The 230,686-nt window shown below is 37.4% G+C and carries 243 protein-coding genes, 1 other RNA gene, 2 pseudogenes and 3 riboswitches (2 of these 249 cut by a window edge); of the genes and pseudogenes, 73 read left to right on the forward strand and 173 right to left on the reverse strand.

Translation table 11 applies throughout. From position 1 onward, the window contains the following. Positions 1-481, forward strand: partial view of a DUF2207 domain-containing protein gene (locus PLANO_RS07840; RefSeq protein WP_038703916.1) — the end only. 1,190 nt of this gene lie to the left of the window's left edge; 481 of the gene's 1,671 nt are visible here — the last part of the coding sequence; its start codon lies beyond the left edge, outside the window; the stop codon is at positions 479-481. Positions 482-589: 108 nt separating this feature from the next. Further along, on the forward strand, positions 590-1,324 hold the full coding sequence (locus tag PLANO_RS07845) for a YqcI/YcgG family protein (RefSeq protein ID WP_038703917.1): 735 nt from the start codon (positions 590-592) through the stop codon (positions 1,322-1,324). Positions 1,325-1,401: 77 nt separating this feature from the next. On the opposite strand, the gene PLANO_RS07850 is transcribed toward PLANO_RS07845, so the two are convergent. Next, on the reverse strand, positions 1,402-2,400 hold the full coding sequence (locus tag PLANO_RS07850; RefSeq protein WP_038703918.1) for a LacI family DNA-binding transcriptional regulator: 999 nt from the start codon (positions 2,398-2,400) through the stop codon (positions 1,402-1,404). A gap of 158 nt (positions 2,401-2,558) precedes the next feature. Here PLANO_RS07850 and PLANO_RS07855 point away from each other — a divergent pair, with 158 nt between their 5' ends. Further along, positions 2,559-3,314, forward strand: a complete 756-nt coding sequence (locus PLANO_RS07855) for an arylamine N-acetyltransferase family protein (protein WP_038703919.1) — start codon at positions 2,559-2,561, stop codon at positions 3,312-3,314. A gap of 56 nt (positions 3,315-3,370) precedes the next feature. Here the strand turns inward: PLANO_RS07855 and PLANO_RS07860 are convergent, their stop codons facing one another. The 6 genes from PLANO_RS07860 to PLANO_RS07885 all read right to left on the reverse strand — a co-directional run bounded on the left by PLANO_RS07860 (position 3,371) and on the right by PLANO_RS07885 (position 9,409). Beyond that, the gene (locus PLANO_RS07860) at positions 3,371-4,318 is read right to left on the reverse strand and encodes an ABC transporter substrate-binding protein (protein ID WP_038703920.1); all 948 of its coding nucleotides are present in this window, start codon (positions 4,316-4,318) and stop codon (positions 3,371-3,373) included. Then, complete coding sequence (locus tag PLANO_RS07865) at positions 4,315-4,860, reverse strand: hypothetical protein (RefSeq protein ID WP_038703921.1); 546 nt, start codon at positions 4,858-4,860, stop codon at positions 4,315-4,317. Before PLANO_RS07865 ends, PLANO_RS07860 begins: the two co-directional genes overlap by 4 nt. A gap of 165 nt (positions 4,861-5,025) precedes the next feature. Beyond that, positions 5,026-5,215: riboswitch (cobalamin riboswitch) on the reverse strand. 54 nt (positions 5,216-5,269) lie between these two features. Next, positions 5,270-6,223 (reverse strand): HNH endonuclease, encoded by a 954-nt coding sequence (locus PLANO_RS07870; RefSeq protein ID WP_038703922.1) that lies wholly within the window; start codon positions 6,221-6,223, stop codon positions 5,270-5,272. A gap of 158 nt (positions 6,224-6,381) precedes the next feature. Continuing rightward, complete coding sequence (locus PLANO_RS07875) at positions 6,382-7,497, reverse strand: GGDEF domain-containing protein (RefSeq protein WP_038703923.1); 1,116 nt, start codon at positions 7,495-7,497, stop codon at positions 6,382-6,384. A 138-nt stretch (positions 7,498-7,635) separates the two neighbouring features. After that, positions 7,636-8,142: a GNAT family N-acetyltransferase gene (locus PLANO_RS07880; protein ID WP_038703924.1), complete on the reverse strand. Its 507-nt coding sequence runs from the start codon at positions 8,140-8,142 to the stop codon at positions 7,636-7,638. 16 nt (positions 8,143-8,158) lie between these two features. After that, positions 8,159-9,409 carry an MDR family MFS transporter gene (locus PLANO_RS07885; RefSeq protein WP_038703925.1) on the reverse strand — a complete coding sequence of 417 codons (1,251 nt, stop codon included), beginning with the start codon at positions 9,407-9,409 and terminating at the stop codon, positions 8,159-8,161. A 97-nt stretch (positions 9,410-9,506) separates the two neighbouring features. On the opposite strand from PLANO_RS07885, the gene PLANO_RS07890 reads away from it, so the two are divergent. Beyond that, entirely contained in the window at positions 9,507-11,168 is a 1,662-nt protein-coding gene (locus PLANO_RS07890) for an ABC transporter substrate-binding protein (RefSeq protein WP_038703926.1), read from the forward strand. Positions 11,169-11,213: 45 nt separating this feature from the next. Here the strand turns inward: PLANO_RS07890 and PLANO_RS07895 are convergent, their stop codons facing one another. Next, positions 11,214-11,480, reverse strand: a complete 267-nt coding sequence (locus PLANO_RS07895; protein WP_038703927.1) for a hypothetical protein — start codon at positions 11,478-11,480, stop codon at positions 11,214-11,216. Positions 11,481-11,833: 353 nt separating this feature from the next. Further along, positions 11,834-12,895 carry a DmpA family aminopeptidase gene (locus PLANO_RS07900; RefSeq protein WP_038703928.1) on the reverse strand — a complete coding sequence of 354 codons (1,062 nt, stop codon included), beginning with the start codon at positions 12,893-12,895 and terminating at the stop codon, positions 11,834-11,836. A gap of 155 nt (positions 12,896-13,050) precedes the next feature. On the opposite strand from PLANO_RS07900, the gene PLANO_RS07905 reads away from it, so the two are divergent. Beyond that, positions 13,051-13,608: a TVP38/TMEM64 family protein gene (locus PLANO_RS07905; protein ID WP_231554764.1), complete on the forward strand. Its 558-nt coding sequence runs from the start codon at positions 13,051-13,053 to the stop codon at positions 13,606-13,608. Positions 13,609-13,622: 14 nt separating this feature from the next. On the opposite strand, the gene guaC is transcribed toward PLANO_RS07905, so the two are convergent. The 7 genes from guaC to PLANO_RS07940 form a co-directional block, all read right to left on the reverse strand. Next, positions 13,623-14,606 carry a GMP reductase gene (gene guaC / locus PLANO_RS07910; protein WP_038703930.1) on the reverse strand — a complete coding sequence of 328 codons (984 nt, stop codon included), beginning with the start codon at positions 14,604-14,606 and terminating at the stop codon, positions 13,623-13,625. 119 nt (positions 14,607-14,725) lie between these two features. After that, positions 14,726-16,234 (reverse strand): gluzincin family metallopeptidase, encoded by a 1,509-nt coding sequence (locus tag PLANO_RS07915; RefSeq protein WP_038703931.1) that lies wholly within the window; start codon positions 16,232-16,234, stop codon positions 14,726-14,728. A gap of 167 nt (positions 16,235-16,401) precedes the next feature. Next, positions 16,402-17,121, reverse strand: a complete 720-nt coding sequence (locus PLANO_RS07920) for an anti-sigma factor (RefSeq protein WP_038703932.1) — start codon at positions 17,119-17,121, stop codon at positions 16,402-16,404. Beyond that, the gene (locus tag PLANO_RS07925) at positions 17,114-17,680 is read right to left on the reverse strand and encodes an RNA polymerase sigma factor (RefSeq protein WP_038703933.1); all 567 of its coding nucleotides are present in this window, start codon (positions 17,678-17,680) and stop codon (positions 17,114-17,116) included. The genes PLANO_RS07920 and PLANO_RS07925 overlap by 8 nt, the downstream gene beginning before the upstream one ends. 227 nt (positions 17,681-17,907) lie before the next feature. Next, entirely contained in the window at positions 17,908-18,501 is a 594-nt protein-coding gene (locus PLANO_RS07930) for a class I SAM-dependent methyltransferase (RefSeq protein ID WP_038703934.1), read from the reverse strand. A 124-nt stretch (positions 18,502-18,625) separates the two neighbouring features. Then, positions 18,626-20,098: an aldehyde dehydrogenase family protein gene (locus tag PLANO_RS07935; RefSeq protein WP_038703935.1), complete on the reverse strand. Its 1,473-nt coding sequence runs from the start codon at positions 20,096-20,098 to the stop codon at positions 18,626-18,628. 23 nt (positions 20,099-20,121) lie between these two features. Further along, positions 20,122-20,853: an SDR family oxidoreductase gene (locus tag PLANO_RS07940; protein WP_038703936.1), complete on the reverse strand. Its 732-nt coding sequence runs from the start codon at positions 20,851-20,853 to the stop codon at positions 20,122-20,124. Positions 20,854-21,007: 154 nt separating this feature from the next. Here PLANO_RS07940 and PLANO_RS07945 point away from each other — a divergent pair, with 154 nt between their 5' ends. Together PLANO_RS07945 and PLANO_RS07950 are read left to right on the forward strand one after the other, a co-directional pair. Then, entirely contained in the window at positions 21,008-21,697 is a 690-nt protein-coding gene (locus PLANO_RS07945) for a TetR/AcrR family transcriptional regulator (RefSeq protein WP_038703937.1), read from the forward strand. Positions 21,698-21,876: 179 nt separating this feature from the next. Next, positions 21,877-22,074, forward strand: a complete 198-nt coding sequence (locus PLANO_RS07950; protein ID WP_038703938.1) for a hypothetical protein — start codon at positions 21,877-21,879, stop codon at positions 22,072-22,074. Positions 22,075-22,633: 559 nt separating this feature from the next. Here the strand turns inward: PLANO_RS07950 and PLANO_RS07955 are convergent. Then, positions 22,634-23,125 (reverse strand): DUF1648 domain-containing protein, encoded by a 492-nt coding sequence (locus PLANO_RS07955; RefSeq protein ID WP_038703939.1) that lies wholly within the window; start codon positions 23,123-23,125, stop codon positions 22,634-22,636. A 189-nt stretch (positions 23,126-23,314) separates the two neighbouring features. Here PLANO_RS07955 and PLANO_RS07960 point away from each other — a divergent pair, with 189 nt between their 5' ends. The 4 genes from PLANO_RS07960 to PLANO_RS07975 all read left to right on the forward strand — a co-directional run bounded on the left by PLANO_RS07960 (position 23,315) and on the right by PLANO_RS07975 (position 27,013). Further along, positions 23,315-24,001, forward strand: a complete 687-nt coding sequence (locus PLANO_RS07960) for a GIY-YIG nuclease family protein (protein ID WP_038703940.1) — start codon at positions 23,315-23,317, stop codon at positions 23,999-24,001. Between the two features lie 162 nt (positions 24,002-24,163). Then, a complete protein-coding gene (locus tag PLANO_RS07965; protein ID WP_038703941.1) occupies positions 24,164-25,396 on the forward strand; it encodes a PucR family transcriptional regulator in 1,233 nt (410 codons plus the stop codon). Between the two features lie 120 nt (positions 25,397-25,516). After that, positions 25,517-26,647 (forward strand): alanine dehydrogenase, encoded by a 1,131-nt coding sequence (gene ald, locus PLANO_RS07970; RefSeq protein ID WP_038703942.1) that lies wholly within the window; start codon positions 25,517-25,519, stop codon positions 26,645-26,647. A 111-nt stretch (positions 26,648-26,758) separates the two neighbouring features. Continuing rightward, entirely contained in the window at positions 26,759-27,013 is a 255-nt protein-coding gene (locus PLANO_RS07975; protein WP_231554765.1) for a laccase domain-containing protein, read from the forward strand. Positions 27,014-27,045: 32 nt separating this feature from the next. On the opposite strand, the gene PLANO_RS07980 is transcribed toward PLANO_RS07975, so the two are convergent. Further along, a complete protein-coding gene (locus PLANO_RS07980; RefSeq protein ID WP_038702803.1) occupies positions 27,046-28,227 on the reverse strand; it encodes an IS256 family transposase in 1,182 nt (393 codons plus the stop codon). Between the two features lie 90 nt (positions 28,228-28,317). On the opposite strand from PLANO_RS07980, the gene PLANO_RS07985 reads away from it, so the two are divergent. Beyond that, positions 28,318-28,878, forward strand: coding sequence for a purine nucleoside phosphorylase YfiH/LACC1 family protein (locus PLANO_RS07985; RefSeq protein WP_331429113.1), 561 nt, complete (start codon positions 28,318-28,320; stop codon positions 28,876-28,878). Between the two features lie 152 nt (positions 28,879-29,030). Here the strand turns inward: PLANO_RS07985 and moaA are convergent, their stop codons facing one another. From moaA to PLANO_RS08030, 9 genes are all read right to left on the reverse strand, one after another. Next, a complete protein-coding gene (moaA, locus tag PLANO_RS07990; RefSeq protein ID WP_038703944.1) occupies positions 29,031-30,047 on the reverse strand; it encodes a GTP 3',8-cyclase MoaA in 1,017 nt (338 codons plus the stop codon). A 16-nt stretch (positions 30,048-30,063) separates the two neighbouring features. After that, entirely contained in the window at positions 30,064-30,627 is a 564-nt protein-coding gene (gene mobA / locus PLANO_RS07995) for a molybdenum cofactor guanylyltransferase (RefSeq protein WP_038703945.1), read from the reverse strand. Further along, positions 30,624-30,857 carry a molybdopterin converting factor subunit 1 gene (gene moaD / locus PLANO_RS08000; protein WP_038703946.1) on the reverse strand — a complete coding sequence of 78 codons (234 nt, stop codon included), beginning with the start codon at positions 30,855-30,857 and terminating at the stop codon, positions 30,624-30,626. The genes mobA and moaD overlap by 4 nt, the downstream gene beginning before the upstream one ends. After that, positions 30,854-31,294 carry a molybdenum cofactor biosynthesis protein MoaE gene (locus PLANO_RS08005; RefSeq protein WP_038703947.1) on the reverse strand — a complete coding sequence of 147 codons (441 nt, stop codon included), beginning with the start codon at positions 31,292-31,294 and terminating at the stop codon, positions 30,854-30,856. Before PLANO_RS08005 ends, moaD begins: the two co-directional genes overlap by 4 nt. Further along, complete coding sequence (mobB, locus tag PLANO_RS08010) at positions 31,281-31,793, reverse strand: molybdopterin-guanine dinucleotide biosynthesis protein B (protein WP_038705413.1); 513 nt, start codon at positions 31,791-31,793, stop codon at positions 31,281-31,283. The genes PLANO_RS08005 and mobB overlap by 14 nt, the downstream gene beginning before the upstream one ends. Then, positions 31,790-33,034 (reverse strand): molybdopterin molybdotransferase MoeA, encoded by a 1,245-nt coding sequence (locus PLANO_RS08015; protein ID WP_038703948.1) that lies wholly within the window; start codon positions 33,032-33,034, stop codon positions 31,790-31,792. The genes mobB and PLANO_RS08015 overlap by 4 nt, the downstream gene beginning before the upstream one ends. A 204-nt stretch (positions 33,035-33,238) precedes the next feature. Next, positions 33,239-34,522: an L-lactate MFS transporter gene (locus tag PLANO_RS08020; RefSeq protein WP_038703949.1), complete on the reverse strand. Its 1,284-nt coding sequence runs from the start codon at positions 34,520-34,522 to the stop codon at positions 33,239-33,241. Positions 34,523-34,751: 229 nt separating this feature from the next. Continuing rightward, positions 34,752-35,543: a formate dehydrogenase accessory sulfurtransferase FdhD gene (fdhD, locus tag PLANO_RS08025; RefSeq protein ID WP_038703950.1), complete on the reverse strand. Its 792-nt coding sequence runs from the start codon at positions 35,541-35,543 to the stop codon at positions 34,752-34,754. Next, a complete protein-coding gene (locus PLANO_RS08030) occupies positions 35,521-35,913 on the reverse strand; it encodes a Na-translocating system protein MpsC family protein (protein WP_038703951.1) in 393 nt (130 codons plus the stop codon). The genes fdhD and PLANO_RS08030 overlap by 23 nt, the downstream gene beginning before the upstream one ends. 259 nt (positions 35,914-36,172) lie before the next feature. Between PLANO_RS08030 and fdhF the strand changes: the two genes are divergently transcribed. From fdhF to PLANO_RS16090, 4 genes are all read left to right on the forward strand, one after another. After that, positions 36,173-39,100 carry a formate dehydrogenase subunit alpha gene (fdhF, locus tag PLANO_RS08035; RefSeq protein ID WP_038703952.1) on the forward strand — a complete coding sequence of 976 codons (2,928 nt, stop codon included), beginning with the start codon at positions 36,173-36,175 and terminating at the stop codon, positions 39,098-39,100. A gap of 14 nt (positions 39,101-39,114) precedes the next feature. Then, on the forward strand, positions 39,115-39,594 hold the full coding sequence (locus PLANO_RS08040) for a helical membrane plugin domain-containing protein (RefSeq protein ID WP_038703953.1): 480 nt from the start codon (positions 39,115-39,117) through the stop codon (positions 39,592-39,594). Between the two features lie 634 nt (positions 39,595-40,228). After that, entirely contained in the window at positions 40,229-41,521 is a 1,293-nt protein-coding gene (aceA, locus tag PLANO_RS08045; protein WP_038703954.1) for an isocitrate lyase, read from the forward strand. Positions 41,522-41,597: 76 nt separating this feature from the next. Beyond that, positions 41,598-41,726 carry a YhfH family protein gene (locus PLANO_RS16090; protein WP_197053078.1) on the forward strand — a complete coding sequence of 43 codons (129 nt, stop codon included), beginning with the start codon at positions 41,598-41,600 and terminating at the stop codon, positions 41,724-41,726. Positions 41,727-41,781: 55 nt separating this feature from the next. On the opposite strand, the gene PLANO_RS08050 is transcribed toward PLANO_RS16090, so the two are convergent. The 3 genes from PLANO_RS08050 to PLANO_RS08060 are packed head-to-tail and all read right to left on the reverse strand — an operon-like array spanning position 41,782 to position 43,591. After that, the gene (locus tag PLANO_RS08050; RefSeq protein WP_038703955.1) at positions 41,782-42,318 is read right to left on the reverse strand and encodes a hypothetical protein; all 537 of its coding nucleotides are present in this window, start codon (positions 42,316-42,318) and stop codon (positions 41,782-41,784) included. Between the two features lie 11 nt (positions 42,319-42,329). Then, positions 42,330-43,040: a class I SAM-dependent methyltransferase gene (locus PLANO_RS08055; protein ID WP_038703956.1), complete on the reverse strand. Its 711-nt coding sequence runs from the start codon at positions 43,038-43,040 to the stop codon at positions 42,330-42,332. Continuing rightward, a complete protein-coding gene (locus PLANO_RS08060; RefSeq protein ID WP_038703957.1) occupies positions 43,037-43,591 on the reverse strand; it encodes a GNAT family N-acetyltransferase in 555 nt (184 codons plus the stop codon). Before PLANO_RS08060 ends, PLANO_RS08055 begins: the two co-directional genes overlap by 4 nt. Before the next feature lie 329 nt (positions 43,592-43,920). Here PLANO_RS08060 and PLANO_RS08065 point away from each other — a divergent pair, with 329 nt between their 5' ends. Both PLANO_RS08065 and PLANO_RS08070 read left to right on the forward strand, forming a co-directional pair. Continuing rightward, positions 43,921-44,895 (forward strand): proline dehydrogenase family protein, encoded by a 975-nt coding sequence (locus PLANO_RS08065; protein ID WP_038703958.1) that lies wholly within the window; start codon positions 43,921-43,923, stop codon positions 44,893-44,895. Between the two features lie 84 nt (positions 44,896-44,979). Then, positions 44,980-45,285: pseudogene (locus PLANO_RS08070) on the forward strand (monooxygenase). 49 nt (positions 45,286-45,334) lie between these two features. On the opposite strand, the gene PLANO_RS08075 reads toward PLANO_RS08070, so the two are convergent. The 6 genes from PLANO_RS08075 to PLANO_RS08100 all read right to left on the reverse strand — a co-directional run bounded on the left by PLANO_RS08075 (position 45,335) and on the right by PLANO_RS08100 (position 52,196). Continuing rightward, complete coding sequence (locus PLANO_RS08075; RefSeq protein WP_038703959.1) at positions 45,335-46,138, reverse strand: metallophosphoesterase; 804 nt, start codon at positions 46,136-46,138, stop codon at positions 45,335-45,337. A 184-nt stretch (positions 46,139-46,322) separates the two neighbouring features. Further along, on the reverse strand, positions 46,323-47,393 hold the full coding sequence (locus PLANO_RS08080; protein WP_038703960.1) for an ABC transporter ATP-binding protein: 1,071 nt from the start codon (positions 47,391-47,393) through the stop codon (positions 46,323-46,325). Continuing rightward, positions 47,390-49,132, reverse strand: coding sequence for an ABC transporter permease (locus PLANO_RS08085; RefSeq protein ID WP_038703961.1), 1,743 nt, complete (start codon positions 49,130-49,132; stop codon positions 47,390-47,392). The genes PLANO_RS08080 and PLANO_RS08085 overlap by 4 nt, the downstream gene beginning before the upstream one ends. 35 nt (positions 49,133-49,167) lie before the next feature. Further along, positions 49,168-50,196 carry an ABC transporter substrate-binding protein gene (locus PLANO_RS08090; protein ID WP_038703962.1) on the reverse strand — a complete coding sequence of 343 codons (1,029 nt, stop codon included), beginning with the start codon at positions 50,194-50,196 and terminating at the stop codon, positions 49,168-49,170. Positions 50,197-50,572: 376 nt separating this feature from the next. Continuing rightward, positions 50,573-50,896 (reverse strand): IDEAL domain-containing protein, encoded by a 324-nt coding sequence (locus PLANO_RS08095; RefSeq protein WP_038703963.1) that lies wholly within the window; start codon positions 50,894-50,896, stop codon positions 50,573-50,575. Positions 50,897-51,212: 316 nt separating this feature from the next. Beyond that, positions 51,213-52,196, reverse strand: a complete 984-nt coding sequence (locus tag PLANO_RS08100; protein ID WP_038703964.1) for a ketoacyl-ACP synthase III — start codon at positions 52,194-52,196, stop codon at positions 51,213-51,215. Between the two features lie 201 nt (positions 52,197-52,397). Here PLANO_RS08100 and PLANO_RS08105 point away from each other — a divergent pair, with 201 nt between their 5' ends. Together PLANO_RS08105 and PLANO_RS08110 are read left to right on the forward strand one after the other, a co-directional pair. Beyond that, on the forward strand, positions 52,398-53,150 hold the full coding sequence (locus tag PLANO_RS08105) for a GDSL-type esterase/lipase family protein (protein WP_038703965.1): 753 nt from the start codon (positions 52,398-52,400) through the stop codon (positions 53,148-53,150). A 208-nt stretch (positions 53,151-53,358) separates the two neighbouring features. Then, positions 53,359-54,093, forward strand: coding sequence for a Bax inhibitor-1/YccA family protein (locus PLANO_RS08110; RefSeq protein WP_038703966.1), 735 nt, complete (start codon positions 53,359-53,361; stop codon positions 54,091-54,093). Between the two features lie 26 nt (positions 54,094-54,119). On the opposite strand, the gene PLANO_RS08115 is transcribed toward PLANO_RS08110, so the two are convergent. The 5 genes from PLANO_RS08115 to PLANO_RS08130 all read right to left on the reverse strand — a co-directional run bounded on the left by PLANO_RS08115 (position 54,120) and on the right by PLANO_RS08130 (position 57,242). Then, positions 54,120-55,124: a DUF1835 domain-containing protein gene (locus PLANO_RS08115; protein ID WP_038703967.1), complete on the reverse strand. Its 1,005-nt coding sequence runs from the start codon at positions 55,122-55,124 to the stop codon at positions 54,120-54,122. Between the two features lie 165 nt (positions 55,125-55,289). Continuing rightward, complete coding sequence (locus PLANO_RS16095) at positions 55,290-55,439, reverse strand: hypothetical protein (protein WP_197053080.1); 150 nt, start codon at positions 55,437-55,439, stop codon at positions 55,290-55,292. A 77-nt stretch (positions 55,440-55,516) separates the two neighbouring features. After that, the gene (locus tag PLANO_RS08120) at positions 55,517-55,879 is read right to left on the reverse strand and encodes a hypothetical protein (protein WP_038703968.1); all 363 of its coding nucleotides are present in this window, start codon (positions 55,877-55,879) and stop codon (positions 55,517-55,519) included. 133 nt (positions 55,880-56,012) lie between these two features. Further along, positions 56,013-56,324 (reverse strand): hypothetical protein, encoded by a 312-nt coding sequence (locus PLANO_RS08125; protein WP_231554713.1) that lies wholly within the window; start codon positions 56,322-56,324, stop codon positions 56,013-56,015. A 681-nt stretch (positions 56,325-57,005) separates the two neighbouring features. Further along, positions 57,006-57,242, reverse strand: coding sequence for a WGR domain-containing protein (locus tag PLANO_RS08130; RefSeq protein ID WP_038703969.1), 237 nt, complete (start codon positions 57,240-57,242; stop codon positions 57,006-57,008). 197 nt (positions 57,243-57,439) lie between these two features. Here PLANO_RS08130 and PLANO_RS08135 point away from each other — a divergent pair, with 197 nt between their 5' ends. Beyond that, a complete protein-coding gene (locus PLANO_RS08135; protein ID WP_038703970.1) occupies positions 57,440-58,129 on the forward strand; it encodes an AIM24 family protein in 690 nt (229 codons plus the stop codon). Positions 58,130-58,392: 263 nt separating this feature from the next. On the opposite strand, the gene PLANO_RS08140 is transcribed toward PLANO_RS08135, so the two are convergent. Continuing rightward, positions 58,393-59,049: a vWA domain-containing protein gene (locus PLANO_RS08140; RefSeq protein ID WP_038703971.1), complete on the reverse strand. Its 657-nt coding sequence runs from the start codon at positions 59,047-59,049 to the stop codon at positions 58,393-58,395. Positions 59,050-59,130: 81 nt separating this feature from the next. After that, positions 59,131-60,108: a macro domain-containing protein gene (locus PLANO_RS08145; protein ID WP_038703972.1), complete on the reverse strand. Its 978-nt coding sequence runs from the start codon at positions 60,106-60,108 to the stop codon at positions 59,131-59,133. Positions 60,109-60,269: 161 nt separating this feature from the next. Here PLANO_RS08145 and PLANO_RS08150 point away from each other — a divergent pair, with 161 nt between their 5' ends. Further along, positions 60,270-60,992, forward strand: a complete 723-nt coding sequence (locus PLANO_RS08150; protein WP_038703973.1) for a potassium channel family protein — start codon at positions 60,270-60,272, stop codon at positions 60,990-60,992. Positions 60,993-61,052: 60 nt separating this feature from the next. Here the strand turns inward: PLANO_RS08150 and PLANO_RS08155 are convergent, their stop codons facing one another. After that, complete coding sequence (locus PLANO_RS08155) at positions 61,053-62,036, reverse strand: HNH endonuclease domain-containing protein (protein ID WP_038703974.1); 984 nt, start codon at positions 62,034-62,036, stop codon at positions 61,053-61,055. 131 nt (positions 62,037-62,167) lie between these two features. After that, positions 62,168-62,267, forward strand: a riboswitch (purine riboswitch). Between the two features lie 82 nt (positions 62,268-62,349). Here PLANO_RS08155 and PLANO_RS08160 point away from each other — a divergent pair. The 5 genes from PLANO_RS08160 (at position 62,350) to PLANO_RS08185 (ending at position 67,403) form a co-directional block, all read left to right on the forward strand. Further along, positions 62,350-63,534, forward strand: a complete 1,185-nt coding sequence (locus PLANO_RS08160) for an MFS transporter (protein WP_038703975.1) — start codon at positions 62,350-62,352, stop codon at positions 63,532-63,534. Positions 63,535-63,874: 340 nt separating this feature from the next. Then, a riboswitch (TPP riboswitch) is annotated at positions 63,875-63,980 on the forward strand. Between the two features lie 90 nt (positions 63,981-64,070). Further along, entirely contained in the window at positions 64,071-64,661 is a 591-nt protein-coding gene (locus PLANO_RS08170) for a YkoF family thiamine/hydroxymethylpyrimidine-binding protein (RefSeq protein WP_038703977.1), read from the forward strand. Position 64,662: 1 nt separating this feature from the next. Continuing rightward, positions 64,663-65,244: an ECF transporter S component gene (locus PLANO_RS08175; RefSeq protein ID WP_038703978.1), complete on the forward strand. Its 582-nt coding sequence runs from the start codon at positions 64,663-64,665 to the stop codon at positions 65,242-65,244. Then, a complete protein-coding gene (locus tag PLANO_RS08180) occupies positions 65,237-66,667 on the forward strand; it encodes an ABC transporter ATP-binding protein (RefSeq protein ID WP_038703979.1) in 1,431 nt (476 codons plus the stop codon). The genes PLANO_RS08175 and PLANO_RS08180 overlap by 8 nt, the downstream gene beginning before the upstream one ends. After that, positions 66,648-67,403, forward strand: a complete 756-nt coding sequence (locus tag PLANO_RS08185; RefSeq protein ID WP_156108891.1) for an energy-coupling factor transporter transmembrane component T family protein — start codon at positions 66,648-66,650, stop codon at positions 67,401-67,403. The genes PLANO_RS08180 and PLANO_RS08185 overlap by 20 nt, the downstream gene beginning before the upstream one ends. A 253-nt stretch (positions 67,404-67,656) precedes the next feature. Here PLANO_RS08185 and PLANO_RS08190 read toward each other — a convergent pair whose 3' ends face one another. Genes PLANO_RS08190 through PLANO_RS08200 form a run of 3 tightly spaced genes read right to left on the reverse strand, consistent with a single transcriptional unit; the run spans position 67,657 to position 70,326 of the window. Further along, positions 67,657-68,076 carry a sporulation protein gene (locus tag PLANO_RS08190; RefSeq protein WP_038703980.1) on the reverse strand — a complete coding sequence of 140 codons (420 nt, stop codon included), beginning with the start codon at positions 68,074-68,076 and terminating at the stop codon, positions 67,657-67,659. A gap of 59 nt (positions 68,077-68,135) precedes the next feature. Beyond that, entirely contained in the window at positions 68,136-69,323 is a 1,188-nt protein-coding gene (locus PLANO_RS08195) for an AI-2E family transporter (protein WP_038703981.1), read from the reverse strand. A gap of 58 nt (positions 69,324-69,381) precedes the next feature. Continuing rightward, positions 69,382-70,326 (reverse strand): LCP family protein, encoded by a 945-nt coding sequence (locus tag PLANO_RS08200; protein ID WP_038703982.1) that lies wholly within the window; start codon positions 70,324-70,326, stop codon positions 69,382-69,384. Positions 70,327-70,592: 266 nt separating this feature from the next. On the opposite strand from PLANO_RS08200, the gene msrA (PLANO_RS08205) reads away from it, so the two are divergent. Together msrA (PLANO_RS08205) and PLANO_RS08210 are read left to right on the forward strand one after the other, a co-directional pair. Then, positions 70,593-71,123 (forward strand): peptide-methionine (S)-S-oxide reductase MsrA, encoded by a 531-nt coding sequence (gene msrA, locus PLANO_RS08205; protein WP_038703983.1) that lies wholly within the window; start codon positions 70,593-70,595, stop codon positions 71,121-71,123. Between the two features lie 83 nt (positions 71,124-71,206). Beyond that, on the forward strand, positions 71,207-71,524 hold the full coding sequence (locus tag PLANO_RS08210; protein WP_038703984.1) for a hypothetical protein: 318 nt from the start codon (positions 71,207-71,209) through the stop codon (positions 71,522-71,524). Here the strand turns inward: PLANO_RS08210 and PLANO_RS08215 are convergent. Continuing rightward, positions 71,521-72,690 carry an MFS transporter gene (locus tag PLANO_RS08215; RefSeq protein ID WP_038703985.1) on the reverse strand — a complete coding sequence of 390 codons (1,170 nt, stop codon included), beginning with the start codon at positions 72,688-72,690 and terminating at the stop codon, positions 71,521-71,523. The two genes, PLANO_RS08210 and PLANO_RS08215, sit on opposite strands and share 4 nt — an antisense overlap. A gap of 157 nt (positions 72,691-72,847) precedes the next feature. Here PLANO_RS08215 and PLANO_RS08220 point away from each other — a divergent pair, with 157 nt between their 5' ends. Both PLANO_RS08220 and PLANO_RS08225 read left to right on the forward strand, forming a co-directional pair. Beyond that, a complete protein-coding gene (locus tag PLANO_RS08220; protein WP_038703986.1) occupies positions 72,848-73,081 on the forward strand; it encodes a hypothetical protein in 234 nt (77 codons plus the stop codon). Positions 73,082-73,188: 107 nt separating this feature from the next. After that, positions 73,189-74,796, forward strand: coding sequence for an ABC-F family ATP-binding cassette domain-containing protein (locus tag PLANO_RS08225; RefSeq protein WP_038703987.1), 1,608 nt, complete (start codon positions 73,189-73,191; stop codon positions 74,794-74,796). A gap of 105 nt (positions 74,797-74,901) precedes the next feature. On the opposite strand, the gene PLANO_RS08230 is transcribed toward PLANO_RS08225, so the two are convergent. From PLANO_RS08230 to PLANO_RS08245, 4 genes are all read right to left on the reverse strand, one after another. Beyond that, positions 74,902-75,378, reverse strand: coding sequence for a YkvA family protein (locus tag PLANO_RS08230; protein WP_038703988.1), 477 nt, complete (start codon positions 75,376-75,378; stop codon positions 74,902-74,904). Between the two features lie 45 nt (positions 75,379-75,423). Continuing rightward, complete coding sequence (locus tag PLANO_RS08235) at positions 75,424-75,630, reverse strand: cold-shock protein (protein ID WP_038703989.1); 207 nt, start codon at positions 75,628-75,630, stop codon at positions 75,424-75,426. Between the two features lie 132 nt (positions 75,631-75,762). Next, a complete protein-coding gene (locus PLANO_RS08240; RefSeq protein WP_038703990.1) occupies positions 75,763-75,963 on the reverse strand; it encodes a cold-shock protein in 201 nt (66 codons plus the stop codon). Between the two features lie 185 nt (positions 75,964-76,148). After that, positions 76,149-76,445: a DUF1033 family protein gene (locus tag PLANO_RS08245; RefSeq protein WP_038703991.1), complete on the reverse strand. Its 297-nt coding sequence runs from the start codon at positions 76,443-76,445 to the stop codon at positions 76,149-76,151. 204 nt (positions 76,446-76,649) lie between these two features. Here PLANO_RS08245 and PLANO_RS08250 point away from each other — a divergent pair, with 204 nt between their 5' ends. Further along, positions 76,650-77,357: a 5-bromo-4-chloroindolyl phosphate hydrolysis family protein gene (locus tag PLANO_RS08250; protein ID WP_038703992.1), complete on the forward strand. Its 708-nt coding sequence runs from the start codon at positions 76,650-76,652 to the stop codon at positions 77,355-77,357. Beyond that, the gene (locus PLANO_RS08255) at positions 77,329-78,510 is read left to right on the forward strand and encodes a toxic anion resistance protein (RefSeq protein WP_038703993.1); all 1,182 of its coding nucleotides are present in this window, start codon (positions 77,329-77,331) and stop codon (positions 78,508-78,510) included. Before PLANO_RS08250 ends, PLANO_RS08255 begins: the two co-directional genes overlap by 29 nt. Positions 78,511-78,718: 208 nt before the next feature. On the opposite strand, the gene PLANO_RS08260 is transcribed toward PLANO_RS08255, so the two are convergent. The 9 genes from PLANO_RS08260 to PLANO_RS08300 all read right to left on the reverse strand — a co-directional run bounded on the left by PLANO_RS08260 (position 78,719) and on the right by PLANO_RS08300 (position 90,549). Beyond that, complete coding sequence (locus PLANO_RS08260; RefSeq protein ID WP_038703994.1) at positions 78,719-80,572, reverse strand: vWA domain-containing protein; 1,854 nt, start codon at positions 80,570-80,572, stop codon at positions 78,719-78,721. Between the two features lie 9 nt (positions 80,573-80,581). Beyond that, positions 80,582-81,439: an AAA family ATPase gene (locus PLANO_RS08265; protein WP_081976645.1), complete on the reverse strand. Its 858-nt coding sequence runs from the start codon at positions 81,437-81,439 to the stop codon at positions 80,582-80,584. Between the two features lie 67 nt (positions 81,440-81,506). Further along, on the reverse strand, positions 81,507-81,704 hold the full coding sequence (locus tag PLANO_RS08270; RefSeq protein WP_038703995.1) for a DUF6501 family protein: 198 nt from the start codon (positions 81,702-81,704) through the stop codon (positions 81,507-81,509). A 95-nt stretch (positions 81,705-81,799) separates the two neighbouring features. Next, positions 81,800-82,396 carry a DedA family protein gene (locus PLANO_RS08275; RefSeq protein WP_038703996.1) on the reverse strand — a complete coding sequence of 199 codons (597 nt, stop codon included), beginning with the start codon at positions 82,394-82,396 and terminating at the stop codon, positions 81,800-81,802. An 88-nt stretch (positions 82,397-82,484) separates the two neighbouring features. Then, positions 82,485-83,747, reverse strand: coding sequence for a 2-oxoglutarate dehydrogenase complex dihydrolipoyllysine-residue succinyltransferase (gene odhB / locus PLANO_RS08280; RefSeq protein WP_038703997.1), 1,263 nt, complete (start codon positions 83,745-83,747; stop codon positions 82,485-82,487). Positions 83,748-83,771: 24 nt separating this feature from the next. Continuing rightward, complete coding sequence (locus PLANO_RS08285) at positions 83,772-86,582, reverse strand: 2-oxoglutarate dehydrogenase E1 component (protein WP_038703998.1); 2,811 nt, start codon at positions 86,580-86,582, stop codon at positions 83,772-83,774. A 245-nt stretch (positions 86,583-86,827) separates the two neighbouring features. Next, positions 86,828-88,474: a diguanylate cyclase domain-containing protein gene (locus tag PLANO_RS08290; protein WP_038703999.1), complete on the reverse strand. Its 1,647-nt coding sequence runs from the start codon at positions 88,472-88,474 to the stop codon at positions 86,828-86,830. Between the two features lie 15 nt (positions 88,475-88,489). Then, positions 88,490-89,443, reverse strand: coding sequence for a diaminopimelate epimerase (gene dapF / locus PLANO_RS08295; protein WP_038704000.1), 954 nt, complete (start codon positions 89,441-89,443; stop codon positions 88,490-88,492). Between the two features lie 29 nt (positions 89,444-89,472). Then, the gene (locus PLANO_RS08300) at positions 89,473-90,549 is read right to left on the reverse strand and encodes an undecaprenyldiphospho-muramoylpentapeptide beta-N-acetylglucosaminyltransferase (RefSeq protein WP_156108892.1); all 1,077 of its coding nucleotides are present in this window, start codon (positions 90,547-90,549) and stop codon (positions 89,473-89,475) included. 208 nt (positions 90,550-90,757) lie between these two features. On the opposite strand from PLANO_RS08300, the gene PLANO_RS08305 reads away from it, so the two are divergent. After that, positions 90,758-92,116, forward strand: coding sequence for an MATE family efflux transporter (locus tag PLANO_RS08305; RefSeq protein ID WP_038704002.1), 1,359 nt, complete (start codon positions 90,758-90,760; stop codon positions 92,114-92,116). 59 nt (positions 92,117-92,175) lie between these two features. Here the strand turns inward: PLANO_RS08305 and PLANO_RS08310 are convergent, their stop codons facing one another. From PLANO_RS08310 to PLANO_RS08400, 19 genes are all read right to left on the reverse strand, one after another. Continuing rightward, a complete protein-coding gene (locus PLANO_RS08310; protein ID WP_038704003.1) occupies positions 92,176-92,415 on the reverse strand; it encodes a hypothetical protein in 240 nt (79 codons plus the stop codon). Next, positions 92,412-93,293, reverse strand: coding sequence for a CobW family GTP-binding protein (locus PLANO_RS08315; protein WP_038704004.1), 882 nt, complete (start codon positions 93,291-93,293; stop codon positions 92,412-92,414). The genes PLANO_RS08310 and PLANO_RS08315 overlap by 4 nt, the downstream gene beginning before the upstream one ends. A 57-nt stretch (positions 93,294-93,350) precedes the next feature. Then, positions 93,351-94,874: a lmo1851 family serine protease gene (locus PLANO_RS08320; protein ID WP_038704005.1), complete on the reverse strand. Its 1,524-nt coding sequence runs from the start codon at positions 94,872-94,874 to the stop codon at positions 93,351-93,353. A 113-nt stretch (positions 94,875-94,987) separates the two neighbouring features. After that, on the reverse strand, positions 94,988-95,692 hold the full coding sequence (gene deoD / locus PLANO_RS08325; protein WP_038704006.1) for a purine-nucleoside phosphorylase: 705 nt from the start codon (positions 95,690-95,692) through the stop codon (positions 94,988-94,990). 70 nt (positions 95,693-95,762) lie between these two features. Further along, the gene (locus tag PLANO_RS08330) at positions 95,763-95,978 is read right to left on the reverse strand and encodes a YozE family protein (protein ID WP_038704007.1); all 216 of its coding nucleotides are present in this window, start codon (positions 95,976-95,978) and stop codon (positions 95,763-95,765) included. A 59-nt stretch (positions 95,979-96,037) separates the two neighbouring features. Next, complete coding sequence (gene msrB / locus PLANO_RS08335; RefSeq protein WP_081976646.1) at positions 96,038-96,463, reverse strand: peptide-methionine (R)-S-oxide reductase MsrB; 426 nt, start codon at positions 96,461-96,463, stop codon at positions 96,038-96,040. Next, positions 96,463-96,990 carry a peptide-methionine (S)-S-oxide reductase MsrA gene (msrA, locus tag PLANO_RS08340; protein ID WP_038704009.1) on the reverse strand — a complete coding sequence of 176 codons (528 nt, stop codon included), beginning with the start codon at positions 96,988-96,990 and terminating at the stop codon, positions 96,463-96,465. Before msrA (PLANO_RS08340) ends, msrB begins: the two co-directional genes overlap by 1 nt. Before the next feature lie 16 nt (positions 96,991-97,006). Next, positions 97,007-97,585 (reverse strand): YpmS family protein, encoded by a 579-nt coding sequence (locus PLANO_RS08345; RefSeq protein ID WP_081976647.1) that lies wholly within the window; start codon positions 97,583-97,585, stop codon positions 97,007-97,009. Positions 97,586-97,594: 9 nt separating this feature from the next. Further along, positions 97,595-98,392, reverse strand: a complete 798-nt coding sequence (locus PLANO_RS08350; protein ID WP_038704011.1) for a GDSL-type esterase/lipase family protein — start codon at positions 98,390-98,392, stop codon at positions 97,595-97,597. A gap of 24 nt (positions 98,393-98,416) precedes the next feature. Beyond that, entirely contained in the window at positions 98,417-99,256 is an 840-nt protein-coding gene (locus tag PLANO_RS08355; RefSeq protein WP_038704012.1) for a DegV family protein, read from the reverse strand. 49 nt (positions 99,257-99,305) lie between these two features. After that, positions 99,306-100,043 carry a lysophospholipid acyltransferase family protein gene (locus PLANO_RS08360; RefSeq protein ID WP_038704013.1) on the reverse strand — a complete coding sequence of 246 codons (738 nt, stop codon included), beginning with the start codon at positions 100,041-100,043 and terminating at the stop codon, positions 99,306-99,308. After that, positions 100,036-100,533: a dihydrofolate reductase gene (locus tag PLANO_RS08365; RefSeq protein ID WP_038704014.1), complete on the reverse strand. Its 498-nt coding sequence runs from the start codon at positions 100,531-100,533 to the stop codon at positions 100,036-100,038. Before PLANO_RS08365 ends, PLANO_RS08360 begins: the two co-directional genes overlap by 8 nt. A gap of 62 nt (positions 100,534-100,595) precedes the next feature. Next, entirely contained in the window at positions 100,596-101,540 is a 945-nt protein-coding gene (locus PLANO_RS08370; protein ID WP_038704015.1) for a thymidylate synthase, read from the reverse strand. A gap of 316 nt (positions 101,541-101,856) precedes the next feature. Continuing rightward, positions 101,857-102,450, reverse strand: a complete 594-nt coding sequence (locus tag PLANO_RS08375; protein WP_038704016.1) for a YpjP family protein — start codon at positions 102,448-102,450, stop codon at positions 101,857-101,859. 627 nt (positions 102,451-103,077) lie between these two features. Next, entirely contained in the window at positions 103,078-103,449 is a 372-nt protein-coding gene (locus PLANO_RS08380) for a rhodanese-like domain-containing protein (RefSeq protein WP_052124303.1), read from the reverse strand. Further along, positions 103,449-103,745, reverse strand: a complete 297-nt coding sequence (locus PLANO_RS08385; protein WP_038704017.1) for a rhodanese-like domain-containing protein — start codon at positions 103,743-103,745, stop codon at positions 103,449-103,451. Before PLANO_RS08385 ends, PLANO_RS08380 begins: the two co-directional genes overlap by 1 nt. A gap of 59 nt (positions 103,746-103,804) precedes the next feature. Beyond that, entirely contained in the window at positions 103,805-104,041 is a 237-nt protein-coding gene (locus tag PLANO_RS08390) for a glutaredoxin family protein (RefSeq protein WP_038704018.1), read from the reverse strand. A 203-nt stretch (positions 104,042-104,244) separates the two neighbouring features. Then, a complete protein-coding gene (locus PLANO_RS08395; protein ID WP_038704019.1) occupies positions 104,245-105,033 on the reverse strand; it encodes a class I SAM-dependent methyltransferase in 789 nt (262 codons plus the stop codon). Beyond that, on the reverse strand, positions 105,030-105,467 hold the full coding sequence (locus PLANO_RS08400) for a BrxA/BrxB family bacilliredoxin (RefSeq protein ID WP_038704020.1): 438 nt from the start codon (positions 105,465-105,467) through the stop codon (positions 105,030-105,032). Before PLANO_RS08400 ends, PLANO_RS08395 begins: the two co-directional genes overlap by 4 nt. A 264-nt stretch (positions 105,468-105,731) precedes the next feature. Here PLANO_RS08400 and PLANO_RS08405 point away from each other — a divergent pair, with 264 nt between their 5' ends. Beyond that, complete coding sequence (locus PLANO_RS08405; RefSeq protein WP_231554714.1) at positions 105,732-106,409, forward strand: GNAT family N-acetyltransferase; 678 nt, start codon at positions 105,732-105,734, stop codon at positions 106,407-106,409. A gap of 274 nt (positions 106,410-106,683) precedes the next feature. Here the strand turns inward: PLANO_RS08405 and PLANO_RS08410 are convergent, their stop codons facing one another. The 5 genes from PLANO_RS08410 to PLANO_RS08430 form a co-directional block, all read right to left on the reverse strand. Continuing rightward, positions 106,684-106,890 (reverse strand): hypothetical protein, encoded by a 207-nt coding sequence (locus tag PLANO_RS08410; protein ID WP_038704022.1) that lies wholly within the window; start codon positions 106,888-106,890, stop codon positions 106,684-106,686. A gap of 392 nt (positions 106,891-107,282) precedes the next feature. Continuing rightward, on the reverse strand, positions 107,283-107,573 hold the full coding sequence (locus PLANO_RS08415; RefSeq protein ID WP_038704023.1) for a hypothetical protein: 291 nt from the start codon (positions 107,571-107,573) through the stop codon (positions 107,283-107,285). A 140-nt stretch (positions 107,574-107,713) separates the two neighbouring features. Continuing rightward, entirely contained in the window at positions 107,714-108,844 is a 1,131-nt protein-coding gene (locus PLANO_RS08420) for a conserved virulence factor C family protein (protein WP_038704024.1), read from the reverse strand. A 25-nt stretch (positions 108,845-108,869) separates the two neighbouring features. Then, complete coding sequence (locus tag PLANO_RS08425; protein WP_038704025.1) at positions 108,870-110,753, reverse strand: ABC-F family ATP-binding cassette domain-containing protein; 1,884 nt, start codon at positions 110,751-110,753, stop codon at positions 108,870-108,872. Beyond that, the gene (locus tag PLANO_RS08430) at positions 110,750-111,385 is read right to left on the reverse strand and encodes an HD domain-containing protein (protein ID WP_038705417.1); all 636 of its coding nucleotides are present in this window, start codon (positions 111,383-111,385) and stop codon (positions 110,750-110,752) included. Before PLANO_RS08430 ends, PLANO_RS08425 begins: the two co-directional genes overlap by 4 nt. A gap of 165 nt (positions 111,386-111,550) precedes the next feature. Between PLANO_RS08430 and PLANO_RS08435 the strand changes: the two genes are divergently transcribed. Beyond that, positions 111,551-111,760 (forward strand): cold-shock protein, encoded by a 210-nt coding sequence (locus PLANO_RS08435; RefSeq protein ID WP_038704026.1) that lies wholly within the window; start codon positions 111,551-111,553, stop codon positions 111,758-111,760. A 63-nt stretch (positions 111,761-111,823) separates the two neighbouring features. Here the strand turns inward: PLANO_RS08435 and PLANO_RS08440 are convergent, their stop codons facing one another. Continuing rightward, positions 111,824-112,024 carry a zinc-finger domain-containing protein gene (locus PLANO_RS08440; protein WP_038704027.1) on the reverse strand — a complete coding sequence of 67 codons (201 nt, stop codon included), beginning with the start codon at positions 112,022-112,024 and terminating at the stop codon, positions 111,824-111,826. Between the two features lie 146 nt (positions 112,025-112,170). On the opposite strand from PLANO_RS08440, the gene PLANO_RS08445 reads away from it, so the two are divergent. The 5 genes from PLANO_RS08445 (at position 112,171) to PLANO_RS08465 (ending at position 115,051) form a co-directional block, all read left to right on the forward strand. Next, the gene (locus tag PLANO_RS08445) at positions 112,171-112,854 is read left to right on the forward strand and encodes a queuosine precursor transporter (protein WP_038704028.1); all 684 of its coding nucleotides are present in this window, start codon (positions 112,171-112,173) and stop codon (positions 112,852-112,854) included. Positions 112,855-112,862: 8 nt separating this feature from the next. After that, entirely contained in the window at positions 112,863-113,252 is a 390-nt protein-coding gene (locus tag PLANO_RS08450) for a ribonuclease HI family protein (RefSeq protein WP_038704029.1), read from the forward strand. A gap of 115 nt (positions 113,253-113,367) precedes the next feature. Continuing rightward, complete coding sequence (locus PLANO_RS08455) at positions 113,368-113,577, forward strand: hypothetical protein (RefSeq protein WP_038704030.1); 210 nt, start codon at positions 113,368-113,370, stop codon at positions 113,575-113,577. A gap of 20 nt (positions 113,578-113,597) precedes the next feature. After that, entirely contained in the window at positions 113,598-113,912 is a 315-nt protein-coding gene (locus PLANO_RS08460) for a hypothetical protein (RefSeq protein WP_038704031.1), read from the forward strand. 128 nt (positions 113,913-114,040) lie between these two features. After that, on the forward strand, positions 114,041-115,051 hold the full coding sequence (locus tag PLANO_RS08465) for a PQQ-dependent sugar dehydrogenase (RefSeq protein WP_038704032.1): 1,011 nt from the start codon (positions 114,041-114,043) through the stop codon (positions 115,049-115,051). Positions 115,052-115,093: 42 nt separating this feature from the next. On the opposite strand, the gene PLANO_RS08470 is transcribed toward PLANO_RS08465, so the two are convergent. Genes PLANO_RS08470 through PLANO_RS08480 form a run of 3 tightly spaced genes read right to left on the reverse strand, consistent with a single transcriptional unit; the run spans position 115,094 to position 116,844 of the window. Next, positions 115,094-115,591 carry a GNAT family N-acetyltransferase gene (locus PLANO_RS08470; protein ID WP_038704033.1) on the reverse strand — a complete coding sequence of 166 codons (498 nt, stop codon included), beginning with the start codon at positions 115,589-115,591 and terminating at the stop codon, positions 115,094-115,096. A 15-nt stretch (positions 115,592-115,606) separates the two neighbouring features. Then, positions 115,607-116,617 (reverse strand): S66 family peptidase, encoded by a 1,011-nt coding sequence (locus tag PLANO_RS08475; RefSeq protein WP_038704034.1) that lies wholly within the window; start codon positions 116,615-116,617, stop codon positions 115,607-115,609. A 20-nt stretch (positions 116,618-116,637) separates the two neighbouring features. Beyond that, positions 116,638-116,844, reverse strand: a complete 207-nt coding sequence (locus PLANO_RS08480; protein ID WP_038704035.1) for a hypothetical protein — start codon at positions 116,842-116,844, stop codon at positions 116,638-116,640. 191 nt (positions 116,845-117,035) lie between these two features. On the opposite strand from PLANO_RS08480, the gene PLANO_RS08485 reads away from it, so the two are divergent. Next, on the forward strand, positions 117,036-117,680 hold the full coding sequence (locus PLANO_RS08485) for an SDR family oxidoreductase (protein WP_038704036.1): 645 nt from the start codon (positions 117,036-117,038) through the stop codon (positions 117,678-117,680). A 51-nt stretch (positions 117,681-117,731) separates the two neighbouring features. Here the strand turns inward: PLANO_RS08485 and PLANO_RS08490 are convergent, their stop codons facing one another. Both PLANO_RS08490 and PLANO_RS08495 read right to left on the reverse strand, forming a co-directional pair. Further along, positions 117,732-117,980 carry a hypothetical protein gene (locus PLANO_RS08490; protein ID WP_038704037.1) on the reverse strand — a complete coding sequence of 83 codons (249 nt, stop codon included), beginning with the start codon at positions 117,978-117,980 and terminating at the stop codon, positions 117,732-117,734. Positions 117,981-118,029: 49 nt separating this feature from the next. After that, a complete protein-coding gene (locus PLANO_RS08495; RefSeq protein ID WP_038704038.1) occupies positions 118,030-118,545 on the reverse strand; it encodes a cupin domain-containing protein in 516 nt (171 codons plus the stop codon). Between the two features lie 116 nt (positions 118,546-118,661). Here PLANO_RS08495 and PLANO_RS08500 point away from each other — a divergent pair, with 116 nt between their 5' ends. The 4 genes from PLANO_RS08500 (at position 118,662) to PLANO_RS08515 (ending at position 122,196) form a co-directional block, all read left to right on the forward strand. Then, on the forward strand, positions 118,662-119,462 hold the full coding sequence (locus PLANO_RS08500; protein ID WP_038704039.1) for a TIGR00266 family protein: 801 nt from the start codon (positions 118,662-118,664) through the stop codon (positions 119,460-119,462). A gap of 138 nt (positions 119,463-119,600) precedes the next feature. Beyond that, the gene (locus PLANO_RS08505; RefSeq protein WP_038704040.1) at positions 119,601-120,179 is read left to right on the forward strand and encodes a TetR/AcrR family transcriptional regulator; all 579 of its coding nucleotides are present in this window, start codon (positions 119,601-119,603) and stop codon (positions 120,177-120,179) included. Between the two features lie 54 nt (positions 120,180-120,233). Beyond that, positions 120,234-121,412, forward strand: coding sequence for an MFS transporter (locus tag PLANO_RS08510; RefSeq protein WP_038704041.1), 1,179 nt, complete (start codon positions 120,234-120,236; stop codon positions 121,410-121,412). 262 nt (positions 121,413-121,674) lie between these two features. After that, complete coding sequence (locus PLANO_RS08515) at positions 121,675-122,196, forward strand: GNAT family N-acetyltransferase (RefSeq protein WP_038704042.1); 522 nt, start codon at positions 121,675-121,677, stop codon at positions 122,194-122,196. A 75-nt stretch (positions 122,197-122,271) separates the two neighbouring features. Here the strand turns inward: PLANO_RS08515 and PLANO_RS08520 are convergent, their stop codons facing one another. The 5 genes from PLANO_RS08520 to PLANO_RS08540 all read right to left on the reverse strand — a co-directional run bounded on the left by PLANO_RS08520 (position 122,272) and on the right by PLANO_RS08540 (position 125,693). Next, a complete protein-coding gene (locus PLANO_RS08520) occupies positions 122,272-122,682 on the reverse strand; it encodes an HIT family protein (RefSeq protein WP_038704043.1) in 411 nt (136 codons plus the stop codon). Positions 122,683-122,797: 115 nt separating this feature from the next. Further along, positions 122,798-123,109: an NUDIX domain-containing protein gene (locus PLANO_RS08525; protein ID WP_052124304.1), complete on the reverse strand. Its 312-nt coding sequence runs from the start codon at positions 123,107-123,109 to the stop codon at positions 122,798-122,800. 190 nt (positions 123,110-123,299) lie between these two features. Then, the gene (locus tag PLANO_RS08530) at positions 123,300-123,770 is read right to left on the reverse strand and encodes a hypothetical protein (RefSeq protein ID WP_231554780.1); all 471 of its coding nucleotides are present in this window, start codon (positions 123,768-123,770) and stop codon (positions 123,300-123,302) included. Between the two features lie 149 nt (positions 123,771-123,919). Beyond that, entirely contained in the window at positions 123,920-125,302 is a 1,383-nt protein-coding gene (locus PLANO_RS08535) for a M1 family metallopeptidase (RefSeq protein WP_038704045.1), read from the reverse strand. 175 nt (positions 125,303-125,477) lie between these two features. Next, the gene (locus PLANO_RS08540) at positions 125,478-125,693 is read right to left on the reverse strand and encodes a hypothetical protein (RefSeq protein ID WP_038704046.1); all 216 of its coding nucleotides are present in this window, start codon (positions 125,691-125,693) and stop codon (positions 125,478-125,480) included. Between the two features lie 278 nt (positions 125,694-125,971). On the opposite strand from PLANO_RS08540, the gene PLANO_RS08545 reads away from it, so the two are divergent. After that, entirely contained in the window at positions 125,972-126,160 is a 189-nt protein-coding gene (locus tag PLANO_RS08545; RefSeq protein WP_038704047.1) for a hypothetical protein, read from the forward strand. Between the two features lie 33 nt (positions 126,161-126,193). Here PLANO_RS08545 and PLANO_RS16235 read toward each other — a convergent pair whose 3' ends face one another. The 5 genes from PLANO_RS16235 to PLANO_RS08565 form a co-directional block, all read right to left on the reverse strand. Continuing rightward, positions 126,194-126,322 carry a hypothetical protein gene (locus PLANO_RS16235; RefSeq protein ID WP_269429567.1) on the reverse strand — a complete coding sequence of 43 codons (129 nt, stop codon included), beginning with the start codon at positions 126,320-126,322 and terminating at the stop codon, positions 126,194-126,196. Positions 126,323-126,435: 113 nt separating this feature from the next. Then, on the reverse strand, positions 126,436-127,374 hold the full coding sequence (locus tag PLANO_RS08550; RefSeq protein WP_038704048.1) for a metal ABC transporter substrate-binding protein: 939 nt from the start codon (positions 127,372-127,374) through the stop codon (positions 126,436-126,438). A 23-nt stretch (positions 127,375-127,397) separates the two neighbouring features. Continuing rightward, the gene (locus PLANO_RS08555; protein ID WP_038704049.1) at positions 127,398-128,255 is read right to left on the reverse strand and encodes a metal ABC transporter permease; all 858 of its coding nucleotides are present in this window, start codon (positions 128,253-128,255) and stop codon (positions 127,398-127,400) included. A 2-nt stretch (positions 128,256-128,257) separates the two neighbouring features. Next, positions 128,258-128,998, reverse strand: a complete 741-nt coding sequence (locus tag PLANO_RS08560; RefSeq protein WP_038704050.1) for a metal ABC transporter ATP-binding protein — start codon at positions 128,996-128,998, stop codon at positions 128,258-128,260. 182 nt (positions 128,999-129,180) lie between these two features. Next, positions 129,181-129,741 (reverse strand): CGNR zinc finger domain-containing protein, encoded by a 561-nt coding sequence (locus PLANO_RS08565; RefSeq protein WP_038704051.1) that lies wholly within the window; start codon positions 129,739-129,741, stop codon positions 129,181-129,183. Positions 129,742-129,862: 121 nt separating this feature from the next. On the opposite strand from PLANO_RS08565, the gene trxA reads away from it, so the two are divergent. Together trxA and PLANO_RS08575 are read left to right on the forward strand one after the other, a co-directional pair. After that, entirely contained in the window at positions 129,863-130,177 is a 315-nt protein-coding gene (gene trxA, locus PLANO_RS08570) for a thioredoxin (protein ID WP_038704052.1), read from the forward strand. Between the two features lie 76 nt (positions 130,178-130,253). Beyond that, positions 130,254-130,904, forward strand: a complete 651-nt coding sequence (locus tag PLANO_RS08575; protein ID WP_038704053.1) for a peroxiredoxin-like family protein — start codon at positions 130,254-130,256, stop codon at positions 130,902-130,904. A gap of 71 nt (positions 130,905-130,975) precedes the next feature. Here the strand turns inward: PLANO_RS08575 and PLANO_RS15965 are convergent, their stop codons facing one another. After that, entirely contained in the window at positions 130,976-131,137 is a 162-nt protein-coding gene (locus tag PLANO_RS15965; protein WP_156108893.1) for a hypothetical protein, read from the reverse strand. A gap of 90 nt (positions 131,138-131,227) precedes the next feature. Here PLANO_RS15965 and PLANO_RS08580 point away from each other — a divergent pair, with 90 nt between their 5' ends. Beyond that, positions 131,228-132,190 carry a LacI family DNA-binding transcriptional regulator gene (locus PLANO_RS08580; RefSeq protein ID WP_038705418.1) on the forward strand — a complete coding sequence of 321 codons (963 nt, stop codon included), beginning with the start codon at positions 131,228-131,230 and terminating at the stop codon, positions 132,188-132,190. 127 nt (positions 132,191-132,317) lie between these two features. On the opposite strand, the gene PLANO_RS08585 is transcribed toward PLANO_RS08580, so the two are convergent. Then, a complete protein-coding gene (locus PLANO_RS08585) occupies positions 132,318-133,679 on the reverse strand; it encodes a hypothetical protein (protein ID WP_038704054.1) in 1,362 nt (453 codons plus the stop codon). Between the two features lie 252 nt (positions 133,680-133,931). Here PLANO_RS08585 and PLANO_RS08590 point away from each other — a divergent pair, with 252 nt between their 5' ends. After that, complete coding sequence (locus tag PLANO_RS08590; protein ID WP_038704055.1) at positions 133,932-134,450, forward strand: plastocyanin/azurin family copper-binding protein; 519 nt, start codon at positions 133,932-133,934, stop codon at positions 134,448-134,450. Between the two features lie 84 nt (positions 134,451-134,534). Here PLANO_RS08590 and gshAB read toward each other — a convergent pair whose 3' ends face one another. The 3 genes from gshAB to PLANO_RS08605 form a co-directional block, all read right to left on the reverse strand. Continuing rightward, positions 134,535-136,802: a bifunctional glutamate--cysteine ligase GshA/glutathione synthetase GshB gene (gene gshAB / locus PLANO_RS08595; RefSeq protein WP_038704056.1), complete on the reverse strand. Its 2,268-nt coding sequence runs from the start codon at positions 136,800-136,802 to the stop codon at positions 134,535-134,537. Positions 136,803-137,018: 216 nt separating this feature from the next. Next, positions 137,019-137,852 (reverse strand): S-formylglutathione hydrolase, encoded by an 834-nt coding sequence (gene fghA / locus PLANO_RS08600; RefSeq protein ID WP_038704057.1) that lies wholly within the window; start codon positions 137,850-137,852, stop codon positions 137,019-137,021. A 4-nt stretch (positions 137,853-137,856) separates the two neighbouring features. Next, on the reverse strand, positions 137,857-138,972 hold the full coding sequence (locus PLANO_RS08605) for an S-(hydroxymethyl)glutathione dehydrogenase/class III alcohol dehydrogenase (protein ID WP_038704058.1): 1,116 nt from the start codon (positions 138,970-138,972) through the stop codon (positions 137,857-137,859). Between the two features lie 369 nt (positions 138,973-139,341). Between PLANO_RS08605 and PLANO_RS08615 the strand changes: the two genes are divergently transcribed. Beyond that, entirely contained in the window at positions 139,342-139,704 is a 363-nt protein-coding gene (locus PLANO_RS08615) for a winged helix-turn-helix transcriptional regulator (protein WP_038704060.1), read from the forward strand. A 54-nt stretch (positions 139,705-139,758) separates the two neighbouring features. Here PLANO_RS08615 and PLANO_RS08620 read toward each other — a convergent pair whose 3' ends face one another. The 4 genes from PLANO_RS08620 to PLANO_RS08635 all read right to left on the reverse strand — a co-directional run bounded on the left by PLANO_RS08620 (position 139,759) and on the right by PLANO_RS08635 (position 144,923). Then, a complete protein-coding gene (locus PLANO_RS08620) occupies positions 139,759-140,259 on the reverse strand; it encodes a GNAT family N-acetyltransferase (protein ID WP_038704061.1) in 501 nt (166 codons plus the stop codon). Positions 140,260-140,490: 231 nt separating this feature from the next. Then, positions 140,491-143,325: a YhgE/Pip domain-containing protein gene (locus PLANO_RS08625; protein WP_231554781.1), complete on the reverse strand. Its 2,835-nt coding sequence runs from the start codon at positions 143,323-143,325 to the stop codon at positions 140,491-140,493. A 2-nt stretch (positions 143,326-143,327) separates the two neighbouring features. After that, positions 143,328-143,834 carry an Rrf2 family transcriptional regulator gene (locus tag PLANO_RS08630; RefSeq protein ID WP_038704063.1) on the reverse strand — a complete coding sequence of 169 codons (507 nt, stop codon included), beginning with the start codon at positions 143,832-143,834 and terminating at the stop codon, positions 143,328-143,330. A gap of 186 nt (positions 143,835-144,020) precedes the next feature. Continuing rightward, entirely contained in the window at positions 144,021-144,923 is a 903-nt protein-coding gene (locus tag PLANO_RS08635) for a glycine betaine ABC transporter substrate-binding protein (protein ID WP_052124305.1), read from the reverse strand. A 416-nt stretch (positions 144,924-145,339) separates the two neighbouring features. On the opposite strand from PLANO_RS08635, the gene PLANO_RS08645 reads away from it, so the two are divergent. Then, positions 145,340-146,020 carry a Crp/Fnr family transcriptional regulator gene (locus tag PLANO_RS08645; protein WP_038704066.1) on the forward strand — a complete coding sequence of 227 codons (681 nt, stop codon included), beginning with the start codon at positions 145,340-145,342 and terminating at the stop codon, positions 146,018-146,020. A 110-nt stretch (positions 146,021-146,130) separates the two neighbouring features. Here the strand turns inward: PLANO_RS08645 and PLANO_RS08650 are convergent, their stop codons facing one another. Beyond that, a complete protein-coding gene (locus PLANO_RS08650) occupies positions 146,131-146,568 on the reverse strand; it encodes a hypothetical protein (protein ID WP_038704067.1) in 438 nt (145 codons plus the stop codon). A 174-nt stretch (positions 146,569-146,742) separates the two neighbouring features. On the opposite strand from PLANO_RS08650, the gene PLANO_RS08655 reads away from it, so the two are divergent. From PLANO_RS08655 to guaD, 4 genes are all read left to right on the forward strand, one after another. Next, entirely contained in the window at positions 146,743-147,036 is a 294-nt protein-coding gene (locus PLANO_RS08655) for a hypothetical protein (RefSeq protein ID WP_038704068.1), read from the forward strand. 31 nt (positions 147,037-147,067) lie between these two features. Continuing rightward, complete coding sequence (locus PLANO_RS08660) at positions 147,068-147,784, forward strand: Crp/Fnr family transcriptional regulator (RefSeq protein ID WP_038704069.1); 717 nt, start codon at positions 147,068-147,070, stop codon at positions 147,782-147,784. A gap of 141 nt (positions 147,785-147,925) precedes the next feature. Further along, the gene (gene deoD / locus PLANO_RS08665) at positions 147,926-148,630 is read left to right on the forward strand and encodes a purine-nucleoside phosphorylase (RefSeq protein WP_038704070.1); all 705 of its coding nucleotides are present in this window, start codon (positions 147,926-147,928) and stop codon (positions 148,628-148,630) included. 34 nt (positions 148,631-148,664) lie between these two features. Beyond that, positions 148,665-150,014 (forward strand): guanine deaminase, encoded by a 1,350-nt coding sequence (gene guaD / locus PLANO_RS08670; protein ID WP_038704071.1) that lies wholly within the window; start codon positions 148,665-148,667, stop codon positions 150,012-150,014. 318 nt (positions 150,015-150,332) lie between these two features. Here guaD and PLANO_RS08680 read toward each other — a convergent pair whose 3' ends face one another. Continuing rightward, entirely contained in the window at positions 150,333-151,433 is a 1,101-nt protein-coding gene (locus tag PLANO_RS08680; RefSeq protein ID WP_038704073.1) for a flavin monoamine oxidase family protein, read from the reverse strand. Positions 151,434-151,734: 301 nt separating this feature from the next. Here PLANO_RS08680 and PLANO_RS08685 point away from each other — a divergent pair, with 301 nt between their 5' ends. Genes PLANO_RS08685 through PLANO_RS08700 form a run of 4 tightly spaced genes read left to right on the forward strand, consistent with a single transcriptional unit; the run spans position 151,735 to position 156,169 of the window. Further along, complete coding sequence (locus PLANO_RS08685) at positions 151,735-153,348, forward strand: GGDEF domain-containing response regulator (RefSeq protein ID WP_038704074.1); 1,614 nt, start codon at positions 151,735-151,737, stop codon at positions 153,346-153,348. Further along, positions 153,345-154,397, forward strand: a complete 1,053-nt coding sequence (locus PLANO_RS08690) for a HEAT repeat domain-containing protein (RefSeq protein ID WP_038704075.1) — start codon at positions 153,345-153,347, stop codon at positions 154,395-154,397. Before PLANO_RS08685 ends, PLANO_RS08690 begins: the two co-directional genes overlap by 4 nt. Next, entirely contained in the window at positions 154,397-155,794 is a 1,398-nt protein-coding gene (locus PLANO_RS08695) for a glycosyltransferase family 2 protein (protein ID WP_038704076.1), read from the forward strand. Before PLANO_RS08690 ends, PLANO_RS08695 begins: the two co-directional genes overlap by 1 nt. A gap of 18 nt (positions 155,795-155,812) precedes the next feature. After that, a complete protein-coding gene (locus PLANO_RS08700; RefSeq protein ID WP_038704077.1) occupies positions 155,813-156,169 on the forward strand; it encodes a response regulator transcription factor in 357 nt (118 codons plus the stop codon). A gap of 45 nt (positions 156,170-156,214) precedes the next feature. On the opposite strand, the gene PLANO_RS08705 is transcribed toward PLANO_RS08700, so the two are convergent. The 15 genes from PLANO_RS08705 to PLANO_RS08770 form a co-directional block, all read right to left on the reverse strand. After that, a complete protein-coding gene (locus PLANO_RS08705) occupies positions 156,215-159,076 on the reverse strand; it encodes an ATP-binding protein (protein WP_038704078.1) in 2,862 nt (953 codons plus the stop codon). Positions 159,077-159,348: 272 nt separating this feature from the next. Further along, entirely contained in the window at positions 159,349-160,362 is a 1,014-nt protein-coding gene (locus PLANO_RS08710; RefSeq protein ID WP_052124306.1) for a glycosyltransferase family 2 protein, read from the reverse strand. Between the two features lie 59 nt (positions 160,363-160,421). Continuing rightward, positions 160,422-161,144, reverse strand: a complete 723-nt coding sequence (locus PLANO_RS08715) for a WbqC family protein (protein WP_038704079.1) — start codon at positions 161,142-161,144, stop codon at positions 160,422-160,424. Between the two features lie 63 nt (positions 161,145-161,207). Further along, positions 161,208-161,981 carry an SDR family NAD(P)-dependent oxidoreductase gene (locus PLANO_RS08720; protein WP_038704080.1) on the reverse strand — a complete coding sequence of 258 codons (774 nt, stop codon included), beginning with the start codon at positions 161,979-161,981 and terminating at the stop codon, positions 161,208-161,210. A 30-nt stretch (positions 161,982-162,011) separates the two neighbouring features. Then, a complete protein-coding gene (locus tag PLANO_RS08725) occupies positions 162,012-162,581 on the reverse strand; it encodes a GNAT family N-acetyltransferase (RefSeq protein WP_038704081.1) in 570 nt (189 codons plus the stop codon). A 441-nt stretch (positions 162,582-163,022) separates the two neighbouring features. Beyond that, positions 163,023-163,406 (reverse strand): nuclear transport factor 2 family protein, encoded by a 384-nt coding sequence (locus PLANO_RS08730; protein WP_156108894.1) that lies wholly within the window; start codon positions 163,404-163,406, stop codon positions 163,023-163,025. A gap of 54 nt (positions 163,407-163,460) precedes the next feature. Beyond that, on the reverse strand, positions 163,461-163,679 hold the full coding sequence (locus PLANO_RS16255) for a TIR domain-containing protein (protein WP_331429106.1): 219 nt from the start codon (positions 163,677-163,679) through the stop codon (positions 163,461-163,463). 265 nt (positions 163,680-163,944) lie between these two features. Continuing rightward, positions 163,945-165,075: a DinB family protein gene (locus PLANO_RS16260; RefSeq protein WP_197053081.1), complete on the reverse strand. Its 1,131-nt coding sequence runs from the start codon at positions 165,073-165,075 to the stop codon at positions 163,945-163,947. Positions 165,076-165,100: 25 nt separating this feature from the next. Next, positions 165,101-165,304: a hypothetical protein gene (locus tag PLANO_RS15695; RefSeq protein ID WP_052124307.1), complete on the reverse strand. Its 204-nt coding sequence runs from the start codon at positions 165,302-165,304 to the stop codon at positions 165,101-165,103. A 38-nt stretch (positions 165,305-165,342) separates the two neighbouring features. Further along, positions 165,343-165,504 (reverse strand): hypothetical protein, encoded by a 162-nt coding sequence (locus PLANO_RS15970; protein ID WP_156108895.1) that lies wholly within the window; start codon positions 165,502-165,504, stop codon positions 165,343-165,345. A 43-nt stretch (positions 165,505-165,547) separates the two neighbouring features. Beyond that, entirely contained in the window at positions 165,548-166,012 is a 465-nt protein-coding gene (locus PLANO_RS08750; RefSeq protein WP_038704082.1) for a GNAT family N-acetyltransferase, read from the reverse strand. A 71-nt stretch (positions 166,013-166,083) separates the two neighbouring features. Further along, on the reverse strand, positions 166,084-167,154 hold the full coding sequence (locus PLANO_RS08755) for a hypothetical protein (protein WP_231554715.1): 1,071 nt from the start codon (positions 167,152-167,154) through the stop codon (positions 166,084-166,086). A gap of 18 nt (positions 167,155-167,172) precedes the next feature. After that, positions 167,173-167,646, reverse strand: coding sequence for a GNAT family N-acetyltransferase (locus PLANO_RS08760; RefSeq protein ID WP_038705424.1), 474 nt, complete (start codon positions 167,644-167,646; stop codon positions 167,173-167,175). A gap of 33 nt (positions 167,647-167,679) precedes the next feature. Beyond that, on the reverse strand, positions 167,680-168,399 hold the full coding sequence (locus tag PLANO_RS08765) for a nucleotidyltransferase domain-containing protein (RefSeq protein WP_038704083.1): 720 nt from the start codon (positions 168,397-168,399) through the stop codon (positions 167,680-167,682). Between the two features lie 41 nt (positions 168,400-168,440). Further along, a complete protein-coding gene (locus PLANO_RS08770; protein ID WP_038704084.1) occupies positions 168,441-169,304 on the reverse strand; it encodes an aminoglycoside phosphotransferase family protein in 864 nt (287 codons plus the stop codon). 409 nt (positions 169,305-169,713) lie between these two features. Between PLANO_RS08770 and PLANO_RS08775 the strand changes: the two genes are divergently transcribed. Both PLANO_RS08775 and PLANO_RS08780 read left to right on the forward strand, forming a co-directional pair. Then, on the forward strand, positions 169,714-171,375 hold the full coding sequence (locus PLANO_RS08775; RefSeq protein ID WP_038704085.1) for a M4 family metallopeptidase: 1,662 nt from the start codon (positions 169,714-169,716) through the stop codon (positions 171,373-171,375). A 214-nt stretch (positions 171,376-171,589) separates the two neighbouring features. After that, positions 171,590-172,141, forward strand: a complete 552-nt coding sequence (locus tag PLANO_RS08780; protein WP_038704086.1) for a biotin transporter BioY — start codon at positions 171,590-171,592, stop codon at positions 172,139-172,141. A gap of 68 nt (positions 172,142-172,209) precedes the next feature. Here the strand turns inward: PLANO_RS08780 and PLANO_RS08785 are convergent, their stop codons facing one another. Next, positions 172,210-173,148 carry a magnesium transporter CorA family protein gene (locus PLANO_RS08785; protein WP_038704087.1) on the reverse strand — a complete coding sequence of 313 codons (939 nt, stop codon included), beginning with the start codon at positions 173,146-173,148 and terminating at the stop codon, positions 172,210-172,212. 189 nt (positions 173,149-173,337) lie between these two features. Next, positions 173,338-173,571, reverse strand: a complete 234-nt coding sequence (locus PLANO_RS08790; RefSeq protein WP_038704088.1) for a hexameric tyrosine-coordinated heme protein — start codon at positions 173,569-173,571, stop codon at positions 173,338-173,340. Between the two features lie 467 nt (positions 173,572-174,038). Here PLANO_RS08790 and PLANO_RS08795 point away from each other — a divergent pair, with 467 nt between their 5' ends. After that, positions 174,039-175,220, forward strand: a complete 1,182-nt coding sequence (locus PLANO_RS08795; RefSeq protein ID WP_038702803.1) for an IS256 family transposase — start codon at positions 174,039-174,041, stop codon at positions 175,218-175,220. Between the two features lie 805 nt (positions 175,221-176,025). Here the strand turns inward: PLANO_RS08795 and PLANO_RS16185 are convergent. The 6 genes and pseudogenes from PLANO_RS16185 to PLANO_RS08820 form a co-directional block, all read right to left on the reverse strand. Beyond that, the gene (locus PLANO_RS16185) at positions 176,026-176,859 is read right to left on the reverse strand and encodes an endonuclease I family protein (RefSeq protein WP_442956650.1); all 834 of its coding nucleotides are present in this window, start codon (positions 176,857-176,859) and stop codon (positions 176,026-176,028) included. Between the two features lie 45 nt (positions 176,860-176,904). Then, positions 176,905-177,324, reverse strand: a pseudogene (locus tag PLANO_RS16190) (lamin tail domain-containing protein); the annotation flags it as partial. Positions 177,325-177,946: 622 nt separating this feature from the next. Beyond that, entirely contained in the window at positions 177,947-179,353 is a 1,407-nt protein-coding gene (uxaC, locus tag PLANO_RS08805) for a glucuronate isomerase (protein WP_038704090.1), read from the reverse strand. 29 nt (positions 179,354-179,382) lie between these two features. Continuing rightward, entirely contained in the window at positions 179,383-180,663 is a 1,281-nt protein-coding gene (locus PLANO_RS08810) for a TRAP transporter large permease (protein WP_038704091.1), read from the reverse strand. A 7-nt stretch (positions 180,664-180,670) separates the two neighbouring features. Next, the gene (locus tag PLANO_RS08815) at positions 180,671-181,168 is read right to left on the reverse strand and encodes a TRAP transporter small permease (RefSeq protein WP_038704092.1); all 498 of its coding nucleotides are present in this window, start codon (positions 181,166-181,168) and stop codon (positions 180,671-180,673) included. A gap of 69 nt (positions 181,169-181,237) precedes the next feature. Next, positions 181,238-182,224 carry a TRAP transporter substrate-binding protein gene (locus tag PLANO_RS08820; protein ID WP_038704093.1) on the reverse strand — a complete coding sequence of 329 codons (987 nt, stop codon included), beginning with the start codon at positions 182,222-182,224 and terminating at the stop codon, positions 181,238-181,240. Positions 182,225-182,598: 374 nt separating this feature from the next. Between PLANO_RS08820 and PLANO_RS08825 the strand changes: the two genes are divergently transcribed. The 3 genes from PLANO_RS08825 to PLANO_RS08830 all read left to right on the forward strand — a co-directional run bounded on the left by PLANO_RS08825 (position 182,599) and on the right by PLANO_RS08830 (position 184,779). Next, the gene (locus tag PLANO_RS08825; protein WP_038704094.1) at positions 182,599-183,594 is read left to right on the forward strand and encodes a LacI family DNA-binding transcriptional regulator; all 996 of its coding nucleotides are present in this window, start codon (positions 182,599-182,601) and stop codon (positions 183,592-183,594) included. 300 nt (positions 183,595-183,894) lie between these two features. After that, positions 183,895-184,062 (forward strand): hypothetical protein, encoded by a 168-nt coding sequence (locus PLANO_RS15975; protein ID WP_156108896.1) that lies wholly within the window; start codon positions 183,895-183,897, stop codon positions 184,060-184,062. Positions 184,063-184,341: 279 nt separating this feature from the next. Beyond that, positions 184,342-184,779: a hypothetical protein gene (locus PLANO_RS08830; RefSeq protein WP_038704095.1), complete on the forward strand. Its 438-nt coding sequence runs from the start codon at positions 184,342-184,344 to the stop codon at positions 184,777-184,779. A 303-nt stretch (positions 184,780-185,082) separates the two neighbouring features. Here the strand turns inward: PLANO_RS08830 and PLANO_RS08835 are convergent, their stop codons facing one another. The 5 genes from PLANO_RS08835 to PLANO_RS08855 all read right to left on the reverse strand — a co-directional run bounded on the left by PLANO_RS08835 (position 185,083) and on the right by PLANO_RS08855 (position 188,997). Next, complete coding sequence (locus tag PLANO_RS08835; protein WP_038704096.1) at positions 185,083-185,712, reverse strand: class I SAM-dependent methyltransferase; 630 nt, start codon at positions 185,710-185,712, stop codon at positions 185,083-185,085. A gap of 322 nt (positions 185,713-186,034) precedes the next feature. Then, complete coding sequence (locus PLANO_RS08840; protein WP_038704097.1) at positions 186,035-186,757, reverse strand: hypothetical protein; 723 nt, start codon at positions 186,755-186,757, stop codon at positions 186,035-186,037. Positions 186,758-186,849: 92 nt separating this feature from the next. Then, positions 186,850-187,596, reverse strand: coding sequence for a hypothetical protein (locus PLANO_RS08845; protein ID WP_038704098.1), 747 nt, complete (start codon positions 187,594-187,596; stop codon positions 186,850-186,852). A 108-nt stretch (positions 187,597-187,704) separates the two neighbouring features. After that, positions 187,705-188,301: a hypothetical protein gene (locus PLANO_RS08850; protein ID WP_038704099.1), complete on the reverse strand. Its 597-nt coding sequence runs from the start codon at positions 188,299-188,301 to the stop codon at positions 187,705-187,707. A 333-nt stretch (positions 188,302-188,634) separates the two neighbouring features. Beyond that, positions 188,635-188,997: a hypothetical protein gene (locus tag PLANO_RS08855; RefSeq protein WP_156108897.1), complete on the reverse strand. Its 363-nt coding sequence runs from the start codon at positions 188,995-188,997 to the stop codon at positions 188,635-188,637. A gap of 224 nt (positions 188,998-189,221) precedes the next feature. Here PLANO_RS08855 and PLANO_RS08860 point away from each other — a divergent pair, with 224 nt between their 5' ends. Beyond that, the gene (locus PLANO_RS08860; protein WP_156108898.1) at positions 189,222-189,719 is read left to right on the forward strand and encodes a hypothetical protein; all 498 of its coding nucleotides are present in this window, start codon (positions 189,222-189,224) and stop codon (positions 189,717-189,719) included. 370 nt (positions 189,720-190,089) lie between these two features. Continuing rightward, positions 190,090-190,614: a hypothetical protein gene (locus PLANO_RS08865; RefSeq protein ID WP_038704102.1), complete on the forward strand. Its 525-nt coding sequence runs from the start codon at positions 190,090-190,092 to the stop codon at positions 190,612-190,614. A 165-nt stretch (positions 190,615-190,779) separates the two neighbouring features. Here PLANO_RS08865 and PLANO_RS08870 read toward each other — a convergent pair whose 3' ends face one another. Further along, complete coding sequence (locus PLANO_RS08870; protein ID WP_038704103.1) at positions 190,780-191,436, reverse strand: hypothetical protein; 657 nt, start codon at positions 191,434-191,436, stop codon at positions 190,780-190,782. Positions 191,437-192,054: 618 nt separating this feature from the next. Further along, a complete protein-coding gene (locus PLANO_RS08880; RefSeq protein ID WP_156108899.1) occupies positions 192,055-192,363 on the reverse strand; it encodes a hypothetical protein in 309 nt (102 codons plus the stop codon). Between the two features lie 465 nt (positions 192,364-192,828). Between PLANO_RS08880 and PLANO_RS08885 the strand changes: the two genes are divergently transcribed. Next, a complete protein-coding gene (locus PLANO_RS08885) occupies positions 192,829-193,458 on the forward strand; it encodes a hypothetical protein (RefSeq protein WP_038704105.1) in 630 nt (209 codons plus the stop codon). 90 nt (positions 193,459-193,548) lie between these two features. Here PLANO_RS08885 and PLANO_RS08890 read toward each other — a convergent pair whose 3' ends face one another. The 8 genes from PLANO_RS08890 to PLANO_RS08930 all read right to left on the reverse strand — a co-directional run bounded on the left by PLANO_RS08890 (position 193,549) and on the right by PLANO_RS08930 (position 199,552). Next, positions 193,549-194,619: a hypothetical protein gene (locus PLANO_RS08890; protein ID WP_038704106.1), complete on the reverse strand. Its 1,071-nt coding sequence runs from the start codon at positions 194,617-194,619 to the stop codon at positions 193,549-193,551. Between the two features lie 697 nt (positions 194,620-195,316). Continuing rightward, positions 195,317-195,634 (reverse strand): hypothetical protein, encoded by a 318-nt coding sequence (locus tag PLANO_RS08900; protein ID WP_038704108.1) that lies wholly within the window; start codon positions 195,632-195,634, stop codon positions 195,317-195,319. 39 nt (positions 195,635-195,673) lie between these two features. After that, complete coding sequence (locus tag PLANO_RS08905) at positions 195,674-195,916, reverse strand: hypothetical protein (RefSeq protein ID WP_038704109.1); 243 nt, start codon at positions 195,914-195,916, stop codon at positions 195,674-195,676. A gap of 133 nt (positions 195,917-196,049) precedes the next feature. Next, a complete protein-coding gene (locus PLANO_RS08910) occupies positions 196,050-196,535 on the reverse strand; it encodes a hypothetical protein (RefSeq protein ID WP_038704110.1) in 486 nt (161 codons plus the stop codon). A 78-nt stretch (positions 196,536-196,613) separates the two neighbouring features. After that, entirely contained in the window at positions 196,614-196,802 is a 189-nt protein-coding gene (locus PLANO_RS08915) for a hypothetical protein (protein ID WP_038704111.1), read from the reverse strand. Between the two features lie 220 nt (positions 196,803-197,022). Next, entirely contained in the window at positions 197,023-197,232 is a 210-nt protein-coding gene (locus tag PLANO_RS08920; protein WP_038705426.1) for a hypothetical protein, read from the reverse strand. 5 nt (positions 197,233-197,237) lie between these two features. Beyond that, positions 197,238-197,975, reverse strand: coding sequence for an SDR family NAD(P)-dependent oxidoreductase (locus tag PLANO_RS08925; protein ID WP_038704112.1), 738 nt, complete (start codon positions 197,973-197,975; stop codon positions 197,238-197,240). Positions 197,976-197,977: 2 nt separating this feature from the next. Further along, on the reverse strand, positions 197,978-199,552 hold the full coding sequence (locus PLANO_RS08930) for an amidohydrolase (protein WP_038704113.1): 1,575 nt from the start codon (positions 199,550-199,552) through the stop codon (positions 197,978-197,980). A 169-nt stretch (positions 199,553-199,721) separates the two neighbouring features. On the opposite strand from PLANO_RS08930, the gene PLANO_RS08935 reads away from it, so the two are divergent. Further along, on the forward strand, positions 199,722-201,032 hold the full coding sequence (locus PLANO_RS08935) for a hemolysin family protein (RefSeq protein WP_038704114.1): 1,311 nt from the start codon (positions 199,722-199,724) through the stop codon (positions 201,030-201,032). A gap of 37 nt (positions 201,033-201,069) precedes the next feature. Here the strand turns inward: PLANO_RS08935 and PLANO_RS08940 are convergent, their stop codons facing one another. From PLANO_RS08940 to PLANO_RS08985, 11 genes are all read right to left on the reverse strand, one after another. Beyond that, positions 201,070-201,999, reverse strand: a complete 930-nt coding sequence (locus PLANO_RS08940; RefSeq protein ID WP_038704115.1) for a sulfurtransferase — start codon at positions 201,997-201,999, stop codon at positions 201,070-201,072. 3 nt (positions 202,000-202,002) lie between these two features. Further along, positions 202,003-205,584, reverse strand: coding sequence for a dynamin family protein (locus tag PLANO_RS08945; RefSeq protein WP_038704116.1), 3,582 nt, complete (start codon positions 205,582-205,584; stop codon positions 202,003-202,005). Between the two features lie 97 nt (positions 205,585-205,681). After that, entirely contained in the window at positions 205,682-206,440 is a 759-nt protein-coding gene (locus PLANO_RS08950; protein WP_038704117.1) for an SDR family NAD(P)-dependent oxidoreductase, read from the reverse strand. 100 nt (positions 206,441-206,540) lie between these two features. After that, positions 206,541-208,043 (reverse strand): carboxypeptidase M32, encoded by a 1,503-nt coding sequence (locus PLANO_RS08955; RefSeq protein WP_038704118.1) that lies wholly within the window; start codon positions 208,041-208,043, stop codon positions 206,541-206,543. 53 nt (positions 208,044-208,096) lie between these two features. Beyond that, the gene (locus PLANO_RS08960; protein ID WP_038704119.1) at positions 208,097-210,004 is read right to left on the reverse strand and encodes an ATP-dependent DNA helicase; all 1,908 of its coding nucleotides are present in this window, start codon (positions 210,002-210,004) and stop codon (positions 208,097-208,099) included. A gap of 53 nt (positions 210,005-210,057) precedes the next feature. Next, the gene (locus PLANO_RS08965) at positions 210,058-211,191 is read right to left on the reverse strand and encodes a THUMP domain-containing class I SAM-dependent RNA methyltransferase (protein WP_038704120.1); all 1,134 of its coding nucleotides are present in this window, start codon (positions 211,189-211,191) and stop codon (positions 210,058-210,060) included. Between the two features lie 288 nt (positions 211,192-211,479). Next, an RNA gene (rnpB, locus tag PLANO_RS15850) (RNase P RNA component class B) lies at positions 211,480-211,858 on the reverse strand. Positions 211,859-211,906: 48 nt separating this feature from the next. Next, positions 211,907-212,200 (reverse strand): cell division regulator GpsB, encoded by a 294-nt coding sequence (gene gpsB / locus PLANO_RS08970; protein WP_038704121.1) that lies wholly within the window; start codon positions 212,198-212,200, stop codon positions 211,907-211,909. A gap of 65 nt (positions 212,201-212,265) precedes the next feature. Further along, positions 212,266-213,513 (reverse strand): ribonuclease H-like domain-containing protein, encoded by a 1,248-nt coding sequence (locus PLANO_RS08975; protein WP_038704122.1) that lies wholly within the window; start codon positions 213,511-213,513, stop codon positions 212,266-212,268. Between the two features lie 6 nt (positions 213,514-213,519). Then, positions 213,520-215,790: a DEAD/DEAH box helicase gene (locus tag PLANO_RS08980; RefSeq protein WP_038704123.1), complete on the reverse strand. Its 2,271-nt coding sequence runs from the start codon at positions 215,788-215,790 to the stop codon at positions 213,520-213,522. Further along, positions 215,783-216,151 (reverse strand): YppE family protein, encoded by a 369-nt coding sequence (locus PLANO_RS08985; protein ID WP_038704124.1) that lies wholly within the window; start codon positions 216,149-216,151, stop codon positions 215,783-215,785. The genes PLANO_RS08980 and PLANO_RS08985 overlap by 8 nt, the downstream gene beginning before the upstream one ends. Before the next feature lie 236 nt (positions 216,152-216,387). Here PLANO_RS08985 and recU point away from each other — a divergent pair, with 236 nt between their 5' ends. Beyond that, positions 216,388-216,999: a Holliday junction resolvase RecU gene (gene recU / locus PLANO_RS08990; RefSeq protein ID WP_038704125.1), complete on the forward strand. Its 612-nt coding sequence runs from the start codon at positions 216,388-216,390 to the stop codon at positions 216,997-216,999. Positions 217,000-217,033: 34 nt separating this feature from the next. Continuing rightward, positions 217,034-219,730, forward strand: a complete 2,697-nt coding sequence (locus tag PLANO_RS08995) for a penicillin-binding protein 1A (RefSeq protein ID WP_038704126.1) — start codon at positions 217,034-217,036, stop codon at positions 219,728-219,730. A 43-nt stretch (positions 219,731-219,773) separates the two neighbouring features. Here PLANO_RS08995 and PLANO_RS09000 read toward each other — a convergent pair whose 3' ends face one another. The 12 genes from PLANO_RS09000 to PLANO_RS09050 all read right to left on the reverse strand — a co-directional run. Further along, a complete protein-coding gene (locus PLANO_RS09000) occupies positions 219,774-220,112 on the reverse strand; it encodes a YpoC family protein (RefSeq protein ID WP_038704127.1) in 339 nt (112 codons plus the stop codon). Continuing rightward, positions 220,087-220,767 (reverse strand): endonuclease III, encoded by a 681-nt coding sequence (gene nth / locus PLANO_RS09005; protein WP_038704128.1) that lies wholly within the window; start codon positions 220,765-220,767, stop codon positions 220,087-220,089. Before nth ends, PLANO_RS09000 begins: the two co-directional genes overlap by 26 nt. Before the next feature lie 12 nt (positions 220,768-220,779). Continuing rightward, on the reverse strand, positions 220,780-221,481 hold the full coding sequence (locus tag PLANO_RS09010; RefSeq protein ID WP_038704129.1) for a DnaD domain-containing protein: 702 nt from the start codon (positions 221,479-221,481) through the stop codon (positions 220,780-220,782). A gap of 29 nt (positions 221,482-221,510) precedes the next feature. Then, a complete protein-coding gene (asnS, locus tag PLANO_RS09015; protein ID WP_038704130.1) occupies positions 221,511-222,806 on the reverse strand; it encodes an asparagine--tRNA ligase in 1,296 nt (431 codons plus the stop codon). Between the two features lie 31 nt (positions 222,807-222,837). Beyond that, positions 222,838-224,028, reverse strand: coding sequence for a pyridoxal phosphate-dependent aminotransferase (locus tag PLANO_RS09020; RefSeq protein WP_038704131.1), 1,191 nt, complete (start codon positions 224,026-224,028; stop codon positions 222,838-222,840). Between the two features lie 15 nt (positions 224,029-224,043). Next, complete coding sequence (locus PLANO_RS09025) at positions 224,044-224,520, reverse strand: cell wall elongation regulator TseB-like domain-containing protein (protein WP_038704132.1); 477 nt, start codon at positions 224,518-224,520, stop codon at positions 224,044-224,046. Positions 224,521-224,528: 8 nt separating this feature from the next. Then, entirely contained in the window at positions 224,529-224,699 is a 171-nt protein-coding gene (locus PLANO_RS15855; RefSeq protein WP_081976649.1) for a YpmA family protein, read from the reverse strand. Between the two features lie 23 nt (positions 224,700-224,722). Further along, positions 224,723-227,485, reverse strand: a complete 2,763-nt coding sequence (gene dinG / locus PLANO_RS09030; protein WP_038704133.1) for an ATP-dependent DNA helicase DinG — start codon at positions 227,483-227,485, stop codon at positions 224,723-224,725. A 138-nt stretch (positions 227,486-227,623) separates the two neighbouring features. Then, positions 227,624-228,007 carry an aspartate 1-decarboxylase gene (panD, locus tag PLANO_RS09035; protein ID WP_038704134.1) on the reverse strand — a complete coding sequence of 128 codons (384 nt, stop codon included), beginning with the start codon at positions 228,005-228,007 and terminating at the stop codon, positions 227,624-227,626. A gap of 3 nt (positions 228,008-228,010) precedes the next feature. Beyond that, entirely contained in the window at positions 228,011-228,847 is an 837-nt protein-coding gene (gene panC / locus PLANO_RS09040; RefSeq protein ID WP_038704135.1) for a pantoate--beta-alanine ligase, read from the reverse strand. Between the two features lie 266 nt (positions 228,848-229,113). Further along, complete coding sequence (locus PLANO_RS09045) at positions 229,114-230,100, reverse strand: biotin--[acetyl-CoA-carboxylase] ligase (RefSeq protein ID WP_038704136.1); 987 nt, start codon at positions 230,098-230,100, stop codon at positions 229,114-229,116. Then, positions 230,078-230,686, reverse strand: the 3' portion of a protein-coding gene (locus PLANO_RS09050) for a CCA tRNA nucleotidyltransferase (protein WP_038704137.1). It continues 525 nt past the right edge of the window; the window shows 609 of its 1,134 coding nt (coding positions 526-1,134); the start codon falls outside the window, past its right edge — the gene reads right to left on this strand; it ends in the stop codon at positions 230,078-230,080. The genes PLANO_RS09045 and PLANO_RS09050 overlap by 23 nt, the downstream gene beginning before the upstream one ends.

The following is a 230,686-nucleotide window of genomic DNA, read 5'->3' on the forward strand; positions in this document are numbered from 1 at the left end:
AAGTGCTACTGGATTTATCGGCATAGCGCTATTTGCCGCTTCAATTTATTTCGGGTTATACGCGCTTTTCCCGTTAATGATTATCTCGATTATTAACGGTATTTTCTTTATCGCTTTTTGTTTTTACTCACCGATAACTTACGAAGGCCACGTAATCCGGGAAGAATGGAAACAGTTGCAAAAAGCAATGGAAAACTTAGAACAATCGCAATGGGATTTGTTGACGCAAGATGAAAAAATGCGAGCTTTTAGCTATCTTCTGGGAACAGAAGAAAAATCAGCAAACATAAAAACGCAGAGCTTTACAAATGCCTATAGCGATACGGCTTTTGCAAACTTTGGCTTGTTTTACAACCCTGTTCTGCTGACCGGGCTATTTCTTGCTGCGAATGCTCATACTACTGCATCAGCTAGTGGCGTGGACGCTATTACTGGTGGCGGTGGTATTGCTGGCGGTGGCGGCGGCTCTGGAGCATTTTAATCGTTACACGCAACGGCTGAGGATTTTCTTAGCCGTTTTTGTTTTGTTTGAGAGTTCTTAGGGAACTAAAAATCAAAAGACAATTTTAATAACTGGAGGAATTTTACTATGTTGACAAAAAACTCGGCTTTATTAACAAAAGACGATTTTACATTACGGACAGACTTGCCTGAATGGCTGTTAGCTGAATACAAAACCTTTCATGAAATCGTAACTGATAAAACCTTTCCTTGTTATTTTGGAATGAATGGCGAGTTAAAAGGTGAATTGCGATATGCTTATATTACTCAAGATGATTGGAGCAATTTACCAGCGGCTGTTGAGTCGTTCTTAACTATGTTTAACGACCCAAAACATAAACGTCATGGTTTATTTGTTTTTGTAGAACCGTTTGAAAAAGAAGTTGCACTCGACGCCTACCGAAAACAGTTTTGGGATATCCTACAATTTTTGCATGATGAAGATGATTCAGAATGGCCAGTAGACGCACCGCGTGACCCAGATCATTATTTATGGGATTTTACCTTTAAAGGCGAACCAATCTTTGTCTTTGGCAATACCCCTGCTTATAAACAGCGCAAAACGCGTGACCTTGGAAACGCCATGGTTCTAGGTTTTCAGCCTCGTCGTATTTTTGAAGGGTTGAAAGGCACTGAAAAAGGAGGCGTTATGTCACGTGAAAAAGTCCGTCAGCGAGTAGAAGCGTGGGATCACTTACCGACTCACCCCGATATAAGCCATTTTGGTGACCCTGATCACAACGAATGGAAACAGTTTTTTATTGGAGACGATAGCGAACCAATCAAAGGAAAATGTCCTTTTACCCATAAAGAGATGAAATAATATTTTACCTTAAACACAAAAGAGCCTTACCGGTATTAACGGTAAGGCTCTTTTGCTAAGAATAGACACTCTCATACTTACAAAGCACGCACTGTAGCTCTCTCAAATAGCTCGACATCTCGATTTACATGAAATGATTCCTGCTGATTGTAAATAACCAAATCAAATAATCGCTTGATAGCCTCTTGACCTAAATTTGCCAAACTATCAGATGTCCCAACTGACGTCAAAGCAAGCGCTGAATGTTGTGCCATTTCTGAATTCCCAATCCCAACGATGCTGATGTCATCCGGGATTTGATAACCTGCTTCCTTGTAAAAATCCATAAATTGTAAAGCTATTTCATCTGTAGCCGCTACAATTGCGGTGGGTTTTTTCTTCAAGGCTTGCAGGTTTTCAAATGCTTCAAATAAAGAAAACTTATCTAAGTTTGTTACCACTAATCTTTTTTTGCGGATTTTATAATTAGCTTCTTGTAAGGCTTGTACAAATCCAATAAAGCGATCTTTCGTAGATGGGCTGCTTAACGTACCACCTATCCAAGCAATTTCTAAATGACTAGCATTAATTAAGTGCGTAGTAGCCAAATAACCCGCTTCGATATCGTTCAGTCCAATAGAATGTTGGCTTGTTATACCACTTGAATTTAATGCAACAAACGGAATAGTTGAATCAATTAATTTCTCATGGGCTACTTTATCAAGTAAAGTAGAAATTATAATGATGCCATCTGGTTTGCTTGACAGCACAGTTTCATAAGTTTCAAGTTCACGAGATCTAGTAATAAAATGAATCGTTACTTGATAGCCTTGTTCTTGCGCAGTGCGAGTAATTGCAGGAATCGCATTTACATATATCGCATCATCTATTGCACTCACAATTAAGGTAATCGTTTTTGTTTTTACCATAGGAACCGCTATTTGTTCGAATGCCTCTGCTGAATAACCTAATTCATTCACAGCATTCATAACTCTTTCGTAAGTTGCTCTTTTAACCTGGTCAGGTTTATTCAAAACACGTGAAACTGTAGTTTGTGAGACTCCTGCATATTTCGCTACATCTGTAGTAGAAACCATTCTTACCAACCTACTTTCTTATTAATTTTTGTTACTACATATATTTGAGTAAAGTTATTCATTCGTCAACTATATCACAGCCATTCATTTCATGCACAATAAATATTCATAAAATAAATGAGTATGGTTATATTCATTTTGAAGGAGTTTTTTTATTCATGAATAAAAATAAGTACTTAAGTCGATTTTACACGAAACTGAACGTAGATATTAACATTGATACACTCGCTGAACTACAATCTCTTCATATGCAACATATTCCTTTTGAAAATTTGGATGTTATTCGCCGGACACCGATTTACTTGAATTTAGAAAGTATATATAAAAAAGTCGTTAATCGCCACCGTGGTGGATATTGTTATGAATTAAATGGTTTATTTCATTGGCTTTTGACCGAGCTTGGTTATAATGCAAAATTAGTAGCAGCTACCGTTCAGAAACCCGATGGTACATGGGCAAAAGCTGATACGCATGCTGCAATTATTGTAGACCTTAACGAGACATATTTAGTGGACGTGGGGTTTGGTGACTCAACTCTGTATCCAGTTTCACTAAGTGAGAGACCACATACAGATCATAGTGGGACATATCATATTGAATCTCGTGGAGACGGGTTTTATGATCTACTGCGTAACATTGATGACAATGAAAGAACGTTATATCGATTTTCTACTACAGAAAAACAACTTATCGATTTTCACGAAGGCTGTGTTTATAATCAAGTGTCGAAAAGCTCTACTTTTACACACGATGACTTAGTAACAATTGCCACTCCAAGAGGAAGAATTACGTTGTCTGGTACTCAATTCATTCAATCCGATAGAGATAAGAAATTAAAGAAGGATTTAACTGCTGAGGAAAAGCAACTTGTCCTCAAAACAGCATTTGGTATTTATCCAGAATCGTTAAATTAGTATATATTATTTTAGATTAAAAAAATCCACGCTTCTAAAGCGTGGATTTTTTAGGGTTATTTGAACACTTCTGGATAAACTGTTTTAGCGACTAGTTCAACGGCTTCCCCAATTCTTGGTCCAGGACGTGAGGTAATATCTGAATCTAGGTAAAAGACTTGATCGTTTTTGATCGCATCAATATCCCCCCAACCTTCTCGTGCTTTTATTTCTTCAATTGGATCTTCTGTATAAGATACGGTCGTAGTAATGGTTTTCGGGTTGCGCTTGATTACTTCCTCTTCCGAAATTTTTGGCCATCCTTCAAGGTCACCAAAAAGATTTTCCACATTCGCGTGATTCAAAATTTCTTGTTGGAAGGTTTTTTGACCTGTTGTGTAAAGTTCTGGAGAAGGACTAATTTCGAAATACAATTGTTTTTTCTCGTCAACTGCTTCTACTTTATTTTGCACTTCTTCAATTTGTTGCTGAATCGAGCGATTTAACTCTTCCCCTTTGTCCTCTAGACCCATAACGGTAGAGATTTGTTCAATATCACCATACACATCTTCAAAAGATTGAGCAGATTCGATAACAAAGACAGCTATTCCTGCAGTTTCTAATTCTTCGTATCCAGTAGGTGCACCTGTCGAGTACCCAATTACCACATCCGGTTCTAATTCAATAATACGTTCCGCATTAAAGACAACAGAGTCCGAAACGCGCTCAACTTCAGCCGCTTCTGCTGGATAATTATCGTAATCAGTCGCTCCAATTACTTTTTCGCCTGCTCCGATTTCATATAAAATTTCGGTATTACTTGGGATTAAAGATACAACTGTTTCTGGTACTGTTTCGAACGTTAATTCATTGTCTAAATCATCGATAACAGTATAACTTGTTTGTTTTTCAACTTCGGTTGCCGAATCTGTTTCTACTTCTTCCGTTACATCAGATTGACAAGCTCCTAGCGTTAAAGCAATTGTTCCAATCGTTAAATACTTGAATAATGAAATTTTCATCATTTATTGGCCACTTCTTTCTTTTTAGGTCTTGTTGGATAAGATTTACTAACAAAAGGTATTTCTTCAATACCTTGATATTGATTAATATATACGGCCATTGTAAAAAGGACATTAGCTAAAAGGTGAGTATAATTGAACAAAATTTCCGGTACATCTCGTTCTAAACTCACTATGTGTAACGCACGTACTGACTTTTTGGCTTCACTTCGACAAACATGCAACACACACGCGGCATGAGTACCTTGAGGTAAAACAAAATTGCCGATTTTATCTTTTGTGCAGTTTACATAATAATCATACATATTACTTAGTTGGTTTAAATCATCTTCTTGGATGGCTATTTTGCCACGTACAGAGCCATTTAAATGATAGACTTTCGGTTGAAGTATTTGTAAATCTCGCTGTACTACAGTTATGTCTTTAGTTAAGGATAGTGCTTCTCCAATACGTGTGGTCAAGGAATCCGTTCTAATTTCAAAATCTACTGTAGACGCGGCTTCACGCATAAATGGATAGCAAAGATACCTCATGTCTTTTTTCATCTCTTCACCTCACTTTTGTTTGGTGAAAATCGCTGCATTGAACGCTCTCGAAAACAACAAAAAGCCGCCCTCAAAAGAGGACGGCGGCATAGCTATTTAAAGACATATTTTATCAGTCAAAAATAGAAACGTTGCCGTATGATCCTCTTATCTTCCGAAGAGTAAAAATACGTTCAAAAAAAGGTAGGTCTCCTGGCTTGTGCGTTGTTTTACTTTAAGAACCTTCCCATTTAGTTAACCTAAACAGTGGCATTTTCTTATTTCATACGCACTTACAGTTGCGGAAACAGCCTCGGAATTTAACCGAGTTCCCTGTTATGCTGACGAAGCAGCACCTTTTTTCTGCATGATTATTCACTTGCTTTCAGTGTATCATATTTCATAAGACAAAAGACATACAGGAAATCATTTATTCCTGATCTATCAACAATTTTATCTTCCTCGGTTCTGCAAAAACAATTCGTTTATGCCACCTGAAATAGGTAGCGTGTTCGGGAGATACCGATATTTTCATCCCTTTTCTTAAGCGGTAGATTGGAAACTGATCTTCTGGAATCTTCTTAGAGATATGAAGTCGTCCTCCACCGGTAAAAGCAATATGTCCGGCAGAATACAATGCGCTATGGTTGGCGCAAAGCACTACCCCATTATAGGGGTCTAGTCGTTCGACATCAGAGCTGTCTTTCCATGGTTTAGCATGCGTTGCTCGCAATACATCACTAATTGCTATTCCACAAAGCGGACACTCTCCATTCCAAAGTGGCAATAAACTTTCTCTGAATTGCTGTTTGCCTCTACGCATCTTTGTTTTAATTTCAAGTTCGGCTTCCGCGATTAAGCTGAGTAACGGATTGTACTCAGTTTTTTTAATCACTTCCATCGATAATTCCAATTGTTCTACTTCTACCGTAAAAATGTTTAACGAACTAATCAATTCTAAAAACTTTATTGCCAATTCTTCGTTACATGGATATAAATAACCCGAGTTTCCACCAGCATCTTCTTGGAACGCTGAATATTTTACCGGCAATAAAGGTTCGATTTCTTTAAAGAACGCTTTAATCGGTAATGGATTTTCTAATTCTCGGTAAACCGTGTAAGCTATGAACGCCTCTTCATAGCCTCTAGATTGATCTTCGAGTTTTTTTAGTTTAGCCCCTTTTATACAATCCTCACGTACGCGACTAATGGCAACGACAAATCCTTTAACATAATGAAAGACAAGATCGCCTTTTTTCACTTCTTGCATTCGATTCCATGAATGTGGAACCATCCCGGACTTATCTACCTGAGGTGTCCAAAGCACACCGGCATTCTGTTCAGCATGATAAGTCTCTCCTTGCATAACGATAAAACTATTCATAACTGCCTCCTAATAATGGTCATACTTTATTTACTTTATATGTAGTAAAATCTATTATGCTATAGTAGTTTACACTTTCTATTTTAACCTAAATATTAAACTTATGCTTTCTCAAATCTTTAGTCAAAAAAAACAACCACTTGAATCAGTGGCTGTTTTTATGCTTCGATCGCTTCTATTTGCGTTACTTCATCAAAAATCGTAACTTGATTTCTACCGCTCCGCTTGGATTGGAACAACGCCTTATCTGCTTCACCAATAAGTTGGTCTAAGGTTTTATCCGCTGAGCTTAAGCTAACTCCCAAGGAAACCGTCAAATTCCCTTTTGGTTGTAATTGTTGTCCATCAAATGGATATTTTTCGATAGCTGAGCGAACTTTATCTGCTATTTCTAAGGTTATGTCCTCACCAAATGGCTGAGTAATACATAGTATAAATTCCTCTCCACCATAACGTGCTACATAGTCATTTGGACGAATATTGTCTTTCATCAATTGACCAATTGAGCGTAAGACAGTATCCCCTTTTTGATGACCATGTGTATCGTTATAGGTTTTAAAAGAGTCAACATCTAACATAATAATAGCCAGTGGAACATCTTTAGAAATCAACTTTTGAATTTCTGCTCTGAAAAAACGCATATTGGGCAGCTGTGTCAGTGGATCTTGATTAGAGTTAATCTCCAGTTCTTTTCGTAACAAGATATGATGAATTTCGCCATTTGACATTAAGCCCATTACGAGTACAGCTATAGCAGCGAATGCAGACATTAACAATATAATAGATAGCGGTGCCGGCGTAGAAACAAACATAAAGATAGATTTCACTACCTCAAAGACTAAGAGACCTATCATCATTCGTTTAATATCAAGTACTGCAAAAAACTTGTTCGTTTTTAGCTTGTTGCGAAATAAACTTCCCACTAAGACTGGTAAAACAATTGACTGCAAAATTCCGATTATCACTGTTGGACCACCAAGAGATAGGCGATAAATAGATGGGAAAATTGCAGATAATATCCCTAGTTTCCAGCCGCCTACATAAGAAATAAAATAAAGTGCTACTTCTCGCAAATCAAGCCTCATACCCATATAAAAATAAGGTTTGTACATAACTGAAAATGTCAAAAAGCTAGTAAATGCAACAATTAATAACATCAGTCGCTTTGATTCAGTCAATTCAGGGAATAATAATTCCTTTGTTTTTAATGCTAAATACAATAATGCAATAATTAATGCCATATTCTCGAGAAAGAAAAAAAGCATCGTCCCCATTCAAACAACTCCTAAAAATCTATACTAATAACATTTTACAATTTATATGTCAAAAAATATAGATAAAACACAATATTATACAAGAATCTACTTAAAAAAACCTCTTTGGCCATCACTTTCGTGAATAGCTAGAGAGGGTTATTGGATTGAGGCATGTTTCAATAGTTTAGCCATGTATAATTCGTTAGCATATTCTCCGTCCATGCAAATTGAATCACGTTTGACTCCTTCTACGATAAAGCCCATTTTTTTATACAAAGCAATAGCTGCTGTATTTTTCTCTAGTACGGTCAATTCAATGCGATGAAGCATTTTGTCAATCGCCCAGGTCTCCACTGCCCGCAATAACTGAGTTCCCGTTCCTTTGGCCCTACAGTGCTGATGAACGCCTATCACGAGGTAAACCGAATGCTGTTTTCGTTTTACCGTATCTCCTATAGCGAATAAATAACCTATTAAGTCAGTTTGTTCTTCCGCTACAAATACGACTGTCTCTTCGCTTGAACTAGTGAGGCGTTTTTCAAGTTGTTCACTTGTCGTTTGTCGTTCGCCTGGTTCATATAACATATGCTTCGACTCTTCTACATGTTTCATTAGAACGATCAGTCGCTCCGCATCCGTTGGAATTGCTTTTCTAATAATCATGACTTTTCTCCTTACATTATGATATGGCTTCTGTTCTGACTTGCTCTTTTTTAGATTTTCTAACAAACAAACCTGTATAAACAAGTAATGTACCAATCATCAACAATACGCCCATATAGACAGACATCATGGTTGGAATAAGAAATGCACCAATAATAATAGTTAATCGTGCTAACATATCTGCACCGCTAAATGAAATATTAGAAAAAGCGGAATACGAACCTCTTTTATCTTCTGGAATCATGTTAGCGATTTCTGCATTACGAACAGGTGAATAAACCAATTCACCAATTGTTCCAATAAAATTAAACAGTATTAATAAATACCAACTATTCGCTGAAGTGATTGTGACATAGCCTATGCTGTATAGAAAAAGACCTGCTAACAATACGTGCCGCTTAGCATAACGATCTGTGTATTTGTTTACTATAAATGTCAAAAAAACGACGAGCAACATGTTTTGGATATTCAACAAACTTAACATGCGAACACCCGCAACTGCAAAATCACCTATCATAAATGTCTCAAAGCTTTCAGCCAGTCGAACACCTATATAACTATTCAACGAGAATTCTGCTGAGAAAATAAACATAGAACCAATCACTACTTTAACAAAAGGACGATCTTGAAATGCAACTTTGTAGTTTTGCATTAAATCGATCACTACGTTTTGGTGTCGTTTTTTCAAGGTTTGAACTTGTTCAACTTTTAGCCAAATGTGATAAGCAATTGGCAAGCAAGCAGAAGTCACAGTTAACATGATAAATAATTCGATTTGATGATTTAAATACAATAATCCTCCGAGTGCAGCACCAATCGCCATTGATAAGTTAACAAGCCAGTAATCAACTGCATAAATTGCTTTGCGATTTTCTGGTGTCGTTGAATCGATAATGATTGCATGCATCGCTGGACGCCCTATGCTACTTGTAACAATAAATAAGACATATGCCAGTGCAAACAAGCCAATCCATCTATCTGTCGGAAACAGACTCACTGCCATTAGTAAAAACATAATTGCACTCAGTGAAGATGTCATCACTAACACTATTTTTCTAGGAAAGCGATCTGAAATATACCCCCCGATCATATTAACAAAAAAGCCAATAAATACAGTAATGATCAAAAATGATCCTGCCCACACTTTACTCATTTCCTGTGCAAAGAAAAGAGCCATGAATGGCATAACAGCTGATGCGACTGCCCGATTAAAAAATGAAGTGATCAAACGAACTTTAATATTTTGTGGATAGTCTTTCCATTTCATCTTGTCAGCCCCCTTTGTCTTATGTATATTAAACTAGACAATAAAAACTAAAAATAGACAATTTTTAAAAATATGTCCACTTTTAGGAGGAGGTATTATGGAACGTACTCTTTTAGCCTTGTGGCATGCTGTCCCTTCTGGAAATATTAAACAAGCCCAATTAGCTGATCAACTCGGACTAAGTAGCAAACAAACAGCACGCCTTCTTCGGAAATGGGCAGAAGAAGGATGGTTCACCTTTACTGCTGGACGTGGAAGAGGTAACTCTTCTTATATTCAATGGCATATGCATGTGGAAGAACTTTATGAACAACAAATGGTTCAATTAATTAAAGAGAAATCTATAGAAACTGCTAGTAAGTATTTATTATTTGACTGGTCTCCGGTAGTTAAGCAGCGTCTATTACATCTACTTCGCTCTAATTTTGGTTATGTTCAAAATAGAGTAGATCAAATCGATAAACTTATCATTCCAAGAAAATATCCTATATTAACACTTCATCCGTTATACGCTTCAGATATTCATAGCGCTAATATGGTCGCAAATGTATATAGCCGTCTCGTAACTGTAGACGAAAGTGGTTCTGTAACGCCAGAACTTGCGCATAGTTGGGATTTAACTAAAAATCATGTTCGCTTGTATTTGAGAAAGGAAATTTTTTTTCACGATGGTTCTTATTTAACAGCAATAGATGTCGCTAACTGTTTAGATCGATTACGAAACGACTCTTCTTATGCCGATCTATGGAAACCCATTGAGTCAATTTCAACCAGTGGCCCCCATATAATTGATATTTCTTTTCCAAATGGTTGCAGCTATTGTTTACAAATGCTTGGCATGATCAATGCCAGCATATATAAAGAAACATCTCAACAAACAATTGGTTCAGGCAGCTTTTATGTGTCAGAAAACAATGAACAAAAAACGACTTTACACGCATTTAGTAATTATTTTCAACAACGTCCTTTGATTGATGTGGTTGAATTTATACAGGTATCAGGCGACTTCGATGTTGCTTATCGTTCTTCTTGTGAGTTGACAGAAGAGACTTTTCAAGTTGAAAGTGATTCAGGATTTGGTGTCGTGATTATTAATGCGTTTAAAAATTCACCCATTAGAAACAAAGAAATTCGTGACTATATTCACTACGCGATTGCGAAACACCGTCATAAGATAGGCCAGTTCCATACCCGTGCGATAGCCAATCATAAAAGTTGCTTGATTGGACAGGAGCAACATCCATTTGTGTTACCTCCTTCTAACCGTCCAAACTTTGAACATCCTTTAATCATCAAAGCTGCAAACTATACAGACGGCGCAACGCGTTGGCTGAAAGAATCACTAGAAAGTGAAGGAATTCCTATTGAGATACAATGGATGTCTTTCAAAGAAAAGTTAACAGACGTAAACGCTGATCAAAAAGCTGATCTTTTTGTGCATGGTGAGGTATTCGAGATGAATCAAAATTTTTCATTTTTTTACTTTCTTGCCAATGGAAATTCGCCTTTAGCTACCATCATGAAGTCTCAGCCACTATTCAATAATTACTTAGAGCAATACGCCACTACTCCTTTTGAAGACTGGACAGCATTAAACCTAAAGGTTGAACAAGACTTAATCGCTTCATCCATTATGCTACCCCTTTATTATGAAAAGCGTCACATTCCATTTTCTATTGATGTGATGGATCTTACTCTTAGTCATTTTGGCTTCGTGGATTTCTCTAAATTATGGGTTCGTCCATTTAGTCAAACTTAATAAAAAAACAAGGCCATTACGCATATTGCGTAATGGCCTTGTTTTTTAAAGTACGTTTAAATTGATTGTTAAAATAAGATACAGACTTAAGCTAAGAAAGTTGAACAGCACAAGGTTCAATTTTAAATCACCTTTAATACCGATTAGCGCTGAAACTAAACCGACAACACTTAATAAGCTTGGCAATTGTGGATGAACATTTAACAAAAATTCAAGGGGTCCTTGGAACCAATGAATAGCCGCTAAAGTTAACGGGAGCAAAGTCAGAAGACAAATACTTGCTGAAATGCACGAGAAGCATTTCTCATTCATAAGAACACCACCTTTACCTGTTCATTCTTATTGCCATGGCATCGACAGTTGAAAATCTCTTAGCTTTTGAAACAGCAAATTCTAAATCCATTTTTAATGAAATATTGTTTCTATATTCAAAAAATAAAAAATCTATAGTTTTATGTACAATATGAATAAAGTCTTTAAACCTATATAACTTCCTTTTTAAACGGAGTTTTAGTAAACTCCTATCACTATTAGACTACATTCATTTCTACACTTTGTAAACATAAATTTACTAATTTAATATTTTTAACGTAAATTTAAAGGAAATCTACACTTTTATTCGTAAATATGAAAGTTGATTCATAAAAAAGAACCCTCAAAGGGCTCTATAGTGTTAAATCAAATTTTTCTAGCAAATCTTTTAAGGCTGGTCTACTATTCCCATCTCGACCCACGACAGCTTCAGCTGTTATTAACGAATTTAAAACTGCTTCTTCCGTAGCTTCTCCAACGGCTCTAAATGCCTCATCTATATCTTGTTCGTGTATGGTTTTAATTGCTAAAGATTTTTCCGGTTTGTAGTGTGGAATTTTATTGGCAGTTGAGAAACCGATTACAATTTCCCCACTTCCATTAGTGATGATGGAACCTGTTCGTGAAAGTCCAGTGACAGATCGTTTCAATATGCGATTGAGTTGACGCTCTGAAACAGGTAAATCGGTAGCTACAATGATCATGATTGAGCCTTTATCTTGTTCTTCGAGTGATTGCAAGATTTGTTTTTTTAATTCTTTCCCAATCACTTTTCCCTGAATAGTTAAATCACTTAGCATGCCAAAGTTTGATAGCACTAATACACCTATAGTATAGCTTGCATCGGTTAATTCTACTATACGTGAAGCCGACCCTATTCCGCCTTTAAGTGAATAACATAGCATGCCTCTACCCGCACCAATAGCTCCTTCTTCAAATTCTTCACTAGTTGTATCAAGTGCACGTCGTACATGTTCTTCTTTAACAAAGCGGCCTCGTACATCATTTAAAATCATGTCATTGCATTCTCCAACAACCGGATTAACGGTACCAGTTGTACTTCCAATATCCTCATTGTTTTCAAGCATATAATCAATAATGGCATTAGCAGCTGTTCCGACATTTAACGTATTTGTTAACACGATGGGTGTTTCGAGAACACCCAGTTCAGCCAATTGAATGGTACCCATTGTTTTACCAAAACCGTTTATAACATGACTCGAAGCAATTAATTTTTCATGAAATACATCACTTTGATGAGGCTTTATTGCAGTGACACCTGTTTGCATATTGCCTTCACTTAACGTCACGTGCCCTACTGTTACACCTGTTACATCTGTTATGGCATTTCTCTTCCCTGTCTTCAATGTACCAATTTTTACACCGTAATCTCGAATTCGCTTCTGATTTTTCAAATCCCCACTCCTCGATCTCTTTTTTATACAAACAATCTCTTCATTATCATACAACTAGCAATGCGTTAGATATAGCGTTTTTTGCATATACTGTCTATTTTCCTGTTAGTTAAATCTTCATGGTAAAATCAAGTAAGATAACAAATATGGAGGCTATGCTTATCGTAAGTTTATATTTCGGAATCGAAATCTTTTTTTTGCTATTGATCAATATAGCAGTTGGCGCTATCGGATTTATTCCAAGTGTTTTAATAACTGCTGTTAATATACAATCATTCGGTCTTTACGGTGGTGCGATTTTAACATTTTCTGGTGAAATAATTGGCGCTTTACTCGGTTTTTATCTTTATCGTTTTGGGTTTTCCAAGATTAAGCCCAATTGGAAACGTCACCGTATCTGGCAGAAACTTCAAAAACAATCTACAAGACAAGTGTTCAGCATGGTCATTATACTCCGCCTTCTTCCATTCATGCCTTCTGGACTTGTTACAGCTGGAGCAGCGTTAACCCCAATCAGCGGAAAGTTGTTTTGGCTTGCTAGTACGATTGGCAAAATTCCGGCTGTACTTTTAGAATTAGCCGCTGTTTATGGTGTTACGCAACTAGCTCCTAAAAGCGTACAATCTGTTTTATTTTGTAGCGTGCTAATAGTTTCACTAGTTCTATGGAGAAAATCAATAAAGCAGAAAAAAACTCTTCAATCATTTGATTGAAGAGTTTTTGTTTATTAATATACTTTATCACCATTAAAAATTGAGTTTTTAACAATCACATAGTCTACATTTCGGATCGCTAGCAATTGATCTCCACCCGCATATGAAATAGCAGATTGAAGATCTTGTTCCATTTCGACAAGCGTATCTTTTAGTGACCCTTTGTACTCTACATACATTTTTTTGCCTTCAACGTTTTTCTTTTCACCTTTTTGGAACTCTGAAGCCGATCCAAAATACTCTTTTAATAACTTGCCATCTTGTTCAATCGTTTGGCCAGGAGATTCTTCGTGACCGGCAAATAATGAACCAATCATAACCATCGAAGCTCCAAAACGTACGGACTTTGCGATATCACCATGCGTACGAATACCGCCGTCTGCAATAATCGGCTTGCTTGCAGCTTTTGCACACCAACGAAGTGCTGCCAATTGCCAGCCTCCAGTACCAAATCCTGTTTTAATTTTTGTAATACAAACTTTCCCTGGTCCAATACCTACTTTTGTCGCGTCCGCTCCAGCATGTTCAAGCTCACGTACAGCTTCAGGCGTACCTACATTTCCTGCAATTAAAAAGCTATCGGGAACTAATTTCTTAATATGTTGAATCATATTGATTACAGCATTTGAATGCCCGTGAGCCACATCAATTGTAATATATTCAGGCGTAATCTTTTCATCTGCTAACTGTTGAATAAACTCGTATTCTTCTGCTTTCACACCAACGCTAATCGATGCATATAGTCCACGTTGTTGCATATCCTTCGTGAAAGCAATTCTTTTTCCCGGTTCAAATCGGTGCATAATATAAAAGTAATTATTTTTTGCTAAATAGCCCGCAAGCTTTTCATCTACTATTGTCTGCATATTAGCAGGAACAACTGGCAATTTAAAAGTACGACCACCAAATTCAATTGATGTATCACATTCTGAACGGCTATTTACTACTGCCTTTGCAGGAACTAGTTGAATATCTTCGTAATCAAATACATTTTCCATTAATAACACCCCTATAACCGAATAATATAATTAAATAGCACCTGAACGTTCGCCCATATGATAATGTACTTGATTTTAGGAATGATGTCAAAGACTTAAGTTAATATAAGTTTTTTCATCTAAAACTCATTTGGGAAGTCGTTTTTAAGTTTTTCTATTAATTGGTTTGCCACATACGGATTATAAAGCAACTCTTCTTCTACTAATCGTTTGTATCCTACTAGTTTATTTTCGGAATTAATTTGTTGGTAAACGGATATTAAATCTTCTTCATAAAAATAAAAATCACTTTTTTCTGCTCTTTTTGCTGCTTCGAGTGACAGCTGTGGATCAATAAAAAGGTATATTTCCGCTAGTAACAATAAATCTTCTGCTTGAAATTCCTCTTGACCTTGATCAATCTTTTGACTTAATAACGCTGCTGCAGCTTCGTATTTTTCTTGAGCAAGCATGATATCGACTTGTAACCAAATGGCTGCATCTATGTCGTAAATGTCTCCAGATTCCTGTATGTTTTCAGCTACTAATTTAGCCTCTTCGTAATTTTTTGACTCTAATTGCTGATAGCCAAGATCAAACATAGCTGCTACTTGTTGTTGATCTGTCAACATTTTCTCAAGAAAAATTTGCTCGTATTCCTCTATGTCCATTCCAATGAGCTTTTCTAACTTTTTGTAAAATCCACCTATCGACTGAGACTCCAGTAAATCAGGAATTATCGCTTCTCCATAGGCATCAACAATAGACTCTACTGCTAAAAAACTTTGAGCATATGGATCGTATGAGTCTGTTGCAGCGTTGTCATAATCATCTTGACTATCAAGGTCGTGAAAAGCAATGGTCTCCACATTTTCTAAGTCATACCACATGCTCGATTCCCCGGCGAAATAATCAGCAATTCCTTCTTCGAACCATGAAGGAATTCTTGTAATTGACAATACATACTGATCAGAAAAAAGATGACTTTGGTAATGAGAATATTCGTGCACAAGGATTAGCTCCCAATTTTCATCTGTTGGAACTAAGTGAATTCTTTTGTTGCTTAAATCGTAATACCCAGCAACTTCTTCCGAACCGTATCCTGATTCGAGTGATCTATAATCTTCGTGAAACTCAATCGTTAATCCGCCCTCATCATTTGTACCGAAAGTCGAATTAAACTTTTCTCGCTCTAATTGCAGCAATTCATCCATTTTATCAATCTCATTTTTGTTATTTTCAGCATAAAAATAAGTAATTCCGTTTTTCTCAGTTTTCAAAAGAGCCGCTTGAGAAGGTACATCAAATATTCGTGAAGCAAACACTCTAATTTTCTTTTCGGAACTTTGACTTTCATCTCCCGTTGTATAAACTGCAAATGAATTAATTAGGGCAATAGATGTTACCATAATGCCAAGCAAGATAGAAAATGTCATTAAGCCAGCCGCTCCTAAAACAGTATTGAGTTTTAGGAGTTCCACTTTACCCTTTACCACACCAATAATGCTGGCGATAAAAAGAGCTGTACAAATGATAAGAAATACTCCTGAAATTAACAGCCCTCCAAGCAACCCTTGGTTAAATACGAGAAAGAACGCCAGCCACGAACAGACAATTAGTAAAATAAATTGTTTAATCAAGATTCCCATTGCTGCCTCCAATAAATTTTCTATAAAAGCATATTATGTACACAAGCTTGATAAGCCTTTAAGCTTTTCTATATATTAACAGTTATCAAAATAGATAAATAGTCTTACTTTACTAATTTTAAAACTGTAAATGAATGCATAAAAAAACTGACCGCATTTGCGGTCAGTTAAATTTCTGAACTTAATACTATTTCACCTTGAGGTGAAGTATTTCCTGTATTAGGTTCAAGTGTAATTGCAATGGTATCCCAGTCGTTTGCAGTGGCATCAAGTTGATAATAACTTGCGCCTTCTCCGTTTGGATTAGGTGAAAATGCACCTGCTGGTATCACATTGCCATCTTTGATCAGCCATACCTGGTAAACTTGACTGGCTTGTAATTCAGTTAACTGGTCTGCTTGAACGACTAAATTCAAAGAGCTTTCTCCTTCGATCATTGCTGCTGTCGCAGTTCCTGTAAATGCTTCGTTCGGTTGGAGTTCGATAGATTGAATCGCAGTTTCAGTTCCCGCTTCTTTGTCTGATAGCTGGTAAAAGGCATAACCATTCCCTAATAATGACATCAACAAGACAGCGGCAATAAGCGGTTTCCAAACACTATCTTTACGTCTATTTTTATGAATTGGTATTGGAGACATAGCTGGTTTTAATGCTTTTGGCTGATCTTTCTGCTCTGCTGTCTCATCGAAAACAGTAGACAGGATGCGTGCTTTCATATCTATTGGCGGTTCTACCGGATCTACAAGATAAGGGAGCTGACCAGTTGCTTCTGCTATTTCCTGGCATTCCGTACATGTAGTTAAATGATCTTCAAACTGCTGTTTTTCTAGTTCTGTTAATGTTCCATTTAAATAGTCTACTAAGTAATCACAATCTATATTAGTCATCGTAAGCCCCCCTTTCCTGCATCCCATGCAGTGATGTTTTTAATTTCTTTAAAGCTAATCGTATTCGGCTCTTAACTGTCCCCAATGGTATATTGCACATTTCAGCAATTGTTTCATGTGTATGCCCTTTGAAATAAAACAAATCAATCATTTTTTGTTGCTCTTTTGATAAGTGCTGAACAGCCAATTGAATTTGTGTTTTTTCTTCCTGCCATTCTGCTTGTTCTGCAACTGGTTGGTCATTGCTAACCATTTGACTGGCCTCTTCAATCGGAACAGTAGGTTTTTTTCTTTTTCGTATCAAATCAATGGCGGTATTTTGCGCCATCCTGAAAAGCCATGAAGAAAACTTGCCTTTGCTTTCGTTATATACCCCTTTACCACGCCAAATCTTGATAAATACCTCTTGCAACGCCTCTTCAGCCAATCCTCGATCTTCGAGCATTTTATAAAGAAAGGAAAAAAGGATTTTTTCATAGCGGTCGTATAACTGTTCAAGTGCATCTTTATCTTGTTCATTGATACGCAAATACAAGCTTGCATCGGTACTGTTTTCCATCCCCTGTCTCCTTTTTTACTTATTTCGTATTACTACCTTACTATACTTCCCGCTACAGGAAAATCTTTTCTTCTTACTATGACGATATGAGTGGATATAAAGAAACCTCAAGTTCTGATTCTAATACTTTCTTTCTTACTAACACTACGTATAAAACGCCTATTTAGTTCACTATTCTCGAAAAATAAATCTGCTCTTCACTACTTCCACACTTTATTTCTATTCTATTATTTAAAATTTCGGCATTCGATAGTTAAGAAAAGTCCCCCGTGATAGGAGGTCACTCTTTCTATTACTAGACCTGAACGCTTTACGAGTTCAAGCGTATCCCGGTCTAGATGACAACCATCACAAAGTTTTTTCCAAACCGGTGTTAAAACTTCTTGTGCTTTTCCTATAGCTTCCCGGTCTACCTTAACGTGCTCGAACAATAATACTCTCGCCCCCGATTTACTAGTTCGCTGAATTTCCTCAAGAGCTTTTATCGGGTAAGGAATTGTACAAAAAACCAAGGTAGCAATTACAGTCTCGAAACGATTATCTTCAAACGGAAGTTCTTCTGCTATAGCTTTGTATGTAAAAATTGGCACTTGCGCATTTTTAATTCGCTTTTCGGCATGTTTACTCATTTCTGGATTCGGTTCAATCGCATCTACTCTTTTAACGTCACGGTAATAACGAAAGTTCGCTCCTGTGCCAAAACCAATCTCTAAAACATGCCCTTGCGCTTTTCGAACAAGGTTTGCCCGTATTTTTTCAAATCGTGTCTTCTCAAACGGTTTCATCGCTATATCATACAGTGCAGGAAATACTTTAGACATACTTTTACCTCCTAGTTTGTATAAAATTTTTAATCATGTCATTCCTATTACTATTACCTGCTACACAAAATTTTTCCCAAAAAACCGGCAACCTCAAAACTGAAGTTGCCGGTTTAATATCGTCTTATTTTTTTGTGTCGTTAACAAATGGACCATATTCGCTCTGTCCATGTTGAACAGATAACCATTTCAAAGTCGTAAATTCTTCTAATACCCATTCTCCATTAAAGCGACCTAAACCAGAATCTTTTTCGCCACCAAATGGCATATGCGCCTCATCATTTACTGGTTGATCGTTAACGTGAATCATACCTGTATGAATTTGATGCGCTATATTAGTGCCGCGCTCAATATTCGTTGAATGTACAGCGCCACTTAAGCCAAATGGGTAAGCATTTGCCATTTCAATTACTTCTTCATCGTTATCAAATGGAATTAATATTGCGACAGGTCCAAAAATTTCGTTTTCAGCAAGAGGCATATCGTTTGTTACACCTGTTAACACAGTAGGTTCTAAAACGTTCCCATCAGCCTTGCCTCCAAGACGTATTCTTGCACCTTGTTCGACACTTGCATCGATGTCTTTAAGGATTCGATCTACTTGATCACGGTTGATCAATGGACCGACTTGCGTACCTTCTTCAGTAGGATTGCCAAACTTTAGTTTTCCAGCGCGAGTAATAAATTGTTCTGCGAATTCTTCGTACAATTTACGATGTACAAATATACGATTGATAGACATACAAATTTGACCTTGGTGGTAGAATTTACCGAACAACGCAGAATCTACAGCCTGATCGACATTCGCATCATCCAAAACGATAAAGTTATTATTGCCACCCAGCTCTAACGCAGTTTTCTTTAATGCACCACCAGCTAGCTCTCCGATATGTTTCCCAACAGGGGTTGAACCTGTAAAAGAAATTAAACGAGGAATCGGGTGTGTAACAATGTCGTCTCCAATTTCAGAGCCACGACCCACTACTACGTTTAATAAACCTTTAGGCAATCCTGCTGCTTCAAAAATACTGGCGAATAACAATCCACCTGTCACAGGTGTGTCGGTTGCCGGTTTAATAACAACTGCATTCCCAGTTGCGATCGCAGGTGCAATCGAACGAATCGCCAAATGAAAAGGAAAGTTCCACGGACTAATGATCCCGATAACACCAATCGAATTGCGATACACACGATTTTCTTTACCAGCTTGTCGTGAAGGAAGAATTTTGCCTTCCATTCGGAAAGGGAAAGTAGTTGCTTCTTTTAGAATGTTAACCGACACTCCAAATTCAGCTGTTGCTTTAAACACCGTACTCCCTGCTTCTTTTACAAGCCAGTCGATAATAAACTCTTTGTTTTCTAGCATGACTTGCAATACATTTTCCATAACTTCCTGTTTCTTTTGAGGCAATTCTTTAGACCATGCCACTTGGGCTTTTGCAGCAGCTTTATAAGCTTTATCTAAATCAGTTTTATCAGCAGCTTGAGTGGTGACTAGTTCTTCACCCGAAAATGGATTTGTGTTTTTCATCTGACTGTCGCTAGACCCTAAAATCCATTCACCATCTATAAATATCTTCGAATAATCGGTTTTCATCTTATCGACTCCATTCTTTTATTTTACGGCTGTTGTCTAGGACGAATTAATATTTCATTAACGTCTACATGCGTTGGTTGTTCGACAGCATAAGCGATAGCGTTTGCTATGTCTTGCGCTTTCAGCATCTTCATCTGTGGACCTTCACTAAATGCAGTTAAAATATCTTCATCCGTAATTGTACTTGCAAGCTCAGTCTCAACTGCTCCTGGTGAAACGATTGTTACACGAATCTCATGTGAAGGATTAATTTCTTGACGCAAACCTTCTGAGATAGCCCGGACTGCAAATTTGGTTCCGCTATAAACAGCACTTCCTTTTGTTACTCCGTGACCTGCTACAGAAGAAACATTTAATATATGACCATGTTTTTGTCTTTCCATAACCGGTAAAGCTGCAGCGATTCCGTACAATACACCCTTAATATTAACGTCTACCATACGATCCCACTCATCGACTTTTAATTTATTCATCATCGATAACGGCATTAGTCCAGCATTGTTTACTAAAACATCAATTGTGCCTGTTTTCTTTAATCCAGCTTCAACTAATGAATTCATATCTTCTCGGGATGTGACATCAGTTACTTTATACTCTGCTGACCCTCCAGCAGTTTCGATTTCTTTTTTTAGTTCCACTAAACGTTCTTCACGTCTTGCAGCTAGCATTACATGGTAACCTCTTGCTGCTAACTCTTTAGCAGTTGCTTGGCCGATCCCGCTACTAGCTCCAGTAATAATTGCTGTTTTTGTCATGCAAGATTCACTCCATTTCATCTATTAAATAGAAGGTATTTGATACATCTTAATTGTTTACCCATAGAAAGCATCAATTTAAACAAATCAGTGAATTTATACATCTTTACTTGTTTTTCTTGTGTTATAATTTTCACAAGATGGGGGTGTTTATATGCGGAAAATTTCACCTGAAGAACGACAAATTATGCGCCGCTCTTACGCTGAGAAAATTATGGAAACTGTTCGTACCGAAGGTTTTATCTCATTGACTATTCAAGATCTGGCACATTTAATGGGCATTAGTCGGGCATCTTTATATAATTTTTTCGCATCTAAAGAAGACCTAATCCAAGAAGTAATTGAAATTTATATAGATTATTTAACACGATCTAATCAATTTATAAACAATCCTCGATACCCGTATATTCGTCGTCTCCCTGCCGTCTTTGAACAAGCCGTTTTTTCCACAGTATATGCATCTGAAATTTATTTAAATGAATTAAAGTCAGAATGCCCAGAATACTACAAGCGTCAAATACAAGTGGCTGATGAACGACTATTAATACTTCATAGATTTTATAAGAATGGAATTAGCGATGGTGACTTTAATCCACTAAATCCCTCACTAGTTATCCAACAAGATGAGGCTGCTTTGCATAAAATTTTAAATTCATCGTTTTTATTCGACAATGATTTATCGCTTGAAGATTGCATGTATAGTTATTACGAAATGATGAAACACCGGAGTTTCTCACATAATACGTTAAAACCTGGAAAAGATCCGCATATTGAAAAAGCTGTGCGAGTTATTATTAATCAACTAGGTAAAAACACGAATATTGCTTCGCGTACACTTAATTGAAGAGTTTTATACCTTTTTAACTTATAGCAACGTTTTCATTAAATTTAAGTATTATAGTTTGGATTATTTAGCATATGGGAATAGAATTAAAAAGTTAAAACTACTATAAAATAATTGTTCAATAATTCTGACAAAAATATTATAATGTAGTATAACTACTTAAAAAGGAGATGGCCAATATGAATCTAGATTCAATTAGAGGCTCGAGCATGATTGTGAAAATGGCGCGTGCATTAATGGAGGACGGTTGGTTGTTTACTCCAAATGAATTCGACGTCATTATTAAAGCGGAACATAAAGAAACAGGCGAAGCCATCTCTTTCAACTCAATTGGCAATTTAAAAAGATGGATGTACGAAAAAGCATTAAGTTATTAAGTTGTTTCTCATAAAAAACCTCGTTGCCTAATTGGCAGCGAGGTTTTTAACTCTTTTATAAAATTTTAGATTTCTTGCATAACTCTGCGTTAATGCCTTGTTTTTTTAGATTTTCAACAATTTGACTAGCTGATTGGATTTTTTGGATTGTACAACATAAGGTTCCACTCATCTTCATCATCCTCCAAAATCTTTTATAGCTTCAGTATACAAAGTAAATGTGAACAAACTATTACCAAATAAAATAAAGAAAAAGAAATTTAGAATAAATTGATACAAGATCACATCTCTGAAAAAAACAGCTTAAGCGTTTCAAAATTTCGCAAGATCATAACGTTACACGAATATCATACCGGTTATTTAACACATAAATTTAAGTTTCAGCGATTTGCATTTATAAAACTTTAATTAGCTTACTTTTTAGGAAGTTACACTATATTAAGTATCTTGTAACTAAAATAATAGCATATTTTTATTATAATATGTAATTATTATTTGAATAATCAATTTATTTTTAGATAATAAATTTAGATTGTATGTCTTCATTGCTAAAAGAGCTTTATGCTCTCAACATTCGTACAATGAAGAAAACAATCGTACCCATCATTACAATTAACAATACAGGGTCAAAAGCTACCCCCAATCCTTCTGAAGTTCCATTAGCAACATGCACGCTTTGTACTATTAAAAAGCTAAACAATAAGACAACCTCATTTTTCAACACATTTACCATCATTCTTCCATTTTTATACTGTTGCTCTTTATTTTCCTCAGTAAGATTCATATAATTATAGAGATGTGGATATTTTTCAAGTATTGACATGCCTATCCATATGATTGTTCCTATCAATGGCAAAAGAAATAGTTCTGCTTTAAAGCCTAAGCGATCGACTTTCCCCATCTCGTTATAATGAATTGGTACTTTTTCAGGCATTGTATTCCACTGGATAAATAAAAATAAGACTGTAAAAATAAAAGTCAATAATGTGATCACATCCAGAAACCTTTCTGAAAATGTGCATGTATTGTTAGTTTCCGTTTTTTTATTCACTAGTATGTTCCTCCTCTAAAATTTCTATTTGCAAAAGATGAATGGATTAGAAAACACGTAATTTCCACACTCATCCATGTCAGTAAGATATTTTACATTTTTTGAACTTCCACCCTCTTCTTCCATTTGATTTGTACTATAATAAGATGGAAGTAAAGGTGTTCGCAACACCTAAAGGAGGTTCTTCCAATGTTCAATAAAATTCTCAGTAAATTTATCATATCCTCAAAGGTACATTCCACTAAATCTTCAGTTGAAAAAGTAGATAAAGAAACAATCTTTATATTCGAGCCAAACCTTCAAGAATTAAATCAAATTATACAACTTCCTACACTTACTGGAAAAGCACCTGGATATGTTTATTTTGTGCAGGAATACATGACCGGTTCCTTTAAAATCGGCAAAACTAAACACATCGATAGACGAATGAATGTTTTTAACGTCAAACTTCCATTTGAAAACAAATTAATTTTCCTTATAAAAGCTGCTGACCATCATCAAACAGAAATCGCTTTTCATGAATATTTTTCAGGAAAACGACTTGAGGGAGAATGGTTTAACTTAACTAGAGATGATGTTTCTTGGATAAAAAATGGGCGATATACAGATAAAATCCAAAAAACCATAAGTCCACCTATAGAAGTAACAAAACAACTAACTGCTAACAAAGCAAAGTCAGAAGATAAACCGTTAACATTAAAGCAAATAGAATTTGCTAAAACTTTGTTTGTTAAACTTGAGCAAGAATACGAACTTAATGTTGCTTATGTAAACTGGACGCAAAAAGACTTGAGTCGCTTAAGTGGCTATTTCCGATTCAAAAACAAGAGTGCGTTAAATAATTTGGTTGAAAGTGGTGTATTATGTAAGAAATAAAATTCAAGATGTAGTTTATCAGCTTTTTTACAAATCTGAATGTACGCATGATTCACTTTTACTACTACCATCGTAGAGTAAGAAGCTTTTTTTCGTTATACTGATTTATAGATATCATAAATTCGATTTTAGTCTGTACAGATCGTTTTAAGGAGCTGCTTTATGGAAGATAGATCTCATAAAAACCCTTTTAAAAAACCATTTTCTGATTTAAAAGAACTCGTTGACAGCATTCAAGAGCATTTAGAACGTCCTGCTACAATTGAAGATACGAATCACCGTTTGACTGCTTATAGTTCTCATGGAACAGACGCCGATCCTGCTAGAATAGGCACCATCATATCACAACGGGTACCTGAAAATGTAATTAATCGGCTATGGAAAAAAGGCATTATTCCAAAATTAATACAATCAGAAGCCGCCGTGCGTATTCCACATATTGAAGATATCGGTCTTCGTGATCGTGTGGCAATAGCTATCCGAAGAAACAAAGAAATTTTAGGTTATATATGGGTAATTGAGGGATCCAAGAAATTAACTGATTTTCAACTAGAGCTTTTAAAAGAAGCCGCTATTGTAGCCACACCGCTAATGGCTAAGCTCCAACAAAATAGAAAGCGAAAAGAAGAAAATTATCAAGATTTTCTATGGCAACTCTTGACAGATCAATTTAAAAACCGCGAAGAAATTCATGAACAAATTAATGAACTTCAACTTAAAATTCCACCTGTTTTTAACGTTCTTGTGTTTTATTTTGAACAAGATATTTCTCAAGAAATGGAAGAACAAATTTCTTATTTAATTACGACAAGCCAGAAAATCACCAATCATTTTCTCGTAGTGATGGATAATGAATTGATTTTAATCGCCTCACCTCACCCATCGCAATCAGATGATACGGCTTTTGATGGATTTATTTCCTATTTTACTTCTGAAATCGACAACCGCTTTTCAATATTAGGGGTTAGAGGAAGTTCAGGTACAGAGTATCGCGATATTAGCAAAGCTAAAAAGAGTTACCAAGAAGCACAAAAAGTATTAGAGCTCAAAAAGAATTTTTCGGAAGAACTAATAAATGTATTTCACTACGGTAAGTTAGGCGCATTTTTATTTCTAGATCTTTTCCAACAAGCAATGCCTAATGAACACCCGGCGATCAGCAAAATAGAAGCTTATGACAAACTGCACAATTCTAATTTTCTAATGACGCTTGAAGTTTTTATTCAACAAGATAGCAATATGAATGCTGCAGCAAAGAAGTTATTCGTTCATACCAATACTTTGCATTATAGAATAAAACGTATTGCTGAAATTGGCAATGTTGATTTGACCAATACTCATGAAAAAATAGGGATTTACCTAAGTTTGAAAGCACGTAAACTAAACAATAAATAGCCTTTTGTGAAATTTCACAAAAGGAATGCCTTATATTTTTTATTCTACCCAATGTACTAGAGTAGGCTTTCCGTTATACTTATGGATATCTTCACCATTCGGATTAAGGGGGAAACATCAATGATTATTGGAATTCCAAAAGAAGTTAAAAATAACGAGAACCGTGTGGCTATTACGCCAGCCGGTGTAGATGCTTTAGTTAGAGCAGGTCATCAAGTTATCATTGAAACAGAGGCTGGACTAGGATCTAGTTTTACAGACGCTGATTATATAACTACAGGTGCTAAAATTGTCGAAACAGCTGCTGAAGCATGGGCTGCTGAAATGGTTATGAAAGTAAAAGAACCTATTTCTTCTGAATATCAATATTTCCGCCAAGATTTATTATTGTTCACGTACTTGCACCTTGCAGCTGAACCTGCATTGACACAAGCACTTGTTGATAATAAAGTAACGGCAATTGCGTATGAAACGGTTTCAGTTAATCGTACACTTCCATTACTAACACCTATGAGTGAAGTAGCTGGTAGAATGGCTTCACAAGTTGGGGCTCAGTTTCTTGAGAAAATTTATGGCGGTAAAGGTGTTCTTTTATCAGGTGTACCTGGTGTGCAGCGTGGAAAAGTTACAATTATTGGTGGTGGAGTTGCAGGAACCAACGCAGCGAAAATGGCTATCGGTCTTGGCGCACAAGTTACAATTATCGACTTGAGCCCGGAACGTCTTCGCCAACTAGATGATATTTTCGGGAATGATGTTACGACTTTGATTTCCAACCCTTTTAATATTGCTGAGGCTATTAAAGAATCTGATTTAGTTATCGGTGCAGTGCTAATTCCTGGTGCAAAAGCTCCTAAACTAGTAACGGAAGACATGGTTAAAGCAATGAGCCCTGGCTCTGTCATTGTTGATATTGCCATCGATCAAGGTGGGATATTTGAAACGACCGATCGTATAACGACTCATGACAATCCGACTTACGTTAAACACGAAGTGGTTCATTACGCTGTCGCAAACATGCCTGGAGCTGTTCCGCGTACATCAACAATTGCGTTAACAAACGTTACTGTAGGTTATGCACTTCAAATGGCTAATAAAGGTGTTCATAAAGCAGTTGCAGAAAACCCAGCTTTAATGCTTGGTGTAAACACTGCTAATGGTTATGTAACTTATGAAGCTGTCGCGAAAGATCTTGGCTTTACATTTATCACTGCTGACGAAGCTCTTTCACAGTCAACCACATCAATTTAATACAACTCTAGACAGTCCGGCTCTTAAATGCAGCTGGGCTGTTTTTTTATTGCTGGATAATACCTTATTGCTGTACACCTAATTTAGCATGATCTATATTAAGAAAAGGTGATGACATTGAAAGTAAAAGTTTATGAAAACAACGAATATTTTGTATCTGGTATGACCTTAAAAGACTTAGCTGCAACCGAATATAATAATATGGCATTGCACGCTTGTGAAAATACGGAGGCAGTTTTATCAAATCGAAAAAAATTAGCGGAATATCTAAACGTTTCACTTGATGACTTTGTTTGCACACAACAAACACATAGTGCTAACTTTAGACGTGTTACAAAACACGAGAGCGTCAAGAATTATGTGTAAATAAGTAAATCCTTTTCTTGTATGTATATCCATTAAGATTGCTTGAACATCTCAGCCAGCTCTGCACGGGCTTGATCGAATCCGATATGGCAACGGGTGGAGAATTTCTGGTTATAGATTTCAAATTGGGAAACCAAGAAGCGATCTAAGGAATCTTCGTTCGGAAATTGCTCCTTGCGTTTGCTGTATTTCTTTACGTTCTTGTTGAACGATTCGATCAGGTTCGTCGAATAGATGCTTCGCCAAATGGATTTTGGGAAACTGTAGAAGGTGAAAATATAGGGATTCGCTTCCAACGATTTCGTCACTTTGGGATAGGCCGTTTTCCATTTATCGACAAAGACTTTCAACGCTTTTTCACCCAGTTCCCGGTTCTCTGCCCGATAGACCGATTTGAAATCATCAAGAATTTCCTTGCGATTGGTGACGCGAACTTTGTGTCGGATACCACGCGACAGGTGGACGCAGCACGCCTGATATTGAGCATCGGGAAAGACCGAAAAGATGCGATCAGTGATGCCTTTCAAGCCGTCGGAGATAAACAAAAGCACCTCTTCGACACCGCGCTCTTTCAAGTCCAACAGGACTTCTTCCCAAACGAATGCGGATTCCGTAGGGGCCACTGTATAGGCCAACACTTCTTTTGAGCCGTCCTCTCGGATGCCAACAGTAATATAGACAGCTTCCTTCGAGACCGTGTCGCGCTTGAGAGAAATGTAAGTTGCATCGAGATAGACGCAAGCATAGCGCTGATCTAATGGACGAGATTTAAACGCTTCGACCTGTTCGCTCATCACTTTCGTCATATTAGAAATGGTTTGTGGCGTGTAATGATGACCGTACATCTTCTCGATCAAATCCGATATTTCGGACATCGTCACGCCTTTTTGGAACATATGAATAACGAAGGCTTCCAGCGTATCGTTTGAGCGCTTGTACGGAGCGACCGTCTGTTGGTTGAATTCGCCGTTCCGGTCCCGTGGCATCGAAAGCTCCAAATCCCCATACTCCGTATGGAGTGTCCGCGTGTAGACACCGTTGCGTGAGTTGCCGGAATTGAAACCGATGCGGTCGTATTTTTCGTAATCCAGGAAAGCTGTAAGTTCTGTTTGGAGGAGCGTATTGACCGCCGTCTCCAGGTGCTTACGGAAAACTTCGGAGATGTCTTCTTTTTTTACTAGAGCTTGCATAATATCTGTTGTAAACTGAGTCATAGGGAAGGCCTCTTTTCTGTGAATTGGTTGTGGTGACTTAATTCTACAAGAAAAGGTCTTCCTTTTTCTATTTATTCATTTACACAAGATATTTTACGCTCTCCAAAACACGATAAAGGAAATGGCGCTTATACAATAGACAATGCTTTCTTAGACACAGATGGTTTATACACTTTCGATGCTGGAGTTATGTTGTGTAGCTTTGCGGCCGATTGTGTACCTGTCATTATTCGCGATAAAAAAACGGGCTTGGTTGGTGTCATTCACTCTGGATGGCAAGGCACTGTTAAAGAAATTACATCGAAATTTCTTCATCAGATAATCGCCGTTGAGTACTGTAATCCAGCTGACTTAGAAATTCAAATTGCCGCTTCTATTAGTCAACAGCAATTTGAAGTAGATTCCGATGTTTACCTAAAGTTTGAATCTTTAGGGTATGCTAGCGAATTTATGTATTTTAATCCATCTACGAATAAATACCATATCGACAATCAAGCAACTGTAAAGAGACAATGTGAACTTTCAGGAATTCCTTCTAGTCAGATTCAAGTTGACTCTACATGTACATTTTTAAATTCTGAAGGATTTTCGTATCGTCAAGACCGAAAATGTGGCAGGCATTTAATATTCGCAATGAATAAAAAAATGTAATAGATTTTTTCTTTTTCTTTAGTTAACTGACAGCAGCAAATTTTTGACTTAATTATTGTAAAATCGACTCTTCGTATTCATTTTTGGATAATTTAAAATCATAAAAACACAAAAGAAGAATCCCATATCAATAGGATTCTCCTTTTGTTGTTTTAACCACCAATATACGACATGCCAATTTTGTTGCGATTTTTTGCGGTTAATTCGGTTCGTTCATCTGAGTAACGGTCGTCTCTGCGCTCCCAAACGGCGGAAATTTTTTCAAGTAATTCTTCATCGTTTAAGCCACTTCGTATTAGTTCGCGAATATCGAAATGCCCTGTTGCGAATAGACATGTATAAAATTTGCCGTCTGATGACAAACGTGCACGTGTACAAGAAGAACAGAAAGATTCGGATACTGACGTTATAAATCCTACTTGTCCTTCTCCTTCTCTAAATCGATAACGTTTGGCTACTTCCCCGTAATAATCTTTATCTACTGGCTCTAATTGATACACCGTTTGCAATTTTTCAAGAATTTGTTTTTTGGATACTACTTTTTTAAAACTCCAGCCGTTATCATTTCCAACATCCATAAATTCGATGAAACGTAATGTTATTCCACGTTCTTTAAAATAAGCTGTCATTGGCAAAATTTCGTGTTCATTAACGTCTTTTTGCACGACCATATTGATTTTAATTTCAAAACCAACTTGTTGGGCAAAATCAATTTGTTTTAAAATATGTGAAGGATCGATTCCTCTACCATTTAACTTCCCGAACAATTCTGGATCTAAAGCATCTAAGCTAATATTCAAACGTCGAAGTCCCGCATCAAATAATGCTTGCGCTTGATTTCCAAGCAGCAACCCATTTGTTGTTAAGCCGATGTCTTCTACCCCCTCAACTGAAAGGATTTTTTTAACTAACTCAGGCAAGCCTCTACGCATTAATGGCTCCCCACCGGTTAAGCGAATTTTTTTGACGCCCATCGCCACAAACACTTTTGTTAAGCGATGTATTTCTTCAAATGACAATAACTCCTGCTTTGGAAGAAATGCGTAATCATCCCCGAATACTTCTTTAGGCATACAGTATGAGCAGCGGAAATTACAGCGATCGGTGACCGAGATTCGCAAATCCCGTATCGGACGTTGAAAAAAGTCCTGTACTGGGTTTATCGTCATGGTGCCATCTCCTTTTTTAAACTTGCGGATAGTTTAAATTACGAAAAACAAGCGGATTTTCATGAATTGTTGATGTCTCAATCCATTGAGTTGTCACCTTATCCATGAATTTCATAACTCGTAATTGTCCGTTTTCTAGTTCTGTTTGGAGCTGTTCTTTTATCCGACTATCCCAAACGCTCAGCAACGGGATTTTTTCAGTGTCGTTTATTACAGCAGTTATATCGGCAGTTGTACTTGCTAAAGTGACAAGTTTACCAATTTCTTTAGATCCTATAAAGGGCATATCACACGGCAAGACCACGTATTTTTCTGCAGGTATCGTAGTCATACCTGACAAAATCCCAGCAAGTGGACCTTGTCCTGAAATCCAGTCAAGATCTGTGATCACTTTGTATTTAGCTGGGAAACACGGTATCAATTCTGCTCTTGAAACAATAACAACACGGTCGCATACTTCTATTAAAGCTCTATATGCGCGTTCGTAGAAAAATGTCTCTTCCATAACTGCAAAAGCCTTTGGTGAACCGAATCGACGAGATAAACCACCTGCAAGTAGTATTCCTACAGTCGAAGTCAACCTCCACTTACCGGTGGGATAAATGCAACAATATCACCTGACTCTAGAACATCTGTCGGTAAAGCATATTCTTCATTAATCGCAATACGTGCTGCACCTGATAAAAAATCCGGGTATTTTTCAGTCGCCCATTGCCATAATTCATCAACCGTTTTACCTGACATATCGACTTGTTCTTCTGAGATGCCTGTCTGTTCTTTTAGTCCTGCAAAATAGCGTAAGCTGATCATAATGATCCCCTTTCCGGTTTTTTCTTCTGGTCGCCAATCCATTCTTCTCCGTCTTCCCAAATTTCCTTTTTCCAAATGGGCACAATTTCTTTAATTCGCTCTATGGCATACTCATTTGCTTCATATGCAGATTTTCGATGCGGCGATGATACAGCAATAACTACTGCAATATCACTAATTTGTAGTTCACCAATACGGTGGGCAATAGCAACTTTCGTACCTTCCCAACGCTGTTCTATTTCCTCGCCTATTTGTGCTAATTTTTTCTCAGCCATAGGTATATACGCTTCATACGATAAATACATTGTCCGCACACCTTTTGTCCATTCACGAACATGTCCTGTAAACAAAGTTACCGCACCTGCTTCTGGTCTCAATACAAAATCTGCATATAGTTGCGGGTCAATCGCAGTTGTTACGATTTCATAAGCCTTCATGATTGTCACCATCCATCCAGTTAATAAACCAATCCCCTATTTGCTTACTGTCATTCTGCAGATTCACATAGGCTTTGTCCAGTTCTAATGCTTCTGGTGAAACAACTAATTCGATATGTTTAAGCTTTTGTAACGTGACCCAATCCTCTTCAGAATGGAGTAATACAATTTTTGCATAATGAGATTCTTTAAAACCTTCCACTAAAACCAAATCCGGATTGCTAACTGCAGAAAGTAAGATTAAATCGTCCAATGTCGCATTTTGTTTTTGCTGGTGCATTTGTATTACTCCACCACCATATGCAATTGAACAATCTGCACCTTCTTCAAATTGTCGCATGCTATCAGTTTTAGCATCAGGCATATGCAGTGCCCCTCCATGACCATGATGCTTGATTGTGGAAACTTTTTTCCCTCTACTTTTTGCAAGTTTTAGTAATTGCAAAATTAATGTCGTTTTACCGCTATTTTTATAGCCTACTATTTGCAGTACTTTCACACTTTCCACCTATCGGAACCTTCTTCTGAACCAAGCAGCAAGACATCTACAGCATCTCCTGTTTGATAGCCTCGCGAGCCGCCTGGCAATACAATTAATGCATTGCCTCGAGCTATTGAGGACACAGCATTAGATTTGTTAAACCCGGCAGGTGATGCTGTCTGTCCATCATAAATCGCCCGAACAAATCGAGTAAATGGATTGGCTTTCGTAAAGTCTTCTCCTAATACTGCAGTCGTGTGTGGCATATATATTTTTTGCGCCCCCATCATTTTTAAAAGTGCTGGACGTGTAAATAATTCGAATCCTGTAAAACAAGCAGATGGATTGCCGGATAAACCAAACAGTAGCCGATTATTTATCAATGCAATTGTCGTTACACTGCCCGGACGCATGGCGACTTTATTGAATAACACTTGTGCTCCAAGCTTTTCGTAGATAGCTGGAAGAAAATCAAAATCACCGACGGAAACACCGCCCGTTGTAATAAGACAATCATTTTCCTCAGCTGCTTTTTTTACAATCCGATAGCTTTCTTCCAAATTATCGACTGACATTCCATACATTTTACAACCCAAACCCATTCGCTTTAACTGAGCGACGATCATAGGTCCGTTGCTATTTCGTATTTTTCCTGGCACTAAATCATCTTCTACCGCTAACAATTCTGTACCAGTTGATAGAATGCCCACTATTGGTTGTTTTGCTACCCTTACTTTTGAATAACCAAAAGTCGCGAGTAATGCGATCGTTCCAGGGTTGATAAAACTTCCACTGTCAATTACCACTTCTTCTTTCCGCAGATCTTCACCTTGCAAAGATACGTTTTCGAGAGGCATGAAAGATTTTCGAATGGTTATGCCATCATCAATTTCTTTCGTTTGTTCGAACATAACTATTGCATCTGCTCCCTCTGGAAGTTGCGCTCCTGTCATAATACGGATGGCCTCAAATGCTTGCAATTTTTTTGACGATACTTCCCCTGCACCAATATGATCTATGACTTTAAAGGCGATTCGAGTATCACCCGTTGCACCTCTGGAATCTATCGAACGAATCGCATATCCATCATAAGGAGAACGATCAAAAGGTGGCACATCACTCGACGCAACGATTGGTTCTGCTAAAATACAGCCATAACTTTCTTCTAAATCTACTGTTTCAATACCAATTGGAAAAGCGTTTTCTACTACTTTTTTTACCGCTTCTACAACAGCTAGCGGAATCCGTTTTTCGACCATTCAACCCCAGCTCCTTTAAGAATTAAAGTCCTTAGCATCTATTTTACAGCTTATGTATTTTTAAATTTTAGAAAGTTTCTTATCGTACTAAACTTATACAAAGTGCTTGAGCCTGTCAAACTAGCGTTTTTGTTTAAAAGAAAAAAACCTTGAAAACTAATGCCTTCAAGGTTTTAAATCTACTCATTCATTGGATATTTTGCCTTAGTCGCTAACGACTTCAGCATTGTTTGATACTGCCATTTCTGCATTTTTAGTTCGAAGTCTGCGAATATCAAGTCGAATAATTAGTGATATTACAAGTGCTACTACAAACAGACCTGCAAAGAAAATAAGACTGCTCTCGTAACTACCCGTTTTATCCTTCATGTAAGCTGCAAACAATGGTCCTGCAAGACCAGCTGCAGCCCATGCCGTTAAAATATAGCCGTGAATTGCTCCCAGCTGTTTTGTGCCGAAAATGTCAGCAATATAAGCTGGAATCGAAGCAAATCCACCGCCGTAGCAAGTGTAAATGATCGCTAGCATGATTTGGAAAAAGATTGCATTTGTTGTAAAAGGCAACATTGCAAACAACGCAATTTGGATAACAAAAAATGCTGTATAAGTGTTTGGACGTCCGATGTAATCGGAAATTGTCGCCCAACCAAGTCGACCAAGACCATTAAAAATCCCTAAAACACCAACTAATGCTGCTGCTTGAACGGTTGTCATGCCAATGCTGTCAATTGCCATTGGTTTCGCAGCTGATAATATCGCAATTCCGCATGTGACATTAATAAATAACATAAACCATAAATAGTAAAATCGTTTTGTTTTGATAGCTTCATTTGCAGTCAACTGAGACAAATCTATTTTTCGTTCGACTTTGCCGCTGCTAACTTTTTCTTCAAAGCCAGCCGGTGACCATCCTTCTTGCGGTTTTTCAAGATATAGAGACGATAGCACCATAATAATTAAATACGCAGCACCTAATGTATAAAAAGTTTGTTCGACTCCTACAGTCGTAATAAGCTTTTCCATAATTGGGCTACTAATCGCAGCTGCAAACCCAAAGCCCATAATCGCCAGACCTGTTGCTAGGCCACGACGGTCAGGAAACCATTTTACTAAAGTTGAAACCGGAGCGATATAACCGATTCCAAGTCCGATTCCTCCGAGCGCTCCGTAAAACACGTAGAGTAAGGGTAAAGAGGAAGCGCTTACTGCAAATCCTGATCCGATAATTCCAGTACCAAAAAACATGGCTGCGACAAGTCCTGCTTTTCGCGGACCGTACTTTTCAACAAAACTACCAAAAAAGGCAGCAGATAATCCTAGAAACAGGATGGCAATACTAAAAGTCAATTGCACTTGACTCGTTGTCCAACCAAATTGCTCGATTAGGGGGTTTGTAAAATTGCTCCATGCATAAACAGATCCGATTGATATATGAATCCCCACTGCAGATAATGCAATCAGCCATCTGTTTTTTGGTTTCTTTTTCATTTTCTCTGACCTCCTGATGAAATTGTAAATAACTATATAAAATGATTTCTCTTAAAGACAAATCATCAGTTTTCATTAGCTGTGAGGTTAACTTCCCGAGAAAAAAAGCTGTAAAAATACAGCTAAACTTTTAGTAATACATGTGAATAATTTTTGAATAATAAGACGATTAGAATCATAGCACCCTTCTTTTTATTTGTCACCAGATTTTTTTCGAAGTTTTTATCGGCTATTCACCAACAATTCTTTCGGGATGAGTATAAAGGTTAAAAGAACTCCCACGAATAAAACCGATTGCCGTGATTCCTAAGTCTTCAGCTAAAGTTAATGCCAGCTCTGTTGGCGCAGATTTGGAAAGAACAATTTCACAACCGATTTTTGCCACTTTCATTAAAATTTCAGAAGATATCCGACCGCTAAAAACAATTACTTTATCGCGAACGTCAATATCATTCATTAAGCAATAGCCATATATTTTATCTAATGCATTATGTCTACCAATATCCATACGTGAAACAATTATACCGTTTGCATCACAAAGAGCCGCATTATGCACACCACCTGTTTGTTTGAACATTTCTGCTGACTCACCCATATCTTTCATCAGTTGAAAACAATTTTCTGGCGTTAATGTCACTCGAACTTCTGTCATTTTCTTCGCAATCATTGCATCATGTGCAAAAACAAATCCTTGACGACTCATGCCACAGCAGGAACTAATAAAACGCTTGTTTTGTAGTTGTTCAAAAAAGGGATATACTTTTTTGGCTGTGATAAGCACGGTGCCTGTTTTTTCATCTACACGAATATCTTGGATGTCTTTGAAGTTTGGAATGATTCGCTCAGAAACTAGAAATCCAATTGCCATCTCCTCCATTTTGTCTGGAGAACACACGATTGTGATAAATTCTTTGCCGTTAATTTTGATAGTGGCTGGTTGCTCAACAACAATGCGATCTTCTTTTTCAATGAAAGCACCTTTTTCAAAACGAATGATTTTACGTACTTTGTCTTGTTTCATCCATGCTCTCTCCTATCTGTCCTGATTGATCAATTGGTCTATCGAAAAGAAAAACGGATACAGCGATATCATCCTCTATTTTGATGTCTGAAAACAGGTGGACAAACTTTGCATTGACTAACTTCTCCATACCTTCTGGTGCAGCTGTTGCATATACACTTTGAATCATACGCGTACGTGCAGTAATAACCATTTCTTTTCCTGCTGGAGTTTTGGCGATAAATTGTTCAGATGGACTAAGGTTACCGTACAAAGTTGAAATCGCCATATCATTAATAAACACCGTGTGGATTCGCTCTGGACCTTTGCCAAAAAGGCTTTTACGTAATTTCCGAATGATGTCGTTAAATTCATGTATTTGTCTAGACACAAACATCTACTCCCCGTCGATAAGTTTTATTTATTGACTTGTTCATATTTTAGTTGTATATGACATTTTTACTGTTTATAATAATAGCATATGTTGGTACTGTCGTAAGTTATTGCGATAGCGCTTTCACTTTAACTGTATAAGCTTGGATTGGTCATTTAGCAAGTCCTGTTAAAACACTATTCCACTATGAAAACAAAACACTTACCAAGTGTGTTTTTCATAGTGGATTTTTTTATATCAAAAAGGAGGTTTTTGCATGTCGATAAAAATTAACGGCTCCCTTACTGAGTTTGAACAAGGCAAAACCATTTTACAAGTTTTGAACGAACAGAAAATTCTTCATCCTCAAATCTGTTATATGCCTGAACTAGATCCAATTGAAACTTGTGACACGTGCATCGTAGAAGTTGATGGCAAACTTGTCCGCTCTTGTTCAACTACAGCCGTTGCGGGCATGGATGTTCAACTTGCTTCACCTCGAGCAAAAGAAGCTCAAACTGAAGCGATGGACCGTATTCTTGAAAACCATCTGCTCTATTGTACCGTTTGTGACAATAACAACGGAAACTGTAAAGTTCACAACACGGTAGACTTGATGGAAATTGAACATCAAAAATATCCTTTTGAACCAAAATGTACTGTGGATGAAGTTGATTTAACAAATCCCTTTTATCGTTATGATCCAAACCAATGTATCGCGTGCGGTCAATGTGTTGAAGTTTGTCAAAACTTACAAGTGAACGAAACCTTAACGATGGATTGGGCGCGTGATCGGCCGATTGTTCTTTGGGACGGCGGAGCAAAAATCAATGATTCTTCATGTGTTAGCTGTGGTCAATGTGTAACTGCTTGTCCATGTAATGCGTTAATGGAAACTTCTATGCTCGGTGAAGCTGGATTTATGACCGCAATTCCTGAAAAAATTCTGACACCGATGATTGATTTAGTAAAAGATGTTGAACCAGGCTATAGCGGTATTTTGGCCATTTCGGATGCTGAAGCGAAAATGCGCGAAACGCGGACCGAAAAAACCAAAACGGTTTGCACTTTTTGTGGTGTTGGTTGTTCGTTCGAAGTGTGGACAAAAGATCGCAAAATTTTAAAAATCCAACCAGTTTCAGATGCACCTGCTAATCAGATCTCTACTTGCGTAAAAGGTAAGTTCGGTTGGGATTTTGTCAATAGCGAAGAACGCATCACTACCCCTTTGATTCGTAAAGATGGTGAATTTGTCGAAGCTAGCTGGGATGAAGCACTGGATTTAGTTGCTTCTAAATTCAAAGCGATTAAAGAACAAAACGGCAAAGATTCCATTGGTGTCATTTCTTCTTCTAAAATTACGAACGAAGACAATTATGTTATACAAAAGTTAAGTCGCCAAGTATTTGAAACCAATAACGTCGACAACTGTTCACGTTACTGCCAATCCCCTGCAACTGACGGATTGTTCCGCACGGTTGGAATGGGCGGAGATGCTGGTACGATTAAAGATATCGGTAGCGCTGGACTCGTAATCATAGTTGGGGCTAACCCTGCTGAAGGTCACCCGGTTTTAGCAACTCGCGTTAAACGTGCTCATAAATTACATGGACAAAAGTTAATCGTTGCGGACATGCGTAAAAACGAAATGGCTGAACGCTCTGATATTTTCATTACACCTAAACAAGGTACTGACCAAGTCTGGTTAATGGCTGTAACTAAATACATGATCGATCAAGGTTGGCACGATCAACAATTTGTAGAGGAAAACGTCAATTATTTCGACGAGTTTAAAGAAGTATTAGCTCAGTACACATTAGAATATGCTGAAAAACGGAGTGGTGTTTCTAAAGAAACGATTATCCGTACAGCAGAAATGATTCGTGATGCTGATGGGACGTGTATTCTTTGGGGCATGGGTGTTACACAAAATACAGGCGGTTCTGATACGTCTGCTGCGATATCCAACTTATTGTTAGCGACCGGCAATTATCGCCGTCCTGGTGCTGGGGCTTACCCGCTTCGTGGTCATAACAACGTTCAAGGTGCATGCGATATGGGCTCATTACCAGGTTGGTTACCAGGCTATCAGCACATCACTGATGAAAATGCTCGCGAAAAGTTCGAACAAGCTTATGGTGTGAAAATCGATGACAAGCCAGGAATGGATAATATCCAAATGCTACAAGCTGTAGACGAAGGCATTATGAAAGCCATGTATGTGGTTGGTGAAGATATGGCTTTAGTAGACTCTAATGCGAATCATGTTGATGAAGTTTTATCGAAACTCGACTTTTTCGTCGTACAAGACATCTTCTTTTCACGCACTGCTCAATATGCAGACGTTATTTTACCAGCAGCACCGTCACTTGAAAAAGATGGCACGTTTACTAATACAGAACGCCGTGTTCAACGTTTGTATAAAGCCTTACCAGAATTGGGTCAATCAAAAGCTGATTGGTGGATCGTTCAAGAAATAGCCAATCGTCTTGGTGCCGGTTGGAATTATAGTCACCCAAGTGAAATTTTTGCTGAAATGGCAAGCCTGTCACCCCTATTTGCAAAAGCAGATTACACAAATATGGAAGGTTGGGATAGTTTCTTATGGGGTAGCTTAGAAGGCGAAAGTACACCACTACTATATGTAGACGGCTTTAACTTCCCTGATAAAAAAGCACGTTTTGCTTTATCTGACTGGGTTGAGCCGGTAGTATTCCCACAAGAATATGATTTGCACATTAATAATGGTCGTTTATTGGAGCATTTCCATGAAGGCAATATGACCGATAAATCAAAAGGAATTCTTTCGAAATTGCCAGAGACTTTCGTCGAAGTATCACCAAAACTTGCGAAAGAACGAGGACTTGAAGACGGCTCGACAGTACGTCTCGTCTCACCTTATGGCGCATTAAAATTACCGGTCATTGTAACAGATCGGGTTAAAGACAATGAGCTTTTCTTACCGATGAACTCAACGAAAAAAGAAACAGCCATCAATTTCTTAACGGGGCCAGCTGTTGACCAACGGACAAATACACCTGCCTATAAGCAGACGAAAGTTCGCATGGAAGTATTAAAAGATCATGTAAAACGTCCGCTACCAAAATCAAATCCGCGTGATAAAAAACGTACGCCACAATCAGGCATTGAAGTCGAACGAAAATGGGCACGTGATGGCTATGTGCATTTGACAGATCAACGATAGAAAGGTGATGTCCTATGGCAAGTCCAATAACACAGATTAAGAAAAAAGAATGGACCGCTGAAGAAATCCGTCAGCAAAAGCTTTATGAATTGGAAACTTTGATCGCTGAACAAAACGAGGCACTTAATAAATTATTAGCTATTACAGGTGATTTAGATGACGCTGGTGTTTTAGACGCTGTGCTCGCGATGGTCAAAGCAAAAGAAGGCATCACTGAAGTCGTAATGGGGCAAGCTACTCGTGAACCTGTTACCAACCTCATTAATAATATGATGAGTGCTGCTGGTGCATTGACTGCTATTAATCCTGCATCTACTGAAAGATTGACTTCTAGTATGGTTATAGGATTAAAAGAAGCAGAAGCGCAAAATCATAACGGCAAAAAACTTGGTTTATTCCAAATGATTGGCGCAATTAGAGATCCCGACGTCAACCGCGCAATTAAGTTTGGGTTCAATTTCTTAAAAGGCATGGGAAAAGGATTAAATAAATAAATAGCTTTTCATAAACAGTTGCGGCTTGGCCGCAGCTGTTTTTTATTGTGTGAAAGTAAATTTGAGTTTTTCGCGGTGGATGTTTCCATCAAATATGCAGATGCGTCCCAAATGAATATTTTTGAAAGTAGATTTCTAGAGGTTTAAAAGCATTCTACTTATATAGAAGGAACTTAAATAAATATATCACTCACTTCTTCTTAAAATGGTCGATTTTGAGTTAAAAATCCCCCCTTTTTTGATTTTGCAAATAAATTTGCGCATTCCGCAAACAATGAGTTTTAACCCGCAAATAAATCAAGCTATGCTGCAAACAAACTTTTGAATTCTGCAAACAAACTACGCTTTCCCGCAAACAAACTCAATTTCATTCAAAAAATAGCTCAACACCCTATTATTTAGTCTCATTAAACTAAAATTTCTCGTTGATTCATAACCAGTCACTAACCACATACTACTCCATTAATTAAAATCTAGACTTTATCGCTCAATAACTGCTCTTATCATATTATATTCTCTTTTATCCATTTTTCATGACAAGCACACCACTCTGTTATATATTAATTAACAAGAAAACAAACTGTATTAATACAGTTTTTCAAGTAAATTTTTTAATCAGAAAGGGATGGATGACATGGTCGCAAGCAAACTTCAACAAATTGAGGAATTGAATACTAGTTGGGAAAATGACAGTCGCTGGAACGGCATTGAACGTATGTATACAGCAGAAGAGGTTGTAAAACTTCGCGGTTCTGTACGAATCGAGCATACTTTAGCAAGAAAAGGCGCAGAGCGTTTATTCCGCTCGATTCATGAAGAGGATTTTGTGAATGCGTTAGGTGCTCTGACAGGTAACCAAGCTGTTCAACAAGTAAAAGCTGGATTAAAAGCCATTTACTTGAGCGGCTGGCAAGTAGCTGCAGATGCCAACTCTGCAGGTCAAATGTATCCTGACCAAAGCTTATACCCTGTCAATTCAGTCCCTGATGTTGTTAAGAAAATTAACCAAGCGCTTCAACGTGCTGATCAAATTGATGGTGTTGAAGGAACTGAAGGTTTTGATTGGTTTGCACCAATTGTTGCAGATGCTGAAGCTGGATTTGGCGGCCCATTGAACGTCTATGAATTGATGAAAGCTATGATTGAAGCTGGCGCTGCTGGCGTTCACTTTGAAGATCAATTAGCATCTGAAAAGAAATGCGGACATTTAGGTGGCAAAGTATTGTTGCCAACTCAAAATGCTGTAAGAAATCTAGTTTCTGCTCGATTAGCAGCAGATGTACTTGGCGTACCCACTTTAATCATCGCTCGGACAGATGCTGATGCAGCTGACTTAATCACTAGCGACATTGATCCGCGTGACCATAAATTTATTACTGGTGAACGCACACCTGAAGGCTTTTACCGGACAAATCCTGGTATCGACCAAGCCATTGCGCGCGGTTTAGCTTACGCGCCTTATGCAGATCTTGTCTGGTGTGAAACGTCTCATCCAAACTTGGAAGAAGCACAACAGTTTGCAGATGCAATTCATGCAGAATTTCCTGGCAAATTGCTCGCTTATAATTGTTCACCGTCATTTAACTGGAAAGCGAAGCTTGATGAAGAAACGATTGCAAAATTCCAAGTTGAACTTGGAAAAATGGGCTATAAATTCCAATTCGTTACGCTGGCTGGTTTCCATACATTAAATCACAGCATGTTCGAACTGGCTCACGACTACAAAGATCACGGCATGGCCGCTTACTCGAAACTGCAACAAGCTGAGTTCGCTAATGAATCAAAAGGCTATACAGCGACACGTCATCAGCGTGAAGTCGGTACGAGTTACTTTGACGAAATCTCTCAAATTGTTTCTGGTGGGACAAGTTCAACAACTGCTATGAAAGGTTCAACAGAAACCGCTCAATTTACCACAACGAACTAATCGACACTGATATGACTAGCTTCTATTCCACGCCACGGCATTCAAAACTAAAACTAACTTACTGGAGGAGATCCTTATGAAAACGACAAAAACGTTTGAGAAACGCTCAATGAAAGAATGCCGCGAGTGCGGATGCGAAATAAAAGAGCAACAGCAGTCAATCATTTACGAATGCGAACGCTGCATGTGCAATCAAGACGAATAAAGCAAAAACACAAGCCACTCAAAATTGAGTGGCTTGTGTTTTTTTCTTATGGGTTTTAATCTAACAGTGCATTGCCTGGATTTTCTTCTATCGTCTTGAAAATTCTTGAGAATAATTCTTTAATATTTTCCTCATTCACTTCATCATTATACAAGTCAAATGTCCAAGTTTTTCGAACATTTTCCGTCGTTTCTAGAAAACCTGTTGCGTAATAATTATGATAGGGAATTTCCCTTGCCTCTTCATATGCTAAATTTGAATCGATAAATGGGTATTCACCCTTATTCGATTCAATGAAAAAGAATGGGATATGCGACTCTAAATAAGTAGATGAATATTGACTTTCGGCAGCTTGTGAAAGCTTTTCTATTGTTATAAAAACTGCATCGTATTTTTTTAATTCGTCTGTCGTGAATTTGCCAAATGAAATTTCTTCAAAATCGATTTGTTTTTCGTTAACTTCTGGTGATGTACCTAGCACTGCAACTGTTAAACTTCTTCCTTTATAAGGCTCGAATTCAGGAGTTGTACAAGCACCTAACATGAGCAATATCAAAAATAATAGAAGTGTAAACTTTTTGGCTATCTTCATTAACACCTTCCTCACTTGTTTTTCTTCGCTTTTAAAATCAGGAAATTCGGACTCTTCATTAACTTTGTGTATTGTTCAGGTGCTAGATTTTTAAACAGCTCTGTTGGTTTTGGTTCAATTACTTGTTCGATTGAAAAATGAATTAGTAGTGAATCAAAAACTTCGCTTAAAGATCTGCGGAAAAAAGGCACACGATAAGTCTGTCCTTCTTTATTCCACGAGTCCACAATCAGTTCCGTGTTAAAATAATCGACGTCTTCGAGTAACTGAAGGTCTGTTAGCGGATGATGAATTGACAAATGTAAACTACCTCCATATTTTAATACTCGGGAGAGTTCTTTTAATGTCCCCTCCCACTCTTTTATGTAATGTAGAGTTAATGAACTAACGATAAGATCAAAACTGTCGTCTTGAAAAGGCAAGTTATCTTCTAAATCTAGACAAATCACATGAGCTTTATCTCCTAATAAATACTGCGTTTGAATGACCATTTCTGGACTAATATCAACCGCTGTTACTTGCGCACCTCTTTGCACGAATTGCTCAGAATACCACCCTGCAGAACAGCCTGCATCGAGAATATGTAAACCGGCTAACTCTTTTGGTACTAGGTCCATCATTGCCGGTCTTTCGTATTGTGTATTGTATAAATTATTCGTATCCTCCATTTTTTTATAGATGCCTGCCAGTTCATTAAACACATCAACTATTTGTTTTTTCATACTTTCTCCCCTATCATAGGCCGATCTATTTTATACAATACGTGTCGCTCAAGTGGGCTGTTCTTTTTTAGCTTAGCGTGATCAAACTCTCCAACTTTGTTCATGCCAATTCTTTTCATCACTGCTTCAGAAGGCTTATTGATAGATGCTGTAAAAGAATACACATGTTTCATGTTTAATGTATCAAACGCATATGCAAGACAAGCCTTTGCCCCTTCTGTTGCATAGCCTTTTTTCCAAAATCGCTTGTCTAAACGCCAGCCTATTTCAGCTGAACCTTTCCCCTCAATATCTATCGTAATTTCAAGGAAGCCAATAAAACCAATAAACGCCTCGTCTTCTTTTCGTTCTACTGCCCACATCGAATACCCATTATCATCCATATGCTTTTCGAAGCGATCAATAAGTTGAGCCGATTGGTTTTCGGTCATTGTTTCAGGAAAGTAACGCATTACTTCCTTGTCACTAGACATAACCGCAAATTTTTCCCTGTCCATTTGTTGCCAGCGTCTAAACCCTAGTCTCTTTGATACAAAAAGATAGTGTGTCAATGTCCCTCCCCCTTTTTTTGATTAACTAGTGTGATCAATATCCCTCTTATTATATTACCAAATTTCGGCATTTTTCAAAACTGTACACGTAATTGTCACTTTTAAAGACATTAGTTAATAAATAAAACGATTAATCATTAAATATCGAAAATAATGATTGCAATATGCATTATTTTTTTGCATTATTATAGATAGGGATAATTATTAATGCAAAAAAATTTTGCGTCTACATCTTTATTCTACATCTTTATTCTACATATGTTGAAGTTTACTAATTCTTCAACAGTTTGTTCCGTTATAAAATACAGAGAAGATTGGGGCAATAAAAAATGATCGTAAAAAACTTCTTTATCCACCTTTCAGAAAACCAACTTTTAAATAAAGCTGCTCAAAACTACGGTTTCAAGCTTGGAGCTCACAGCGTTGTTGCGGGAACTAATATTGAAGAAGCGATTGACAGCATTAAAGAATTAAATGCTCATGGTATTAGCTGCACGATTGATAATCTTGGTGAATTTGTTCACGATAAAGCTGAAGCATTAGAAGCAAAAAATCAGATTTTGGGTGTTGTTGATGCAATTCATCAGCATAAGGTTGATGCTCATATCTCGTTAAAGCCTTCACAATTAGGTCTTGATATCGATTATGATTTCTGTTTTGAAAATATTAAAGAAATTGTTGATAAAGCATTTAAGTATGATATTTTTATCAATATCGATATGGAAAACTATGACCGTCTACAACCTTCATTTGACTTGATGGAAGAATTATCTAAAGACTATGACAACATTGGTACAGTAATACAATCATACTTTTTAAGAGCTCAAGAAGACATTAAAAAATATAGCAATTACCGTTTACGAATCGTAAAAGGTGCATACAAAGAGCCTGAAGAAGTTGCTTACCAAACAAAAGAAGAAATCGATGCGAATTATATCGAATTAATTGAGTACCATTTGTTGCATGGTAAGTTTACTTCGATTGCAACACACGATCACAACGTGATTAATCATGTAAAGCAATTTGTCGTTGATCATAACATTCCAAATGACAAATTTGAATTCCAAATGCTTTATGGATTCCGTAAAGAAATGCAACTTGAACTTGCAGCACAAGGTTATAATTTCTGTACGTATATTCCTTTTGGAACAGATTGGTATGGTTATTTCATGCGTAGACTGGCAGAACGTCCACAAAACTTAAACTTAGTTGTTAAACAAATATTTACGAAAAAAACAAATACAGCATTAGGTGTAGTTGCAGGTGCATTTTTACTCGGTCGTTTAACAAGCAAAAAGTCATAAAGATCTTCTAGGTGAGCCTATAATATAGTAGCGTACTTACTCTAAACAAGTACGTTACTTTTCTCATTAGAAAGGAGCAGCTAAATGTCTTATATATTGCAAGTAGATTTTCCGATGGGTGGTCCTTTTGGAGATGAAATGGCAACAGCTTTTAACGAGCTAGCCTAAAGCATTAACAAAGAAGAAGGCTTTATATGGAAGGTTTGGACAGAAAACACGACCACTAAAGAAGCTGGTGGCATTTATTTATTTGAAACTGCAGAAACTGCAGAAAAATATTTGCATATGCACTCAGTAAGATTAGCCGAGTTTGGAATTACAAATGTGAATGGCAAAATCTTTGCAGTCAATTCCACTTTGACAGCTATTAATCATGGTCCTATAACGTAAGAAAACCTGCATGCCTTATTAGGTTTGCAGGTTTTCTTACGTTAACGCATTAAATCTCAATAATTTTCATCGCAGTATAAATTTCTTCTTTAGGCGAGTCGAGTACCCATTCATTTGGATAATGACCAAGCGGATTGCAAATACACTCAATGCCTTTATATTCCTCGTGATAGCGTGAATGCGTATGGCCAAAAATCATTTTTTTGACACCATATTTTTCAGCTAAATTGCCAAGCCGCGAACTTCCCATCATGGCATTAAAAAAATCCCACGTAGGTTCATTTTTAATTTGGATAAAATGCTCAAATGGAACAAAATGATTAACTAAAATAATGTTTTTCCCTTGATGTTCTAGTAACCACTGTTCAAGCCTTGTAATATATTTTTCAGTGACTTCTTTGTCTTTCTCTGGCCAATGAGCATGAAGTTTATCTGGCCACGTAAAATTACTACACCGACCGATCTCAAATTCCTCTTCAGTAAATTCAGGTGAACCCAATGAATAATCGTACCAACCTCCATCCCCAACGACGACCCATTCTTTGTTTAGCTCTATTGGTCCTCTCCCTAAATTGCCTTTAAACTTAAGCAATTGATCATAAGCTACAGTAGAATCTTCATGGTAAATATCGTGATTTCCGTGAACATATAAAATTTGTATATTCGGTAATTCGTTTTGCAATTGATTCAATAAATTTAAGCTTTTCTCAGGACCAGCCGCCATATCTCCGCACATAATATAAATATCCGGAGCATGTTGGATTAAACTGTCCCTTAAAAGCAATAGTATATCAGTCTCAGTTTTTTTTCGGTTTAATCCTTCATGAATATCAGATAAAACAGCGATTTTCACTGGGCATTCCTCCTATGAGAAGCATACTAGACAATGTATTTATAGCTACCGATATTTTATAACGCAATATTCGTTACATATTTATTATAACTGATTTTTCAGTCTTTTAAGAGTAGAAGCTGAAATATTTCATAAAAAAGAGAAATGTATAATGATTCACATTTCTCTTTTATCAACGTTTTTATTAAGTTGTGATAAGCGATTCTGTTTGAACGGGTGCGTTTTTCAAGGAGATACTGACGAGATCTCCTGTCGTAAACCGTGTGGTAAATACTGATTCGTGAATCGTCCAAGTTTCTTCCTCGACCTCGACTGTGTAATGTATTTCATGTCCTTGGTATTGAACAAAAGTCACAATACCTTGTAGCCCAGCTTGTTCTGGTGGAAGAAGTTGAAACTGTTCAGGACGCACAGGATATATACCACTTTCCTTAAAACTAGCTGTCACACCAAGATCAGGCCATACATTTTTTGAATCTATCGCTGGAATAAATTGTTTGTTTTGCCACTCGCCTTTAACCAAATTGCATTTACCAACAAACGTAGCTACAAATTCAGTTTCAGGGCGTGTATAAAGTACTTCAGGAGGTGCAATTTGTTCAATGCGACCTTGATTCATTACGACAATTTTATCAGCAATAGCCAATGCTTCTCCTTGGTCATGCGTTACAAAAACGATCGAAGCTTTTGTTTCTCGGTGCAGTTTTTGAATTTCTTTACGCATCTCCATACGCAACTCAACGTCTAGCGCACTTAAAGGCTCGTCCATTAACAGCAAATTGGGTAAAGGTGCGATAGCACGTGCTAAGGCTACACGTTGCTTTTGACCACCAGACAGCTCTGAGGGATATCTCTCAGCCATAGAGTCTAACCCAACAAGCTTTAACACTTCATTAATACGTTGTTGAAGCTCTTTTTTACCTTCTTTAATTTTATTGGGATGATAGCTGAGTGGAAATTTTACGTGTTCTGCAACCGTCATATGTGGCCACAGTGCAAACGATTGAAACACCATGCCGATATTGCGTTTTTCAGGTGGCAATACTCGTTTTTTTGAAGCGAGCATCAGATTATCCATTTCAATTGTTCCATCAGTCGGTCCCATAAATCCGGCTAATAATTTAAGTAAAGTCGTTTTTCCGCATCCTGAAGGTCCAAGTACTGCGATAAATTCACCTTCACCGATCTCCAAATCAATCGCATGAAGCGCAGTAAAAGAACCGTATTTTTTCGATACATTATTTACTTTAATCATTTACTTTTCAACACCTTTCTATCCCAAATTTTACTTAGTAGCATAAACAAACTGCCACCGAACAATATGCCCAGCACGAGTATAGTTGAAAAAGCTGTCGAATAAGTTGAGTAACCAGCTTGTTCATAACCAAAAATAACTACTCCAACTGTTTCAGATCCAGACGACCATAATAAACTCGATACCGTCAATTCTGTAAGCGCCATTAAAAATACAAGTAACGCGCCACTGATAATTCCAGGAAACAATAAAGGCAATAAAATACGACGCCATTTTACCCAACCGGTTGCGCCAGAAGTTCGTGCTGCCTCTTCCATTGAAGGATCAATTTGCAACAACGCCGTATAACTCCCTCTAACTTGCAACACGAGAAAACGTGTGACATAAGCGATAAATAAGATCCACACTGTTCCGTAGATACCAGGATTCCATCCTGGTATAGGTTCGAGCCACATAAAAATCATACAAAGGGCAAACACAGTTCCCGGCAGTGCATAAGGAATAGTCATAAACAATTCTGCTGTTTTCGTACTCCAGTCTGGATATTTAAAGCGTAAATAAGCGACTGCGGTTCCGATTACTAAACAGACGAGCATTGTAAAGATGGCGAGTTGTAAACTATTCGACAAAGCAGATAATGGTTTTGAATCCGTTAAAAATACATATTCATAATTTCGGAGTGATAAGTTTTCTAATTTGAATGGAACACCATAAGCAGAGATTAGCGATAATGCGCCCATTGTAATGAGCGGCATCAAACTCGTCACTAATAAGAATACCCATAACGAGACTTCAAGAAGCTTTTGTTTACCCGCTGACAAATAAATACGTGGCGATGAATCACTTCTATTTGTTTCATTAACGCGACTGCGGCGTAGCAAAAACCATTGCAGTAAGGTTCCCATCAACGCTATTAGTCCAAGTATAACGGACAACACAGCAGCACGAGAAAATGCAGTTGGACCGAATCCGACCACTTGCTCATAAATATACGTACTCAATACACGAATGTTTGCAGGAGTTCCTAAAAAAGCTGGAATTCCAAAATTATCAAGATTTGATAAAAAGGCAATCAAGCCTCCACTTGCAATCCCGGGAAGCGCAAGTGGAAGGACCACTTTCCAAAACGTTCGTTTTTTCGACAAGCCACTAGTGGCAGCTGCCTCTTCTAATTCACGAGGAATTTTCCGGAAAACGTTTACTGTAAATAAATACACAAGTGGATAATGCGAAATTCCAAGAAGCAGAATAATACCACCGATACTGTATAAATTCGGTGCTTGCAGATCACCTGGTAACCATGAAAGCATCGCTGTCACTGGACCAGATGCACTGAAAAACTGTGTCCAAGCTAATGTTGTAATATAAGATGGGATTACAAATGGCAGAAAAATAAATAGCTGCATTGCACGTTTTCCACTTAATTCGACATATGCGACTATCCAAGAAAACAAGATTCCAAGTACCAATGCAAGTAATGTAGAACCTGCAACGACGATCAAGGTGTTTTTCACTGTTTTCCATGTTGCTGGTTCTCTTAGTACTTCTGTGTAATACTGCATGGTTAGTGACCCATCATCTACGAAACTCAACCAAACAAGTCGCAGTACCGGTAATAAAAAAAACAAAAAAATTACAAGTAATCCAATTACCTTATACATATTCTTACTTTGAAAAAAGAGAGAAAAAGAGGTGTCCCTCTTTTTTCTCTCTTCTGCCATTGGCGGTTTTGCTGTCATATAACTAACTCCTCACATCGAAATCCAGCTTTTTTTTACTCTCCAAAAATCTTCCCAAACTTAGCTTTATCATCGTTACGAGTTTCTAACAATTCAGTCGCTTCAGCACTTAAAATTGTCATTTCATCTAATGTTTTTAGCCCTTCCGGAGCTTCGACACCTTCACGAATCGGCGTATAGCCTTGATCAGAAGCTAATTGTTGGCCTTCTTCCGAGAGGATAAAGTCGACAAATGCTTTTGATGCGTCTTCATTTTCAGTATTAGCGAGTATCCCAACTGGTTCAGTAATAACTGGAACTCCTTCTTTCGGATAAATCAATTCAACTGGAGATCCTTCATTTTTAGCACGAGCTGCTAAAAAATCTACGATCATGCCATAATTTTTTTCGCCAGTTGCCACACTTTCTAAAACTGCCCCGTTGCCTTGTGTGATCATCACATCGTTAGCGCTAAGTGCTTCGTAAAATTCCCAACCCAATTCATCTTGACGCGTAATAACACCTAAATTATAGGCAGCAGCACCAGAATATAATGGGCTTGGCATCACTGACTGTCCTTTCGTCGCAGCATCAGTTAAACTGCTCCAACTATCCGGCATATCGGACACTTCGTTCGTATTGACGATCATTCCGGTTGCCATAATTTTTGTGCCCGCATAAGTTCCATCGGGGTCGACAAAAGCATCATCCATTGATTCTGCTTCTGGTGATTTATAACTTAGCAATAATTCTTCTGCTTTAAAATTCTCAAACGTTACAGAATCTGCAACTAATAGTACATCAGCCTGAATATTACCACCTTGATTTTCAGCTTGGATTTTTGATACTACCTCTTCTGTACCTGAACGGAAAATACTAATCTCAACTTCTGGATTTAGTTTTTTAAACGCATCAACTAATCCTTGCGCATCTGCATCCGGCTGTGATGTGTAGAAATCCAGTGTACCTGATACTCCTTCTCCTTCTTTCGAAGTATTTGAATAGGAATCACCTTCTCCACCGCCACAAGCAGCAAGTAATGTTGCTAGGCCTAATGATGCCGAACCAAAAAAGATTTTCTTCATATCATTTCCTCCTTATGTTTTGTATCGGCCATTAAAGAGATTGTTATTTAAGGACTCTTTAAAAGTATAACGCTACTATATGAAGCTATTGTTAAGCTATTATTAAAAAATATTATTGTAATCCACAAAACTATTCATCTTTTGGAAACTTTACATACTTATTGTCTTATAAAGTAACTATAAATTGCCTAGCTAGCAAGGTCAAATATAAATTTTTATACTATTTGGTTTTCAAAAATACTTAATGTCGTTTTATTTTAAATATACAATCTGAAACTATACAAAAAGCACTTTAATCCACAACTTCTGATTAAAAAAGCTAGTGGGTTAAAGTGCGTGATCTTATTATTTTTTTTTAGTAAATGAGTTATTATTTTTAGTTAATAGCTTGCTTTTTTTCATTTAGTTGAGACGAAAGCTCCTGAAACCACTCTTTATCATCAGTGGCTAGTGCCAAATCAATCAAGAAACTAAGTTGTGCTACATCTTTATTTGCGGATTCTGGAATACTATCAACTTGATGTATAGACATTGGAATGGTCATGCCAATCATTTCCTCATTGTCACTTTCTACAACCGTTACATTGACAGCTTCTTTAAGAATATCTAAGGAATCGATGAACCCAATGATCAATTCGTCATGGCGTGACTTCCCTTTTACCCAATCACTTATTTTTAAAATCGTTTTATTCGTACCCATATCTATACACCTACTTTACATTATTTTTGTTGTTACATACTGAACACTATCGAATGTTCGATTCTTATTACTGTTTCCCTTATCAAACACTCGCAAACGTCATAAGCCACTAATTAAAAGAAGAAATCGCCTTACCCTTTGTAAAATTCTTCACTAAACTTCTGACTTAAGTTAATGTTACGTCTCTACTCTTAGAAACTCAATTTATATGCCTCATATTCGAGATATGTTAAATTCGTATAAAATCAAAAACAACCTCTCTTTCCAGTTAAGGATTAGAGAGGTTGTAGCTATGGTGAAATGTTGTATTTTTATATTATATCGACCATTTGATTAACATTCCAGCGTGCGTTAAGCCTCCGCCAAATCCGTAGAGAAGCAATGTATCATTCGGCTTAAGCTTACCTTCTTCTAAACCTTTAACCAATGATAACGGAATTGAGGCTGCTGAAGTATTACCATAATACTCGAGACTATAAATTGTTTGTCCAAGTGAAAGTCCAGTTCTATTGCAAATCGATTCAATAATTCGAAGGTTAGCACTATGTGGTATAAACCAGTCTACATCCTTTGTCTCGTATTGAGCCTTTTCTAATAATGCTACCACTCCTTTAGGAACGGTATTCACAGCCCATTTATAAACTTCACGTCCGTTTTGATTGACGAAACCATTTACCGCCAATTCATTTCCAAACATTTGTTGGGAAAGATCTGTACAGTAAAGATTATGAGCCAGTTCTCCATTAGTACCCATATGCGACTCAATAAAACTTGGATTTTCTTCATCAAATTCTACAAGAACAGCTCCCCCGCCGTCCCCAAATAAGATGCATGTTGAACGATCACTATAATCCAAAATTTTAGAAAAGGTTTCTGCTCCTATGACTAAAATCTTTTTGTTTAATCCTGAAGTAATTAGGCCATTTGCAATATGAAGTCCGTATGCAAATCCAGAGCAAGCTGCATTTAAATCAATCGCCCCCGTATTTTTAATGCCAAGTTTTGCTTGAACAAGAGCAGAAACACTCGGCGTTTTAAAATCAGGTGTCATTGTACAGGCGATAATCATATCTACATCATCTAATGACATACCAAAGCGCTCTACTAAATTTTCCACAGCTTTCACACTAATATCACTCGTAAATTCAGTAGCAAGAGCCATTCTACGTTCTTTTATACCAGTCCGTTGGACGATCCATTCATCATTTGTTTCCACTAATTTTTCTAAATCGTGATTTGTCAGCTTCTTTTCAGGTACATATGAACCGATAGCTGTAATTCGAGCTCTTGAAGTGTTCAGTTAAAGCGCCTCCTCTTATTATACTCTCACTATTCTACCACCAACTATTAGCATTAGGTACTAATAAAGCGAGTTATCGTATTTTTTTTCAAGTTATAAAAATATTACGTCCTATTTAAAAATTCTTTTAATTAACTAAATATACAGACAAAATAGTTTATTTATATTATAATGAACAAAAAAATACAAGGAGTTGATTGTGTGAAGAAACTTTTGAAAATGCTCATTGTTGCTGTTTTGCTCGTTTTTTCTCTTGGGGCTCCATCCGTTTTAGCTGAAAATAATCAAGGTAAAGAATCTCTCGTCGCATTGGGTGATTCTATAACTTTTGGTTATAATTTGAACCAAAAAAATAATCATCCTGCTAAAGCTGCATTTCCCTATCTAATCGGCGATGATGCCAATTTACGTGTACGTAACCTAGGAGTTGCAGGTTGGCAAACGGAGGATCTACTCGCTACATTAAACACCAGCAAAAAGTATCAGAAAGCTATTCAACATGCTGATTACATTACGCTGACAATCGGCGGAAACGATTTAGTAGAAATTTTAAAAGAAGCTAACGTTGAAAGTGGAGGAAATCCTCAGCAGTTTCAACAATTAATTCAACAAAAACTGGCTACTAGTCCCGCTTTTGATAATCTTGCTGCTAGCATTCAAAAAATACGTTTTCTCTCACATGCCCCAATTATTCTGTACAATATTTATAATCCATTCCAAGTAACTGATCCACTGCATTATGTAGTAGCTCCTTACTTACCACAAATCAACGCTGCTTTCACAGGGATAGCGGCTAACTTTAATGACGTTACCGTAGTTGACGCCTATAGTGCTTTTAATAATCACCAGTCTGAATTTGTCACTCCGCAAGATATTCATCCTACAAATGCTGGACAGCAAAAGCTTGCTGAAATCGGCTTGGAAGTTCTTTACTACGAATATATTGCTCACTGAAATAAATAAAAGCTGTAGCTCGTTTTAAAGAGGCTACAGCTTTTAAATGGTTTAAAGTTTTTCCAATTCGAAAGAGTGTATTTACTACCAGCAAAAAGATAGTAATCAGATTCCCGTACATTTCTGCGAGAGTTTGTTCAGTATGTATTTCTCAACAATAAAAAGATATACTTATATATGATTGAAATAATGTATGAGGTGATTTGAGTTGAGAAGTGGAAATCCAAGTTTAAAGACCGAAACGTTCGAAAATTTTAAAGGTACTGCGACTGGTCAAAGTATGACCATCCAAGGCACTGTCAACAAAACATTTATCCTTCTCTTACTGCTGCTCGTGACGTTTGTCTATTCCTGGAATCAATTTGTCACTAGTCCTAGTGGTGTACTGCCCTTACTTCTCGTAGGTGCGATTGGTGGACTAATTGCAGGATTGATTACGATTTTTGTGCCTAAAGTGTCGCCATTTACAGCGCCCATCTATGCGTTGTTAGAAGGTTTGTTCCTTGGGGCAGTCTCTGCGCAATACGAAGTTCAGTACGGCGGAATTGTCTTTCAAGCTGTTCTCATTACGATAGGCGTACTACTAAGTTTATTGCTTGTTTATAAGTCAGGTCTGATCAAAGTTACGCAAAACTTTAGACTCGGTGTTGCGGCAGCTACTGGTGCTATTTTCTTGGTTTATGTGATTTCGTTTATTGGCGGATTTTTTGGCTTTGAAATTCCGTTCCTTCACGATTCTTCACCTATAGGCATTGGGATTAGCGTAATTATCGTTATTGTAGCTGCGCTGAATTTGGTTTTGGATTTTGACTTTATTGAAAATGCTGCTGAAAAGCAAGTTCCAAAATACTTTGAGTGGTATGGTGCTTTCGGTTTGCTTGTCACATTGGTTTGGTTGTATCTTGAAATTCTTCGGTTGTTATCGAAAATTCGTAGTAGATAATCAGAAAACGTCCTTCGGGGCGTTTTTTATTTGGATAGACTCAACTTTACACTATAATGCCTCATGCTTTTTGGAATACCTTTTATTTCAAATACACCTTCTATAACTAAATTTCTTATACGATACTCCAAGAAACCGTGATCAATTGGATGTGGATAGCGAGAAAGCATTTCTCCAATTACTCTAGCTGTTAAAATAAAATCAATCGTTCCGGTCTCATTGTGTATTTCTTGAACAAGATCAATTATTGACGAATCAAAATAATCTTCCTGAACGCTTTGAATAGTGCCGTTTTCAAAAATCCACAGCTTCTCGGGTTTCTCTGATAGCAATAGCCACTCGTTTTCTAACTCTACCCTTTCTTCTTTTGTTATCAACATTTTCGATTTTGTTGAATATAATTCTTTAAATTGATGCGAAGCAACTTCACCCGAATGTCTTATATCAAATTTTGACTGGTCAAAAGCTTCTGTGATATTGAGAATATATATATCATTTTTCTTTTCTCGCAAAAGATACAGGAAGTAACGAAGTGCAATCTGTTCGTCGCAATTTGTCGCTGTCCACAAAATGATAGGTATAGAAGATGGTATTGTGTTAATTTGATCAAGCGTTTTTATAATTCGGCTATTGTACTCCTCCTCGATATAATCTACTTCATAATTAATATGGTCTAATAACCACTCAAAACGCTTTTTCCTGCCTTCATCAGTATGTATTTTCCAAAAGGGTCCTATCGCAAAAAAATCTGGAAAACCTATGATTTGGTTTTCATTACTTAAACCAATTCGCAATGAACCTGCTGGTGATTCACCGCAAATAAGGTGCACCGCCGTTTTTTCGCTATCAAATTCCCTCTCATTATGTAATTCTTGTTGCACTTCCTCAGCTAATGATAATAACTCTTGCACTATATTACTTTGTGAATCCTCTTCTTTTTTCAGAAATTCTATTCTATATAATATATTCAATAGTAAACTTTTAGCTTCACTGCCACTCAATTTTTCTATTTCTAAATGTAACTCTGACATATTCGCGAACACCTCTTCCTTCAATTTAACAGTTAAATAATCTACTGTAAATATCCTCTAACTTTCAAATTATGTCTAATATTTTCTACTTAACATAGAAAAAGCGCTTCCCTATATGAGTTACAGGTAGCGCTTTTATTGATTTATTAAATTAGTAACTACTGCTTAAGCTCTTTTGGTATTCTTATTATCGATATACATCATAGATTTTTCTGTTTTGTATTGCTTATAACCTTCTATATATTCTTTATACATCCCCAAATATGTTTTAGCCAGTTGATTCTTTCTTTTACCTGTATTCATTACTTTTGTCATTTAATTTATCCCCCTTAGTATGGTCAATCATCTGTTTCTACTACTAAAAAATAGTTTGTAAATAAACGATACGTGATTTAGTTGATAAATTTCTCGCAAGTAGATTTTTTGTGTAAAGGTATCACTTGGAAAATTTCTTCAGGGCAACTCTTGGATAATTGATACATGTTATAAAATACTTCTTTAGCAATTTCATATCGATGCATACGATTCGGCATAGCTTGTACTTTTTTAGTAGCTTGATCAAATCGTTGTTCATTTATATCGACCCAAAAGGTTTGAATCCGCGTTTTTTCTTTTCCGTCTTTTTCAATTAAAACTTCTCTTGTTAAACGAGCAAAGCAAGTGATATACATATTTCCTTCTTCAACATGAACATCCTTAGATTTTAAAAAGTAGTAATTTGCCCTTTGATCGGGCAGACACAAATCTTGTTCCATGTTTTCTACTCTCCTCTAGACCATGTGTTTATTTTTTATTCAAGTGCGAAAAGTGAATCCGATAGACGTTCGGCAAATAGTTTCGGAGACTCAAGGGAAGTAATCCGTAAACAATACATTCCTCGTTCCAATGTTAGCTGCTGAGAATAACTGCTTGGAAAAAAGTTTGGGTGTTTGGGTGTTTGATCATTTCATTGACAAACATTGATAACTCCTCAGGAAGAAGAAAAACTTCAGCTTGATTAAAAGCTTTTTGGTTATCTACGGATAGTTTATAAGTAACTGACAAATCTAATGACCAGTTTACAAACAAATCAACACTTTCTTGAGCTTTGACCTTTCGAAGTTTTTGAAAGTGCCAATATCCATCAGCGAATTCCACTTCACCACCCAAAAGATTTCTGACTTTCTCAGATATTTCTACTTGTAAAATGGTTTCTATCATTTAATCATTCCTTTACACGCACTAAAAATAACACTGGCACAATGCTTTTTGTAACCAAAATTTTTCAATTTCATGCAAAACTAACTTGCACAGATTTTTTTCTGATAATTCAACTTCAATATGATAATAGTAATTAAAACTCATTATAGTAGCTCTAAAGAACAACTTTATAACTAATAAAAATTTAAATTTAAAATATTTATTTTGTTAACACTACATTTAGACTATATTACACCACAAAATATGTAAAGCGTTAAATAAAATTCTTTTAATTCTGACTATTAATAAGTTTTTCTTAAATAATATTTATACTGAATATCGTATATAAAATTAATAACTTGTGTTACTTTTTGTAATTACAGTATATTAAAAGTAACTTTTGCGCTGCAGAAACCTAATACAATTTCTAAACTCTATAGCATATAGATTACCCTCTGTTCTTAGCGGTTAGGAGCAATTTCATGGTATATTTAAAATTCATTACTTAGCTATAAACAAATAGAAAGTGCCTAATATTAGGCACTTTCTATTTGTTAAAATATAGATATTTTAGGGTTTGATTAGAAACATGTTCACATTGCCATCCTAATATCCATTTTAAGAATGTTTTACTAAAATAAGGTAATTTCGATATTTTTTCAAATATATAAATTAGTTATTCTCCAATTTATAAGAGTTTTGTCAAAACCTAATCACCCGCTCCCTTTTTGGACTGCTCTCCCAATATCCCTTTTTCAACTTCGAATCAATTAACTTGTATGCTTCTTTTAAACAAAGCTCTTCAGATGGAAATTCTTTTGTATTTACAGAACCTCGACTACCAATTTTCCCATATAATACGATAAATACATTTCCTTGTGCTTTTATCTTCCAAAATTTATTTGAATAGGAAGTTACACAGACTAATGACTTTTCCAAATGACTCCCCCACTTTTACGAATGCTATACAACATAGTATAGTATACAAAATCCATTATTCCATCCACTAAAAAAGGAACTTTTCGCTGGTCTTACTAGTTATCTCTATTTCTATTGATTCGACTTAAACATCCCCTTTGAAACTATTCTTTTAATTATCCGTATAAACTATTACTCAACCTAAGGAGGAATACATTATGTCAAAGTACTCTATTCACCAATTTGTACAAAATACAAAACAAGATGAACATGCACATGATTTTTTCGAACTTGAGACAGAGCGCCTGTTAGAAGTTAATTTAGATGGCCTTGTATGGGCAAAAGCCGGATCGATGATTTCTTACGAAGGAAATATTAAATTTGAACGTGAAGGTATTTTAGAACACGGACTCGGCAAATTTGTAAAAAAAGCTTTTAGTGGCGAAGGTGCACAGTTAATGAAAGCAAATGGTTTAGGCAAATTATATGTTGCGGATAATGGCAAAAAAATTACCGTATTAGATTTAGAAGGCGAAAGTATTTATATTAACGGCAATGACCTTCTTGCTTTTCAAGATGGATTAACGTGGGATATTAAGTTGATGCGCCGCGTTGCAGGCATGATGGCTGGTGGTTTATTTAACATTCGTTTAGAAGGAAGAGGGCTTGTCGCTTTTACTTCTCATTACGAGCCGCTCACTTTACTTGTAACGCCTGATAAGCCCATTTTCACAGATCCAAATGCAACGGTGGCGTGGTCAGGCAGTCTAGAGCCTGATTTTGTAACAGATATTCAATTGAAAAGTTTATTTGGACGTGGTAGCGGCGAATCTGTACAAATGAAATTCTCTGGTAATGGCTTTGTGGTGGTACAACCATTTGAGGAAGTTTATCAAGTACAGCAATAATTTTAGTCGCGACATAACATAACTTTTAAAAGCGCTCATTAGCATTACTTCGCGAGCGCTTTTTTATACGTGCTTTAGGTATCGCGCGCTCCCCTTTCTCTACCGCGCATAATTTGTCCCTCAATTAACAAATCGAATAAAAAACGCGCAGATCTTCACCAAATCAAATAAAAAAGCAAGCACAAGGCAAACTCGCCTTGTACTTCTTTCCATCTTTGCGATTATGACACTATCACAATCGTTACCAGTAGGTCATAAACCTGTTAGATCTTTTTCTTCGCTCGAGATTTAAAGTCCTGTTCAATATCCTCTTTCCAGCTGCGATTTATCTTGCCATCTCTACGGTAAGAAGCGACTGCCTCACTCATCACATCGTAATTAAGCTGTGTGCCTTTAGCGTCAGCATGAAAATTGACTGCGAAATCTTCCCCTACTCCAAATTGACGAGCTATGGCGATTGCATCGATATTTGCTCCAAGAAAGATAAACTCCCAATCTGCTGTATTTTTCTTCATAGCAATCATTTCATGAATTTTTTTATATGAGTATTCACAGCTTGAATTTTCCATACCGTCTGTAGTAATGATGACCATTACCTTATCTACCTGCTGTTCTTGGATGGTATTTTTTTCGACATTACTTATTTTTTGTATTGTTGAACCGATTGCATCCAGCAATGCCGTCATTCCACCAACTTGATAATCCACACTAGTCATTGGAGCGACGCCTGATACTGGAATTCGATCATGTAGCAACTCATAGCCCTGATTGAACAATACCGTCGTGACACGAACTTCTCCGGGGAGCTTCCGTTGCTTTTCAAGCAATGCATTAAAACCGCCAATTGTATCTTGTTCTAACCCTGCCATCGACCCGCTTTTATCAAGAATGAAAATCAATTCTGTTGTTTCATTTTTCATTACAAGTTCCTCCTTAAGTTTTTTTCACAACTTAAGGATACGACTATCCATAAATAAATAGGTCGCTATGAAAGCGACATATTAGGCACCAAGCAGTACTTGGTCAAAAGCAAACAATGCTTCGTTTATTTCATGAACATTGTAATTTTTTTCTTCGATAAAATAAAGAATAATTAAATCAAATTTATGACTGCGTGATAATCTATACCCCGCTTTTTCGAGCAAGTCTTCCGTATCAGTAAGATTTAGTTCGAGAGCCACCGCAAACGCGATAATGGTTTTTTTCAACGGCGTGTATCCAGGTGAACTGCGTATTTTAGAAAAAAGCTTTCGGTCGATATTCGCTTTTTTATATGTTTCGCTGTCCGTCATGCCTTTTTCATCTATAAATCGAAGCAACCGTTCTGAAAAAGATTCATCGATATTATCTAAGAAATCATCTAAACTAATTTTTGCACTTTCTTGAATATAAGATTCGACTTCTAATTTATTCGTTTGACGATACTGCGTGTGCTTTTTCTCTAAAGTTCGTACTTCATTTTCGTTAATAAAGGTTGCAATCGATTGGTAGCGTTGTCCACTGATCTTATAAGATTGCTTATCAAATACTACAAGGCAAACATCCATCTCATGAGTCTTTAAGAATGACTCTATAGCTGAAACTGCAATTCTCAAGGCGGGCTCTTTTGGATAGCCGAAAATTCCTGTAGAAATAAGCGGAAAAGAAATCGATTCGCAACCCAGTTTTTGAGCCAATTCAAGCGAACTCAAGTAACAATCTCGTAGTAATTCCGCTTCATTTTTTTGCCCACCTTGCCAGACAGGTCCGACTGTATGGATAATGTATTTGGCTTTTAGCGAAAAAGCCTTTGTATGCACTGCGCTTCCCGTAAGACAATGACCAATTTGATCGCACTCTTCTTGTAAAACTTGAGACCCGGCTGCAGTGAATATAGCTCCACATACCCCACCTCCCATTTTCAAGTTAGCGTTCGCAGCATTGACGATGGCATCGGTAGTCATTTTTGTAATATCGTTTCGCACTATTTTTAATGTCATTTCTTTCTCTCCATCCTTGGTTACATACTTTTAATAGATACAACGATCGAATGAAAAAATTCACAAACTCGTATGCAATTACGTTAAAGTTAAACTATGTACTTAAACTAAATGACTAAACTCACTTATCAATTATACATATATAACGGAGGAGTAATATAATGAAAAAGGGCGTAATAGTTTACGAGAGCTTTATGTTTATCCTAATTCTAATATCAATCTTTTTTGCTTTTTCAGAAGATCAAAACTTCCTACTACTTGATCGGTTGATATGGATTATTTTTGTTATTGATTATACCGTTCGGTTATTGAAAGCGAAAAACAAATGGACATATATCAAAAAGCACCCATTTGAATTGATTGCCATAATTCCTTTTGATGCACTCTTTAGAGCTGCACGTATTGCTAGACTAATGCGCATCGTTCGCCTAGTTGGCATTGGTTCACGCTATATGATCCCAGTATACAAATTACTCAAAACAAATGGATTGGAAAAGGTTTTGATTGTTTCATTAATCCTCTTATTTCTGATTCCAATACCGATTGTTATTCTAGAACCATCAATCGAAAGCTTTCCTGATGCACTATGGTGGGCTGTTGTTACGACCACTACGGTAGGATACGGAGACTTGTCTCCAGAAACTCCAATTGGTCGCATACTCGCAGTGGTTCTCATGATGCTGGGCATTGGTATTATTGGTACATTGACATCTTCCATCACTAGCTTTTTTAATAAAGAAGTCATAAAAGATCATGAAAAGCAACTGCTTGATATTCTTAAAACCATTGAAGAAGTTGATACATTGACCAAAGATGATATCGAAATGATTAACCTTTATATTAAGCGAAAAAAATCAACTCAAGATATTAATAGTGATTTATAAGAATAAGGTTCAACCCATGATATTTAACTTGGGTTGAACCTTATTCTGCTAATTCTAATTTTATGGTACCCAACCTTTTTCAAAACCATTTAACTCTGCATAATGATAAAGTTTTTCGAATTGATGGAAACTGTAGTTGTCCATATATTGCTTAACATAAACATTGCCACTTTGTTTGAACAAGAGATTTCGCTCATGCAATTTACCCAAGTACCGCTCCGCAGGAAGTTTACTGCCCTTACGAGAATTAATTTTCGAAGAAGTTAATACAAAATTCCACAATTCATCACTATGAACAAAACTCCAAGGGACAAAATGATCTACCGCTATCGACCGTGGAGCTCTCAATAATGGTTGTTCTGTATAAAAACACTGGTCACCAGAATGCTCGGCTATCAATTGCTGAAATTGTTTTAACGACTCGCGTTTCGTAATGTTTTCAATTTCATGCAGTAACATGCCTTGAGTTAGATCCGGATTTTTCTTTTCTAAAAACTTTGCCAATTCATAATTGATTAGTTTAAAAAGAGTTGTTTGGTATTTCAGTAAAAACTCATAGCTTGCTGGAGTCAAACCTATTAAACGACTTTTTTTAGAAAAACCGTATAATACTCCATTCGTATCCTCGTACAGCGCACCTACAACATATTTACGTAAAATACTAATTTCTATACGACGAATCAATTCTTCTTGTTGCTTTTTTTGTAACCCGTCAAAAGAAACCCCTTCTGGAATAGAAAACTCAAGTTCGAATTCCATTAACACCTTCTCAATACTCGTTTGATGCCCTTGAGAATAGCCATTTCGAACAACTAAATTCCAGTACAACCTGGCAAAAGACTCTGCTATTTGGCTAAAGTTTAACTCTAGATTATCATTCGTTTTATAAAGGTTTTCGAGAATAGCTCTCAACAATGCGTACTTATAAGAAGTTGTTTTAACCGACTGAGTAGACAATACTTTCATGCATACAGCCCATACCTCATCGTCTGAAACAGAACTATAAGTAGCTGCTCCCTCTTTTAACTTCCAACCTTCTGGCATCGCTATCCTCCTTATCCGATTAATACCACTTTTTAAATCCAAGTTTTTAACATTACTAATATTTTACAACAGTATTGATACTAATGCTCTACCGCACTTGCAGAAAAACTTTGTTTATAGTAAGATTTCCTAAGAAATAAACTATATGCATCTGTATAACCCTAAGAATATGGCTTAGGGGTCTCTACCAGGAACCTCAAAATCCTGATTACAGAAAACGATTTGTTCGTTTTTTGTAATCAGGATTTTTTTGTGTTTTTAACAAACCTTAAATCTATTACAAATGCAAAGAAGAGAGGAAGCGTTAAAAGCAATGAATTTAAAAGTGTATATTTTAGCTTTATCCACAGTTGCTGTGGGACTTGTCGAACTAATTATCGGAGGAATTTTGCCGACAATCGCTGCAGAGTTTGATGTATCTCTAAGCTCAGCTGGTCAGTTAATTACCGTTTTTGCGATGATTATTGCCATTGCAGGTCCTATCTTGCTTGTTGCGACTAGCAAATTTGAACGTAAAAAAGTGTACTTGATTGCGATGTTCATTTTTTTCCTCGGAAACATCATGACTTATTTTAGTCCTGATTTTACCTGGATGATGATTTCACGTGTTTTAACCGCTGCAAGCACTGCACTTATCGTTGTATTATCGCTTACTATTGTGGCAAAAATTGTTGAGCCTCCTTACCGTGCCAAAGCAATTGGCTTCATCTTCATGGGTATCAGTTCTTCACTCGTTCTTGGCGTGCCAATTGGTATTGTCATTTCAGACTTGTTCGGATGGCGTGTTATTTTCCTTGGCATCGCATTACTTTCGATCGGTTCGATGGTATTGATTGCGCTCTATATACAACCAATTCCAGGAGGTACAGCAGTACCATTAAAGCAACAACTCAGAGCCGTTGCTAGTGCAAAAATCGGAACTGCCCACCTCGCAACAATGTTTATGCTTGCGGGACATTACACAGTCTATGCTTATTTCACACCATTTCTTGAAACCATTCTTAACTTAAACTCCTTCTGGGTTAGTGTTTGTTATTTATTGTTTGGTATTGCAGCAGTTAGCGGTGGCGCGATCGGTGGCGCGTTATCAGATTGGATAGGTTCGAAAAAAAGTATTATCATCGTTATTTCAGCCTTCGCCGTTTCATTATTTTTACTACCACTCAGCACGTTTTCATTAGTCGTATTCTTACCAGTTATGGTTATATGGGCAGCACTTAGCTGGAGTTTAGCTCCGCCTCAGCAAAGCTATTTAATCGAAATAGACCCAGCAACTTCAGATGTTCAGCAAAGTTTTAATAACTCAGCTCTCCAAGTTGGAATTGCTCTAGGTTCTGCAATCGGTGGTATCGCATTATCACAAACTGGTTCAGTTTCAAGCATGCCTTATGTCGGCGCCATTATTGTTCTTATTGCACTTGGCTGCGCTCTATTTTCATTAACGCGGCCTGCTATTGTTCGAAGCACTTTGCAAGCTAGTAGTAAAACTAATGGTTAAATTACACAAAAACTAATAAAAATGAGAAGTGAAACCCAAACTTTCACTTCCCATTTTTTATATTTACTTCACTTTCATCATATAATATTATTTGGACTGAACCGACGTTTCTCCTAGTAACTCTCTTAGCGCTGGCGCGTCCATGGGCTAGGCGAACCACTAAGACAGATGCATTTCCAGGCTTAGTGCGAGAGCCATGCCCAAAGCGGCCGAAGCGTTTCCAGACCCCATTCAATCTTCTACACTCTGGATATTTTTCTGACTCACTCTTTACATCCCTCTCCACTTCCTCTACACTAAACTCATCGGGAACAACCCGAACACAAAAACCGCATACCGTTTTCTGCACTAGGGGTGCCCACTTTGGCTGAGATGCAAGCGCAAGCTTCGATCCCTCAAAACTCGATCAGGATAATACCTGCGTGAGGAAGTGCGGCGCATTTCTGAAATAATTCCTTTTTTGATTATTTGTAGATTATGGCTGCATCTTCACGGATGCGGTCTTTTTTGTGCACATTTTTAAGGAGGAGTTTTACATGGAACCATTGCAATGCGGCACTAGCCCAATCGTCGGATTTCGTTTTTCGTTACATCCGATGACAGGAGATTTTATTAGCGTAATAAAAGGAGCTTTAAACGAAACAGACACTTCAAACGTATGGATGCATACAGATGATGTCTCAACTGTTATTCGTGGCAAACAAATTCACGTTTTTAACGTTGCTAAAGCTCTAGCCTTACATGCAGCAAAAACTGGCGAACACGTCGCCTTATCTGGTACCTTTTCAATCGGCTGTCCGGGTGATTCGTCAGGTGATGTCTTTTTAGAAAAAGACGATATGTTATTGAACACCGACGACACAAAACAATACGTTTCTTCGCAATTTGCGCTGTACCCAATGAACAACCCTGATTATATGGCCGTGATTTACCGCGAAGTGGACCGTGCTAAACAGTTAGGCGTTTTTAACGACTCGATGCATTATGCGAGTGGCATTCATGGTGATATTCACGACGTCTTTGCTTTTTATGAAGATGCATTTACAAATGCACGATCAGAGGATCACCGCCATTTAGTCATGACCGTATCGATGAGCATTAATAGCCCATCTCATGGAGGTGCTTAATATGCTTAAAACGTGGAAATTAAAAGAAGTTGTTTTAATGTCGTTATTTGCCGTTGTTTTTGGCATTGTTTATTTATTATTTGTTCACGCTGCCAATATTTGGGCAGCGATTATTGGACCACTTGCATATGAATGGATGTTTGGCATTTGGTTTATCGTTTCAATTATTTGCATGTACATCATCCGCAAACCCGGCGCAGCTTTTCTATCAGAAACCATGGCAGCTGCCATCGAAGTGTTAATTGGCAACGCTGTAGGACCTCGCTTAATTTTAACCGGTGTCGTTCAAGGACTTGGCGCAGAAGCAGCATTTGCATTAACTGGCTACAAACATTTTAATATTTTGGTATTGATGCTTGCAGGTATCGGTTCAGCGGTTTTTAGTTTTATATATGGTTACTTTGTTTCAGGCTATGCTGCACTTGATCCATCATTTGTTGCATTAATGTTTACTATACGCGTGCTAAGTGGTGCCATCATCGCAGGAATCGGTGGTAAGTATATCGGAGATGCTCTACTTGCGACAGGTTCTTTGCGAGGATATGCCATTGCACGTTCGAATAAAGGTGATGTGAATGCGTAAAGAGATTTTCTCTTTAAACAATTTGTCGTTTCGATTTCCAGAAGATCAAATGGCAACATTAAAAGACATCTCTTTCACCGTATTTAAAGGTGAAAAACTCGTCATTTCTGGTGCAAGTGGTTGCGGTAAAAGCACCCTCATATATTTATTAAATCGTTTGTATCCCAATAATTGTGACGGCATAGTAGATGGAGACATCCTTCTCTTCGGTAAATCAGCAACAAATTATGCACCTGGCGAGATCAATCACCGCGTTGCAACGGTTTTTCAGGATCCCGATTCTCAGTTTTGCATGCCAACCGTTGAAGATGAACTTGCTTTTACTTTAGAAAACTTGCAAGTTCCTTTTGGCGATATGGATGCGCGAATCGAATCAGTGCTGGAATTGACTGGACTTACTCATTTACGGCACACAATTATCCAATCTTTATCAGGAGGAATTAAACAGCGGGTTGCAACAGCTTGTGCGCTTATTATGGACCCCGAAGTGTTGTTACTCGATGAACCTTTGTCGCATTTAGATCCATATACAGCTAAACAATTTGTAGATTGGCTTACAGAATTGCAGATTAAAACTCAGTTAACTATCGTTACAGTTGAACATCGGTTAGATAGTTGGGGTCACTTTTTCGACCGAGAAATCCAATTAAATGAAAACGGATCTATCAAAGAAGATCATCTATTCACAATAAAACAACCGATTTTATTTCCAGATCGTTTAACTGCAATTCAACCACAAACAGCTTTAACTGTTGAGCAATTATCTGTCACAATCAAGAATAAGCAATTGCTGGCACCACTATCGTTTTCTGTGCAGCGTGGTGAGATCGTTGTAGTGGCGGGTCCCAATGGTAGTGGCAAATCGACATTAGTTAAATCACTATGCGACATTTACAAACCGACAACTGGAACAATTCAATCGGAAGGTACCGGCTATGTGCCGCAATCACCAGAATATTTATTTTTAACGCAATCAGTCCAAGAAGAAGTCTCTTATTCTTCTAGTTCAAGTATGTCGGAAATTTCTTCACTAATGATTCGTTTACGCCTTGAACAAATTCGCGAAGACCATCCCTTCGCAATTAGCCATGGACAAAAAAGACGCGTTGCGATTGCTGCTATGCTTGCTGATAAACGACCTGTTCTATTAATGGATGAACCGACTTCAGGTCAAGACAGAGCTGCACTATTAGAACTTTTTGAGTTAATTGATCAGCGCTCTAAAGAAGGAACTACTTTTTTAATCGTGACACACGATATGGAATTTGCAGCGAGTGTCGCCGATTCGGTATTACTTATAAAAAACGGGAAACTGACTGGGAAATTTGACGCTAGAGATGTGTGGCATAATGAAAAATTGCTGGCATCTCACCACTTATTAGCACCGAAAGGAGTTGCTCGTTTTGCGGAATCTTTTGCATAACATGAATCCTTCGGTGAAGTTTATCGCAGTCACAATATCAATGCTCTCAATCGCCTTCTTTTTCAATCCGTGGACACCTCTACTATTTTGGATCAGTATTCTATTATTGCAATTAACGATGAGTCATATTAAATGGAAGTTGTGGGCATTATTCATGCTACCTTTCTCTATTGGTGCTTTCGGGTATCTATGGACGACAGTAGTTTTTGGCGCAGATACAGGAGGCACGATTATTTGGTCTTTTGCAGGAATCGATGTAACCGACGAACAATGGGCACACGCTTTGTCACTATCTTTTCGCGTCATGGCATTTTCTAGTCTTTCTCTCATGTTCGCTTTTACGACAGATCCTGTGAAATTTATTTTAAGCTTAATGCAACAATTAAAGCTTTCTCCAAAACTTGCGTATGGCGTCATGGTCGGCTATCAGTTTTTGCCCGTCATGAAAGATGAATTTACCCAAATTCTACAAGCGCAACGACTACGTGGTGCCGAAGTAGAAAAGCGGAGCTGGCAACGAATAGTGTCGATGCGCCGTGTGCTCATCCCAATGCTAGCAGGCGCAGTTCGAAAAGCTGAACGCTCTGCATTTGCGATGGAAGCCCGGGGGTTTACAGGAGAGCCTAGAAAAGGCTATTACCACCCCATTCTTCTAAGTCGCACGGATGTTTTCATGTCTAGTGTTTTTCTAACAATAGTACTCGCTAGTTGTCTTGGAGGCATATGGTTGAGTTAATGAATAGGTTATAAAAGGGAATCTGAAATTTATGGATTTCCTTTTTCTCATGTTATTTTTGCTCTTACTTACATGGTTTTGAATTTTGAATTATATCCTTAAGTAGTTATTTACATAGTAAATAAAAACATAGTTATCTCTCAAATTATTAAACCACGTTAACTTATAAATAGATCTTCACTCAAAGTTTACATAATATAATTATCAAATATTTCATTCGGTAGTATTCCGAAAAAAAAAAAGAGCTGATATCTCAGCTCTCTAGTGTTCCATATGTGATTTCATCTTCGTCTCTTGCATTAACTCCATTTTTCACATGGACAATCGTGCGCAAAATTAGTTTGGCACTTGGATTCTCCAGTTCCCACCGCTCGTCAGGAACAATTTCAAACTGCTGCATAACTGTATCTTTAGATTTTACGGATCCCGCAAATTCCATCGACTGTTTTGCTATAATTGTTTCGTAATAATCAAAATCGCTATCATCTCGTGTATCTTCTACAAGTCTTATTACATTTAATTCGATAAAATCAATTGTTTGCTCCCCATCGCCACCATCAAGATAAATGGTACCATTTAATGTTTCGCCTTCTTCAAGATGCGGTCTTTCTACAACTGTATTTACTTTTAATGAACCAATGCCTATAGATGATAAAAAATCTTTAAACTTCATAAACTAGAAACCCCCATAATAAGATCGTTAATAAAATAACTAACTTTTTTAACCTAATTTTATAATTCTGTATAGTCGTATTGATTTGATAAATTCGTTTCGTGCCTATTATACCGACGCTTAAATAATTTATATAGATGTGATACAAGTACACGCAGTAAAGCATACATTGGTATCCCTAAAATTACCCCAACAACTCCAAATAGAGAGCCTGCTGTTAATAAAACAAATATTATTGTCACTGGATGAATAAACATGGTCTTGCCCATAACTTGTGGGGAGATCAAGTTTCCTTCAACCAATTGCACAACTGTCCAAACGATCGCCAACTTAACAAGCATAAATGGTGATGTTACTAAAGCGATAATCGCAGCAGGAGCAATAGCTATGGCAGGACCAATATAAGGAACTACACTTGTAACCATGGCTAGAACGCCAAGCAATAAGGCATACTCCATACCAATGATTAAGAAACCGATATAAACCATGACCCCGATACAAAAAGCAACAATCAATTGACCTTGTATATAAGCTCCTAATTGCTTATCAGCTTCTGAAAATACTTCCCGGGTATCGTCTCGAAATCTTGGTGGCAATAATTTCAAAAAATACTCAGGCAATTTTTCGCCATCTTTTAATAAGTAGAATAAAATGAACGGTACAATTACAATGGATAAAATAACGCCAGTAATGGTCGATATTAAGCCTGTAACCCCGGATATAATACCTGTCACAGTGTTTTGTAGCGTGTCTGCAATATTGTCAGGTAAGGTTGCAAGTAATGTATCCAACGTGAAATTAGATTCACTATAGTAATCGCCAACAAAAGAGGTTCTCAAAAATCCATCTACAGATGTTACTAATTGCATAAAATATTCTGGAACATCTGCGATCAAATTTTGAAATTGAGAACGTAAAAATGGAAATACCAATACGCTTAGCAACGTAATTAATCCTACTACGCCTAGGAAGATAATTATAATACCCCAAATACGAGGAATTTTAAATTTCTCTAAGCCGCGCAAAACGGGTCTGAGCAAGTAGAAGAATACTAACGCCAAAACAATTGGCAACACTACCGTTTTCATGAAAACTGTCACTGGATGAAAGATAAATGAAACTTCCTTGAAAACGTATATTACAAATCCAAGCATTAATAAGGAGAACAATGTAAATAATGTATTCCTTCCACCTAAAAAACGAATATAATTGGTGGCAAAAAATGATCGCTTGTCCTCAGGCTCCATAAGCTTCCTCTTTTCTGATTAAACGTGATATTGTCATTTTATCATAACCATTGTTCATTTAGTTTAAGGGTTGCGACAAAAATTCACTTAAAGCTTGTTTATTCATTTCAAGGTCAATATCGAGTACTGATCCTGCTTGTGGGTAATTGCCATAACTATAGCCATTCTCAACCGGCAACGTTAATCGTTCAACTTCCCCGCCTCCGTTAATTGCTAATTGTGTCGCTAATTTTATTTGATCTGTTAATGGCATATCTGTTTGTACATAGGCTTGTAACGTCCCTGCTAATTTCGGTAATTTAGGGATAGTTGAAACAGTTGCTAGCTCGTTTTTCATAGCCGCTATAACTTGTTGTTGTCTTCTGACGCGACCAAAATCTCCCTCTTCATCTGCTCGGAAACGTGCATACCCTAATAATTCCTTGCCATTTAATTGTTGTACTCCTGGAGTTAAAGATACACCAATATTTTCAGACATTTCTTTTTCTACATCAATTTCTATCCCGTTAGGTGCTGCTACATCAACAAGACTTTCAAAGCTATTAAAGTCAATCAATGCGTAATGATGAATTTCTACTCCAAACATTTCTCTCAAAGTTTCTGCCAGTAAATCTACTCCACCTAAATAATAAGCAGTATTTAATTTATACGATTGGTATCCTGGAATGTCTGCGTAAATATCTCTCATAAAGGAAGTCAACTTTATCTCGCCATTTATTTTATCATGGGTAGCTAGCATCATCGTATCTGTACGCGAATTTTCTTCCCCACGTGTATCTATTCCCAATACCAAAATGTTTTCGTAATCTTTATTTGTGGCGTCCTCATCGAATGTGACTGGCTCTTGCATAGGTGCATCCGCCAGATCCTTACCTGCTTTAAATTGTATAAATGCATATATGCCGATAGCGATTAATGCGATCAGGAGCAGGAAGACGATGCCGCGCAGCCGAAATCTTCTTTTTTTACGCTTTCTACTTCTTTTAGCTTGTACTTCTTCCATAGTAAATGCACTCCTTTCTAAACTTTCACGTCAATAAGACGCATAATCTTTTGTTAAGTTTCGGTTTGGGATCAAAATAAACCTTGTTGTATAGACTAAAGAAGATGTTTACTATACACAACTCACACGAAAATAGAGAAATCATCATTTTTTTATTGTATACTTCTATCTTTAAAGTGACTTTATATATGGAGGAGACTTTTTTATTGTCGAAAAACCACGAAAGTGGTACTATTCTTCTTAGCAATCTAAGAGGAGACTGAAATATGACTGAAAAAGCGATATTTGCAGGCGGATGTTTTTGGTGTATGGTCAAGCCATTTGATCAATTTGACGGAATCGAAAAAATTGTTTCAGGCTATAGTGGTGGACATATAGACAATCCTACATATGAACAAGTAAAATCCGGTACATCTGGACACTTAGAAGTAGTAGAAATCACGTTCCACCCTGAAATCTTCACATACGAACAATTATTAGAGATTTTTTGGCAACAGATAGACCCTACAGATGACGAAGGTCAGTTCCAAGATCGTGGTCCATCGTACCGAGCTGCAATATTTGTTCAAAACGAACGGCAACGTGCTATTGCAGAAAAATCAAAGCATGATCTTCAAGAAAGCGGTCGTTTTAACAAACCAATTGTAACAGAAATTCGAGATGCGACACCTTTTTATGCAGCAGAAGACTATCATCAAGATTTTCATAAGAAAAATCCAGAACATTATAAGGAAGACCGTGAAGCATCGGGTCGAGATGAATTTCTTTCGGCTACCTGGGATAAAGTTGACGTTTAAACGTCGACTTTTTTTGCCCGTTTTATTTTTCTGATTATTCTACCAATTAGCTATTTTAGTCTATAGTTTAGGGAGGTACACGATTGAAACTTATTGAAGCTATTGATCCCATTATCATGCAATTGGTAATTGTTCCGATTTTTGTTATTGGAATTGGTATTTGGTTGGCACTCGTTTCTAAAAAAGTTTATGTAGGCCCCATAATAACAATGGTCTTGACGTTAACTTATAACTATTGGTATTTCACATCTTTTTTTCCGAACTCTAAGCTTTCTTTTACAATGATTTCGTCATGGTGCATTATCTTTCCATTAATTTCTCTTTATCTCTCTTGGTTTATACTTATGCAACTTCAAAGTATCAAAGATGTTTTTTTAATAGAGCCAAGTAAATTTGATTAATTTTTCTTATAAAGTAGGATTGCAAATATCAACATCAATGCTATAAAACTTAAGAATAATACTAATGTAATATCATGATTCCCTGTTCGATCGTAAATTATCCCAATAATAAACGGCATAAAAGCGGATATCATATAGCCACCTGATTGTGTCATAGCGGTCCAACTATTTGCTCTATCTGCCGTTGTAGTTTCATCGAGAGGCATTAATAAAGCAATTGGAAAAAGACCGCCTAACGCAACACCGATAAAGGCTGCAGCTAACCAGACTATATTTAAAGTTCCAAATATCAACAGTAAAACGCCTATGGAACCCGAAATTAATACAAGTAGAATCCATACGAACCGATTTGGAAATCTATCAAAAAAAAGCGGAATACTAATATTCCCAACAATTTGAACTGCGGTCATTAAAGTTAACACTCCCCCAGCAGCCAGTACGGTCATGCCTTTATCAATCGCAATTGGAGCGAGCCATGTAAGCATTGAGAAAAATAAAGAGGATTGAAAACCAAAAAACAACAACATATACCATGCACGTTTATTTTTCAATGGCGATTCATGCAGATTTTTACGTTCCTTTTTTTCAACTTTTTCTTCAGTGGGCTGTTCTACACGAAGCCATATAATAATCGCTACTATTGATAACAAACTCCAACTTGCAATAGCTAATGGCCAATTAAAAACCGTATAAAGAACACCCGTCAACCCTGCGGCTAAACTTGCCCCTAGGCCCATTCCGAATGAATATACGCCGATTAATGCTGGGGTTCGTGTTGAAAAATTATGCTTTATAATCGCTGATAATAGTGGGCTAATAACGGCTATGGCCACCCCAATAAAAAACGCACTAATTAACAGTGTAGGATAATTTGGTAAAAAACCTCTTAATAAGGTAAACACGCCAATTATACTCAATAAAAAAGCGATCGAACGTTTCATGCCAAACTTTCGACCAAACACAATTGCTAAAGGTGCAAAAAGCCCCATACAAAAAACAGGTATTGCTGTTAGTAGGCTAACTTCACTATTGCTTAAATTTAAGTCATTACGAATTGGTTCAAGCATTGGTCCAATAGAGGAAATCGCAGGTCGCAAGTTTAGTGCGACAAACAAAATCGCAATTACCATAAGCCCTAAAGCTGACTTTCTTTTCGTTTCAGTCAATTTGTTCCCTCCATTTATGAACCTGAATTGTAATTAATTGTTTATAGCAAGATCTTTATGTTTTATTCATTTATTTAGAGAAGATATGACAAATACCCCAAACTTGTGTTCTCTATTGAAAATCATTTAAAATAGAGATGTGAAAGGCGGTTTGTCAATGAAACTCGTAAATTGGAGTTATGCGAAACGCTATAATATAAAAGCGATTTTCGATGATTTTCCACATGTCGTCGTATTGTTCCGTCAAATTGGTGGCTATTACTTTATCTATTCGATGAAAGGTCTCACTCGGGAACATGTTCCCGGGCGGCGTGAATATGTACAAATGGAGTATTTGCTTAATAAAGAACTTGGTTCGCTAAATGCCTATTTAGAGCGAAAATCAAGATAATATAACCTGTTATTCTCAGTTTATCTGAGACCTTGGGTGAATGCTATCGATTTCCGTAGAATTCGTGGTATACTAATCTTATTGTGAAATTTAGGAGGTACGTATACATGATAGCTGCAACTGATGTAAGTCTTCGCTTTGGTGACCGTAAGCTTTTCGAAGATGTCAATATTCAATTTAACCCTGGTAACTGTTACGGATTAATTGGTGCCAATGGTGCCGGAAAATCAACTTTTGTTAAAATCCTTTCTGGTGAACTTGAACCCCAATCTGGAAATGTCTATATGGGATCTGGTGAACGACTAGCTGTTCTTAAACAAAACCACTTTGAGTACGAGGATCATGTTGTTCTTGAAACCGTCATTATGGGACACAAGAAATTATACGAAGTAATGTCTGAAAAAAATGCGATATACATGAAAGAAGATTTCTCTGATGAAGATGGCATGCGCGCTGCTGAACTTGAAGGCGAATTCGCTGAATTGAACGGTTGGGAAGCTGAGTCTGAAGCTGCAATCTTACTTCAAGGACTTGGAATAACTGAAGATCTTCATGACAAGAAAATGGTTGAATTATCTGGTTCTGACAAAGTAAAAGTTCTTTTAGCACAAGCTTTGTTTGGTAAACCTGATGTTCTTTTGCTGGATGAGCCTACTAACCATTTAGACTTGAAAGCTATCCAATGGCTTGAAGAATTTTTGATGAACTTCGCGAATACTGTTGTTGTGGTTTCCCATGACCGTCACTTTCTTAACAAAGTATGTACACACATTGCTGATCTTGATTTCGGAAAAATTCAACTATACGTCGGTAACTACGACTTCTGGTATGAATCAAGTCAATTAGCAACACGTTTGGCATCAGATCAAAACTCTAAAAAAGAAGAAAAGATTAAAGAGCTTCAAGCCTTTATTGCTCGTTTCTCTGCTAACGCTTCAAAATCGAAACAAGCAACGTCACGTAAGAAAATGCTGGATAAAATCGAGTTGGATGATATCCGTCCGTCTTCTCGTAAATATCCGTTTGTCAACTTTACAGTTGGCCGTGAAATCGGTAACGATGTCTTAACTGTTAGAGATCTTAGCCAAACTGTTGATGGGAACAAACTATTAAACAATATCAGCTTTAATATGAGCAAAGAAGACAAAATCGTTTTAATCGGTGATCCACTTGCAAAATCGGCACTTCTTCGTATTTTAGCTGAAGAAGATCAACCTGAATCAGGTGAATCTCGATGGGGTGTAACCACTTCTCGTGCATACTTACCTATCGATAACTCAAGCTACTTCGAAGGCAGCGAAACTTCACTAGTAGACTGGTTACGTCAATATTCACCAGACGATGAAAGTGAAACTTTCTTACGCGGCTTCCTTGGCAGAATGTTGTTCTCAGGCGAAGAAGTTAAAAAGAAACCTTCTGTTTTATCGGGTGGCGAAAAAGTGCGTTGCATGCTTTCGAAAATGATGTTGTCACACGCTAATGTCCTATTATTGGACGAACCGACAAACCACTTGGACCTTGAATCTATCCAAGCATTGAATAATGGTATGATTGCCTTTAAAGGTGCCATGGTCTTCACTTCTCATGACCATCAGTTTATTCAAACGGTTGCGAATCGCGTGATTGAAATCCGTGAAGATGGGTCAATCCTAGATAAGCAATTAACTTATGATGAATTCTTGGAGTGGAAAGAAACTCAAGGTATCACAAACTAAAACAACGTAATTATAGCAGATCCTTTCACTTGAGAGGATCTGCTTTTTTCTATTGAAACAAATAAAAGCTGCAGGTCTACATAGACCTACAGCTCCTATAATGATTTACTTTGTAAAACGTTTGACTAAACGACCTGCTGGCAATTTAGAAACGTATTTGTTTCCTGAGTTAGATACTTTCTTAACAACGGATAACAAATTCTCATCACCTGTCCAGTGCTCGGTGATAACTTCTGTCGGAAACTTATTTAAAATGGTATTAATAACAAAGACCGCAACAACCACATCATCTAGGAATCCGCCTGGTCCTACTAAAATCTCTGGTAAAAAATCGATAGGTGCGATGAAATACATAATCCCCGCTCCCACAGCTGCTTTGCTTTTCGCATCGATTCGGCTATCTAACATTAACCTTGTCAATAAATGAAACAAATCAGGAGCAAATAAAACATAGCCACTAACTGTTCCTAATATCCCTGGTTTATTATCTACCCATGTTTGCACTTTTTGACGTAGTTTTTGATAGAAATCTTGTTGTTTTTCTTCACTAGGCATAGGTTTTTTTAAATATTCATTTGTCATATTTTTGTCTCCTTCACTCTATCTTCAAAGTACTTACTTTATTAATTAAAATACTAAAGTTACATTTGTCGCAACACGTTCTTTATCAGCGACACCTTCATATATGGTGAATTTCACGGGCTGTCCAGGATTTAATTTTCTAAAGCCATCAACATTGATATCAATTTCCTCAAAGAAAAAATCCTCGCCATTGTCCCCTGTGATCATTCCTACCCCTTTACCGTCATCAAATGATTTTACTTTACCTTCCATTTTAAAAACCTCCTATAATCTCTGTTCTGTTCTACTAATTATACCCATTTGAAGATGAACAAAAACCTTCTATGTTCACGAGACTTTATTATATAAAAAAAAGAACCGCTTCTGAGAAGCGGTTCTGGGTTATTAAGCTTTAGTTACGTTTGTAGCTTGAGGTCCGCGGTTACCTTCTTCTACTTCGAATTCTACGCGTTGACCTTCGTCAAGTGTTTTAAAGCCTTCGCCTTGGATTGCTGAGAAGTGTACGAATACATCGTCTCCGCCTTCAACTTCGATAAAACCGAAACCTTTTTCTGAGTTAAACCATTTCACTGTTCCTTGTTGCATATAAATTACCTCCTGTGGTAAGAAAAATTTTCAATATGGAATCTTTCACAATAAAAAAATTCACATATTCCCCAAAGTACCATCGTGTGCTGATCACTTTTGGGAATATGTGAATAGCTGTCATTGGTAAAGATTTCATATTGTTACCCTTATTATATCAAATTAACTACAAAAGTCAAATAAATCTAAAAATTTGTATGTGGTTTCCCATTAACTAGCCAAATCAGCCCATGAAATATTTGCAAATCCTCTTCGCAATCTTCACAATATTCTACTTCTTCCGCGTTCCAATAGCACGTAAAAGCAAAATCTTTTTGTTGTTGATTAGAAAAACGGCGATCAAAATCATTTTTGAGACTTTCCAATTTCTGTTGAGCGTTTTCAGTTGAATTAAATTGATGTCGATTTACAACTTTTTCTTCCCAACCTTCAAACATCCACCAAGGTTCATAATTGGTTCTCAAATAAATAATTTCGTGCATAGCTGCCTGCCTCATTTCTTCCTAATTAGCATTGTGCCAAATCCCTTTCTACTTGTAAAGTGTTATGCATTATATTTTAAAAGGATTCCAAAGTTTGTATTGACTTGTTGTTTCACGTAAAATATAGAAGAGCAAATGCAGTGAAATGAAACTTTTCAAAGCTCAGGACGTATACATTAAGTAGTAGTGAAGGAGGTCCTTTGCATGAAACCCCTAAAGCCTATTGAAAATTTTATCAAAAGGCAAACCGTCAGCTTACCGATTATGGCGGTAATGTTTCCTGTTCTTTATTTAGGTGCTGAAATTGGTCTAATCGCTTCAGGAGCTGTAGCCGCTGGCACGTACATTGCTAGTAATAGCACCTTGAAACAAGTTCAACTTTCTTCGGACTCTAAAAATTTTGGCATGACACGCAATGAATACAAAAACGTACGTATGCAAATAAAAGAAGGCAAAGAAAAAATCAAACAACTTCAAGGGAATTATTATAAAGTCCGCTCCATTTCTTCTTTTAAGCAATTAATGGATATGACAAAAATCGCAAATAAGATCATTACCGTGGTCCAACAAAACCCGAGGAAATTTTATTTAGCTGAACCCTTCTTTTATTCCCATTTGGATTCAGCAATCGAATTAACTGAGAAGTATACGCTCTTGGTTGGACAACCAGTCAAAGACACAGATATGCGTATTACCTTGCAAGATACACGAGAAATGTTATTATCTCTAAACAAAGTAATGGAACAAGACTTGAAACGTGTATTATCTAGCGACATTGAACGGTTACGCATGGAACTAGATTATGCACAATTAGCAGTAGATCAACACAACGATCAGAAATTACTTGTTCAGCCAGACTCTGAACACGAGGGAGACATGGAAGATGACAGAAAAACCATCAAATCAGAGTGAATTAGATGATTTATTAGAATCTCCATTTGGCATGCAGATGGAAAAACAAGAGCAATCACTAGCCGAACAAAAAGAAGGACGACCTGTTTCATTAATGGACCGCTTGTCCGAGGAAGAACAAGCAAAAGCACGTGAGCTTGCTAAACAAATTCCAGTAGGCAATAACGAAGCGATTCTTACTTATGGTGCCAACGCTCAAAACCAGTTAAGTCAGTTTTCTCATAAAATGTTGGATCATGTTCAGCGAAAAGATATTGGTCCGGTTGGTGATGTACTTCATGATTTAATGAAAAAGCTAGAAGAACTAAATCCTGAAGAGTTGACACAAGCGAAACGCGGTGGGATACGCAAACTCTTTTCAAAAGCCAAGTATTCGGTTCAAGAAATGATGACGAAATACCAAAAACTAAGTAGTCAAGTTGATCGTATTAGCATTCAACTTGATCACTCTAAACGTGGATTGCTTGACGATATACAAATGCTCGAGCAACTTTACGATCAAAATAAAACGTATTTTCAAGCGTTAAATGTTTATATCGCAGCTGCTGAACTAAAGCGCGATGAAATTATGAATGACACAATTCCCGCTCTTCGTAAAAAAGCTGAATCATCTCATGATCAAATGGTTTATCAAGAAGTAAATGACATGGTGCAATATGTTGATCGTTTAGAAAAACGACTTTATGACTTACAATTATCGCGTCAAATTACGATTCAAAGCGCACCACAAATTCGCATGATTCAACAAACCAATCAAACTTTAGCAGAAAAAATTCAATCGTCGATCATGACGTCGATTCCTTTGTGGAAAAATCAAATTGCTATTGCATTGACGTTAAATAAACAACTTAAAGCTGTAGAAGCTCAAAAACAAGTTACAGCAACGACTAATGATTTACTTCTAAAAAACTCAGAAATGTTGAAAATGAATTCGATTGAAACAGCGCGTGAAAACGAACGCGGCATCGTTGAAATTGATACATTGAAGAAAACACAGGAAAACTTATTAGAAACAATTGAAGAAACCTTACAAATCCAGGCAGAAGGTCGCAAAAACCGTAAAGCGGCTGAACTTGAAATCGGTCGAATGGAAGAAGATTTAAAACAGCGTTTACTGGCAATCCACGACGGCCACGAAAAGAATAATAATTAATGTGAAATCCCTGGGAGCTTTGAGCTTCCGGGGATTTTGTCCATTGGACAGTATTCTAGTTGATTTGGACAGTATTAGACTGGATTCGACAGTATTCAAGCTCAATCGGACAGTATTTACTCGAATCCGGACAGTATATCCAAATAATTGGAAATCCATCCTACTAATAAACAATAAAAAAGGCACTCTCTACTGAGAGCACCCTTAATTACACTGCTTGTATTACCAAATGCAAACTTCTTTTCAACAGTCGCAAAGTTTGCTCTACAAATTGTTCAAGAGAATCGGCACTAACGGATTTATTGCCATACATCATACGATAAAACGCTGCTTGGTCTTCTGAAATCGATTCGCTACTTAAAAATAAATGCAGCACTTCAATGCCCTTCTTTTTCGCCTCGGAAACCGCGTTTGCAGTGTCTACTACGCCATTCTCTGCATAATTGTAAGCAGATGGCTCTCCATCAGAAAAGACTAGTAAAAAGCGGTGTTTTTCAACTCGATGTTTTAAACGATTACTCATCCAGCGAATTGCAAAGCCGTCTCGATTGTCTTCATGTGCATCGAGAGACGCGATCGTCTGCGCATGGTCTTTATTGCGATCTTCAAATTTATGCATCCACTCGAAATAATTCGGTTGTTCGGCGTCACTTGCTTCGTAGGCATCTTCATAAAATAACACAATTTCATGTGGCACATTCAAACCTCGCAACACATCGTGAAATAAAAGAACCGCTTGTTTAGTTTCATCTAACTTATCAAGCATTGACGCTGATCCATCAATTAATAAACAAAAAACAGCATCGAGTTCTTTAGATGGCGCTGTTTTTCGGTAAAATGGCTTTGGGCGCTCTTCAATCGCAAGTGGCACTAGTTTTTTAGACAATCTTCCAGCATTCAAATTGCTGCGAATGCCCTCCTGCCTTTGAGTCATTCTTTTTTTCAATTCTTTTAATAATGCGCGAACATATGGCGCTTGTTTTCTTCGCCAGTTTTCAATCTCCAAACGGTGGTCACCTACAACTTTTAACCGCGATTCCTGATACACTACTTGGTCATTTGCCGAACCGAACTTGCCTTCTGCTTTTTTCGGCTTACTTTTCATTTGGCGATCGTCTTTATCGCTATCTTCTATATGATCACCGCTCGAATCACCTTTTGCTGTTTGTTCCACTTCACCAGCACCAGCTTCTTCTCTACCACCGTCTGCAAGTTGAGAATCCCCTTGTTCTAACTCAAATTCCATCGCAGGGGCTTCGCTAATTTCAGTTTCTCTGTGCCAAGCACCAAACCATTCTTCAATCGTTTCTATTTCTTCGGCTTCTTCGGCTTCATCTGCTTCAATACCTTCGTGGTAATGAAATGGTGGGATTTTCTCAAGTGCTTCCCCGAAAGTATAGTAAGTATGAAGTGAATCTGATTCGAGCATATACTCAGCTCGGTCCATTATCCGATTTACAACCCTTACAGAGTCCCTTGTAGACTTCGCATCAAACAACTCTGTCCAAATTAGGGATAATGCATTTGTTAGTTCCCCTACATCAACTTCGATCCCGCGTAAACGTAAATACGCGGCATTGATAAAAAGATCACTTTTAAAACCTTTTTTAAGATTTTGCTTGGATTGATCTTCGTGATATTCTGTATAAACTGTTTCTCGAGTATCAAAAGCGGCTACCGTTCCTGGTCGTAAAGATTTAATTTGTTCGGATAACCGAAATTCCTCTGCGCAAAGTAACAATTGTTCACGAAGACTCGACAATTTCGTGTTGCTTTTTTTGAAATTGCGCCATTCGGTTAAATTAAAATCACGCCAAAACCCCGCAGCCAATAAATAGATATCGGATAAATAACCGTTACGCTCTATTCGTTTCGTCCGGTGTCGCCAAAACACACTCATCGATATCGCCAATTCGGATGGTCGTAGCTCGATTAATTTACGTGTTGTTACTTTTAAATACGGCGCGTCCGCTAAAGCAGCAGCAAGTAATTCCATTTGGTGGAGCAACTTGGTATCAATAGTCTCATTATTAAATTGAATAAAGCGGTTAACTGATGCCATCATTTTCACCTACTTTTTCCAAGTATTCGCCAAATCCATGAACAAATCACGTTCACTTTCATCATCTAGTTTTTCAGCAATTGCATATTGAACAGCTCGCAGCGGATCCATATGTTGAGCTAATGCCGTCGCGTCAAGCAAGCTTCGAATAGAAGCGGCTTCTTCCGATAATAAACCGTTTTCTACTTGCTTCATTAAATCCTCTGCCAAATTCAGCATGAACGTCTTTAATTCATCAGCTGCTTCTGGAAACTCACGATTCCATAATTCAGCGAGTTGTAGCCCGGTCAAGTAAGGAATCGGGTAAGCGATAAAACGGTTTTTTAACGCTTCGTTCATAGGTGCTGTTCCGATATAGCCTTCATTAATTGCCGAAATTACACCAAAGTCTGGATGAGCCTCTATCACTTCACCCGTAAACGGATTGGTCATCATTCGACGATGATCTAATGCACTATGCAGAATCGGTAAAGTTTCTGCTTTCGCCATGTTGATTTCATCAATATATAGAAAATGCCCTTTTTTCATTGCGGTAACTACTGGACCTTCCACAAATTCGATAACACTTTGTCCGTCGCGTTGAACCAATGTTTTAAAGCCTAGTAATGCTTCCGCATCCAAGTCAACCGAACAGTTAATACTTTGCATGGGCTGCTTAAAAAGAGCTGAAATGCTTTCGGCAAGCTTAGTTTTACCAGCACCTGTTGGTCCTTTTAACAATACCGGCTTTCGTAAAACGATCGCTGATAAAATATCTTGCCATAAATGTTCATCAGGAGCAATATAACCTGTTTTACCAATGAGTTTTTCATATTCATCATGCGATCGTTTTTGTCGATTTGTTATATCTTCTTTTACCAATGACATAAATGTCCCTCTTTTCCATAGAAAAAGCCGATGTTTCCATCGACTTTTTCTCATTGTTAACGTTGTTTTATTCGAAATATGTTTTATAGAAGCCGCCAATTTTTCCTGTATTATCTACTACAAAAATAAATTCTTCGGTTTCATTTTTTACTTCGTATTTTTCACCTTCGGTTAACACGTTTGAAACTAAAAATTTAGTTGCATCTGTATGTTTGCATGTCACTGTTCTGATTGTTTCTTTATCTAACCATTCATTGTGAAGCATATTCATCACCCTTTTCTATCTGTCTATCTTTTAGTATAAGGAAGTATCCTGTTAAATTCAAATAGTGTATTTCCATAGTTATGACTCACCTATAGTTAATCGTCACTTTTCGGAAATTTCGTTGTATAAATATACCGTAACACTAAAATACTTACGATCAGAATTGATAACAAAATCATAAATCCTTGTATATGATCGAGAATAGTTTCATATGCATACGGAAAAGTTCTGCCGATATTAAAATAAATAAACATCCATACAAATCCCGCTGTATATGCAAACAGCATATAACGCATAATAGGGAATCGATTGGCCCCTAAAACGTACGGCATCGCCCAACGAATTCCTGGTAAGAAAAAACTAAAGGCAATTGCCCACTCTCCGCGTCTTTCTAAAAAGTTACTAAAGCGACTAATTGCTTGATGTAATCCTGTATTATTCAAGCGATTTAGCATACGATGCCCTAAACTTCGACCGATAAAATAAGCGAACGTATTGCTAGTAACCAATCCAGCATAAGCTGATAAAAAAGCATAATACGGATTAAAATGACTAATTTCTGTTAAAACACCTGAAACTGCAGCTGCCACTTCATTGGGGATGGGTAAACCAAATAACAGCAACCAATTAAACACAAACATGCTAAAATATCCGTATTTTTGCACCAGTTCAAGAAAAAATGAAATATCCATGGACTTCTACCGCCTTAGGCTCTTCTTACTCTAATCATGCCAAAAAAAAGGTAGTCCTGCAACGCAGGACTACCTTTTTTAAGAAATATTAAGATTCTAGCAATAAATCTTCTGGGTTTTCAATCATGTCTTTGACCATCTTCAAGAAACCAACAGAATCGCTTCCATCAATTACACGGTGATCGTAAGAAAGCGCAACATACATCATCGGACGAATTTGAACTTCATCGCCAATAGCTACAGGACGTTTTTGGATCGTATGCATTCCAAGAATACCAACCTGTGTACCATTCAAAATTGGTGTAGACATCAATGAACCAAATACGCCACCGTTCGTGATTGTAAACGAACCACCTGTCATATCTGCCATTGAAAGTTTTTTGTCACGAGCTTTAGTAGCAAGTTCACCGATTGTCGCTTCGATTTCAGCAAAGTTCTTTTTGTCCGTATCGCGAACGATCGGTACAACAAGTCCTTCTTCAGTAGAAACAGCAATTCCTACGTCATAAAACTGTTTTAGCAATACATCTGTACCATCTAATTCAGCATTAACGTATGGGTATTTTTTCAACGCTGCAGTTACTGCTTTTGTGAAGAATGACATAAAGCCAAGTTTCACATCGTTGTTTTTAAGGAATTGATCTTTTTTACGGCTACGTAATGCCATAACGTTTGTCATATCAATTTCGTTAAATGTAGTTAACATTGCAGTTGATTGCTTAACTTCAAGAAGACGCTTAGCAATTGTTTGACGACGTCTAGTCATTTTTTCACGAACAACGCGACCATTTTCTTCATCAGAAGAAGGAGCAGCAGCTTTTGGTGCTTCAGCTTTAGCAGCAGGTGCACTTGCCGCAGGTTTTGAGCCATGAGCTTCAACGTCTTGAACACGAACACGTCCCATAGGATCTACTGGCGTAATTGCTGCAAGATCGATTCCTTTTTCACGAGCTAATTTGCGCGCTGCAGGACTTGCAATTGTGCGATCAGAAGAAGACTGCTCTTCAGCCGTTTTATCTTCTGCCACTGGTGCTTGAGTAGCAGGAGTGTCTGTTTTAGCAGGTTCTTCTGCTTTTTGTGGAGCTTCTTCAGCTTTAGGAGCAGCAGCTTCGCCAGAACCTTCGCCAACGATCGCGATTACTTGTCCTACTTCAACTGTATCGCCTTCTTGTGCTAAATGTTCTTGAACAACTCCAGCTTCTTCTGAAATAACTTCAACGTTTACTTTATCTGTTTCCAGTTCAACGATGAATTCTCCCTTTTCAACTGTTTCGCCCGGCTGTTTAAGCCACTGAGCGATTGTTCCTTCTGTAATCGATTCTGCTAATTCTGGTACTTTGATCTCTGCCACAAAAAATTCCTCCTTAGATTATCCTTACAATTTAGCTAATGCTTCGTCAATAATGCGTGCTTGTTCTACTTTATGCGCTTCTCCGTCGCCTTCTGCAGGGCTTTGACGTTGGATACGACCAAAGTATTTCACTTCTTTACCGTCTCCGAGTTCACGCAAATATGGATCTGCAAATGTCCATGAACCCATATTCATTGGCTCTTCTTGTACCCAAGCCAATTCTTTAGCGTTAGGATAACGATCAACAATTGCTTTAATTTTCTCAGCTGGGAATGGATACAATTGCTCTACGCGGACAATATGTGCCCACTCATAACCTGTACCATCTTTGACTCGTTCCGCTAAGTCAATTGCCATTTTACCACTTGCAAATAAAATACGTTTTACTTTTTTCACATTTTCGCCCATATTCGGCTGTTCAATAATCGTTTGGAAATGTCCTTCTGACAAATCACCTACTGATGCACCTACTAATGGGTGACGCAGCAATGATTTTGGTGACACAATAATCAATGGACGAATAGACTCTTCTCCAAGCATTTTTGCCTGACGACGTAAAATATGGAAATAGTTTGCGGCACTCGATAGATTCGCAACTGTCCAGTTGTTTTCAGCAGCCATTTGGAGATGTCTTTCTAAACGTGCACTCGAATGCTCTGGTCCCTGACCTTCATAGCCGTGAGGCAAAAGCATAACTAAACCTGATTTTTGTCCCCATTTTGAACGTCCAGCAGAGATAAATTGGTCAAACATCATTTGAGCCATATTAGCGAAATCGCCATACTGTGCTTCCCAAATTACTAATGCTTTATCATTTTCAACATTATAACCATATTCGAAGCCTAGTACTGATGCTTCACTAAGTGGGCTGTTATAAACTACGAACGATGCTTTAGCATCTGAAATGTGATGCAATGGCACAAGTTCGTTGCCGTTCTTTTCATCATGTAAAACAAGATGACGGTGAGCAAATGTACCACGCTGTGCGTCTTGTCCAGTTAAACGAATTGGATTTCCATCTTGTAAAATTGTACCAAACGCAAGCGTTTCAGCATGAGCCCAATCAATTTTCCCTTTACCTTTGAAAGGCTCTTCACGACGTTTTAAAATTTTAGCCAGTTTGCCGAATGCAGTAAAATCGCTCGGCCATGATAATAATTCTTCGTTCATTTTAGTTAAAACATCTTGATCAATTCCCGTTGGAACTTCAGGGAAACCATTTAATACAGCTTCAGGGATTTCAAGTTTAGGGAAATCTTCTGATTTGTTTTCTTTCACGCGGTCATAAGCTTCTTGCATTTCTTTTTGAACATCTTTGTCAAGCTTTTGAACATCGTCTTCAGAAAGAACATTTTCAGCTGCTAGTTGTTTACCGTACAGCTTACGAACTGTATCATGCTGATGAATGCCATGGTACATCGTTGGATTTGTAACTAAAGGTTCATCCATTTCGTTATGACCATAACGGCGGTAACCAATCAAATCGATTAAAATGTCTTTACTAAATTTCTCGCGGTATTCAAATGCTAAACGAGCAACAGCAACTACTGCTTCAGGCTCATCTGCATTCACGTGTATAACCGGCACTTCAAATCCTTTTGCTGGATCTGAAGAATAATGTGTAGATCTTGAATCATATTGTTCGGTTGTAAATCCGATCAAGTTATTTGCAATAATGTGGATTGACCCACCAGTTTGATAGCCCTTAACACGACTAAAGTTCAAGGTTTCAGTAACGATTCCTTGTCCTGGGAAGGCAGCATCGCCGTGTACAAGAATGGCATATGATTTTTTCGCATCAATCTCAGCAATACCTGGTTTATTTGTAAGCTCTTGAGCGGCACGAGACTGCCCCGCTACGATTGGACTAACAACTTCTAAATGCGAAGGGTTATAAGCTAACTTAACGTTTGTCCCCGTTTCAGATTTATATGCTGCGCCCATATGGTATTTCACGTCTCCAAACCACCCTTTAGTGATTTGAAGCGATCCGTCTTTTGGAAGAAATGCTTCATCACCAATGTGTGCAAATCCAGCGAACATCATTTCATATGGTTTATTTAAAATATGTGTAAGCACATTTAAACGACCGCGATGCGCCATCCCGATCATAATGTCTTCCGTTCCTGCTGACTCGGACATGCGCACAAGTTCATCCATTAATACAACTAATGAATCTACACCTTCAATTGAAAAGCGTTTTTGTCCAACAAACGTACGATGTACAAATTTTTCAAAACCTTCTACACGTGTCAACAAATCAAGAACTTGTTTTTTCTTATCTGCATCAAGTTTTGGTTTTGCGATACCTGCTTCGATTTTTTCTTGTAGCCAACTGCGTTCTTGCGGTTGGATCACATGAGAAAATTCAAAGGCAACTTTATCTGTATAAAGTGATTTCAAATAATTAATAGCTTCAAGACCGTTGCTGACATTGCTTGGTGCATCTTTCAAAATTAAAGATACAGGTACTTCTTTCAAGTCTTGTTCGCTTAATCCATAAGTTGAAGGTTCCATGCGTGAGGAATCTTTAGGTTGATCTTTAAGCGGATAGATATCTGATGCTAAATGACCATGCGCACGAATCGCTTCAGCTAAATGAACGGCAGCTAACACTTTTTCGAAATTATTGGGTTCTACAGCTGGTGCAGCTGAAGTTTTTTGCTCTTTAGGCATTTCAGTCGGCGGACCGTATTGTTTAAAAAGCTCAACATATTCTGGGTCAAGTAATTCAGGTGATTCTTGATACAATTCATACATTTCCATTACGTATCCCAAGTTCGGACCAGTAATAGAGCTCCATGGGGATTTTGCATCTGGATAATTGCTAGACATTAAAAAAACCTCCAACTATTTGTTTGACGGCAGTCACTTTATTTGTATATGTCTTGCCCATTTTATCACGCTTCCGATTAGACATAAAGCAGAAGGCGTTTAGGCAATTAAAGTTTAAAATTCCCTATCAATCTTACTACTTCCCAGACGAAAATCAAAGCATTTTCGTGAAAAGATTCACATAACATCAAATAAAGCTCATTTCAGCCAATGTTCGGTCGGATTTAGTCGATATTGAGTTTTTTTTACTGTACGGAATAAAGATATGCAGTTCCTTTACCTTTACTTTTCGCCAAATATAATGCGGCATCGGCTTTTTCCACTAATTCATCAAAATCTTTTCCATGTTCAGGGTATATGGCAATTCCTGCAGAAGAAGTTGGCGTAAAATGGTGTCCGTTAATCGCCCACCCTTCTGCTAGCGATTCATTGATGCGAGAAATAACATTTTCAAAATGTTGTTGACTGTTTTCTGGAACAACTCCGCGCAACGCGACTAAAAATTCATCTCCCCCGACTCTTGCTACCAAATCATTTTTACGTAAGCTTGATTTAATTGCTTTGCCAAAATGAAAAATAAACTCATCTCCAACGTTATGTCCGAATTCATCATTGACTAACTTAAAGTCATCTCCGTCCAAATACAATAAAACAATATACTCTTTATTAGAATCAGCTTGTTCTTTTAGTTGTTGAAATTGCTGAATCATATAACGTCGATTAGGTAAATTGGTCAAACTATCGTGATATGCCATATGATGTAGTTGTTCTTCCATCTGTTTTCGTTCTGTTACATCAAAAAGAATCGATAAAAATTGATAGATTTCACCTGCCATATCGAACAAGGGTATAATCGTGACATCTACCCAGAAAAAGTCATTGTTACGTTTGACACTTTTGATATGTCCACGCCAAATTTCACCTTGTGAAATCACTTTACATATTTCATCGTGTAGTTCTGTAGACACGATAGGATCTCCTATTTTCGAAATATGTAATCCTATCAACTCTTCATGTTTATAACCTGTTAGTTCATTCAAATTATCATTCACAAATTCTATCGTACCAGAGCTATTCCAAATCGCGACAAGCGCTGCGAAATTAAGCGCATCTTTGTAGCTTTCCAGAATATTTTCGGTCTTTTTAAGCTCATTTTTTAGTAGTAACTCGCTTGTCAATTCCCTAAAAACAATATGAAACGCACGAATCATTCCGTTTTCCTTTATAGGAGAAAAGCTAACCGAAAATTTCACTTCTGAACCATCCTGCTTAGCACGCTTCATAATCATTGATGTACTTTTCGATTGTGCCGAAAAATGTTGCAATAGGTTTTTTCCTGTACCAAAAAATTCTTTATATTTTTCTGGCAAGTCGTCGTAAAAGCGTCCAATCCATTCTTCTTTGAAAACACCGAATGTGCTTTCGTAAGCCGGGTTTAGATCTAAGATCATAAATTCTGCTGAAATCATTAGCATAGGATCTACTGAGTTTTGAACTAATGATTCATAAAATAGATAATCCTCTTCGATCTTCTTTTGAATCGTCACGTTTTTTGTGATAGCGAGAACAAACTGCTGATCACCAAATTTTATTGGCGTCAATTCAGTCTCCATTGCTGTATCCAACTCACTAAACAGACTATAGTCACGGTAAGTATGGCGCTTACCAACTTTTATCGCAATCAAATATTGTTTTTTAATTTCTCTTGCCAGGGACGACGGCATACTTTCGTCCAGATTAGTTCCAACCAATTCCTTATTAAAAAGCGTAAAGCATACTGGATTTACGTAAACATAATCAAATGTATCACCATTTTTCCTCATGAAATAAACTGGATCTTTAGCGTTTTTATAAAGAAGGTCGAGCTGTTCCACAGTAAAAGGCATTAACATCTAATCCACCGCTTTCTAATTGACAAAATGACTAGAAAAAGTAGTAACTTTCTCTATAAATTTTTCATAATTCTTTTGTTCATCTAAAGTTTTAGTAGACAAAAAATTGCTGCCTTCTAAATTACTTGCCCATTTAAATTTCACCATTGAAAGATATGTAGCATTACCTGTAAGTTGGAGCTCGATGTTGTCACCATCTTTAATAACTGTACATTTCACGAGCCCACCTGGGTTATAAACAGATACTTCACCAAAAGGTACTAGGCCAGCCATACAGCTGATTAACGCTGAAGCAGTCATAGCAGTACCACAGGCATTGGTAAATCCAACACCGCGTTCATAAGTTCGAACGAATATGCCCTGTTCTACCGGTGTTACATAACTAACATTGACTCCGTCAGGAAAATACTCATTGTCCCCATTGAAATACTGAGCCCATTTTTGTTGATGATTTGTATCTTTTTGAAGTTCGTCAGGTACAATGCCAATCAAATGTGGGTTTGGAACTGTGACCGCAGAAAACGGAATCTCTTCAGAAATAAATGCTAACGGTTTTTGAATCCATTCGGTATGGTTTAGATAGTTCATCGGCAAACTATCAAGCAAAAATGAAACCGGGGAAATTTCCACAGCGTATGTTTCGATGCCTTCGTTTAAAGTCTCTACTTTTTTAACGCGTAATGATGCTTTCATCGTTTCGATTATGGCTTCTTGAACGTTATCACGCTCGCAAACATAGCGAGCAACGCAACGTAATCCATTGCCGCACATGGATGCTTCAGAACCATCATTATTGAAAACGCGCATTTTCGCATGTGCAACAGCTGAAGGTAAAATAACTAGTATACCGTCAACATCATCTAAGGCTGATAGTTGTATAGCTAATTGTGCATAATCTTCGCGTTCTTCTCCTTCAAACATATAGAACGTATTCATAGAGCCATGGACTTTTATCAATGTCATTTCCATTCCGGTCACCTCTTATAAATTAATAGCAATTATTTTGTATATGTAGCAACCAACTTAGCCATTTCAGCTGCTGTAATTGGTGCTTCGGCTTGAGTCATTGTTTCAATTAACTGATCTTTGTCTGATTGTAATAGGGCAAGTTCTTTTATAAAACGCTCTGCAGACAATTCTTCTTCTTCGACAACATGAGCGAATCCTTGTTTTTCAAATAAGTTGGCATTAAGTATTTGATCTCCACGACTTTTTTGCATCGATAGCGGGACAAGCAACATCGGCTTTTTTAATGCTAAAAATTCAAATATAGAATTCGACCCTGCACGCGACACGACAAAATCTGTCATATGCAATAAATGAGGTAATTCATGTGTGACATATTCGAATTGGCGATAATTTTCATGTACGTCCAATTCCCGAACATGATTCCCTTTGCCACATAAATGAATAATATTAAATTGTTCAAGTAATTGCTCTAAATTATTATGGATTGCGGAGTTAATCATCGCAGATCCTTGACTGCCCCCCATTACTAACAACACAGGCAGTTCTTTAGAAAACGAACATATTTCTCTTCCTTTTTCAACCGAACCTTGCATCAATTCGTTTCGAATTACTGATCCCGTGCATGTTGACTTGTCACTTGGCACATGCGCTAACGTTTCTTTAAATACAGTGAATATGTGATCAGCAAAAGGTAATGCAATTTTATTAGCTAGTCCTGGTGTAACATCCGACTCATGGATAATCACGGGAATTGACAGCATTCTGCCTGCCATTACAACTGGGACAGAGACAAATCCACCTTTAGAAAAAATGGCTACTGGCTTGGTTTTGCGAATAATGTTCATTGCTTGCATCAATCCAGCACCAACTCTAAATGGATCCGAGAAGTTTTTAGTAGAGAAATATCGTCTTAATTTACCACTTGATATTGCATGATATGGTACTGATGGAAACGAATCTCGGATAAGTTCGTTTTCAATGCCTTCTTTAGATCCGATATATTCTACATGAAATCCTAAATTCTTTAATTCTGGAATTAGCGCCTGATTTAGCGAGACATGCCCTGCCGTTCCGCCCCCGGTTAATATAATTGTTTTGTTCATCAATCGTCCTACTCTCATCTTTAAATTGGTAATGTTAGTTTTTCTTAAGAGAAAGACTAACTATGCTATACTAAAATTTATGTGTTAAATATTATTTGAAACGTTTTCTTACATAAAAGAAATAACCAATATCGCCATTTTTTTAAATGATTTTCTAAATAATGGTGCGATTAAAAATTTAACATACGGAAATTGTGGGAGGAAAGAACATATGCACGAAACACGCACCAAAAAAGAAAAAATATTATTATTAGTGAAAATTGTATTTCCAATTCTTGTTACACAAGTGGCCATGTATATGGTGACATTTTTCGATATTTATATGACTTCCCGCTACGGAACAGAAGATCTTGCTGGTGTATCAATAGGTTCCTCTTTTTGGGTTCCTGTCTACATTGGACTAGCTGGTATCCTCATGTCCATTACCCCAATTGTAGCACAATTGATGGGAGCTAAGAAAAGAGAACAAGTTACACAAGCTGTTCAACAAGGAATTTATTTATCGCTTTTACTTTCCACTATTGTATTTGCCTTTTTCTATTTTGGCATTGATTCTTTGCTATCATTAATGAACCTTGAACCGGCTGTTGCTGAGGTAGCAGGTCGTTACATAAGGGCAATGAGCATTGGGTTGATCCCGTTGTTTGCCTACACTACATTGCGTTCTTATATTGATGCATTGGGTGCAACTCGCGTTACGATGGTCATTTCCTTGTTATCAACTCCGATCAATATCTTTTTCAACTATTTATTGATTTTTGGGAAATTCGGTTTTCCAGAACTTGGAGGCGTTGGTGCCGGACTCGCTTCGGCTATCACTTATTGGTTGATTTTAGCAATTTCTGTGTGGATTATTCACACAAGAAATCCTTTCTCAGCATATGGAATCTTCCGCAAATGGCCAAAGCTATCTATTAGTCGCTGGATTGAAATTAGTCGAATTGGTGTTCCAATCGGTATTTCAATTTTTGTAGAAACAAGCATTTTCTCAGCAGTAACATTTATGTTAGCGGCTTACGGTACGTTTACCATCGCAGCTCATCAAATTGCATTAAATTTCACATCCCTACTGTATATGCTGCCACTTAGTATTTCGATGGGTGCTACAATTCTTGTTGGCTATGAAGTTGGAGCCAAGCGCTTTCGTGATGCAAGACAATATAGTTGGTTAAGTGTTAGTACTGCTGTTATATTTAGTTTCGTTTCTGCCTGTATTTTGTATTTTATGCGCGCCGAAATTGCAGCTTTGTATACATCTGATCCTGTAGTTATTGAACTTGCTGTTCAATTTTTACTTTTTGCTGCCTTGTTCCAATTATCTGATGCCGTTCAAGCCCCTGTTCAAGGTGCGCTTAGAGGATATAAAGATGTCAACATTACATTTGTTATGGCAGTCATTTCCTACTGGATCATTGGATTGCCTTGTGGTTATTGGTTAGCCAACTATACAGATTTTGGTGCATTTGGTTATTGGATTGGTTTGATTGTTGGTTTAACAGCGGGTGCTATCACGTTGTCTATCCGATTAATAAGTATTCAAAAGAAAATTGCTAGACAAACAACTAGGTAGTAAAAAAAGCAGGAAGCGAAAATTGTTAATTTTCGCTTCCTGCTTTTAATTTTATGTTTTTAACTCGAGGCTAACTTTTTATATAACGACATTAAACCCATTTTCTCAGTATCTGATAAATCCGATTCTGAAATGCGTAATAATGCTAGATCAAGTTTTTGTTGTTTAGACTTTCGAACACGCGGATGGGTCAGTTCGTCGTTCAACTCAATCAGAATCTGACTTTCTAACTCTTTTTGAGTGAGAATTTGAGCTGTTGCTGCTCTTTTTGGCCAAAGTTTTCGGTAGGATTCTATCACGGTAATTCGACCTCTTCTAACCCTTCCCCAATAACCACAATTTGGTTTTGCATTTTCATGTATTCAGGAAGCCATTGTGCCATACCATATGCAAATTGAAAAGCATGAGGATATTTATCACCTTCAAGTGGCACGTACCCTTTAACTCGGTAAACAGTATCTGGCAATGTACGCAGCCACTCTTCGAACTTCTCGCGTTGAACAGGTGCTTCAAACTGCAATACTTTGGTATTTAAATTTAATTTCGCTATAGGAGCTTTTACAACATCTTTTGTTGAAGATGTCGCTAATTTATCCAATGCTGAAAACGGAATTTTAGCATGTACGGTTTGAATAATTTGAGCCGTCGGATTTAACGACTGGATTTCATATACGACTGACCCTTGCTCACTGTCACTCAATAAATCCATTTTGTTAGCCAATATCAAGTCCGCATGGCGAATTTGTTCTAAAAATAACGAACGAATTTGTGGAGAGAGCCCGTTACGATCCATCCATCGTTTGCTATCGGCTACTGTGACAATTCCTTTAAAGTGTAATTGCTCTGCAAACAAAGGAGAAAAAATAGCATCCAAAGCTTCTACAGGATGTGCCGCTCCGGTTGTTTCGATCAATAGTACATCAAATTCTTCTTCTGCCAAAAGTGTTTGAATTTGAGCTTCTGATTTCTCAGAACCTGAACAACAAATACAGCCGTCTAGAATTTCCTTTAACGGTACTCCGTCTTCTACTGAATCAGAATCCATGTTCATTTTACCAAGTTCATTCATAAAAACAGCTGGCTTTAACCCTTTATCTTTCATTTGACTGATCATATTTTTGAGTAGCGTTGTTTTTCCGCTCCCTAAAAATCCACTAAACAAATATACATCTTTCATCATCTCACCCTTTCAATCACTGATTAAGAAAAGGCCCGCATAAGCGGACCTTTGGAATCACTCTTCAGTTTCTTCAACTTCTTCTGGTTCAGAAACTGCAATGCCTGCTTTTTCCATAGAAAGCTTTTTAGCTTCTTTTAATTGTGGATCATCATTTTTGATTTTCTCACGCAATGCATCCATTACCGCAAAAGTACTGTCTCCAGTTAATATGCCGGTTACTTCCAGTTCTTCATCTTCCTGGAACGATTTTACGGCATCGAGCATTTGCTCTTCAAAAACGCCATCGACTTCACCAACTTCGTAATCAAGTGCTTCAAGCATTTGCTCAGCCGTTTTCACTTGTTCTGAAATTGTGCCGTCTTTTAATTCAACTGTAGTATCTAAAACTGGAAGAGAGGCATAATCCGGATAACCAATTTCAACATCTGGCTCGATTCCTTTTTCATGAATCCAATTACCATCCGGCGTAAGCCATTTAGCTGTAGTAAACTTCAAATTTGAGCCATCTTGGAGATCATTGGCTGTTTGCACAGTTCCCTTACCAAAAGTCTTTTCTCCGACCAATTGAATATCAGCAGATTCACTCATCGCGCCTGCTAGGATCTCAGAAGCTGAAGCACTGCCACCGTCAATCAATAATGTAACTGGCACTTTAACTTTAGTCCCAGCGGTAGACATATAAACTTCTGGTTCTGCACCTTTTGCTTGAACTTCAAATAATGGTTTTCCTTCTTCAATGAACAAGTCAGAAATATCGAGTGCAACATCTAACAAGCCACCAGGATTTCCACGAACGTCCATAACTAGCGCTTCCATGCCTTCGTCTTCCATTTCTTTAATCGCATCTAGTAATTCTTGATACGTATTTTCGGAAAAACTTGTTACTTGAATATGCGCTACATTGTCTCCAACCATTTCAGCATAAACGGTTTCAATTGGAATTTCATCACGAACAATTTTGATATCTATTGGGTCTGCATTTTCCCCACGTTTAATCGTTAATGTAACTTCTGTACCTTTTTCACCACGTATCAGCATGACAGCTTCGGTTGTTGTAAATCCCTGAATGCTCTCATCATCTACCGCAATAATTTGGTCATTGGGTAAAATGCCTGCTTTTTCTGCTGGCGAATTTTTAATTGGCGAAACCACGGTTATAAAGCCGCCGCGCTCTTGCACTTCTGCACCAATTCCTTGGAAGCTAGAAGAGATGCCCTCTAAGAATTGCGAAGCTTCTTCTTCATTCAAGTAGTCTGAATAAGGATCATCTAATGAGTCAACCATGCCATTAATAGCGCCGTTAACTAATACATTTCTATCAACGTCTTTAAAATATTGGTCTTGTATTTTATCGTACGCTGTATACAGTTTTTCAAATTCCCGACGTTCAGGCGAATTTACTTCTACAGCTTTTTCATCACCAAATGTTAAAGCAAAAACTGTTAAACCGGCCGTTGCTATTATTAAAAGAAACACTAGCATAATAAAAGAAAATGTTTTCATCTTAATAGTGTGCGACGGTGATTCTTCTACCGGCGTAATAGGCTCTTGCTGTTCTTCCGGACGTTTCTCATCCATCTATTTCACCACTTTCATAATCGCGCTCAAAACTTGACAATATGAAAAGAAAAAGACTGTCGAGACAGTCTTTTTTTCAAATCGATACTTAAATCACACCTTAGAGCAGATACTTAGTCTTGGATTGCTGCATCCAAAGCAACAACAATCATGTCGTTGAACGTAGTTTGACGTTCTTCGGCCGTAGTTACTTCACCTGTTAGTAAATGATCACTTACAGTTAAAATAGAAAGTGCTTGGCACCCAAATTTTGCAGCTAATGTGTAAAGCGCTGAAGATTCCATCTCTAGAGCCAATACTCCGTATTGTGCCCATTTTTCATGCTCTGCGAATTCGTTATAGAATACATCTTCAGTGAAGACGTTTCCGACACGCAAGTTTAATCCTTTTTCAACACCTGCATTATACGCTTTTAATAATAAATCAAAATTAGCTGTTGGCGCGTAATTGATGCCTTTAAAAATAATTTCATTCATTTTTGAATCTGTTGATGCCGTTTGTGCCAAAATTACGTCACGCACTTTAACGTCTTTATGGATCGATCCACAAGTTCCAACACGGATTAATTTTTTTACATCGTATTCTTGCATTAATTCCGTTACATAAATAGAAATTGACGGTACACCCATTCCAGTTCCTTGAACAGAAATACGTTTACCTTTGTAAGTTCCTGTGTAACCGAACATATTACGGACTTCATTATATAACGTTACATCTTCTAAAAAAGTTTCCGCTATGTATTTAGCGCGAAGCGGATCTCCTGGTAGTAAAATCGTTTCAGCGATATCGCCTTTTTTTGCATTAATGTGAACACTCATTTATAAAACCTCACTTTTATATAGTAGATTTAATCATACTGTTTTTTTGTAGCTAGTGCAACGACTACCCTTATTCGTCTGTATAATCTCTCCATATTTCATCAAATATACTTGCTCTCATGACCGGGTGCGCTTTTTCTTCAATGTATTTTGAAAGTCTCTCAAAATTAGTTTCTGATTTCGGGAAAGAATGATCTAAGAACATCGCATCCGCAAAGCGCGAAAAGTCATCGGCCGTGAGTTTCCCACGGTATTTCAATGCAAATTGATAAAATGATCGATCCACGGTTAAACTCCTTTCGCATTTCGGGCAAAAAAAACCGGACAATTAGTCCGGGTAACTTGTTATTCGAATAATTTTTTGTACTCAGTTAGTCCTTCTGCATCTAATTGCTCTTTGGGTACAAAACGAAGAGCCGCAGAATTAATGCAGTATCGAAGCCCGCCTAAAGAAGAAGGTCCATCTGGGAACAAATGACCCAAATGAGAGTCTGCCGTAGCTGATCGAACTTCTGTTCTTCTCATGCCATGACTTGTATCGAAGTTTTCTTTTACTTCTGTCGTTTCAATTGGCTTTGCAAAACTTGGCCAACCACAGTGAGCATCGAATTTGTCTTTAGAGCTAAACAAAGGTTTACCCGATACGATATCTACATAGATACCTTCTTCGAAATGTTGGTCATACTCTCCTTGGAATGGAGGCTCCGTACCACTTTCTTGTGTTACATGATATTGCATCGGCGTTAGTTTTGCTTTCAATTCGTCTTTCATCATTGCCCACCCCAATTCTTTTCAATAAACGCCGTACGACCAGACCCAACCGAGTAACGGTTGTAATGCGCAGGATTTTTCTTATAGTAATCTTGATGATAGGTTTCTGCCAAATAAAAAGGTTTTGCTGCTAGTATAGGTGTTGTCACGGCTTTTTCAAATCTACCCGAATTGTCTAATTGTTGCTTAGACTTTTCTGCAATGAGTCGCTGTTCTTCAGAATGATAAAAAATAGCTGTTTGATAGGATTCACCACGGTCAAAAAATTGACCACCCGCATCTGTCGGATCGATTTGTGTCCAAAAAACTTCAAGTAGTTTTTCATATGGAAATATATCTGGCTGAAATGTAATTTGCACTGCCTCTACATGTCCTGTAGCATTCGAACAAACTTGTTCGTAGCTTGGATTTTTCAGCTCGCCACCTGTATAACCACTCACGACTTCTTCAATGCCCTCCAATGAATCAAAAGGTTTGACCATGCACCAAAAACAGCCACCTGCAAACGTTGCTTTTTCTGTCTTCATCGTCTCACTCCGTTCTCTATGGTTCGATTGTCACCAGTAACCGGATATCATCATCTTCTAAATTAAACGAAGCCGCTCGAACAGAGATTCCATCATCTAAAGGTATTTCCGTTAGCTTTAATATGACTTCTTCGTCTTCAGGCATCACTTCCATAAAATCTGGAAGATCAACTGAATCTCTAAGTAATTTTAACGCAGATTCAGGTGGAATATCCAGCATGCCAACTTCAACTGACTTTTGTTCCAACAATAAATTGCCATCTTCTTGAACAACGGGTTCAAATTTCATCAAAATAGGCAACGTTACCGAAAATACAGTCAATTCTGTTGAAATACTGACATCGTCTGTTACTGATAAAGCTAAAGGGATCGGCTGATCTTTCATGGCTTTTTGAATATACGTGTTGGCAATTCCTTCAAAATCTGCTTTTGTCGTATTAACAACTACTGTATTTCCAGTAAGAAAACTATTTTCTGATGCTTGATACGATGTGTAGTCTTTTGGAGGGGTCGTCACATAAAGCACGATTCCTACCAATGCTAATGCATTTATAGCCAGCAAGGCAAAAAAGGCTAAACGCCATTTTCTCATCATATCATCACCCTATTCTTCATAACTCAATCCACATTCTTCCATCCTTTTAACTATGCGCTCAGTCATCAAGTCATAGCCTTTGCTATTGGGATGAAAAAAATCGGAATGGTAAACCAAATTTTTGTTGCCTACAAACAAATCACTCACAGGCACAAAACAGGCTTGAGGATCTTCTTCTATTCTTTTTTCCATAACTTGATTATACGACTCAATAATTTGATCAAATTCCTCTACTTCATCTGTGACGAGTGAAAAAGGATTATAAATCCCCATCATAATAATAGGTACTGTCGGATTGATGTCACGTATCGAGGTTAAAATTGTATCAAAGCGACTTTCATAAAAAATCAACTCATCGTTAAAAGCTTCTATGTTTAGTGAAAACAAATCGCGTTTTACAATTCGCATAATATCATTTCCACCAATTGTCATTGTTAAGTAATCTGCTTCTGTAATAGGACCTGTCAGTTTTCCTTGCTGAAACATTGCAAGTAACTGATCGCTTCGGCGGCCTCTCTTAGCAGTGTTTTCAACAGCGACACCTTCGATGCCTTGCCAAGTCTGAAGTTCAGCTGCTAACCTACCTGTGTAGCCGCCTAATTCAGCCTCATCTCCAACGCCTTGGGATAATGAATCACCTAAAGCTGTGATAATTACGGCCTGCGGTTTAAAGTTTGGTGGAACCGTATAAGATCCAATTAATGGTTCACTTCTCGGTTCTGCACTTTTATTGCCAAAGATAAACGTTGGACTGCACCCCGCTACTATACCCATGGACAAAATGACAATTAACAGGATGCGTTTCAAATTCGTCTCTCCTTTTCAAAACTATTAATCGGTATAATACATGAATCCTATTGCACCAATTCCTGTGTGAGTGGATATGATTGGCGTAGTAAAGTCAAATTGAATGTCGGTAAAACCGGTTTCTTTAATTTTTTCACGCAATGGACCTGCCATTGCAAGTCCATTGGCATGGGCAATACCCACACCTTTTACTTGCTTACCGGCCGTCCGATCGAGAAAATCTTTCATTAAATAATCAACCACTTGCTTATGACTTCTAACTTTAGCAACGGGTGTATACTCTCCATTATCTAAAGAAGCAATTGGTTTAATTTTCATCAATGATCCTAATAATGCGCGACCTTTTCCGATTCGCCCGCCCTTCACAAGATTATCTAGCGTATCCACTACAACAAATAATCTTGTATTCAAGCGAATCTGTTCTACTCGTGTGACAATTTCATCCATCGACTTGCCTTCTTTAGCCATTTTAGCTGCCTCAAATACTTGGAAAGTTAATGCGTGTGAAATATAACGAGAATCAATAACCGTAACATCTGAATCTGAAAGTTGAGCTGCGGTTCTTGCAGATTCCACAGTTCCACTCATTCCACCAGTCATGTGAATAGACAAAATTTGATCGCCATTTTCGCCTAATTTATCGTACAATTCTTTAAAAACACCTGGAGCTGGTTGTGAACTTTTTGGCATTTCTTTTGTATTTTTCATTAACTCTAAAAAAGACTCGGGTTCAAGGTCTACTCGATCCAAATACGTTTTTCCACCGACTTGTACACTTAATGGAACCACGTGCAAATCATATTTTTCGATGATATCCGGCTTTAAATCAGCGGTCGAATCCGTAACGATATGAATCTTTGACATGAAATCACTCTTTTCTTCATCTAAGTTTTAGTAATTAAATTACGCCTAATCACTCTATTTTTTGTTTAGATAACGCAACAATTGTTTCAGCAATTTTTGAATGAATCATTGTAATTGCTTCTTTTGGCTTTAACTCGTTGATAGTTTCAATTGGAATTGCATCCAAAAGCTGAACTTTTACTGTCGCAGGCATTACTTTGTTGTTGTTTTTTTCCATTATATCTGCAGTTCCATAAATCGCGACAGGGATGATTGGAACATTCGCATCTTTTGCAATACGTAAAAATCCTGCTTTGAATTCACCCAAACCTTCCCCTTTACTTCTTGTTCCTTCAGGGAATATTAAAATTGAATGACCTTCTTGTAATTTTTCTACTGTATCAGTAATCGATTTTAATGCACTGCGGCGATCGGTCCGGTCTAAAAACACACAGTTCATTTCTTCCATATACATCGGAATGATAGGAAATTTCTTTACTTCTTTTTTTGAAATAAAGCCAAACGGTTTTGGAATTGTTGAAAGCAAAGTCGGAATATCAAAATTTCCCTCGTGATTGCTAACAAACAACACCGGACCTGCAGGTAGTTTTTCTATACCCTCGATTGATACATCACTTTTTGTACGCTTCATGATACCAGCTGCCCACTTTTGAGGTTCTGTATGAATTAATTGATCATATTCCTCTAAAGTTAACTGTTCTTTTTGTTTCATAAACTTTTTTAAACTCACCGCACTAAATGGCAAATAGCCAAATAGAAATGAAAATGTACGTATTGAATTAAACATGGGCATTTTTCTTTTTACGCTTTTCGTATACTAAATAGGAAAATGCTATTTCATTTGACACGTGCTGTTCTGACTCTGAAACTAGCTTCCATTCACGACCATATTCAGGGAAATAAGTATCTCCATCAAACTCTTGGTGTATTAATGTGATATACAAGCGATCAGCATCAGGTAAAACGGATTCAAAAATTTGTTCTCCGCCAATAACCATAACTTCTTCATGCGCTTCTTTTGCTAACCGAATTGCATCAGTTAAATTATGAACCACATCTACCCCATCTGCCTCGTAAAGATCGTTGCGGGTTACAACGATATTGCGACGTTTTGGCAGTGGCCGTCCTATAGATTCATACGTATTACGTCCCATCACAATGCCTTTTCCAATTGTATGTTGTTTAAAATAAGCCAAATCGGCAGGGATATGCCAAGGCAATTCGTTATTTTTACCGATGACCCGATTAGGATCATGCGCTACCATCAATGAAATCATACATCTTCCTCCTACCCCGCTTTTTGCGGGTATTAAACTTTTTTAAATATAAACCATTCTAGTTACACTGCAACTGGTGCTTTTATACGCGGATACGGATCATAGCCCTCGATTGTAATATCTGCAAGCGTTAAGTCGAAAATGGATTCAACTTCTTCATTAATGTGTAGTGTCGGTAATGGTTTAGGTTCTCGTGTCATTTGCTCATTTATCTGATCTAAATGATTAACATATAAATGCGTATCACCAGTTGTATAAACAAAGTCCCCTACCTCTAATCCACATTCTCGTGCAACGAGATGTGTTAACAATGCATAAGACGCAATATTAAACGGCATGCCTAAAAAGACATCCGCACTTCGTTGATACAATTGACACGAAAGTTTTCCATCTGCCACATAAAACTGAAATATGATGTGGCACGGCGGCAATGCCATGTCATCGATAAATTCTGGGTTCCACGCCGTCACAAGGTGTCGTCTTGAATCTGGGTTAAGTTTAATAGATTCGATGACATTCTTTAATTGATCGATCGTTCCGCCTTCGGTTGTCGCCCACGAGCGCCATTGTTTTCCGTAAACAGGTCCCAAGTCACCAAATTTTTCTGCGAAATTTTGGTTTTCAAGAACTTGCTTTTGGAAAATCAGCATTTGGTTCTTGTATACTTCTGCAAACTCAAGGTCTTTCTGAGCACGACGGCCAAAATCGCTCATATCCGGACCCGTGTACTCATCGCTTTCTATCCACTGTGCAAATGCCCACTCGTCCCAGATATGATTATTATCTTGTAGTAAAGTTCGCACGTTTGTATCGCCCTTAATAAACCAAAGAAGTTCCGATACAATCAAGCGAAATGCTGTTTTTTTAGTTGTCATTAAAGGAAAGCCCTGTGTTAAATCAAATCGCATTTGATGGCCAAAAACACTTAAGGTCCCAGTACCTGTTCGGTCTTCTTTTGTTGCACCATTATGTAAAATATGTTCGCATAACTCTAAATATTGTCTCATGTAATTCGCCTCCATTATTATGTTTAATCATAACAATACTAGTGCGGATTATAAAGATTTATGAGTCTTTAAATTATTTATTTAGTATTGTGCTGATTCTAACTATTCTCATTCTGTAAATAAACTTTAATTTCCTCTGAGCTCGAAAGAACGAGCGAGTGCTTATTACTCTAAGAAGAATTAAACAGCTCGTCAATTAGTGTAGCTCTTTAGTGAGGTATTAACGAAATAATTTTTCTGAAATAGTAAGATACATTCAATTATGTTGTTAACTTAAATTTGGCAGAAAACAAAAAACCGTCACAAAGTGAACGGTTTAAGAAAGCCATTTTGGCGGTGTGTTTTTGGACCAATATATATCTCCTAGCGTAATATGCTTTTGGAAATCATCATCAGCTAGGTGGTAGTGAAAATTAAAAGAATAGCCTATCTGCGGTTTATTTTCTGTTCTGACGTGAAAACGGATTTCGTCTTTGTTGGTTTCCGTATTGTATACATGGAAGATTTTTTCTGCATGATCGCCAGATGGTTTTTCAGAAATCGATAGTTTTCTTAGTTTACCAGTATCCAGATTTGCTAAATGAACATCAATGGCTCGTTGGATATTCGGTAATATCATTGTTCGGAATTCATCTTCAATAACAGGACCAATTCGTGATCCGAATTTCAAGTAAGCCTGCTCTTCCGCCGACTGGTAAACAGAATGAATAAAGGAGTCTCCCGTATCGTAGAACTCACTTGGATCGACCCAATCATAGATATATTGTTTGTTGTCACTTTCCGCTGCATGTGATTTCGGTTGACCTTTTTCGTCCAAAAGCGACTCCCAGATTAAATGATTCGGAGAGATTGCGCCCAATGTCAAAACGGCAACTGCAATCACTAGCGACTTTTGCCACCAATTTTTCATGAACATCACCTTTTCTTTATGAACATTTTAGTAACTTATCTGCTTATTTATACGATTTTCACAGCTAAAGGTTTCATCTTCTTGAGATTCATTGTACAATAAAGTCATTAACAACGCCTTGTTTTTTTTTTTTGAAAAGGAGGAATTTTCATGGATGCATCATTATTGATCGGATTAGGTCTCCTGTTTATGCTCGGATACTTAACTTCACTTTCATTTACAGACTAATAACTAACAAAAAAACTTCCTATCCTTTGGGGAGTTTTTTTATGTCCACAATTAAAGTGTATACAGCATATTTCAACTGATTAGCTAAAAATCTGCCTTTTTAAATTTTAAATCAGAGAGTTAGATTGTTGCTTTCTCACTTCTATTATTTTTTTAAAATCATTCGGTAGCCAGATAATGATTGTTAAAAACGCTATAACATATAATTTCAAGTTCGTATTATTTATCCTCCCTAGTGTACATCGTTATTTTATATAACAAATTACAATAAGTATTCTTTATTCTAATTCTAACTCTCTACACTGAATATTGCGACTTTAAATACATAAAAAAGAACGGCCTATTCATTTGCGAATAGGCCGTTCTTTTCCGATTACAAAGAACTTATTAATTACTAGTTTATTTTTCTATAGCTGCTTCCCATGAAGACATCCCTTGAGCCACATTTACAAACTCGTATCCTTCTTTAAGCATTAAGTCGCTCGCCTGTTGGGAACGGTTGCCTGACTGACAAATCACTACATATTTTATATCTTTTTGAAGACCGTCAAAATCGCCTGTTTGTATTGATGTGAGCGGTTTGTTTTGCGCTCCTGGTATATGCCCCTGATCAAACTCAGACGGCTCGCGTACATCCAATACGATATAGCCAGCATCTTGCTTTTCAGCCACTTCTTCGATTTGGATGGTTTCGTACTCCGCCTCTTGACCACACGCCACTAACAATATTGCGCTAGCAATTGCCAGCATAAATACCAGTCGCTTTGACATTACTCGACGTCGCCTTCCCAAGCCATTATACCGCCTTCAACATTCGTTACATTGTAACCTTGATTGTCTAAAAATTTACATGCAGAGCTACTACGTCCACCAGCTTGGCAGTTTACATAGTATTCTTCCTTTTTATCTAATTCATTCATCTTGAATTCCAATAAACTTAAAGGGACATTTACTGCACCGGGAATTTTTCCAGAAGACACTTCTGATGCCTCACGCACATCAATCAGATTTACTTTCTTTCCTTGTTTTAATAATGTCTCTAGTTCTTGTGTAGAAATCGATTTCATCTATAATTCCTCCTAATAATTTGGTTCCTCACTGATATCGTAATCATTATATAAAACTTTTATGCTTTTAATAGCTCTGTGACACGAGAAGGATCAAACCCGAGAACCCACTCACCATTTATATTAGTTTGTGGTACTCCCATCTGTCCAGTAGCTTGCACGAGGCGATTAGCTGCCGCTTGGTCATGCTGAACATTTACTTCTGTATAGGAAACATCATTCTGTTCTAAAAAACTTTTCATCATTGTGCAGTAAGGGCACGTATCCGTTGAAAATACGGTAACTTGGTTAGACATAATCGCTCTCTCCTTAAAAATAATGTTGTTGAAACTATTTAAAATATACCATAGGGGGTATATTTCTTTCAAGAAATTTGCTTGCCGCTAAGTTCGTTTTATATTTTCTATTCTTACTTAAATAGAAAAAGTAACATAGCATCTATTTCCAAAAATTAATTTTAATAAATTGGCGAAAATAGATGCTATGTTATGACTGTATTTTAGTAATCGTTTTCCTGCGTCATTGATATCACACCGTAATGAAATTTCGTATTCGGTCGCACGCGTCGAACAAAACCAAACTGTTCAAAGTCTTGCGAGCGAAAATGCGCTTTTAACACCACAGTTTTCCTAGCGACGCGTTTGGCTTCCCTTACCCACTGCTCCGTTAATTGACTACGATCTGCTGGACCTCTCAACGCTGAAAAATTAGATGACTCTATAATTTCTTCTGTAAACATTGGATCCATATAAATTACATCAATAGATTTTGACTCGCGTTTTTTCAGATAAGAAATAGCATCAGTAGACACCACTTCTATTCGTTTCATCGCTGCTAACAAGTGCGGCATTCCATGATAGTGGTTTAGCCCTTGTTGAACGACATATGCAAGAATCGGATGACTTTCACATCCAATAACTCGTCCACTTTCTCCAACACGCTGAGAAGCCACAAGTGAATCTGACGCAAGACCTAAAGTACAGTCTAAAAATATGTCACCTGGTTCTAATCTTGAAACAGCGATCAATGGGTCTTGTTCGATTGGTCTTTTTGTCCTGAAAGCTGCTGAATTCGGATGAAAAAAGAACGGCTCTGTTTTACCCATTGGATAAAACTCAAGCCGTTCTTTTAGACAAATCAACAAATCAGCCGATTCCTCTGCATGCATTTTCTCGATAGAACGTTTATTACGAGCAACTTGCTGAAGCGACAGTTCTGTTGAAATGCGCTCTGCCCACTCCATTATGGATGATGTGGGACGGTACGCTGTTGTGACGACTGTTTTCACTGAGTTGCCACTTGTTCAAGCGCTTGTGCCAAATGATCGCGAATTTGCTCCATAGGATAGCCCTCAATTTGTTCACGTGGAATAAAGTGAGCCAGTTCGCCATCTTTTAACACCGCAATCGATGGAGATGATGGAGCAACTTCTTCAAAATAATGACGCATTTGAGCTGTCGCTTCTTTATCTTGACCAGCAAAAACAGTCACCAAATGTTCCGGTTTTGCTTCAACTGTTTGGAGTGCTTCTATAACTGCTGGACGTGCTAGTCCTGCTGCACAGCCACAAATAGAGTTAATCACTACGAGACTTGTTCCTTTAGTGCTGCTCATATGTTCATTGACATCCTCTGCAGACGTTAACTCTTTAAATCCTGCGCTTACCAATTCTTGACGCATCGGCACAACAATGCCTTTCATGTATTCATCATATGCGTTCATGCTTGTCGCCCCTTTTCGTTTATACTTTTCTCAAAACTCTAGGTTTTATCTACTTTAGTGTAACCTAGATTCTCCATAATTTCATAGTATGTGATTTTTATGTGAATTTTTTATGAATTTAATGATTCTATTCTGTATGATTAGATTTAGGTAACTAAAAAAAGGATGGGGAAAATGAATTTACTAAAACAAATTAATGAACTAAACTTTGCACTTTTACAGTCCTTTTCCACGAAACATGATCGACCTTGGGGAACTTTTTTTTTGAACAGACAGCAACCCGATTATTATGACGCAAATCACGCTTATATAAGTACACAACCCGAACACCCTGAGAAAGTAATCGACGAAGTAGTTTCATACTACAGATCGTATTCAATTACGCCACGGTTTTATTTAGACCATGTCGATTCCCTAACAAAGTTTATCGCTCAGTTAAAAGAAAAAGGCTTTCAGTATGAAGAATTACCTCAACCAATTCAATTATGGAATAAAGAAATAACAGCGCTCTTAATCCCTGAACATGTCACTGTTAAAAAAGTAGACAACTCGAATTATCAGGACGCATCGTGGGTTGAGTGCCAGATTAAAGAATTTGGTGGAAAAGCTGTTCGCGAAAAAGCTTTTGAAATAGAGTTTAATGACAATCGGTATACTCACTTTTTGTTAAAAGTTAATGGCAAACCGAGTTCGACTGCGTGTTTATTTGTTCATGGAAATCAAGGGCGGGTAGAAAGTGTTGCGACTGTCGAAGAATACAGAGGGCAAGGATTGATTGGATTTGTTTTGCAATGTATACAAAAACAAGCTCAGACGATGCAGTTAGATTATTTGTGGGTTCACCCTATTAATGAGCAAGTTGAAAAAGTATATGGCCGCTACGGATTTTCCACAATCTATACCTTGCAATCTGGCCATGCTTTTATGGATGGGAAAGCATAAAAGAACTTCGGGATTAAATTAGTATTGATTCTTAACGAGAAACTTGAATGATCGGAGACTGTCATGAAAAAGAAAAAGAAAAAAGACAGCTGCTTTACAGATTGCGTTAAAGATCTAAGTTTTGAAGTTGTGGCTCATATGCTATTCTCCGCTATATGGAACATAGTATTATTCATCCCTAGACTGTTGATTCGGTTATTTAGCAGTATCTAACTTTCTTCGATTTTCATCTAACTTAATTATTGGTCACAATACAAATTAAAAAGCCATCCATTTAGGATGACTTGAATAGTGAAATTTGAATACCTTCAGCTGATGGTGGGCGAAGAGTAATGGTACTTCCCATTTCTTCTACCGTATAATCTTTTAAATATTCTTCTACGTCATTTGCATGCTCAGCCACTGCTTCTCGAATAAGCTCTTTAATAATTAACGAACTGCTTTTTTGACCTAATACTACTCCATTGACCGTAAGATTCACCTGAAACCCTCCTATGTATACTTAAAAGATATCATAAACTTATTAACAAAAAACGTATACATGGACCTAATATTTTTAATTATTTTTAGTAAAAATAGATACATTATTGTCTTTTGTATCATTAAATGATTTTATGTGCCTACAATATACGATATTTATAATACCAAACACCTCAAACAATCCTATTTCTACCAAAATAAAAAACTACCCGGCCCGGGTAGTTTTTTATTTTGATCGTAGATTTGTTCTATCAAAAATCATGACACATAAGCATTTACGCATTTCTAGCAGTGTTATTTACAATTTCTACTCCACTGTCTTCACTTTATATTATTAGCATTAGAATAATATATTGACGCGTTTTCAAAAATTAGGTCTAAAGACTTTATTTATTAAAATTTACTATTTATAAAATCTAACATTCTGCTAAAAACATCGTAGTCAAACCATTCCACGGTCATACTTTGAACATATTCACCCTCTTTTTGAAGTTCTAAGTTATTTGAAGACAACTGGACAACCTTTGTATCATCTACTTCACTTTCTTGTTTATTGATTTTTTGATTATTAAATTCATGAATTAATTTATGATAGAAAGAATCACGTTTTTCACGACTTTCAAATTCCCACGATTCGTATTTTCCACTAGATAAAATTTCTATCGAATAAACGTTATTATTCATTCGTGATTCCTCCTAAAAAAGATGAATGTTTGACCTAACCAACTTAAATGCTCTTTACCTCTTTAGGTCTATTTGAAAACATTTTACTGTTTTGCTTTTAAATAAAAAATTCCGGTGACTTTTGGAGTCACCGGAATTTTTCATTTACCTTTCATCGCTTGTCGAGCTTCGGTCATTTGTTTCCATACTGAACCTTTCGCATCTTCACCTTCTGTGATGCGTGCAATGGCCATTTTAATTTGTAATTTCACTTCAAATTCCTGTTCATTTTCTGCTAGCTTAAGTGCTGGTAAAGCGGTTTCTGTTCCCGTTTCGTAAAGAAACATCGCCGCTCTCCATCGAACCAATTTATTTTTATCTTGTAAGGTTTCGATCATGATCGGCTCAAACTCTTCAAATCCTAGATCACTAATCGTATCTCCTGCAGTTCTTCTTACAGCCCAACTTTTGTCTTTCATGGCACGTTCTACATAAGGAACTACAGCTTTATCATCGATATCACCTAAGAAAATCGCAGCTTGTCTGCGAATTGACATTTTTTCGTCATCTAAGGCAAGAGATAATAAAGGCAAATCTTCAAGATCTGCTTCAATCATTTGATCTAACAATTGGAAACGTGTTTGCCAGTCAGGAGCATTAAATTCTTCGGGAGAAATTTTACGTCCACGAGGTGCAGCTTCGTGTTGTTCTAAATCTTTTTTTGTTGACAGTGCATCTAAGCGCTCTTGTGGATAAGCTGCTTCGATTTCTTCAACCATGCTGTTACCGATTTCGGCTTTATCGCCATAACGTACGCCGTAATCCGCCCATTTACGCTGAAACAAGTAATTTTCTTCTGTCGGATCCATCACTTTTTTCATTGCCAGAACAAAGCGCTCAGACATTCCAATACGTTCTTCAGAAGCACTATCGAACACTTTTACTTGAAGGGGAATGCCTTTGAATTCTTGCACATGAACATAAACTTCGCCAAAATGTTCATCTATTTCGATTTCGTCTCCTGTATGCTCACGATCTTCGCCAAATACTGCTCTTACTTGCGCTAAAATCGCTTCCCAATCAAACTTTGAAATGCGCTCGACTGCCAAAAAGTCTGCCACGTGATAGACGCCCTTGACGCCGTCTATTGTTAGTAACTCTTGAACTTCTTTCGGAGCATTTTCTATATTGGCTTTATTATAATTATGGCTTTTACCAAACGGCAACTCTTGGTCAATAATTACTTTCATCGTATTCGGGCTTGGTGTCGGTTCTATCGTTAAAATTTTCACGAAAATCCCTCCTGCAATTAGTCAATCACGCTTCTGCGATTTCTTGAAGATGAGTCCATCGCTCGATTAACGCATCGTATTCTTCTGTCAACGTATTTACTTCTTCTGTTAGCTTTTGTAATTTATCGTAATCAGAACCAGCTAAAGCCATTTCTTCTTCTCGCGCTTCAATTTTTGCTTCTGCTTCCGCGATTTTTTCTAAAATATTGTCATACTCTACTTGTTCTTTATACGACATTTTCTTTTTTGCCTTAACAGGTTGAGGTTGCACTACTTCTGTTTCAACCAATTGTTGTTCTGCTAATGCAACAGGGTTGTTTTTTTCTTTAATAAACTCTGAGTATAAACCTTGATATTCTTCGATTTTACCAGTCCCTGTGGTCCATAATTTCTGTGCAATGCGATCAAGGAAAAAGCGATCATGCGAAATCGTAATGACAACGCCAGGGAAGTTTTCTAAGAAATCTTCCAAAACGGAAAGTGTTTGAATATCTAAATCATTTGTTGGCTCATCTAAAAACAAAATATTTGGCTGTTCCATTAATAATTTTAGCAAGTACAGACGTTTACGCTCGCCACCAGATAATTTACCGATTTGTGTGCCGTGACCGTTTGACGGGAACAAAAAGCGCTCCAGCATTTGAGTGGCCGAAAGACGGACGCCTTTTTCGGCTTCAAAATCACTTGACGTTTCTTGAATGTATTCGATCATTCGTTGAGACTCGTCCATTTCTGGCAAATGTTGCGTAAAGTGAGCAATTTTCACTGTGCTGCCGTATTCCATTTTTCCAGTCGTCGGTTCAAGTTCGCCCGCCAACATCTTCATTAACGTAGATTTCCCCGCACCATTAGGTCCGACAATTCCAATCCGATCTCCGCCTTGTAATAGGAAGTCGAATCCGCTGAAGATTTGTTTGTCGCCGTATGCTACGCCCATATTCTTACCTTCGATAATTTTCTTACCAAGACGTTGGCTTTGCATTGACAACTCAAGTGATGTATTGTCATTTTCTTTTTGAACGTTTTCTTTAATTTCATCAAAACGTTGAATCCGTGCTTTTTGTTTTGTCGAACGTGCTTTGGCACCACGACGAATCCATTTTAACTCTGAGCGGAAACGGTTTTCAAGTTTCTGCTGAGACGACGCATTCATTTCATCGCGAATCGCTTTGTTTTCAAGGTAATCGCCGTAGTTTCCTTTATGTGTATACATGGTTTGATCAGCAATTTCGAAAATATGAGTAGACACTGCATCTAAGAAGTAACGATCATGCGTTACGAAAAGCATGGCCGATCCCATACGTAATAGTGTTTCTTGTAACCATTCTGTTGAAACAGCATCAAGATGGTTCGTTGGCTCATCCAAAAGGATTAAATCAGCTGGTTCGATCAATGCTTTTGCAAGAGCAACACGTTTACGCTGACCGCCTGACAATTCGCCAACCACTTGATCGTACATATCAATTCCTAGTTTGGATAGAGCTGTTTTGGCAAGTGCGTTAATATCCCATGCGTTTTCTTGTTCCATTTTTTCTTGAATATCCATCAATTCATCTTGCAATTGTGTCGAACTCGAATCGACCATCATATTTTTCAATGCATTTTCATATGCGCGGTTTAACGCAAGAATCGGTGATTTTCCGGAGAATACCGTTTCAAGCACGGTTAATGACTCGTCAAATTCAGGCTCTTGCATCAAATACGTAATTTGATATTTTTTCGGATGATCCATTACAACACTGTCTGCATCCATTGACCCTGCTAAAATCGACATTAACGTCGATTTTCCTGTTCCGTTTACACCGATTAATCCAGCACGTTCTCCCGGATACAGTGAAAACTCAACATCCTTGAATAACGTTTTGGCTCCAACTGTTTTTGTTAATTTCGTAATATTTAAGTGGCTCATTTATTCCCATCCGTTTCTGTTTGAAGTTGCTTTAAAAAGGATAGCATAAATTCATGGCGTTCTTCAGCCATCTGCTTACCAGTTTCCGTTGTCATTTGATCTTTGAGTAATAAAAGCTTTTCGTAAAAATGCGTAACGCTACTCGTTTGTGCTTCCCGATATTCCTGCTCGGTCATTTCTGTGCGTGCTTTTTCGTTCCAATCATATAACTTGCGACCTTTGGCTCCACCATATGCAAAAGCGCGGGCAATGCCAATAGCACCAATTGCATCTAAGCGATCTGCGTCTTGAACAATTTTGGCTTCAATACTTGTTGCAGACTTCCCATTGCCACCTTTAAAGGATACAGACGCTATGACCTCTTGTATTTTTTGTTGCTGCTCGTCTGTCAGATTTAATCGATTTAATATATCACTCTCTAAATCCTCGTCTGGCTTTTTGTATTTCGGGTCTGAAACGTCGTGAAGCAATACCGCTAACTCTACGATAAAGGCATCCGCGTTTTCTTGCGCCAAAATTATTTTGGCATTTTTCATGACGCGTTCAATATGCTGCCAATCGTGGCTTGCATCAAACTGCTCATAAATTTTGCTTACTTCATTTTCACATTGATTGATTTTTTCCTGATCCATTCTTCCGCTCCAATCACTTGTTTCTTCTATTATAACCTGAATTGATGGTAAAATGCCTGTATTCCCAGCGATTATTGACGTTTCTATAAGCTTCATGTATAGTATAGCCATCCATAACATGGCATTTATAGGTCCATGACATACTCAATATTAGGGGGAACTTGTATGAACCAAGGTACAGTAAAATGGTTTAACTCAGAAAAAGGTTACGGATTTATTGAGTATAATGATGGCGACGATGTATTTGTCCATTTTACAGGCATCCAAGGTGACGGGTTTCGTACATTAACTGAAGGCAAAATTGTATCATTCGATATTATTGATGGCAATCGTGGTCCACAAGCTGCCAATGTAATCGAAGTCGATCCAGAATAATAAATCAAATAAAAGCAGGGACGGAAATTCCGTTCCTGCTTTTTGTATATCCATAGAAAACATTTATTGTTGTGTACCGGTTCCAACTTTGTTAAGTTCATTACCTAAAAACTGCAATTGCGCACCAACTGTACAGTTACTTATGCAAAACCGGTGAGCAGCTGTTTTTCCATCATCTTTACGAAGCTGGTTTTTCACAAAACAACCGTCACAATAAGTCGTTAGCATTTCATCAATTTCTTTTATAATAGAAATTTTCTTCACTCTGTCACCTCTTAACGAAACTTCATTTTTTCATTCTACTACGCATTTGTTTTTTATACCAACAATAGTTATACTAACTGAGGACATTTTTAAGGTACCAAGCGGTTCGCAAATTCCCGCTTTACCAAAACTAAGGAGGAAATTTTTTGTTTAATGAATTTTGGGGACTTGGCTTTGCCTTGTTCAATTTTGTTCTATTATTAATTATGTATAAGTTTTTTGGGAAAACAGGCTTGTTTGCATGGGTCGCGATTTCTACTGTTCTTGCCAACATTCAAGTTACAAAAACCATTGAAATTATTGGTCTTACTGCTACTCTCGGCAACAGTCTGTATGCCTCAACATTTTTAGCAACCGATATTTTAAATGAAAAATACGGCAAAAAAGAAGCGAAAAAAGCGGTTTGGCTTGGATTCTCGTCACTCCTTATCATGGTGCTAGTCATGCAATTCGGTATTAAATTTATACCCGCTGACAGTGATTTTGCACAAAGCTCATTAGAAACGATTTTCGGTCTTATTCCGCAAATTGCCATCGGTAGTATGATTGCATATCTTGCCAGTCAACATTTAGATGTTCTCATTTTCGGTGCACTTCGCAAAATTTTTCCGAAGGATAGCCAATTTTGGATACGTAATAACGGTTCCACATTACTTAGTCAATTACTGGACACGTTAATTTTTACTTCGATTGCGTTTTGGGGTGTATTTCCATTTGACGTGTGGATTCAAATATTCTTCTCGACGTATTTATTGAAATTTATTGTCTCAATCCTAGATACGCCATTTGGCTACTTAGCTAAAATGATTAAACCCATTGACGAAAAGTAGGTGATTAGATGCTAGAAGTGTTTGTAGATGCAGCAAGTGCAGGTACACCACAAGTTAGTGCAGTCGGCGTTTTTATCCGTGGTGAAGGTCATGTCATTCACTGGAGCGAATATGTGGGTGAAATGGACAATCATACGGCAGAATTCACAGCACTTGTTAAAGGATTGGAGCTTGTAAAAGATCTGTCTCCTCAAATGATTTCGATTAAATCTGATTCACAAGTGACGGTTGATGCGTTCGAAAGACGATTTATTAAAAACCCGAAATTCAAACCTTTACTTGAACGTGCGCTAGAGATTGGAGATCAATTTGAGTATTGCTTTATAAAATGGATCCCTGATTCTCAAAATCGCGCGGCAGATGCCCTTGCTAGAACTGAACTTCGAGCACATAAATAACTTCATCAATTTACAGCCGTCCTTAATTTTTATGGACGGCTGTTGTCCTTTCTATGCATACGTTAGAGCTAAAGTCTGATAAGATTAAGCTATCATCTATTATTGGAGGCAGCTCATGAGAACAAAACTTGGTACCGCACTTGATATTTTCATTTTGGTTATTGGACCGTGGATCGTTTATACACGAATCAATGAAATGATGCAAAATGGAGTTTCCGTTTATCCTATGATTTCGGTTGTGATTGTCACGATTGCGGTTATTTTTTCGGTTTACAATTTGTACTTATTATTTGGTCGTAAACAACAAGACCACATGAAAAAATAAATGGAAAAGAGGCTTTAAACGTGAAATCGCTGTTGTTTTATTTTATTCCACTCGTGGTTTTTGCAGTAATCAATAATGTAATTCCAGCCTTTTCGTGGCCACATTATTTGGTTTTATTGATAGCTTTTCTTATTTTCCAGCTAGCACGTACTCGCTATCCAAAAGATGCGATTCCATTTATTGCAAAACTCACACAAGCTGCTTTTTACATATTGACAGTCGCTACTATTTTCCGCGATCAGTACTTAAATCCATTAGTAATCAATGTGTTACTAGGCGTTACGCTTGGATTTGTCATCGTTGAAATTATGCAAACGAAAAAAAAGCCAGTTTAATTTATTAAAGACCTTAGCCCACTCGAGTCGGTTAAGGTCTTTTTATGTGTAGAATTTTTTATCCAACTTATTGTATTATTTACTATCGGCGCACGGTTCTATTAAAATAATGTAAAGGAGGTTTTTTCGTGAAAAAGATTTTAATGGCTCTATTTTCAATAGTACTTTTAGCCGGTTGCACTAATTCAGCTGCTGATCCAGACAAAGCGACGGCACCTTTCGAAGAAATCGCCACAGGACTAGAGACGCCCTGGGCAATCAATAAAATAGGTGATGAATTTTATATTTCAGAACGAACTGGTAACATTGCTTATATTGATAAAGATGGCAAGATGACCCGCCAAGAAGTCAATTTTTCAGATAAACTTTCTAGTGCTTCAGAAGCTGGGTTTTTAGGATTCGTGTTAAAACAAGATTTTGAGAACAGCCAAGAAGCTTATGGCTATTACGTTTACGAACGTAACGGAAAAGATTTCAATAAAATTATTACACTTGTATTAGAAAATGGAAAATGGCAAGAAATTCAAGTTTTACTCGAAGGAATTCCAACTGGCAATGTTCATCACGGAGGACGTTTAGTGATAGATGAAAACGGTACCCTTTTTGCGGCGATTGGTGATGCTTCTACTCTAGAACTTGCACAAGATTTAGGTTCAGTAAACGGTAAAATCTTAAAGCTCAATTCTTTTAATGAATTTGAAATATATTCATCAGGACACCGAAATCCGCAAGGTATTACTTGGGACGAAGACATCATGTACGCATCTGAACACGGTCAATCGGCAAATGACGAAATCAACATTATTGAAGAGGGCAATAATTACGGATGGCCAACCATCGAAGGCGAGACCACAAAAGGTGGATTAGAAGCTCCATTTTTCACCACCGGTTCTGACGATACTTGGGCACCAAGTGGCATTGCGATGCATCAAGGTCTCCTGTACGTTGCGGCACTTCGTGGGACTGCCATAAAAGTAGTCGACCCAGAAAATGCAAAAGTTATAAACTCGATCGAAGGCTTCGGTCGTGTCCGAGACGTTTTATCAGACGGAAAAGCTCTTTATTTTATCACCAATAATACTGATGGACGCGGTACGCCAGCAGATGACGATGATAAACTTTATAAATTGAATGAATAAGCAAAGGTGTATTGGATTTTTCCAATACACCTTTTTTATTTGCTATAAGAATTTCACCATCAGGTGTTCATCGATGTATTTTTCTGGCGTTTTCATCGCTTTTGAATCTGTTCCATACTTTTTAAAACCAAGCTGTTCATATAATGCGATAGCAGCCGTGTTTTCACATGCTACTGCTAAATCTAAACGTTCTAGCCCTTGCAAGGTTTTAGCAAATTCCAGAAGTTGTTGCATCAAGCGTCTAGACAACCCTTTACCTCTTTCACTAGGTGTTACATATACCGCATAGACTGATCCTCGGTGGTGTAACTTTGGTGCGAAATTGCGAACTAACGTTACATTTCCAATTAATTTATCTTCTGAAAAAGCACCAAACGTGAAGGCATTTTTCATTGCCAGGTTTTGGGCAGTTTTTTCAATTGGGTTTTTAAGCGCATCTTCTAGTATTGTCGCAAATGCATCCGGATTGTTTTCTAATGCCTCAATGCGCAAAGTGTAATACATTTGCGCATCCTCTACCGACAACTGGCGAAATTTCATAAGCAACATCCTTTTTTATATAAATTGCTGGGTGACTGTCCCTTTTCCATTTGCTATTCGAACTTCTGCATAAGCTCCGTTAACAAACGTAATTTGTGGCGGTACATGTCCCAAGTCAATATCGTAAGCAATCGGCAAATCGAGCTCTTCTGCTAAATCCTCGTACATTTTTTCTACTGTGTAGTCTTGAACTGGTTCGTTTGCAGGACTTCGCCCAAAAATTATACCGTTACAATGATCGAACCAACCCGCATATTTCATTTGCGTTAGCGATCGTTTTAAATCCGCAACAGGCAACTCACAATTCTCTAAAAACCAAACAACCGGTTCACCAGTAATGTATTCCTTTCTAAAATTTTGAACATCACCGTAAGGAGTTCCGATTAAATGGCGAATGACATCTATACAACCGCCTAATAAGCGGCCAGAAAAATTCTCTTCAGCTTTTGAAACAGTTTTCCAGATTGTCGGTTCATTCAAATGAAAGACTACTGGAGAAGGAACCGAATGATTCCATTCTCTTTGATACAACGCAGATGAACTTTGTACAACAGTACCTTCTGCTCCGGTTTTCAAAATAGATAGCCACCGACCTGTAGTGTCATCACATTTTTCACCGCGTAAGTCGATCAAGTTGGTACCGTGTGCTGTCGCAATCCCCGTTTTTAACGTAAACGCTAGCAACAAGACACTAAGATCTGAATAGCCTAGAATCCATTTTGGCTGCATCTTTGAGAAATCTAGATACTCCAGTATTTCAATTAGCAACTCCCCACCCCACGGCGGAAGGATCATGTCGATAGCAGAATCCGTCATCATATCCATCAATTCATCCGCACGCTTTTTAGCAGGCGCAGATTTTGCCATACTTTGAGTCCAAGCAGTATCACCTGTTACAAACGTGAATCCATTTTGCTCTTGCCTTCTAATCGCCTGTTTTAATAGCTCATGTTGTTCCTTACCAACTCCTGATGACGGAGCGGTTACGCCAATGGTCTTTATTATGGTTTCAGGATATCGAATCATTCAATAGTCCCCCTTTTGTTTTAAACAAAATAAAATAACGAAAAAATCATCGCTAGCAAAATACCTGCACCTGCACAGAACCATAATACATGTTTCACCATTTCGAAAAACTGACTTGGTTCTTTATCAAGTCTTTCTCCTTTAAACTGCGAAAAATCTGGTGGCGTCTCTCTTCTGTGCTTTGTTTTTTTCATGTACGTAGTTTTTGTTTCAGACATCGGGTTCATTGTCTTCCTCCTTGAATCATTAGCAATAGAATTTTTAATATATTTACCATTATACTAAAGTTAACTTGAGAATATAGTCCCCTTTTAGACTAATTGTAATTTTTCAATACTAACATTCAATCGACCTACTTGAAATAGTCTTTAGAGCGTATATGATAGAGATGAAACGATAAAAAAAGGGGGATTTGTGGATGAAAGTTTTAGTAGTTGGGGCTAATGGACAAATCGGTAGACATTTTGTAAAAATGCTAGCGCATAGTGATAAACACACACCAAAAGCGATGATCCGCAAAGAAGAACAAGTTAGTTTTTTTAATAGTTTGGGTGTAGAAACAGTATTAACTAGCCTCGAAGGCAGTGTCGAGGAAATTACAGAAGCGATGGAAGGTTGCGATGCGGTCGTTTTCGCAGCGGGCAGTGGTGGCAAAACTGGTGCAGACAAAACTTTGCTTATTGATTTAGATGGAGCGGCAAAAACTATAGAAGCTGCTGAGCGTACAGGAACTGAACGCTTTCTCATGATCAGTGCCATTAATGCAGACAAACGAGAAATGTGGAAAGAAGATATGGCTCATTACTATGTTGCTAAGCATCATGCTGATAATATTTTACGTGCGAGTGGATTGGTGTATACCATTATCCGGCCAGGTATCCTAACGAACGATTCTGGTACTGGTAAAATTTTGGCAGTAGAAGATTTAGATTCTGGTGAGATTTCACGTGAAGATGTAGCTCGCGTCTTATTAAACTCACTTGAGAACGAACATGTTTTCAATAAAACTTTTGCAGTTGTTGCTGGTGATAAAGAAATTGCAACAGCACTCGACCAATTATAATTTTAGTCATACAAAAAGGCTTCTGATTTGAGATCAGAAGCCTTTTAATAATTATTCTGCAATCGTTTTTAAATTTCTGAATCCCATAATCAGTTGAAATATAAATGCAATCGAACAAATAATGATTGCTGCATAGCCAAGCATACCGATTGGCGTCATCATAAATGTTTGAATAACGAGTAACGCCATCATTACTGCAATGGCAAAATTCACAATATATGGTCTATTGTAAAACTTTTTAGAAGCAATACCTACGAAAATTGCTACAGCAATGATTAATATCAATAAAATACTTCCCATTTTTCTCCCTCACCCTTTTGCTTTGTCTCTTGTAAGTTTAGCATTTATCTTATTTGTCCGATAGAGTACCCGGGATTTTTTTGTAAGCCATTTTTTTTATAATTTTCTCGTGTTCCGGGAACCGTTCCAATAAATCAGACTGCACCAACAATTCAAAGTCAGCAAAATCAAAGCCTGGTGAAACCATACAACCCATTAATGAGAATGCATTTTTTACTTCTACTGTCGATCCAAATATGCTGCCTTTTTCTACTAGAACTTGCGGACGTTCACCAGAAGCGATGTCCAAGCCTAGCTTTTCCGCACGGTAATTGCCGTTTGCATCGAGGATATGCACAGTAACAGCTTCCCCGGCATGAAAATACCAGAGTTCATCTGATTTTAACCGATGAAAATGTGAAATGTCATGGGACTGCAATAGGAAATAAATGCTGGTGTATAAATTCCGTTCTTCGGGATGGTCTGATGTGGTAATTTTTTCAGGTGATGCAAAGGATTGCTTGTAGTAGCCTCCTTCGGGATGCGCAGTCATATCTAAACGTGTAATCCACTCTTCTGCATTCATCGATGCCAGCTCCTATTCTCTATTTGTTTTCATTCAAAAAATTATGAAACTTTCCATCAATCTAGACGTATTCATTATATAACATAATTCTATTCTAAAAAAAAGGAGGAGTAAAAATGAATAACCATGAAATAGACTACAAATTGCACGGTGACGATATGCAGTTTGTCGAAGTAGAACTAGATCCTTCGGAAACGGTCATTGCAGAAGCTGGCGCATTGATGATGATGGAAGATGGCATCGACATGGAAACGATTTTTGGTGACGGCTCTCAAAGTTCTGGTGGTAGTGGATTGATGGGTAAATTAATGGGTGCGGGCAAGCGAATTATTACCGGCGAAAGTTTATTTATGACCACATTCACAAACAATGGAACAGGTAAACGACATGTTTCTTTTGCTGCTCCTTATCCTGGCAAAATTATTCCAATGGATTTAAGTACTTTAAATGGAAAAATCATTTGTCAAAAAGATGCTTTTTTAGCTGCAGCTAAAGGTGTTTCAATCGGCATTGAATTTCAACGAAAAATCGGCGCTGGCTTTTTTGGAGGCGAAGGATTTATCATGCAAAAATTAGAAGGCGATGGTTTAGCCTTTGTTCACGCAGGCGGCACAATTTACCGCAAAAATCTACAAAAAGGAGAAGTTTTACGTGTAGATACAGGTTGTTTAGTCGCCATGACGGGTGATGTGAATTATAACATTGAAGCTGTACCTGGTATTAAAACCGCTTTATTTGGGGGTGAGGGCTTATTCTTTGCGACTTTACGAGGTCCTGGTAGCGTGTGGATTCAATCGATGCCATTTAGTCGTTTAGCAAGTCGAGTATTTGCGGCAGCTCCGCAAAACCCTGCTGGACGTTCAAAAGGCGAAGGTAGTGCGGCGGGTGGATTATTCGATCTACTCGGTGGTAGATAGTCATTTAACTTAACAAAGTAATTGAAGACGTCTCATCATTTCCTTACAAGTTTATGATGAGACGTCTTTTTCTGTTTTGTTGACATTCTTCATTGTCCATGAGATTATTGCCTAACGACCGTTAGGAAGGTGAATTATATGAAAGCTGATCTTATTTTAAAAACTGCTGTAAGTCATTTTGCAAAAGAAGGTTACGAAGGTGCCTCACTCAGCAAAATTGCTGAAGAAGTCGGAATTAAAAAGCCATCGATATACGCTCACTACAAAGGAAAAGATGATTTATTTCTTTCAGCACTCTACTATTCTCTCGATACTCAAAAAGCTCAAATAGCCAGCTACTTTAACTCCATGAGAAATGATTCATTAGAATCTCTTCTTTTTGGCTATTTTGATTGGTTCGCTAAAGAAAGCCAAGATAACGAACGCATGAAGTTTATTTTACGGGTTGCTTATTTTCCGCCACTTAAACTTGAAAAAGAAGTTGGACAGCTGTTTAATCCCTTTTTCGATAGCATGCATTTGCATTTAACACGTTTGTTGCGAGAACGCCATCGCCATGAAAAAGTTTTGTACTCAGAAGATTTCTCTAATATGGCTTTAGCCTATTTGACAATGACCGAAGGAACAATGACTGAACTTGTTTATACCAGTGTTGAAAGATATAAAGAACGTCTACAGGCTGTTTGGCCAATTTTTTGGCGCGGCTTGACTAAGTGATAAATAATTATTAAAACGATTTACAAGGCACGATGAATATAAGGAGATCGCTACATGAAATCAAATAAACTCGTACTTTCCACATTATTGCTCAATTTATTTATCGCATTTCTAGGAATCGGACTTGTCATTCCAGTTACCCCAACCATTATGAATGAATTAAACATTTCAGGAACTGTTGTCGGTTATATGGTGTCAGCTTTCGCATTAGCTCAACTTATTGTGTCCCCTATTGCTGGGCGTTGGGTTGACAATATTGGACGCAAACCAATGATTATTATTGGTTTGCTCATTTTCAGTATTTCCGAATTTTTATTTGGTATTGGTCAATCCGTTGAAGTGCTGTTTGCTTCGCGAATTCTTGGGGGGATTAGTGCTGCCTTTATCATGCCAGCAGTAACTGCTTACATCGCTGACATTACCACGAGCAGTACACGTCCAAAAGCATTAGGGTATATGTCCGCAGCGATTTCGACCGGCTTTATCATCGGCCCCGGGATCGGTGGATTTTTAGCAGACATCAGTACACGTCTCCCGTTTTTCTTTGCGGCTGGATTTGGATTGTCCGCAACTATTTTATCGCTTATTACATTGACAGAGCCCGACCGCAGTTATGAAGTAGAAGAAAAATTTCAGCCTATTCCAAAAGCTGGATTTAAGCGAGTTTTCTCTCCTATGTATTCTATCGCTTTTATGGTAATTTTTATTTCTTCGTTCGGACTAGCTGCTTTCGAGTCATTATTTGCGCTATTTGTCGACCATAAATTCGGCTTTACTGCAAAAGACATTGCCGTTATTATTTCACTTGGCGCCATTGTTGGCGTAATTTTTCAAGTAGGCTTGTTTGATAAGCTGACTCGTTGGTTCGGCGAAATTCGCTTGATCCGCTATAGTTTGCTCGTATCTACTAGTCTTGTTTTTATTATGACGTTTGTTTCGAGTTATTGGTCAATTCTGCTTGTGACGATGCTGGTGTTTGTCGGATTCGATTTAATGCGCCCAGCCGTTACAACGTATTTATCACGAATTGCTGGAAACGAACAAGGCTTTGCTGGCGGTATGAACTCGATGTTCACAAGTCTCGGAAATATCTTCGGTCCGATTGTCGGCGGAATTTTGTTCGATATTGATTTGAACTATCCTTTCTACTTCGCGACTGCCGTATTAGCAGCCGGAATAGCGTTAACGTATTTGTGGAAACGTCCTGCGTTTTCAGAACCCAAATTGATTTGATTTGCCTTAATAAACCCTAGTAGGAAACGCGTTTTTGGTTTCTTTCTTGGGTTTTTTTGTGTTTAGGGGCTTTTGGGATTATAGATTTTCGGTTGTTTGCGAGATCTTGTAGTTTGTTTGCGGAATAAGCGCGTTTGTTTGCGGATTGACTTTATTTGTTTGCGGTAAGCGATCATTTGTTTGCAGTAAAACTTAGTTTTTTTGCAATTCCGCCTATTTTCCATTATTTGTGCTATTCTTTTCTTTGGACAGGAGTGAAGTTATGAAGATCAGAAATGCGACTGAACAGGATGCACCAGGGATTGCGAGAGTTCACGTTGATAGTTGGCGAGCTGCGTATAAAGAAATTTTGCCTAGTGAATTTCTTGCCTGTATATCTTATGAAAAACGGACGACGCTCTGGGAAAATAATATTGCCGATAAAACCAATTACATCGTTGTTTCAGAAACGGACGATGGCTACATCACCGGTTTCGGTACTGCTTCAAAAAGAGCGACCAATACGGTGGCCAACTCTGGAGATTTAACTTCTATTTACTTGCTCGATGAATATCACGGACAAGGCATTGGCAAACTGCTGATGAAAAAATTATTTTTTCATTTTAAGAAATTAGATTATCAAAAAGTCTTTGTCGAAGTACTTGAAGACAATCAAACACGGTTTTTCTACGAGTACTACGGAGCACAATTGATTGAGAAGGTGCAACTCCAATTTGGCGATACGGTAGTGAATGAATTGATTTACGAATGGAGTAATATTGATGCAGTTTTGAAAAAGCTTTAAAATTTCATAATAAAAACCCATCTTTCATTTGAAAGATGGGTTTAAAAATATTTGGTTTGTTTGCAAAAGCCATTATCATTCTTCTTTTTTTACTCTTTTATTTTCTGGTTTCTTCAACCAATGACGGAGTCCTTTTCCTGCTAACGGTTCATCATTATAACGAGGAATCACATGGAAATGGCTATGCAAAATTGATTGGTTGGAAGCTTCTCCTACGTTCCAGCCAAGCGTATAGCCGTCTGGTGAATAACTTTGTTCTAAGTAATCTTTAGCTTGGTGCAGTAATTCATATGTATCCATCCACTCTTCTTTTGTTAGATCAAAAGTTGTTGTGCGATGCACTTTCGGTACAATCACGCCACTGCCTTCAAGTACATCTTGTTGCTTATCGTGTTGCAGAAAATAACAGGTTTTATTTTCAACGATAATTTTCTGATTGTGATCTTTGGTTAGATTACAAAATGGACAATTTTCTTCATAAGACATGTTTGTTCACCTCTCTTATAGAATTTGGGGCTGTAATGAAAGACAAAAGCAATTCCAAATCCTCTGGATAGTCGTGTTCATTTTTTAAAAGCTCATCATAGTTTTGCCAAGCATTTTATTCAATTTCTCTATCTGGATCAGCATATGCTATTTCTCCAGCGCACATCTCGCAGCGAAAATAATAAATCTCAACATCGTAATCTCCAATAACTGCTTTCTTAGTATGTGGGGCTTTTTCGACTGAAACAATAATTCCTGTTTCTTCTCGTACCTCTCTTATACACGCTTGTTGTGCAGATTCTCCCTCTTCAATTTTCCCAAACGGTACACTCCACCTTTTTGATACTTTTTCTTTGACCATCAAAATTTTATTGTTCGATACAACAACCCCGACCGCGCCAGCCCAGTATTCTCTAGCCTTAGGCATCTAAAAACTCCTTTAGAATATCTAGTTACCAAGTTTGTTTGCGTAATAAAAGACTTTGTTTGCGCATTGCGGGAATTTTTTTGCAGATTCGCTTTCGTTGTTTGCGCTAAACCTCACGTTGTTTGCAGAAATCTCGAGTTTGTTTGCAAAACCCGAAACTCCTAAACAAAAATCGTCTATTTCCCAAACTCTACAATCTCGTCCTTCGCCACAAACTCCATCCCGCTCCCATTACAAAACAAACTCCCACAACTAAAAAGAACGTCATTGGATTGAAAAATAGATGATTGGAAAATACGTTTAGCAACGCAAATTCTGCTGGATTGCTGTATGCATCTTTCGTATCCACAATATAAGTTCGATAGTTATCTGCTGCACGAACTGCCCATATACTTCCCCCTATTATATAAACCAAGCTCAATACGATTCCGATAATTGTCTTTTTTCGACTAAGCCATTCCTCTGCTAATCGCATTGATAACTCTACTGTTCCATATAAAAAATAAAATATAAATGGCATAAGAACTACAGGGAAAAACAATGCTGGATTGCCATTTCCACCTCGGTAATCATTATTAAGGAGCGGAGCAGTTAAGTAATTCATCACGTAAAAAACAGCGATTGTTAAAAAAATTGACAATCCATATAATGCCATCAACACTTTATTCAAGCTAGATCGCTCCTATCGAGTTAAAAGTTAAAGTCATTTAGTACTATTCTTCATTTTCCAAAAAAATCCTTTAAACTTTATCGCAAAAAAATGCGTAAAAAAGAAGCTGCAAACACAGCCTCTATTTTCTAATCATTATATTACTTCAACCAACTATCCAAAAATTTACGTTGATCCCCTTCAAAATACTCTTCAAAAAAAATTTTAAATTCTTCTGTATTTACTTGTTTAAATTGAAACTCTTCGTAGTAAGCCGACAAAAACATAAGAGCTTCTTCTCTACCGCCATTTTCGTCAAAATATTGTTTTAGTACCATTGAAACTTTGCCGTAAATTGTTGAGTAATACGTTTCATCACTAAACTTCGAAAGCGGCAAATTCACATACTTTTCAGGACGGTAATATTGTTCTGCTGAGGAAGCACCCCAGAACCCGTATTCCTCATCGTCGTAGCGATCACTTAAAAACAACGAACTGCTAAATTCTGTCAACCCTTCGTCTAACCAAGATTCATAATATGGGTCGTTGGTTACTAGATAATAAAACCATTGATGGGCAATTTCATGCACCAAGACTGATTCCTGAGATTGCTCGTCTGCTGCCACTTCAATAATGTTTGGGTATTCCATATAGCCATCATTTCCAATAATATCGAGTTCATCAAAAGGATTATCGCCTATTTTTTCCTCAAAATAGACATAAGCGTCAACTGCAAGTGAAGAAGTTTCTTCTAACATATTTTGTGAAGCGGGCATAAATACACGCAAAGACGCATCATTAGCTATGACTATTTCGGATTCCCACTCATCAGGATTCATGAAAGCCATGTAGAAATCTTTGATGTTTTCTCCTTTTACTGTGCCACTTGATGTGCCTTCTATTGGACCATCTACCCCAGAACTTGCAACTAAATAGTCTTTAGGTAAATCATAACTTACGGTAAAGTCCCCATAATCTGTATTATAGGATTCCCCTCGAGCATCATAGTCTTTAATGTCCCAGCCATCACGATATTGTCCGAGCATAGGGTACCAGTGAGCCAAGTAAAAATTATCATCTACTTTAGATAAACGCATACCGTCTTGTGGCAAAGTCATTGAATAATCGACTGTTACAGTTGCCACAGCCCCAGTGTCTAGCTGAGTTTCTAATCCCACTAATAAACGATTATTTTCCAAGGTATGAGCAGCTTCTTTTCCATCAACTAACACGGAAGAAATCTCGATTTTCGCTTCATCATCTTCATAAGATTGTGTTTCTTCAGCATTCATTGCATTGGGAACTAAATAAAAGCCGATATCTGACCATGTGTCTGATGAATCGTTTTTAACATCGATCGCAGCAAGTACCTGAAAGTCATTTTCTGTGTCCATTTTGATTGATAAGTCATAAACTGCATTTGTTGTTTCAACGTACTTTTCCATCACAAAATGTTCATCTTTGTCACTCAACAAAATTGTAGCAACAACTCCAATAATTAGTATGCTTATAGCTACTACTAATCCCCCTATTTTTAGCTTCATAGTCCATCTCCTATTTTCAACTTACAAATCAATCATGCCATTAATCAAACTTTACCATTTATTCTTTTACTTGGTATACACATTTAAATGATCTTCCAAAATATTATCCAACTTTCTTTTTCACGGTAAATAAAAAACACTGATTTCTAATAAGAAATCAGTGTTTTTGTGTTCATTATTCCCCACGTGGCGGTTTTGGTGGTTGGCATACGTCACATTTACGTTGGTTTTTAGTGTTGAATTTTGTGAACGTTTTTTCGAAGTTATTCCCACATGCGCATTTAAATAGCAATTTTTGAGAAAATCCGTGATATTCAGTCGATAATAGTTTACTGTCTGAATTTTTTTCGACAAATGCTTTTATTTCTTTAATATTCCATCGTTTGTTCATTTGTTACACCTCCATATACTAACGGTAAGCGGAGGCTTTTTGGCATCCGTTCACTAAAGAGCAAAATCATATCTACCCTAAGTTCTTTAGTATAACACGGACAGACTCATAAATTGAAGAATTAATAACGATTTGGTTCTTATCCAACTAAATAAATATCTTATAAAAGTTCAACAAATCATATTAACATTATCAGAATATTACAAAAATATGTTATAATAAATAAACGGAAAGCTTATTCTTTTAAAACATTTATTAATGTAAAGGAGGGGCAAAAAATGAATGAACAACATCAAACAGCTTTGGATCGGTTTAATGCCATAGATCAAATGATTAACGAGGGGCTAGGAAGCGGTTCGATTAATCCTAGTTACACGAAAGCTCATTTAAGATTAAAAGAAAAGCAAGAAGCACAATTACTTGCCGCTTTAATGGATGAGGTTTCGAAAAAAGAACAAAAAAAATGATTACTGTATTGAAAAGGGCTAATCCTTTATGGATTAGCCCTTTTCTTTAGCACATAACATATATTTTTGTTTAAATCCTAATCTCCCTTTTTCTATGACAAGTTGAATACTTACATGAGTCTCTAACTCACTATTTCCTCGTTCTAATTTAACAATTCTCATCTCTTTTTAACCTCCACTGCCCTGTTATTTAAGCGCCGATTAGAAGTTTAGCCCATGTATTAAAAATTATTCTTTGAATAAAAAAGAAGCCGACTTTTGTCGACTTCTCCCTATTACTCCGTTAATCCTTTATAGATGGTATCAATATTCCATTCCATCATTTTAATATACGTATCGCCATCTTCTCCTGGTTTCCCAATTGAATCCGTAAATACTTTCCCTTTAATGTCCATACCTGTTTCTCTCGCAACCATTTCCATGCTACGCGGGTCAACACTTGTTTCTAAAAACAAGCCTTGAATTTGTTGTTCTTTTATCAAATCAAGCACTTTCGTAATTTGTGATGGTGTTCCTTGGTTTTCTTGGTTGATCTCCCAAATATACTCGGCTTGAAAATCATAAGCTTTACTAAAGTATTTAAAGGCCCCTTCACTCGTTACAAAAATCCGTTTTTCTTTTGGAATTTTGCTGTATTGGTCGACAGCTTCTTGATGAAGTGTTTCTAACTCACTAATATATGCTTGTGCATTTTCTTCGTATGCTTTTTTATTGTCTGGATCTACTTTGATGAGTGCATCTCGTGCATTCTCGGCATATTTAATGCCATTCTGAACATCTAACCAAGCATGAGGATCTTCTTCGCCTTCTTTTCCTTCAGTGGTTAAATACATCGGTTCTACACCTTCACTCATCATATAGACAGGTGCTGAATCTCCTGATTTTCCAGCTGTGTCCATTAACTTCTCAAACCATGAGTTACCTGCTTCTAAATTTAAGCCATTGTAGAAAACCACATCAGCATCTGTAGCTTTTTGCACATCTAAAGGTAACGTTTCATATTCATGTGGATTTGAACCAATCGGCGCTAAACTATGAATGTCAATTTGATCTCCTCCGACATTTTTTACAATATCGTAAAGAATCGAATATGTTGTGACTACTTGTAATTTACTATTTTTTGACTCACTATCTCCATTTTCATCACTTGAACACCCTGCTAATAAAAACAACAGAACTACGCCAAGAATGAGAACTTTGTTCTTTTTCAGCATAATGACTCTCCCTTTGGAAAAAATTAATTTATTGCTGTTCTTTTTTTCGCGGCATTTAATTTGCGCCATAGCAACCCTTGCTTTGGCGAGAAGACAAATGCTAAAAAGAACAACGTCGTTGCTGCAAGCACGATGGTAGCACCCGATGCTAAGTTATATGTGAAACTAAAGTACAAGCCGATTACTGCTGCACTTGCTCCAACAGTTGCCGAAATAAAAATCATCGTTGATAAACGATCTGTCAGTAAATACGCTGTAGCGGCCGGTGTGATTAGCATCGCAACTACGAGCACAATCCCAACAGTTTGAAGTGAAGCAACTGTAACCATTGTTAAAAGCGTCATTAAAAAGTAGTGAATCAATCTCACTGGCAGTCCGTATACTTCTGCCATTGTCGCATCAAATGATGTAACCAAAAGTTCTTTATAAAAGACAAAAACAGAAACTAAAACTACGAGTCCCGTTCCAAGCGTAATCCACATGTCTGAGGGTCTCACTGCCAACACGTTACCAAATAGAATATGATACAAATCGGTACTACTTTCAAGAACCGTAATAAGAATTACGCCTAATGCAAAGGCTGCAGTAAACATAATACCTATAGAAGTATCTTGCTTAATCCGGCTGTTTTGACTAACAAAACCGATACCAATTGCCGTTAACACACCCGTAAATACGGCTCCGAAAAAGAAGTTGATACCTAGGGCATATGAGATGGCTACTCCAGGTAAAACCGCATGTGAAATTGCATCTCCCATTAATGCCATACCTCTTAAAATGATAAAACATCCAATGACTCCACAAATAATTCCTACCATTATTGATGTAAGTAAAGCTTTTTGCAAAAAGTCGTATTCAATAAGTCCCTCGATAAAAGCCATATTCAGTTCACCCCAACTTCATACAAAAAAGATAATTCACTTTCATATGCTCTCCGCATAATTTCTGGTTTCAATACTTGTTGCGGACTTCCATACTCAATTACTTGTTTGTTTAGTAATAATAATTCATCAAAGTATTCGTTCGCTTTACTCAAGTCATGGTGAACGACTACAACTGTCTTTCCTTGATCACGCAAATCTTTTAATAGTTTAACGATCATTTGCTCGCTTGATACATCAATCCCCACAAATGGTTCATCTAAAAAGAAAATATCTGCCTTTTGAGCAAGTGCTCTTGCAAGAAAGACGCGTTGTTGCTGTCCTCCAGATAACTCGCCAATTTGACGATGAGCAAAATTTTCCATACCTACTTTTTTCAAACATTCATATGCCCATTCTTTATCTTTTTTCTTCGGGCGCTTGAAAATACCTAAGTTTGGATAAGTACCTATTAGTACAGCATCAAGAACATGAATCGGAAAGTCCCAGTCATACTCATTGCGTTGCGGTACATAAGCTATTCGCTTGCGGTTTTCTTTCAACGTCTCTCCTAGTATTTCAATGCTACCTTTGTCGATAGAAACTAGATTTAACAGCGCTTTTAGCAGCGTAGATTTCCCAGCACCGTTAGGACCAATAATGCCAAGAACTTTTCCTTGCTCAAGTGTTAAGTCTACACCTTCAATTGCGGTTCTACCGTAATAGGAGACGTCAACATTTTGTAATTTAATTGCAGGAATCATGTTACTTCCCCTCCGCCATTTATTTTCTTTTTTAAAATGTCTTTCCTTAAGGAAACTTTTCTATAGTTTATACTTTATATGTAAGAATGTAAACAAAAAAGATTTTGCACACTTCTGTATATTTGCATACAAAAAAGACAAAACGCGTTTAACATGCGCTTTGTCTTTTTGTTGTTAAAAATTTAGGAATTTAATTTTTTAGCATAGTTTCTTCTCGCTTTTTCGCGATTTCCGCAAACTTCCATCGAACACCATTTGCGCTTGCCACTTGTATCGATAAAAAATGCATAGCATACGGAACTCTCGCATTTCTTTAGTCTATTGAAAATGCCATTATGATAGGCTTGAAGCATTTCAAACGCAAGCATAGAAAGCAAACCAGCTGTCCCTCCTGTACTTGGAATTGGTTTAAGTGATTTATCAAAATACAACGGAGTTTGTTTTGTACGCATAGCTAAAGATTCAAAAGCATTTTGTATTTCTAGCGGTTTCTCTAAATAACTTCTCCACTGATCACGAAATTCTTTTATCTTTTTTACATCAATCAAGGACTTTCCGAGTTGCTCTACTTGCTGGGAAGTCAATATGCCTTGTTTCGTCATAAACGATAGCCAATCTTCTAATCCATTTTCTTCTTCCAGAAAATCTGTTACCGCTATTTTTTTGATATTGATTGTATTTAAAAAATTTATAAATAAATAGTCACTTATATAGGAATAATAATTTTCATCTACATTGGTCATGATCATTTCTCCTTTTTTATTGAGACTGAATGATTGACTTCTATCATAACATATCGTAAAGTTTATTTCTAACCACTTGAATTATTCAAGAGGTTAGAAAAGACGATAAAGGAGAGATACTATGTCTATTAAAGACGTTACAGATTCAACATTTGTCGACGAAACAAAAGAAGGTTTTGTAATTGCCGAACTTGGTGCAGCATGGTGTGCTCCTTGCAAAATGATCGCTCCTGCTTTAGAAGAAATCAACGAAGATCAGCAAAACAACATAAGCGTAGTTCAAGTAGATATCGATAACAATCAAGAAATCGCACAAAAGTATGGGGTTATGAGCATCCCAACACTTCTTTTCTTTAAAAATGGTGAATTGATGGAGCAATCTGTTGGCTTCCAACAAAAAGATGAAATTCTTGCAATCGCTCAAAAACACATCTAACTTACACAGTTACTAATGGGTTCATATGCATTTTTAATAACCTAAATTATTTTATTACGAAAAGGAGTTTTTGTTAATGGCGACTAAGATGAGAGAAGAAATTCAGGAATACATTGAGAACTTTAAGAAAAATAAACCAATTGAAGCGCAACAGCAGATGCAAAATGCAATTGACGAGCTAGAAGCTTCTGACCAAGGTAACGGATTAAAAACAGGCGAAAAAGCGCCAAACTTTAGTTTACCGAATGCTACAGGAGAAACAGTTGAGCTATACGAACAGCTGAAACAAGGGCCAGTCGTCTTAACGTTTTACCGCGGTAACTGGTGCCCGTATTGCAATATGGAGCTCCGTGCTTATCAGCAAGTAATCGGTGAGATTCACGGTCAAAATGCTGAATTGATTGCCATTAGCCCTCAAACTCCAGATCAATCTATGTCTATACAAGAAAAGCATGATTTGGAATACATCGTTTTAAGTGATGAAAACAATGAAGTAGCCAATCAATTTAACTTGGTCTTCCAATTACCTGATTACTTAGTAGATATTTACAAAAGTAGCGGTTTAAATGTTGATAAGTATAATGGTGAAGATTCATGGAAACTTCCTGTATCTGCGACATACATTATTAATACAGATGGAACGATCGCCTATGAATACACAAAATCAGATTATAGAGATCGTGTAGAACCATCAACCGTTGTAGAAGAATTAAAAAAAATGAAATAATATAGCAAAAAGCGCTATCCAAAAAGTTGATACAACTTTTTAGGGTAGCGCTTTTTTTCATGCCTATTTGTTTAATCATATACTTTAAACAAATAGGCATAACAATCTTCACTCAGTTTTTCTTTTTTCACTGTAGTGTGGTTTTTATTGTATTCAGATATCGAGCAACTTGCGAAAATAAGGACAAAAGCACAGATCATTGCTAAACTGACCATACCTAGTAATATAGACATCAAATACCTCCTTCTGATATATGCATCATAGAATATGAAACGGGTTTCAGAGCAAGAAAGAATTTCATTATATTTACTGGAGTGATCAATATCGCCAATATAAAAGAAATTGCCCAAATAGCAAAAGTCTCTGTAACAACAGTATCTCGCGTTTTAAACAACCACCCATATGTAAGTGTTGATAAAAGAATTGCCGTTGAAAAAGCCATTAAAGAAACAAATTACCAACGAAATATGAATGCTGTACATTTAAGCAAAGGTGAGACAAATCTCATTGGCGTTGTGATTCCTTATGCAAATCATCCTTATTTTGGATTACTACTAGAAGGAATAGCTAATGAAGCTGTTAAAAATAACTATAAATTAATTCTCTTTCAAACAAATTATGAAGGACAAAGAGAACTTGAAGCATTAAAAATGCTGAAACATAAACAAGTAGACGCGTTAATTTTTTGCTCTCGCAATTCCCCATTCACTTTACTAGATGAATACACGGAATACGGCCCCATCATACTTTGTGAGGATACTCGGGGAAAGAATATCTCCTCTACTTTCATAGACCACTACAAAAGTTTTTCGGAAGCTTTAAACTATCTCCACACTATAGGACATAAAAAAATCGGTTACTGTCTCGCTAGAAGAAAAGGTTCTAATAGTCGTTCTCGCGAAAAAGCTTATCGTGATTTTCTAAAAAAAATTAACGAACCTTTTGAATCCAATTACCGATTTTACGACTGCTTGAATTTTGAAGACGGTCAAGAAATAATTAGAAGCTTAAATGCGATGTCAAATCCCCCTACCGCTTTAATCGTTACGAGTGACCAAGTAGCAGCTGGTATATTGGTTTGCTGCAAAGAGAACAATATAGCGGTGCCGGAGGATTTGGCGATACTCGGTTTTGACAATCAACCCATCTCAAAAGTAATGAAACTAACCACATTTGAAATGCCTTTAACTGACATGGGTTCAAACTTATTGCGCCAAGCTATCAATCCTCGAGCAGTTAACCACGAAGAACTGTTTGTTAAATTGATTAAAAGAGAAACTGTTTAAACGATCAAAGCTATCAATCAAATTAAATCAACAAAACCTCTAGCACAAAAAATGCTTAGAGGTTTTTTCTATTACTGAAGCAAAAAAAAGCTAGCCGATTAGGCTAACTTTTTTGTTATCTGTCTAATTATTGTTTGCGTGTACGAACTGCTACAACTGTTGTCAATGTCGCAAGCATTAAGCCGATTAGTACCCACATGATTGGGAATGAACCTTCGTCAGCCATTCCGCCCATGCCTGTTTTTGGCATTTCAGATGGCATTTCAGTTGCACCGAATTGGTCTGGGAACTGATCTACGATTGCTGCTGACAAGCCAGCTGCTGGCATTTGCATGTGTGCGTATGCTTCGCGAATCGAGCTGTACGCTGCATCAAAATCGCCGGCTACGTATGAGTCAAATGCGGCTAGGAGTTGGCCAACGTGTGCTGTCAAGCCTTCTTCAAGTGCATCCGCCGGTACGCGTCCTTCTGTTGCTGCATCTAAGAATGCGGCTTGGTCCACAATATATTGGTCAAGTTCTGCACGTGCTTGTTCTTGGCCTTCTTTGTTGCCTTCACCTGTTGCTGTTACATAATCCACAAAGTAGCCAATGTGTGACTTCCATGTTTCCTCAAATTGTGCACCCGCTTCTTCGCCGTATACCGATCCAACAGCTGCCGACAAGTCGTCAGCGTTCGCTAGTAACGCGCCTGCTGCTTGGTCAAAACTTTCTGCGCCGTCAGCGCCGTCTTGCATTGCCATTACCGCAAGTCCTGCGTGTTCAGTGAACGTTTGGTTTAATGTTGCACGCAAGTCAATTGCTGGTGTATCGGCACTTGTGTTTTCAAATTTGTCTGGGAATTGAGTTGTGATCGCAATAGACAAGCTTTCTGCGAACATGCTCATGTGTTGAATTCCTTCACGCTCTAATGAGTAAGCTTTTTCGAAATCGCCCGCCACGTATGCGTCAAATGCCATGATCAACTGATCAACGTGCATGTCCAATCCTTCTTGAACAGCTGCCGCTGGCAGTAAGCCACCTGTTGCTGTATCAAAAAACTCAGATTGTTCAACTTTGTATTTTTCCAGTTCTGCTAGGGCTTGGTCTTTGCCTTCTTGGTTGTCTTCAGCAGTCGCTGTTACGTAATCCACGAAATACCCGATATGTGATTTCCATACTTCGTCAAATTGCGCTGCGCCTTCTTCGCCATAAACCGATCCAACTGCTGCGGATAAGTCGTCAGCGTTCGCCAGTAACGCGCCTGCTGCTTGGTCGAAATCTTCTGCGCCGTCGACGCCTTTACGCATGGCTTCGATTGCAAGGAATGCATGCTCGGTTAACGTCGTATCAAGTGCGATGCGTAGTTCTCCAGCGGGTGTCGCTGTGGCCATTTCCATTGAAGCTTCGCTCGCTGTCGAATGTCCTCCGTGGCTGTCGGCAAGTGCTGCTGTTGGTACCAATAATGCTAGGCTAAGTGGTAAGGCTAAAAGTACTTTGTTTAATTTCATCTAAAATCGCTCCCTTTGTTTGTTTTTTTTTTCGTTATACAGGCATAACGCAAAGGGATTTACTTTAGATCACTTTTTTTGAAATTAATTTGAGTTTATTATTTCAGTTTGAATCAATGAACAAAATATAACCCTAGTTTTTAGCCTCCTTATATAGAAGAAAAGCATTTTTAAAGTTTTTTCTCCAAAAGTAATCTATTTCTCATCTTTCTGCGTTCTATTAATAAGAACAAAAAACGAGGAGGAAATAAAATGATTAACAAAAAATTCAGCTTTATTCTTGCTGCAGGTTTATTATCACTAGCCGCTTGTGGTCAAGAACAACCAGTAACCGAGGAACCAGCAGAACCGGCGACAGAAGAACAATCAACTACGACTGAAGAAACAACAGAAGAACCGGAAGAAGAAGTAACTGAAGAAGCTTCCGAAGAAGAAGTTACCGAAGAAGAGCCTGCTGAGGAAACTACGGAAGAAGAACCAGCACAAGAAAATGCACCTGAAGCGATGAGTGGTACTGCTTCAAACCTTCTATCTAATGGCGAAACAACAAGCTTTGTTTTTAACGAACCTGGGGAATTTGCGATTTTCTGTGAACCACACCCTGTCATGCAAATGACTGTAATCGTAGAAGAAGGTGCAGAAGCGATGGATAGCATAGAAGTTGATATCGCAGACTATGATTTTAGTGAAGAGTCGATTACTGTTGCTCCAGGAACAACCATTGTTTGGACAAATCAAGATCAAGTTCAACATAACGTTGCTTTTGAATAAACATGTAATTTAAGTTCGAATTTTTAATAAATAAATTTTCAATAAAAATAAAGGCCACCGGTAGTTTGCCGGCGGCCTTTATTTTTATTTCGTTTTATCGAGCTCAGGGAATAAATAATGAAGTAAATTCATTGTTAAACGACGAGATTTTCCTTTATACGGAAAAACATGCATATACATGGATGGATTGAAGTTTGCTTCAATAATTCCATATGCTTTGTCATTTGAAGCAGGCACTTCAATATCCTCAATGATTAAATCAAGCCCACTAATCTTCGCACCAAGAGCTGCAACTGAATCTATAGCTATTTTTTTATAATCTTCGCTAATTTGGTCGGTAACATCAATTGAATCTCCACCTGTACTTACATTGGAGTTTTCACGCAAATAGAGAACTTCGCCTTTTTCTGGTATGGAATCTATTTGCTTTCCTTGACCTTTAAGCATCAAAATTTCCAATTCGCCTAATTGAATTTTCTCAAGTGGCGTTCGATGGTCTCTCCCTCTTAACGGGTCTTCATTTTTTTTAGCGACTAGCTCTTCGATAGTCTTTTTTCCATCCCCCATTATGTTTGCGGGGATTCGAGCCATGACTGCTACTACTTGATCATTTATGACAAAAAAGCGATATTCCGTACCAGATAGAAACTCTTCTATTAATACAGAAGAATCTTCTTTAAAGGCAATTTTCAAAGCTTGCTCATAATCATCGTAGGCTGCACCATCTTTAAAAATTGAAATTCCTAGTCCGTAATTTGTTGATTTTGGCTTTACGACAAAAGCTTCTTTAGCAAATAAAGCATAAGAACGCAAAGCCTCTTCAATATTATTAAATTCATCACCTGAAGGTACACGGAAGCCCTGTTTTTGAAGAATTTTTTTCGTAACAGTTTTGTTTTCCATAATTAAGGTAGCGATATAACTATCTTTACTCGTCATATTGCCGTTTTTAACGTATTCAATCTGATCATTCAACTTCAGTTTCAAAAATTGATCTTGACGATCCACAATTTCTACTTGTATACCTAGTTGAATCGCATCGAACATTAATAATTGTGTGGACAATTCCATATCCGTATAAGCCGTCAATTGATAGGGCATATCCCAAGCTTTTTCATGGTATTTTTTAGCAATGTTAACCGCTACTTGACTTTGACTGCTTTCTTGACTTTCTTTATAAAGTCTACCAGCTATCGTTTTACTAGGGTCATCCAACATAGCTCTCTCATTGACAAATAGCTCTTCTGAAACAGAGAGGTCTAAAGTTTTCACCAACTGCTCCATTTCATCTAAAATAGTTTGAGCTTCTGCTTTAAACTGAGTTTGTTCTAGAGGATGCTCAAGTGCAACTTTCTCATTATTAAGCTCGCCTTCTTTTACCCACTTGTCATGATGAATACTTTCATCTTTCCATAGTAGATAAACTAAAAACAGATTCAGAAATTCTGCTTGTTCATAACTGATTCCGTTAATATCAAAAGGATTAATGTCGATATTTCTTAATTCGATATAGCCAATGCCTTGATCCTCTAAATCTGCAACTTGGTTTCCACCTCGTAGACGAACAGCTGAGTAAAACTCTTTCTCTTCTACTAATATTTCTTTTTCGACAAGTGTCGCTATGTCCGTGATGTATTTATTCAAACTGCTGTAGGAAACTTGTACATTGTCACGATTCACATATCCGTATTTACTACTTCTAATGCTTCTTACCGGTTCGACTAAAGAATTGTCTTCAAAGAAATTCTTTTCACTACTAGGTGAAGCGCCATATAAATACGTTATTAACCAACGATAATGCAAATAGTTTCTAGTAAGTTTCATATAGATTTCAGTTTTAAACTGAGGGAACTCTGTAATTTCAGTTTGAGCTTCAAATAAAGCTCGAAGTAATTCTTCACTAAACTCAAAATTATAATGGATTCCACTGATCATTTGCTTACGCCGACCATAAGACTCGGCTAATGAATGACGGTACCGGACGCTTTCAGCATCTGCTAGTTTAGCAATGATAATATCTTCTTCTTTTTCTGGGAGTTCTGGAGGCATACTTAAAGGCCAAATCATTTCATTCTTATCCATAGATCGATAAGCTACTTCATGAATTGACTCTAAATAGTCAAATAGCTCTTTTAAGGTTTCTAAAACAGGTGTAACTAATTCCATTTGTGTTTCTGCAAAATCCCGTTTTATGTAGGGGTGATCATCACTTTTTGAAATGGTTTCTGGATGATCCGTGTTAACCAACTGTCCTGTCATATCAACTCGTTGACCTTCTTTTTCAAGACCATAACGGGCTTTTAACACATAGGGCTTTACACGATCGTTTTCTAATAATTTTTTTATATCCACATTATCACAACCTTTTAGTTTACATGTTTTGGGGCTTAATATTTAATTACATAACTCTATTATTTTCAAAACAATATAAGCTGATTATACCTTACCCTAAGTCTAACTTCCTTTTTATTGCCTATGCATTTAATTGAACTTAGAATGGTTTAGAATTTCAAAGTAATGGGACAACCCTACATTTAAGTAAAATGTAGGGTTGTCCCATTTTAGCTTTTATTTTAAATGCTTCATGTGGAAAGCAAAATGATCATCCAAGAACGTCGAAATAAAGAAATAGCTGTGATCGTAACCGTCTTTTTTCGTATATTCTACAGATTGATTATTTTCATGAGCATTTTTCAGGAAACTTGACTCATCTAACTGCTCTGGATAAAAGCCATCTTGTGTACCTTGCGAAATCATAATTGGCGGAGCTTCCATTTTTTTAATCAATTCTGAAGCATCCCAAGATTTCCAAGCTGTTTGATCTTCTCCTAAATATGTCGAAAAGGCTTTAATCCCCCACGGCACTTTGACTGGATTTAAAATTGGTGAAAATGCTGAGATAGCTTTAAAGCGTTGTCCATTTTTCAATCCAATTACTAATGCCCCGTGACCACCCATCGAGTGTCCCATGATACTTTCTTTACCTGAGAAATTAGGAACTAAAGTAGAAGCAATTTCAGCTAATTCTTCTGTAATATACGTATACATTTTATAATGTTCTGACCATGGTTTTTCAGTAGCATCTACATAAAAACCTGCACCTTGTCCAAGGTCATATGCATCGTCATTTGCAACACTATCTCCACGAGGGGATGTGTCAGGAATTATAACTGCCACTTGATGTTGATCTGCTAAACGCTGAAAGCCACTTTTCTGACTAAAATTATCGTCTGTACAAGTTAAGCCTGACAACCACCAAATAAGAGGGATTTCTTGTTGATCTTTATTAGACGGTAAGTAGATGCTAAATGTCATATCGCATTGCAAGACATCCGAAAAATGAGTGTATTTACGTTGTTCTCCACCAAATGCGATTTTTGTTTCACTAAGATTGAGACTCATCTTTTCACTCTCCATATGTTAAGATTGTGCGAATCGACTCGCCATTGTGTAAGAGTTCAAATGCTTTGTTGATATCTTGAAAATCTAATTGATGCGTGATGAACGACTCTAAATCGATGTTGCCGTCCATATAGTCTAGGACCATACCTGGTAATTCTGTACGCCCTTTTACTCCGCCAAATGCCGACCCGCGCCATACACGTCCTGTCACCAATTGGAACGGACGAGTGCTAATTTCTTTTCCAGCACCTGCAACTCCGAGGATAATGCTTTCGCCCCATCCTTTGTGGCAACATTCAAGCGCTGAACGCATGACATTAACGTTTCCGATACACTCAAAGCTGTAATCCACACCGCCATCAGTCATCTCGACAATCACTTCTTGAATCGGTCGATCGAATTTCGATGGGTTAATAAAATCCGTTGCGCCCATTTTCTTCGCCAATTCAAATTTGTCTTCGTTTAAATCGATTGCAATAATGCGGCTTGCTTTTGCTTTTACTAGTCCTTGAATAACCGCTAAACCAATTGCGCCTAAACCAAATACCGCTGCGACTGCACCTTCTTCTACTTTTGCAGTGTTTTTCACTGCGCCCATACCTGTTGTAACGCCACAGCCAAGCAAGCAAACTTTGTCTAACGGTGCGTTTTCATCGACTTTTGCCAGACTAACTTCGTTAACGACCGTATATTCGCTAAATGTGCTCGTGCCCATGTAATGATATACGGGCTCGCCGTTATAAGAGAAGCGTGTTGTGCCATCGGTCATTAAGCCTTTTCCTTGTGTTTCACGAACAGCACTACACAAGTTCGTTTTACCAGAAAGACAGAATTTACATTTGCCACATTCCGCTGTGTAAAGGGGGATCACGTGATCGCCAGGTTTCACCGATGTTACGCCTTCACCAACTGAAACGACAACACCGCCGCCTTCATGTCCTAATACGGCCGGGAACACGCCTTCTGGATCATCGCCTGATAACGTGAATGCGTCCGTATGACACACCGATGTGTACAAGATTTTGACCATGACTTCTTTTGCTTTTGGTTCTTCAACATCGATTTCTACGATTTGCAGGGGCTCTCCTGCTTTAAATGCGACTGCTGCTTTACTCTTCATAGTTATATTCCTACTTTCTGTTTTTTCTACTTTAGTCTATACCCATGTTCACATACAAAAATGCATTAAACAATACTGACGTTTTTGTCACTATAAAACTCAATTCTTAAGCGAGATACAAATAAAGATGCTTGAGTCCAATAATCGTCCGTTCATTTATTTCACATATGGTTTTATCTTTATCAAGTCTGGTCTTTTTAAGATCAGTTTCTTTCTGTTCAACTAATAGAGCACCTCTTTTTTTCATTTGTTCTCCCTCACTTCTATGCTTTATATCATTTACAAACATAATCACACACCATTTAACTTAAAACAATACTGACCTTTTTGTCACTATGAGTTATTATTAACACAAAGGAGTGAAATCACTTGGAAATTCATTATAAAGATAAAGTTTATTTTTCTGGGAAGGATTTGGCCTTGTCAGCAATTGGCGGTCGTTGGAAAATAGCAGTCATTTGGTGTTTATTACACGACTCACCATTAAGATTAAGTGAAATACAAAAAAAACTTCCACAAGCCAATCAGCGTATGTTGATTAGACAATTAAGAGAACTAGAAGAAGATAAAATCGTGACAAGGTATGTTTATCCCGTTGTCCCCCCTAAAGTTGAGTACGAATTAAGCGAAATTGGTCTTCAATTAGAACCCGTCGTCACTTCCATTTGTGACTGGGGCGATGAATTTAGTGTCTTCGTGGAAAAAGAGGCTAATAAAGCACCTGGTGAATAATTCATTTAGATGAGCGGTCAGTATCTTTTAAGAAAATAGACACTGGCCGCTTTCTCACTTTTCGATTGACCAATATTTTTTATCGTGCTTTTCTTTTATTTCTATTAATCCAGCCTTTTGCAATACTCGCATAGAAGCAATATTGCTACTATCACAGCTTGCCACAATACTTGTTATCCCTTTTTGTTTTAATCCCCATTTTACCATCGCTTGTGCCATTTCAGTTGCATAACCAAACCCTTGATAGCTTGGAACAATGCTATATCCTAATTCCAACTGACTTTTTTCTTCGCTTGTTTTTCTAAATCCCATATCACCTATTATTGTTTGATCTAACTTATGTATAATAATTCCTTCCCATTCGACTTCATCTGGATATACGCTATATCTTTTAAGTTTGTATGGAATAATTTCTTTGTATAGTTCAGATGGATATTCATCAGCCACTTGATAAGAGCTTACACTAGAAAGCTCTGACTTATTTATTATCGCAGCTTGCATCATTTCTACAGTAAATGTTACTAAAGATAATCGTTCTGTCTGAACAAACGGCATTTGTACCTCACACCTTTAACTCGATTTAGAAATTCATTCAAAATTTTTCCCCACAGCTTTATTTCGCTTTCTCATGTAAAAGTACCTCTTTAAAAATCAAGATATCAGTATTTATTAAAGTAATAAATACATACTATCCGCAAAGTCACTTGATACAAAAAAACTGTAGCCAGCTCGAATATCAAGCTGACTACAGTTTATAAATCGCAGAACTTTTTACAGTTTCTTCTATTACGTTTCTTCTGCTAATTTAAATGCTTTTCGGCTTCTCAAACTTAAGACTCCCCACAATAGTATATTGAATACTAAAATGAAAGCTCCTAATATGGAAAGACTCATCATCAATGTGTCAGTTCCATATGCCGAAGACATGGCTTCTCGAAAACCTAAAATTGCGTAGCTCATCGGAACAAAATCATGAACACTTTGGAAGAATTTGTTTGTCAATTCAACCGGGAACATCCCACCACTCGAACCTAATTGAAGAACGAGGAGAATCATAGCGGCAAAGCGGCCTGGGTTTCCAAAAGTGATACTTAAAAACATAATCAAGAACATATAGGTAAGTGAAGTCACAATAGAAACTAGGATAAACTGACCTACATGTTCGACTTGAAGATTAAAGCCAAACAACATAATCGCATCCACAATTAATGCGGCAGAGGTTGCCTGGATAAACCCAAGAGAAAATTTGCTGAGCCACCAAGCAAACCCTGAAGTCGGGCGTCCTGCTGGAGCGTTTATTGGAAATACTAAGTTAAATGATAAAGCCCCAACGAAAAGTGATAATGACAAAATATAAGGTGCTAACGCATGACCATAGTTTGGCACTTCACTCTTTTTGCTTTCGGTTGCGGTTGCAGGTGCGGCAATCATCTCGAAATTCTCATCCGATACAAGAGCATCTCCTATGTCATCTGCTCCTTCTGAGAGTTTGTCTGCTAGTTCAGCAGCACCTTCTTCGAGCTCTCCAATACCATTGCCCAATTCGCCTGAACCTTCTTCAAGTTTGCTTGCACCACTGTGTATGTCAGCTGCTCCACCTGCGAGTTCACCTGCACCGCCCGACAATGCATGAACGCCTTCTGTTAGACGTTCCGTACCAGTTGCCAAGTCAGCAGAGCCGGAACTTAATTTCCCAGAGTTGGCAGCAAGTTCAGCTGTGCCTTGTTGAAGTTGATCTGCTCCTTGTGCCGCTTTAGATACTCCAGCTGTGTACGCAGCTGCTCCTTTTTCAAGCTCCTCAGATCCTTGTTGCAATGAATTTGCACCTTCTACTAGCCCTTTTGAACCAGAAGCAAGTGAAGATACACCTTCAGTCAACGAAGAACTCCCTTGTGCTAAGCGATCAACCGCTGAAGCGAGTTGCGGTAAATTTTCTGCCGTTTTATTTATACCAGCTTGAAGTTGTTCGTTTGCTCCTACTGCCTGAACCGTTCCATTATGCAAGGTTTTTGCTCCTGGGATGAGTTGTGTAGAAAGAGCATTTTGAATGCTTGAATAACCGCCAAGCGCTGTTGATGCTGCTGGGTTCACTCTGACTATCGCGTTATTTAGCTCAGCCACTTTCTCTGGTAAAGCCCCGAGAGACTGAAACGTTGGAACTAGTTGCTCATTGATATTCGTCGAAATTGCTGCCAGACTCTCTTTCAGCTTATCGATTGTATTTTGTTGAGCTGCTGCTTGATTTTCTAAGCTCCCACTTATCGCAGTAGTTAATTCAGCTTGCTGTTCAGCCGTTAAGCTAGTAAAAGTGGGGGTTGCTTCTAGAGCCGCAATAGCAGCTTGAGAAGATGTTCCTTGAAGCTCACTAACTGCCTGTTGTGCGGCCGCCAAATTGGCTTGAGTGTTCGAAATACCTTCTGTACTACCAACAGAAACAACATTATTTAATTGGTTTGTACTTTCTTGAATCGCTGTAAGTCCTTGCTGTAAACTAGCGATTTGATCTGCTGAAGGAAGTTGACCTTTTAACGATTCAAGTCCTTCTTGAAGTGCTAAACTACCCGAAGAGAGTTCAGAAAGTCCATCCCCTAATGCTTCTTGACCAGATACCAATTGCTGTATGCCACTAGAGCTACTTGTCAACTGACTTGTCTGTTCTTGTAACTCTTTCAACCCATTTGTTAACTGAGCACTGCCATTTTGAGTTTCCGAAAGCCCTTGATTTAATCTTTCAGCTCCAGGAACAAGTGAGCTAAGACCTTGTGTCAGTTTTTGAGAGCCTTGGACAAGTTGTGGACCTTTATCTGTTAGCTCTGCAGTTCCTTCAGCTAGACCATTTATTCCGGTTTGCAGTTCGCCTACACCTGCTGTATACGATATGATTCCTTTGTTTAAATGGTTAGCTCCTTCATTTAATTCTGTTGCTCCCACTGCAAACTGGCTCACGCCAACTTCTAATTTCTCAGCGCCTTCTTGAAAGCTCAAACTACCTTCCGAAAGAGTCCCCAGTCCTGCAATCAATTCGGCATTTCCCTCTTGCAATTGTACAGTTCCGGAATCGATTTTCTCAGCTCCATCAGCTGCCTCTTCCATTCCTTCACCAATTGTTTCAATTTGTGTGAATACTGCTTTTACGTATTCTTTTGTTACGCTTTCAGCAATTTCTTCTTTTATACTTGTCGTTGCTTGTTTACTTACTGATTCAATAAAAAAACCACGTCCAGGATTGGTTTCATATTGTAAATTCATCCGTTTAGGTTGGTCGGTCATCACCGATGCAGCGTTTGCTGAAAAGTCTTGAGGAATGGTTAATACCATAAAATACTTTCCATCGTCCATACCTTTTTCAGCATCTTTAGCATTTGTAAAATACCAATCAAGAGAGTCGTTTTCTTTTAAGTTTCCAACTAGTTCATCACCTATAGATAAGGTTTCCTCTTCATATTCTGCTGGTACGTCTTCATTTACTACCGCTACCGGTAATCTATCTGTCTTTCCATAAGGATCCCATGAAGAACCTAAGAAAAATCCACTATAAATAATCGGTATAAACATCATTACAATCATCGTTCCTAGTAATAATGGTTTTGAAAATAATTGTTTCCATTCTTTTTTCAACATGTTCACTTCTGATCATCCTGTTCTTTGTTCAATACATCGCTCAAGGTTTCTTGGTTCCAGTTTAATGATGGCAAGTTCGACATTCCAAGCCCTTCCTTTAAAAGATCTGCCGCCGTTACTTTAGAAAGGTACTCGATTAACAAGCGATCTCCTCGTTCAAAAACATTTTGAAGAATTTCTTGTCCTTTTTGTGCTAATACACCATCTTTAAAAGCATGTCGAATCAACCCGGTATCCGGATAAAGCTTGATTGGACCTTCCATCGCCTCAATCACGTCGAGCATAGTAATATCCGTCGCTGGTTTTGCTAAAGAAACGCCCCCGTTATTTCCTGATACCGACACGGCAATTCCTTTTACAACCAGCTTTCTTGTAATTTTCTTCATATAAGAAGGCGATACCCCTAGCCTTTTACTAATTTCATCTGAAGCAAGGGGTGCACTGCTTTCTTGTGTTGCTAATAACACGATTATGCAGATTGCTTGTTCTACACCTTTAGTTAACTGCATAGTTATTACCTCTTTTCATCTATTTTGTTTATCCATTATGGATACGAAACATCTATTAAGTTATAATACTCTCTTTTAGAGAAATTGCAATAAAAAACTCACACTTTATACAAAAAAAAAAAGCAGACAACCCGCTTCCGGCGGTTGCCTGCTTTTGTATATTTTTATTGACTAAGTTCTTCAGTCCTATTCTTTAATGAGTTCTTTTTGGATAAGAAACTCACGGGCTACATCGTCTGGCTTGAGTTTATCGATATCCACTTTCGCATTCATCACCAACATTTCCTCAGCACTAATTTGACCACCAAGCTTATTTAAAACATCTTTCAAGTCCGGGTACTCTTCTAATGTTTCCAATCGAACTACCGGAACAGCATCGTATTTCGGAAAGAAATTCAAATCGTCTTTTGTTGTTATTAATTCAAACAAATCGATTCGACTATCTGTTGTAAAGGCCGGTATAACGTTTACATCCCCATTTTTTACTGCTTCGTACATAATCGAAGGATCAAAACTTTCCGTAGCAGAAAAATTAAAGTCATAAGCTTTTTTCAAATCCTCGTAGCCATCTCCCGCTCGTTCATAAAAAGAATGAGGTCCCCCAAAAGAGATATCTTGAGAACGAGTGAGTTCTGCCAGTTCAGAATAACTTGTCGCATCAATGCCACTTTCTTTAGAATAAGCTAGCGTATAACCGTTCTCAAATCCTAATGGTTCTAACCATGTTGCACCCAGTTCTTGTTCATAGCCTTCTCGAACCGCTTGAAGCACTTCTTCAGATGTTTGTCCTGGTTCTGCCTGTAGTTTCAGCACGTCTTTAAATCCTGTTCCAGTATATTCAACGTACATATCTATATCGCCTTTTTCTAAAGCTGGTGTAAGAATTGCCACTTCTCCTAAGCCGTCTTCATATTTAACCGTATAGTCTGAATTAGCCTCTATGTATTCACCCAAAATATAAGGCAAAATATATTGCTCAGTCCAAGGCTTTCCTCCAATAACCAGTGGATCCTTTTCTTCTTCTGCCGAATTGCATCCCGAAATGGTGACCGCAACGATTATGGACGTCCCCAACAACTTTTTGTACATTCTCATTCCTCCTATTGTTGATTGCTTAGATCTTCGACTTGTTCTTTCAAAATCTTATACCCTAATTCTGAATTTTCATTCTATTATTATAACTTTTATATTTACCTTTAAGAAAAAAGCTCATTAAAGTGTAACTTACACATTTTAATGAGCTTTTTTAGATTTACTAGTTATCGGATAAATCTGTGTAAGAATAATAGGTATCCAAGCATTTTAAAAGAGGAAAACCTTGCCTTTTTATTTCGATTGGTACATTCTGTAGCAAAGAACGATGTTCGAAAATATTGTATACTTGAAAAACAACATTAAGTCCTGCCAACTTGCTTTCTATTTCTATGCATTTTGTGCACCCAGGTATGACAAAAAGTATATTCACATATTCTGGAGTCTTTATTGAAGAAAAGGGGGATTTAATCATGGATAAATTGACGCTCCTTTCGCAAATAAACCTATTTGATGAACTGCCGATGAAAGATATTAAAATAATTGATAAAAACAGCACAATGACACCTGTGAAAAAAGGTACGCAAATTTTAATACCTGAACAGCCGCTAGATGTATTGTTTTTTCTAAAAAAAGGGCAGGTTCGTTTGTATCGAATGACTTCACAAGGAAAACAATTCACTACTGATATCTTAATCGATGGCAATGTCTTTGGTGAAACGGAATCTTTTATGCTGACAGATAAAGAAACGTACGCCGAAGCTATGACTAACTGCTATTTGTGCACGATGAACAAAGCTAAGTTTGAAGCCTTTATAAAAGCTACTCCCGAAGTATCGTTTAAGCTCATCCAAATTTTATCGAATCAATTAAAAGAAACACATGATATAAGTGAAAAAATAGCATTGGGAGATATTCGATTTCGCACACTTTTTCTATTATTAAAAATGAGTGAAAAAAGTGGTAAACGCGAAAAGGAATGGCAAACTATTCATATCAGAATTACGCATGAAGATATTGCCACAATGGTCGGGTCTTCAAGGGAAACCATTTCTCTATTAATGAGTAAATTAAAAAAAGAGGGTTTGCTTAAGAAAAACCTTTTAGGATACTCGATAAAAGCAGATGAAATTAAAAAGATCATTATGGACTAGTTTGTCATAGAAGAATATTGACTGTAACTAACTATTTTTAGGTAAGAAAAAACCTTTCGCAAACTACCCTATATATTGCTAGGTATTTTTTGAAAGGTTTTCATTTTTCTTTATGCATGTTTGTTTACGAGACGGCTGAATACCGCCGCTAAGATTAACGAAAATGCTAAGTGAGTAACTAAACTCATCAATTGATCACTAGCAAACATTTGCCCAAACATTGGACCCATGCCCATCATGATTGGCATGACAAGAAGTGGTCCTACTATCCAAATGATTACACCGTGAATTACCCCTAATATATAGTAACGAGATGAAAAATAGGTCATTGCTCCATACCCAAGGCCGAAAATCCAACTAATCATCATGTGCATAATCCATCCCACAACTAAGCTGTCACTACCAGCCATTGATGCGATTACTGTAATCATCCCCATCATTTGCATGAAAATCCCAAACAGGAAACCTGCAACTGTACTGCCGATTAAAGCAGCCTTCACAATACTCGTATAGTTAGAAACACTGGATGTTTGTTGTGGCATTACCATGTTTCTCACCCCTTCTTTTCTACTAATGTACCTTATCTTTCAAAATAAAAATGTAAGCTAGCTAACAAATTTCTTAATTATAAAATTAAATTGCGATAATATTCACAGTTTTTTTTGACCATATAATTCCCATTTTCTTCAGTGTATAATCTTCTTTAAAAGGAGCCGATTAAAATGAAAAAAGTATCGATATCACTAATAGCAGGTATTTTATTAGGAATAATCGTTACTGCATTATTTTTTGATTATGAAACACCTTGGACAACTTATACGTATTCAGGAACCGATTCGCTAAGCGAGCCAACGATTACTAAAGCGATTGATATCGATTTTCTATTTTATATGACAATTTTTTCTCTAGTTGGTGCAATTTTAGTTTATCTCGTTTGGACTTATGCAGAAAATAAAAGACACGAAAAATTTCTAGCTGAATACCATAAAGGCAAAGAAAGTCGTCGTAATCAATAGGAAGCTGACTCTTTGAAAGGATGCCTACACAATGCTTGAAAACCTATCAGAAACCCCCATCTTCACAGGAATTCCAGAGAGTGATTTAAATGATATTTTTCCTTTATTAAAAGAACGTCAATTCAAGAAAAATCATATGCTGATGTTTGAAAATGATGAAAGTGAAGATATATACATTATCCGATCAGGCAAACTGAAAATTTTCCGATTGCATGAAGACAAAGAAATCGTTCTTAGCTTTGCACTACCAGGCGAAATCCTTGGAGAAGTTGAAGCTTTATCACTCGTTAATTATCGAATTTCTTCAATAGAAGCTTTGGAAAGTGTAGCTGCTTGGCAAATCCGAAAAAAAGATTTTTTAGAACTTGTTGAAAAATATCCAACGATATTGAGAAACGCTTATATGATTCTCGTCGAACGCACGCGCATTTTAAATCGTCTTATCCGATATTTGAGTTTGTATGATGTTCGAACAAAGGTAGCAAATTTACTTATCGATTTTTATTTTAATTTCGGTGAGCAAACAAAAGATAGTTACAAAGTAGATGTGAAAATCAATCAATCGTTGCTCGCAACGATGCTTGGCATTACACGAGAATCTATGTCAAAAACTTTAAACGAATTTCAAGAGGAGAAATTAATTGAGATCCGCGAAAAGAATATTTATATTTTAGATATGAAAAAGTTAGAGTCTATTTGCCAGCAAGCAGAAGAAATTCAAATGCTTCGCAAATGGAATAGCTTATAAACAAAGTTATACACGTCCCCTCTCATCACCTTTTTTTGTGAAATAGTTCACAAAAACAAGGTGATTTTGTTTACAGGCGATTTTTAACTTCCGTGCTACTATGTTCTGTATAGTATTAAAAACAAATATGGAGGTTTTACAATGAGTTTTCATCTTGAAGCAAAAGCAGGAGAAATTGCTGAATCTGTGTTATTACCAGGAGATCCTTTACGTGCAAAATACATTGCCGAAAATTTCCTTGAAAATGTCGTTTGCCACAACACTGTTCGTAATATGCTGGGTTATACAGGAACATATAAAGGAAACCGCGTTTCCGTTCAAGGTACCGGAATGGGTATGCCTTCTGCATCAATTTATATTCACGAGTTAATCAACGATTATCACGTTAAAAATCTAGTGCGTATCGGCACATGCGGGGCTATCCAACAGCATGTAAACATCCGTGATATCATTATTGCACAAGCAGCAGCAACTGATTCAGCACTCATTAGAAAAAACTTTCCTGGCGTTGATTTCCCCCAAATTGGAAACTTTGACTTAATAAAGAATGCGTATGACATTGGAACAGCAAAAGGACTGCACCTTCATGTAGGTAATGTATTTTCTTCTGATAGTTTCTACACAGAAGACCAAGAAGAAATGAAGAAATTAAGCAAGCACGGTGTATTAGCTGTTGAAATGGAAACGGCTGCACTTTATTATTTGTCCACTAAATTTGGTGTGAATGGTTTGTCTTTGTTGACGGTTAGCGATCATATCCTAACTGGTGAACAAACCACATCTGAAGAACGACAAACGACTTTCAATGATATGGTAGAAGTAGCATTAGAAACAGTCGAAAAATAAATGTATTGACAAGAAGAGTGAGGCTGCTAATTTTATGATAAAAGTAATCAAAGGGACAGCTTTTTCGAGTCTAACCAAACAAGATGTTGAGATATTAGAAAATCATCTTTTCTGTATTAATGATGAAGGCTTTATTGCTCGACGTATTTCTCCAAATGAAGCTGATTACGAGACCGTTATCCGGCAAGCTCAAAAGAACGCAAACTTTCTTGAACTTACGCAAGGTCAATACTTACTTCCTGGATTTGTCGATCTTCATATTCATGCACCTCAATGGGCGCAAACTGGTACCGCACTTGATTTACCGCTCTATGAATGGCTTAATACGTATACATTTCCACTAGAAGCAAAGTTCTCGGATATTAGTTTTGCAAAAAAGACATACAGTCACCTAGTCGATACCCTGCTAGCAAATGGTACGACTACCGCTTTATATTTTGCGACGATTCACGAAGAAGCGAGTTATTTACTCGCTGAAATTTGTGCTAAAAAAGGGCAACGCGGTCTTGTTGGTAAAGTTGTGATGGACGAACCTTCTCAAAATCCAGAATTTTACCGAGATCAGAGTTTAGATGAGGCGTTAGCCGGAACAGAGCGGTTTATTAAACGTGTACAACTATTAAATAACACAACCAAACAAGGTGTATATCCAGTTGTAACACCGCGATTTGTACCGAGTTGTACAACTGAAGCATTATCGGGCTTAGGTAAAATTGCGGCACAGTATGACGTACATATTACCTCTCATTGCAGCGAAAGTGATTGGGCACATGACCACGTAAAAGAACGTTTCGGTATAAACGATGCGCAAGTATTGGATGGTTTTGGTTTATTGACTGAAAAAGCGATCATGGCGCACTCTAATTTTCTAAGCGATGATGATGCCGAAACCTATCTTCGACAAGGCACTGCCATAGCTCACTGCCCTATTTCCAACGCTTATTTTGCAAATAGCGTTATTCCTATCAAACATTTTTCTGAAATGGGTGTGGAAATAGCACTTGGTACTGACTTATCAGCAGGCTACGACCCTAGCATTTACTCTGCTATTCGTCAGGCGGTTATTTCTTCACGAATGCTAGAAGATGGGGTCGATACGTCTAAACAAGCAAGTGAACGCGGTCGAGCTAATTCCCGCATTACGGTGAATGAAGCATTTTATTTTGCGACAGCGGGTGGTGGAGAAAGCATTAGTCTGCCAGTTGGTCGATTAGCGGAAACTTATGCTTTTGATGCACAGATTATTGATACGCAAATTACTGACGCATCTATGCCCATTTTTGATGGCTTTAATTCACTTGAAGATATTTTCCAAAAAATATTATATATGACACAGCGTCATAATATCGTTGCAGTTTTTGTACAAGGCGAGCAACTTAAATAAACGTCAAAAACCTTCTGACCGATAGAGCTCAGAAGGTTTTTATTATAAACTAATTAGTTGTCTGCTATGGAACTATTACATTGATCTTTTTTAGATTTAAATAATCTCTTCTAGTTTGATAAATTCCTACGCCAATTAAAACAAGTGATAGGAGTATTTTTACTTCAAATATTAGTTGCGATGTTAAAAATAGCAGGATGATAAGCAGGACTGTAAAAAAGTTAAACAACACCGTTCTTCTAAACTTCCCTTTCGTCTCTAACTTATTATAAGAAAAGTGCATTACCTTTCCGCCTCTGCAAAAAAATAAAAAATAAACTACTTTCGTAAAGAAATGATTTTCTCTACCACCGTTTCAGCAGAATGTAGTGCGCCTTCAAGATGGCCACTAAATTGTGCGTTTGTTTCTGTTCCGGCGAATAGTAACTTTTCATGCCATATGCCAGAAGTCGGCGGTTGACCGTAGCTTCCGTAATTTTTAAACGGACTCGAGTCTTCGTTCACTGCAGTTTCTGCATCGCTTGACCAGTCTTTATACAGAATAGCTTGCGGCTTTTCAGCTCCGCTACCAAAAAGCTTGATCAATTGATTGGTAACCAATTCAGTGATTTTTTCTTGCCCCATTTGTTGACGTACTTCTGAATTTATCCCAAAAAAGCCGAATAACGCTCCTGCGCCTTCTTGAGGTGAAGCATCGTAGATTTCTTGCAAAGGACCTGCTGAGCTTAGCACAAGACCAGATAGTCCGGACTCTCTCCAAAATGGTCGATCGTAGACTGCAACTGCTTTAGCTTGTGAACCCATCCAGGTTGGTTTTTCTGAAATATCTATCATGAGATCTTCAGGTAAAGCTGGAGAAAATTCTATATGCTTAGCTATAAGTCGGGGCGGCAATGCCAAAATGACTTGAGCAGCACAAAGTTGTTCTGTCTCTCCCTCTTCTTTTACTACTTCAACAACTATCTCACCTGCTTGGTCTAAATAGATTTTTTTAATGCGTGTTTTTAGTTTAATCATAGAGGAAGGGATTTTTAAGGCCACTGCATCAATTAATGATTGCATCCCTCCCTTGATCCGTACGCCTCTTTCATGAACGTTTTCTTGCATTGCACAGCGTTCAGGTGGTTTTCGTTGAAATCGTTCAACAAGTAAATCTCCATCATTTTGTTGAACAAACGTTTCCAAATTTAGATCCTTAACAAAGCTTGCTATCATCGGCTCATATTGTGGCCAAAACCAAGTTGGTCCAAGATCATATCTCCCTAAATTCTCTTGGTTAGGAACAGACTCACTTAATACCCTACCACCTATTCTATCTCTTGCTTCGACTACTTTATATGAAATGCCTTGTTCTTCAAGCAATGAGGCAGCGCGTAATCCGCTCAAACCCGCACCTACAATAATAATTGGTTTCTCCATATATTTACCTCCTACTTTTGATTTCCACTATTCTTTTTTCTATATTTAGTTTAAGCCCGCCTATAATAATACATTACCTTTAATTGCGCGAAGTACCTAGTTATTTATCTTTGTCATTTACTATTCTCTAGTTTCCCATTCAATCTATTACTTAAACTATTCTTATTTTCATATAATTGACAATAGCTATATTCTATGTACACATTGAAACTGATATTTAACAGTTACCAAGAAACGCAAAATAGGAATTTTTATAGTATAGTGGAAGTATATAGATATTATTTTTTAAGAAGGTGTAAACATGTCTAAAACAAATTATAAAGTTATGCTCTGGGATCGAATGGAAAAAGATTTTTTGAAATGGACAAAACAAAAAGAAATTCAAGAGCGAGATGTGTATCGTTTTCTACATACGATGAAGGGCACAGCAGGCACAATTGGTTTACTAGATGTGTCAATTTTTTGCGGAACACAATTAGAGTTTTTTGAGGAGAACAGTGAAATCTTACTGCCAATCGACTCCTTAGAGAATTTAATGTTCTCCTTAAGAAGTTATTTTATTGAAGAAGAAACTGTTGCTGATAGTACAGATCTAACTGTAAAGTTAAAAAAAGACATTCCTACTAACGACTCGTTTGTTTTAGTAATTGATGCCGATGCTGAATTAGCATCTTATATTAAAGAATCATTGCAAGAATATGGAATTCAAGTAATTATTGCGCTAGACGGTAAAAAAGGAATTGAATTATTTTATACATTGCGGCCTCAAATGGTTATTATAGACCTCCAACTGCCGGATGTAGATGGATTTGATTTGGTTTCTAGAATTTACGAACCCGCTAAAAATTTATATGTTCCACTTGCAATTACAAGTACGGAGGATCATATCGAAAATCAAATAAAAGCGATGGAAATAGGTGCTACAGATTTCATTTCTAAACCTTTGAATATGTCTTTATTTGTCCCTTATGTTTTAAATCGTTTACGACATCAAAAAATGATTCTACAAGAAACACTTTTTGACGAATTAACTGGTGCTGGTAATAGAAAATACTTTAATGATGTGCTGGCACAAATGACTACACTGTCAGAGAAAACCAAGAAAACTTTCACACTAGTCCTATTCGATTTGGATCATTTCAAAAAAGTAAACGATAGTTATGGGCATCCTGTAGGGGACGAGGTTTTGCAAGCTTTTAGCCAATTATTATTGAAGATGAAACGAGAGTCGGATTACTTTTTTAGGTATGGAGGCGAAGAGTTTGCGTTAATCCTTCCAGATACTACCGCACATACTGCTATATCTATGGTAGAAGAAATTCGATTAGAGTTTGCTGAAATTCCTTTCACCGATCAATCTAATGAACAATTTCACGTAACATTTTCAGCTGGGATAAGTGAGTATCGTTATAAGCAAGACACATTAGTAACTAAAGCCGATCAAGCTTTGTACCAAGCGAAAAAAAATGGCCGAAATCAGACAATGCTGTTTGAAGTCGCTGATAATGAATTAAGACGTCAACTTAACATTATCATCGTAGATGACGACTCACTTGTACGTAAGCTAATTTCAAAACAATTCTCTGGTTGGAAACCTGATGATTTCGACATAAATATAGAAGAGTTTGCAGATGGTGTTAGTTTTATTGAGTCGGATTGGTACAAGCCAGAGGAAAATTACATGATATTACTTGATGGAGTGATGCCGAAGATGGATGGTTTAGAAGTTTTAAATCATGTACGTGATCAGTATCCAAATGACAACATTGTTATATCAATGCTTACCTCGCGTTCAAATGAATCGGATATTGTTCTTGCATTACGAAGTGGTGCAGATGATTATATTTTGAAACCATTCTATGCACAGGAAGTCGTTGCACGAGTACAACGTCTAACAATGAGGCTGTTTTCATGAACATTTATTTTTTCTGGCTAGTTATTGTAATTTTAGTCCTTGCCCAAATTCTTTTGTTATTAGTTTTGTCTTTACGAAAGCTACTACTAAACAAAAGAGAAAGAACGATCAATCAACAATATGAACTGTTAACTGAATCTTTCAGCTCATATATGTTGGACCCGACCGATGACAGATTTCTTGAAGAAATCAGGACGACTTCTAACCAAACCGTCGTTTTAGAACGTTTATTAAATCATTATGTAGCTGTTACAAGAGGCAGTACCAATTCTCCACAAGTTGCTCAATTATCCGAAAAATATTTAACTAAAATTTATAAAAAAAGGCTTAACCGTAGAGAATGGGCCATACGGATGAATACACTGTATTTTATTGAAGATTTTCATATGAAATCTCTTTCGCCATTGCTTAAAGAAAAGTTACAAAAATCATCTCGACTAGACCAAGAAACACAGCAACTTATTCGAACTTTAACTTCTTTAAATGAACCAATGACTCTATCTGTCTTGGCTCAATATTCGGACGCACCTGTAAGATTGTATATCGACGTATTTAAAAGACTTGAAATGGACATTCAATTAAAAGAGTTAGATGCTGCTTTAAAAAATGAAAAGAATAACAAAGTTCTTAAACATGCTGCTATCTCCTATATTGGAATGATAGGATTAATCGAATTCCTTCCTCGCATAGAGGAAGAATTACAAAGTGATGATGAGGAGTTAAGAATTCAAGCCTTAAAATCAATTCAACACTTACAATATATTTCATCTCCCAATTTGTTAACGCCATTTTTTCATTCTTCTTCATGGCAAGAGAGAATGTTTGCGGCCCGCATAGCTGGAAAGCTTCAATTATCAAGATACCAAGAAGTATTGAGTGAATTGATTGGGGATTCTGTGTGGTGGGTTCGTTATTCATCTGCTGAAGCATTGACTCAGTTTTCCGATGGCGATATTTTACTAAGTCATTTGTCTGAGAATCATCCAGATCGTTATGCACGAGATATGGCTACGCAATGGGAAGCCTCCCTTTTAGGAAGTGACGAATAATGTATACATTTTTCTCGATACTATCTTATTTCATTATTGCTTATTTACTTTTTTCAAGCTTAAGTTATTTAGGTCTTTTTATGCTCGCTTTCCGTAAGGTAAAAAGAGAAAATAATCTTGTTCAACGAGAGTCAACAGAAGGACTTTCAAGAAACCAAAACACATATCCAGTTTCAATTCTTGTTCCAGCTTATAATGAAGAAATTGGTGTTGTTAGCACTGTAAGATCATTGTTGGCGCTTGAGTACCCTCAAAAAGAAGTTATAGTAATCGATGATGGGTCAAAAGATATGACATCTGAACAAATGATAAAAGAATTCAAAATGGTTCAAATCCCATTCGCATTTCGAACGCATATTCCGACTGCCGAAATTATTGCTATTTACCAGTCTTCTATATTCCCCTATATCCGCCTTATTAAAAAGGCAAATGGAGGAAAAGCTGATGCCTTAAATGCGGGGATTAACTTATCTTCTTTCCCTTACTTTTGTGCAATTGATGGGGATTCTATTTTAGAAAGTGATGGATTATATAAAACAATGAAACCAATCATTGAATCCGATGGACAAGTTATTGTCACTGGTGGATCGGTTCGAATCGCAAATGGTTCTACTATCTCAAGGAGTAAGGTTGAAATCATTGACCTTCCTAGACATCCAGTCGTCATTATGCAAATTGTAGAATATTTCCGCGCATTTTTAATTGGTCGGTTAGCGTTAAGTCGGTTAAACATTTTACTTATCGTCTCTGGCGCTTTTGGCGTTTTTAACAAAGAACGTGTCATTCAAGCCGGTGGATATAATAAAAATACAGTTGGCGAAGATATGGAATTGGTAGTCCGGTTACACCGACTACTACGAGAAGAAAAATCCAAGCAAAGAATCGAGTATGTACCGGATCCGGTTTGTTGGACAGAAGCACCTGAGTCGCTAGAAGTACTCAGATCCCAACGTATACGCTGGCAGCGCGGATTATTTGAAACTTTATGGACTCATAGAAAAATGATGTTTAATCCGAAATATGGTGCCGTTGGGATGCTTTCAATGCCTTACTTTCTTTTTATCGAATTGCTTGGAGCAGTATTTGAATTTTTAGGCTACTTCATCATTTTTGGCGGATTTTTCTTCTCACTTGTCGACCCAACTATTGCAGCCATTATGTTTATTGTGACCGTTTTATATGGCTCTCTGATTTCTGCATTAGCGGTTTTATTAGAAGAATTAACTCTCCATAAATATCCGAAAGTATCCCATTTGATACGCCTATACTTTTGGGCTTTAACAGAAGCTTTTTGGTACCGTCCACTTATGATTGTTTGGAGGATCCAAGGAATTTTTGCCGCATTTCGCAAAAAAGCTCATTGGGGTGATATGAAACGTAAAGGTATTTCCAGTTAAGTTAGGAGGCAATTTATAGTGAAAAAAATATTAATAGCGGACGATGAAGATATTTTACGAATTTTGATAGCCGATACGCTCGAAGATGATTTTGAAATCGAGGAAGCTGAAGATGGTAAAGAGGCATTGCAAAAAATTAGAGATAATGATTATGACTTAATAGTTCTCGACTATATGATGCCGCATCTAACCGGATTAGAAGTATTAGAAGAAGTAAGAAAAGATCAAAACTATACAAAAGTTTTAATGTTGACAGCTAAAGCACAAGATACTGATAGAGAAAAAGCTATTTCTACAGGAGCAGACTATTTTATGTCTAAACCATTTAGTCCAATGGAATTATTATCACTAGTTGAAAATATATTGGCATCATAAAAAACGTACAAGTCCTTTGAGGGCTTGTACGTTTTTGGCTTAAAATCATATTTCCGTTTCTTGATAATCTTTCGATGCGTAATAAATAGCACCATCACGATTTTGAGCATCTAGTAATTTTTTCATCACTTTTGATAAATTTGTTGGAGCATAGGGTTTCGTTAAATAATGACTGATTTTATTTATTTTCTGAGCATCCGATGATGGATCCAAAGCTGAAGAAATAACGATTGGTATATCTTTTGTCAACGGGTCTTCTTTCATCATATCGACAAGATCCCAACCACTTAATTCTTCACCTAACATGATATCAACTACCGCCCCAACGAGAGGTGTACGTTTTGCCTCGTTAAAAGCTTCTTTTGGATTTGTATGATAAATTACTTTAAATCCGTTCACTTTCAATTCTTCAGATAGTAACAACGCAAGACTCATATCGTCTTCTACAATCATAACCGGTGGGTTTTCCTCTGCACCTTCATAATTTGTATGTTCATGCGGTTTTGTAACGAGCGGTAATTCAAAGTGAACAGTTGTGCCATGTTCTTCTTTTGATTCTATCCAAATTTTCCCATCATGTTGGAGAATGATTTCCTGACATATTGCAAGACCAAGACCAGTGCCTCCAATTTTACGTCTTGAGCTATTATCAATGCGCTGGAATTTTGAAAATAACTTTGGTATATCTTCGGTAGAAATACCAATTCCCTCATCTTCTATCGTAACTCGTAGGTTGTTCAAATCATTTTTCATAGAAATCGTCACTTTTCCACCTTGAGGAGAAAACTTAATAGCATTACCAATTAAGTTCATCAATACTTGAGCGATACGCTCACGATCTCCCTCTACAATTACGTCTGACGCATCATCAATAAAAACGATTGAATGCATATTTTGAGTACGGAATTTTTCAATCGTTTCAATGATCAACTCATTTACTGGTAATTTATCCATACGATATACTTGATCACCAGATTCCATTCGTTGTAAATCGAGGAAATCATTTATTAAGTTTGTTAAACGTTTTGCTTCTTTATAAATCGTTTTTAAATAACGTTCTTGTTTTTCGGGCTTAAGTTGTTTATTTAACAACAACTCTGTAAACCCAAGAACACTTGATAATGGCGTACGAAGTTCGTGACTTACGGTGCTCACAAGTTCGGACTTCATCTTATCCACTTCATGCTCTCGCGTAATGTCTCGATGAACAAAGATGGTTCCTTTTTTCTCATTTTCAACCATTACCGGTGTACTATATACGTCTATAACACGTTCATAAGGCTCTTTTACGGTGTAACGGAAAGTATTGGCTTCTTTGTCTTTCTCATGAATACAACTGCTTAAAAACTCAAACATCGATTCAGGAGTTGTTGTCTGCTCAGCCATTTGATTTATCCATATTTCTTGAGAAATTGACGCATCAAGTGGTCCGTTTCCGCAGTTCAACATCGTACACATAGTTGCATTATGTTGAACCATATCTCCGTCTTTCGAAATAAATTGAATACCTTCATTGATATTATTGATAATTCGTTCATTCAGCGTACGTTCATGGACAGCGGCATCATATAATTGAATGCGATCGATAGCCAAGTGAATCCGTTTTAAAAGTCCACTAATGTCCAGCTCTTCTTCAGTTGAAAACGTTCTTCCCACACGTGACAAACCAATCAATGCAACACTTTCTTGATTCTCATTTTTTACAGTAGCGTATAAGTCGTGAATATATACGGTTTCTAATGCAAATCCTTTTTCCAGTTGCGCTTCTCTTTTTACTGTGAATGTTTCACATTCTTTTAAGCGAGTTAAAAGATATCCGCTTCGCTCATCTTTTAATTGTTCAAACATTTCAGGTGTAAATCCTTTTAAAGCGTATTCGCCGGATTTTTGTAGCCATAATGCTCCTGTATCAATTTCGTAAGTTTCACTAAAATACTCGAGCGTTGCCTCGATTAGCTTTTGTTTATCTAATGTAAAAGACAAAATGTGATTTAAATCATTATATCGAATCAATCGGTCTTTTGTTTGTTCCGTTTCGACTAACGACTCTCTTAATCTATTTTGCTGTTGCTGCAACTCACTTTTACTCAGCATTAAAGCTTCATTTTGAGAAGTAAGTTTTTCTTGATTTGTTTGAATGGTGTTAATCATATTATAAAAAGTCATAGATAAAATACCAAGCTCATCCGAACGTTTAAGTGGCGTATAGGACAATTCATCACCCTTTACAAACCCCTCTATTGATTCGCGCATTTCTTCTACTGGTTTTACAATATCATTAAGCGCTCTTAAAATAATCCATGCTGTAATAATGAATAAAAGAATAAATAGTGAAATCAAAACAAAAGAAAGGCTTTCAGCTTTCGCTAACATGCTTTCATTTACTTGTTGAAGTGCTAGTCTTATGACAGCTTCGTTTTCATTTGAAAATGCCACAAATTCATTCACTGTTGAATTTGTTCCGCCACTAGATAAATTTCGTAATCCCTCATAATCACCTTCGCGAACTAATGCCACTGCAGCAGGAAATACATCTTCTTCAAATAAGCGAATAAAATTACTAAGTTCAATAATTTGTAATCGTTCTTGTCGCGTTATTGATAGACTATTCATTTTAGTAATCGAATTTTTTAAGATTTCTAATTCTTCGAAAGCCATTTCCAACTCTTGTTCATTTTGAAAAGCATAGAAACCTCTAGTTCTAAAAAATAGCTGGTCTAACGATTGTGAAAGATCTCTAAAAGTTTCTTGCTTCTCTCTTAGTTCTGTATATTCATCTTCTAATATTTGCTGTTGAGCGTTCATATAAAAATAGATCCCAACAATAATTAATGTACAAATAAATACCGATGAAAAAGTTAGCTTCAGATATTTATGTCTAATTCCTTTTTCTTTTGAATTCCGCATTTAGTTCCTCCTTGATGTCTAGCCATTTCTATTTTAATACTTTTTAGAAAAATCATGATTACTTTACGTATAGCAAAATATTTTTCTATCTTTATAGTATACGTTATTAACATTTCAAATAATTACTTTTCAAAAAAGTTTTTTGTAATTTTTTACATAGCAACTCGTCAACTAATCTAAAAAACTGAAGTTTGATTATTTCAAAATAAAGCACCTACAATAGTATTCAATTTCATGAAGTACTCATGACAATCGAATATATTGGAGGTGCGTCATTTAATCTTATATTTATCGTTTCCTTTTAGATTTACATTAGTCAACTTTTTTCGCGGTTTCACCCATAATGAATCTGCCTTTTCTTTTAGGTAATGTTGAGTTTTCATTATTTTTTTCAAAATGCGTTTTACGAACTCAGCTTCTAGATAAAATTTTGCATATTCTTTAGTAAACGTATCTTTGTATTTTTGTTGTCTTATAAATAAGTAAAAATTATTTTTCTTTTTAGTTGTTTCAATTGTTTGATTGTATTGGAAGTTTGTATGACGATTAATCTTGTCCAACAAGTCGGCAGTTGCCTCATTTTGTTTTATAGCATTACTAGAGTTAGTCAAGGTTTTTTCAGACCACGCTCCTTTTACATCGATCCGATACATAGACATTTCCTCATCCATGTAATAAACTTGTCCATTATTCGCTAGATGGATCGCTAAAGGATAGTCTCCGTACCCTGCATCAAAATAAAAGAGTGGTACATCATCAGCTTTTTCTCGACGATACATCATTGAATTGGTAGGAAATAGCTCCCCCCCACCTAAAATAGCTTCTTCAGTTGTAAACATTCGGCTTTTATGACTTGGTCGTACTTTTCCTACGACTTTGTTTAAGGCTTCTGAATATTGATAAGCAGCATGAACACATAGATCGCATTCTGGATTCGCTTCTAAATAATCCACTTGCTTTTGCAATTTGTATGCATCAGTCCAGAAGTCATCTCCTTCACATATAGCAATATATTTTCCTTTTGCTCTGCGCTGATTAATTTGTAGCATCGTAGCGCCTTGAGAAAATAGGTTTTGTTTTTGATAGAGAGGTCTTATCAAATCTGGGTATTTTTCTTCATATTTTTTTATGATGGAGGCAGTTTTATCCGTAGAGGCATCATCATGTATTAAGATTTCAAAATTGAAGGATGTTCTTTGCATTAAAAAACTTTCGATTGCTTCGGCTATAAAGTTTTCATGATTGTATGCTAAACAATCCACACTTACCAAAACAGCTTTTTCCATTATCTTTCACCCTTTATTGTCGTCGTTTAATAAACATCTACATTACAATTTGTTCTAGCTTACAGAACATCAGAAAAGTTATTTAGGACACTGAAATCAGACAGCATGGCATTAATTTCTTCAGGGCTATTAAACATCATGACATCGATAATTGATAAATTAGGAACAAACTCTTTTGCATCTCGTTGTTGATAACTTATATGATTGGTATTAATTATTTCCAACTCAATACCCCTTGCTTGAAAATCTTGAGCTGAGTATAACAAAATTCCGCCAGCAGCATTTAAGTACTCATCTGCTGATAAAAGATCACAAATTTCCAATATTTTTTCCTGACCACGATGGTGCTCATTTTTCACTAATTCAGACGAACGGATAATTTCTGTATGAATATCTAAATATGCACAGATTTCTTTAATTGAATTAGTTAGGTACATAGCTAAATTTGATTCAGTTTGATTTATAATTTTTTCAACAAATTTAAAAACATCCTCAAAATAAGGTGCTTTGCTATATGCTTCTTTAATTGTTTTTAACAACTTTTTTTTGTAAATCATATCATGATCAATTTCAATTTCGTTTATGCGCTTATTCTGACTAACTTTCAATGTTCTTAAGGAAATTGGTTTCGCTTCTCCATTTACTAAAATATTATTTTTATTGATCCAGCCTCGTTTTTTATAATTCACATCATCGTAAATCACATATTTATCAACTGCTTTTATCAATTGCCAGTAACCGATATAAGGAAAGAAATATGGCTGCATGATTCCTACTTTCATAACCTCATCCCCTTTTATTTTAACGCTTAGAAAAGCCGCTGCTAATCTTGTAGCTAGACTATCTCACCGTGCACCCATGCCACCGTCAATTCGGTATTGGCTACCTGTTATAAACAGTGAATCATCGCTTGCTAAAAATAAAATGAGTTTCGCTACTTCAGACATTGCGCCGTACCTCCCTAATGGAATACGAGAGGATATCACTTTTCGAACTTCTGAAGGATTATCACTGTTTATACTTTCTTCATTTTTTCTCATCATTGTCGAATCTAGCGGTGCGGGATGAATAGAATTCACTCTAACGGAGTGATACCCCGCTTCTAAAGCTGCCGTCTTTGTCAAACCTACAACTGCATGTTTAGTAGCAGCATAAAGTGAATTCCCGCTACTCCCCATTAATCCTGAAACAGATGAAGTATTAATGATGCTGCCAGATTTTTGTTGAATCATCACCGGCATCACTTTTTTGAGGCCAAGAAAAACTCCTTTGACATTAACATTTAAAATCGCATCAAAATCTTCTACTGTTTGTTCGACCAAAGGAGCAACTTTCCCTAAAATACCAGCATTATTGACAAAAACATCAATTTTGCCCCATTTTTTTACCACTTGATCTACATAAGAGCTTACTTCTAATTCAGAAGTAACGTCTGCAACTACTCCGAATACTTCTCCTATATGAGCAAGTGCTTCTTCACACTTTAATAAAGCACGCTGATCTCGATCTACTAAAGCGACTTTTGCTCCTTCTCTTAAAAAAGCTTCTGCTACAGCCTTTCCTAGATCTCCTGCAGCCCCAGTAATTACCGCAACTTTGCCTAGTAACTTCTCTGACATTTCTCTCCCCCCAAACAAAAACGTTTAATCTTATTTATCTGTCACATTCCAATACCCATGTTCATGACATAATTGATCGTACTCAGCTTTTAAAATACTGACGATGACTTGGTCATAATAACGATTGTTGCGGTACGCATAATCTCGTTTTCTTCCTTCTTCAACCCAACCACATTTTTTTAAAAATAAATTATATGAAGGAATATTATGCTCAAGAATATCTCCTTCTAATCGATGTAGTTGAAGTTCCTCAAATGCGTATTTCATTGTGGTCATGACTGTGTCGCGGCCGTAACCATGTCCACGCATATTCTTTTTACCAATAATAATTCCGTGATGTGCAGATCGATTTCGATAATCAATATTCAAGATATTTGAGATGCCAATAAAACCGTCTTCTTCTGTTTCAATTGCTAAACGTAAATTTCGGTTATCGAATTCTAGTCGATCAAACCAACGATTTTGTTGCTCAGAAGATATCGGAATTGTCCATCCTCCAAGTAGGTGTGCAATATCTGGGTCATTATAATAACTTCTCAATTCTTCCATGTCTGTTCTTTCTAATGCTCGAAGCATTACTTTTTTTCCTTTAACGTTCATATTCTCATCGCCCTTCTTATCCTGTTAATTTCTTTATTTTAGTAATTTGTCTAACACTAAAAATATTGAATAGTCTTAAACTAAACTGATACTATTATTGCCGCACCAAAGTCTTTAGACTCATTAAGAAGACTGGTTTAATAGAACCACAACTATAAACCTGTTTTTTTCTTCTTTCAATTATATAATACCATATTATCTGAAAATTAAGATATAATAATATATTTATTTTCTATTTAACATCTTGAATTCCTTTTACTGGAAGTAATTTAATTCTGGAATTTCAGATATTTCTAAGCATATATATATAAAGAACGATCAGAAGAAAACACTTTCTCCAGATCGCTTATACATTAAAACAATTTTTAATTTTATTTGTAAGAACATTTGTAAATACCAGTTATTATAAATCCATGCCTATTACCATTCAGCTTAAATAAATTAGTACATTGGATTTCCCGACTTTGATGTATGCGGGATTTTTTGAATGGCATCCCAATGCTCAACAATTTTTCCATTCTCATTAAATCTGAAAAAGTCCATTGTGATATATTCTTCCTCATCCGGCCAATTTTGATGTGTATGAAGAGACACCAAATCATCTTCTGCAATCATCCTAACAAAATCAATACTTTTATCAGGATACTCTTTATGCATTTTCTCAAAGTACGCGATAAATCCTTCTTTTCCATTTTCAACATCCGGATTGTGTTGAATATATTCCACTCCTACATATCTTTTAACAGCTTCAGCCGGATCTCCCAAATAAGCCATTTCGTAAAAATCTCTAGCACTTTTTTTATTCGCTTCGATATTTATATTCACAATTATTCCTCCTCATTAGTTTCTACTTATTATCATTCCATTATTGTATCTACTTCACGATTTTAAACAAATCCTTATGATTAGTTCGTCTAATGTTCCGATTACTTTCTGTAATTCCGGTAACTGATAAAAAGTGCTTGTTAATGCCAAGTCATCAATTTCATCGTTCGGAGAATAAAGAAAAATGTTCTTTCCTAAAGCTATAGCAATTCCTAATTCAACATGGGTTCCTTTTCCTCCGGGTAACAAAATAATTACAACATCTGATTTCATAACAGCATCTTTTCTTGAACACCAATTTTTTGTAACTCTTTTATGGTCGAAGCACGTTCATGTTTTGTCCAGTCGAATGCATGTGAAAACCCTTTTATAGTTAATTGCTTACTAACGTATTGAACTTGTTTTTTATTTTTCAAACTTGATGCGATATAAAATTTTAAATTCTCCCCCCTGGTCCTCTAGTTCTTGAAGTCGCTACTTTTGAATTTGGCAGTTAAAAAAATAAAGAAATTCGTGTTTTTTAGTTTTATTCTCACAACTATATAAAACGTTCTAGTTCTATTTGTTGGCGCAGGTGATGCCGCGAATGCATTTCAACAAGTTCCACCCATTCTTTCGCATTTAACCAACCAAATCCACCGTGTTCAATTTTGTAAGTTGGATTTACTGAATCTACTTTTGCATCCCAAACTTCTAGCCTTTCGATAACTTTGTCAATTCTGTTTGCAAGCATTTCTTTACTTGCTGTATTATTTGGCGGGGCATTCATATTGTCTGGAAGTTTTATTTTGACAGGAGGAAATCCTCCGTCTTTTATCAATTGCTCACCCATTTGTGTTTTCCCTAAAACCTGTTCCTCGGTTAATCTAGTACATTCATCAGCATGATCGAGATACTCATGTGCTACTAAAATAATATGGTCATACATCTGTCCGATAGACCAAACGCCTGGCTCTTGAATATGTCTTAGCTGCTCTGGAGAATACTTATTTAGATCATTCTTGAATTTAGAAAGTATTTCTTTTCCGCTCATATCATTTCTCCTTTCGAACAAATTAACCACGTCTTCGTTATTTAGTACTTCATTAACTGATACATTAATATAATCTAGAATTTGTTCGAACGTATAAACTTCTAATTCTCTCTCCAAATCTGCAGCAGTATAATTAAAATCCACTAAAGTCTCTTCTTTAAAATCCTGAAGATTTTCAGGCTCAATTTCTTCTATATTCGGTACAGCAAGATGTATTGCTTCTAACTCATTTTTTAAACCTGTGCATTTAAACCATTCGATTAACTTTCCGTTTAAAATTCTGAAATCGTTATGCCATCTTTCCAACAAGCTCGGATCTGCGTCCACGCGATTTTTGAAATTATATTTAAAATAAATTTGCTTTAGCCAGACGTCGTCAGCTATTAGATGTGTTAAATACCCAAGCATATAATCATTATTAGTAAGAGCAGCGTATTTCTGAACAAAGCTTTGGTAACTTACAAATCTAGTTCCGTTCTCTAAACTCCCTTCTAAAAAATGCGACGCTGTTTTCATATCTCTCGAATAAGTTGCATCTGGCGCAATTCCGCCTAAAAGAAATAAAGCCTTGTTTTTAATAGGTAATTCTGTTGAAAGTCGATCTGCAATGATTAAATGCATGATTCTAGATCCCATTAAACTTCCTCCTAGAGCCTTATTATCAACTCTCAATCAGTAATTCGACAATTTTTGATCCTACTAAATCGTAATCAGCTGGATTCTTTACATGAAACAAATGATCTACCTCTTTTTCTGTAGGGGTATTCTTTTTCTCTAAGGATGTTTCTCTATTTTGCTGGATCAGCACTTCTTCGAAAGATGAGGCTGTTCTAAGTATATTTTTATCCTCTTTACTGTCTTTCACTCTTGCCTCTAGAATTTGGTCAGGAATTTCAAAATGGATTAGAATACAGATGAAATTATTTTCTTTAAAATAGCTAAGTAGCTTTGATCGTTCTTCGAGATTGCGATTAGCGTTACATAAAATAATGTGGCAGGTGGTTTGGTTAACTGTGTAGTCAACATATGTGTTTCACCGCTTGTCATGACAACAAATCTACTCATGATATAACTCCGTTCCGATTTTTCTTTTAGTTTGAATGTCTTACTACAAAATTTTCTCAAAGTGACTACACGATCCATCATTTAAATAGAGGTTATAGTGTCTATTTTCATAAAATTTGATTGCGCTATACCAGTCATTATTTGTCTCTAAAACCAATTGACGATAATCTTGTCTTTTAGCCCATGTCTCTAGTGAATCCATCATTTTTTTCGCTAACCCAGTTCTGCGATATTTTCGAACAACTGATACACGCTCAACTCTACCAACTTCCGCTGTTTCATATGTAATCGCGCCTGTACAATTTACTTCTCCTCTATAAACTCCTATTAGAAAAATAGTTTTCTCCTGGCTATAGCTATGTAAGATACTTTCTAAGTCCGGATTGCAAGTAGCATCTATAAACCCAAAACGCTCTTCTAACCCTTTTAGTATTAGTTTCCTAGCCTCTGCTTCGTACATCTGCGTAATTTGTTGTATGTGTATTGCTTCTAATGGATTCTCTGTCACTTCTTCACCTACTTTAAATTTTCGAGCAGTCTTTGATTTACAAATGACTCGTAACTATCGAGCACTTGATATTACGTGAGCACCTCAATCTGAGTAGCTGCAAACTCTTTTAACTCATTACATAGCCTTGCAAGTCTTTTTTCGATTTCTATCTTATTGCCATAGCGAATTTCGATTTCTTTCTCCATATCTTCTGAAAGCAAACAAAAGTGGCTATGTGCCGTTTCTAGCAATTGAAGCAACTGTTCTCCTCTTACTTCACTAATTATTTGTCGGTTTCCCGCGCTGTATCCTTTGATAAATCCATTAGCTATCATTTTCAAAACGTCTTTGCACTCTTGAAAGCGATGTTTTTTATAGCGATCTGTATAAGCTAAAGCGACAAAATACGTTTCATATAAGTTCATAAAATTCCCAGCCATTCCTCTGGCATAATAGATGCTTGGATAAGGATCAATCAAACATACCTTTCCATCGCGCCATAAAATATTTTCTGGTGATGCATCTTGATTGCCTAAAAGTGGTTTCTTGAATGCTTTTTTTCTCATGATTACAGCCCTTTGAAGCGCCTTCTTTACTTGTTCGTCTTCATATTCGGGAATCGCAGTGTAAAGAGCTCGATAATCTGCTAAATGTTCTTCGCTTTCTTCAGATATAAAGTTGCTAATGTCACCCGCTAATGCACCATGCAATCCTTTTTCTTCCGACCACTTTAAGTAACCAAACCCATCTAAGTTGTGAGGAATTTCTTCTGTTTTTTTATGAATACTCCCTATTTCTATCCCTAGATGATAGGCCCTTTCAAGCGACATTGTATGCAAATCAATTTGACTTCCACCATAAGATTCGATTGTATATGTCATGTCGGGTGAGACATGATAATCAAAATATTTCGGCGCCGATCCTTCTTCGACTTTATTTACAGCCTGATAGTAAAGGTTAGTTGCAGCATATTCTGCTATTAACGCCGCTTTATCAAATAGAATGTTCTTCCCGTAAGCTATCGTTTTCGGAATTCGCAAAACTAATTTCTCTTTGCCTTTTTGTACTTGCCACGCATGATGCCATGCGCCTTCACCAAGAAAACTCACTAACTCGACCTCTGAATGTTCAAGTGCTGCTTCTAATCTCATTTTCTCCATCACCTTCCTCCTGCCCACTTAGTTTTGCTTTACCATCGTTATAAAATCTGCTAAATCTGAGCTAAATGTATTTTTAGCTTGAAATCCCAATTTTTCATATAAGGCAACTGCTCTTTCGTTAAACCTAGCTACTGTTAATCGAATTGGTTTGTTTGGTGAACATTGCTTTATCCACTCAAGAATGTATGTACAAAATCCATACCCATGACCTTGTCCGACCAATTGCGGGTTCATCCCTATTCCGAAATCGATATTACCCCTTTCGTATATTCCGTATCGACGACCAACCGGTACTTGAGCGCTTTCTCCGATGCAGAAAAAACCGATAAGTTCTTTTGTGCGATTATAAATAGCATAATGTGATCCATCCATCATTTCTGCCACTGCTTCTTCTGTTAACTCATTGTTGTAAAAGTCGTAAGGGGAATAATACTGCCACCTTAGTATTTCAACCGCTATCTTTCTGCTCATTTGTATATGGTTTAACCTCATGAGTAACACCTCAATTCCACTTTTGTTAATAGACTAGACTTTTCCACTCGAAAACCCTTCGAACAAGCGTCCACCGTGTGGCTCTAATACCGCATCTACAAGTTGAATAACTGTAAGTTTATCACCTGTTCGATAATACTCATCAAAAGCGGTTACGAAGTCATCGGTAAATTTGATATCATACATTTTTAAAGAACGAACCATCCATTTAGAGTTACCGATCCAACAGTTATTGGTTCTTAAAACAAACTCACTAACTAGCTCAGCCAATGTAGCTACGATAAAAATTTCTTCAGCTCGGTCATTGCAACCAGTAAAGTCGTCTAGAGAATCTGTTAAAAAATAACGTTTTTCGACTATCGTTCGAGCTGACCATTCTTCGGGCCCTTTATTTAGAAGAATATTTGCTTCTTCTTTTAACTTTGTTACAAGGCCCTCATCTTTTATAATCACGCCTTCAACTACCATTTGTGGCAACGATGGTCTAGCTCTTTTAATATCACTCAAAAAATAGGACTTATACGACGTTAAGTTATGAACAAATACTTCAATACGCCAACCGTATTTAAAAAAAGACTCCCGGTAAGAAGAGGAAAATTTTTCGTCAAATACGACAATATCTAAATCCGATGTTTCTGTACTTTCGCCACGAACCACACTCCCAGCTAATAGCGCCGCTTGGCAACGCGGAAAATTTTCTTTTATAAATAGCCTGGTCGCCTCAATTGGATCTAACCTTTGAACATCCGTCACTATGAAGACCCCTTCCCTGTTTTTTTATCCAGATTAAGTACTCAATTAACTATTCTGTTTAAAATAGCTAGATTGTCTTTTAAAAACGCACCGTTCTTTTCAATACCTCTACGTCTACACCAACCAATGCTATTAAAAGCATCTAAAAATTGATAAAACGGCAAGACCTTTTCTAAATCCGACATTAGCCGAATGCTCTGATAACCTTGTTTGTAAGCTTGGTACAAAGCGTCATCAAAACCCAAAAAATCTCGATATAATTTTGTGAAATCGATATCTGTTGAACCAAATCGTACGCTCTCAAAGTCAATCATTCCCGAAACCTTATCCCCATCGACAATAATATTCGCAGGACGAAAATCCATATGGATAAAACTCGGACCTTCAGGAGCAGGAAGTTGCTGTTTTAGTTCAACAAATTTCTTCATACTTTTCGCATATAAATCGTCCTCAATAATTTCTTTAACATCTTCAGCAAAATCAAGAAATTTTGATTCGATAAAACTAAACCAATTAGCAAATTCGTTTTCAATTCTGGATGTCTCCTGATCTACCGGTGGATGGATTGCATGCATTTGGGCGTGTAAAACACCCACTTGAAACGCCACTTCTGAAGAAACATCTATAGTCAAAGGTTTTCCTTTTAATTCAGAAAGTAAAAAAGCACCTGGACATTTACTATTACCCGACCAGCTATCTAGCATCACAGGGATGGATACCTTGCCTGTTAAAAAATGATAAGCATCTAATTCTCGTTGATACTTCAATTTTGTATAAGGTATTTTCACATACACAGATTTACCTGTGTCTAGCGTGCATTTATACACGGTCGAACTAAAAGAATCTTCTACTTCTTTTAGTTCGACTGGTTGTAATTCAAACTTATCTAGAATTTGTTTTATCACTCCATACTCTCCTTATATCTCAAAGTGTCGTTAGCTTAAACAGCAAATATTCTACCAATTAATATTAACATTAATTTCCACTTGATTAAACCTACCTTTGTAGATTCCAAGGTTTAGTTCAACCTAGTGAAATGAAAGTCATGTTAAACAAATGTAACTTATCTAATTATTCACTTTAATCATGTTTTTTTATTTGATTTTTGTAACTATATAACGGAGCTCGAATTATCCAAATTACATCTACCTATAAAACATACATTTATTTTTCACCATTAATTTACAACGGTTAAATATTCACTTTTTCTGCACTATAAAAACACATAATCCACCCTATGTATTCAGAATACTTAAAAAGTTATGCTGATTACACCGAGCTTCGATGCCGGTAAAACGAGAAGGAGTGAATTTGATGAACAAGAAAAAATTACTGACTTTAAGTTTGGCAGCATCACTAGCGTTATCAGCAACTGCGGTTTCCGCAAATACCGTCCCTACACAAGAAACAACAGAAAAGGTTCATGTCAATAAAGAAACACAATCGCCTGATATGATTTATGGAAAACTTACGACTCCATCCAATAAATCTGCCAAGGAAATTGTGTTTACATATTTGGAACAAAAAGAAGATCTCTATAAATTCGGCAAAAAGGAACTTTCTAATTTTAAAGTTGTCAGCCAAGATAAAGATGAGCTTGGCTTTACAAAACTGAAAATGCAACAAGTGTTTAAAGGCGTTCCTGTATTTGGATCGGTGATTAATGCGCATGTAGACCAAGATGGTGTGTTAACTTCTGTTTCAGGGAATTTAACCCCGGAATTATATGATAAGCAATCATTGAAAAAAGGTGCGACTTTAAAAGCAGATGCAGCACTTGAAAAAGCAAAAGCTGCCTTAACTAAAAAAATTGGCAGTTCTCCAGAGCTTGAATCTGAAGTGACACCTGAATTAGTTGTTTACTACAAAGATGGTAATGCAAATTATGCATACAGTGCAGAATTTGAATTCCTGTATCCGGAACCCGGCAACTATCAGTATATTATTGATGCTAAAACAGGAGAAATTTTAGATTCGTACAATCAAATCCATGAAGCAAAGCCCTCGTCTGGCGGTCCTAGCTTAACTGGTAGCGACACAACTGGTACAGGTAAAGGAGTTTTAGGAGACACCAAAACCTTTAATACCTTGACTAACAGCAGCGGTTCTTATTTGGTGGATCGAACTCGTGGAAATGGGATTTTCACATACGATGCTAAAAATCGTACACGGACACCAGGTACTTTATGGCTTGATAGCGATAATGTTTATAACGCTGCATATGATGGTGCTGCTGTAGATGCACATGCTTATGCAGGTCAAACATATGACTACTTCAAAAATGTCCACAACCGCAATAGTTACGATGGCAACGGAGCCGATTTAGTATCTACAGTCCATTATGGCCGGAACTACAACAATGCTTTCTGGAGTGGATCTCAAATGGTGTACGGTGATGGTGACGGCAATACATTTGTCCCGTTATCCGGTGCACTTGATGTAATCGCTCATGAACTGACACACGCTGTAACAGATACTACGGCGGACTTAATTTATCAAAACGAATCAGGCGCAATTAACGAGTCAATGTCTGATATTTTTGGAACTTTAGTTGAGTACCATTTCAATAACAATCCGGATTGGCAAGTTGGAGAAGATATTTATACGCCGAATATTGCAGGTGATGCACTTCGCTCAATGCAAGATCCAACTTTAAGTGGTGATCCTGATCATTATTCGAAACGTTATACTGGAACAGGCGATAACGGCGGCGTTCACATTAATTCTGGAATTAGTAATAAAGCGGCATATTTATTAGCTAACGGCGGTACGCATTATGGTGTTAGTGTAAACGCGATTGGCAATAATAAAGCGGGCGCTATTTATTACCGCACATTAACTCAATATTTAACGCCTAACTCAAACTATAGTCATTTCCGCGTTTCGACGATCCAAGCAGCAACTGATCTTTATGGAGCTTCGAGTGCAGAAGTTGCAAGTGTCAAAGCTGCATTTACAGCTGTAGGAGTTAATTGATTAGCGACTAAATGATATAGCAGTAGCGATCAATAAATTGGCTTAGTTTTCTTCATCGCTATATCTTAAAACCCCCAGCGAATAAATTTCACTGGGGGTTTTATTTATCGTAGTTATTACTTTTTTCCAGTCTATTGACGGTTGTTATTTATCTGTGCTAACATTTTAGTTAACCTATATATTAAAAAGGTTAACTAAAATAAAGAGGTGTCTTATGACCACATCAAACGTAAAACTTAGAATGATGATTGTTACATCATTATTCGCAGCTATCATCGGTATTTTCGCACAAATTACCATCCCACTCCCACTTGTTCCTATTACAGGACAAACACTTGCCATTGGCTTGGCTGCTACAATTTTAGGTGCTAAATATGGGACGCTTTCTGTTTTAGTTTATTTAGGACTTGGAGCAGTTGGTATTCCAGTTTTCGCACAAATGTCAGGTGGCCTTGGAAGCTTATTTGGACCAACTGGTGGCTATTTAATCGGATTTCTTCCAGCCGCATTTATTATTGGCTATTACCTCGAGAAAACAAGCTATACGTTTATGAACGCTTTGATTGCGAACATAATTGGCATGTTTATTACACTAACATTTGGCACGGTTTGGTTAATGATCTTCGCTAATCTTTCATGGACCGGCGCATTTATGGGCGGATTTCTTCCATTTATTTTAGTGGGACTTATTAAAGCCGCACTTGCTGCCTGGATTGGTATTTTAGTTAGGAATCGTTTGGAATCAGCTAAACTGCTTTATGTTTAAACTTAAATAATTTACATACAAAAACAGTCGATCCATAATGGTTCGACTGTTTTTGTATGTATACACTATTAAAATATTCGTCTTTTCCATAATGCCCAGCCGATCATTGCAACAAAAACTAACGAAATCGCTAGTGTACTCATCCAAGAAGATGGGTTGTCATCGGTTATAGGTAAAGCTACATTCATTCCAAAAAAGCTAAATACAAGTGTAGGAAGAGTTAAGAATACGGTAAATAAAGTGAGTGTCTTCATCGTATTATTTAACTCATTCGAGATGAGCGAAGAATACGAACTCGTAATACTATCCAAAATTCTCGTATACAATTCGGTCGTTTCAATTCCTTGATTGTTTTCTATTTTCACATCTTCTAGGAGATCTTGATCTTCCTCATACAGTTTGATGGAATGTACGCGAAACAGCTTCGTAATTACGTCTCCATTGGACTTTAATGACGTGAGAAAATAAACTAAGCTTTTCTCGATTTCCATTAAGTCATACAATTGTTTGTTGGTAAACGACTCGCGTAAATTGCTTTCTATTTTAAGTCGCTGTTTGTTGAGTGTTTTCAAATTGGCTAAGTATAAAGTCGAGATAGACAATAAAGCCTCTAAAGCAAAGCGACTTCGCATTAATGTATTTACATTCTTTTTGATAAGCCCAGTCAAAAAACTACTTGGTTGTTGACATATGGTTACTATGTAGTCACTTCCGATAATGATTCCGATTGGAATCGTGATAAACGAATGAAAGCGATCGTTTGTTGTATCTGGAATTGGAAAATCATTTATAAGTAAGGTACTATTTGTTTCGTCATCAAACTCAATGCGTGCTGTTTCTTCCAAATCTAATGGATCTATTAAAAAGTCCATAGGTATATTAAAATGCTGAGATACTTTTTCAAGCTCTTCTTGTGACGGTGCCGTGATATTGACCCAACAGTTCTTGTCAAATTGCTCTATCGTTTCTAAGTTTCCATTGGGTAACGATTTATAAATACTGAACAAACTATATCCCCCTTTTCCTACTTTATCAAAAGTCTTTCAAATCCAACAGTATTCGAAAAGTACTTTCAGATAAATTTTCTACAAACTTATTTATACCCTTTTAACAGCTTGATTAATCTCACAAACTATAAAAAACCGAAACCCAGGATCCTATTCTAGGGTTTCGGTTCATAGTTTTTTTTCAGTGCTCTAGTTATTCCAATAATTATTCGCAGCTGCTACCGTCTGAAAATTAATCGCAACCACTTGGGATGCTAACGTTAAACTATCTGCATTATTTGCATAGTCTGGACGCAGTTGTTTGCGCACATTTTCGTCTGGTTGCGTCATTCCAACCGCTTTTCGCGCTAGTTTAACAGCTAGTTCGTATCCTTCTTCAGGTGTGTTCGTTTTTAAAGTTGGTAACCATGAATGTTGGCTCACTCGAATTCCTCCTCACATTTATCCGATTAGTTGATTTGTTAAAATCTACTGACTAATACAATGTAGTCTAAATTTATCACACTATTCAGAAAGTAACAATTCCTGTTAGTTCTTCTATGGAGATTAAGTTCAATTTGCACAATATTTAATTTCATAAATCTATTTTACTTTAACGTATGTTTCTATTAAAACGAAGACTTTCAAGAGTAAGATGAAGAGAAATACAAATAGGATTCTATCACTCTTTTCTAATACCGATTGTTCCTCTTCCAAAATGACAGACACTGCATAATATATGACTACTATTTCGAACAAGATAACTCTCTATGGTAGTTACTCTTTATAATTTGTAATCATATCAGGAGAGAGCGTAAAATATCTTGTGTAAATGAATAAATAGAAAAAGGAAGACCTTTTCTTGTAGAATTAAGTCACCACAACCAATTCACAGAAAAGAGGCCTTCCCTATGACTCAGTTTACAACAGATATTATGCAAGCTCTAGTAAAAAAAGAAGACATCTCCGAAGTTTTCCGTAAGCACCTGGAGACGGCGGTCAATACGCTCCTCCAAACAGAACTTACAGCTTTCCTGGATTACGAAAAATACGACCGCATCGGTTTCAATTCCGGCAACTCACGCAACGGTGTCTACACGCGGACACTCCATACGGAGTATGGGGATTTGGAGCTTTCGATGCCACGGGACCGGAACGGCGAATTCAACCAACAGACGGTCGCTCCGTACAAGCGCTCAAACGATACGCTGGAAGCCTTCGTTATTCATATGTTCCAAAAAGGCGTGACGATGTCCGAAATATCGGATTTGATCGAGAAGATGTACGGTCATCATTACACGCCACAAACCATTTCTAATATGACGAAAGTGATGAGCGAACAGGTCGAAGCGTTTAAATCTCGTCCATTAGATCAGCGCTATGCTTGCGTCTATCTCGATGCAACTTACATTTCTCTCAAGCGCGACACGGTCTCGAAGGAAGCTGTCTATATTACTGTTGGCATCCGAGAGGACGGCTCAAAAGAAGTGTTGGCCTATACAGTGGCCCCTACGGAATCCGCATTCGTTTGGGAAGAAGTCCTGTTGGACTTGAAAGAGCGCGGTGTCGAAGAGGTGCTTTTGTTTATCTCCGACGGCTTGAAAGGCATCACTGATCGCATCTTTTCGGTCTTTCCCGATGCTCAATATCAGGCGTGCTGCGTCCACCTGTCGCGTGGTATCCGACACAAAGTTCGCGTCACCAATCGCAAGGAAATTCTTGATGATTTCAAATCGGTCTATCGGGCAGAGAACCGGGAACTGGGTGAAAAAGCGTTGAAAGTCTTTGTCGATAAATGGAAAACGGCCTATCCCAAAGTGACGAAATCGTTGGAAGCGAATCCCTATATTTTCACCTTCTACAGTTTCCCAAAATCCATTTGGCGAAGCATCTATTCGACGAACCTGATCGAATCGTTCAACAAGAACGTAAAGAAATACAGCAAACGCAAGGAGCAATTTCCGAACGAAGATTCCTTAGATCGCTTCTTGGTTTCCCAATTTGAAATCTATAACCAGAAATTCTCCACCCGTTGCCATATCGGATTCGATCAAGCCCGTGCAGAGCTGGCTGAGATGTTCAAGCAATCTTAATGGATATACATACAAGAAAAGGATTTACTTATTTACACATAATTCTTGACGCTCTCTATCAGGACTCTTCGCTTATCAGGTTCTTAGAAACTTTAATAGTAGGCAGTTGTTTGCGGGATAATAATACTTGTTTGCGCAACTTCTTGGTTTGTTTGCAGATCTACTTAGTTTTTTTGCGCGATAACGACAGTTGTTTGCAGATTGACCTAGTTTGTTTGCAAATTCGTTACTTACTGAACTCAATAAGCCTTATCTAGCTTGAAGTTTTAGCTATTAAGCTCCTCACTAATTCTTTTCGTTGGTACATTATCTCTTATAAACATATAAAAGGTTATTAACAATATTATAATGATACTTGTTTATAAAATAAGTTTTAAAAATTAAATTTAGAATCCTATCGAGGTACTTTGAATGAGTCAATTGAATTTTCGAGTTCTATTGCTACTTTGCTTAACTATAATTGCAGGTTCAGGAATATTCATTGGTTTCCAATTGACAGTAATTTAGATGCTCTTACATTTTTAGCAGGTCGAGGATAATTTCTTTTACGAACTCAATAAGAAAACGCCATTCCTATGTAGAATGGCGTTTTCTTAATTTTGTCAAATTAACCTTCCGATTCGACAAACTCAGTGTATGCTTATTTGTTTAGTGCTCTTTTTCTATGATTAAATCGGAACTCTACAAATCTGATTCCCCAAAAATTTAGGATCGTTTGTCAACTTTTATTTTTAGCTAACATATGAATAAAAAATCCTCTTGATAATGAAATACTTGACCTGGTTAATAAAGACTTATCGTCTACCTACCAAATCGACTCAGCCCATTCCGGATGGTCAACAAACGGATTACGGTTGCCTTGAATGTCTTCAATTTTCTCGTTGCGCTGTTGTTCCCAATTGCTTACAGGATCTTGTGCATGCCACTCCAGCAAAACGGAAATTTTGCCGTGATAAGGCGTTGAACCATTATTCACGATGTCATTCAGCTCCAAGTCTACCCCGTCACCTGATTCGTAACGAACGGCCATATAAAACAACATACGAGCAACATCACCTTTTACTTCATTAGGTGGTTCCCACGACGTAGAAGTTCGCAAACACCCATCACAACCATTCACAGTAGAACCACCATAATTAAAGTCTAGGTTGCCGCGCAATCCATTTACTTGCACGTCTGTCGGACGTAAATGATGGATATCTGTCCCCGCTCCCATCGCTGTTCCAAAGTTACCGTGAGATTTTGCCCATGTATGCTCACGGTTCCAGTCTCCCACATTGCCGCCATTCAACGATTTTGAACGCGATTCTCCGCTATACAATAAAAGAACATTATTTGAATTAGTTGGATCTTCGTCTGTTATTTTTAATGCATCCCACACTTGCGAATAACTAAGTTGATTATGATTATCGATAATTTCATGGAGTTCCGCTTTTAACGCTTCGCCCTGTAAACCATTTGTTGTTTCGTAATAAGCGGAAGTGTCTGGAGTAGGAACAGGAGTTTCACCGTGCCCATCCATTGTGTGGCTCCCTAAATAATCAAACGTATCAACCGGATAGGCAATCCATTCAGTCGATGGATTAAAGGCGTCATCTACTACGCTATCCCCAGCATAAACATTCGGATTCCGGACCAACGTAACGTCTTTCATATTTTCAATACGCGCACCTACTTGACCAATCGAATCAATTGGAACTCCACTTTTTTCAAGCACCAATGCATCATCGCCGTTAAAGTTGACTACACTGTTGTTTTGCAGATCTCCTTTGTTCTGAATCGCCACATCTGCGCCACTGTGATACATCACTACTGTGTCGCCGCTTGCAACAGTACCTGAAAGCTGCACTTCGCTCTGAGCCAACGTGCTACCATTAGTGTACAGCGCCACTGAATAAGGGCTTAATTCGATTGCTCCGCCAGTCCCGTTATAAATTTCGATTGCCTTATTTAAGCTGCTGCCTTCGACATATTCCGAAATAAAAAGGTCGCTTGCTGGCGTTGCTGCTTGGACCGTTAGTTGTGAACTCGGCATCCATAAACCTGCAGCCAATCCTATTGCTAATAATGCCTTTGCTGTTTTGTTCCAAAATTTTTTGTTCATCGTTTTGTTATCCTCCTTTTTATGTATACATTTCTATTGTTCCTTTTAGATTTCAAATCTTTAATTTAAAACATTTGTAAACAATTAAAATATTTTTACTTTAATTAACAATTATCTCTTCTTGTTAAACTTTACCGAACACACTCATCAACGTCAATTCAATTTAGAGAAAATTACATAAACTTATTAGAACAGAAAAATTCTGCGGAAATTGTATTCAGTTCATATAAAGCTTTTTACATAATAAAAACCGGATTTAAGAAAACTTCTCTTAGATCCGGTTTATTGTATTTATTTAACTGCTTAAACTCCGGTAAACACCATAAACCTTCCATAAACCGCTATCATTGCCCCTGCTACAAATGAGGAGTATGATTCGTCAGCCATATAGAACACTACGCCGAGTAAGTTTTGGGGGTCGACGAATTTATTCATCAGAGTCGTTTTTGAAATCTTTTGCGTGCGCGCTGTTGCTTTGTCATCTTTGTCCATTAATAAATCATTGTATGCTGGAATTTTGTAAATCGTGGACAGGCGCTAATCATCGATTGATAAATGAACTTTAGCGATTTACTTTTCAGCAGCTCTTTTCCAAAAACTTGGCAGGCGAGAAATGTGCCTGTCAGTCTAGTTCAATTGCAAAGTATTCTTTAGCATTGTTATAACAAATATCTTGTATCAGCTGACCAATAAACTCATAATCTGCAGGTAGTTCTCCTTCTTCAATCCATGAACCGACTAATTGGCAAAGTATTCTCCTAAAATAATCGTGTCGAGTATATGATAAGAAGCTCCGTGAATCTGTTAACATTCCAACAAATAAACTCAACAGTCCTGCATTTGCTAATTCTTTCATCTGCCGAATCATACCTTCTTTTGTATCGTTAAACCACCAACCAGAGCCAAACTGAACTTTTCCTTTAATTCCGCCTGACTGAAAATTGCCAATTGTGCTCGCTACCATTTCAAAGTGGACTGGATTCAAAGGATATATAATCGTTCTTGGTAAGACCTGTTTTGCATCTAGGCTGTTTAAAAACTGATTAAGTGGACGAGCCAGTTCAAAATCATTGATCGAGTCAAAACCGGCATCGGGTCCGTTTTTTTCAAACATCCTGTCATTATTATTACGAAGCGGACCGACATGCAATTGCATTACCCAATCATTCTTTGCATAAAGCTCGCCTAAAAATTGCATTGTAAATGTTTTGTATTTTTCTTCTTCAGACTTTGAAATTACTTCACCCTTCAACGCTTTCAAAAAAATGTTTGATGCTTCTTCCATCGTTGTTTCCGCATATGGCAAATATTCAAAGCCATGATCCGAAATTCGGCATCCGTTTTTGTGGAAAAAATCCACTCTGTTTTCCAGTGCTTTCAGAAAACTTTTGTACTCCTTGATTTCAAAGCCTACACAAACTTCCATTTTACGAACATAATCTAGGAAATCGGCTGCTGAAATTCCGAGTCCTTTGTCCGGACGAAAAGTCGGCAACACTTTTGTCTCAATCGTTTCATCTTCGGCGATTTGTATATGATATTCCAAGCTATCCGCCGGATCATCAGTTGTGCAGATGACTTTCACATTGCTGCTTTGAATAAGTTTACGTGCTGAAAAATTATCTGATTGAACAATCTGATTTAACTTCTCCCAAAGTTCTTCCCAGTTTTCCTCTTTAATCGCATCATCATAACCAAAATACTTTTTCAGTTCTAAATGTGACCAGTGATATAATGGATTGCCCATTGTATAGGGAACTGTTCGGATCCAGGCATGAAACTTCTCTTTATCCCCTGCATTCCCTGTAATCAACTTCTCGTCAATTCCGAATGCACGCATGGCTCTCCATTTGTAATGGTCACCTTTTAGCCAGACTTCAGTAATATTTTCAAAGCGATGATCTTCGGCAATCTGCTGAGGGCTTAAATGACAATGAAAATCATATAATGGCATATCCTTGGCATGCTGATGATATAAAATTTTAGCACTTTCTGTATTGAGTAAAAAGTCTTCGGTTAGGAACTTCATTGAAAACCCTCCATTTTTCTTCTCTTCCTTTATTCAATCAATAAATCAGGCAATAATAAGACTAGTCCTGGAATATAGGCTACAAGCAATAGCACAACAACCATAATGCCATAAAATGGCAATAACGCTTTTGACGTTTTTTCGATAGAAATTCGTCCAATGGCGGAGCCGACAAATAGCACGGTTCCTACTGGCGGAGTAATCAGCCCGATAGCTAGACATAAGATAAGCAAAACACCGAAATGCACAGGATCCATACCGGCTGTGATTGCGACCGGCAATAAGATTGGAGTCGCGATTAAGATAAGCGGGGCCATATCCATGACTGTACCAAGTGCTAATAAAATAATCATAATAAATAAGATTGTAATAAAATTATTCGGCGAAATACTGATTAAAGCCTCAGCAACCATCACCGGTACTTTTAATAACGCTAGAAGCCAACCGAAGGAAGACGAAGCTGCAATCAAAAACATAACCATCGCAAGTGTCTTAAAGGTCCGCTGAAGTATGACGCCCATACGTATGATCGAAATATCTCGATAAACAAAAAAAGTAATGATAAATGCATAAAGCGTTCCGATTGCTGCAGATTCAGTTGCCGTAAAAATCCCACTTACAATTCCGCCGATAATAATGACAGCTGTCAGCAAGCCTAACAACCCTTCCCATACAATACGTGGGATGTCTTTATTCTGAACAACCTCACCTTTAGGATGATTTTGTTTAATAGCCATTACATAAGCGAAGACCATAAGTGAAAATCCTAATAATAGTCCTGGTAAAAGCCCCCCCATAAAAAGAGCACCGACCGAAACACCACCTGCTGCCGTCGAATAGATAATCATATTATGGCTCGGAGGAATTAAGACACCTTGAGCTGCACTCGAAACTGTTACTGCTGTAGCATATTCAGCTTTATATCCTTGTTTTTTCATCATCGGTATCATTACAGCTCCAACAGAAGATGTATCCGCTACTGCAGAACCTGAAATACCACCGAAAAACGTACTTGCTAAAATATTGACCAGTGCTAAACCGCCGCGAATACGACCAATAATAACATTCGACAAATTGATCAATCGACGAGAAATCCCGCCTTCATTCATAATTTCTCCTGCTAATATGAAAAATGGGATGGCCAATAGAGAGAAGGAATTTAACCCGCCGACCATACGCTGTAAAATCGCAGCCTGCTCAATTTCCATATATATACCTGTTAATAAAGACGATATAATGAGCGTCAACGCAATCGGAACTCTTAGAACGAGCATTACTAAAAAGCTCCCCATTAAAATTATTACTTCCATTACTTTTTCACTCCTCACTTACCTCGTCCATAGTTTGATGCAACCCTTTTTTAAACAATAGTTCCACTCCGTAAAAAGTGACGAAGAAACCTGAAACTGGTACTGCTGCATAAAGAAAGCTTGATGGAACTCCCAATCCAGATATGCCGGATCCGCCCATTAAAGTAGTAAAGAGCCATCCGTAATACATCATTAACAACCCAAATCCAATAATCAGAATTTTTGTCGCATAATCGATGATATCTTGAATTTTCTCTGGAAATATATTGACGATTAGCCCTACACCAATATGTAGTCTTTCTTTAAATCCATAAGCGATGCCCAGAAAACTAACCCAGACAAATAGTAGATTTGCCAATGGCGTTGCCCAGGCAGGTGTATCATGCAGAACCTGTCGAGCAAACACCTGATAAATGATGGCGATGACCATTATTGTAAGCAGCGTCAGCGATGAGACAAGCAAGAGCCAGTCTATACTCTTTTTTGCCGTTTTTAAAATTTTCAATATATAACCTCCTAAAAAAAGAAAAGTGAGTTTCCTCACTCTTCTCATTCATATTTATTTGGATGTTAATTATTCGGATAATTTTTCGATCCATTCACTGAACTCTTTACCATATTTATCGTACACAGGTTGAACAGCCTCTCTCCAAACAGAAAGGTCTTCCACTTCTATAAGCTGACTTCCTGCTTCTTCAACTGTAGTACGAGCTTCATTAGTCAGTTCAGCCCATGTTTCGCGTTGAACATCTACTGATTCAAGTGCAGCTTCTTGGAAAGCGACTTTATCTTCATCACTCAAGCTGCCCCAAAGTTTCTCTGAAGCTAATAATACCTCTGGAACTCCCTGATAACCATTAACTGTAAAGTATTCCGCTATTTCATAATGATTGGAAGTGAAATAACTTGGTAAGTTGTTTTCAGCTCCATCGATTACACCTGTTTGAAGTGCAGAGTATACTTCGCTGTATTCCATCGGAGTAGCTGATGCACCTAGTGCTTCAATAATATCAATTGCGAGATCCGAGTTTTGTACACGAATTTGAAGCCCTTCCATATCTGAAGGAGTTTCAATCGGTTTTACTGAGTTATAAAAACTACGTTCACCTGAATCATAGAAGGCTAAACCATAGATGTTCGATCCCTCAAAAGTGTCTAGCAATTCACGTCCAACTTCACCATTTAGTTTTTCCCACTTTTTAGTATCGTCTTCAAAAAGGTAAGGCATGGATAAAACACCCAATGAATCGTTAAATTCGCTTAACGGTACTGCATTCACCCGAGTAAGGTCCATAGAACCAAGTTGAATCTGTTCAATAATTTCTGTTTCTTCACCCAGCTGACCACCTGCATAAACTTCAATTTCATATCGACCATCTGTCTTTTCTTTAACTAAACGCGCAAATTCTTTTGCTCCCACAGTGGTTGGATAATCTTCTGGTTGGTTTTCCGCTAAACGTAGTGTAGTTGTTTCTTCTGATCCACCCTCATCGCTGCATGCCCCTAAAAGTAATACTGAAGCCATTAATGGTGCTGCCATGTAACCGAATTTCTTATTCATTGTCATTTTCCTCCTTCTCCTAATTAGATTAAAGTATTTTTACTGTGCCCACTTTTTCGAAAATAGCTTACAAAATAGACTAACTACCACGAATCTAGCAAGCGCTTTCATTTTGTTCCTAAAAAAAAGAAATTTAAAAACTGAGTTAATTTTCGAAAATAACAACGTTGTTATTATGTTTTTATATTAATGGAAATAATTATTTTTAGCAAGCATATTTTTTGAATTTTTTATTATTTTATTTAATTTATTGGAATATTAACATAATTCGGTCGAATATTTAGATCTTTGGACAAGTTTATATAACAACGTTGTTTTGTTTTGATATCATGTATAATAGAATTTAAATTATAAAGAATAACGGAGGATTTATTATGACAACGACAATCAAGGATATAGCACGTGTTGCTGGCGTTAGCTATTCTACGGTATCCAAAGCATTAAATGACAGTCCTCTTGTAAAGCCCAACACAAAACAAAAAATTTTAAAAATTGCTAAAGAAATGGGCTATGAACCGAATTATGCTGCTCAGCGGCTGGTTAAAAAAGAGTCCAAGGTTATCGGATTAATCTGGCCCACATTAGAGCGTCTTGCACCTACCAGTTTGGTAGCCAACATAAATGAAGAAATCACCAAAAGTTCTTATTCGATGATTTTATCCGTAAATTCTGTTCAAAGTTCCATGGAAATGTTCAAGCGTTTCCAAGTGGACGGTGTTATCTTATTTAGTGAAGGTCATAATGAAGTCGAAGATATGCTGACACTTCCTGCAGTTACTTATGGCGTTGGGAAAAACAAATCATTTCCTGTGATCGATGTAAATTATCAAGGCGCGATGAACGATGCAGTCACATACCTCTATGAGCTTGGACATCGGAATATCGCTTTTATTGGAAATCTATCTACTAATGATGAAAGACAAATCGAGAAGTCTATCGGATTTAAAAAAAGTATGAAGAAATTCGGTATTTTTCACGAAAATGGATTAATTGATACCAAAGGGCTCGGCTGGTACGATGGTTATATGGCAACCATTGAATTACTAAAATCTTCCTATAATCCTACAGCAATCATTAGTGCAAGTTATGACATAAGTGCTGGATTGGTTAGAGCTTTACGTCAGAAAAACTATATTATTCCTAAAGACATTTCTGTCCTCAGCTACGACAATATCCCACAGATGGCAAATACGGAAATTCCATTGACTAGTGTCGGCGTACCTGTTGAAGAAATCGCTAAATGTATGGTAGAAACACTGACTCGCTATATCAAAGATCCTGATTCAGTTCCGGCGGTTCAAACTCTGACTCCGGTCATTTCAGAAAGAAGTTCTTGCGCCCATGCGGGAACTCCATTAATAAACGAATAGAAACAAAAAAGCTGCTAGGAAGTGACCAAGTACGGTGGTGCACCCCAAAAGTTAGAGTTCAAATCTAACTTTTGGGGTGTTTTTCTATGGCGAAATATAGTGAGAGTTTCAAACTGCTGTTGGTGAAGGAGTACGTGGAAAAATCTTTGGGGTATGAATATTTAGCGCGAGAATACGGAATTCCGAGTTCTACGACCATTAAACGCTGCTTATGCGCTTCAACTTGCTTTCTTAGATATTGCTATCCCATTTGCTGGATTTGCGCTAATTCTCATTTACTTTTTCAAATCCAAGGGAGGTATGACCAGTCGCCAGTTGGATATGTCGATTCAAGGACGGACGGGGATTCGAATGGAACAAGAACACTACGTGTCAGGTAGATCCTATATTTTTATCGGCTCGATCTTATATCTTATATTTATATTAGGCTTTACTTTCTTCACTTACCGAGAATACTTTATGACTTGATCACCGATTGAAGAAAAAGAAGGATAGGAGGACTCACATTAGGGCTTCTATCCTTCTTTTAAAATATTCTGTAAAGAACAAGAAAAATGGTAAAAAACTAGAACGACGCCTCTTTTCTGTCGAATATAAATTTGCACTGAATGCTTACGCTTTATAAGCTAGCAAAAGAGTATAGTATAAAAATAAAATTAAACCGAATATTCCGAAACTTTAGAACGTCTCTTACGTAAGTAATGTATAGACTAAATATAAAATACTCTAAGAAAGGGGTTACGCATAATGAATAAGTGGTTTTCTTTTTTATTACTCTTGTCTGTATTACTACTACTGTCAGCTTGTAACGACAATGATGAATTAGCTGGGCAAACTTTCAATGTTGCTTATACGCCAGTACTTGAAGAGGATATTGACAGTCCAAATGAGTATAGCTCTATTATGAAGTTAGAATTTGTAGACGATAGTACAATAACAAGTACTGTCTATGGAGAAGGAACCTATGAGTTAACTGACGATGATCTTGCTTTTCGTTTTGAAAATGAAAATGAGTCTTTAGAAATAACAATTGGTATTGAAGAAAGTGACAAAGATTTTAGTGAGTATTATGCATTAATCAGCGAAATTGATTATCAAATCACTGATCCTGATAAAATAAGCCATTTCCAAGATTTGGCCTTTAAATTAGAGAAAGATAGACCAATTGAATTTATAAAAAATTGAAGATAGCTTTTCAAAACGGAGTACAAGAATCCATTATCTAATGAGTAAATTACGTATAACAAAAAAGAGATAAAGATACCGTTGCTTTATAAACTCTAAAGTATACACTTCTAACGAATAAGAGGAAGGCAGAAGCACTTGTACTTGCTTCAATCCTTCCTCTTTATTTATCTTCATTTAAATTTCTCTACAGATGAGGAACTACTTTTGATAATCCGGAATATGTAAACCTTTTTTGATAATCTGATTGCTTCAAAAAAGCTTGATCCTATCTGCGGTTTTTAAAAAAATGTTGGCTATTGACTAAAGATTCTTTGTACCGGAGACTGCCACCGTATGAAACCCTCTTGAATTTGGACCCTCTACGAATGCTACGTCAAAAAATCCATTGTCTTTCATAAGCGGAATTAACTGATTATCGATTAAGCTAGTTATTCCATCCCACTTTTCCTCATTCTTCCCATTACAAAGCGTAATTATACAATCACCGCCAGGTTTTAAGACCCTAAATATTTCTTTTATTGTAGCATGTAAGTCATCCCAAAAATATATGGTATGAATACTGAATACTTTTTCAAATTGATCGTCTCTACAAGGCAGACTTTTCACATTTCCTTGTATCAATTTCGCTTTTTTATCTTGCATTGCTTTTTTGTTTCTAATCGTAGCTGACCGAATAACAGCAAGAGAAAGATCCAGACCTACTATTTCTTTGACCACATTTTTTTCTAAAATAAGTTTCATTGCGTAACCTGAACCACATCCAAGCTCCAATACACTTTCCCCTGGTTGCAGATTTAGTAATTCAATCGTCCATAGTGTTTCATGTTTATGTTGCCGTACCATCTTTTCGCCAATATAGGTCCCAATTAAGCCCTTTGGCGTCCTGTACTGGTTATCAATAAACTCTTTAACTTTACTTTTCAGTTCCATAATTCACCGCCTTTTTTATGTAAGTTCACTATCTACTTAATTCTCTAGAGGAAGAATAAACTCCTGCTTCACTCCTCTGCTAAAAAGTATGCAGAATAATCGTTCGTAAAATAGGAGTATCATGAACAGTAAGGAGAAAAGATGCGCTACGTACAGCCTCTTCTCTCCTTTTCGCAATAAGTAGCTTCCGATAATGTGTCATATGTAAACTGAGTAACTGATCAAAACTCTCTTCTATTCCATTCACACAAGATATTCTACGCTCTTCATATCAAGGGTTTTAATTTCCCTTAAACGATTACCTGACAGCAATTTGAAATTATTATCTATATCGCTCATCGAATTTCTGCCAAATTTCATAACTCTTTTCACTTGAATTATATTTAGTTATTTGTGAATTAAATAGGATCTGAGAAGTACTTGGATCAATTATTTTTAATACATCGGAACTAAAAGGATCTTTGTGTATTCTGGGTGGATGTTTTATTGACTCGTCTAATCTATTCATTGTTACACCACTAAATCGAATTTGAAAATCTTGTTTAAATTCCTCTATGGAGAATTTACGAATTGGATTATATATTCCTATAATCCCTCTAGGTGTACTGCCATGAATAAGAATAAACTTCCCAGCTATCGCTTGCCATGAGATCGTTTCATCTTTAATAAATTTAATTTCAAATATAGGAACATTAGTTTCTTGAAACATTTCTTTATTTACGATAATTATAGGATCGAGCGCTACCTTTTGAATCACGGAAAATAGTCTACTACGTCTATAAATCTCATAATGACAAACGTTATTATTATCTATCTCAAGCACCTTACTCATTTGTTCATTGCTAATGCCCCAGTAGCCATGATTAGATTCGTAATCTATATCTATTAATTTCGCAAAAGGATTATCAATTAATTTTTCATCTTCAAATTGAATGATATCATTTAGTATATTATTTCCAGAAGTCATATTTATTTTGTCTGCAACATGCGCCTCCAGGTTTTCCTTAGTAAAATCAAATAGTAAAGCCTTAATCGTATCTTTCATATTGAAAACCTCCATCTATACATTTGAAAACCTAAGCCACTAGAAAAAAGTAGTCGTAAACACTAGTGATAAGTATTTTTTATTTACATTTCTTATTGGTTTTTCATATTGGTTAACTCTTGAAGCATTTCTTTACCACGAATTTCAATGGAACGGTTTATTTTCTTGATTACTTCAAGAATCTGTATTGTATTAAAATTTGATGGCAACTTTTTATTGTTCATTGCATGTCCATCCCAGTACATTTGAATTTCACTATTATCTAGATATGCTCCTATGTATTTAAACTTTTGGCAATGCTGCAGAAAAGTATCTTCACCAAACTCTTTTAAAAAGTATTCTAGCGTTATATCCCAATAATCATCAAATAATGTATTTCGTTTAGTATTGAAGCCTTTCGGAACTAATGTAAAATTTCCGATTGAATGTGTTAACGCTGCGAATTTTTGTACTTCTTTATGTTCATTTATTTCCTTGTAATAATCATATTCGTTCAACAACCATTTATATCTTAACTTATAATTGGAAATACCACTTGATTTCCAATATGAATTACCCTGTTCAATATCATAAGCCAATAATAATAGACGATAAATACGATAAAATGAATTCATAGTATCAGAATCATAATTTGCAAGCTGTTCATCAGAAAGCCTCCATATTTTTTTATATAAGCTTCTAGCTAACTCACTTCTATCACAGTCAAAAGAAGAACCACTAATCTTATATTTTAAAAACTTCTTAACTGGATTTTCCTCGTGCTTGACTTCTTCTTTAGAAGATTCATTTTTAAAATCATACTGGTAATTATTATTTGCTATAAATAGCGGAATATTCATGTCATTCCTTCTTTCAAATTTATTTTTGTTGTGTTTTATTTCGATATTATCTTGATAAGTTATATAGTATCAAATATTGGAGACATCATTGACTCCCACTTTTTGTGACTATTTTTTCTTATCAAATTGTGTGACGTAATAAATAAAGTTTGTAATATTTAGCGCATATTGCATTTCACCAGTATCATTCTGACTAATTATGATTGGATTCTCACCGTCAACATAACAATTTAAACGTTGTTCTATCTTTTCCTCACTGAGTGTTAACGTATTGTTATGGATGGCACTTTGTACAATTTGCTCCGCTGTCCAATATTCATAAGGATTTGCAAGTATGATCGTAAAGCAAATTTTGTCGTTTGGCTTGAACATTAAATTACTACTTAACAGCATTAACCTATATAATTTTTCCGTATCAATAAAAAGCGGCGTGTCCTTTTTAAAAAGAGTGTACAATTTTTTTATTGTTTCATGATTTGTTCTCCGAGAGGAACTCTCGATTTTTTTTATAAATTCTTTCTCATTCAAAAATCCCTTTTCGTACATATATTCTAAGAGTCTTGTTTTATTCTTAAAGCCTCTGCCATTAAACCCCCGTTGTTCTCCTTCATTTAGCAGACTCTTCTTTTCTTCCTCATTGATTAAATAATGTATTGTATTTTCCATCAATTCACTGTAAATAAAATCAAAATTAAGTAAAATCATATTCATTCCACCTCTCTAGTCTCATTATAAGTATCCTGTTTAGGTTAATTCGTTTTGTTTTAACTATATTAGAAACGGGTTCTATATTCATTCATTTGACGAAAACTAAATTAGTATTTTTAATAATTAAGTGTTCGAAAAATCACACTTATACGGGCAAAAGGGAAAAGCAATGCTGATCAGCACTGCCTTTCCCTTTTGGATTTTGCGATTAGTATTACTACAGCTTCCGATAACTTATGATATGTAAACTTGTTTTTAATCCTTTCCATTCAAATTACTTTTAGCAAAAAAATTTCAACGAGCTTTATTCCCAGCGGGAGTAATGTTATTTTAGTCAAAATACTTCTTGATAAGCTCCATTTGCTCATTTGGGTTCACAGTGTGCTCATCATATTCATCAATAAACACCTTTGCCTGAAGTTCCTCCATATAATAACCGGTAGTTAACCCGATATCATCCGCAACATAGCCTATTATTTTTCTCATTGCCTGATTATACCTTTCTCGATCCTCTTCTGAAGTGCTGTCTCCTCCATCCTTTCTAGAAGTGTAGTCCATTGTACCAATCAGCGCTTTTATGCCTGCTAAGACCATGGCCAGTTCTTCTGTTTCATCGCTCTTGATTTCTACCTGTACAGCATAGTCCCCTTTATTAGTTAAACCGGTTTGGATCATGTAATCATTTTTTTTCATCTTTTTGCGCCTTCTTCTGGTTATGACTTGTGTAGCAGCAGTCTTCTGACACTCCATTCTACCACCTATCAGAAAGGTAGAAAATGGCATTCAACTGCCTATCCATTGCTTGGGAAAGTTATCAGCCACCTATAGATGGGATTTTCATAAAAGAGTTTCCCAATTAAGACGATGCTCTATAATGAATGCAGAAGAAAAAAACAGACCTTGAAAGCAGGTGTCAGATGTTTGTTGTCGATGATTATATCGCTTCAGTCGCAAGTAATTTAGTGGAGAAGGATGATCTTTTGCTCACGTACCTTCGCAAGGTTCGTGAACTGGAAAGTTCACTGGATGCAAGGAATCTCCTGTTTACACTCTACATCGAACCTTCCAGGTTCGAACTCACTTTTGTTCTCTTTGCGTATGATAACCACGCAAATGAGGTAATGGGGCTCTTGGAAGGTGAAAATTTCGTCAGCAACGTATCTTCACAAGAGATCCCGTACTTTTCCTTGTCCAACTCTGAATTCGAAAAGTACGAGAAGTTTTATGAAGAACATGAATGGGAAATAGACACTAAACAACAGGAAGTCTTTTTTAGCTGGTTTCTTTCCAACTGGAAAGTTGGAAGACGAGCCCAACATCCGATGCCGATATACTTGCAAATCCACGATGAGGAACGGACGCTGGACCTAAACCAGGAAAAGTGGATTTCTTCCGAAGAAATATGGAAAGGATAATTCCCTTAAAAAAGAACCTTTCGTAAAGTCCACTTTCCTATTCACAAGAACAAGAAGAAACTCGTGGTTATGCTTCTTCGCTTCCGATAAGCTGCGATATGTAAACCTATATCTTTTGAGATTCAAGTTTAAAAACCTTACAGAACAACATTCTGAATGTATCATTTTATCTAATAAAATTAACTCGGAATAATTTTCTGACGAAGCCAGTAGAATCAAGGTTTTGAATGTAACTTACTTTCCATTATGTTACATTCAAAAAAAGAAAAATATGAAAGCTTTTCCTTAATTCCTTCTGTTAGCATCGACTTACACTATAACCTCTGAAACAACTGAATTCTTGATATAATAAATTAAAAAAGAGGTTATTATGTATAAAGTTATTCTATATCTATCAGTAGTTATATTGATTTCTTTTATTATCTGGGTTGGAGTAGAATCTCTACCGGTAAAAGTTGCTTTAGCGATTATTGGGTTAACGTTTTTACCAAAGACCAGGAAAAAGCTCTACAAACCCCTACTTGTGATTAGAAAGGGGAAAGTTGCCTTTTATGCTTCTTTGCTTTTCACCTTTTTACTTTTGATTTTTGATATAAAGACAGTGATAACAGGATCCAGCACTGATTTTATTTTTTCTATATTTGTTTTGTCATCTTGCTTGTTAGGAAACATTATTTATGGAATACCTGTTTCATTATTGGCTGATTTAGTTACTACGCATGTTAGGAAATATCGTGTATACCTTTCTTTTTTAGTGCATATTGGATTCGGTTTGCTTTCTTTCTTTTTCCTCGGTCCATTAATGGTTTTAGCTGCGTTCATGGCAATATTATTTTTTCTTATAGATGAATTTTTAAGAAAAAGAGAAGGAAATTCTATCCCTTTTGAAATATAAATTCGTCTTAAACCGCATAAATATATGCGGTTTTTTTATTACATACCTATAATTAGTTGATAAATAACAAATCTCTCGATACTGTCTATTCCAAGGTTTTGAATGTAACTTAGTTGCTATTAAGTTACATTCAGAATCAGTAAAAGTCGTTCAAACATGGTCTACTTAATTCTGCAACAAATTCTCCAAGTCACGATAACTGTATTCTGTAGTAAAGACTCCCGTTATCATTTCATTGATGTACCGGATAATATCCAGATCGTCATGGTTGTCGAATACACCCTCCATGTAGACGAATTTTACATTTGCTAAGCCTATTTTGATCAAAGCCTTCCCCGATTCCTTTTGTCCATATCCTAAATAATGCTGCCCTAAATCTGTGTAGTTTCTAACAATATATGGGTAGTCCTGGATTGACCGTTTTAATAAAAATTCGTAATGAGCCTTATCTTTACTCTGATAGTGGTCGGCAAGCAGCAGTGAAATAATGGATGCTATTTCCGGATTTGCTTTGTGTTGTACTTCTTCGGCTTGCTCCACCAGTTCGTCATCCAGTTCTCCTTGGTACCAGGGAGTAAAAGAAAGAATCAGAATAAAGTAAAGCAGATTGGTTGGGTGGTAATACAAGGCGTCCCGAGCAAAGTCAGCGGCTTGTTCGTAATCTTCAAATGGCGTGAGCGTTTCCAGTACAATTAATCGATTCCATCCCTCGATGTCATAGGGATTCTGCTCGACGTAATCGATTAATAACCGTTCAGCTGTCTCCAGTTTCCGGTCAGCTACCAATGTCGTAATCTTTTTTTGTAATTCCGTATCCATCATATTCCTACCTCTCGAAAACTTATACGGGACTGCTTGATAAGCAATATTATAAATGTAACTTAATTCACATTAAATTACATTCAAATTCAATGAAAAAGTGCCCTATGTTTTTTAGTAGCTTCCCATATTTTTAAAGCTACCGGGTAGCACTTTTCGATTGATAAAAATATCTCAAACCATTTTATAAAAACTTGTCTGATTTTTAATGCAAGTTCATCAATGATACTTTTAATCACTATATACTCATTCATAGTCGTCCCCCGAATCTATGCTTTAGTTTCTTCTCTGCAGACAACCCAGGATATATAAACTGAACTAGAATTAAATCCTAATGTTCCTTATCTGTTCTTGAAACACCCAATTCTCAGGCTTCTCTTTCTCAGTGAACCAGTTTGCGCCGCTTTCTAACCACTCCGCCCGATAACTTTCTATGGTATATCCTAGTTCGTCATCGTCGTACCCTGGTTGAAAACCGCAACAATGACAAATCAAGCTAACGTCTGGTATGCCCTTAACATTATATAATGGTCCTGGTAATCGATCGTATCCACATACCAAACAGACAAATGTTTTTTTACGAAAAAACATTTTTATCGCTCCTTCTGTTTTGCTACTTACTCAATTAGCGTCTCTGTTTTTTGTAGAAAGAAATACTGACTTTATTTCTTTATCAAGAAGAAGCAACAGCTTTTTTTGTGCTTTTTTGCTTCGAATAATTCTCCTTACACGAACTGTACTTTGTAAATAATGCCTAACGCGTTTATTTACAAAAAACAAACGATGATACTTTTTATCCTCGTACACATTTTTAAACCAATCGCATTCATTTAACCGTTCAATGTTTCGATCAATTTTCCTCGTGTTTAAAGTATCACTATATCCAACATCGCTAAAGAGTCCTCCAATTAATTCAACTAACACACTCAACATAATTTTCCCCTATCCCATTCTATTTCTTTTATTGCTAATTCCTGTTTAAATAAACCATGTTTTCTACTATCACCTTTTCTATCTCTCTAATTTTATTGAACTATATCCATTTTGTATAATCTTTACCTTCGAGTACTTGTTCTAACGTTGTTTTTCTTGAAACGATACTATCGGATTCAGTAAAAAAGAAAAACGAAATCCGAAAGTACTTTCTCGTTCTTCAAGTTGATAGTCACTCGGCATCCACTTTCCAACTGTTTTAAGATCAGTAAACTATCAGTTTTTCTACGCAATTTTAATCTACTAAATTTGTTGTCGAAATAACTTTCTCCCATAGTACTAATAGCATTACATTCCATCACTATTTTTGGGAATTAATTCATCCTTTCCTGAGTTTTCTTTCTTATCCGCTCACAAAGCTAATGAGTATTTGTTACAATCATGGAAAAAAGGAGCTTGATTATGATTTGGTTTAAGCGTATTTTAATTTCACTATTAGCTGCTATAATGGCAACAATTAGTATAGGTAGAGGAATACAAGGAATCTATACTTTCTATTTAAAAGAAATTGTACAGGTACCTTCTACGGAAGCTGCATCGTCTGTACCCGATTTCGGGCTGTTTGTGTTTCTAATTTATAGTGAGTTGCTATTGATGCTGCTACTATTTATCATTTTCATAGTTTCTTACGAGCGGCTAAATATGTTTGGTCTCATACTTGGGGCAGGATTTGGATTTTGGCTCGTCCACTTGCTCGAGCTCTTTGTCCAATGGACTGGGGCAAATCCTAGTTACAGTGAATTGCTATATGCATATCCTAATATAATAGCTTTTTTCTGTATGCTAATTGGTTTCTTTTTCATCAAACACGATACAAAACGATTTAGCTTAGTAGGAACTGTTGCTGGGGCAGCAAGTGGCCTTCTCATCTCTTATGGAGCAGTGATTGTTTACCGCTGGGTGGATAATACACTGACATCTTTTCTGTACTTTGATCTAATAGAAACCATAGTAGTGGTTTTCGGCATTCTGATATTCGCATTAATCGGAAATATAATCGGCAAGAAGAACCAGCAGTACTTGCACAGCTGAAAAGATACGCAGTATTTATTTTTAAAGAGTAAATTATCGATTAAGTTGAACGGGTGGAAAAAGTAAAAACTCTACGTTAACGTAGAGTTTTTACTGTTCTTTCGACAATTCTTCGATTAGTTCATTTGTGTCCTTATACTTCATCCGCTCTTCATATCCAACGTCGAACTCTTCCATCGAATATTCAGCTCCTCTAAGGTAGATATGGTTAATTTTGATTTCAGGTTCTAGGTGCGTTTCAACGAAATCAAAAATAGCGGTCAAATCTTCACTCAAATAAGGGTTGTTTGAATCGAGACCACCTTTTTGGTATGTTACAGATAGCACAGCAGACGTGCATTCTCCTTGTTCATTGATTCCTTGGCAACTCAACCAATTGTCAAATGGATCATCATGTGTGTCGTCATATTTGCTTCCGAAGTGAAAGCGTTCATTGTTGAGTTGATCCACTTCTTTCACTAACCGACTTTCTACTTCATACTCACCAATTTCCGGATGGGTCTTTTTCAAGTCAACCAAAAATTGTTCTTTTGTTCGTTCTTTTCCAGACGCATCCAAATAAAAGGATATCCCATTTTGAGTTTCGTTCTCCTTGTATGCACCCGCTACACTGACAGCTACAATTTCTGCTTGGCTCTTGTTAATCAGCTTATAAAGTTCGTAATAGGTGTCCAAATCCTCTTTAACAAAGGTGTCAAAACGCACAGGTTTGTCGCTTTCCATATAGAGATAGGCGGAATCTTCGATGTAATCCAGACGAATAGGGTCTCCTTCTGTTCCGCTAATACCCAACTTCTCAATTTCTGGAATAACGATTTTCAGCTTCTCATATTCTTTGTCTATATTTAACGCAAGGGCGTAATCATCTTCGATTACCGTATAATCGTCTGAGTCAACCGACACCGTAAATCGAATATGCTCTTCTTTTTCTGGAGAGACCGTAAATTCTGTAGCGGAGCCGATTCCATATGTATTCTTCTCAACAATATCAACTTTAAACCCATATTTTTCTTCCACATAATCTTCCACGATGTGATCAGGTACGGTGCTAAAAAGCGGTGCAAACGCTGAATAAAGATGACCGACAAAAAGGGCAGCTGGTACAATGATGACTCCCGCTACGACTGCCAAAATCAAAAGGATTTTCTTTTTCTTCCCCACTGTCTCTATTCCTCCAATTTTGCAAAAAGTAAATATAACTCAACTATCAATAAGTTACATTCAGCTTCGCTTACTTTGATTAAATCCAACTCTACCATTTTAAACTATATAATAATCATAATTTTCAGATATATTTAATTTTCTTTCTGAGATACTAAGGAACTTAAACCGTTCGTAAAAGTACACTTTTATGAACAACCAAAACCCAGCACAAAAATCACAAAAAGAACGTTCGTAAGCATATCAACATACTCAACGTATTAACTTTTCTTAAGCACTTATTTATTTTTCTATATCCCAAAGGCGACTAATAGATTTTAGGCACCATTCCGACTTTGGGGTGGTATACAACTGGGCACTCCGGAATTTTTGCTCCTGGATTTTGTTGATACTTTTTTAAATTGGAGTGAATACGAAACTCCAGGTTAAGGAAGTAATAATATAAACAAATGGGATCGTTGCCCATATCGTATTCTTTTGGGTACTTATTTTCTCATCTCGATTACTTTTTTTAATAATTGAAATCAAATTCAAACAAAAAATAACTGCAAGAATCGGATTTAGAAAAATGCTAATAACAACTATAGATTCCATGAACCTTCACCTCTCCTTTTGATATAACAAATAACACCAAATATCCAAGGATTAGCCCGTTGTAAGTTAAAAGGGAAAAAAGGGGATAAAAGAATATTTTCTCTCATTCTTCTTTTTCTCCTTCTGTTTTCAAGAAATGCATCAAGCTTTGAACAATAAGGATGACATAGAGCGTCACTGCAGAAAACACAACAAGTGCGCCCATCATGATTTTTATCCAGACGCCATTGTATATATCGACCCGGCATACAAAAATAATAAACGGTATAACGATAAAAAACATACCTAAAAAGTAGCCCAAGGGTGATAAGAACAACAGAATCCGACCGTCTCCCGGTTCTTCTTTTATACTCCAAAACAAAATTAAGCAAAATCCTGTTAAGGCAAAAACTATGATAAGAATTAGGGACAAATTAAACATACGATATCACCTACTTTCAAACGTACCTTTTCTTCCTTTTTATAACTTTTGACTAATCATTTCCTCGAACTTTTTACATGCTCTTGAATTGTATAGCACTTTTTGCAATTTTCTTATAGAAGTTAAATAGGTTTTTAACTCATTATCACTTTTAATCAGTTGAACAAGATATTGAGATTCTGAGGCAAGCTTTTTTAAACCAATATTTTTTTGAAGTTGACTAAAGTTAAATTCGATTTTCTGGTCTTTAGAACGAAAACTATTTTCCTCCCAAGAAGTCACTTCAAAATCTCCACAAGTCTTTCTATATCCACATCTAGCACCATTCTAATTTACCATTTCTATTTATTTCCCTTAAATCTGAATGTAACTTAATTCACAATAAGTTACATTCAGTTTCTCTAAATAAGTAACCTTATTTGAATTCCTCAGGACTCCATGTTGCTATTTCATTTTCTGGAACAGCCACAATTAACCAGTCGCCACCCCCATATCCGTCTCTATCTCCAACTTGCCAGCATTCATAGTTTTCATCATGCCCATTCACATACAATACTTTTCCGGACTCAAGCGAAATATGCAGATGCGGCGAATCGTCTCCCAACCAAACATCTTTAACTTTTTCTCTTCTGTTTCTTAAAAGCAGTTGAAAAGATTCTTCATCATCTAGTTCTTCTAAGTTTTCTTTAGAAACCGTTATTAATCTCTCATAATTGGTAATGATAGCGATTTTCCTTATCTCGATGGTTAACCACAACATGTCCGGCTCTTGTTCAGAGAAATGTGTAAAATAGACGCGCACTACCCCAGGACTACTGCCAAACTGAAACCCATCAATCTGACTTCCAATGAGCAATTGTTTTAAAGCTCTCTCTGCAAAGTTTTTATTTTCTCTGTTCATTTCATCCCACCTTTATCCTTCACTTTACGAATGTAATTTAATTGCACATAAGTTACATTCAATTCCTCGATACTTATGTTATTTTGGTTCTTCCGCTTCTATGAGCTTCTTGCAGATATATCCGACAATATATTCTCTCTTTGTTATTTCTTCAATGTCCTGATTTTCAACTAACTCATCTAGTACCTGATCTACTTTTTTCCATAGCTCTGTATTTTCATATTTTTCATATGGATGTGTCATTCTGCTATTTACCTTTACTTTCATTTTTGTGTCTCTTTTCTATAATACTTATTTTACCATTCTTAAGTTTTATAGATAGAAGTTGATAAATTATTTCTCGCTAAAAAACCGTTCGTAAAAGTACACATTTACGAACGCTCAATTACCCCTAAAAAATATCAAAAAAACACGTTCGCAAAGGTGTTTAACCACTTTACGAACGTCCAGATTTTTTCGGGGTATTTACGAACGCTTTTCGTTTTGCTTAATTCTTACGTTCTTTCATTTCCTCTACCGCTTTATTGTATTTATCAAAATCAAATTCTACACTGTTTTGTTTATAGAAATAGAGAATTGATTCTTTTTCACCTTGGCTTAGCAAATAAGTTACGACCGCTTTCGGGCTAGTCATATTGATGCCTGCTTGGTTTGCGTCTGCAAGTTTCGTCAAAATATTTTCTGGTGTCTTGCTCAATGCCATCACTCCTTTACTGGTGGTAAATTACGAATGTCTAAAATCGTTGGTAGATCGTTAAAATCTGTTCTTTCGTTCATTTCGATTAACAATCGTGCTGTTTCTTCTGGACTGCTGAGTAAGCCACTTTCTTTGTAGTCTAGAAACTTTTCAATGAGTGGGAAATCAGCTGCATCGCTTTGGCGAATTTTTTCTTGCATGCCTGTATCGATAATTCCGGGTGCTACAGAGACCACTTTAATGTCTTCGTTTTCTACATCGATGCACGAGCTAAAATGATCGAGCCCTGCTTTTCCTGCACAGTAGGCACTCCATCCTTCATAAGCTTTACGGCCCGCTCCAGACGATATATTAATAATTCTTTTTTCACATTGATTATCTTTCAACTGATGGATAAATGCACCGCATAGTAACATCGGTGCCGTCAAATTTAATACGATACTTTGACTGACGTCTGCTGAACCGTTCGAATGAGCCAGTCCAATCGGATCAATAGTACCTGCATTATTGACCAGCACAATTTGTTCTATATCTTTTGGCAATTGACCTAACACTTGTTCAATTATTCCTTCTATAGCATCGAGTTGGGTTAAATCAACTGAAACGAATTGTTCACCTGGCCAATTTGCTGGTTGTGTGCGCGCAATTCCAACTACCAGATGACCTTTTCCGATAAGTTGTTTGCTCCATTCGTAACCGATACCTTTTGATGCACCTGTTATAATGTAAGCTTCTTTTGACATGCTTATTGCCCACCTTTTTGATACATAATTTCACCTGCTACGACCGTCATTACGGGTTCAGCTTCTAAAATTTGTTCTTCATTGCCTGCAAATAAATCGCGATCGAAGATGGTAAAGTCCGCATCAAAACCTTCTCGGATTACCCCACGCTCGTTTTCTTTGCCAATTGCTGCAGCACTACCACTTGTATACAACTGAATGGCTTCAAAGCGGGTTAGTTTTTCTTCTGGCAAATAACCTTCGTGTGTTTCGTATGGTTTTCTGCGCGTAACAGCAGCGTAAATCCCTAAACGCGGGTCTGCTTCTTCTATAGGAGCATCTGACCCACCTGCACAAATAAGACCATGATTTAAGAGTTTCTTCCATACATATGACCATTCTAAACGATTTTCACCGAGACGTTCCACGACCCATGGGAAATCAGAAGTGACAAAGCTTGGTTGAAGATCTAATGCGACTTCTATTTGCTGCATACGTGCGACCAAATCTTCTCGTACGACCATTGTATGAATAAGACGGTCACGTTTTCCTTTAGGCACCGGATGTGCTTCAATGGCATCTAGCGCCATTTCTAAACCAAGATCTCCAATCACATGAATCGCTACTGCTTCCTCGTGTTTACGAGCAATTGAAACAAGACGTTTTAGTTCTTCGTCTGATTGAATGGCAACTCCAACCGTAGAAGGATCATCATTGTACGGTTTACTTAAAAGCGCAGTACGTCCGCCAATTGAGCCATCTGCGAAAATCTTCATTGGACCCGGATCAATAAATGGTTCTGCGTAAGTTGCATTTTCCATCATTTCTTCAAATGCAATATGAGCTCTAAGTAAATGTGCACGGAACTTCACTTTATCTCCAACAACATTTTTAAACGCATCAAGTGGACGTGAATAATGTCCGTAATAGCCCATATCTTCTGTATGCGCACCCGTTAACCCGAGTGACAACAAATGATCTACTGATTTTTTTAGCGCACGGGTTAAATAATCTACACTTACTTCAGGAACTTGACTGGCTACTAAATCTTGTGCTGCATCTAATAAATAACCGGTCGGTTCGCCGTCCGCATCACGCACGATCAAACCGCCTTCTGGATCTGGACTGTCTTTCGTAATACCTGCTAACGCCAGAGCGCTAGAATTTGCTAGAATCGCATGTCGACAAACGCGTTTTAACAACATGGGTGATGTGCTGATTTCATCAAGTTCGTTTCGGTGGAAAATTTTACGGTCTGCGAAATTATTTTCATTCCAGCCTTCTCCGATAAACCAATCATCTTTTTTCAGATCTTTTGTGGATTCAATTAATTGTTCGCGCATTTCTTCTGAGCTTTCAATGATAGATAAGTCAACACGCATTAACTTTTCACCGTGGCCAATCATGTGCATATGGCTATCGACCAATCCAGGATACATCGTCGCTCCTTGCAAATCGATTTCTTTATCGGCAAAACTTTTTAGTTCCTCGTACGTCCCAACTTTTTCTATGTGATCATCCGACACTAAAACTGCTTCTGCAGTTGCGCTTTCTGCTTCCATTGTATAGATTGTTCCCCCATGCCATAACACTTTCATCTAACCACTCCTTTTCTCTCTTCTCATCATAAGTTTAATCGCTCTAGCATTCAACACGTTTAGGTTGAATTTCCAATGATTCATACGTAAAGCAAAAGCACTTTCATTTATGTTATACTGTTTTTACTTATAGAAAGCAGAGGTGAACCCTCCTAGTCGGAGGGACGAATTGGACAGTATACTCATTCTCAATTTGTTTATGGTCGCTCTTTTAATTGGGCTAACCGCTTTATTTGTTGGATCGGAGTTTTCAATTATTCGCGTCAGAATGTCCCGCATCGATCAACTCGTTTCAGAAGGGCATAAAAATGCTAACTTGACGAAGAAAATCATTAGCAATTTGGATTATTATTTATCCGCTTGCCAATTAGGGATTACGGTAACAGCACTTGGACTTGGTTGGCTAGGTGAGTCGACTGTAGAACGACTTTTGTATCCGCTTTTTGAAAACTTTGGAATCGAAGACACAACTGCATCGATTTTTTCTTTTTTGATCGCGTTTAGCATTATTACTTTTTTACATGTCGTGATTGGCGAATTGGCGCCTAAAACGTTAGCCATTCAATATGCAGAGAAAATGGTCTTAATCTTTGCTCGCCCTCTTTATTTTTTCGGGTTGATTCTCGCACCATTCATCTGGTTGATGAATGGATCAGCTAGATTGCTTTTACGTGCTTTTGGTATCGAACCCGCCGCTTACGAGCAAGCTCACTCAGAAGAAGAATTGAAAATTATTATGACTAAAAGTTATCATAGCGGCGAAATCAATCAAACAGAATTATCGTATATGCAGAACATTTTTTCTTTCGATGAACGATTGGCAAAAGATATTATGTTGCCCCGAACACAAATGGAGACCATTTCACTTGAGATGAGCCATGACGATTTAATGGAGATTGTTCGCGAGCATCAATACACGCGTTACCCTGTAACTGAAAAAGGAGACAAAGACGATATTCTCGGTTTTATCAACATTAAAGAAATGCTGACCAATTACACATACCAACAAGATTTAAATGATAGCATCGTCGTTCATGATATTCCATTTGTTCATGATATGGCACCGATTCAAGATGTTTTATTGAAAATGCAAAAAGAGCATGTTCACATGGCCATTGTCGTTGACGAATACGGCGGAACAGCGGGTGTAATTACAATGGAAGACATTTTAGAAGAAATCGTTGGTGAGATTCGTGACGAGTTTGATGAAGATGAACGCGATGAGATTAAAGCTGTAGATATTAACAACTATTTGTTAAACGGCCGCGTACTTTTATCCGATTTAGAAGATCGTTTTGCTATCGAATTTGATGATAGCGAGGATGTTGATACCATAGGCGGCTGGATTCAATTAAAAAATACGGATATTGCTGAAGGCGAGTCGGTTGAATTGCCACATCACACCATCACGGTTCGAGAGATGGAAAACCATCAGATTATTCGTGTGTTGTTATCGCGACATACAGATCTAAAAACCTAGAAAAAATTCCAACAGCACTTTCTGCTGTTGGAATTTTTTATTTTTCTTCTAATAATGATTTTTCATATTGGAATTTCTGCATTAACATTTCACCTGAATAACCTTCTTCGATCAATTTTGCTAATATTGCTTTTGTTTGGTCATCTGCTGCTTCAGGGTGCTCGCCTCGGTCAAACTCTACAACGTTTTCAGCATCAGTTATCCAATCTGAAAAACTCCCCATGTAAAGTTTTAATTGGTCAAAGCCTTTTTCAGCCATGATGGCATAAAGTGCTGCTGCTGTAACCCCGCTCCCGCAATAAACAACAGTTGGTTCGTGTTTTTGAACAACATGACTAATATCTTTACTAAACTGGAATTCTCTTTTCGAAACAAATTGAGCCCAGTCTAAATTACGTGCTCCTGGAATGCGTCCGGCAACTGGATCGATTGGTTCTTCAAGTCCCGCGAAACGTGCAGCTGAACGGGCATCGACTAGTACACCTAGTTCGTCACCACTAATGACTTTTTTTACATATGCTTGGTCAGCAAAGATTTCGCGAACAAAGTTAGGTGCAACAGTAGATGGTACTGTCGTCGGGAGTTCCCCGGAAACTGTAACGCCTTGCTGTTTTAACGAATCGAAACCTTGTTGACTAATGTGGACATTTTCAAATCCTGCATATTTCAATAACCACCAAGCTCGCGCTGCATAAGGCGAACCTCCTTGGTCATAAACTACAATCGAATCCTCCAAGTTTAAACCGCTTGATCGAACCAATTGAATTAGCTGTTCGTCAGCTGGCATCGGATGCCGCCCCTCGTGAGCAGCCATATCAGACATATCTTTTTCTAAATCCCAAAACACAGCTCCTGCCACATGCTCTTTTTCGTACATTTTCTTCCCGGCAGATGAATCTTTCAAATCGAATCGTGCATCAATCCATTTGTGAGTTTCGGTATCCGTTGTTTCGATAAATACTGACATCGTCTACACCCTTCCGTTCATCAAATTTGAATATAACTCTTTCCATTGTGCTAATTTCTCAGATTGTTGCAGCAATGTCCGCTCCGAATCAATCTGATCTACAGCTTGCCGTAGAATATGTTGACGTAATCCTTCTGCTTCTTGTTCAATCCAAAATGTTGCCCAATTACTCAATTCTTTTTTCTCATGTTCTAAATAACGTAGTGCGTCAGGCTCCATCAGCTCTTGCAATGCGTCACGCATTTTTTCTTTTTCATTTTTCTCAAAAAAGCTCTTATTGTTTTTATAATACGATTTAACTGACGAATAATCGGCATTTACAAACGGTTTTGAAATTTCGACAGTCCCTGCTTCTTGTACTTCATAAGGAGTAAACGAGAAATCCGAGTTCTGCTCTTTTAATTTGCTTGTGTCTTCTTTAAAGCGCGAGTCTAATTTCTTTTCAATAAATTGAGCAAGTCGGAAATTTGTAACACGCAATTCTTGTTGGAAATCAAACCCTGTCATTTCATTTAAATCGTGCAATGCCGTATCCAAAGCTTGTTGGGCTGATTTGTTAGAAAAAACTGAAGGGTTAAAGGCTTCTTTAAAAAAGTCATTAAACCGATAAAAGACGCGCTGGTTAACGTAATACAGTAATTCATCCAATTCTTGAAGAGCTTCGCGCTCTAATAGTTTGGCAATCGATGCGCCAAAAAGTTTACGCAATTGCTGTTCTAGTAGTTTTAGCTCGTCTAGTCGTTCGTCTTTGCGTAACAAGTTCTTTTCTGTGTGTTCAATTAAGCTACTGAAACGGTCGACTGCTTTTTGCTCTTCTTCTGCCAGCGATTGAACAGCCATTCCTTTTAGCTCTTCTTTCAAGAAATGTTGGAAGGCTTCTTCGAATTGTGGCATGCCCGAATGCTCTGGGTCACGAAGCGCTAGAAGACTTGACACCCCGAACAAACGTGGAAAACGAATGCCAAAACGTTGCAGTTCATCTTTTACATAGGTAACGACTGAATTCTTCTCTTCTTCGTCATTAGCAAGGTCGATGGCATTCACGACAAAGAACATTTTATCCATTTCAAATGCGTCTTTCACTCGGCCAAGCTGAATCAAAAATTCTCGGTCAGCACGTGCAAAAGCATGGTTGTAGTATGTGATAAATAGAATTGCATCCGCGTTCCGAATATACTCAAAAGCAACATTCGTATGTCTCGCATTAATTGAATCCGCTCCTGGAGTATCCACAAGCGTAACGCCATTACGTGTTAGTTCGCAATCGTAATAAAAATCGATTTCATCAACAAAACAACTTTTTTCTTCTTTCGCCACATATAAACCAAATTCTTCACGATTAGTTCGGATGGTTTCACCTAAACGGTCTTTGAAATTTGGATATCCTTTGTTAAAGGCAGTGATAAATGATTTATGAACTTGCTGCTCTGTTGGCGTATCTTCTGGTAGTTTTGACGATTTGTCAAAAGCATCTTCTAATGAAGTGACTTGCACGCCTAAAGCTTGGAAAGAGTTTTGAACGTCTTCTGTCATTTGTGTGCGCGTTTTTAAGCGAACGTCTGCTGTTTCATGTGGATGCTGCTCGCTAATTGGACGAATTCGGTTAATTGTGGCAGTTGTCGGATTTGGTGATACAGGTAATACCGTTTCCCCCATCAATGCATTCGAAAATGACGATTTCCCCGCACTAAATGCTCCAAACAACGCAATCGTGAATTCTTGCCCTTCTAAACGACCTGCTTTGCGTTTTAAATAAGCCGCCGTTTCCGCAAATCCTTTGATCGGAGTAATAACGTCTGCAGTGCGATTGGCTCGCTCGAGTACAGCTACTTCATCAAATGATGCCACTTCCATAGAGTGAGTTTGTTGTTCTTGCTTTTCATGTAGTTGGTCATCTTTTTCAAGCATTGCAGGATCAAATTCAGTCATTTCCTCGATAGAAACTTCAAATTCATTTAACCACTGCTCGACTTTTTCCTCCGCTGCTGTTTTTTGTTTTGGCAACATCGCAGTATAGGATTTTTTCACTTTATCGATTTTACTTTCCATTTCCTCTAACGTTTGAATGGCCAGCATTTTTTGTGACAAAGCTTGTGCTTTCATATCTATTTCTGTATTTGCGTCATCCGTTAAACCTTCAAACTTTTCTTCTTGTTGTTTTTTCCAACTATCTGTTTCACGGATGAACCAGCGCTGAACCCCTGTTGAGATGCTAGTAGCAAAATTTAACACGGCATCTCCAGTCACGGATGCACCTGTTGGTATCTGCTCTTCGACTACAGAAAACGGCACGTTGAAAGTCATATCGTCAATAGATAACGATTCATCGTCCGTTAATATTCCTGCATCTTTTAACGACGATTTCATCAATTTTTTTAAGTGATTGGTAATTTGAGAAGATACTGTCGTCTGCAGACGTTCGTCCACTTCTTGTTGTCGTCTTTGTCGTTCTTCTTCTGTCTTTTTACCGCTAAATAGCAAACCAACTTTAAAATTCGGCTGAACCGATTCTAAATAGCTTGTTAAGGCATTACGTAATTCATAAGGCATAATATTCGAGTTTTCAAGTAGCTCTTTACGACTTTTCTCAAACTTTGTTTGCCAGTTTTCAAAGTCCTGTACTGACATTCTGCGTGATACTAGCGCATTCTCTTTTTTTAAATCCTCGCGCATTTCCCATTCTTCTGGTTCCAAAACATTTGAAAATGCTTGTAAACATTCTTGTTTTTCATCTTCTAAAAACTTGATATGCTCGTCTCTTAACTGACTCAAGGCTGACTCAGAAGCTGACCCCATATGACCTTTCCAGTCTTTCATCGTTGAGGAAACAAGGTCTTTTACTTGGTCAAAATCATTACCGGGAAATTCAAAATCTTTTAACGATGTAAAGAAAATGCCTTTTGGTACGACTCCCCATGCTGCGAACGAATCGTGAACTGATTGTTGAAAATCCTCAAAGCTCATTTCACTAGTTTGGTGCTTATCAATTTGGTTAACGATTAAATACAGCTCGGTGTATTTTTGTAATTCTTTTGTGAAATTAAAATTCAGTTCAGACTGAACATGGTTATAATCCATGACATAAAACACCATATCGGCTACATGCAAAGCTGACTCTGTCGACATGCGATGCGCATCATCTGTAGAATCGACTCCCGGTGTATCCATGACCGTTATGCCTTTTGGCAAAACCGATCCTTGGTGTCCAATATCAATTTGCGTCACATCACCATTTTTACAAAATTCTTTAACCGCGTTAAAATCGTAATTCTCAGGAAAGTAAACCGGTTTTTCATTGCGCATATTAACGATAGCAAAATCGTTATCGGCTTTTTGGACATTTACGATATTCGCACTCGTTGGAATCGGACTCGATGGCAATAAGGTCTCACCCGTCAAGGCGTTGATCATAGAGGACTTACCGGAAGAAAAATGTCCGGCAAAACCAATAATAAAATTATTTTTCAAGATTTTTTTAGCAAATAAATGAGCTTTCGCTTCACGCTCTACATCCTCATTATCTTTAAAGATCTTGTAGAGATGTGCCGTTTCAAGTAATTCTTTTTTATGATCAACAACTGTCATTTAGAAATCTCCTTCTCCGCTTACTGCTCTCTATCATATCATTTTTATAGGGCAACGAAAAACATCCTCCTCAAATTTGAGAAGGATGTTGTTTTTCTCACGAAAACCCATGAATCGACATGCCACCGTCGACGAAAAGTGTTTGTCCGGTAATATAACTTGCTGCATCTGAAGCTAAAAATACGACAGGTGAAGCTACTTCTGGTAATTCTCCGACACGCTTCATCGGAGTAACCGCGATTATCGACTCTAAATATTCAGGGTCACTTAAAATCTTTTCTGTTAATGGTGTTTTAAAATACCAAGGTCCGATTGCATTCACGCGAATGTTTTTCGGTCCCCATTCCATTGCCATGACCTTGGTCATTTGAATAATGGCCGCTTTAGACGCCGCGTAAATAACACCTGTCTTTAATGCGCGATCGCCTCCAACCGAGCTAATGTTAATAATAGAACTACCGCTAGCCATTTTTTTCACAGCTTCTTGTGAAAACATAAAAACACTTTGTGCATTTGTATCCATGATTTGATGCCATTCAGCATCATTAGCATCTGTTAATGATGACCGAATATTCATCCCTGCGTTGTTCACTAAAATATCAAGCGCACCAAAATGTTCCACTGTTTTATCGATTGCTGCTTGAATGTCACTACGTTTTGTAATGTCTGCTGTTATGTATGTAGTCTGGTTATTATTTATGTCTTGCTGTGTTTGCTGCAAGTCTGATTCAGTCCTTGCTACTAACATAACGTTTGCTCCCGCTTCAGCAAGTGCTATGGCAATCGCTTTGCCAATTCCCCTGCCGGCACCTGTAACAATTGCCGTCTTACCTTCTAAACTAAATGACTTCAACATGTAGTATCGCCTCCACTGTCATTATAATCACAACATTCACTATTTGTCCTGTTTTATAAACTATAAAAAAAACCGCCGTAACTACCACGGCGGTTTTTGCTTACTGTTTTAGTTGGTAAATCTTTGTATATTTTTCTTCTAAATAGCTTGCTAAATAATCTGGGTTTAAGCCTTCGCCCGTAACATCCTGTAAAATATCTAAAGGCTTTTTAAATGCACCATATTGATGAATATTTTCTGTTAACCATTCACGAATCGGTGCAACGTTGCGCTCTGCCAATAATTCATCGTAATTCGGTAATTCTTTTAACATCGCGTTTTTGAACTGCGCTGCATACATGTAACCGAGTGCGTAAGATGGGAAATAACCAAAGCTTGCGCCTGCCCAGTGAACGTCTTGTAAGACACCTTCTGCATCGTTTGACGGGCGTACACCTAAATACTCTTGGTATTTATCGTTCCACAATTGTGGTAAATCACTAACTTTCAGGTCTCCATTAAATAAACCCTTTTCAAGTTCGTAACGCACCATAATATGCAACGCATACGACAACTCGTCTGCTTCGATGCGAATTAAGGATGGTTTCGATTCGTTAATTGCACGTAAGTAATCCACTAATTCAACAGAAGCAAATTGATCGGGCGCATAGTCTTTCAATAACTCAAAGTTTTTCTGCCAGAAATGTTCATTGCGTCCGATGAAATTTTCACAAAACAACGATTGTGATTCATGAATGCCCATCGATGCACCTGTTTCTATCGGCAAACCCGCTAAGTCTTCTCCGAGGTTTTGCTCGTACATTGCATGTCCGCCTTCGTGAATTGTGCCAAATACCGCTGTTCGGAAATCATTTTCATCATACTTAGTTGTTACACGGATGTCTTGACGGTTAATGGATATCATAAACGGATGAACTGTCTCGTCTAGTCTACCCGCTTCAAAGTTATAGCCAAGTTGGTCTAACATTTCGCGGCTAAAATCTTGCTGCGCTTGTTTTGGAAAATGGTCGTATAAAAATGCCGTCTCTGGTTTGTTTGGTGACTCTGCGATTTTTTGTACCAATGGCACAATTCGTTCGCGCAGCTTGCCAAAAACTTCATCCAAAATTTCAGTAGTCATGCCAGGTTCGTATTGATCGAGCAGTGTATTGTAGATACTGCCGTTTTTCTCACCCCAATAGCTGACCATTTTTTTCGTAGTGTCAACTAAATCCTCTAAGTAAGGAAGGAATAATGAAAAATCGGATTTCGCCTTGGCCGTTTCCCATATAGATTCAGCTTTAGATTTTAGTATAACAAATTCCTTGTATTCTTCAGCAGGAATTTTCTTGCTCAAATCATAGTTTTTTCGCGCTTCTTCCACTGATCGACGAATAATTGGATTTTCTAATTGCTCTACTTCTAAAGAAGTAAGCAATTCGCCAAATTCATCTGACGTCGATAAACGAAAAACTTCTGCAGATAATGTACCGATTGTTTCTGAGCGAAGTTCTACGCCTTTTTTGGGTGCTCCTGTACGTAAATCCCAAAATAATAAGGCAATTGCCTCTTCGTACCCCTTAACTTTATTAAAGTGTTCTCTAAAACGTTTTTCAAGTGACAACTAAATCCCCCCAATACTTGTTGAAAATATTGTATCACAGCTAAGCTTAAGCTTTAAAAGCTTTTAGCAGGCACCGGTAAAATAGTTTCCCATAGATGCTCAACACGTAGCTCTTCTTCGTTTACCAATAAATGAATTTCTCCATGATCTTTTGAAGTACGAATCAAGCGACCAATTCCTTGTTGTATGCGGAGCTGCATGAAAGGCAAGTCAATTTCTTCTAATGGATTGTTGCTGAATTTACGTTTCGCATCAAAAACAGGATCTTTAGGTGGGAATGGCAAATCAACGATAATTACTTTCGTTAATGCTTCACCCGGTAAATCCAACCCTTCCCACAAGTGATATGAGCAGAGAATTTGGAATTTCCCTTGCTGGAATTCTTTAACGACTGTCGATAATTCGCGGTCCCCTTCAAATTCAATCGCGTATTGGTGGTCTAACGGAAGTGATTTTTTGAAATTGTCCATATCTACTTTTGAAGTAAACAATACGAGCGTCTGATCTCCCGTACTAAATAAATCGTAGACGCGTTCAAATTTCTGATCTTGTTCTAAAGGATGCTTAAAGATTTTCATTACATCTTCGTATTCAAACGGCGATGGCACAGAAAACGACTGGAATTTGTCAATTCCAAGGCTATCTGATAAGTATGTGAAATCTTTTTGAATGGATAAAGTAGCAGAAGAAAAAGTGATTGGAATTTTGCCATCAAATAATTTTTCGTCTAATATATCCGTAACTAGGCGCGGCATAATAACTAGCGTCTCAATTTCGTCTTTAATTTCTAACCACGTTACCGCGTCGCCTTCTTCTACAAATAAACGCATCGAAAATGTGTATTGTTCGAAATACTCTTCGGCCAATCTCAATTCGTATTCAGGAATCGTAAAAAGTTCGCCTTCAAAAACAAACTCCTCCATCATCAAATCAATGTGACGCACTAGCAAATTTCCGACTTTAATCAACTCTGGATCTTTTGTGATGGCTTTACGATCTTCATCACTTTTGACTGTGTGGATACGAAGCAAGCGGAAAAATTCATTGTGTAGATCGATTGTTTGCTCGATCATATTCAATGTTTTTTCACGCATGCCATCTGAAAGAATGCTTTCTGTCACATCTTGCAATGTGCTTTCTTGCACTTCGTATGTCAACGCACGTTGTGCAGCAAACTCGAGTAAATGACCTTCATCTAAAACAATTTGAGAGAATTCAGGAAGCAGTGGCGTTTGCCCTTCTCGTTTACGTGTTTCTTTTGTCCATATATGTTCCATAAGGAAATCATGTGAACAAATAACCAAATCAGTCGCTTGACGGTAATGATTACGGTGAATAGTTTGTCCACATTTGTTTCTCAATTCACAAGCATTACAGTTTTGAATCGGATGATAATTAACTTGTTGCCATTCTTCATCTGTAACTTCCGGATAGCTTGAACGTTCTCCGTAAGGGTACGTATTTTGCATGGAAAACGTTTTGTTGACAAATTCCGGCAAACTATCTTCTATATCAAATACAAAATCATCATCAATGCGTTTTTTTGCTCCCTCTAAGCGCTGAAGGCATAAATATTGATCACGTGATTTCGCCAGTCGAACATCTAAATTCAAATCAAATAAATCATTTAACCGATCAACGTCGCCGCCCTTTTTGACCAATTGCTCGATCAAAGTTTCATCTGCACATGAAATTAAAGCCGGTTTTCCTGTATAACGAGCATATGCAATTGCTGGTAACAAATAGGCCATTGTTTTTCCAGTTCCAACTCCTGCTTCAGCAAACAAAACCGATTTTTCTTTTAACGCCTGTTCAATTTGAAAAGACATAAAAATTTGTTCATCGCGAAGATCATAGCCTTTTTCAGGAAGTTCGTCGTAAAATACATCACCAATCCAGTCATTGAGTGATTCAAAGAAAGTTTTGTCTTTTGATAAAGCGAATGGTAGTGGTTGTCTCATATATTCTCCTCACAGAGAAACGGAAGAGCCTGTGCCCTTCCGTTTCGTCTCATTTATTTTTTAGAACGTTCTCCCCAGAATTGGAAAAGATCCGTACGGATAAATCCGTTAAATAGTTTGCGTTTTTTAGTAGCTGGTTGACCGTAAAGTGTTTCAAAACGCCCCATTGACGACAACATATAAACCGACCATGTTGGGTGTTTAGCAAATACACGCCCCATGTCACCAATCATTTCTTCGATGACTTCAATCTCCCCAATACGTTCTCCGTATGGTGGGTTACCTACAACAACGCCATTTTCTTCAGTTGCCACAAAATCCCTTACTTGACGCTGTTCAAAGCGGATCAAGTCCGCAAAGCCGGCTTCACGCGCATTTTCTTCTGCGACTGTCAACATACGGTGGTCAATGTCTGTACCTAAAATATTCAGTGGCTGATCATAATTCGCTAATTCTTCCGCTTCTTCGCGAACTTCATCCCATAGTTTTTGTCCCATCCAAGGCCATTCTTCGCTATCAAAATCACGGTTATAGCCGGGTGCTAAATTTTGACCGATCATCGCAGCTTCAATCGCGAGAGTTCCTGATCCACAGAAAGGATCTACGAACGGACGGTCTGGCGTCCATCTAGATAATTTTACAAGTGCCGCAGCAAGTGTTTCTTTTAATGGTGCTTCACCTTGGTCCAAACGATAGCCGCGTTTATGTAATCCTGCTCCGCTTGTGTCGATTGATAATTGAACTTTGTCTTTTAAAATAGAAACTTCAATTTTAAAGCGTGGTCCAGTTTCATCTAAAAATGAATTGCGTTGATAGGCTTTTTTCAAGCGTTCAACAATAGCTTTTTTTACAATAGATTGACAGTTTGGCACACTGTGTAAGGTCGATTTAACCGATTTCCCTTGAACCGGAAACTCAGCATCTACTGGAAGGAATTTTTCCCATTCGATTTCTTTTGTACGTTCAAACAATTCGTCAAAAGTATACGCATTAAATTCACCCGCGATGATTTTTACACGGTCAGCAGTACGTAGCCATAAGTTGGCTTTGGCTATATCTCTCTCGTTTCCTTCAAAAAATACTTTGCCGTTTTCTGTTTCTGTTTCATACCCTAATTCTTTTACTTCGTTAGCGACAATCGACTCAAGTCCCATTGCGGCTGTTGCGAGCAATTTAAATGTTGTCATAATGACTCCCTCTCTAGTTATTTACTATTTCAGTTTTACGTTTAATCGTTAGACATTTCAAATTAAATACGCATAAAGAAATCGCTACAGGCGGACGCTTTCCTGCAGGAGTCGCCGCCTTTTGCTCTTTTTTTTCATGTTGAGAAATCGTTTAGCGCTATATCTAACCGTTTAAAGTTTATCCAAAAGATTAAAATATATCAGTCTAACTTATTCATTTATATCATAATATGAAGAAAAGCTCCCCGACAGGAGAGCCATTGATAAGCATTTTAAGACCATGTGAAATTCTATAAGCCATGTTTTGTTTCCACGTACTCAAACGGCTTGCACCTTGTACTAGTGGACAGCAATCATCTATCTGCAAGTTTGCACCTGCCTCTTCATCAGTTCATTTCCTTCAGAAAAGTGCCCCTACCATAATTTGGGTTTCTCGCTCACGGGGTTTACCTCGTTCCACCTGTATAATTTCTTATACAGCTCCGTCACTGTGGCACCTTCAGGGTATTCCGACCATATCCTAAGACTTAGGCGTTCTACCCGCCGTCAGCTATTGCTAGCTGCCTCAGCTTATTGTTTCACTGAGCGCGATCACTACGGTCATCTCAGAACCGTGCGAGCATGGACTTTCCTCTCCGGCACGACACCAGAGCGATTGCCAGAATTTCAAATGGCTTATTAAGTATACGCTATTCAACGAGAGAAAACAATTGTTTTAGTTGTTGTCTAACTTATTGCCAAACACATGGTTTTCTAAATGTGACAACCGGCGTAAAATATCAAAATTAGTTGTGCCAGGTGCTGGTGTAGCTTGTTTTTTCGGCGAGTTTTCTAACTCTGAACGTAATCGTTGGTTTTCATTTTGAAGTTGTTCAATTCGTTTTGTGAAAGCTTCATAATCCTGGATAACTTCATCTAGGAAATGATCTACCTCATCTTGATTGTATCCGCGCATTGCTGTTTTAAAATCTTTTTCTAGAATATCCTTAGATGTAAATTTATTGTCCATTTTAATCGTCCTTCCATAAAAAAAATACCTTTTATTTAGTATAGCATATGGCACATTTTTCGTGTCTAGTCTTCGTGAACTTGTAAGTGTTTTTTTCGCTTTTTCGCTTCCAAACGCACTTGTCTTTTGTCAATATCTGCCACCAGCGACAGGCGTACGTTTGTATGTTCGCTAGCTTCTTTTGCAAATCCAGCCATGATAGCCGCTTGGTTTAAATCACGTAATTGATGCTCGTAAAGTTTTGCAGCATGAATCCATGCTTCTACTTCAATGCTCCCTCGCAAATGAGGAGCTGCTTCTTTAAATAACCGGACGGCTTCTTCATGGTGACCAGCTCGTTTTTTCTGAATAGCTAATAAGTAACGTGCCAAGGCAGATGAAGCACCTCGATCATTTGTTACATGCTCAAGGTAGGCTGCACTTTGGTCAAACTGTTTTAAATCTGCATACCATTTCCCAATATTTGTATAAGCCCCACTTGTTTCAGACTCCATATCTTCCATCAACAAATTAGATGACAGCACATATAATGAAACAAGTGATAGGATATCTAGTTCATTGTGATAAAGAACTTTTGCAAGTCCTTCTGGAAATCCACTTTTTACTGCATCTAAGTAAATGGCCGGGATTAAATACCCCGGTACATCTCCTTGACGTACAAATCCAAGTTTTTCTTCTTCAATGGTACTCAGTTTCATCCGCGCCAATTCATTTTTCCAAATACGTTTTGTCCCATGAAACAAATCGATTTGACGTGGTACTGGTAATTTCGGCAAATCTTGTCGGTGCATCGTCCACCTTGAAGTTAGTTGTGGCCAATCAAAACTTTTCCCGTTATAAGAAAAAATAATTGGGTCATCCGATTTCCATAAACCCGTTTCATACAGAAATGCCGCTTCATGAGAAGGATCAGGCATAATATATTGCATCATTTCAAAATGATCGCTCTTTTTCACTAAAATTCCAATTAAAAAAATATACGCGCCGGTTCCGCTAAGACCCGTCGTTTCCGTGTCGAAAAACAAAAGTGGATCTTGTTCTTTTAGTTTGAATGGATGATCAAAATCGGTTTTTTCCCAAGCTTTTAAAACCGGATCTAGTTCACTTAACATAACTGAACCATGACGCGTGGTAAACGGATACGTAATTTTCTTTTGAAACACATAACCAAATTTATTTTCAATAAGTTCTAGTCCAATATCCTTCCATTTTTCTTCATGGAGTGGACGTTCGGCTCGTTTTGGTTGTTTTTTGGGGGTGGGTTTGTTTTTTAACATGCCTTTCATTTGGAGAAGTTTGCTTTCAAATGACATGGTTCTTCACTCCTCTTTGCGAAGATCATCTAAAAGGCGGATGACATGACTTTTCATACTAATAGCTGCATCTTGTGCACCGATGCACGCGGGGCACCCATCTAAGCATGGACATTCCGAAACATGCTGTAGTGCTTTGTCTAATAAAGGTTTCCACAAGTCGTAAATTCGTTCGCTAATGCCAATTCCACCGGGATATGAGTCATGAATGAAAAATGTTGGCATATCGTTATGTGGTGATTTCACTTGAGGTACAACATGAACATCTCGGCGATCACACTGAACAAATATTGGGATAAACGACTCTATCGCATACGCTGCACCGGTCATAGTATCTGACAACTCTGATTCCGAAAAATCTTCAGGCTTTGAGAAGCTAAGCCAAGTAGAAGAAGTATGAAGTTCTTCTGGTGGCAAAGAAATTGGACCAGAACCAATATTGTCATGTGAGTCAAAACGGATTTTTTTGAAAATGGTTGGCATTGCTAGAACCGCAATATCTCCATAAAACACTTCTGAACCATTCATTTTTTTATCTTTATCTTCGCTCATTACTTTTAATTCGACTGCTAAATTAGCATCGGTGAAATAATCTACGTCGACTTCTCTGACATAAGCCTTTTTTTCTTCCCAGTCTAAAATCTCAACTTGAAACTGCGTCCCCTGATGCAAGTAAATGGCTTCTTCGTGCAATAAGGTCATAGCGCTAAAGCGATCCATTTCACCAATCACTCGCGTATCTGCTGGAACCGATTGGTCGATGATGACAACATTTTCTTGTGAAGCAGAGCGCAGAGAAATATCGTGCGCTGGGAAGCGGTCGCTCATCCAGTGCCAACGATCTGACGTACGTACAAGCACGCCTTCTTCTTGTAAGTATTCGAGAAGTTCTTGTACTTCAAATTCTCCATACTGATCATCAATTCGAAACGGCAATTCAAAAGAAGCACATTTCAAATGATCCATTAAAATAATAATATTTTCTGGATGAATACGCGCTTCTTCTGGGGATTGGTCAAGCAAATATTCTGGATGATTAATAATGTATTGATCAAGCGCTGTAGATTGCGCAACATAAATAACGAGTGATTCGTCTTGACGACGGCCTGCGCGCCCTGCCTGTTGCCATGCGCTGGCAATATTACCTGGGTATCCTGTCATGATACATGCTTGTAGCTGACCGATATCTACACCGAGTTCTAAAGCATTAGTTGACACCACACATTGAATCGACCCATCACGAAGTCCTTTTTCAATCGCGCGCCGTTCAGTCGGCAAATAGCCTCCTCGGTAGCCTTTGATCGAGTCGTCCTGCAGTTTCATTTTCGTTACTGCTTGTAAATAAGTAACTAACATTTCGACACGAACTCGACTTTTTGCAAAAACAATAGTTTGAATACCATTTTTGATTAGGTGTGTTGCCAAGTCGCGAACTTCAAGAATCGCACTTCTGCGAACACCAAAGGTTGGGTGAATAATTGGTGGATTATAAAAGACTATATGTTTTTTCCCAGAAGGTGCACCATTCTGGTCAATTAATTTATGTGTACTATTTGTTAAGTTTTCTGCCAGTTCTTTTGGGTTAGCGATTGTCGCTGAAGTACATATAAAGACAGGATTGCTGCCGTAAAACTCACAAATGCGTTTTAGTCGACGAATAACGTGTGCTACGTGCGTTCCGAATATTCCTTTGTACGTATGCAATTCATCAATAACTATATAATGAAGGTTTTCAAAAAGAGAAACCCATTTCGTATGATGTGGCAATATGGCTGAATGGAGCATATCTGGATTGGTCATGACAATTTGACCGGCTTTTCGCACTTTTGTACGAATAGCTGGTGATGTGTCCCCATCATATGTGTAAGACAAAATTTCTTCCTCTGTTTTTTCGATCAAATCATGCAGATCACTTTTTTGATCTTGTGCTAATGCTTTTGTAGGGAACAAATAAAGAGCTCGCGCACCTGGGTCATTTAGAATTTTGTGCAAGACGGGCAAGTGGTAACAATACGATTTACCTGATGCAGTAGGTGTCACAGCCGTGAACGAATCCCCTGCTGTAGCTAAATCAAAAGCTTCACGTTGATGCGTATAAAGTTGCTCAATGCCTTTTTTTCTCAGAGCCGCTTTTAAGCTATCGTGCATCTCCGGTGGAAAATCAGCATACTGGGCAGGTTTTTCTTGTCTTGTATGCCAATGGACTATTCGCTCCATCATATCTGGTTCCGTTTTCCACTCTTCCATCAATACAGGCAATGTTTTTCGTTTAATCATGCTTTTTACTCTTCTCGTCTATTGCCATGATAAAAGTTTGTAACGTATATTGTGCTGCTTGAATCGTTTGGATAAAGCGCTTTTTGCTTGTTTCTTTGTAAAAGCTTTGAACAAAAAACTGTGTCATGCCTTCTGCAGCTGTATCAATTTGCGGCTTATGCACATATTTTGGTCGTTCTTGTTGTATATAAAGTAATGATTCTTTTTGCCACTCATTTATTTTGCCGTGCCAAATATCAGCGTATGGTTTAACATCTTCATAAAAATCAGCGACCGCGTCCAATTCACGCATTTCGTAAAAGCGATCTAAGCATTTTCCACATTCATCATATAATGTAGAAGAGAGTTCTCTAACTGTCATTTTGCATTCCCTCCATTAGCCTTTAGTTTATCATATCCACTAAATTGACACGACTTTATCGAACAAGCATTCCTTATTCTTTAATTAGCTTTTAAAATCAGCTATTATAAGTATATCTAAAGCTGATTTATTGGATATTTTCAATGCTAGTCAATAGGTTTCGAATTGTTGAAACCTTTCATCTTATCTGTCGTCTAAAAGCTTGTGATATGATAGAGTGAGCGAGGTGTATCACAATGGCAATCAATTATCCGAATGGCAAAAAATTCATACCGCCGAAAGGTCAACCTGCCAAACAAACAGTTGCCCCTAAAAAGAAAAAAGATTTATCCTTCAGCAATCGGGGTAAGACATTAGAGGACGAATTAAATGAAACCAATGATTATTATCTCCAACTGGGATTAGCTGTCATTCACAAAAAGCCGGTACCACTCCAAATTGTTAAAGTGGAGTATCCTTCGAGAAGCGCTGCGGTAATTCGAGAAGCCTATTTTCAAGCTCCTTCGACCACCGATTATAATGGCGTTTGGAATGGTCGGTATATTGATTTTGAAGCAAAAGAAACACAAAACAAAACTTCATTCCCGTTGCAGAATATTCATGATCATCAAATTCATCACATGTCTAGCGTAGTAAAACAAAACGGAACAGCGTTTATGATTATCCGCTTTTCTTCATGGCAGCGGTATTTTATCATGCCATTTAAAGAACTCGAGGTTTTTTGGAACCGTATGATGTCAGGTGGAAGAAAATCGGTTACTTTGCAAGAAATCGAAGACACTTCATTTGAAATTACACCTGGCGCATTTCCACGTATTGATTATTTGCCCCTTTTAAACAAGCTTTAAGCAACAGTATGTATACGAAAGCGAGGAACCAATCTTGAGCGACAAACAAATTTCGCGTGAAGAACGCCGTAAAGCAATCGAACGCCAAAAGAAAAATAGCAATAAGAAGAAAAAGAAATCCCCTGTATTCCTATGGATTAAGCGCATCGTTTTAATGATGGTAATTATAGGATTAGCTGGCGTTGTGTTTGGGGCCTCTATGTTTGCCTATTATGCAAGCAGTGCACCAGAAATTGACGAAGAATTGCTACGTGATCCTATTAGTCCAACATTTTATGCAGCGGATGGCGAAACAGAAATACCTTATATAACCGCTGAGAATCGAGAATATATTAATTATGAGGATATTCCGAAAACAATGGAAGACGCTATTTTAGCTACAGAAGATAATCGCTTTTATGAGCATTCTGGAATCGATCTTATTCGTCTAGGTGGTGCTGTAATCGCTAATATCACCGGTGGCTTCGGCTCACAGGGTGCGAGCACAATCACTCAACAAGTGATTAAAAATTCATTTTTAACAAATGACAAAACATTAAAACGAAAAGCACAAGAAGCTTATTTAGCTTATAAATTAGAACAAGAATACGAAAAAGAAGAAATTTTTGAGATGTATTTCAATAAAATTTTGATGTCCGGAAATATTTATGGTTTTGGAACAGCATCAACGTATTTCTATGGCAAGCCTCTTGAAGAATTAACTTTAGCTGAAACAGCATTGTTGGCTGGAATGCCCCAAAGCCCGAATGGTTATAACCCTTTCAAAAATCCAGAACGCGCTATAGATCGTCGTAATATCGTGCTAGGATTGATGGACCAACATGGCAAAATCAGTACAGAAGAAAAAGAACAAGCGCGACAAGCGTCTCTTGAAGACTCGCTAGTAGCTGAAGAAGACCGCCAGCAACAAGTTCCAAATACTGAATATACGGCGTTTATGGAAATGGTAGAAAATGAACTTGAAACTCTAGATGGCGATTATTCGCTAGATGAAGGATTAAAAATTTACACAACTTTAGAACCTTACGTCCAAGAAAAAGTAAATGATGCAATGGCTTCTGATTTGTTTTTTGATGATGAAGTTCAATCAGCTATGACAGTGGTCGACACGAAAACTGGCGGAATTAGTGCTATCGGTGCTGCACGTGATTATACTGGTGATGTTCGTCATAATTACGCAACATCAAAAGATCGTCCAATAGGATCTACTATTAAACCCTTAGTAGATTATGGTCCTGCTATCGAATATTTAGATTGGTCTACTGGTCAAACCGTAGTCGATGAGCCTTATAAATATAATGATAATGACCAAGAAATCCGGAATGTTGATGGAGAATTTTTAGGCACTATGACAATTCGCGAAGCGCTTTATCGCTCACGCAATATTCCTGCTGTTAAAACCTTGCAAGAAGTTGGCATGGAAAATGCAGAAGAGTTTACACAGAAGTTAGGATTGGATTTTGGTAATATTTATGAATCCGCTGCACTTGGTTCACCAGAAAAAAATATTTCTACTGTTGAAATGGCAGGTGCCTTTGCTGCATTTGGTAACAAAGGATCTTTTACTAAGCCTCACACCATTAAGAAAATTATTTTCCGTGATGGATCTACAGAACAAATCGTAGCCCCTGAACCTGTTCAAGCAATGAAAGATAGTACGGCTTATATGGTAACGGATATGCTAAGAGATGTTGTAGATTTGAATACGCCAGGATCTACAGGTAAGGAAGTCGCTATTAACGGACTCGATATGGCTGGAAAAACTGGAACTACAAATTACTCAGCTGATAACCTAAAAGAATTTGGTCTAGATGCAAGCTCTGCACCAGATGTTTGGTTTGCTGGTTTCACAACAGATTATTCAATTTCTGTGTGGAGCGGTTACGCTGATCGAAAAACACCAATTGACACGGCATCAAACGAGCGCTTGCTTGCTCAACGATTATTCAAAAATGTGATGTCACAAATTTCTTCACCTGAAACAGCTAGCTTTGAGCAACCAGATTCTGTTACAGAACAAGTTATTGAAGTTGGATCTGACCCATTAAAACTAGCTAGTGCATTTACGCCGTATAATATGAGAAGCTCTGAACTATTTGCACGTGGCACTGAACCCAATTCAGTATCGCAGCGTTACGTAGTCGAAGATTTAAAGACGCCAAGTAGCTTACGAGCAAATGTTGATGGTAATTCGGCCAATTTATCATGGGATTCTAGTGATAAAGATGTATCGTTCGAAGTTTCTGTAGAAGTTGATGGGTCTCGTTCAGTGCTCTCTACATCATCAAGTAAATCTTATACGTTCAATGGTTTGGAAGAAGGCAAATCTTATACCTTCCGCGTTGTCGCATTCAACGATACTCAGCGTAGTGATCCAGCATCGACTGTTGTCAAAGTTGCTGCCGCTCCTGAAGAACCGGAAGAAGAGCCTGAGGAAGAACCTGTCGAAGAAGAGCCTGAGGAAGAACCTGTCGAAGAAGAACCTGTTGAAGAAGAGCCGGCTGAAGAAGAGCTTGAGGAAGAACCGGCTGAAGAAGAACCTGTCGTCGAAGAGGAACCTGCAGTTGAGGAAGATCCAATCGACGTACCGGAAGATCCAACTGAAGAAGAAGAAAGTGAAACACCTGCGGCTAATAGCAGTGGTAACAACAATGCCGGAAATGAAAATAACAATGGTAGCGGCAATGGTGACAAAAATGATACCAACACCAATAGCGATAATACAAATTGATCGACAAAACCCCCGAATGCCTAAGCATTCGGGGGTTTTCCTGTTATTTATTCAAGTGTTTGTGTTCAATGCGTTTTCTAGCTATTATTTTCTTTAGTTCCGAAAATAATTCATCTAGTTGACGATAAGCTGCATAAGTACTTAGAGAAAACTCGATAAATAACAAGCGCTCAGCACCATTTAATGGTTCAAAGCTCTCTTCATCTAATGCACATCGACAATGAGCCAACAGTTTTTTGTACACTTCTATACCGGATTGTGTAACTTCCTTAACAGCTTTATTGCGTAATTTATGCATGTCATTAATTTGGATTGAAAGGTGATTCCATTTTAAAAAATATGGATCTATCTGTTCTTTAGTTAACTTCGGTGACGATTTCACGTTTAACCAATCCTTTTTTCTCGCGTTTTTGCCCTTCTCGACATCGATCAAAAAGTGGACAAATATGACAACCCGGATTTTGTGATTTGCAATGATAGCGCCCGAAAAAAATAATTTGGTGATGTGTTTTAGACCAATCGTCTGCAGGGGTTTTCTTCATGATTGTTTCTTCTACTTGAAGCGGATTATCTTTCCACCGACTCAAGCCTAACCGTTTAGCTACTCGTTCAACATGCGTGTCTACAGCTAAAGCCGGAATCCCAAAAGCTACAGACACAACAACATTAGCTGTCTTACGCCCAACTCCTGGGAGCGTCATTAATAAGTCTCTGTCAGCAGGCACTATGCTAGAGTGTTCGTCGATTAAAATTCGGCTAAGAGCTTGGATGTTTTTAGCCTTATTGCGAAACAAACCAATCGAGCGGATGTCTTGCTGTAATTCTTCTATCGAGACAGCCACGTAGTCCTCTGGTGTATGATACTTTTGGAATAAATCGGCTGTAACTCGGTTGACGAGTTTATCCGTACATTGTGCAGATAACAAAGTCGCGATTAATAAATCAAATGGATTGCGGTGCACCAACTCACAATGAGCATCTGGAAACATAAGATCCATCTCTTCTAGACAAGTTAACCATTCTTTTTTAGACATCATCTACTTCACCTTCTAGTTACGGTCTTCCAACCAATTGTAAAATTGAACTTTTTTCACTGCATTTTCAGTCGGCTGAATCCGGATATTTTTTTCTCTAAAAGAATTTGCATGCTTAGTGACTTGTGTAGAAGTCTTAATATTTTTCTTTTTCCATTCAAATAAAATTCGATCTATATACCGCAAACTCAGTTTCTCAGAAATAACTGCTTCTTTAAGCGCCATTCGAATAACTTCTGGTGTGTGGCCATCTTGGTCCATCCACATCGAAATAGTCTCGATTTCCATCGGAGATAAGAAACGTCCAAATTCTTGTTCAAATAACTGGAAGATCTCCCCTTCCAACTCTTTTTGAGTATTTTCTTTTATTTCATGCTGCTCTTTGTAAACACAGTCTAATAAACGATCCCATAAAGGTTGTAGAGAAATTACTTCCGTTAAAACATCCTGTTCAGTTGTTTGTTCGATCGACAAATAACCTTGTTGCATTAATTTTTGTAACATGGTCGTTACGCTTTTTTGAGAAGTCATCATGCGTGCACCAATTTCATTTGGCGTGGGAAACTGATTTCCAGCTTGTTGAAATGATTGAATGTGCATTAACAGCATCGCCTCTTCATCTGTAATCTTCAGTTCTTTGTAAAACTGAAAAAAAAGCTGGGAAATGGTAACATTCCCCTGCTCAATCCACGTTTGTAATCGATTAGGTTGTTTCATATCCCAACCACCTTTCCTATTATTCATTTTTATGGGTATAAACGGTTTAATAGACGTGGGAATGGAATGGACTCTCTAATATGCTCCACACCACTAATCCAAGCTACTGTACGTTCAAGACCTAAACCAAATCCAGAATGCGGAACTGCTCCGTATTTACTTAAGTCTAAATACCAAGCATATGCCTCTTCATCTAAATTATGTTCTTGAATGCGTTTTTTCATTAATTCATAATCATGAATCCGTTCTGAGCCACCGATAATTTCCCCATATCCTTCTGGGGCAATCATGTCTGCACATAGCACAACATCGTCACGATCTGGATGCGGCTGCATGTAGAATGGCTTGATGCCGATCGGGTAATGAGTGATAAATATTGGCATATCATAGCTTTCTGCTAATGCTGTTTCGTGTGGTGCACCAAAATCTTCGCCCCATTTAATATCATCAAATCCATTATCGTTTAACCATTTAATCGCATCATCATAAGAAACACGAGGGAATGGCGCTTTAATTTTTTCAAGTTTCGATACGTCTCTACCAAGACGATCCAAGTCTAGTTTGCAGTTTTTCAAAACTGACTGAACAATATGAGAAACATATTGCTCTTGTACTTCTAAACTTTCTGCATGTTCGATAAATGCCATTTCCGGTTCAATCATCCAAAACTCGATTAAGTGACGGCGCGTTTTAGATTTTTCCGCTCGGAACGTTGGACCAAACGAAAATACTTTTCCAAGTGCCATCGCCGCTGCTTCCATATAAAGCTGCCCGGACTGAGACAAATAGGCATCTTCGTCAAAGTATTTTGTTGCGAATAATTCAGAAGTCCCTTCTGGAGAAGATCCAGTTAAGATCGGAGGATCGACTTTTACAAAACCGTTATCGTTAAAGAATTCATAAGTCGCACGAATAATTTCGTTACGCACTTTCATAATGGCATGTTGTTTACGAGAACGTAACCATAAGTGACGGTTGTCCATAAGAAATTCTGGCCCGTGTTCTTTCGGCGTAATAGGGAAATCTTTTGCTTCATGGATAACTTCGATACCTGTAACAGCTAGCTCATAACCAAAAGCAGAGCGCTCGTCTTCTTTTACTTCTCCAGTCACATAAACTGAAGTTTCTTGTGTCAGTCCTTTAGCAGTAGCAAATAGCTCATCGCCAACTTCCGCTTTTACGACAACACCTTGTACAAATCCTGAACCGTCGCGTAGCTGTAAGAATGCGATTTTTCCACTTGACCGTTTGTTAGCAATCCACGCGCCTAATTTAATTGTTTCTCCGTTATGTTTAGCCATTTCGGCAATAGTAATTTTTTTCATCTAGCAATAGCCTCCATAGAATAATGTTGTCTTAGTCTTTCCATTTCAATGTTACAAATTGATGAATGCGTTCGACAGCTTCTGTTAAGGTTTCAAGCGATGTCGCATACGACAATCGAATTGTTGAATTCGCGCCAAATCCTGAACCTGGGATAACCGCAACATTTGCTTCTGTTAACAAAGCCGTTACGAAATCATCAACAGATGCATATCCTGTTTTTGTAGCTGCTTCTGAAACATCTGGCAATAAATAAAATGCACCTTGTGGACGAAGAACTTTAAAGCCAGGAATCGCTTGAACTTTAGGGAAAATAATATTCAAGCGTTCTTCAAATGCTTGACGCATTTCTTCAACAGCATCTTGTGGCCCGTTATAGGCTTCAATGGCTGCGTATTGAGACGTTGTCACTGGATTTGATGTTGAATGACTTGCTAAATCCGTCATTGCTTTTATCAGACTAGCATCAGCTGCAGCGTAGCCAATCCGCCATCCTGTCATAGAATGCGATTTTGATACTCCGTTTATTAAAATCGTCCGTTTTTTTGCGTCTTCTGAAAGAGTAGCAATAGATGTATGTTTTACATCTCCATAAATTAATTTTTCATAAATTTCATCAGATACGATTAAAATATCAAATTCGCGGCAAACTTCTGCTAGCGCTTCTAATTCTTCTTTTGAATAAATCATACCTGTTGGATTACTTGGTGTATTAAGAATCACTGCTTTTGTCCGGTCTGTAATAGCTTCTCTAAGTTGTAGAGGAGATATTTTGTACTCCTGACTGGCTGTTGCTTCTATGTATACAGGTACGCCTTGTGCTAATTTCACTTGTTCAGGATAACTCACCCAATACGGAATCGGGATAATTACTTCATCGCCCTCGTTTAATAACACTTGGAACAATGTATAAAGCACATGCTTCGCGCCAATCCCTACCATTACTTCTTTTTGCGAATAATTCAAGCCTTGGTCACGTTGCAATTTATTGATGATGGCTTCTTTTAATGCCGGAAGACCTCCAGCTGGTGTGTATTTCGTCTTCCCGTCTTTCATAGACTGATAAGCTGCTTCAAGGATGTTTTCAGGTGTATTGTAATCAGGCTCACCTGCTCCAAGACCGATGACGTCGACGCCTTGTGCTTTTAACTCATTTGCTTTAGCAGTGATTGCTAATGTTGTAGAAGGTGTTAAAGTTTGTACACGATTTGCTAAGTTGATCAAAGTTCTTCCGCCCTTTCACAAGTTCAATATACGTTTTCTCCATTGTCCATCGTCTGCTGATAAATAAACATAATTTAACGTGTCTTTTTCATCAACAAAAGCAACTTCCCATACTGGCTCTTCACTTTCCATACCTAGTTTTGTATGCAGTATTTTTTTGACGTCCATTTCATTAAGAACCAATTCGCGTGCTTGTTGAGCCGTGATTTTATCTGTTAAGGAAAGTGTTTGTACCTTCCCATCACCTTCTGGTACAAAAACTGCCGTTAACTCACCTTTAGCATTCGTTCCAAGTACTGTCACTGATGCTTGAGCATTTGTATATACATATGCTCTCTCTACATCTTCAATTAACTGTTCACTTTTTGCGCGTTCAATTGCTTGGTCTTCAGTCTCAGAATAAGGTTTATTGCCTAAAAACAATACCATGATGATTATAGTCACTGCCAAAAAAGACAGAAATCCAAGTATAAATGTAATCCATTGTCTCATATAATCACCTATGTTTTATATATTGTGAAAATCGCTTTTTCAGCATTCTCTTTATCAAGCGCTAGCCCGAACATCAAATCTCTATCTTTCAACGTACGATTTAAGGCGTCTACCACTTTATATAAATCTTTTTGATACGTAAGTTCTACTGTTGAGATCACTTCGATTTTTGATTCCATGCTTACGCCTTCCTTTCGTTATATCATTGCTTATTATACCAAGCTTCAATATCGGTTACCATCTTTTCTAATGACACTTTGGACACTTTGACTTCAGGCAATGCATTTATAAATTCTCGACCATATGATTTTGTCTCAATTCTTCGGTCTAAAACGATAAATAAGCCTTTATCGTTTTTCGAACGGATTAAACGCCCAAACCCTTGACGTAAACGAAGTACCGCTTCTGGTAAAGCATATTGTAGAAATGGATTGACTCCTTGTCGCATAATAACTTCAGATCGCGCTTTGAAAATTGGTTCTTCAGGCGATGTAAAAGGCAAGCGCACCACTACTACTGCACGAAGCGCATCTCCCGGAACATCTACTCCTTCCCAGAAACTATTTGTTCCAAAAAGAACGGACTTTTGAAAACGCTGGAAAGATTTCAATAACTTCATACGACTTCCTGATGAAATACCTTGTGCAAATAACATGTATTCATCGAGTAAACCTGTATCTTGAATTAAGTCTACTGTTTTTCGTAACATATCTTGTGACGTAAACAATACAAAACAACGGCCTTCTGTCACAAGTACTGTTTGAATAACGGCATCTGCTACCGATTCAATGTATTCATGTTGAGAAACATTTTGAATATCAGGCATGTCCTCAACTATATAAACATGTGCGCCACGATAGAAACCTTTTGGTGGTTCAAATTTCATAATAGGAACGTGCTGCGGGATTCCAATTTGGTTGACAATAAATCGTTCATTCGCCGGAACCGTCATCGTACCTGACAGCCAAATAATCGCTTTATCGATTCGTGCTGGATTCATTACTTTGTCTACTAAAGATGTTACTGCAAAAGGGCGTTTGTATAAAGAGAGACTCGTTGGCAAACTTCTCAAGTCGCCATCTATCCAACTAACTTCCCCAGCTAATGGAAAGACAAATATTTCACTAAACTCTACCGCTTTCACCATCATTTCCTCTGTCCAATAGCGCCAATCGGCTATCGTCAATTGATCTTTAATCGTTTTTTCAGTTAATCGTTCAGCTTTTTGTAAAACGAGTTGAGACAAATCAATCCATTCATTTAAGTAAAAAAGCATTTCGGTAAAGCGACTGTCTTCAAGTGATAATTCACTTAAAAGAGCCGAATTTTTTTTATGTCGACTCGCTGCAAACTTTGTTGCAAATTCATGTGCGATTAAATTAGAAATTTCGTCAAATAGGGACGTGAATTTCAAAAACAAGGATTCTAGTTTCAACATCTCAGCTATGGTAGAAAATCCAGTTCGTTGTGCCGTCTCCAATAATGTAGCAGCTAATTGTTGATCATCTAAACTGCCAATTTGGCCAAAAATATACTTCCACTGTGTATAAACAAATGTTTTTTCGTGTTGAGAAACTGCTGCTTGCACAACTTGATGCGCTTCATCCCAAATATATGCATCGACATTGGCTAAAATCGACTTTTTACTTAAGTGTTGATTTAGTAAGAATGCGTGATTTGTCACGATGACATGTGCATGTTGTGCTTGTTTTAATGCAAACTCATAAAAATCAGCTTGTTTTTCTTGTTTGTTCAGTTTTCGAATGTGGGATCGACGAATTTTATCAAGAACAAATTGTCCGCCACTTGATGCATTGATTTCGTTTAAATCTCCAGTTTCAGTGGCTGTTAACCAAACCAACACCTGCATTATCGTAAACGTCTCATCATAAGATTCATCGTCACCTTGCAGCAATTCAACAAATCGTGCCAAATCAATATAATGAGATACCCCTTTAATTAACGAGATACGTACTGGTGCACCAATATATTTTTCGACCATTTGCCCTTCTTTTAACACCAGTTGATCTTGTAGATGTGTTGTATAGGTACTGATCAATACTTGTTTTCCTGTGTCGAGCGCAAAGTTTACTGCTGGCAGTAAATAGCCAATTGTTTTGCCCATCCCTGTAGATGCTTCGATTACCAATTCCTTTTTTTGAGTCAATGCGTCCTCAATCGACGTCATCATATCGTATTGACTTGGTCTTTTCTCGAAATTCGGAAACACTTTTTCTAACCCTTCACGCCAATCGCGCGAGTTGGATTGTTTATTGTTTTGTCCTACTTCAAATAAACGTCTTGGTTTTAATGGGATACCTTGAAACCTGTCAAAATCATCAGCCTGTTCATTTCTTTTTTTCTGTGTTAATTCAAAAAAAAGACGAGACAAATCTGATTTCAATTGGAATGATCGTTTGTGAAGAAATGCTAATGTCGCATAAGGCAATGACGCTAAATCTTGTTTTGCACGTAAAAATAAAAGTGCGGTTGCCATTGCATCATCATCTGCGCGGTGAGCACTTTCTAACGGTATACCGAGTTCTGAAGTAATGTCCTGTAATTTAAAGCTGAATGCTGTAGGATACATCAACCTTACTAATTCGACCGTATCCATTGTCAGGCCTTGCCACTTTGGTAAACCGCTACGTTTAAGTTCAGCCTGCAAAAAAGGCAAATCGAAATTAGTATTGTGCGCTACAAAAATAGCATCTTGCATTTTTTCATAAACCGTTTCTGCATAATGTTCAAAAGACTTGGCCCCTGCAACATCAGCGTCTGTAATATTCGTCAAGTCTTGTATAAACAACGGAATCGTTCGACCCGGGTTGATAAATTCTGTATATGTATCGGTGATTTCACCGTTTTCAATCGTTACCATCGCAAGTTGAATAATCCGGTCACCTTTTGCAGGGGAATGGCCCGTTGTTTCAATATCGACAACGACATACTTTTGCGTATTCATCTTAGCCCCTCTTTCTTAGGTGATTGCCTAGAAAAATTGTAACATATCCTGTCGCTTTAAGCTTTCAAGATGAAAATTCAATCTTCTTTTTGTTCCGCTCTATAAAATAAAACAGCTCCCTCTTTGGGAGCTGTTAGCTTACATTACGGTTGCTTCAGGTTCGTAATGAATAATTTCTTTAATTTGGTTTTCGGCATCCATAATGGCAACTGTTGGTTTATGGTCACGCGCGTTTTCATTCATTACATAAGCGTACGATAAAATAATGACGATATCTCCGCGTTGTACAAGACGAGCCGCCGCACCGTTTACACAAATAACGCCACTGCCACGCTCTCCTGCAATAATATACGTTTCAAAACGTGCACCGTTATTATTATTGACTATATGAACTTTTTCATTTGGCAACATGCCAACCGAATCAAGTAAATTTTGATCGATCGTAATGCTTCCTACATAATTTAAATCTGCTTCCGTTACAGTTGCGCGATGAATTTTTGAATTTAACATCATTCTAAGCATGAGTCAGTTCCCCTTTGGATTGAAAATAATGTTATCGATTAAACGTGCTTTTTCAAACTTTACAGCTAGCGCTAATATGGCATCTTTTTGAATATCAGTTGTTAATGTTGGATAATCGAGCAATTCAATATAATCGATGATTCCAGTTGTCTGTTGTGTTAAATAGGCAGTCATTGGTTCAATCGGATCTTTACCTTGCAAAAATAAACTTTTGCCCATTTCCAATGCTTTTTTCAAATGAGGTGCTTCATTTCGCTCAGCATCGCTCAAGTAAACATTACGAGAGCTTTTCGCAAGTCCGTCATCTTCACGAACCGTTTCGACTCTCCGTATAGCCATTGGAAAATTATAATCTTCCACTAGCGATTCAATAATTGCTAATTGTTGCGCGTCTTTTTGACCAAAATAAGCTAAATCTGCTTGGACTAAATGAAATAGCTTGGTTACTACTTTTAAAACCCCATCAAAATGACCTGGTCTTTTCGCACCGCACAGCACGTCTGCCTGCGCCCCTGCAGTTAGTTGGATTTGACTTTCACGCGGATACATTTCTCCTACACTTGGCGCAAAAATAACATCCGTGCCTGCCAATTCAGCAAGTTCTTGATCACGTTTTAAGTCTCTTGGGTAGCGATCAAAATCTTCATTAGGTCCAAATTGAGCGGGATTGACAAATATACTCATAACCACTTTATCGTTTTCTGCTTTTGCTTTTTCGATTAGCGAAAGATGCCCTTCATGTAGAAACCCCATAGTTGGTACTAAACCGATGGTGTTGCCTGCTCCTTTAGTATCACGAACCCATTCTTTCAATTCGTTAACCGTCTGTAAAATTAACATTTTTTCTCTCCTCTCGGGAAGAAAACCATATAAAAAGCCCTTCTGCTAAAAAAAGACAGAAGGACAGTAAGTTTGCGTTAGGTTTCCTCCGTCCCTGTCGTGAATTTGATCAAGGCAGAACATATTAGTATTCATTTTAAGTGTCTTACGGTTGTTTGGTGCAGTTCGTAAACGATACTGCCCATTAAAAATACTATAACAGAATTTCATAAATAAATATATTCTATGCTCTTTGTGACATTAGGCTATAGAAGAAAGTGAATTTTTTAAGAACCAGCCATTTCAATATCAGCTGAATAAATGCCGTGAAGTTTTCCGTCAGATGTCCGAAGTTGAAGTACTCCTTCATCAGTAATTCCTTCTGCGATGCCTTCAAGCGTATGATTAGTCATTCGTGCTCTCACAGGATGTCCTATTGTTGTTGAATAACTTTCCCACAAAATTTTCAACATGCCAAATCCTTCGTCAATATACATTTGTGTATAAAGCTCCATGTAATACAACACTGACTGCACTAGTTTTTGACGATTAATGGTTTCTCCATCTGCCATTCTTAACGAAGTCGCGATTTCTTGAACTTCCACATCAAAATCTTCTTTTTCTTGATTGACGTTTAATCCGATCCCAATGATCAAAGCTTGTATACCGTCTGCATCAGATTGAAGTTCGGTTAAAATCCCTGTGCATTTTTTACCATCAAGTAAAATATCGTTTGGCCATTTAATCTTCGGCTGCAATTTAGTGACTTCTTCGATTGCACGAACAATTGCTACAGCAGTTACTAATGTGAATTGAGGAGCTTTTTGTGGTGCTACATTTGGCCTTAAAATAATACTCATCCAAACGCCTTTTTTAGCGGCAGAATCCCATTTCCGAGCCATTCTACCTCGTCCGGCCGTCTGAGTTTCTGTCAACACTACAGTTCCATCTGGCGCACCTTCTTGTGCTAGTTGATGGGCAATAATTTGAGTGGATGCACAACTTTCTACATATTCAATGACTTGTCCAATACGTTTTGTTTTCAATCCTGTTTGAATACCTAAAGGCTCTAATGTATCTGGAGAGGTAATGATGCGATAGCCTTTGCGTTTAACCGATTCAATTTCATACCCTTTTTCTTCGAGCTCTTTAATATGTTTCCAGATAGCCGTTCTGGAAATCCCGAATTCATCTGCTAATTGCTGGCCTGAGACAGCTTCACCATTCGATTCTATTAACCGTTTTACTATTTTAAGTGTGACTGTGATATTCATCTTCAAACCAGTCCTTTATCAGTTCTTTGTCGTTTATCAATAGCCCGTAAACGATTAGTCTTTCAATTTTCTCAATCCATACTTTTATCCATGGCCCGGATTTCACCCCGGTCCACTCGATTAAATCCCAGCCATCGATTGCAAGCTCAGATCTCGACTGAATCGGTAATTGTTGCTTGATAGTAGCTAAATCAGTCGTTTTCCCCATTACACGAGAAGCCATTGCTAATTGTTCTAATGTGTACTTATAAAATGTCCATTGATCCCAAGTGTTTAACGTGGTCAATTCTAAACTTTTTTCAATTAGTCTTTTTTCTTCATTTGAAAAACGATAATCTTTTATATCTGAAAACTGGCGTTTTTGTTGATGTAACAAATAAAACCAGCCATAAGTAGGTCTGCCATTTGGTTGATATGGAATCCAATCCACTTCAAAAAGACCGCCTACTGGCAGAAATCTTGTTAAAACAGAATCTTTCAAGTAGGCCATGCTTTTTTGCATACTTGGATTGACAAATATTTTATCAATTTCTGACTTTAAGCGTTCAACAGCAATAAATCGAATTAAACGTGCATGTCGTCTTAT

This window comes from Planococcus sp. PAMC 21323, assembly GCF_000785555.1.
In the GTDB taxonomy this organism is placed as follows: domain Bacteria; phylum Bacillota; class Bacilli; order Bacillales_A; family Planococcaceae; genus Planococcus.

Bases quoted from the DNA above. Each gene is read 5' to 3' on its own strand.
- uxaC (WP_038704090.1), bottom strand. From the start codon at position 179,353: ATGAAGTTCCTAACCGAAGACTTTTTACTCAATACAGAAAGTGCTAAA.
- PLANO_RS08225 (WP_038703987.1), top strand. From the start codon at position 73,189: ATGATAGCTGCAACTGATGTAAGTCTTCGCTTTGGTGACCGTAAGCTT.
- PLANO_RS07945 (WP_038703937.1), top strand. From the start codon at position 21,008: ATGCGGAAAATTTCACCTGAAGAACGACAAATTATGCGCCGCTCTTAC.
- PLANO_RS08655 (WP_038704068.1), top strand. From the start codon at position 146,743: ATGAAAAAAGTATCGATATCACTAATAGCAGGTATTTTATTAGGAATA.
- PLANO_RS07915 (WP_038703931.1), bottom strand. From the start codon at position 16,234: ATGGGAATCTTGATTAAACAATTTATTTTACTAATTGTCTGTTCGTGG.
- PLANO_RS08680 (WP_038704073.1), bottom strand. From the start codon at position 151,433: ATGGAGAAACCAATTATTATTGTAGGTGCGGGTTTGAGCGGATTACGC.
- PLANO_RS08535 (WP_038704045.1), bottom strand. From the start codon at position 125,302: ATGAAGCTAAAAATAGGGGGATTAGTAGTAGCTATAAGCATACTAATT.
- PLANO_RS08515 (WP_038704042.1), top strand. From the start codon at position 121,675: ATGAAGATCAGAAATGCGACTGAACAGGATGCACCAGGGATTGCGAGA.
- PLANO_RS08365 (WP_038704014.1), bottom strand. From the start codon at position 100,533: ATGATTTCATTGATGGTAGCGCATGATCCTAATCGGGTCATCGGTAAA.
- PLANO_RS08320 (WP_038704005.1), bottom strand. From the start codon at position 94,874: ATGGATGAGAAACGTCCGGAAGAACAGCAAGAGCCTATTACGCCGGTA.
- PLANO_RS08540 (WP_038704046.1), bottom strand. From the start codon at position 125,693: ATGAACAAACGATGGAATATTAAAGAAATAAAAGCATTTGTCGAAAAA.
- PLANO_RS16255 (WP_331429106.1), bottom strand. From the start codon at position 163,679: ATGAAATCAGATGTTGTAATTATTTTGTTACCCGGAGGAAAAGGAACC.
- PLANO_RS08635 (WP_052124305.1), bottom strand. From the start codon at position 144,923: ATGTACAAAAAGTTGTTGGGGACGTCCATAATCGTTGCGGTCACCATT.
- fghA (WP_038704057.1), bottom strand. From the start codon at position 137,852: ATGAGTCTCAATCTTAGTGAAACAAAAATCGCATTTGGTGGAGAACAA.
- PLANO_RS08500 (WP_038704039.1), top strand. From the start codon at position 118,662: ATGAATAACCATGAAATAGACTACAAATTGCACGGTGACGATATGCAG.
- PLANO_RS08795 (WP_038702803.1), top strand. From the start codon at position 174,039: ATGACTCAGTTTACAACAGATATTATGCAAGCTCTAGTAAAAAAAGAA.
- PLANO_RS08190 (WP_038703980.1), bottom strand. From the start codon at position 68,076: ATGAAGTTTAAAGATTTTTTATCATCTATAGGCATTGGTTCATTAAAA.
- PLANO_RS08095 (WP_038703963.1), bottom strand. From the start codon at position 50,896: ATGGGTACGAATAAAACGATTTTAAAAATAAGTGATTGGGTAAAAGGG.
- PLANO_RS08470 (WP_038704033.1), bottom strand. From the start codon at position 115,591: ATGAAATTTCGCCAGTTGTCGGTAGAGGATGCGCAAATGTATTACACT.
- PLANO_RS08180 (WP_038703979.1), top strand. From the start codon at position 65,237: ATGCGTAAAGAGATTTTCTCTTTAAACAATTTGTCGTTTCGATTTCCA.
- PLANO_RS08830 (WP_038704095.1), top strand. From the start codon at position 184,342: ATGAATAAGTGGTTTTCTTTTTTATTACTCTTGTCTGTATTACTACTA.
- PLANO_RS08650 (WP_038704067.1), bottom strand. From the start codon at position 146,568: ATGGTAATGCCACAACAAACATCCAGTGTTTCTAACTATACGAGTATT.
- dapF (WP_038704000.1), bottom strand. From the start codon at position 89,443: ATGGAAATGACATTGATAAAAGTCCATGGCTCTATGAATACGTTCTAT.
- PLANO_RS08835 (WP_038704096.1), bottom strand. From the start codon at position 185,712: ATGGAACTGAAAAGTAAAGTTAAAGAGTTTATTGATAACCAGTACAGG.
- panC (WP_038704135.1), bottom strand. From the start codon at position 228,847: ATGTTAATTTTACAGACGGTTAACGAATTGAAAGAATGGGTTCGTGAT.
- PLANO_RS07885 (WP_038703925.1), bottom strand. From the start codon at position 9,409: ATGAAATGGAAAGACTATCCACAAAATATTAAAGTTCGTTTGATCACT.
- PLANO_RS08625 (WP_231554781.1), bottom strand. From the start codon at position 143,325: ATGTTGAAAAAAGAATGGAAACAATTATTTTCAAAACCATTATTACTA.
- PLANO_RS08695 (WP_038704076.1), top strand. From the start codon at position 154,397: ATGTATACATTTTTCTCGATACTATCTTATTTCATTATTGCTTATTTA.
- PLANO_RS08660 (WP_038704069.1), top strand. From the start codon at position 147,068: ATGCTTGAAAACCTATCAGAAACCCCCATCTTCACAGGAATTCCAGAG.
- PLANO_RS08965 (WP_038704120.1), bottom strand. From the start codon at position 211,191: ATGACAACATTTAAATTGCTCGCAACAGCCGCAATGGGACTTGAGTCG.
- msrB (WP_081976646.1), bottom strand. From the start codon at position 96,463: ATGAAAGACGAATTGAAAGCAAAACTAACGCCGATGCAATATCATGTA.
- PLANO_RS08985 (WP_038704124.1), bottom strand. From the start codon at position 216,151: ATGACAGTTAGAGAACTCTCTTCTACATTATATGATGAATGTGGAAAA.
- PLANO_RS08590 (WP_038704055.1), top strand. From the start codon at position 133,932: ATGATTAACAAAAAATTCAGCTTTATTCTTGCTGCAGGTTTATTATCA.
- moaD (WP_038703946.1), bottom strand. From the start codon at position 30,857: ATGATCAGCTTACGCTATTTTGCAGGACTAAAAGAACAGACAGGCATC.
- PLANO_RS08345 (WP_081976647.1), bottom strand. From the start codon at position 97,585: ATGATGAGAAAATGGCGTTTAGCCTTTTTTGCCTTGCTGGCTATAAAT.
- PLANO_RS08200 (WP_038703982.1), bottom strand. From the start codon at position 70,326: ATGGAAGAAGTACAAGCTAAAAGAAGTAGAAAGCGTAAAAAAAGAAGA.
- deoD (WP_038704006.1), bottom strand. From the start codon at position 95,692: ATGAGTGTTCACATTAATGCAAAAAAAGGCGATATCGCTGAAACGATT.
- PLANO_RS08285 (WP_038703998.1), bottom strand. From the start codon at position 86,582: ATGTCTAGCAATTATCCAGATGCAAAATCCCCATGGAGCTCTATTACT.
- PLANO_RS08015 (WP_038703948.1), bottom strand. From the start codon at position 33,034: ATGGTCGAAAAACGGATTCCGCTAGCTGTTGTAGAAGCGGTAAAAAAA.
- asnS (WP_038704130.1), bottom strand. From the start codon at position 222,806: ATGAAAAAAATTACTATTGCCGAAATGGCTAAACATAACGGAGAAACA.
- fdhD (WP_038703950.1), bottom strand. From the start codon at position 35,543: ATGAAACAAGACAAAGTACGTAAAATCATTCGTTTTGAAAAAGGTGCT.
- PLANO_RS08385 (WP_038704017.1), bottom strand. From the start codon at position 103,745: ATGAAATCGATTTCTACACAAGAACTAGAGACATTATTAAAACAAGGA.
- fdhF (WP_038703952.1), top strand. From the start codon at position 36,173: ATGTCGATAAAAATTAACGGCTCCCTTACTGAGTTTGAACAAGGCAAA.
- PLANO_RS08760 (WP_038705424.1), bottom strand. From the start codon at position 167,646: ATGAGGTTAAACCATATACAAATGAGCAGAAAGATAGCGGTTGAAATA.
- aceA (WP_038703954.1), top strand. From the start codon at position 40,229: ATGGTCGCAAGCAAACTTCAACAAATTGAGGAATTGAATACTAGTTGG.
- PLANO_RS07890 (WP_038703926.1), top strand. From the start codon at position 9,507: ATGGAACGTACTCTTTTAGCCTTGTGGCATGCTGTCCCTTCTGGAAAT.
- PLANO_RS16235 (WP_269429567.1), bottom strand. From the start codon at position 126,322: ATGAGAATTGTTAAATTAGAACGAGGAAATAGTGAGTTAGAGACTCAT.
- PLANO_RS07930 (WP_038703934.1), bottom strand. From the start codon at position 18,501: ATGTCTAAAGTATTTCCTGCACTGTATGATATAGCGATGAAACCGTTT.
- PLANO_RS08705 (WP_038704078.1), bottom strand. From the start codon at position 159,076: ATGCGGAATTCAAAAGAAAAAGGAATTAGACATAAATATCTGAAGCTA.
- PLANO_RS08550 (WP_038704048.1), bottom strand. From the start codon at position 127,374: ATGCTGAAAAAGAACAAAGTTCTCATTCTTGGCGTAGTTCTGTTGTTT.
- PLANO_RS08900 (WP_038704108.1), bottom strand. From the start codon at position 195,634: ATGTTTAATTTGTCCCTAATTCTTATCATAGTTTTTGCCTTAACAGGA.
- PLANO_RS08120 (WP_038703968.1), bottom strand. From the start codon at position 55,879: ATGGAACAAGATTTGTGTCTGCCCGATCAAAGGGCAAATTACTACTTT.
- PLANO_RS08845 (WP_038704098.1), bottom strand. From the start codon at position 187,596: ATGAATATTCCGCTATTTATAGCAAATAATAATTACCAGTATGATTTT.
- PLANO_RS08925 (WP_038704112.1), bottom strand. From the start codon at position 197,975: ATGTCAAAAGAAGCTTACATTATAACAGGTGCATCAAAAGGTATCGGT.
- PLANO_RS07960 (WP_038703940.1), top strand. From the start codon at position 23,315: ATGTTCAATAAAATTCTCAGTAAATTTATCATATCCTCAAAGGTACAT.
- PLANO_RS08810 (WP_038704091.1), bottom strand. From the start codon at position 180,663: ATGGAAGTAATAATTTTAATGGGGAGCTTTTTAGTAATGCTCGTTCTA.
- PLANO_RS08620 (WP_038704061.1), bottom strand. From the start codon at position 140,259: ATGCCGTTTGTTCAGACAGAACGATTATCTTTAGTAACATTTACTGTA.
- PLANO_RS08910 (WP_038704110.1), bottom strand. From the start codon at position 196,535: ATGAACAGAGAAAATAAAAACTTTGCAGAGAGAGCTTTAAAACAATTG.
- PLANO_RS07875 (WP_038703923.1), bottom strand. From the start codon at position 7,497: ATGGGGACGATGCTTTTTTTCTTTCTCGAGAATATGGCATTAATTATT.
- PLANO_RS08945 (WP_038704116.1), bottom strand. From the start codon at position 205,584: ATGACAGTTGTTGATCATAAAAAAGAATTACTTGAAACGGCACATCTC.
- PLANO_RS07895 (WP_038703927.1), bottom strand. From the start codon at position 11,480: ATGAATGAGAAATGCTTCTCGTGCATTTCAGCAAGTATTTGTCTTCTG.
- PLANO_RS08005 (WP_038703947.1), bottom strand. From the start codon at position 31,294: ATGAAGGCTTATGAAATCGTAACAACTGCGATTGACCCGCAACTATAT.
- msrA (WP_038704009.1), bottom strand. From the start codon at position 96,990: ATGAAGACAGAAAAAGCAACGTTTGCAGGTGGCTGTTTTTGGTGCATG.
- PLANO_RS08250 (WP_038703992.1), top strand. From the start codon at position 76,650: ATGAAACCCCTAAAGCCTATTGAAAATTTTATCAAAAGGCAAACCGTC.
- PLANO_RS16095 (WP_197053080.1), bottom strand. From the start codon at position 55,439: ATGACAAAAGTAATGAATACAGGTAAAAGAAAGAATCAACTGGCTAAA.
- PLANO_RS08485 (WP_038704036.1), top strand. From the start codon at position 117,036: ATGAAAGTTTTAGTAGTTGGGGCTAATGGACAAATCGGTAGACATTTT.
- PLANO_RS08245 (WP_038703991.1), bottom strand. From the start codon at position 76,445: ATGCACGAAATTATTTATTTGAGAACCAATTATGAACCTTGGTGGATG.
- gpsB (WP_038704121.1), bottom strand. From the start codon at position 212,200: ATGGACAATAAATTTACATCTAAGGATATTCTAGAAAAAGATTTTAAA.
- PLANO_RS08305 (WP_038704002.1), top strand. From the start codon at position 90,758: ATGCACGAAACACGCACCAAAAAAGAAAAAATATTATTATTAGTGAAA.
- PLANO_RS08505 (WP_038704040.1), top strand. From the start codon at position 119,601: ATGAAAGCTGATCTTATTTTAAAAACTGCTGTAAGTCATTTTGCAAAA.
- PLANO_RS08450 (WP_038704029.1), top strand. From the start codon at position 112,863: ATGCTAGAAGTGTTTGTAGATGCAGCAAGTGCAGGTACACCACAAGTT.
- PLANO_RS08685 (WP_038704074.1), top strand. From the start codon at position 151,735: ATGTCTAAAACAAATTATAAAGTTATGCTCTGGGATCGAATGGAAAAA.
- PLANO_RS07870 (WP_038703922.1), bottom strand. From the start codon at position 6,223: ATGAATAGTTTTATCGTTATGCAAGGAGAGACTTATCATGCTGAACAG.
- PLANO_RS08825 (WP_038704094.1), top strand. From the start codon at position 182,599: ATGACAACGACAATCAAGGATATAGCACGTGTTGCTGGCGTTAGCTAT.
- PLANO_RS08155 (WP_038703974.1), bottom strand. From the start codon at position 62,036: ATGCCAGAAGGTTGGAAGTTAAAAGAGGGAGCAGCTACTTATAGTTCT.
- PLANO_RS07980 (WP_038702803.1), bottom strand. From the start codon at position 28,227: ATGACTCAGTTTACAACAGATATTATGCAAGCTCTAGTAAAAAAAGAA.
- PLANO_RS08720 (WP_038704080.1), bottom strand. From the start codon at position 161,981: ATGTCAGAGAAGTTACTAGGCAAAGTTGCGGTAATTACTGGGGCTGCA.
- PLANO_RS07965 (WP_038703941.1), top strand. From the start codon at position 24,164: ATGGAAGATAGATCTCATAAAAACCCTTTTAAAAAACCATTTTCTGAT.
- PLANO_RS07940 (WP_038703936.1), bottom strand. From the start codon at position 20,853: ATGACAAAAACAGCAATTATTACTGGAGCTAGTAGCGGGATCGGCCAA.
- PLANO_RS08090 (WP_038703962.1), bottom strand. From the start codon at position 50,196: ATGAAGAAAATCTTTTTTGGTTCGGCATCATTAGGCCTAGCAACATTA.
- PLANO_RS07865 (WP_038703921.1), bottom strand. From the start codon at position 4,860: ATGAAAAAAGACATGAGGTATCTTTGCTATCCATTTATGCGTGAAGCC.
- PLANO_RS07850 (WP_038703918.1), bottom strand. From the start codon at position 2,400: ATGGTTTCTACTACAGATGTAGCGAAATATGCAGGAGTCTCACAAACT.
- PLANO_RS08065 (WP_038703958.1), top strand. From the start codon at position 43,921: ATGATCGTAAAAAACTTCTTTATCCACCTTTCAGAAAACCAACTTTTA.
- PLANO_RS08315 (WP_038704004.1), bottom strand. From the start codon at position 93,293: ATGAAAGATGTATATTTGTTTAGTGGATTTTTAGGGAGCGGAAAAACA.
- PLANO_RS08390 (WP_038704018.1), bottom strand. From the start codon at position 104,041: ATGTCTAACCAAGTTACCGTATTTTCAACGGATACGTGCCCTTACTGC.
- PLANO_RS08125 (WP_231554713.1), bottom strand. From the start codon at position 56,324: ATGATAGAAACCATTTTACAAGTAGAAATATCTGAGAAAGTCAGAAAT.
- PLANO_RS08690 (WP_038704075.1), top strand. From the start codon at position 153,345: ATGAACATTTATTTTTTCTGGCTAGTTATTGTAATTTTAGTCCTTGCC.
- PLANO_RS08565 (WP_038704051.1), bottom strand. From the start codon at position 129,741: ATGACCAATGTAGATGAAAATTATTATTCCTATATAAGTGACTATTTA.
- PLANO_RS08520 (WP_038704043.1), bottom strand. From the start codon at position 122,682: ATGTCTTATGAAGAAAATTGTCCATTTTGTAATCTAACCAAAGATCAC.
- PLANO_RS08220 (WP_038703986.1), top strand. From the start codon at position 72,848: ATGAAACTCGTAAATTGGAGTTATGCGAAACGCTATAATATAAAAGCG.
- PLANO_RS08160 (WP_038703975.1), top strand. From the start codon at position 62,350: ATGAATTTAAAAGTGTATATTTTAGCTTTATCCACAGTTGCTGTGGGA.
- PLANO_RS08755 (WP_231554715.1), bottom strand. From the start codon at position 167,154: ATGGAGAAAATGAGATTAGAAGCAGCACTTGAACATTCAGAGGTCGAG.
- PLANO_RS15855 (WP_081976649.1), bottom strand. From the start codon at position 224,699: ATGGAATCAAAAATCGAAGTGATCTCAACAGTAGAACTTACGTATCAA.
- recU (WP_038704125.1), top strand. From the start codon at position 216,388: ATGGCAATCAATTATCCGAATGGCAAAAAATTCATACCGCCGAAAGGT.
- PLANO_RS08850 (WP_038704099.1), bottom strand. From the start codon at position 188,301: ATGATTTTACTTAATTTTGATTTTATTTACAGTGAATTGATGGAAAAT.
- PLANO_RS08020 (WP_038703949.1), bottom strand. From the start codon at position 34,522: ATGAAAAAGAAACCAAAAAACAGATGGCTGATTGCATTATCTGCAGTG.
- PLANO_RS08055 (WP_038703956.1), bottom strand. From the start codon at position 43,040: ATGAAAAAACAAATAGTTGATGTGTTTAATGAACTGGCAGGCATCTAT.
- PLANO_RS08605 (WP_038704058.1), bottom strand. From the start codon at position 138,972: ATGAAGAGTAAAGCAGCAGTCGCATTTAAAGCAGGAGAGCCCCTGCAA.
- PLANO_RS08275 (WP_038703996.1), bottom strand. From the start codon at position 82,396: ATGGATATTTCATTTTTTCTTGAACTGGTGCAAAAATACGGATATTTT.
- PLANO_RS08290 (WP_038703999.1), bottom strand. From the start codon at position 88,474: ATGTTAATGCCTTTTACTGTGGAACAGCTCGACCTTCTTTATAAAAAC.
- PLANO_RS08230 (WP_038703988.1), bottom strand. From the start codon at position 75,378: ATGACAAATGAATATTTAAAAAAACCTATGCCTAGTGAAGAAAAACAA.
- PLANO_RS08040 (WP_038703953.1), top strand. From the start codon at position 39,115: ATGGCAAGTCCAATAACACAGATTAAGAAAAAAGAATGGACCGCTGAA.
- PLANO_RS15975 (WP_156108896.1), top strand. From the start codon at position 183,895: ATGACCAGTCGCCAGTTGGATATGTCGATTCAAGGACGGACGGGGATT.
- PLANO_RS08355 (WP_038704012.1), bottom strand. From the start codon at position 99,256: ATGTCAAAGATTCATATCGTTACGGATTCGACCGCTGATTTAAAGCCG.
- PLANO_RS08490 (WP_038704037.1), bottom strand. From the start codon at position 117,980: ATGGGAAGTATTTTATTGATATTAATCATTGCTGTAGCAATTTTCGTA.
- PLANO_RS07845 (WP_038703917.1), top strand. From the start codon at position 590: ATGTTGACAAAAAACTCGGCTTTATTAACAAAAGACGATTTTACATTA.
- PLANO_RS08495 (WP_038704038.1), bottom strand. From the start codon at position 118,545: ATGAATGCAGAAGAGTGGATTACACGTTTAGATATGACTGCGCATCCC.
- PLANO_RS07925 (WP_038703933.1), bottom strand. From the start codon at position 17,680: ATGGAAAACAGTACCGATGCAAGCTTGTATTTGCGTATCAATGAACAA.
- PLANO_RS08630 (WP_038704063.1), bottom strand. From the start codon at position 143,834: ATGCAGTTAACTAAAGGTGTAGAACAAGCAATCTGCATAATCGTGTTA.
- PLANO_RS09045 (WP_038704136.1), bottom strand. From the start codon at position 230,100: ATGAATATCACAGTCACACTTAAAATAGTAAAACGGTTAATAGAATCG.
- PLANO_RS08375 (WP_038704016.1), bottom strand. From the start codon at position 102,450: ATGAAAAATTGGTGGCAAAAGTCGCTAGTGATTGCAGTTGCCGTTTTG.
- PLANO_RS08430 (WP_038705417.1), bottom strand. From the start codon at position 111,385: ATGGATCAGGAAAAAATCAATCAATGTGAAAATGAAGTAAGCAAAATT.
- PLANO_RS08480 (WP_038704035.1), bottom strand. From the start codon at position 116,844: ATGAACCCGATGTCTGAAACAAAAACTACGTACATGAAAAAAACAAAG.
- PLANO_RS08975 (WP_038704122.1), bottom strand. From the start codon at position 213,513: ATGTCATTTGAAAGCAAACTTCTCCAAATGAAAGGCATGTTAAAAAAC.
- PLANO_RS08865 (WP_038704102.1), top strand. From the start codon at position 190,090: ATGTATAAAGTTATTCTATATCTATCAGTAGTTATATTGATTTCTTTT.
- PLANO_RS08820 (WP_038704093.1), bottom strand. From the start codon at position 182,224: ATGAATAAGAAATTCGGTTACATGGCAGCACCATTAATGGCTTCAGTA.
- PLANO_RS08980 (WP_038704123.1), bottom strand. From the start codon at position 215,790: ATGATTAAACGAAAAACATTGCCTGTATTGATGGAAGAGTGGAAAACG.
- deoD (WP_038704070.1), top strand. From the start codon at position 147,926: ATGAGTTTTCATCTTGAAGCAAAAGCAGGAGAAATTGCTGAATCTGTG.
- panD (WP_038704134.1), bottom strand. From the start codon at position 228,007: ATGCTTAGAATGATGTTAAATTCAAAAATTCATCGCGCAACTGTAACG.
- PLANO_RS08380 (WP_052124303.1), bottom strand. From the start codon at position 103,449: ATGTCAAAGCGACTGGTATTTATGCTGGCAATTGCTAGCGCAATATTG.
- PLANO_RS07935 (WP_038703935.1), bottom strand. From the start codon at position 20,098: ATGAAAACCGATTATTCGAAGATATTTATAGATGGTGAATGGATTTTA.
- PLANO_RS08115 (WP_038703967.1), bottom strand. From the start codon at position 55,124: ATGTCAGAGTTACATTTAGAAATAGAAAAATTGAGTGGCAGTGAAGCT.
- PLANO_RS09025 (WP_038704132.1), bottom strand. From the start codon at position 224,520: ATGAGACAATGGATTACATTTATACTTGGATTTCTGTCTTTTTTGGCA.
- PLANO_RS08930 (WP_038704113.1), bottom strand. From the start codon at position 199,552: ATGAAAGTGTTATGGCATGGGGGAACAATCTATACAATGGAAGCAGAA.
- trxA (WP_038704052.1), top strand. From the start codon at position 129,863: ATGTCTATTAAAGACGTTACAGATTCAACATTTGTCGACGAAACAAAA.
- PLANO_RS09010 (WP_038704129.1), bottom strand. From the start codon at position 221,481: ATGAAACAACCTAATCGATTACAAACGTGGATTGAGCAGGGGAATGTT.
- PLANO_RS07975 (WP_231554765.1), top strand. From the start codon at position 26,759: ATGACATTGAAAGTAAAAGTTTATGAAAACAACGAATATTTTGTATCT.
- nth (WP_038704128.1), bottom strand. From the start codon at position 220,767: ATGATGTCTAAAAAAGAATGGTTAACTTGTCTAGAAGAGATGGATCTT.
- PLANO_RS08585 (WP_038704054.1), bottom strand. From the start codon at position 133,679: ATGAAATTAAACAAAGTACTTTTAGCCTTACCACTTAGCCTAGCATTA.
- PLANO_RS08235 (WP_038703989.1), bottom strand. From the start codon at position 75,630: ATGGAAGGTAAAGTAAAATCATTTGATGACGGTAAAGGGGTAGGAATG.
- PLANO_RS08145 (WP_038703972.1), bottom strand. From the start codon at position 60,108: ATGACATTAAAAATAGTGCGAAACGATATTACAAAAATGACTACCGAT.
- msrA (WP_038703983.1), top strand. From the start codon at position 70,593: ATGACTGAAAAAGCGATATTTGCAGGCGGATGTTTTTGGTGTATGGTC.
- PLANO_RS08140 (WP_038703971.1), bottom strand. From the start codon at position 59,049: ATGAAAAATGAAACAACAGAATTGATTTTCATTCTTGATAAAAGCGGG.
- PLANO_RS08370 (WP_038704015.1), bottom strand. From the start codon at position 101,540: ATGAGACAATATTTAGAGTTATGCGAACATATTTTACATAATGGTGCA.
- PLANO_RS08455 (WP_038704030.1), top strand. From the start codon at position 113,368: ATGAGAACAAAACTTGGTACCGCACTTGATATTTTCATTTTGGTTATT.
- PLANO_RS08150 (WP_038703973.1), top strand. From the start codon at position 60,270: ATGAAAAAGGGCGTAATAGTTTACGAGAGCTTTATGTTTATCCTAATT.
- PLANO_RS08560 (WP_038704050.1), bottom strand. From the start codon at position 128,998: ATGATTCCTGCAATTAAATTACAAAATGTTGACGTCTCCTATTACGGT.
- PLANO_RS08260 (WP_038703994.1), bottom strand. From the start codon at position 80,572: ATGGCATCAGTTAACCGCTTTATTCAATTTAATAATGAGACTATTGAT.
- PLANO_RS08960 (WP_038704119.1), bottom strand. From the start codon at position 210,004: ATGAGACAACCACTACCATTCGCTTTATCAAAAGACAAAACTTTCTTT.
- PLANO_RS08085 (WP_038703961.1), bottom strand. From the start codon at position 49,132: ATGACAGCAAAACCGCCAATGGCAGAAGAGAGAAAAAAGAGGGACACC.
- PLANO_RS08950 (WP_038704117.1), bottom strand. From the start codon at position 206,440: ATGTTGAAGTCATTTAGTTTAGAAGGTAAGACGGCAATTGTTACAGGT.
- PLANO_RS08775 (WP_038704085.1), top strand. From the start codon at position 169,714: ATGAACAAGAAAAAATTACTGACTTTAAGTTTGGCAGCATCACTAGCG.
- PLANO_RS08435 (WP_038704026.1), top strand. From the start codon at position 111,551: ATGAACCAAGGTACAGTAAAATGGTTTAACTCAGAAAAAGGTTACGGA.
- guaC (WP_038703930.1), bottom strand. From the start codon at position 14,606: ATGGAAAATGTATTTGATTACGAAGATATTCAACTAGTTCCTGCAAAG.
- PLANO_RS08475 (WP_038704034.1), bottom strand. From the start codon at position 116,617: ATGATTCGATATCCTGAAACCATAATAAAGACCATTGGCGTAACCGCT.
- PLANO_RS08940 (WP_038704115.1), bottom strand. From the start codon at position 201,999: ATGTCAGTATTTATCGAAACAACGGATACCGAAACTCACAAATGGATT.
- PLANO_RS08870 (WP_038704103.1), bottom strand. From the start codon at position 191,436: ATGATGGATACGGAATTACAAAAAAAGATTACGACATTGGTAGCTGAC.
- PLANO_RS15970 (WP_156108895.1), bottom strand. From the start codon at position 165,504: ATGAGTAGATTTGTTGTCATGACAAGCGGTGAAACACATATGTTGACT.
- PLANO_RS08860 (WP_156108898.1), top strand. From the start codon at position 189,222: ATGTTTGTTGTCGATGATTATATCGCTTCAGTCGCAAGTAATTTAGTG.
- PLANO_RS08080 (WP_038703960.1), bottom strand. From the start codon at position 47,393: ATGATTAAAGTAAATAATGTATCGAAAAAATACGGTTCTTTTACTGCG.
- PLANO_RS08780 (WP_038704086.1), top strand. From the start codon at position 171,590: ATGACCACATCAAACGTAAAACTTAGAATGATGATTGTTACATCATTA.
- PLANO_RS08555 (WP_038704049.1), bottom strand. From the start codon at position 128,255: ATGGCTTTTATCGAGGGACTTATTGAATACGACTTTTTGCAAAAAGCT.
- ald (WP_038703942.1), top strand. From the start codon at position 25,517: ATGATTATTGGAATTCCAAAAGAAGTTAAAAATAACGAGAACCGTGTG.
- PLANO_RS16260 (WP_197053081.1), bottom strand. From the start codon at position 165,075: ATGGGATCTAGAATCATGCATTTAATCATTGCAGATCGACTTTCAACA.
- PLANO_RS08840 (WP_038704097.1), bottom strand. From the start codon at position 186,757: ATGAAAGATACGATTAAGGCTTTACTATTTGATTTTACTAAGGAAAAC.
- PLANO_RS08135 (WP_038703970.1), top strand. From the start codon at position 57,440: ATGTCAAAGTACTCTATTCACCAATTTGTACAAAATACAAAACAAGAT.
- PLANO_RS08855 (WP_156108897.1), bottom strand. From the start codon at position 188,997: ATGAAAAAAAATGATTACATGATCCAAACCGGTTTAACTAATAAAGGG.
- PLANO_RS08170 (WP_038703977.1), top strand. From the start codon at position 64,071: ATGGAACCATTGCAATGCGGCACTAGCCCAATCGTCGGATTTCGTTTT.
- PLANO_RS08575 (WP_038704053.1), top strand. From the start codon at position 130,254: ATGGCGACTAAGATGAGAGAAGAAATTCAGGAATACATTGAGAACTTT.
- PLANO_RS08510 (WP_038704041.1), top strand. From the start codon at position 120,234: ATGAAATCAAATAAACTCGTACTTTCCACATTATTGCTCAATTTATTT.
- PLANO_RS16090 (WP_197053078.1), top strand. From the start codon at position 41,598: ATGAAAACGACAAAAACGTTTGAGAAACGCTCAATGAAAGAATGCCGC.
- PLANO_RS07950 (WP_038703938.1), top strand. From the start codon at position 21,877: ATGAATCTAGATTCAATTAGAGGCTCGAGCATGATTGTGAAAATGGCG.
- PLANO_RS08725 (WP_038704081.1), bottom strand. From the start codon at position 162,581: ATGAACGTTAAAGGAAAAAAAGTAATGCTTCGAGCATTAGAAAGAACA.
- PLANO_RS08360 (WP_038704013.1), bottom strand. From the start codon at position 100,043: ATGTTTAATTCAATACGTACATTTTCATTTCTATTTGGCTATTTGCCA.
- PLANO_RS08525 (WP_052124304.1), bottom strand. From the start codon at position 123,109: ATGCCTAAGGCTAGAGAATACTGGGCTGGCGCGGTCGGGGTTGTTGTA.
- PLANO_RS08415 (WP_038704023.1), bottom strand. From the start codon at position 107,573: ATGAATAATAACGTTTATTCGATAGAAATTTTATCTAGTGGAAAATAC.
- PLANO_RS07860 (WP_038703920.1), bottom strand. From the start codon at position 4,318: ATGATGAAAATTTCATTATTCAAGTATTTAACGATTGGAACAATTGCT.
- PLANO_RS08645 (WP_038704066.1), top strand. From the start codon at position 145,340: ATGGATAAATTGACGCTCCTTTCGCAAATAAACCTATTTGATGAACTG.
- PLANO_RS08885 (WP_038704105.1), top strand. From the start codon at position 192,829: ATGATTTGGTTTAAGCGTATTTTAATTTCACTATTAGCTGCTATAATG.
- PLANO_RS08265 (WP_081976645.1), bottom strand. From the start codon at position 81,439: ATGTCATTGGTAAAAGAAGATATAACAAATCGACAAAAACGATCGCAT.
- PLANO_RS15965 (WP_156108893.1), bottom strand. From the start codon at position 131,137: ATGTCTATATTACTAGGTATGGTCAGTTTAGCAATGATCTGTGCTTTT.
- PLANO_RS08175 (WP_038703978.1), top strand. From the start codon at position 64,663: ATGCTTAAAACGTGGAAATTAAAAGAAGTTGTTTTAATGTCGTTATTT.
- PLANO_RS08050 (WP_038703955.1), bottom strand. From the start codon at position 42,318: ATGAAGATAGCCAAAAAGTTTACACTTCTATTATTTTTGATATTGCTC.
- PLANO_RS08195 (WP_038703981.1), bottom strand. From the start codon at position 69,323: ATGGAGCCTGAGGACAAGCGATCATTTTTTGCCACCAATTATATTCGT.
- PLANO_RS08545 (WP_038704047.1), top strand. From the start codon at position 125,972: ATGAATGAACAACATCAAACAGCTTTGGATCGGTTTAATGCCATAGAT.
- moaA (WP_038703944.1), bottom strand. From the start codon at position 30,047: ATGACGATAAACCCAGTACAGGACTTTTTTCAACGTCCGATACGGGAT.
- PLANO_RS07880 (WP_038703924.1), bottom strand. From the start codon at position 8,142: ATGATTATTAGAAAAGCAATTCCAACGGATGCGGAGCGACTGATCGTT.
- PLANO_RS08400 (WP_038704020.1), bottom strand. From the start codon at position 105,467: ATGAACGCATATGATGAATACATGAAAGGCATTGTTGTGCCGATGCGT.
- PLANO_RS07905 (WP_231554764.1), top strand. From the start codon at position 13,051: ATGCTTATCGTAAGTTTATATTTCGGAATCGAAATCTTTTTTTTGCTA.
- PLANO_RS07920 (WP_038703932.1), bottom strand. From the start codon at position 17,121: ATGACTAATATAGATTGTGATTACTTAGTAGACTATTTAAATGGAACA.
- PLANO_RS08425 (WP_038704025.1), bottom strand. From the start codon at position 110,753: ATGAGCCACTTAAATATTACGAAATTAACAAAAACAGTTGGAGCCAAA.
- dinG (WP_038704133.1), bottom strand. From the start codon at position 227,485: ATGAATACGCAAAAGTATGTCGTTGTCGATATTGAAACAACGGGCCAT.
- PLANO_RS08240 (WP_038703990.1), bottom strand. From the start codon at position 75,963: ATGCAACAAGGAACAGTGAAATGGTTTAACTCAGAAAAAGGTTTCGGT.
- PLANO_RS08270 (WP_038703995.1), bottom strand. From the start codon at position 81,704: ATGCTTCACAATGAATGGTTAGATAAAGAAACAATCAGAACAGTGACA.
- guaD (WP_038704071.1), top strand. From the start codon at position 148,665: ATGATAAAAGTAATCAAAGGGACAGCTTTTTCGAGTCTAACCAAACAA.
- PLANO_RS08255 (WP_038703993.1), top strand. From the start codon at position 77,329: ATGACAGAAAAACCATCAAATCAGAGTGAATTAGATGATTTATTAGAA.
- PLANO_RS08715 (WP_038704079.1), bottom strand. From the start codon at position 161,144: ATGAAAGTAGGAATCATGCAGCCATATTTCTTTCCTTATATCGGTTAC.
- PLANO_RS08915 (WP_038704111.1), bottom strand. From the start codon at position 196,802: ATGAAAGTAAAGGTAAATAGCAGAATGACACATCCATATGAAAAATAT.
- PLANO_RS08710 (WP_052124306.1), bottom strand. From the start codon at position 160,362: ATGGAAAAAGCTGTTTTGGTAAGTGTGGATTGTTTAGCATACAATCAT.
- PLANO_RS07855 (WP_038703919.1), top strand. From the start codon at position 2,559: ATGAATAAAAATAAGTACTTAAGTCGATTTTACACGAAACTGAACGTA.